Source organism: Pseudomonas entomophila (assembly GCF_018417595.1).
GTDB classification, from domain to species: Bacteria; Pseudomonadota; Gammaproteobacteria; order Pseudomonadales; family Pseudomonadaceae; genus Aquipseudomonas; species Aquipseudomonas entomophila_C.
In genome coordinates, this window is sequence record NZ_CP070982.1 from 5,619,126 (window position 1) to 5,846,027 (window position 226,902).

General features: G+C 63.0%; 212 protein-coding genes, 1 other RNA gene and 6 pseudogenes (2 of these 219 running past the window's edge). 87 read left to right on the plus strand and 132 right to left on the minus strand.

Features of this window, described 5'->3' with window-relative positions; all coding sequences use genetic code 11:
* A pseudogene (locus tag JYG34_RS26400) lies at positions 1-90 on the plus strand (hypothetical protein) (its annotated part extends 180 nt beyond the left edge of the window); the annotation flags it as partial.
* A 290-nt stretch (positions 91-380) separates the two neighbouring features.
* On the opposite strand, the gene JYG34_RS24620 reads toward JYG34_RS26400, so the two are convergent.
* The 3 genes from JYG34_RS24620 to JYG34_RS24630 all read right to left on the minus strand — a co-directional run bounded on the left by JYG34_RS24620 (position 381) and on the right by JYG34_RS24630 (position 1,995).
* Positions 381-818 (minus strand): hypothetical protein, encoded by a 438-nt coding sequence (locus tag JYG34_RS24620; protein WP_213658742.1) that lies wholly within the window; start codon positions 816-818, stop codon positions 381-383.
* A 261-nt stretch (positions 819-1,079) separates the two neighbouring features.
* A complete protein-coding gene (locus JYG34_RS24625; protein WP_249746199.1) occupies positions 1,080-1,565 on the minus strand; it encodes a toll/interleukin-1 receptor domain-containing protein in 486 nt (161 codons plus the stop codon).
* Positions 1,566-1,848: 283 nt separating this feature from the next.
* A complete protein-coding gene (locus JYG34_RS24630) occupies positions 1,849-1,995 on the minus strand; it encodes a hypothetical protein (RefSeq protein WP_177323902.1) in 147 nt (48 codons plus the stop codon).
* A gap of 394 nt (positions 1,996-2,389) precedes the next feature.
* Between JYG34_RS24630 and JYG34_RS24635 the strand changes: the two genes are divergently transcribed.
* Positions 2,390-3,301, plus strand: coding sequence for a helix-turn-helix transcriptional regulator (locus JYG34_RS24635; RefSeq protein ID WP_213658744.1), 912 nt, complete (start codon positions 2,390-2,392; stop codon positions 3,299-3,301).
* Positions 3,302-3,599: 298 nt separating this feature from the next.
* Here the strand turns inward: JYG34_RS24635 and JYG34_RS24640 are convergent, their stop codons facing one another.
* Positions 3,600-3,815, minus strand: coding sequence for a hypothetical protein (locus tag JYG34_RS24640; RefSeq protein WP_044488541.1), 216 nt, complete (start codon positions 3,813-3,815; stop codon positions 3,600-3,602).
* A 204-nt stretch (positions 3,816-4,019) separates the two neighbouring features.
* On the opposite strand from JYG34_RS24640, the gene nirK reads away from it, so the two are divergent.
* The 3 genes from nirK (at position 4,020) to JYG34_RS24655 (ending at position 6,323) form a co-directional block, all read left to right on the plus strand.
* Positions 4,020-5,162 carry a copper-containing nitrite reductase gene (gene nirK / locus JYG34_RS24645; RefSeq protein ID WP_213658745.1) on the plus strand — a complete coding sequence of 381 codons (1,143 nt, stop codon included), beginning with the start codon at positions 4,020-4,022 and terminating at the stop codon, positions 5,160-5,162.
* Between the two features lie 78 nt (positions 5,163-5,240).
* Positions 5,241-5,459 carry a DUF3079 domain-containing protein gene (locus tag JYG34_RS24650; RefSeq protein WP_213658746.1) on the plus strand — a complete coding sequence of 73 codons (219 nt, stop codon included), beginning with the start codon at positions 5,241-5,243 and terminating at the stop codon, positions 5,457-5,459.
* 42 nt (positions 5,460-5,501) lie between these two features.
* Complete coding sequence (locus JYG34_RS24655; protein WP_213658747.1) at positions 5,502-6,323, plus strand: suppressor of fused domain protein; 822 nt, start codon at positions 5,502-5,504, stop codon at positions 6,321-6,323.
* A 19-nt stretch (positions 6,324-6,342) separates the two neighbouring features.
* On the opposite strand, the gene JYG34_RS24660 is transcribed toward JYG34_RS24655, so the two are convergent.
* The 4 genes from JYG34_RS24660 to JYG34_RS24675 form a co-directional block, all read right to left on the minus strand.
* A complete protein-coding gene (locus tag JYG34_RS24660) occupies positions 6,343-6,750 on the minus strand; it encodes a type II toxin-antitoxin system HicB family antitoxin (protein ID WP_213658748.1) in 408 nt (135 codons plus the stop codon).
* A gap of 17 nt (positions 6,751-6,767) precedes the next feature.
* Positions 6,768-6,959 carry a type II toxin-antitoxin system HicA family toxin gene (locus JYG34_RS24665; protein WP_213658749.1) on the minus strand — a complete coding sequence of 64 codons (192 nt, stop codon included), beginning with the start codon at positions 6,957-6,959 and terminating at the stop codon, positions 6,768-6,770.
* Positions 6,960-7,222: 263 nt separating this feature from the next.
* Positions 7,223-8,092, minus strand: coding sequence for a LysR family transcriptional regulator (locus tag JYG34_RS24670; protein WP_213658750.1), 870 nt, complete (start codon positions 8,090-8,092; stop codon positions 7,223-7,225).
* A gap of 12 nt (positions 8,093-8,104) precedes the next feature.
* Positions 8,105-10,351, minus strand: a complete 2,247-nt coding sequence (locus JYG34_RS24675) for a heavy metal translocating P-type ATPase (RefSeq protein ID WP_213658751.1) — start codon at positions 10,349-10,351, stop codon at positions 8,105-8,107.
* A gap of 128 nt (positions 10,352-10,479) precedes the next feature.
* Here JYG34_RS24675 and cadR point away from each other — a divergent pair, with 128 nt between their 5' ends.
* The gene (gene cadR, locus JYG34_RS24680; protein WP_011536217.1) at positions 10,480-10,923 is read left to right on the plus strand and encodes a cadmium resistance transcriptional regulator CadR; all 444 of its coding nucleotides are present in this window, start codon (positions 10,480-10,482) and stop codon (positions 10,921-10,923) included.
* A gap of 124 nt (positions 10,924-11,047) precedes the next feature.
* Here the strand turns inward: cadR and JYG34_RS24685 are convergent, their stop codons facing one another.
* The 3 genes from JYG34_RS24685 to JYG34_RS24695 are packed head-to-tail and all read right to left on the minus strand — an operon-like array spanning position 11,048 to position 13,676.
* Positions 11,048-12,019, minus strand: a complete 972-nt coding sequence (locus tag JYG34_RS24685) for a thymidylate synthase (protein WP_213658752.1) — start codon at positions 12,017-12,019, stop codon at positions 11,048-11,050.
* A 48-nt stretch (positions 12,020-12,067) separates the two neighbouring features.
* Complete coding sequence (gene lgt, locus JYG34_RS24690; RefSeq protein ID WP_213658753.1) at positions 12,068-12,877, minus strand: prolipoprotein diacylglyceryl transferase; 810 nt, start codon at positions 12,875-12,877, stop codon at positions 12,068-12,070.
* Between the two features lie 16 nt (positions 12,878-12,893).
* Complete coding sequence (locus JYG34_RS24695; protein WP_213658754.1) at positions 12,894-13,676, minus strand: sulfite exporter TauE/SafE family protein; 783 nt, start codon at positions 13,674-13,676, stop codon at positions 12,894-12,896.
* Between the two features lie 131 nt (positions 13,677-13,807).
* Here JYG34_RS24695 and JYG34_RS24700 point away from each other — a divergent pair, with 131 nt between their 5' ends.
* A complete protein-coding gene (locus JYG34_RS24700; RefSeq protein WP_213658755.1) occupies positions 13,808-14,554 on the plus strand; it encodes an NRDE family protein in 747 nt (248 codons plus the stop codon).
* Between the two features lie 115 nt (positions 14,555-14,669).
* Here JYG34_RS24700 and ptsP read toward each other — a convergent pair whose 3' ends face one another.
* Positions 14,670-16,943 carry a phosphoenolpyruvate--protein phosphotransferase gene (gene ptsP, locus JYG34_RS24705; RefSeq protein WP_213658756.1) on the minus strand — a complete coding sequence of 758 codons (2,274 nt, stop codon included), beginning with the start codon at positions 16,941-16,943 and terminating at the stop codon, positions 14,670-14,672.
* A gap of 22 nt (positions 16,944-16,965) precedes the next feature.
* Positions 16,966-17,445, minus strand: coding sequence for an RNA pyrophosphohydrolase (locus JYG34_RS24710; protein WP_003249017.1), 480 nt, complete (start codon positions 17,443-17,445; stop codon positions 16,966-16,968).
* Between the two features lie 139 nt (positions 17,446-17,584).
* Between JYG34_RS24710 and JYG34_RS24715 the strand changes: the two genes are divergently transcribed.
* Positions 17,585-18,241, plus strand: a complete 657-nt coding sequence (locus JYG34_RS24715) for an HAD family hydrolase (protein ID WP_213658757.1) — start codon at positions 17,585-17,587, stop codon at positions 18,239-18,241.
* Between the two features lie 28 nt (positions 18,242-18,269).
* Here JYG34_RS24715 and JYG34_RS24720 read toward each other — a convergent pair whose 3' ends face one another.
* Together JYG34_RS24720 and ilvA are read right to left on the minus strand one after the other, a co-directional pair.
* Positions 18,270-18,695 (minus strand): DUF2269 family protein, encoded by a 426-nt coding sequence (locus JYG34_RS24720; RefSeq protein WP_213658758.1) that lies wholly within the window; start codon positions 18,693-18,695, stop codon positions 18,270-18,272.
* Between the two features lie 149 nt (positions 18,696-18,844).
* Positions 18,845-20,359 (minus strand): threonine ammonia-lyase, biosynthetic, encoded by a 1,515-nt coding sequence (ilvA, locus tag JYG34_RS24725; protein ID WP_213658759.1) that lies wholly within the window; start codon positions 20,357-20,359, stop codon positions 18,845-18,847.
* A 133-nt stretch (positions 20,360-20,492) separates the two neighbouring features.
* On the opposite strand from ilvA, the gene rpiA reads away from it, so the two are divergent.
* Positions 20,493-21,167: a ribose-5-phosphate isomerase RpiA gene (rpiA, locus tag JYG34_RS24730; RefSeq protein ID WP_213658760.1), complete on the plus strand. Its 675-nt coding sequence runs from the start codon at positions 20,493-20,495 to the stop codon at positions 21,165-21,167.
* A 76-nt stretch (positions 21,168-21,243) separates the two neighbouring features.
* Here rpiA and JYG34_RS24735 read toward each other — a convergent pair whose 3' ends face one another.
* The 4 genes from JYG34_RS24735 to JYG34_RS24750 all read right to left on the minus strand — a co-directional run bounded on the left by JYG34_RS24735 (position 21,244) and on the right by JYG34_RS24750 (position 25,408).
* A complete protein-coding gene (locus JYG34_RS24735) occupies positions 21,244-22,149 on the minus strand; it encodes an SdiA-regulated domain-containing protein (protein WP_213658761.1) in 906 nt (301 codons plus the stop codon).
* A gap of 89 nt (positions 22,150-22,238) precedes the next feature.
* Positions 22,239-23,165, minus strand: coding sequence for an SdiA-regulated domain-containing protein (locus JYG34_RS24740; RefSeq protein ID WP_213658762.1), 927 nt, complete (start codon positions 23,163-23,165; stop codon positions 22,239-22,241).
* Between the two features lie 154 nt (positions 23,166-23,319).
* The gene (locus tag JYG34_RS24745; protein WP_213658763.1) at positions 23,320-23,985 is read right to left on the minus strand and encodes a fumarylacetoacetate hydrolase family protein; all 666 of its coding nucleotides are present in this window, start codon (positions 23,983-23,985) and stop codon (positions 23,320-23,322) included.
* 25 nt (positions 23,986-24,010) lie between these two features.
* On the minus strand, positions 24,011-25,408 hold the full coding sequence (locus JYG34_RS24750) for an FAD-binding oxidoreductase (RefSeq protein WP_213658764.1): 1,398 nt from the start codon (positions 25,406-25,408) through the stop codon (positions 24,011-24,013).
* Between the two features lie 170 nt (positions 25,409-25,578).
* On the opposite strand from JYG34_RS24750, the gene serA reads away from it, so the two are divergent.
* Positions 25,579-26,808: a phosphoglycerate dehydrogenase gene (gene serA, locus JYG34_RS24755; protein WP_213658765.1), complete on the plus strand. Its 1,230-nt coding sequence runs from the start codon at positions 25,579-25,581 to the stop codon at positions 26,806-26,808.
* A 167-nt stretch (positions 26,809-26,975) separates the two neighbouring features.
* On the opposite strand, the gene JYG34_RS24760 is transcribed toward serA, so the two are convergent.
* Positions 26,976-27,452, minus strand: coding sequence for a DUF4399 domain-containing protein (locus JYG34_RS24760; protein ID WP_213658766.1), 477 nt, complete (start codon positions 27,450-27,452; stop codon positions 26,976-26,978).
* 227 nt (positions 27,453-27,679) lie between these two features.
* On the opposite strand from JYG34_RS24760, the gene JYG34_RS24765 reads away from it, so the two are divergent.
* A complete protein-coding gene (locus JYG34_RS24765) occupies positions 27,680-28,144 on the plus strand; it encodes a substrate-binding periplasmic protein (protein ID WP_213658767.1) in 465 nt (154 codons plus the stop codon).
* Between the two features lie 85 nt (positions 28,145-28,229).
* Here the strand turns inward: JYG34_RS24765 and JYG34_RS24770 are convergent, their stop codons facing one another.
* Together JYG34_RS24770 and JYG34_RS24775 are read right to left on the minus strand one after the other, a co-directional pair.
* Positions 28,230-28,730, minus strand: a complete 501-nt coding sequence (locus JYG34_RS24770; protein WP_213658768.1) for a DUF523 domain-containing protein — start codon at positions 28,728-28,730, stop codon at positions 28,230-28,232.
* Positions 28,711-29,334: a 2OG-Fe(II) oxygenase gene (locus tag JYG34_RS24775; protein WP_213658769.1), complete on the minus strand. Its 624-nt coding sequence runs from the start codon at positions 29,332-29,334 to the stop codon at positions 28,711-28,713. The genes JYG34_RS24770 and JYG34_RS24775 overlap by 20 nt, the downstream gene beginning before the upstream one ends.
* A 121-nt stretch (positions 29,335-29,455) precedes the next feature.
* Here JYG34_RS24775 and JYG34_RS24780 point away from each other — a divergent pair, with 121 nt between their 5' ends.
* The gene (locus JYG34_RS24780; protein ID WP_213658770.1) at positions 29,456-30,208 is read left to right on the plus strand and encodes a DUF2059 domain-containing protein; all 753 of its coding nucleotides are present in this window, start codon (positions 29,456-29,458) and stop codon (positions 30,206-30,208) included.
* Here the strand turns inward: JYG34_RS24780 and JYG34_RS24785 are convergent, their stop codons facing one another.
* Positions 30,209-31,135, minus strand: coding sequence for an alpha/beta hydrolase (locus tag JYG34_RS24785; RefSeq protein ID WP_213658771.1), 927 nt, complete (start codon positions 31,133-31,135; stop codon positions 30,209-30,211). It lies immediately after the preceding gene.
* Between the two features lie 205 nt (positions 31,136-31,340).
* Between JYG34_RS24785 and JYG34_RS24790 the strand changes: the two genes are divergently transcribed.
* Positions 31,341-31,910 (plus strand): DUF6436 domain-containing protein, encoded by a 570-nt coding sequence (locus tag JYG34_RS24790; protein WP_213658772.1) that lies wholly within the window; start codon positions 31,341-31,343, stop codon positions 31,908-31,910.
* Here the strand turns inward: JYG34_RS24790 and JYG34_RS24795 are convergent.
* Positions 31,889-32,455, minus strand: a complete 567-nt coding sequence (locus JYG34_RS24795; protein WP_213658773.1) for a sugar O-acetyltransferase — start codon at positions 32,453-32,455, stop codon at positions 31,889-31,891. The two genes, JYG34_RS24790 and JYG34_RS24795, sit on opposite strands and share 22 nt — an antisense overlap.
* A gap of 86 nt (positions 32,456-32,541) precedes the next feature.
* Here JYG34_RS24795 and JYG34_RS24800 point away from each other — a divergent pair, with 86 nt between their 5' ends.
* Positions 32,542-34,908: a penicillin acylase family protein gene (locus tag JYG34_RS24800; RefSeq protein WP_213658774.1), complete on the plus strand. Its 2,367-nt coding sequence runs from the start codon at positions 32,542-32,544 to the stop codon at positions 34,906-34,908.
* 120 nt (positions 34,909-35,028) lie between these two features.
* On the opposite strand, the gene JYG34_RS24805 is transcribed toward JYG34_RS24800, so the two are convergent.
* The 7 genes from JYG34_RS24805 to JYG34_RS24835 form a co-directional block, all read right to left on the minus strand.
* Positions 35,029-35,901: a transporter substrate-binding domain-containing protein gene (locus JYG34_RS24805; protein ID WP_213658775.1), complete on the minus strand. Its 873-nt coding sequence runs from the start codon at positions 35,899-35,901 to the stop codon at positions 35,029-35,031.
* On the minus strand, positions 35,898-36,683 hold the full coding sequence (locus JYG34_RS24810) for an amino acid ABC transporter ATP-binding protein (protein WP_213658776.1): 786 nt from the start codon (positions 36,681-36,683) through the stop codon (positions 35,898-35,900). The genes JYG34_RS24805 and JYG34_RS24810 overlap by 4 nt, the downstream gene beginning before the upstream one ends.
* Positions 36,680-37,339 carry an amino acid ABC transporter permease gene (locus JYG34_RS24815; RefSeq protein WP_213658777.1) on the minus strand — a complete coding sequence of 220 codons (660 nt, stop codon included), beginning with the start codon at positions 37,337-37,339 and terminating at the stop codon, positions 36,680-36,682. Before JYG34_RS24815 ends, JYG34_RS24810 begins: the two co-directional genes overlap by 4 nt.
* Positions 37,320-37,985 (minus strand): amino acid ABC transporter permease, encoded by a 666-nt coding sequence (locus JYG34_RS24820; RefSeq protein WP_213658778.1) that lies wholly within the window; start codon positions 37,983-37,985, stop codon positions 37,320-37,322. The genes JYG34_RS24815 and JYG34_RS24820 overlap by 20 nt, the downstream gene beginning before the upstream one ends.
* 693 nt (positions 37,986-38,678) lie before the next feature.
* Positions 38,679-39,464 (minus strand): MetQ/NlpA family ABC transporter substrate-binding protein, encoded by a 786-nt coding sequence (locus JYG34_RS24825; protein WP_213658779.1) that lies wholly within the window; start codon positions 39,462-39,464, stop codon positions 38,679-38,681.
* Between the two features lie 342 nt (positions 39,465-39,806).
* Complete coding sequence (locus JYG34_RS24830) at positions 39,807-40,754, minus strand: sigma 54-interacting transcriptional regulator (protein ID WP_213658780.1); 948 nt, start codon at positions 40,752-40,754, stop codon at positions 39,807-39,809.
* Between the two features lie 64 nt (positions 40,755-40,818).
* A complete protein-coding gene (locus tag JYG34_RS24835) occupies positions 40,819-41,400 on the minus strand; it encodes an alpha/beta hydrolase (RefSeq protein ID WP_011536247.1) in 582 nt (193 codons plus the stop codon).
* A gap of 175 nt (positions 41,401-41,575) precedes the next feature.
* Between JYG34_RS24835 and JYG34_RS24840 the strand changes: the two genes are divergently transcribed.
* On the plus strand, positions 41,576-41,728 hold the full coding sequence (locus JYG34_RS24840; RefSeq protein WP_213658781.1) for a hypothetical protein: 153 nt from the start codon (positions 41,576-41,578) through the stop codon (positions 41,726-41,728).
* Positions 41,729-41,776: 48 nt separating this feature from the next.
* Here JYG34_RS24840 and JYG34_RS24845 read toward each other — a convergent pair whose 3' ends face one another.
* From JYG34_RS24845 to JYG34_RS24855, 3 genes are all read right to left on the minus strand, one after another.
* A complete protein-coding gene (locus tag JYG34_RS24845; RefSeq protein ID WP_213658782.1) occupies positions 41,777-42,238 on the minus strand; it encodes a hypothetical protein in 462 nt (153 codons plus the stop codon).
* A gap of 217 nt (positions 42,239-42,455) precedes the next feature.
* A complete protein-coding gene (locus JYG34_RS24850) occupies positions 42,456-42,770 on the minus strand; it encodes a hypothetical protein (protein ID WP_213658783.1) in 315 nt (104 codons plus the stop codon).
* A 182-nt stretch (positions 42,771-42,952) separates the two neighbouring features.
* On the minus strand, positions 42,953-43,381 hold the full coding sequence (locus JYG34_RS24855; protein ID WP_213658784.1) for a hypothetical protein: 429 nt from the start codon (positions 43,379-43,381) through the stop codon (positions 42,953-42,955).
* Positions 43,382-43,860: 479 nt separating this feature from the next.
* On the opposite strand from JYG34_RS24855, the gene JYG34_RS24860 reads away from it, so the two are divergent.
* Complete coding sequence (locus tag JYG34_RS24860; protein ID WP_213658785.1) at positions 43,861-44,103, plus strand: hypothetical protein; 243 nt, start codon at positions 43,861-43,863, stop codon at positions 44,101-44,103.
* A gap of 70 nt (positions 44,104-44,173) precedes the next feature.
* On the opposite strand, the gene JYG34_RS24865 is transcribed toward JYG34_RS24860, so the two are convergent.
* Positions 44,174-45,522 (minus strand): IS3 family transposase gene (locus JYG34_RS24865; protein WP_434011162.1). Its coding sequence is split into 2 segments (ribosomal slippage): positions 44,174-45,063 and positions 45,063-45,522, totalling 1,350 coding nucleotides; the frame shifts between segments, so codons are not numbered across the junction.
* A 131-nt stretch (positions 45,523-45,653) separates the two neighbouring features.
* On the opposite strand from JYG34_RS24865, the gene JYG34_RS24870 reads away from it, so the two are divergent.
* Positions 45,654-45,923 (plus strand): DUF3077 domain-containing protein, encoded by a 270-nt coding sequence (locus JYG34_RS24870; RefSeq protein WP_213658787.1) that lies wholly within the window; start codon positions 45,654-45,656, stop codon positions 45,921-45,923.
* 306 nt (positions 45,924-46,229) lie between these two features.
* On the opposite strand, the gene JYG34_RS24875 is transcribed toward JYG34_RS24870, so the two are convergent.
* The 25 genes from JYG34_RS24875 to JYG34_RS24995 all read right to left on the minus strand — a co-directional run bounded on the left by JYG34_RS24875 (position 46,230) and on the right by JYG34_RS24995 (position 77,707).
* Positions 46,230-46,649, minus strand: a complete 420-nt coding sequence (locus JYG34_RS24875) for a hypothetical protein (RefSeq protein WP_213658788.1) — start codon at positions 46,647-46,649, stop codon at positions 46,230-46,232.
* Between the two features lie 197 nt (positions 46,650-46,846).
* Positions 46,847-47,182: a hypothetical protein gene (locus JYG34_RS24880; RefSeq protein ID WP_249746200.1), complete on the minus strand. Its 336-nt coding sequence runs from the start codon at positions 47,180-47,182 to the stop codon at positions 46,847-46,849.
* 159 nt (positions 47,183-47,341) lie between these two features.
* Positions 47,342-47,821 carry a hypothetical protein gene (locus tag JYG34_RS24885; protein WP_213658789.1) on the minus strand — a complete coding sequence of 160 codons (480 nt, stop codon included), beginning with the start codon at positions 47,819-47,821 and terminating at the stop codon, positions 47,342-47,344.
* Between the two features lie 299 nt (positions 47,822-48,120).
* Complete coding sequence (locus JYG34_RS24890; protein WP_213658790.1) at positions 48,121-48,543, minus strand: hypothetical protein; 423 nt, start codon at positions 48,541-48,543, stop codon at positions 48,121-48,123.
* On the minus strand, positions 48,540-53,243 hold the full coding sequence (locus JYG34_RS24895) for an RHS repeat-associated core domain-containing protein (protein ID WP_213658791.1): 4,704 nt from the start codon (positions 53,241-53,243) through the stop codon (positions 48,540-48,542). Before JYG34_RS24895 ends, JYG34_RS24890 begins: the two co-directional genes overlap by 4 nt.
* On the minus strand, positions 53,240-56,227 hold the full coding sequence (locus JYG34_RS24900; RefSeq protein WP_213658792.1) for a type VI secretion system tip protein VgrG: 2,988 nt from the start codon (positions 56,225-56,227) through the stop codon (positions 53,240-53,242). Before JYG34_RS24900 ends, JYG34_RS24895 begins: the two co-directional genes overlap by 4 nt.
* A gap of 88 nt (positions 56,228-56,315) precedes the next feature.
* Positions 56,316-56,834: an Hcp family type VI secretion system effector gene (locus tag JYG34_RS24905; RefSeq protein ID WP_069015896.1), complete on the minus strand. Its 519-nt coding sequence runs from the start codon at positions 56,832-56,834 to the stop codon at positions 56,316-56,318.
* Positions 56,835-57,274: 440 nt separating this feature from the next.
* Positions 57,275-57,676 (minus strand): ExbD/TolR family protein, encoded by a 402-nt coding sequence (locus JYG34_RS24910; protein ID WP_213658793.1) that lies wholly within the window; start codon positions 57,674-57,676, stop codon positions 57,275-57,277.
* Between the two features lies 1 nt (position 57,677).
* The gene (locus JYG34_RS24915) at positions 57,678-58,400 is read right to left on the minus strand and encodes a MotA/TolQ/ExbB proton channel family protein (RefSeq protein ID WP_011536259.1); all 723 of its coding nucleotides are present in this window, start codon (positions 58,398-58,400) and stop codon (positions 57,678-57,680) included.
* Positions 58,401-58,430: 30 nt separating this feature from the next.
* Positions 58,431-59,222, minus strand: coding sequence for an energy transducer TonB (locus tag JYG34_RS24920; protein WP_213658794.1), 792 nt, complete (start codon positions 59,220-59,222; stop codon positions 58,431-58,433).
* Between the two features lie 382 nt (positions 59,223-59,604).
* Positions 59,605-60,594, minus strand: coding sequence for a sulfate/molybdate ABC transporter ATP-binding protein (locus tag JYG34_RS24925; protein WP_008093195.1), 990 nt, complete (start codon positions 60,592-60,594; stop codon positions 59,605-59,607).
* Positions 60,595-60,597: 3 nt separating this feature from the next.
* On the minus strand, positions 60,598-61,470 hold the full coding sequence (gene cysW / locus JYG34_RS24930; RefSeq protein WP_062359848.1) for a sulfate ABC transporter permease subunit CysW: 873 nt from the start codon (positions 61,468-61,470) through the stop codon (positions 60,598-60,600).
* A gap of 12 nt (positions 61,471-61,482) precedes the next feature.
* Positions 61,483-62,301 carry a sulfate ABC transporter permease subunit CysT gene (gene cysT, locus JYG34_RS24935; RefSeq protein WP_213658795.1) on the minus strand — a complete coding sequence of 273 codons (819 nt, stop codon included), beginning with the start codon at positions 62,299-62,301 and terminating at the stop codon, positions 61,483-61,485.
* A gap of 187 nt (positions 62,302-62,488) precedes the next feature.
* Positions 62,489-63,496 carry a sulfate ABC transporter substrate-binding protein gene (locus JYG34_RS24940; RefSeq protein WP_213658796.1) on the minus strand — a complete coding sequence of 336 codons (1,008 nt, stop codon included), beginning with the start codon at positions 63,494-63,496 and terminating at the stop codon, positions 62,489-62,491.
* Between the two features lie 48 nt (positions 63,497-63,544).
* A complete protein-coding gene (gene oscA / locus JYG34_RS24945) occupies positions 63,545-63,727 on the minus strand; it encodes a sulfur starvation response protein OscA (protein WP_213658797.1) in 183 nt (60 codons plus the stop codon).
* 217 nt (positions 63,728-63,944) lie between these two features.
* Positions 63,945-67,010, minus strand: coding sequence for an efflux RND transporter permease subunit (locus JYG34_RS24950; RefSeq protein WP_213658798.1), 3,066 nt, complete (start codon positions 67,008-67,010; stop codon positions 63,945-63,947).
* Positions 67,007-68,074 (minus strand): efflux RND transporter periplasmic adaptor subunit, encoded by a 1,068-nt coding sequence (locus JYG34_RS24955; RefSeq protein WP_213658799.1) that lies wholly within the window; start codon positions 68,072-68,074, stop codon positions 67,007-67,009. Before JYG34_RS24955 ends, JYG34_RS24950 begins: the two co-directional genes overlap by 4 nt.
* On the minus strand, positions 68,071-69,159 hold the full coding sequence (locus tag JYG34_RS24960) for an efflux RND transporter periplasmic adaptor subunit (RefSeq protein WP_213658800.1): 1,089 nt from the start codon (positions 69,157-69,159) through the stop codon (positions 68,071-68,073). Before JYG34_RS24960 ends, JYG34_RS24955 begins: the two co-directional genes overlap by 4 nt.
* Positions 69,160-69,408: 249 nt before the next feature.
* Entirely contained in the window at positions 69,409-70,302 is an 894-nt protein-coding gene (locus tag JYG34_RS24965) for an ABC transporter permease subunit (protein ID WP_028688537.1), read from the minus strand.
* Positions 70,299-71,180: an ABC transporter permease subunit gene (locus JYG34_RS24970; RefSeq protein WP_213661253.1), complete on the minus strand. Its 882-nt coding sequence runs from the start codon at positions 71,178-71,180 to the stop codon at positions 70,299-70,301. Before JYG34_RS24970 ends, JYG34_RS24965 begins: the two co-directional genes overlap by 4 nt.
* Positions 71,181-71,215: 35 nt before the next feature.
* Positions 71,216-72,358 (minus strand): polyamine ABC transporter ATP-binding protein, encoded by a 1,143-nt coding sequence (potA, locus tag JYG34_RS24975; protein ID WP_213658801.1) that lies wholly within the window; start codon positions 72,356-72,358, stop codon positions 71,216-71,218.
* Positions 72,359-72,415: 57 nt separating this feature from the next.
* Positions 72,416-73,510 (minus strand): polyamine ABC transporter substrate-binding protein, encoded by a 1,095-nt coding sequence (locus JYG34_RS24980; RefSeq protein WP_213658802.1) that lies wholly within the window; start codon positions 73,508-73,510, stop codon positions 72,416-72,418.
* 161 nt (positions 73,511-73,671) lie between these two features.
* Positions 73,672-74,769, minus strand: coding sequence for a polyamine ABC transporter substrate-binding protein (locus JYG34_RS24985; protein ID WP_011536274.1), 1,098 nt, complete (start codon positions 74,767-74,769; stop codon positions 73,672-73,674).
* Between the two features lie 169 nt (positions 74,770-74,938).
* Positions 74,939-76,300, minus strand: a complete 1,362-nt coding sequence (locus tag JYG34_RS24990; protein ID WP_213658803.1) for an aspartate aminotransferase family protein — start codon at positions 76,298-76,300, stop codon at positions 74,939-74,941.
* A 48-nt stretch (positions 76,301-76,348) separates the two neighbouring features.
* Complete coding sequence (locus JYG34_RS24995) at positions 76,349-77,707, minus strand: glutamine synthetase family protein (RefSeq protein ID WP_213658804.1); 1,359 nt, start codon at positions 77,705-77,707, stop codon at positions 76,349-76,351.
* A gap of 667 nt (positions 77,708-78,374) precedes the next feature.
* On the opposite strand from JYG34_RS24995, the gene JYG34_RS25000 reads away from it, so the two are divergent.
* Positions 78,375-79,751, plus strand: a complete 1,377-nt coding sequence (locus tag JYG34_RS25000; protein ID WP_213658805.1) for a glutamine synthetase family protein — start codon at positions 78,375-78,377, stop codon at positions 79,749-79,751.
* A gap of 134 nt (positions 79,752-79,885) precedes the next feature.
* Here the strand turns inward: JYG34_RS25000 and argA are convergent, their stop codons facing one another.
* Entirely contained in the window at positions 79,886-81,184 is a 1,299-nt protein-coding gene (gene argA / locus JYG34_RS25005; RefSeq protein WP_213658806.1) for an amino-acid N-acetyltransferase, read from the minus strand.
* 125 nt (positions 81,185-81,309) lie between these two features.
* Positions 81,310-82,452, minus strand: a complete 1,143-nt coding sequence (gene argE / locus JYG34_RS25010; protein ID WP_213658807.1) for an acetylornithine deacetylase — start codon at positions 82,450-82,452, stop codon at positions 81,310-81,312.
* 178 nt (positions 82,453-82,630) lie between these two features.
* On the opposite strand from argE, the gene JYG34_RS25015 reads away from it, so the two are divergent.
* Positions 82,631-84,010: an inorganic triphosphatase gene (locus JYG34_RS25015; RefSeq protein WP_213658808.1), complete on the plus strand. Its 1,380-nt coding sequence runs from the start codon at positions 82,631-82,633 to the stop codon at positions 84,008-84,010.
* A gap of 66 nt (positions 84,011-84,076) precedes the next feature.
* Here JYG34_RS25015 and JYG34_RS25020 read toward each other — a convergent pair whose 3' ends face one another.
* Positions 84,077-84,547 carry an Lrp/AsnC family transcriptional regulator gene (locus JYG34_RS25020; protein ID WP_011536281.1) on the minus strand — a complete coding sequence of 157 codons (471 nt, stop codon included), beginning with the start codon at positions 84,545-84,547 and terminating at the stop codon, positions 84,077-84,079.
* Positions 84,548-84,674: 127 nt separating this feature from the next.
* Between JYG34_RS25020 and JYG34_RS25025 the strand changes: the two genes are divergently transcribed.
* From JYG34_RS25025 to JYG34_RS25035, 3 genes are all read left to right on the plus strand, one after another.
* Positions 84,675-85,001, plus strand: a complete 327-nt coding sequence (locus JYG34_RS25025; RefSeq protein ID WP_213658809.1) for a hypothetical protein — start codon at positions 84,675-84,677, stop codon at positions 84,999-85,001.
* Positions 85,002-85,099: 98 nt separating this feature from the next.
* Positions 85,100-86,767 (plus strand): GspE/PulE family protein, encoded by a 1,668-nt coding sequence (locus tag JYG34_RS25030; protein ID WP_213658810.1) that lies wholly within the window; start codon positions 85,100-85,102, stop codon positions 86,765-86,767.
* 92 nt (positions 86,768-86,859) lie between these two features.
* Positions 86,860-87,174 carry a DUF2388 domain-containing protein gene (locus JYG34_RS25035; protein ID WP_011536284.1) on the plus strand — a complete coding sequence of 105 codons (315 nt, stop codon included), beginning with the start codon at positions 86,860-86,862 and terminating at the stop codon, positions 87,172-87,174.
* 103 nt (positions 87,175-87,277) lie between these two features.
* Here the strand turns inward: JYG34_RS25035 and gcvP are convergent, their stop codons facing one another.
* The 10 genes from gcvP to JYG34_RS25085 form a co-directional block, all read right to left on the minus strand.
* The gene (gcvP, locus tag JYG34_RS25040) at positions 87,278-90,151 is read right to left on the minus strand and encodes an aminomethyl-transferring glycine dehydrogenase (protein ID WP_213658811.1); all 2,874 of its coding nucleotides are present in this window, start codon (positions 90,149-90,151) and stop codon (positions 87,278-87,280) included.
* 162 nt (positions 90,152-90,313) lie between these two features.
* Positions 90,314-90,697 (minus strand): glycine cleavage system protein GcvH, encoded by a 384-nt coding sequence (gene gcvH / locus JYG34_RS25045; RefSeq protein ID WP_213658812.1) that lies wholly within the window; start codon positions 90,695-90,697, stop codon positions 90,314-90,316.
* 47 nt (positions 90,698-90,744) lie between these two features.
* A complete protein-coding gene (gene gcvT, locus JYG34_RS25050) occupies positions 90,745-91,827 on the minus strand; it encodes a glycine cleavage system aminomethyltransferase GcvT (protein WP_213658813.1) in 1,083 nt (360 codons plus the stop codon).
* Positions 91,828-91,952: 125 nt separating this feature from the next.
* Positions 91,953-93,575 carry an ABC transporter permease gene (locus JYG34_RS25055; RefSeq protein ID WP_213658814.1) on the minus strand — a complete coding sequence of 541 codons (1,623 nt, stop codon included), beginning with the start codon at positions 93,573-93,575 and terminating at the stop codon, positions 91,953-91,955.
* A 151-nt stretch (positions 93,576-93,726) separates the two neighbouring features.
* Positions 93,727-94,728: an extracellular solute-binding protein gene (locus JYG34_RS25060; RefSeq protein ID WP_213658815.1), complete on the minus strand. Its 1,002-nt coding sequence runs from the start codon at positions 94,726-94,728 to the stop codon at positions 93,727-93,729.
* A 127-nt stretch (positions 94,729-94,855) separates the two neighbouring features.
* Positions 94,856-96,073 (minus strand): 2-octaprenyl-3-methyl-6-methoxy-1,4-benzoquinol hydroxylase, encoded by a 1,218-nt coding sequence (locus JYG34_RS25065; RefSeq protein ID WP_213661254.1) that lies wholly within the window; start codon positions 96,071-96,073, stop codon positions 94,856-94,858.
* Positions 96,074-96,082: 9 nt separating this feature from the next.
* A complete protein-coding gene (locus tag JYG34_RS25070) occupies positions 96,083-96,565 on the minus strand; it encodes a DUF4442 domain-containing protein (RefSeq protein ID WP_213658816.1) in 483 nt (160 codons plus the stop codon).
* A complete protein-coding gene (gene ubiH / locus JYG34_RS25075; RefSeq protein ID WP_213658817.1) occupies positions 96,562-97,761 on the minus strand; it encodes a 2-octaprenyl-6-methoxyphenyl hydroxylase in 1,200 nt (399 codons plus the stop codon). Before ubiH ends, JYG34_RS25070 begins: the two co-directional genes overlap by 4 nt.
* Positions 97,758-99,092: a Xaa-Pro aminopeptidase gene (pepP, locus tag JYG34_RS25080; RefSeq protein ID WP_213658818.1), complete on the minus strand. Its 1,335-nt coding sequence runs from the start codon at positions 99,090-99,092 to the stop codon at positions 97,758-97,760. Before pepP ends, ubiH begins: the two co-directional genes overlap by 4 nt.
* Positions 99,093-99,114: 22 nt before the next feature.
* Positions 99,115-99,669, minus strand: coding sequence for a YecA family protein (locus JYG34_RS25085; protein WP_011536294.1), 555 nt, complete (start codon positions 99,667-99,669; stop codon positions 99,115-99,117).
* Positions 99,670-99,815: 146 nt separating this feature from the next.
* On the opposite strand from JYG34_RS25085, the gene JYG34_RS25090 reads away from it, so the two are divergent.
* The 4 genes from JYG34_RS25090 (at position 99,816) to JYG34_RS25105 (ending at position 101,216) form a co-directional block, all read left to right on the plus strand.
* On the plus strand, positions 99,816-100,025 hold the full coding sequence (locus JYG34_RS25090) for a TIGR02449 family protein (protein ID WP_011536295.1): 210 nt from the start codon (positions 99,816-99,818) through the stop codon (positions 100,023-100,025).
* Positions 100,022-100,339 carry a cell division protein ZapA gene (locus JYG34_RS25095; protein ID WP_011536296.1) on the plus strand — a complete coding sequence of 106 codons (318 nt, stop codon included), beginning with the start codon at positions 100,022-100,024 and terminating at the stop codon, positions 100,337-100,339. Before JYG34_RS25090 ends, JYG34_RS25095 begins: the two co-directional genes overlap by 4 nt.
* 17 nt (positions 100,340-100,356) lie before the next feature.
* Positions 100,357-100,536: non-coding RNA, 6S RNA (ssrS, locus tag JYG34_RS25100), on the plus strand.
* A 71-nt stretch (positions 100,537-100,607) separates the two neighbouring features.
* Positions 100,608-101,216 (plus strand): 5-formyltetrahydrofolate cyclo-ligase, encoded by a 609-nt coding sequence (locus JYG34_RS25105; protein ID WP_213658819.1) that lies wholly within the window; start codon positions 100,608-100,610, stop codon positions 101,214-101,216.
* 19 nt (positions 101,217-101,235) lie between these two features.
* Here JYG34_RS25105 and JYG34_RS25110 read toward each other — a convergent pair whose 3' ends face one another.
* The gene (locus JYG34_RS25110; RefSeq protein ID WP_011536298.1) at positions 101,236-101,391 is read right to left on the minus strand and encodes a hypothetical protein; all 156 of its coding nucleotides are present in this window, start codon (positions 101,389-101,391) and stop codon (positions 101,236-101,238) included.
* Positions 101,392-101,566: 175 nt separating this feature from the next.
* On the opposite strand from JYG34_RS25110, the gene JYG34_RS25115 reads away from it, so the two are divergent.
* The 4 genes from JYG34_RS25115 to JYG34_RS25130 all read left to right on the plus strand — a co-directional run bounded on the left by JYG34_RS25115 (position 101,567) and on the right by JYG34_RS25130 (position 106,901).
* Positions 101,567-102,016 carry an EVE domain-containing protein gene (locus JYG34_RS25115; protein WP_213658820.1) on the plus strand — a complete coding sequence of 150 codons (450 nt, stop codon included), beginning with the start codon at positions 101,567-101,569 and terminating at the stop codon, positions 102,014-102,016.
* Positions 102,017-102,110: 94 nt separating this feature from the next.
* Entirely contained in the window at positions 102,111-103,070 is a 960-nt protein-coding gene (locus JYG34_RS25120; RefSeq protein WP_213658821.1) for an HlyD family secretion protein, read from the plus strand.
* Positions 103,067-105,790 (plus strand): ribosome-associated ATPase/putative transporter RbbA, encoded by a 2,724-nt coding sequence (gene rbbA / locus JYG34_RS25125; protein WP_213658822.1) that lies wholly within the window; start codon positions 103,067-103,069, stop codon positions 105,788-105,790. Before JYG34_RS25120 ends, rbbA begins: the two co-directional genes overlap by 4 nt.
* Before the next feature lies 1 nt (position 105,791).
* Positions 105,792-106,901 (plus strand): ABC transporter permease, encoded by a 1,110-nt coding sequence (locus tag JYG34_RS25130; protein ID WP_213658823.1) that lies wholly within the window; start codon positions 105,792-105,794, stop codon positions 106,899-106,901.
* Here JYG34_RS25130 and JYG34_RS25135 read toward each other — a convergent pair whose 3' ends face one another.
* Positions 106,902-107,306: a flagellar basal body-associated protein FliL gene (locus JYG34_RS25135; RefSeq protein WP_213658824.1), complete on the minus strand. Its 405-nt coding sequence runs from the start codon at positions 107,304-107,306 to the stop codon at positions 106,902-106,904.
* Between the two features lie 157 nt (positions 107,307-107,463).
* Between JYG34_RS25135 and JYG34_RS25140 the strand changes: the two genes are divergently transcribed.
* Positions 107,464-108,441 (plus strand): NADPH:quinone oxidoreductase family protein, encoded by a 978-nt coding sequence (locus JYG34_RS25140; protein ID WP_213658825.1) that lies wholly within the window; start codon positions 107,464-107,466, stop codon positions 108,439-108,441.
* Between the two features lie 121 nt (positions 108,442-108,562).
* Here JYG34_RS25140 and JYG34_RS25145 read toward each other — a convergent pair whose 3' ends face one another.
* The 5 genes from JYG34_RS25145 to trxA all read right to left on the minus strand — a co-directional run bounded on the left by JYG34_RS25145 (position 108,563) and on the right by trxA (position 114,102).
* The gene (locus JYG34_RS25145) at positions 108,563-109,213 is read right to left on the minus strand and encodes a gamma-glutamylcyclotransferase (RefSeq protein ID WP_213658826.1); all 651 of its coding nucleotides are present in this window, start codon (positions 109,211-109,213) and stop codon (positions 108,563-108,565) included.
* A 345-nt stretch (positions 109,214-109,558) separates the two neighbouring features.
* Positions 109,559-110,527 carry a CDP-6-deoxy-delta-3,4-glucoseen reductase gene (locus JYG34_RS25150; RefSeq protein ID WP_213658827.1) on the minus strand — a complete coding sequence of 323 codons (969 nt, stop codon included), beginning with the start codon at positions 110,525-110,527 and terminating at the stop codon, positions 109,559-109,561.
* Positions 110,527-111,993 (minus strand): 4-hydroxy-3-polyprenylbenzoate decarboxylase, encoded by a 1,467-nt coding sequence (gene ubiD, locus JYG34_RS25155; RefSeq protein ID WP_011536307.1) that lies wholly within the window; start codon positions 111,991-111,993, stop codon positions 110,527-110,529. Before ubiD ends, JYG34_RS25150 begins: the two co-directional genes overlap by 1 nt.
* Positions 111,994-112,205: 212 nt before the next feature.
* Complete coding sequence (gene rho, locus JYG34_RS25160; RefSeq protein WP_011536308.1) at positions 112,206-113,465, minus strand: transcription termination factor Rho; 1,260 nt, start codon at positions 113,463-113,465, stop codon at positions 112,206-112,208.
* Between the two features lie 310 nt (positions 113,466-113,775).
* On the minus strand, positions 113,776-114,102 hold the full coding sequence (gene trxA / locus JYG34_RS25165; RefSeq protein WP_110735564.1) for a thioredoxin TrxA: 327 nt from the start codon (positions 114,100-114,102) through the stop codon (positions 113,776-113,778).
* A 245-nt stretch (positions 114,103-114,347) separates the two neighbouring features.
* Between trxA and ppx the strand changes: the two genes are divergently transcribed.
* Positions 114,348-115,850, plus strand: coding sequence for an exopolyphosphatase (gene ppx, locus JYG34_RS25170; protein ID WP_213661255.1), 1,503 nt, complete (start codon positions 114,348-114,350; stop codon positions 115,848-115,850).
* A gap of 159 nt (positions 115,851-116,009) precedes the next feature.
* Here ppx and ppk1 read toward each other — a convergent pair whose 3' ends face one another.
* Both ppk1 and hemB read right to left on the minus strand, forming a co-directional pair.
* Positions 116,010-118,241 carry a polyphosphate kinase 1 gene (ppk1, locus tag JYG34_RS25175; RefSeq protein WP_213658828.1) on the minus strand — a complete coding sequence of 744 codons (2,232 nt, stop codon included), beginning with the start codon at positions 118,239-118,241 and terminating at the stop codon, positions 116,010-116,012.
* Between the two features lie 19 nt (positions 118,242-118,260).
* Positions 118,261-119,271, minus strand: coding sequence for a porphobilinogen synthase (hemB, locus tag JYG34_RS25180; RefSeq protein ID WP_011536312.1), 1,011 nt, complete (start codon positions 119,269-119,271; stop codon positions 118,261-118,263).
* A gap of 208 nt (positions 119,272-119,479) precedes the next feature.
* On the opposite strand from hemB, the gene JYG34_RS25185 reads away from it, so the two are divergent.
* Positions 119,480-120,124 carry a DedA family protein gene (locus JYG34_RS25185; RefSeq protein WP_213658829.1) on the plus strand — a complete coding sequence of 215 codons (645 nt, stop codon included), beginning with the start codon at positions 119,480-119,482 and terminating at the stop codon, positions 120,122-120,124.
* Positions 120,125-120,625: 501 nt separating this feature from the next.
* Here the strand turns inward: JYG34_RS25185 and JYG34_RS26405 are convergent.
* Positions 120,626-121,318 (minus strand): annotated as a pseudogene (locus JYG34_RS26405) (sterol desaturase family protein); the annotation flags it as partial.
* Between the two features lie 47 nt (positions 121,319-121,365).
* On the opposite strand from JYG34_RS26405, the gene elbB reads away from it, so the two are divergent.
* Positions 121,366-122,034: an isoprenoid biosynthesis glyoxalase ElbB gene (gene elbB / locus JYG34_RS25195; RefSeq protein ID WP_213658830.1), complete on the plus strand. Its 669-nt coding sequence runs from the start codon at positions 121,366-121,368 to the stop codon at positions 122,032-122,034.
* Between the two features lie 42 nt (positions 122,035-122,076).
* On the opposite strand, the gene JYG34_RS25200 is transcribed toward elbB, so the two are convergent.
* The gene (locus tag JYG34_RS25200) at positions 122,077-122,529 is read right to left on the minus strand and encodes a YaiI/YqxD family protein (RefSeq protein ID WP_213658831.1); all 453 of its coding nucleotides are present in this window, start codon (positions 122,527-122,529) and stop codon (positions 122,077-122,079) included.
* A gap of 173 nt (positions 122,530-122,702) precedes the next feature.
* The gene (locus tag JYG34_RS25205; protein ID WP_213658832.1) at positions 122,703-124,634 is read right to left on the minus strand and encodes a cytochrome c/FTR1 family iron permease; all 1,932 of its coding nucleotides are present in this window, start codon (positions 124,632-124,634) and stop codon (positions 122,703-122,705) included.
* 277 nt (positions 124,635-124,911) lie between these two features.
* Between JYG34_RS25205 and JYG34_RS25210 the strand changes: the two genes are divergently transcribed.
* From JYG34_RS25210 to JYG34_RS25225, 4 genes are read left to right on the plus strand one after another with little or no spacing between them, the layout of a single operon-like run.
* Positions 124,912-126,303: a COG3014 family protein gene (locus JYG34_RS25210; RefSeq protein WP_213658833.1), complete on the plus strand. Its 1,392-nt coding sequence runs from the start codon at positions 124,912-124,914 to the stop codon at positions 126,301-126,303.
* Between the two features lie 14 nt (positions 126,304-126,317).
* Complete coding sequence (locus JYG34_RS25215; RefSeq protein WP_213658834.1) at positions 126,318-126,686, plus strand: YcfL family protein; 369 nt, start codon at positions 126,318-126,320, stop codon at positions 126,684-126,686.
* 21 nt (positions 126,687-126,707) lie between these two features.
* Positions 126,708-127,295: a penicillin-binding protein activator LpoB gene (gene lpoB, locus JYG34_RS25220; protein ID WP_213658835.1), complete on the plus strand. Its 588-nt coding sequence runs from the start codon at positions 126,708-126,710 to the stop codon at positions 127,293-127,295.
* Positions 127,296-127,298: 3 nt separating this feature from the next.
* Positions 127,299-128,042 carry a penicillin-binding protein activator LpoB gene (locus JYG34_RS25225; RefSeq protein ID WP_213658836.1) on the plus strand — a complete coding sequence of 248 codons (744 nt, stop codon included), beginning with the start codon at positions 127,299-127,301 and terminating at the stop codon, positions 128,040-128,042.
* A 274-nt stretch (positions 128,043-128,316) separates the two neighbouring features.
* On the opposite strand, the gene JYG34_RS25230 is transcribed toward JYG34_RS25225, so the two are convergent.
* The 5 genes from JYG34_RS25230 to JYG34_RS25250 form a co-directional block, all read right to left on the minus strand.
* Positions 128,317-129,555 carry a heme biosynthesis protein HemY gene (locus JYG34_RS25230; RefSeq protein WP_213658837.1) on the minus strand — a complete coding sequence of 413 codons (1,239 nt, stop codon included), beginning with the start codon at positions 129,553-129,555 and terminating at the stop codon, positions 128,317-128,319.
* Positions 129,552-130,652 (minus strand): uroporphyrinogen-III C-methyltransferase, encoded by a 1,101-nt coding sequence (locus JYG34_RS25235; protein WP_213658838.1) that lies wholly within the window; start codon positions 130,650-130,652, stop codon positions 129,552-129,554. Before JYG34_RS25235 ends, JYG34_RS25230 begins: the two co-directional genes overlap by 4 nt.
* A 46-nt stretch (positions 130,653-130,698) precedes the next feature.
* Positions 130,699-131,466: a uroporphyrinogen-III synthase gene (locus JYG34_RS25240; protein WP_213658839.1), complete on the minus strand. Its 768-nt coding sequence runs from the start codon at positions 131,464-131,466 to the stop codon at positions 130,699-130,701.
* Positions 131,463-132,404: a hydroxymethylbilane synthase gene (gene hemC / locus JYG34_RS25245; protein WP_213658840.1), complete on the minus strand. Its 942-nt coding sequence runs from the start codon at positions 132,402-132,404 to the stop codon at positions 131,463-131,465. Before hemC ends, JYG34_RS25240 begins: the two co-directional genes overlap by 4 nt.
* 162 nt (positions 132,405-132,566) lie before the next feature.
* A complete protein-coding gene (locus JYG34_RS25250) occupies positions 132,567-133,316 on the minus strand; it encodes a LytR/AlgR family response regulator transcription factor (protein ID WP_044488561.1) in 750 nt (249 codons plus the stop codon).
* A gap of 295 nt (positions 133,317-133,611) precedes the next feature.
* Here JYG34_RS25250 and argH point away from each other — a divergent pair, with 295 nt between their 5' ends.
* Positions 133,612-135,006, plus strand: a complete 1,395-nt coding sequence (gene argH / locus JYG34_RS25255; RefSeq protein WP_213658841.1) for an argininosuccinate lyase — start codon at positions 133,612-133,614, stop codon at positions 135,004-135,006.
* Between the two features lie 63 nt (positions 135,007-135,069).
* On the opposite strand, the gene JYG34_RS25260 is transcribed toward argH, so the two are convergent.
* Positions 135,070-135,732, minus strand: a complete 663-nt coding sequence (locus JYG34_RS25260) for a glutathione S-transferase (protein WP_213658842.1) — start codon at positions 135,730-135,732, stop codon at positions 135,070-135,072.
* 147 nt (positions 135,733-135,879) lie between these two features.
* On the opposite strand from JYG34_RS25260, the gene JYG34_RS25265 reads away from it, so the two are divergent.
* From JYG34_RS25265 to JYG34_RS25280, 4 genes are all read left to right on the plus strand, one after another.
* Positions 135,880-136,182: a hypothetical protein gene (locus JYG34_RS25265; RefSeq protein ID WP_011536332.1), complete on the plus strand. Its 303-nt coding sequence runs from the start codon at positions 135,880-135,882 to the stop codon at positions 136,180-136,182.
* Between the two features lie 51 nt (positions 136,183-136,233).
* The gene (locus JYG34_RS25270; RefSeq protein ID WP_011536333.1) at positions 136,234-136,479 is read left to right on the plus strand and encodes a TIGR02647 family protein; all 246 of its coding nucleotides are present in this window, start codon (positions 136,234-136,236) and stop codon (positions 136,477-136,479) included.
* Between the two features lie 168 nt (positions 136,480-136,647).
* Complete coding sequence (locus JYG34_RS25275; RefSeq protein ID WP_213658843.1) at positions 136,648-139,512, plus strand: class I adenylate cyclase; 2,865 nt, start codon at positions 136,648-136,650, stop codon at positions 139,510-139,512.
* A gap of 97 nt (positions 139,513-139,609) precedes the next feature.
* Positions 139,610-140,452 carry a hypothetical protein gene (locus tag JYG34_RS25280; protein ID WP_213658844.1) on the plus strand — a complete coding sequence of 281 codons (843 nt, stop codon included), beginning with the start codon at positions 139,610-139,612 and terminating at the stop codon, positions 140,450-140,452.
* 36 nt (positions 140,453-140,488) lie between these two features.
* On the opposite strand, the gene rnk is transcribed toward JYG34_RS25280, so the two are convergent.
* The 3 genes from rnk to cyaY form a co-directional block, all read right to left on the minus strand.
* A complete protein-coding gene (gene rnk, locus JYG34_RS25285) occupies positions 140,489-140,899 on the minus strand; it encodes a nucleoside diphosphate kinase regulator (RefSeq protein ID WP_011536336.1) in 411 nt (136 codons plus the stop codon).
* Positions 140,900-141,056: 157 nt separating this feature from the next.
* Positions 141,057-141,275 carry a DUF1289 domain-containing protein gene (locus JYG34_RS25290; RefSeq protein ID WP_213658845.1) on the minus strand — a complete coding sequence of 73 codons (219 nt, stop codon included), beginning with the start codon at positions 141,273-141,275 and terminating at the stop codon, positions 141,057-141,059.
* Position 141,276: 1 nt separating this feature from the next.
* The gene (gene cyaY / locus JYG34_RS25295) at positions 141,277-141,609 is read right to left on the minus strand and encodes an iron donor protein CyaY (protein ID WP_213658846.1); all 333 of its coding nucleotides are present in this window, start codon (positions 141,607-141,609) and stop codon (positions 141,277-141,279) included.
* Positions 141,610-141,823: 214 nt separating this feature from the next.
* On the opposite strand from cyaY, the gene lptM reads away from it, so the two are divergent.
* From lptM to JYG34_RS25325, 6 genes are read left to right on the plus strand one after another with little or no spacing between them, the layout of a single operon-like run.
* The gene (gene lptM / locus JYG34_RS25300) at positions 141,824-142,030 is read left to right on the plus strand and encodes an LPS translocon maturation chaperone LptM (RefSeq protein WP_213658847.1); all 207 of its coding nucleotides are present in this window, start codon (positions 141,824-141,826) and stop codon (positions 142,028-142,030) included.
* A gap of 9 nt (positions 142,031-142,039) precedes the next feature.
* The gene (gene lysA / locus JYG34_RS25305) at positions 142,040-143,287 is read left to right on the plus strand and encodes a diaminopimelate decarboxylase (RefSeq protein WP_213658848.1); all 1,248 of its coding nucleotides are present in this window, start codon (positions 142,040-142,042) and stop codon (positions 143,285-143,287) included.
* Positions 143,288-143,291: 4 nt separating this feature from the next.
* The gene (dapF, locus tag JYG34_RS25310) at positions 143,292-144,122 is read left to right on the plus strand and encodes a diaminopimelate epimerase (protein WP_213658849.1); all 831 of its coding nucleotides are present in this window, start codon (positions 143,292-143,294) and stop codon (positions 144,120-144,122) included.
* A 13-nt stretch (positions 144,123-144,135) separates the two neighbouring features.
* Entirely contained in the window at positions 144,136-144,843 is a 708-nt protein-coding gene (locus tag JYG34_RS25315; protein ID WP_213658850.1) for a DUF484 family protein, read from the plus strand.
* Positions 144,843-145,742, plus strand: coding sequence for a tyrosine recombinase XerC (gene xerC, locus JYG34_RS25320; protein WP_213658851.1), 900 nt, complete (start codon positions 144,843-144,845; stop codon positions 145,740-145,742). The genes JYG34_RS25315 and xerC overlap by 1 nt, the downstream gene beginning before the upstream one ends.
* The gene (locus JYG34_RS25325; RefSeq protein ID WP_213658852.1) at positions 145,739-146,434 is read left to right on the plus strand and encodes an HAD family hydrolase; all 696 of its coding nucleotides are present in this window, start codon (positions 145,739-145,741) and stop codon (positions 146,432-146,434) included. Before xerC ends, JYG34_RS25325 begins: the two co-directional genes overlap by 4 nt.
* Positions 146,435-146,484: 50 nt before the next feature.
* On the opposite strand, the gene sutA is transcribed toward JYG34_RS25325, so the two are convergent.
* The 3 genes from sutA to glnK all read right to left on the minus strand — a co-directional run bounded on the left by sutA (position 146,485) and on the right by glnK (position 148,968).
* Positions 146,485-146,814 (minus strand): transcriptional regulator SutA, encoded by a 330-nt coding sequence (gene sutA / locus JYG34_RS25330; protein ID WP_201207493.1) that lies wholly within the window; start codon positions 146,812-146,814, stop codon positions 146,485-146,487.
* A 432-nt stretch (positions 146,815-147,246) separates the two neighbouring features.
* Positions 147,247-148,581: an ammonium transporter gene (locus tag JYG34_RS25335; protein WP_213658853.1), complete on the minus strand. Its 1,335-nt coding sequence runs from the start codon at positions 148,579-148,581 to the stop codon at positions 147,247-147,249.
* Positions 148,582-148,629: 48 nt separating this feature from the next.
* Positions 148,630-148,968 (minus strand): P-II family nitrogen regulator, encoded by a 339-nt coding sequence (gene glnK / locus JYG34_RS25340; RefSeq protein ID WP_002555808.1) that lies wholly within the window; start codon positions 148,966-148,968, stop codon positions 148,630-148,632.
* Between the two features lie 406 nt (positions 148,969-149,374).
* Here glnK and JYG34_RS25345 point away from each other — a divergent pair, with 406 nt between their 5' ends.
* The 6 genes from JYG34_RS25345 to JYG34_RS25370 all read left to right on the plus strand — a co-directional run bounded on the left by JYG34_RS25345 (position 149,375) and on the right by JYG34_RS25370 (position 154,521).
* Entirely contained in the window at positions 149,375-149,638 is a 264-nt protein-coding gene (locus tag JYG34_RS25345) for an accessory factor UbiK family protein (RefSeq protein WP_213658854.1), read from the plus strand.
* A 24-nt stretch (positions 149,639-149,662) separates the two neighbouring features.
* Positions 149,663-150,091, plus strand: coding sequence for a TOBE domain-containing protein (locus JYG34_RS25350; RefSeq protein ID WP_213658855.1), 429 nt, complete (start codon positions 149,663-149,665; stop codon positions 150,089-150,091).
* 421 nt (positions 150,092-150,512) lie between these two features.
* The gene (locus tag JYG34_RS25355; protein ID WP_213658856.1) at positions 150,513-150,719 is read left to right on the plus strand and encodes a hypothetical protein; all 207 of its coding nucleotides are present in this window, start codon (positions 150,513-150,515) and stop codon (positions 150,717-150,719) included.
* Positions 150,720-151,030: 311 nt separating this feature from the next.
* Complete coding sequence (gene mgtA, locus JYG34_RS25360; protein WP_213658857.1) at positions 151,031-153,742, plus strand: magnesium-translocating P-type ATPase; 2,712 nt, start codon at positions 151,031-151,033, stop codon at positions 153,740-153,742.
* 9 nt (positions 153,743-153,751) lie between these two features.
* A complete protein-coding gene (locus JYG34_RS25365; RefSeq protein ID WP_213658858.1) occupies positions 153,752-154,147 on the plus strand; it encodes an SLOG family protein in 396 nt (131 codons plus the stop codon).
* A gap of 101 nt (positions 154,148-154,248) precedes the next feature.
* Positions 154,249-154,521, plus strand: a complete 273-nt coding sequence (locus JYG34_RS25370; RefSeq protein ID WP_213658859.1) for a type II toxin-antitoxin system RelE/ParE family toxin — start codon at positions 154,249-154,251, stop codon at positions 154,519-154,521.
* An 8-nt stretch (positions 154,522-154,529) separates the two neighbouring features.
* On the opposite strand, the gene JYG34_RS25375 is transcribed toward JYG34_RS25370, so the two are convergent.
* Positions 154,530-154,796 (minus strand): type II toxin-antitoxin system RelB/DinJ family antitoxin, encoded by a 267-nt coding sequence (locus JYG34_RS25375; protein WP_213658860.1) that lies wholly within the window; start codon positions 154,794-154,796, stop codon positions 154,530-154,532.
* A gap of 228 nt (positions 154,797-155,024) precedes the next feature.
* Between JYG34_RS25375 and JYG34_RS25380 the strand changes: the two are divergent.
* Positions 155,025-155,876: pseudogene (locus JYG34_RS25380) on the plus strand (YifB family Mg chelatase-like AAA ATPase); the annotation flags it as partial.
* 170 nt (positions 155,877-156,046) lie between these two features.
* Positions 156,047-156,331 (plus strand): hypothetical protein, encoded by a 285-nt coding sequence (locus JYG34_RS25385; RefSeq protein ID WP_201720850.1) that lies wholly within the window; start codon positions 156,047-156,049, stop codon positions 156,329-156,331.
* Positions 156,332-156,428: 97 nt separating this feature from the next.
* On the opposite strand, the gene JYG34_RS25390 is transcribed toward JYG34_RS25385, so the two are convergent.
* The gene (locus JYG34_RS25390) at positions 156,429-157,112 is read right to left on the minus strand and encodes a VRR-NUC domain-containing protein (RefSeq protein ID WP_213658862.1); all 684 of its coding nucleotides are present in this window, start codon (positions 157,110-157,112) and stop codon (positions 156,429-156,431) included.
* A 237-nt stretch (positions 157,113-157,349) separates the two neighbouring features.
* Between JYG34_RS25390 and JYG34_RS25395 the strand changes: the two are divergent.
* The 3 genes and pseudogenes from JYG34_RS25395 to JYG34_RS25405 all read left to right on the plus strand — a co-directional run.
* Positions 157,350-157,564, plus strand: a pseudogene (locus JYG34_RS25395) (transposase); the annotation flags it as partial.
* Positions 157,565-157,760: 196 nt separating this feature from the next.
* Positions 157,761-158,162, plus strand: coding sequence for a hypothetical protein (locus JYG34_RS25400; RefSeq protein WP_213658863.1), 402 nt, complete (start codon positions 157,761-157,763; stop codon positions 158,160-158,162).
* Positions 158,159-158,440, plus strand: coding sequence for a hypothetical protein (locus JYG34_RS25405; RefSeq protein WP_203649012.1), 282 nt, complete (start codon positions 158,159-158,161; stop codon positions 158,438-158,440). The genes JYG34_RS25400 and JYG34_RS25405 overlap by 4 nt, the downstream gene beginning before the upstream one ends.
* A gap of 281 nt (positions 158,441-158,721) precedes the next feature.
* Here the strand turns inward: JYG34_RS25405 and JYG34_RS25410 are convergent, their stop codons facing one another.
* The 3 genes from JYG34_RS25410 to JYG34_RS25420 all read right to left on the minus strand — a co-directional run bounded on the left by JYG34_RS25410 (position 158,722) and on the right by JYG34_RS25420 (position 163,260).
* Positions 158,722-159,276: a hypothetical protein gene (locus JYG34_RS25410; protein ID WP_213658864.1), complete on the minus strand. Its 555-nt coding sequence runs from the start codon at positions 159,274-159,276 to the stop codon at positions 158,722-158,724.
* Between the two features lie 450 nt (positions 159,277-159,726).
* Positions 159,727-161,445, minus strand: a complete 1,719-nt coding sequence (locus JYG34_RS25415; RefSeq protein ID WP_203649018.1) for a UvrD-helicase domain-containing protein — start codon at positions 161,443-161,445, stop codon at positions 159,727-159,729.
* A gap of 3 nt (positions 161,446-161,448) precedes the next feature.
* The gene (locus tag JYG34_RS25420) at positions 161,449-163,260 is read right to left on the minus strand and encodes an ATP-dependent nuclease (RefSeq protein ID WP_213658865.1); all 1,812 of its coding nucleotides are present in this window, start codon (positions 163,258-163,260) and stop codon (positions 161,449-161,451) included.
* A 712-nt stretch (positions 163,261-163,972) separates the two neighbouring features.
* Between JYG34_RS25420 and JYG34_RS25425 the strand changes: the two genes are divergently transcribed.
* The 8 genes from JYG34_RS25425 to JYG34_RS25455 all read left to right on the plus strand — a co-directional run bounded on the left by JYG34_RS25425 (position 163,973) and on the right by JYG34_RS25455 (position 171,590).
* Positions 163,973-165,043 (plus strand): ATPase, encoded by a 1,071-nt coding sequence (locus JYG34_RS25425; RefSeq protein WP_249746201.1) that lies wholly within the window; start codon positions 163,973-163,975, stop codon positions 165,041-165,043.
* A 20-nt stretch (positions 165,044-165,063) separates the two neighbouring features.
* Positions 165,064-165,627, plus strand: coding sequence for a MarR family transcriptional regulator (locus JYG34_RS25430; RefSeq protein WP_033964384.1), 564 nt, complete (start codon positions 165,064-165,066; stop codon positions 165,625-165,627).
* Between the two features lie 110 nt (positions 165,628-165,737).
* On the plus strand, positions 165,738-166,067 hold the full coding sequence (locus tag JYG34_RS26800) for a DUF1508 domain-containing protein (RefSeq protein ID WP_033964382.1): 330 nt from the start codon (positions 165,738-165,740) through the stop codon (positions 166,065-166,067).
* 240 nt (positions 166,068-166,307) lie between these two features.
* Complete coding sequence (locus JYG34_RS25440; RefSeq protein WP_203649022.1) at positions 166,308-167,399, plus strand: multiubiquitin domain-containing protein; 1,092 nt, start codon at positions 166,308-166,310, stop codon at positions 167,397-167,399.
* Entirely contained in the window at positions 167,396-168,772 is a 1,377-nt protein-coding gene (locus JYG34_RS25445; RefSeq protein WP_213658867.1) for a ThiF family adenylyltransferase, read from the plus strand. The genes JYG34_RS25440 and JYG34_RS25445 overlap by 4 nt, the downstream gene beginning before the upstream one ends.
* Before the next feature lie 161 nt (positions 168,773-168,933).
* Positions 168,934-169,116, plus strand: a complete 183-nt coding sequence (locus JYG34_RS26410) for a DUF6527 family protein (RefSeq protein WP_235583236.1) — start codon at positions 168,934-168,936, stop codon at positions 169,114-169,116.
* 49 nt (positions 169,117-169,165) lie between these two features.
* On the plus strand, positions 169,166-169,723 hold the full coding sequence (locus JYG34_RS25450) for a DUF6037 family protein (RefSeq protein ID WP_033964373.1): 558 nt from the start codon (positions 169,166-169,168) through the stop codon (positions 169,721-169,723).
* A 115-nt stretch (positions 169,724-169,838) separates the two neighbouring features.
* Positions 169,839-171,590 carry a hypothetical protein gene (locus JYG34_RS25455; RefSeq protein ID WP_213658868.1) on the plus strand — a complete coding sequence of 584 codons (1,752 nt, stop codon included), beginning with the start codon at positions 169,839-169,841 and terminating at the stop codon, positions 171,588-171,590.
* Here the strand turns inward: JYG34_RS25455 and JYG34_RS25460 are convergent.
* The 5 genes from JYG34_RS25460 to JYG34_RS25480 form a co-directional block, all read right to left on the minus strand.
* Complete coding sequence (locus JYG34_RS25460; protein WP_213658869.1) at positions 171,574-172,509, minus strand: hypothetical protein; 936 nt, start codon at positions 172,507-172,509, stop codon at positions 171,574-171,576. The two genes, JYG34_RS25455 and JYG34_RS25460, sit on opposite strands and share 17 nt — an antisense overlap.
* A 505-nt stretch (positions 172,510-173,014) precedes the next feature.
* A complete protein-coding gene (locus JYG34_RS26805; protein ID WP_434011167.1) occupies positions 173,015-174,136 on the minus strand; it encodes a TniQ family protein in 1,122 nt (373 codons plus the stop codon).
* On the minus strand, positions 174,094-174,984 hold the full coding sequence (locus tag JYG34_RS25470; RefSeq protein WP_203649038.1) for a TniB family NTP-binding protein: 891 nt from the start codon (positions 174,982-174,984) through the stop codon (positions 174,094-174,096). Before JYG34_RS25470 ends, JYG34_RS26805 begins: the two co-directional genes overlap by 43 nt.
* A complete protein-coding gene (locus tag JYG34_RS25475; RefSeq protein WP_203649039.1) occupies positions 174,981-176,909 on the minus strand; it encodes a Mu transposase C-terminal domain-containing protein in 1,929 nt (642 codons plus the stop codon). Before JYG34_RS25475 ends, JYG34_RS25470 begins: the two co-directional genes overlap by 4 nt.
* Positions 176,906-177,451, minus strand: coding sequence for a TnsA endonuclease N-terminal domain-containing protein (locus JYG34_RS25480; RefSeq protein ID WP_203652570.1), 546 nt, complete (start codon positions 177,449-177,451; stop codon positions 176,906-176,908). Before JYG34_RS25480 ends, JYG34_RS25475 begins: the two co-directional genes overlap by 4 nt.
* Before the next feature lie 228 nt (positions 177,452-177,679).
* Between JYG34_RS25480 and JYG34_RS25485 the strand changes: the two genes are divergently transcribed.
* Positions 177,680-178,351, plus strand: coding sequence for an ATP-binding protein (locus tag JYG34_RS25485; protein ID WP_283811829.1), 672 nt, complete (start codon positions 177,680-177,682; stop codon positions 178,349-178,351).
* 136 nt (positions 178,352-178,487) lie between these two features.
* Here the strand turns inward: JYG34_RS25485 and JYG34_RS25490 are convergent.
* A protein-coding gene (locus JYG34_RS25490) for an IS3 family transposase (protein WP_434011162.1) occupies positions 178,488-179,836 on the minus strand; the annotation gives its coding sequence in 2 pieces (ribosomal slippage) (positions 178,488-179,377 and positions 179,377-179,836; 1,350 coding nt in all).
* A 167-nt stretch (positions 179,837-180,003) separates the two neighbouring features.
* Between JYG34_RS25490 and JYG34_RS25495 the strand changes: the two genes are divergently transcribed.
* The 4 genes from JYG34_RS25495 to JYG34_RS25510 all read left to right on the plus strand — a co-directional run bounded on the left by JYG34_RS25495 (position 180,004) and on the right by JYG34_RS25510 (position 184,283).
* A complete protein-coding gene (locus JYG34_RS25495) occupies positions 180,004-180,255 on the plus strand; it encodes a DUF2790 domain-containing protein (protein ID WP_213658871.1) in 252 nt (83 codons plus the stop codon).
* Positions 180,256-180,286: 31 nt separating this feature from the next.
* Positions 180,287-181,303, plus strand: coding sequence for an alpha/beta hydrolase (locus JYG34_RS25500; protein WP_213658872.1), 1,017 nt, complete (start codon positions 180,287-180,289; stop codon positions 181,301-181,303).
* 237 nt (positions 181,304-181,540) lie between these two features.
* Positions 181,541-183,328, plus strand: coding sequence for a monovalent cation:proton antiporter-2 (CPA2) family protein (locus JYG34_RS25505; RefSeq protein WP_213658873.1), 1,788 nt, complete (start codon positions 181,541-181,543; stop codon positions 183,326-183,328).
* Positions 183,329-183,989: 661 nt separating this feature from the next.
* Complete coding sequence (locus JYG34_RS25510) at positions 183,990-184,283, plus strand: DUF6124 family protein (protein ID WP_213658874.1); 294 nt, start codon at positions 183,990-183,992, stop codon at positions 184,281-184,283.
* 98 nt (positions 184,284-184,381) lie between these two features.
* Here JYG34_RS25510 and ycaC (JYG34_RS25515) read toward each other — a convergent pair whose 3' ends face one another.
* Positions 184,382-185,011: an isochorismate family cysteine hydrolase YcaC gene (gene ycaC / locus JYG34_RS25515; RefSeq protein ID WP_028688638.1), complete on the minus strand. Its 630-nt coding sequence runs from the start codon at positions 185,009-185,011 to the stop codon at positions 184,382-184,384.
* Between the two features lie 193 nt (positions 185,012-185,204).
* Here ycaC (JYG34_RS25515) and JYG34_RS25520 point away from each other — a divergent pair, with 193 nt between their 5' ends.
* On the plus strand, positions 185,205-186,116 hold the full coding sequence (locus JYG34_RS25520; protein WP_011536365.1) for a LysR substrate-binding domain-containing protein: 912 nt from the start codon (positions 185,205-185,207) through the stop codon (positions 186,114-186,116).
* Positions 186,117-186,185: 69 nt separating this feature from the next.
* Here the strand turns inward: JYG34_RS25520 and JYG34_RS25525 are convergent, their stop codons facing one another.
* The 5 genes from JYG34_RS25525 to JYG34_RS25545 form a co-directional block, all read right to left on the minus strand.
* The gene (locus JYG34_RS25525; RefSeq protein WP_213658875.1) at positions 186,186-188,159 is read right to left on the minus strand and encodes an amidohydrolase; all 1,974 of its coding nucleotides are present in this window, start codon (positions 188,157-188,159) and stop codon (positions 186,186-186,188) included.
* 64 nt (positions 188,160-188,223) lie between these two features.
* Positions 188,224-188,790, minus strand: coding sequence for an antibiotic biosynthesis monooxygenase (locus JYG34_RS25530; RefSeq protein ID WP_213658876.1), 567 nt, complete (start codon positions 188,788-188,790; stop codon positions 188,224-188,226).
* Positions 188,791-188,908: 118 nt separating this feature from the next.
* Positions 188,909-189,538: an isochorismate family cysteine hydrolase YcaC gene (ycaC, locus tag JYG34_RS25535; RefSeq protein ID WP_213658877.1), complete on the minus strand. Its 630-nt coding sequence runs from the start codon at positions 189,536-189,538 to the stop codon at positions 188,909-188,911.
* 155 nt (positions 189,539-189,693) lie between these two features.
* Positions 189,694-189,963 (minus strand): hypothetical protein, encoded by a 270-nt coding sequence (locus tag JYG34_RS25540; RefSeq protein ID WP_213658878.1) that lies wholly within the window; start codon positions 189,961-189,963, stop codon positions 189,694-189,696.
* A gap of 95 nt (positions 189,964-190,058) precedes the next feature.
* A complete protein-coding gene (locus JYG34_RS25545; protein WP_213658879.1) occupies positions 190,059-190,541 on the minus strand; it encodes a hypothetical protein in 483 nt (160 codons plus the stop codon).
* Positions 190,542-190,709: 168 nt separating this feature from the next.
* On the opposite strand from JYG34_RS25545, the gene JYG34_RS25550 reads away from it, so the two are divergent.
* Positions 190,710-192,137 carry a mechanosensitive ion channel family protein gene (locus tag JYG34_RS25550; protein ID WP_213658880.1) on the plus strand — a complete coding sequence of 476 codons (1,428 nt, stop codon included), beginning with the start codon at positions 190,710-190,712 and terminating at the stop codon, positions 192,135-192,137.
* 51 nt (positions 192,138-192,188) lie between these two features.
* Here the strand turns inward: JYG34_RS25550 and amaA are convergent, their stop codons facing one another.
* Entirely contained in the window at positions 192,189-193,475 is a 1,287-nt protein-coding gene (amaA, locus tag JYG34_RS25555) for an L-pipecolate oxidase (protein WP_011536372.1), read from the minus strand.
* Between the two features lie 147 nt (positions 193,476-193,622).
* The gene (gene amaB / locus JYG34_RS25560) at positions 193,623-195,113 is read right to left on the minus strand and encodes an L-piperidine-6-carboxylate dehydrogenase (protein ID WP_213658881.1); all 1,491 of its coding nucleotides are present in this window, start codon (positions 195,111-195,113) and stop codon (positions 193,623-193,625) included.
* A 133-nt stretch (positions 195,114-195,246) separates the two neighbouring features.
* Between amaB and JYG34_RS25565 the strand changes: the two genes are divergently transcribed.
* Together JYG34_RS25565 and hglS are read left to right on the plus strand one after the other, a co-directional pair.
* A complete protein-coding gene (locus JYG34_RS25565; protein ID WP_213658882.1) occupies positions 195,247-196,137 on the plus strand; it encodes a LysR family transcriptional regulator in 891 nt (296 codons plus the stop codon).
* A gap of 182 nt (positions 196,138-196,319) precedes the next feature.
* A complete protein-coding gene (hglS, locus tag JYG34_RS25570) occupies positions 196,320-197,705 on the plus strand; it encodes a 2-oxoadipate dioxygenase/decarboxylase HglS (protein WP_213658883.1) in 1,386 nt (461 codons plus the stop codon).
* A gap of 55 nt (positions 197,706-197,760) precedes the next feature.
* Here the strand turns inward: hglS and JYG34_RS26810 are convergent, their stop codons facing one another.
* The 3 genes and pseudogenes from JYG34_RS26810 to JYG34_RS25580 form a co-directional block, all read right to left on the minus strand.
* Entirely contained in the window at positions 197,761-198,627 is an 867-nt protein-coding gene (locus tag JYG34_RS26810) for a methyl-accepting chemotaxis protein (RefSeq protein WP_434011804.1), read from the minus strand.
* Positions 198,625-199,905, minus strand: a pseudogene (locus tag JYG34_RS26815) (Cache 3/Cache 2 fusion domain-containing protein); the annotation flags it as partial. The pseudogene JYG34_RS26815 and the gene JYG34_RS26810, both read right to left, overlap by 3 nt.
* A 107-nt stretch (positions 199,906-200,012) precedes the next feature.
* Entirely contained in the window at positions 200,013-200,939 is a 927-nt protein-coding gene (locus JYG34_RS25580) for a LysR substrate-binding domain-containing protein (protein WP_213658885.1), read from the minus strand.
* Between the two features lie 155 nt (positions 200,940-201,094).
* Between JYG34_RS25580 and JYG34_RS25585 the strand changes: the two genes are divergently transcribed.
* On the plus strand, positions 201,095-202,489 hold the full coding sequence (locus tag JYG34_RS25585) for a NorM family multidrug efflux MATE transporter (RefSeq protein WP_213658886.1): 1,395 nt from the start codon (positions 201,095-201,097) through the stop codon (positions 202,487-202,489).
* 64 nt (positions 202,490-202,553) lie between these two features.
* On the opposite strand, the pseudogene JYG34_RS25590 reads toward JYG34_RS25585, so the two are convergent.
* Positions 202,554-204,232, minus strand: a pseudogene (locus JYG34_RS25590) (putative bifunctional diguanylate cyclase/phosphodiesterase).
* Positions 204,233-204,538: 306 nt separating this feature from the next.
* Here JYG34_RS25590 and rep point away from each other — a divergent pair.
* Positions 204,539-206,548 carry a DNA helicase Rep gene (gene rep / locus JYG34_RS25595; RefSeq protein WP_213658888.1) on the plus strand — a complete coding sequence of 670 codons (2,010 nt, stop codon included), beginning with the start codon at positions 204,539-204,541 and terminating at the stop codon, positions 206,546-206,548.
* 221 nt (positions 206,549-206,769) lie between these two features.
* On the plus strand, positions 206,770-207,342 hold the full coding sequence (xpt, locus tag JYG34_RS25600) for a xanthine phosphoribosyltransferase (protein WP_213658889.1): 573 nt from the start codon (positions 206,770-206,772) through the stop codon (positions 207,340-207,342).
* Positions 207,343-207,451: 109 nt separating this feature from the next.
* Here the strand turns inward: xpt and JYG34_RS25605 are convergent, their stop codons facing one another.
* From JYG34_RS25605 to dadA, 5 genes are all read right to left on the minus strand, one after another.
* Positions 207,452-209,311, minus strand: a complete 1,860-nt coding sequence (locus JYG34_RS25605) for an acetyl-CoA hydrolase/transferase C-terminal domain-containing protein (protein ID WP_213658890.1) — start codon at positions 209,309-209,311, stop codon at positions 207,452-207,454.
* 210 nt (positions 209,312-209,521) lie between these two features.
* The gene (locus JYG34_RS25610) at positions 209,522-209,926 is read right to left on the minus strand and encodes a c-type cytochrome (RefSeq protein WP_213661256.1); all 405 of its coding nucleotides are present in this window, start codon (positions 209,924-209,926) and stop codon (positions 209,522-209,524) included.
* A gap of 154 nt (positions 209,927-210,080) precedes the next feature.
* Positions 210,081-210,629, minus strand: a complete 549-nt coding sequence (locus JYG34_RS25615; protein ID WP_011536384.1) for a cupin domain-containing protein — start codon at positions 210,627-210,629, stop codon at positions 210,081-210,083.
* A 108-nt stretch (positions 210,630-210,737) separates the two neighbouring features.
* On the minus strand, positions 210,738-211,811 hold the full coding sequence (gene alr / locus JYG34_RS25620) for an alanine racemase (RefSeq protein WP_213658891.1): 1,074 nt from the start codon (positions 211,809-211,811) through the stop codon (positions 210,738-210,740).
* Between the two features lie 184 nt (positions 211,812-211,995).
* Entirely contained in the window at positions 211,996-213,300 is a 1,305-nt protein-coding gene (gene dadA / locus JYG34_RS25625) for a D-amino acid dehydrogenase (protein WP_213658892.1), read from the minus strand.
* 155 nt (positions 213,301-213,455) lie between these two features.
* On the opposite strand from dadA, the gene dadR reads away from it, so the two are divergent.
* Positions 213,456-213,944, plus strand: a complete 489-nt coding sequence (gene dadR, locus JYG34_RS25630; protein WP_003258963.1) for a transcriptional regulator DadR — start codon at positions 213,456-213,458, stop codon at positions 213,942-213,944.
* Positions 213,945-213,948: 4 nt separating this feature from the next.
* Here dadR and JYG34_RS25635 read toward each other — a convergent pair whose 3' ends face one another.
* Positions 213,949-214,302 (minus strand): YkgJ family cysteine cluster protein, encoded by a 354-nt coding sequence (locus JYG34_RS25635; RefSeq protein WP_213658893.1) that lies wholly within the window; start codon positions 214,300-214,302, stop codon positions 213,949-213,951.
* Between the two features lie 134 nt (positions 214,303-214,436).
* Here JYG34_RS25635 and JYG34_RS25640 point away from each other — a divergent pair, with 134 nt between their 5' ends.
* The gene (locus JYG34_RS25640) at positions 214,437-215,729 is read left to right on the plus strand and encodes an NAD(P)/FAD-dependent oxidoreductase (RefSeq protein WP_213658894.1); all 1,293 of its coding nucleotides are present in this window, start codon (positions 214,437-214,439) and stop codon (positions 215,727-215,729) included.
* 179 nt (positions 215,730-215,908) lie between these two features.
* Here JYG34_RS25640 and JYG34_RS25645 read toward each other — a convergent pair whose 3' ends face one another.
* The gene (locus JYG34_RS25645; protein ID WP_011536389.1) at positions 215,909-216,139 is read right to left on the minus strand and encodes a DUF1127 domain-containing protein; all 231 of its coding nucleotides are present in this window, start codon (positions 216,137-216,139) and stop codon (positions 215,909-215,911) included.
* 178 nt (positions 216,140-216,317) lie between these two features.
* Here JYG34_RS25645 and JYG34_RS25650 point away from each other — a divergent pair, with 178 nt between their 5' ends.
* Complete coding sequence (locus JYG34_RS25650) at positions 216,318-217,748, plus strand: PLP-dependent aminotransferase family protein (protein WP_213658895.1); 1,431 nt, start codon at positions 216,318-216,320, stop codon at positions 217,746-217,748.
* A 48-nt stretch (positions 217,749-217,796) separates the two neighbouring features.
* Positions 217,797-219,353 carry a phospholipase D family protein gene (locus tag JYG34_RS25655; RefSeq protein ID WP_213658896.1) on the plus strand — a complete coding sequence of 519 codons (1,557 nt, stop codon included), beginning with the start codon at positions 217,797-217,799 and terminating at the stop codon, positions 219,351-219,353.
* Positions 219,354-219,363: 10 nt separating this feature from the next.
* Here JYG34_RS25655 and JYG34_RS25660 read toward each other — a convergent pair whose 3' ends face one another.
* Both JYG34_RS25660 and JYG34_RS25665 read right to left on the minus strand, forming a co-directional pair.
* Positions 219,364-220,503 carry an MFS transporter gene (locus JYG34_RS25660; protein WP_213658897.1) on the minus strand — a complete coding sequence of 380 codons (1,140 nt, stop codon included), beginning with the start codon at positions 220,501-220,503 and terminating at the stop codon, positions 219,364-219,366.
* A gap of 127 nt (positions 220,504-220,630) precedes the next feature.
* Positions 220,631-222,124, minus strand: a complete 1,494-nt coding sequence (locus JYG34_RS25665; protein WP_213658898.1) for an aldehyde dehydrogenase — start codon at positions 222,122-222,124, stop codon at positions 220,631-220,633.
* Positions 222,125-222,320: 196 nt separating this feature from the next.
* Here JYG34_RS25665 and JYG34_RS25670 point away from each other — a divergent pair, with 196 nt between their 5' ends.
* Positions 222,321-222,680 carry a cupin domain-containing protein gene (locus JYG34_RS25670; RefSeq protein WP_125466055.1) on the plus strand — a complete coding sequence of 120 codons (360 nt, stop codon included), beginning with the start codon at positions 222,321-222,323 and terminating at the stop codon, positions 222,678-222,680.
* Between the two features lie 97 nt (positions 222,681-222,777).
* Here JYG34_RS25670 and rpmG read toward each other — a convergent pair whose 3' ends face one another.
* Positions 222,778-222,933, minus strand: a complete 156-nt coding sequence (gene rpmG / locus JYG34_RS25675) for a 50S ribosomal protein L33 (protein WP_003253507.1) — start codon at positions 222,931-222,933, stop codon at positions 222,778-222,780.
* Between the two features lie 11 nt (positions 222,934-222,944).
* Positions 222,945-223,181 carry a 50S ribosomal protein L28 gene (gene rpmB, locus JYG34_RS25680; RefSeq protein WP_008091535.1) on the minus strand — a complete coding sequence of 79 codons (237 nt, stop codon included), beginning with the start codon at positions 223,179-223,181 and terminating at the stop codon, positions 222,945-222,947.
* Positions 223,182-223,553: 372 nt separating this feature from the next.
* Here rpmB and JYG34_RS25685 point away from each other — a divergent pair, with 372 nt between their 5' ends.
* Positions 223,554-225,143, plus strand: coding sequence for an ABC transporter substrate-binding protein (locus tag JYG34_RS25685; protein ID WP_213658899.1), 1,590 nt, complete (start codon positions 223,554-223,556; stop codon positions 225,141-225,143).
* Between the two features lie 48 nt (positions 225,144-225,191).
* Here JYG34_RS25685 and radC read toward each other — a convergent pair whose 3' ends face one another.
* Complete coding sequence (gene radC / locus JYG34_RS25690; RefSeq protein ID WP_213658900.1) at positions 225,192-225,872, minus strand: RadC family protein; 681 nt, start codon at positions 225,870-225,872, stop codon at positions 225,192-225,194.
* A 127-nt stretch (positions 225,873-225,999) separates the two neighbouring features.
* Between radC and coaBC the strand changes: the two genes are divergently transcribed.
* On the plus strand, positions 226,000-226,902 hold the 5' portion of the coding sequence (gene coaBC / locus JYG34_RS25695; RefSeq protein ID WP_213658901.1) for a bifunctional phosphopantothenoylcysteine decarboxylase/phosphopantothenate--cysteine ligase CoaBC. 309 nt of this gene lie beyond the right edge of the window; the window shows 903 of its 1,212 coding nt (coding positions 1-903); it begins with the start codon at positions 226,000-226,002; its stop codon lies off the right edge, out of view.

The following is a 226,902-nucleotide window of genomic DNA, read 5'->3' on the forward strand; positions in this document are numbered from 1 at the left end:
CTTACCGACCATCACGAGACGACACGTTACTACTATTTGCTTACTGCCCGACTGATCGCTCGGCGCCTAGAGACATCATGGGTTTTGAACCTCAGACTTGGAGGTGATTCAGATAATCACGTTCAACAGCAATCTACCCAATGTAGCCAATGGCAAAATGAATGAAACGGTCAACAGTATTCATCTGACGAACGATTACGTGAAAATGCAGTCGCTCGCGAGCCAATCATCAAGTAACGCTACGCCGCCTAACGATATCCCAGTACACCAGCCTTATTAAGCGTAGTTCCTTTCGACGTCCCGCCGGGGCCAACCTGTGCTAAGGGCTTGGGACCGCACCAATCACCAGTACATCTATGCCGGCCCCAAGACTCCTCTATTCAAAGAGTGGCAGGGTTACAAGCCACAGGCGCCTTATGAAGAAGCCACCAGTAAGAGACCGCCGCAAGAATGTAACCCATCACAAAAAGCTCAAATGCTGACACAAGAGCTACGCTCAGCGCTGGAATCAATGGGCCCGCGACCAGTATAAACGCGGGGATTACAACCAAACCTAAAAAGCACTTAACAGCCAGCAAGCGCCCCCACTTTGAAACACCCTCCATCTTCCCAAAGAAGGACCATACAAGCAGATAACCTGCCAGTAACAACTCGACCACAAAGGTAAATTTGTCTAGAAATACGCCCGCAACCAGGTCAAGCAAATCGACCCACAATCCATCGTCCTTCAGGATGCCGAAGTGATATAGCGTGCCACAGATGCCACCCAGTACGGCTGGCAAAACCACAAACCACAGTGAAACTTTAACAAATTGCATTGACACCCCATATTAATTTCAAAACTTAGTCCAAATGCCGCTCACTCTGGCTTGATAGCAGCCTCTCGTAAATGGCAGCTATCGAGCCAGAACTTCTACACGCGAGCCCTACACCATAAGTACCATTCACAGAGGGCAGATAGGGATCGACAACAGACTCCAACTCTTGCGCTAACAGCTTGTCCAGCGGTCAATCTGTTCGAATAAGGCGGAGAGCAATTTCTCACGTAACCGCATCAGCGCACTAACCGATTGCCGAAGCTAGAATGCGACCAACTCGGCAATCTTTTCAGCCACCACCGACATCGAATCTTCAGAGGTGTCTAGGCCGCTTCGAGAAGCGAGCAACGGACTGACATTGCGAAGTGCGTCGTATGTCGTGTTATGCACGATGGGAACCAGTTGGTTACCCGCCAAGAGTGTCGATAACTCTTTGTCGGCGACGCTTTCTTTGGGGAGGCGAGCCAACAGAGCGGGGGTCACCAGCACAAGTCCAATTCGTGAATTTGCTAAGCCTTTGTCGATAGCGCGCATCATCGGAACGCCGAGGCCCAGATCCTTCTCGCTGAACCAAACCTTGACACCAGCCGCTACTAGAAGCTCGTGCAACTCTTTGGCCGCCCCTTGCCGATCGTCCCAAGCGTGGCACAGAAATACATCACGCAGGTCTGGTTGTGCCGCTGCTCGCGCCTCAACGGTCTGGCGAATTGGTTGGAGTGATTGAACTTGATCCGATGTGTACGACACGGACGAACCAGCTTTGGACCAGCGTGGTCTTGAACCTCCGCCCGACCTGGCAGCCCCACCACTGGTGCTATAGCTGCTATAGCTACTCCCACTGCTACCAAATGATGTGGAGTAGGAGCGAGAGCTGCTGCGGTAGCGGCACGCTGGGCAGGCTGCTGCCGCTGCCGCCGAGCTATGTCCGCGTATCGGTGCTGTACATCTAGACATTTTTTAATCCTTTCGTATACGGAGCGAGTGGCCTTCAGGACACATAAATGTGTCCTGGGCTCTGTTTAAGCGATTATCAACTGGTCGCTTTTGGGCGAATGACGATACGGAACGGTTGCCCGTTAGCACGTCGAATCACCTTCCCCGACTTGGTGGTGATGGTCATCCTGTAGATAACCTCGCCTTCCCCATCGGGTTTTTCGAACATCTCAAGCTGGGACATGGAATGTCTCCTTCGAGATGGCTCAAACACAGAACTCGCTCCCTTGCGAAAGGCCCCCATAAGGGCTACCATCCGCAAGCTTTTTTCCACAAAGCGCGAGAGACACCTGGAGCCGATTCAGCTGTCTTTTTCCGAAGGCCGGTCAAGTTCGTACCTTGACCGGCTTTTGTGTTTCTGGCGTTCTGACATTTCATCCGAGCCACCTCTTTGAAGCTCGTGAAGTCCTACAGACACACAGCACGAAACCACAACACGAATGTATCATCGGCATTTTGATTACGTCAAGTGCTCTCATGTGCTATCGTGAGATCTCAGATGCACCCGACCAGGCGTTGGGTGCATTCCGCAAAGCAGGTAAGAAGGCAAGACCGTAAGAAGGCAAGACGGAGAGCAAATGATCGATTTGAGCGAATATAGCCAGGCGCAACGGGAGCGCCTGGTGTACGTAGATTTCCGACTGTATTTCACGGGGACCGCTTCACGCACTGACCTCATGGATAGATTCGGGGTGGGTGCGGCGGCTGCCACTCGTGATTTCGCGCAGTATCGAGAGATTGCTCCTCAGAACACTGAGCTCGACACTGTGACCAAGCACTACGTGATGCGCGAGACGTTCTCGCCTCTAGTCGCACATTCGCCTGAGCGCGTGCTAACAGCTCTCTCCCATGGGTACGGATACAGCCTGGATGGAGACAAGCCATTCATCCTAAATGAATCGGTTTCGCTGCTCAGCAAGCCGAAAGTAGAAGTTTTGGCGCCAATCTCGCGCGCAATCAGCCTCAACCAAGTGGTGAAAATCAGCTACACCTCGGGCTCAGGAAAATCTGAACGAGAGATTGTGCCGTTCGCTATCAGTTGCGACGGCTTGCGCTGGCACGTCCGCGCCTATGATCGTAAGCGTGGAAATTTTGCGGACTTTGTTCTGGCTCGAATCGGATCTGCTCAAGTTCAACTGGGAGAAAAGCCACTCGGCAAAGAGAACCAGAGGAACGATGACCAGTGGAATCGAATGCTCGACCTCCCTCTTGTCCCTCATCCTGATAAGGATTGTGCACAGATCATGATGTGCGATTACGACATGCCTGACGGTGTCTTAAGGCTTCGAGTTCGTGCAGCAATGGCTGGGTACGTCTTGCAGCAGTATCACGTGGACTGCTCGCCTGACCACAGCATCAAAGACAAGGCCTACCGCCTATGGCTTAGCGATCCCTTAGCTCTGTACGGGGTGGGGAGCTCAATGTTTGCGCCCGGATACAGAAATCCAAACTTTGACGAGGCGGAAAGCGATAAAGTTGAAGGCAGCTAAGCGAGCTTCGTTGTACGTAAAATCGTGTCCAGGTATTTTCACTTTGCGATGCAGAGTTTTCTTCGGGCTCGCTACCACCTCCGCGATCTTTTGGTGGTTTGGGTCCGATGCAGAACCTGCCACGTTCCTAGTGGAAGACAATCGGGCGAGCGCCTGAGGATAGCTTTAGAGATAGAATCGGATAACCCTGACAATAAATAATCTATAAATCATATAGATATAAAGCCTTTCGACTCCTGGTGCCGGCACCATATTCAAAGCCCCGCTATGCGGGGCTTTCTTGTATCTGCCCCCCAACTCACCCCTCCATCAACGCCTTCTGCAACTTCCTCACCTCAACCCCACTCAACTCAAGCGCCACATTCCCCCCCTCCTTCCCCATCCCCCTGATCAACACAATCCCGCCCTTGTTGAAATTGCGTTCCTGAGCCAACGGATACATGGCGATGATGTGATCGACACTGACCACGTAATGCCGATGATTGGTGATCTCGAAACTGACGAATCGGCTCACTCCGTGTGCTCCTTGCAGTGCTGACCAGCGTGCCCAGGTTGCAATCCACGCCATCCAGAGGCGCCCCACAAGCCATAGTAGCCTTCCGCCAGACCAGCGACAGGTTGTCAGCCCTTTCCACTTCTTGTTTTCGCTCAATAAACCTTATGTTTAAAAGGGGTAATCCTGTGTCCGACGGCTTTCGTCGACTTAAGGAGAAGTCCCATGAGTGAGCAAGACGGATTGGCCCTGACCCGGCGCGGTATCCTGGCGGGCGGTGTGTTACTCGGTGTTGGCGGCACCCTGCTGGGCTCTGGCCTGGCCCAGGCAGCGGAGCCGGAAGCAAAAGCGTCGCCTGCAGACCTGGCGAAGCTGGAGCGGGTCAGCGTGGAACTGGTCGCACCGCCCCAGGTACACGCCCACACCCAGCGTGCGCCCGGCAAACCGCGCATCGTCGAATTCCGCCTGGTCATCGAGGAAAAGGAACTGGCCGTCGACAACAACGGCGCCTTCATCCACGCCATGACCTTCAACGGCTCGGTGCCCGGCCCGCTGCTGGTGGTGCACGAAGGCGACTACGTCGAGCTCACCCTGGTCAACCCGGCCGGCAACAGCATGATGCACAACATCGACTTCCACGCCTCCACGGGCGCCCTGGGCGGCGGCGAGCTGACCCATGTGAAGCCCGGCGAACAGGTGAAGCTGCGCTTCAAGGCCGATCGGGCCGGGGTGTTCGTGTACCACTGCGCACCCGGTGGGGCGATGATCCCGTGGCATGTGGTGTGCGGCATGAATGGCGCGATCATGGTGCTGCCGCGCGATGGCCTGAAGGACCAGGACGGCCGCCCGCTGAAGTACGACAAGGTCTGGTACATCGGCGAACAGGACTACTACATCCCTCGCGACAAGGACGGCAAGTACAAGCGCTACCCCACCCCCATCGCCAGCTTCGCCGACATGCAGCCCCTGATGAAGGGGCTGGTGCCGACCCATATCGTGTTCAACGGCAGCGTCGGCGCGCTGACCGGCAAGCAGGCCCTGACCGCCAAGGTGGGCGAAACGGTGCTGATCGTGCACTCGCAGGCCAACCGCGACACCCGCCCACACCTGATCGGCGGCCACGGCGACTATGTCTGGGCCTCCGGCAAGTTCGCCAACCCGCCGCAGCGCAATCTGGAGACCTGGTTCATCCCGGGCGGCGCGGCGGGCGCGGCGCTCTACACCTTCCGCCAGCCCGGCCTCTACACCTACCTCAACCACAACCTGATCGAGGCGGTGATGCTTGGCGCGGCTGCCCATGTACAGGTCGAAGGCCAATGGAACGACGACCTGATGAGCCAGGTGGAGGCGCCCGGGCCGATCAAGTAGCGGCGTTGACCCCGATCAAGCCCCTTGGCCATGCGCGGCATAGCCTGAGCGCAGGCATCCACTTCATGGAGGGAGACCATGGCCAAGAAATTTCCCGTGAACCCCAGCCACCCCGAACGGATCTGCTGGGGCTGCGACCTGTATTGCCCGGCCAAGGCCCTGGCCTGTGGCAACGGGGCGGAGCGCACCATGCATCCGGCGGAGCTGTTCGGCGAGGACTGGAATCTGCAAGCAGACCTGCTGGCCTCGCCGCTGCACGACACCTCCGGCATCAAACTTGAGCCAGGCAGCCGATAACGGCACCATGGCGGTCGCCCTCTCACCCAGCAAGGACCGCTCATGGAATTCTTCAAGAAGCTGTTTGGCCAGTCGCGCCCAAACGCCAGCGAAACTGAATCACAACCCCAGCCGCCAATCGCCGAACCCGAGCCGGCAATGACCGCCACCGAAGCCGCCAACCAGGCCGCGCGCGAGGCGGGCGGCGCCGTGCTCGATCGCCATTGGCAGACGGTCGGCAACGTCGAGCAGGATGTGCTGGGCTACGCCATCAGCCCAAGCTTGATGGGCGGCTCGCACTGGCCATCGACCCACCAGGCCTACCGGGTCGTGCGCCGGGAGCGCAGCATCCTGCTGGCCAGCGATGGCCTGTCTGATCCGTTCGATGATGTCGAAGGCGCCGGCAACGGCTTCGAGCTGGAACTGTTCGTCGAATCGGCCGACTTCCCCGAAGCGGTGTACGGCAAGACGGGCGATGTCAGCCCGTTCATGGGCAGCTGGGCGTTCGATGTAGTGCGCACCGTGGCCGATACCGTGGCCGACGCTGGCGGCATCAATCACCGGCTGGAGCGCTTTGGCGTGCTGTCGTTCGAGCTGCCTGGCGTGAGCCAGTCGCCGTGCATGAAGGGGCAATTGCCCGCGCACTTCGTGACCGAGGATGACTGCCTCGGAGTGCTGGTGGGCGGGCCGGCGCCTGACTTCAGCACGCACCTGGCAGACATGCCGCTGTCGCCGGTGACACTGGTGCCGGTGGTACTGATCACCGCCGCCGAGCTCGACTATGTGCGTAACGGCGGCGGCCAGGCGCGGATGGATCTGGTGGAGCGCCTGCAGGCCGCAGGGCACGGGCATGTGAGCAGTTTGCAGCGAGAGAGCGTGGTCTGAAGGTGTTGCCCGGCAGCGCTTACTTGCCCTGCAGCACCTTGAGCGCCGCTTCGGCCAGAAAACCCGAGCGGCTCTTGTGCTCGGGGTGGTTCTGCACATAGCTGTCGATGCGGGTGAGCAGGTAGGCCGGCAAGGTGATGTTGAGTTTTTCCGCCTTGCCCAGGTAACGGGTGATGTCGATGTCGATCAGCGCCCAGGTGCATCCGGCGTAAGCCGGGTTGGCGGCGTGCTCGCTGACTTTGCCGGCCTTGGGGATCTCCTGCTGGTCCTGGGCGAGCAATTCGAGGTGGCCTTCGATCGCCTCGCGGGCCATGGCAATGGCATCGTCAAGGTCGTCGCCGGCCGAGAAGCATCCGGGGATATCCGGCACCTCCACGCCCCAGGCGTGCTGGTCGTCGCCGGGGAGGATCGCGATAGGGAAAAGCATGGCTGGGGTTCTCCTGATCAGCTGGCGTAACCGATCCGTGCCTGGCGCAGGATGCTGGCCGCTGTGGCGGGCAGCAGGTCCTTCTTCGGGTGGGGGATGGTGACCAGTCCGGTCTTGTGGGGGTGCTTGAAGTGGTGGTGGCTGCCTTTCGAACGCACCCGATACCAACCATCCGCTTCGATCACCGAAATCATTTCACGGCTGTTCATGACCCAATCCTTGGGTTAGCCGAACGGTGGTTAGTATAACCACCGAACATGCTTTATCAACACCATACCCACCAAGGCGACGAGTGGGCGATCCGAAGGGAATTATGGTGATTGGTCGGTGTGACGATCGGGGAGAAGTGATGCAGGGCTTTGCACAGGGCCCGGCATAGCCGGGCATCGCCAGCAAGGCTGGCGCCTACCTGGGTGTTCCAGCCCTCAGCATGGACCCGTAGAAGCCGGCTTGCCGGCGAGCATTGGCCACCTCAGGTCGCCAGCCCCGCCACCTCCTGCGCCACCCCCAGGAACGCCGCCGGCAAGCGCGCCTGGCGCCGCTCCTTGAGGCAGTACAGGTACTCGTGCATCACCGGTGCTTCCTCCAGCGCCAGCACCCGAAGCTCCGGGTTGTGCGGTACTTCGTGGCGGGCAATGATGCTGATGCCGATATTGCGCAGCACCGCCTCGCGGATCGACTCGCGGCTACCGATCTCCAGCAGCGCACCGGCCTTGACGCCAGCCTCCTGCATCATCTGCTCGGTCAGTTTGCGGGTGGTCGAGCCCTTCTCGCGCATCAGCAAGCAATGCCCGGCCACCACGTCGATGGACACTGCCTGGCGATGGGCCAACGGGTGGTTACGGTGCACCGCCACCACCAGCGGATCGGTGCCCAGCACCCGGCGTACCAGGCGCGCGTCCTCCAGCAGTTGCGAAGAGGCGGCGATGTCCACCCGATAGTCCTCGAGCATTTCCAGCACCTGCTGGGAATTACCAATCTCGACCGCCACGTCCACCTGGGGCAAGCGTTCGCGGAAGATCTTCACCAGGTCGAGGATGTAGTACGGCGCGGTGGCGGCGATGCGCAGGCTGCCCTGGGCCTGGCCGCTGTTGCGCAGCTCGAACTCGATGTCGGCCTCCTGCTGCAGCAGGGCCTTGACCATCGGCAGCAGGCGCACGCCCTCCTCGCTCAGCACCAGGCGCCGGCCGCCGCGGTAGAACAGCTCCACTGCGTACTGGCTCTCGAGGTTGCGGATCTGCGTGGTCACCGTGGGCTGGCTGAGCCCGAGCTTCTTCGCCGCCAGGGTGATGCTGCCCAGGCGGGCCACCATGTAGAAGGCTTTGAGCTCGGCGCTCAGCATTGTGGATAACCTCTATTTTCGCAGCAGGCGCAAGCCGTTGAACACCACCAGCAGGCTCACGCCCATGTCGGCGAACACTGCCATCCACATGGTGGCCATGCCGGCAAAGGTGATCGCCAGGAAGACCGCCTTGATCCCCAGGGCCAGCACGATGTTCTGGGTGAGGATCGCCGCGCTTTGGCGCGACAGCCTGACGAACGCCGGGATTTTGCGCAAGTCGTCGTCCATCAGTGCCACGTCGGCAGTCTCGATGGCCGTGTCGGTACCGGCGGCGGCCATGGCGAAACCGATCTCGGCGCGGGCCAGGGCCGGCGCGTCGTTGATGCCGTCACCGACCATGCCGACCCGGTGGCCCTCGGCGTACAGGCGCTCGATGGTGGCGAGCTTGTCCGCCGGCAGCAGGTTGCCCTCGGCCCGGTCGATCCCCACCTGGGCGGCAATGGCCTGGGCGGTGTGGGGATTGTCGCCGGTGAGCATGACGGTCTTGATACCGAGCTCATGCAGTTCGGCGATGGCCTGGCGGCTGCTGTCCTTGACCGTGTCGGCCACGGCGAACAGCGCCAGCGGGCCACTGCGGTCGAGCAGCAGCACCACGGTCTTGCCCTGGCGCTCCAGCTGGTCCAGCTGGGCTTCAAGCTCGGGCGAGCACAGGCCCAGTTCCTCGACCAGGCGATGGTTGCCCAAGTGGTAGGTTTCACCGTCGATATCACCGCGCACGCCACGCCCGGCCAGGGCGGCGAACTCGGTGACTTCGCTCAGCGCCAGGTCCTGCGCCTTGGCGAACAGGGCGATGGCACCGGACACCGGGTGGTCGGAGCGGTCGGCGAGGCTTGCGGCCAACGTCTGGGCACGGCCTTCGAACAACGGGTCGAGCACCTTGCTGTCGGTCTGCACCGGCTTGCCGTGGGTGATGGTGCCGGTCTTGTCCAGGGCCAGGAAGTCCAGCTTGCGCCCGCCCTCCAGATACACGCCGCCCTTGATCAGGATGCCCTTGCGCGCCGCGGCGGCCAGGCCGCTGACGATGGTCACCGGGGTGGAGATCACCAGCGCGCACGGGCAGGCCACCACCAGCAGCACCAGGGCACGGTAGATCCAGTCGAACCAGGCACCGGCCATGAACAGCGGCGGGATGATCGCCACGGCCAGGGCCACGGCGAACACCACCGGGGTGTAGATGCGCGAGAACTGGTCGACGAAGCGCTGGGTCGGCGCACGGGCACCCTGGGCCTCTTCGACGGCCTTGATGATACGGGCCAGGGTCGACTGGCCAGCGCCTGCGGTGACGCGGTACTCCAGCGAACCCGCCTGGTTGATGGTGCCGGCGAACAGCTTGTCGCCCACTGTTTTCTCCACTGGCAGGCTTTCGCCGGTGATCGGTGCCTGATCGACGCTGGACTGGCCGCTGATTACCTCGCCGTCCAAACCAATGCGCTCACCCGGGCGTACCCGCACCAACGCCCCCAAGGTCACCTCGCGCACGTCGACTTCGCGCCACAGCCCGTCGGCCTGCTGCACGGTCGCCATGTCCGGCGCCAGTTGCATCAGGCCGCCGATCGCGTTGCGCGCGCGGTCCAGCGAGCGGGCTTCGATCAGTTCGGCCACGGTGAACAGCACCATCACCATGGCCGCTTCCGGCCACTGGCCGATCAGCACGGCGCCGGTCACGGCGATGCTCATCAGCGCGTTGATGTTGAGGTTGCGGTTCTTCAGGGCGATCCAGCCCTTCTTGTAGGTGCCCAGCCCGCAGCCGAGGATGGCCGCCAGGGCCAGCGCCGCCACCACCCACTCCGGCGCCTTGCCGGAAAAATGCACAAGCTCGGCGGCGATCGCCGCCACACCGGACAATGCCAGCGGCCACCAGCGGGTCTTGCTTGGCTGGGGCGCTTCGGTGCTGCCGTCGTCCTCGTCCGCCAGCGGTTCGGCCTTCATGCCCAGGCTGTCGATGGCCTGCTCGATCTGGCCGGTGCCGTCGTGGGTGTGACGCACCCCCAGCACGCGGTTGATCAGGTTGAACTCCAGTTGCTCGATACCGGCCAGCTTGCCCAGCTTGTCCTGGATCAGCGTCTGCTCGGTCGGGCAGTCCATGGCCTGGATGCGGAAACGGCTGAGCTGGGCCTGGGCGCTGGCCTTCTCGGTCAGTTGCACCAGGGCCGGCGCGGCATGGGAGCCGCAGCAGCTGTGGGCATGGGTGTCGTGGCTGTGACCCTTTTCACCATGGTCGTGGTCATGCTTGTGTTCGGGGCTGACTGGCTGGTTCATGGAATCATCCTTAAAAAAGGGCACTAGCTCCCTGTAGGAGCCGGCTTGCCGGCGCCTACAGAGAGGGTTGTTGCCAAGTGAACACCCTGTAGCCACTATAGGGTCAAGTCCCTTGCTGGAGATTAGCCATGAAGATCGGAGAACTGGCCAAGGCCACCGACTGCGCCGTGGAAACCATCCGCTACTACGAACGCGAACAACTGCTGCCCGAACCTGCCCGCAGTGATGGCAATTACCGGCTCTACACCCAGGCCCACGTCGAGCGGCTGACCTTCATCCGCAACTGCCGAACGCTGGACATGACCCTGGATGAGATCCGCAGCCTGTTGAACCTGCGCGACAGCCCCGAAGCGTCGTGCGGCAGCGTCAATGCGCTGATCGACGAGCATATCGAGCATGTGCAGGCGCGGATCGACGGGTTGGTGGCGCTGCAGGCGCAGCTGGTGGAGTTGCGCCAGCAGTGCAATGCGCAGGGGGCGGAGTGCGCGATTTTGCAGCAGCTGGAGACGAATGGGGCGGTGTCGGTGCCGGAGGTGGAGCACTCTCACGTGGGCAGAAGCCACGGGCATTGAAAATCCTGGGTGCGCTGCGCGCCCCTTTCGCGACACAAGGCCGCTCCCACAGGTTCTGCAGCGTACCTGTGGGAGCGGCCTTGTGTCGCGATGGGCTGCAAGGCAGCCCCGGCAATCTGAAAAGCTACACCGCCATCGGCGCCGTCATCGGCGCATGGTGCTCATAGCCTTCCAGCGAGAAGTCGCTCGGTTCGATCTTCTCCAACCACTCCGGCTCGTACTTGCCAGTCTTGGCGAACTCCGGCACGCGGTCGCTGATCACCAGCTTCGGCGCCGCCAGCGGCTCGCGCTTCATCTGCTCGTTGAGCATGTCCAGGTGGTTCTCGTACACATGGGCATCGCCGATGAAGTAGGTGAACCAGCGTGGGGTGTAGCCGGTCAGGCGGCCGAACAGCGACAGCAGCGCCGCGCCTTCGGTGAGGTTGAACGGTGTGCCCAGGCCCAGGTCGTTGGAGCGGATGTAGAGCGTCAGGGAGATTTCCTTGGTCTCGACATTCGGGTGGAACTGGTACAGCAGGTGGCACGGCGGCAGGGCCATTTCATCGAGCTGGGCGCAGTTCCAGCCGTGGAACAGGATACGCCGGCTGCCCGGGTCGTTGGCGATGGTGTCCAGGCACTGGCGCACCTGGTCGATGGCCTTGTACAGGATGACGAACGCCTCGCCGCCCTCCTCGTCCTGGGCGATGCGACGGAAGCCCGCCTTTTCAGCCATCTCGATGGCGGCCGGGTTGCTCAGCGGGATGCGCTTGTAGCCCGGCCACTGGCGCCATTGCACGCCGTAGATCTCACCGAGGTCGTCATGCCCCTGGCGGAACGGGTTGGCCAGCCACTGGGCGTTCTCGTTGGCGTTCTGGTCCCAGACCTTGCAGCCCAGCTCGCGGAATTCGCCGGCGTTCTTCACGCCGCGCAGGAAACCGACCATTTCGCCGATCGCCGACTTGAACGCCAGCTTGCGCGTGGTGATGGCCGGGAAGCCTTTCTGCAGGTCGAAGCGCAGCATCGCGCCCGGCAGGCTGATGGTGCGGATGCCGGTGCGGTTTTCCTGCAGCGTGCCGTTGTCGATGACGTCACGGACCAGATCTAGATACTGTTTCATGGCTTACCTGTAGCAAGAACGGCAGGGGGATCGCCCCTGCCGTGGGAATCAAACGGTGGCCTTGGCCGTCGGTTTGCGGTTGTAGGCCAGCCAGATCAGGAAGATGCCGCCGATGATCATCGGCACGCAGAGCAACTGCCCCATGGTCAACCAGCCGAAGGCGATATAGCCGAGCTGGGCGTCGGGTACCCGCACGAACTCCACGATGAAACGGAAGATGCCGTAGAACAGCGCGAACATGCCGGAAACGGCCATGGTCGGGCGCGGCTTGCGCGAGTACAGCCAAAGGATGACGAATAATGCCACACCTTCGAGGGCGAACTGGTACAGCTGCGACGGGTGACGCGGAAGCTGCGCCGGGTCGCTGAACGGCGGGAACACCATCGCCCAGGGCACGTCGGTGGCCTTGCCCCACAGTTCGGCGTTGATGAAGTTGCCGATGCGCCCGGCGCCCAGGCCGATGGGTACCAGCGGCGCGACGAAGTCCATCAGCTCGAAGAACGACTTGTTGTTGCGCTTGCCGAACCACAGCGCCGCCAGCATCACGCCAATGAAGCCGCCGTGGAACGACATGCCGCCCTTCCACACCTCGAAGATCAGCGTCGGGTTGGCCAGGTACTGGTGCAGGTCGTAGAACAGCACATAGCCCAGGCGCCCGCCGACGATCACCCCCATCGACAGCCAGAACACCAGGTCGGAGAGTTTCTCGCGGCTCCAGGTCGGGTCGAAACGGTTCAACCGGCGTGAGGCCAGCAGCCAGGCGCCGCCGATGCCGATCAGGTACATCAGGCCGTACCAGTGGATTTTCAGTGGCCCGAGGGCCACGGCCACGGGGTCGATCTGCGGGTAAGGCAGCATTGTCTTTCCTCTAGTTTCAGATAAGGAAGCTGAGTCCGACGCAGAACAGCAGTGCGGCGAACAGGCGCTTGAGCACGCGCGGCGACAGCTTGTGCGCCAGGCGCGCGCCGAAGCGGGCGAAGAACATGCTGGTCACGGCAATGCCGACCAGCGCGGGAAGGTAGACGTAACCGATGCTGTGGGCCGGCAGGTGTTCCTCGTGCCAGCCCAGCCACATGAAGCTCAGGGCGCTGGCCAAGGCGATCGGCAGGCCGCAGGCCGATGAGGTGGCCACCGCCTGCTGCATGGGCAGGCTGCGCCAGGTCAGGAAGGGCACGGTGAGCGAACCGCCACCGATCCCGAAGATCGCCGAGGCCCAACCGATCACGCCGCCGGCGGCGGTCAGGCCGGGTTTGCCGGGGATGCCGCGGCTGGCCTTGGGCTTGAGATCCAGGGCCATCTGCGCGGCGATCACCAGGGCGAACACACCAATGATCTTCTGCAGCATCGGCCCCTGGATCAGCGAGGCTGTCTTCGCGCCGACCAGTGCGCCGAGCAGGATGCCCACGGTCATCCAGGCGAAGATCGGCCATTGCACCGCGCCCTTGCGCTGGTGCTCGAGCACGGCGTTGATCGAGGTGAAGACGATGGTCGCCAGCGACGTGCCGACCGCCAGGTGGGTCAGCACCGACGGGTCGAAGCCCTGCAGGGTGAAGCTGAACACCAGCACCGGCACGATGATGATACCGCCACCGACGCCGAACAGCCCGGCCAGCACACCCGCGCAGGCGCCTAGCAGCAGATAGAGAGCGAATTCCATTCATGGCCCCAGTGGAAAACAATCCGGCATGGTAACGGAAGCCACGCCCGGCGCTCTAGTGAAGTCTGTGTCAGGTGATGGCGAGTGGTCGGCGGCGCGGGTAGAGTGGCCGAAAACACAGGGGACAACCTATGTGCCTGATCGTATTCGCCTGGCGGCCGGGGACAGCCCGGCCGCTGATCGTCGCGGCCAACCGCGACGAGTTCCATGCCCGGCCCACCCAAGCCTTGGCGGCCTGGGAGGATGCACCGGGGGTGTATGCCGGGCGGGATCTGGAGGCAGGCGGGACTTGGCTGGGGGTTGGGCCACAGGGACGGTTCGCGGCGCTGACCAATATTCGCGATCCGCGTCAGCCGTTGGGGCCACGCTCACGGGGTGAGCTGGTCGCAGCTTATCTGCGGGGCGAACTGGGGGTCGAAGCTTATCTGGACCAGGTAGCCAGCCGTAGTGGGCAGTATTCGGGGTTCAACCTGCTGGTCGGCGATGGGCAGCGGTTGGGCTACCTGCATGCACGTGAGGCAGGACCGCGCCTACTCTTGCCCGGTGTATACGGGCTGTCGAACGCCGGGCTGGATACGCCTTGGCCGAAGCTGGTGAAAGCGCGTAGCGGGCTGGAGGGATTGCTTGATTCGGACGATCCACGGCGGCTGCTGGCATTGCTGGCCGATGCGCAACCTGCGCCGGACAGCGAATTGCCCGAGACCGGTGTAGGGCTGGCAACCGAGAAGCTGCTGTCGAGCGTGTTCATCGCCAGCCAGAACTATGGGACGCGGGCGAGCACGGTATTGATCGTGGATGACCAGGGGCGACGACGGATGATCGAGCGCAGCTTCGGGCCGTTTGGTGGGCATTTGGGCGAGGTGGATATAGACGTCTGAAGCCATGGGCGCGCATTGCGCCCCTTTCGCGGCACAAAGCCGCTCCTACAGGGATCTGCACGCTCTGTAGGAACGGCCTTGTGCCGCGAAAAGCCCGCTGGGCGGGCTCAGGGTCTCAAAGGGTCTTGTTCGGCCCGATCATCCGCGCCAGGCCAAGGTTCTTCAGCGCCAGCTGCAACGAGCTGTGGATAACCTGCGGGTTGTCGTGGCTCATGGCGTCGGCCAACAGCTCCTCGGCCTTGCTCTTGTTGATCTGGCGCAGCATCCACTTCACCTTCGGCAGGTTGGTGGCGTTCATCGACAAGCTGTCGAAGCCCATGGCCATCAGCAGGATCGCCGCTGCCGGGTCACCGGCCATCTCGCCGCAGATGCTCACCGGCTTGCCTTCTTCGTGGGCCACGCTGACCACTGTCTGCAACGCCTGCAACACCGCCGGGTGCAGGTAGTCGTACAGGTCGGCGACCCGCGGGTTGTTGCGGTCGACGGCCAGCAGGTACTGCGTCAGGTCGTTCGACCCGACCGAGAGGAAGTCCACCTGCCGCGCCAGCTCGCGGGTCTGGTACACGGCGGCGGGGATCTCCACCATCACCCCGACCGGCGGCATGGGCACATCGGTACCTTCGTCGCGCACCTCGCCCCAGGCACGGTGGATCAGGTGCAGCGCTTCTTCCAGCTCATGGATGCCGGAAATCATGGGGAGCAGGATGCGCAGGTTGTTCAGGCCCTCGCTGGCCTTGAGCATGGCGCGGGTCTGCACCAGGAAGATTTCCGGGTGGTCGAGGGTGACGCGGATGCCGCGCCAGCCGAGGAAGGGGTTTTCTTCCTTGATCGGGAAGTACGACAGCGACTTGTCGCCGCCGATGTCGAGGCTGCGCATGGTCACCGGCAGCGGGTGGAAGGCCTGTAGCTGCTCGCGGTAGATCGCCAGCTGCTCTTTCTCGCTGGGGAAGCGCTGGTTGATCATGAACGGCACTTCGGTGCGGTACAGGCCGACACCCTCGGCGCCGCGCTGCTGGGCCCGGGCAACGTCGGCGAGCAGGCCGGTGTTGACCCACAGCGGCATGCGGTGGCCGTCCGGGGTGATGCAGGGTAGCTCGCGCAGGGCATCGAGGCCGCGGGCCAGCTGGCGTTCTTCCTCGACCACGTCGCTGTACTGCTTGCGCAGCACCTCGCCGGGGTTGGTGAATACCTCGCCCTTGTAGCCGTCGACGATCATGTCGATGCCGTCGGCCTTCGAATACGGCAGGTCGACCACACCCATCACGGTGGGGATACCCATCGCCCGGGCGAGGATCGCCACGTGGGAGTTGCCCGAACCGAGTACCGAGACCAGGCCCACCAGCTTGCCTTCCGGCACCTCGCCAAGCATGGCGGGGGTCAGCTCCTCGCTGACCAGGATGGTGTTGTCTTCATAGACCAGCGACTGCGAACGGGCTTCCTGGAGATACGCCAGCAGGCGCCGGCCCAGGTCCTTGACGTCCGAGGCGCGCTCGCGCAGGTAGTCGTCGTCCATCAGCTCGAAGCGGTTGACGTGCTCGCCGACCACTTGGCGCAGGGCGCCCTGGGCCCACTGGCCGGTCTTGATGACCTCGACCACCTCGCCACCGAGGGCGGCATCCTCGAGCATCATCAGGTACACGTCGAACAACGCGCGCTCCTCGGGGCGCAACTGGGTGGCGAGCTTGGCCGACAGCTTGCGCATGTCCTCGCGCACGCCTTCGAGGGCGTTGTTGAACAGCTTGAGTTCGTTGTCGATGTCCTCGACGGTGCGGTCCGGCACCACTTCCAGGTCGGCGGGCGGCAGCATCACCACGGAGCGGCCGACGGCGGCGCCGGGCGAGCCCGGAACACCGACGAAGCGGGCCTCCTGGATGCCCTTGCCCTGGCGACCCAGGCCGCGGATGGAACCGGTGGCCTCGGCGTGGGCGATAACCCCGGCGAGCTGGGCGCTCATGGTGACCAGGAAAGCTTCTTCGCCTTCATCGAACTGGCGGCGCTCCTTCTGCTGGATGACCAATACCCCCACCACGCGGCGGTGGTGGATGATGGGGGCACCGAGGAAGGAGGCGAATTTCTCTTCGCCGGTTTCGGCAAAGTAGCGGTAACGCGGGTGGTCGGCGGCGTTCTCGAGGTTCAGCGGCTCCTCGCGGGTACCGACCAGGCCGACCAGGCCTTCGTTGGGGGCCATGCTGACCTTGCCAATGGAGCGCTTGTTCAAGCCCTCCGTGGCCATCAGCACGAAACGGTTGGTTTCCGGATCGAGCAAGTAGACCGAGCAGACCTGGCTGCCCATGGCCTCCTTGACGCGCAAGACAATGATACCCAACGCCGTCTTGAGATCTTTGGCGGAGTTCACTTCCTGGACGATCTTGCGCAGCGTATTGAGCATGGCTCGGGGTCGGACTCCGTCGTCAGTCGCGCGTCAGCAGGCGCGGGGCTAGCTCTTTCAGGGCGCGTCGGTAGACCTCGCGCTTGAATGTCACCACCTGGCCCAGCGGATACCAGTAGCTGACCCAGCGCCAGCCGTCGAATTCCGGTTTGCCGGTGAGGTCCATGCGTACCCGTTGCTCGTTGCTCACCAGGCGTAGCAGGAACCACTTCTGTTTCTGGCCGATGCACAGCGGCTGGCTGTGGGTGCGCACCAGGCGTTGCGGTAAACGATAACGCAACCAGCCGCGGGTGCAGGCAAGAATTTCCACATCGTCGCGTTCAAGGCCAACTTCTTCGTTCAGCTCGCGGTACAGGGCGTCTTCCGGCGTCTCGTCAGGGTTGATGCCCCCCTGCGGGAATTGCCAGGCATCCTGGTTGATCCGCCGAGCCCATAGCACCTGCCCGGCATCATTCGTGAGAATGATCCCGACATTGGGGCGAAAACCATCCGGGTCGATCACGGCAGCAACCTCGCAAACGCATGTCGCGGCATTGTTCCACAAAGCCTGAGCGCGCAGCAACGCGCCCGCCAAGCTTATGTGCAGCGAGGTGAAAACTCCGTATTCTGCGGGGCTCCCGGAAGCTGATGCGAGACTCCCCATGCGCCTGGCGTTATTCGACCTGGACAATACCCTCCTCGGTGGCGACAGCGACCACGCCTGGGGTGACTACCTGTGCGAACGGGGCATCCTCGACCCGGTCGCGTACAAGGCACGCAACGATGCCTTCTACCAGGACTACCTCAGCGGCACCCTGGACATGCAGGCCTACCTGGCCTTCTCCATGGAAATCCTCGCCGCCAGCGAGCCCGCGCAGCTGGCGCAGTGGCACCGCGAATTCATGCGCGACTGCATCGAGCCGATCATCCTGCCCAAGGCCGAGGCCCTGTTGCGCCAGCACCGCGAGGCTGGCGACCAACTGGTGATCATCACCGCCACCAACCGCTTCGTTACCGCGCCCATCGCCCGCCGGCTCGGGGTACGCACCCTGCTGGCCACCGAATGCGAAACGCAGGACGGGCGCTACACCGGGCGCAGTACCGATATACCGTGTTTCCGTGAAGGCAAGGTGACGCGGTTGAAGCGCTGGATGCTGGAGAACGGCTTCGACCTCCAGGGCAGCTGCTTCTATAGCGATTCGCTGAACGATGTGCCGTTGCTGGAGGTGGTGGAGCGGCCGGTGGCGGTGGATCCAGACCCGAAACTGCGGGCGCAGGCCCAGCGCAGGGGCTGGGAGATCATCTCACTGCGCGAATGAACTGGCTCCTACTGGTTCAGCGCCATTCCTAGATTGGCTTGGCGCCCATCAGGCCGGCAATGGACAGGAAACACACCCCGCTGAATACCGCCAGCGCCAGGGTGAACTTCAGCCCCACCACTTCAGCCTTGCGCAGCCGGTTGAGGCGCACCAGCAACCACCAGACGGCAAAAGCACCGAAGGTGTAGATGACGCTGGAGGCCAGCACCCAGGTCTGCCCCAGCGGCCAGCCGACCAGGTGCACCAGCCACCAGCCGGTGAACGGCATGCTCACCAGGCACAGGCCCATCAGCAGCCAGACGAATACCAGTGGCCGGCGCAGCAGCTTGCCGTAGGCGTCGACATCGCCCTTGCGCCGCGCCTGGATGGTCCAGACGGCCAGGCCCAGGGCGCCCAGCAGCAACAGGGCAGTGGCGAGGATGTGCAGGGTCTTGAGGGTGGTCAGGTGTTCCATGTCTCAGTTGTCCTAAAGCAGGCCGATTCGCGTCAGACTCATCGCGGGTAAACCCGTTCCCACAGTGACTGCATAGAGCTCAAGGTCCATGCGGTACCTGTGGGAGCGGGTTTACCCGCGAAGAGGCCCTTCAGGCCAAGCGTAGCCGCTCAGCCCAGGAACAGCCGGTAAGCCGGGTTCTCGGTCTCGTCCCAGTACGGATAACCGATCTTGGCCAGCGCCGCCGGCACCAGGTGACGCTCCTCCTCCGGCACCTGCAGCCCCGCCACCACGCGACCATCGGCCGCACCGTGGTTGCGGTAGTGGAACATCGAGATGTTCCAGCGACCGCCCAGTTTGTTGAGGAAGTTGAACAGCGCGCCCGGGCGTTCCGGGAATTCGAAGCGCAGCACCATCTCGTCGCTGGCCCCCGCCGAGTGGCCGCCGACCATATGACGGATATGCAGCTTGGCCAGCTCGTTGTCGGTCAGGTCGGTGACCGGGAAGCCCTGCTCGGTCAATTGCTGTACCAACGCGGCGCGTGGGTCGGTTTCCGGATGGGTCTGCACGCCAACGAAGATATGCGCTTCGTCCGCCGTGTGCTTGCGGTAGTTGAATTCAGTGATCTGGCGCTTGCCGATGGCCTCGCAGAAGGCCTTGAAGCTGCCCGGGCGCTCGGGAATGGTCACGGCGATGATCGCCTCGCGCTTTTCGCCCAGTTCGGCACGCTCGGCCACATGGCGCAGGCGGTCGAAGTTGACGTTGGCGCCCGAGTCGATGGCCACCAGGGTCTGGCCCGTCACGCCCTTGAGCTCGACATACTTCTTGATCCCGGCAACGCCCAATGCGCCGGCAGGCTCGGTGATCGAGCGGGTATCGTCGTAGATATCCTTGATTGCCGCGCAGATTTCATCGGTGCTGACGGTGATCACCTCGTCCACATGATGGCGGCAGATATCGAAGGTGTGCTGGCCGATCTGGGCCACCGCCACGCCGTCGGCGAACAGCCCGACCTGTGGCAGCACCACGCGCTCGCCCGCGGCCATGGCGGCCTGCAGGCAGTTGGAGTCGTCCGGTTCGACGCCGATCACCTTGATCTCGGGGCGCAGGTACTTCACGTAGGCGGCGATACCGGCGATCAGCCCGCCACCGCCCACCGGCACGAAGATCGCGTCGAGCTGGCCCGGGTGCTGGCGCAGGATTTCCATGGCCACCGTGCCCTGGCCGGCGATGGTGTGCGGATCGTCGTAGGGGTGGATGTAGACGAAGCCCTTCTCGTCGACCAGCTTCAGCGAGTACGCCAGCGCCTCGGGGAACGAGTCGCCATGCAGCACCACCTTGCCACCCCGCGAACGCACGCCCTCGACCTTGATCTCGGGGGTGGTGCGGGGCATCACGATGGTCGCCTTGATGCCCAGCTCACGGGCCGCCAGGGCCACGCCCTGGGCGTGGTTGCCGGCCGAGGCGGTGACCACGCCACGGGCCAGTTCTTCCGCGCTCAGTTGCGCCAGCTTGTTGTAGGCCCCGCGGATCTTGAACGAGAACACCGGCTGCAGGTCCTCGCGCTTGAGCAGGACCGTGTTGCCCAGGCGCTTGCTCAGTTGCCCGGCGCTGTGCAGCGGGGTTTCGACAGCAACGTCGTAGACGCGCGAGGTGAGGATCTTCTTGACGTACTGTTCGAGCATCGGAAAGCATCACTGGGCCGCGGGACAAGGCCTGGGAGTCTACCGCAGCGTCACGTCGGGCAGCCACAGCAAAGCCGCCGGAGCCGTTATACTAGGCAACTTTGAAATCCGCCCTGCCCCTCCCGGAGCCCGCATGACCCAGGACCAACTCAAACAGGCCGTCGCCCAGGCCGCCGTCGACCTCATCCTGCCCAAGCTGGATGAAAAAAGCGTCGTCGGCGTTGGCACCGGTTCCACCGCCAACTTCTTCATCGACGCCCTGGCCCAGCACAAGACCGCCTTCGACGGCGCCGTCGCCAGCTCCGAGGCCACTGCCCAGCGCCTGAAGGGCCATGGCATTCCGGTCTATGAGCTGAACAGCGTCAGCGAGCTGGAGTTCTACGTGGATGGCGCCGACGAGAGCGACGCCCACCTGAACCTGATCAAGGGCGGTGGCGCGGCCCTGACCCGCGAGAAAATCGTCGCGGCGGTAGCCAAGACCTTCATCTGCATCGCCGACGCCAGCAAGCTGGTACCGCTGCTTGGCGCCTTCCCGCTGCCGGTCGAAGTCATCCCCATGGCCCGCAGCCACGTGGCGCGCCAACTGGTCAAGCTGGGCGGCGACCCGGTCTACCGCGAGGGCGTGGTGACCGACAACGGCAACGTCATCCTCGACGTGCACAACCTGCAGATCACCAACCCGGTGGAGCTGGAAAGCCAGATCAATGCCATCGTCGGCGTGGTCACCAACGGCCTGTTCGCGGCGCGCCCGGCAGATGTGCTGCTGCTGGGTACCGCCGAAGGCGTGAAGACCCTCAAGGCCGAGTAATCCTCTTCGCGGGTAAACCCGCTCCCACAGGTATCGCCCCCTGTGGGAGCGGGTTTAGCCGCGAATGCCCCGCCCGTCAGTCAGATGGCTGCTTGAACACGTAGAACAGGTTCGGCTCACTGACCAGGTAGATGGTCCCGGCATCGTCCATCGCAATCCCTTCCGCCTGCGGCACCGTCTGCTTCAGCCCTTGCATACCCTTGCGCAGCGACAGGGTGCTCAACGGCCGCCCCTTCACATCCAGTTCCAGCACCAGCCGCGACTCGTCCGACAGGGCCAGCAGATGCCCGCTGCGCTCGTCGAACTGCAGGCTGGACAAGTCCCGCACGAACAACCGCTTGTCGCGCTTGCGGTCCTGCACCACATGCACCGCGTAAGGCTTGTCGGGGTTGTCATGGGGGAAGCCGTGCACCTCGTAGATCATCATCGGGTCGCGCTCCTTGGCCACGAACAGGCGCTTGCCCACCGAATCGTAGGCCAACCCCTCGAAGCCCTTGTTGCCATTGAGGCCGATGCCCAGGGACAGCTGCTCGGCATCGTTGGCATCGAGGAACTGCGTGTCATCTTCAAGGCGCACGCGGATCAGCCGCTGCTGGCGCTCATCGGTGATCACGTAGCTGTTGGGGCCCACGTATTCCACGGCCTCGGGGTCGCCGAAGCCGGTCAGCGGCACGCGACGCAGGATGCGCCCGTCCAAGGATAGCTCGATGAGCTCGGAACGGGCATTGGTCACGGTGAACAGGCTCTTGCGGTCCGGGTCGTAGGTCAGGGCCGAAAGATCGTCGTCCAACCCTTCGATGGGCTGCGCCTCGACCGCCACCCGATAGCGGTCCAGCCCCATGCTCTGCTCGGCCGGCTGCCACCAGGCCCGCAGGTTGAACCAGCCTCGCTCGAACAGGCGGAACTCCTGGGCTGCCGCACCCAGAACAAGCAAGGCGGCAAGCACGGTCAAAGCGAGGGTGAGGCGGTAACGACGACGCATGGAGGCAGACTCGGCAAAGGGGACGCGAATCTAACCATCTACAACTGAAGCAAAGCTTAATGCCGTCGTCGGAAACGCCGAAGGCAGTGTCAGTGCTTGCGGAAACGATAGAACAGGTTGGGTTCGCTGACGATGTACAGGTTGCCCTTGTCGTCCATGGCCACGCCTTCGGCGCGCGGCACGGTGTCCTTCAGGCCATTGAAGCCACCCAACAAGGTCATGAAGCTGACCTGCTCACCTTTCTCGTCCAGCTCCAGCAGCATGTTCGAATCCGCCGACAGCACCAGCAGGTGGCCCGTGCGCGGATCGACACTCAAGGCCGACAGGTTGCGCAGGTCCAGTTCATCGCTGGGCAGCACCTGCTTGTCCCCCGTGAGCGGACCATGCCCGTTGGTGCTCCAGGTGTACAGCTTCGGCGGACGCTCCTCGCCGATGAGCAGGCGCTGGCGCATCGGGTCCCAGGCCACGGCCTCGAAACCCTTGTTGCTCTTGACCGACTCGCCCAGGTCGTAGCTCTTGAAGTCGGTGCGGGACAGCGAAGCCGTAGTGGCGTCCACCTTGACCAGGGTCAGGTCGTGGCGGCGCTCGTCGGTGATCGCGATCTGCCCGTCCTCGAGCACGGCGACACCCTCGGGATTGTCCCAGCCCTGCAAGGGGATCTTGCGCAGCACATCGCCATCCAGGCTCAACTCGGCCAGGAACGGGTGCTTGCCCATGACCGCGAACAAGGTGCGGGTATGTGGGTTGAAGGCCACGTCCGAGGCTTCATCCTCCTCCATACCCACCAAGGGCTTGGCGTCTATGTCAGCCACGTAATCTGGCAACCAGATACTTTCCTGGCGCTCGGCAGGGGTTTCGAAGCGCTCTTTCAGCCACAACAGGCCACGGTCATCCCAGTGCATGGCCACGACCACGCCATAACTGATCACTGCCACAGCGGCAAAGCCGATAAGCCAGCGCAGCGAGGCACGGCGCTTGGGTGCAGGCGGGAGGGATGCACGGGTGGAGGTGGCCATTGAAGGAAATTCCTGAAAGCGAGCGGTGAGGTATAGCCCAATGCCGACGAAAATGCGCAGGTTTGCGCATTATCCGCACCGATTGTGAAAAAAATGGCAACGACCACCCACGGTCAGGGAGACGGCGACGGCTTCCAGCCGCCGCCATGCAAGGTCAGAGCACGCGCCCTTCGAAACGGCTCGCGCCCGGAAGTTCCAACACCAGCTCATCGCCCACGTTCAGCGGGCCGACACCGGCCGGGGTGCCGGTGAGAATGACGTCGCCCGGCTGCAGCGAGAAATGCCCGGCGATGTGCTGGATGATCGGCACGATCGGGTTGAGCATCATCGCGCTGCTGCCGTCCTGGCGTATTTCGCCGTTGATGGTCAGGCGGATACCGATATCGGTCAGGTCCTCGAAAGCATCGGCCGACACGAACGGCGGCAGTACACAGGCGCCATCGAAGCTCTTGGCCAGCTCCCACGGCAGGCCCTTTTCCTTCAGCTTCGCCTGCACCTCGCGCAGGGTGAGGTCGAGCGCCGGCGCGTAGCCGGAAATGGCGTCGAGCACCTCTTCCTCGGACGGTGCGGTGGACAGCGGCTTGCCCAGCAGCACGGCAATTTCCGCTTCGTAGTGCACCGAGCCACGCTCGGTCGGGATCTTGAAGCCGCCTTCCAGGGGCACCACGCAGCTACCGGGCTTGATGAACAGCAGCGGCTCGCTGGGGATGGGGTTGTCCAGTTCCTTGGCGTGCTCGGCGTAGTTGCGGCCGATGCACACCACCTTGCCCAGCGGGTAATGGATGCGAGTGCCGTCTACGTACTGGTGCTGGTAACTCATGGCCGACTCCTGTGAACACTGCTTTTTATTCGGGAGCGAAGATCTTACCCGGATTCATGATGCCGTTCGGGTCGAACACGGCCTTGATCGCCTTCATGCAGGCGATTTCATCCGCCGAGCGGCTATAGCCGAGGTAGTCGCGCTTGGTCATGCCCACGCCGTGCTCGGCGGAGATCGAGCCGTTGTAGCGCTCGACGATCTCGAACACCCACTTGTTGACCTTGGTGCAGGAGGCGAAGAAATCGTCCTTGGTCATGTGGTCGGGCTTGAGGATGTTCAGGTGCAGGTTGCCGTCGCCGATGTGGCCATACCAGACCACTTCGTAGTCTGGGTAGTGTTTGCCGACGATAGCGTCGATATCGCGCAGGAACGCCGGCACTTTCGACACGGTGACCGAAATATCGTTCTTGTAGGGCGTCCAGTGGGAGATGGTCTCGGACAGGTATTCGCGCAGCTTCCACAGGTTCTTCAGCTGGGTTTCGCTCTGGCTCATCACCCCGTCCAGCACCCAGCCCTGTTCGACGCAGTGCTCGAAGGTGGCCAGCGCCTCGTTGGCCACCTCCTCGGTGCTGGCCTCGAACTCCAGCAGCGCATAGAACGGGCAGTTCGTCTCGAACGGTGCCGGTACATCGCCACGGGCGAGGATCTTGGCCAGGCCCTTGTCGGAGAAGAACTCGAAGGCGGTGAGGTCGAGCTTGCCCTGGAAGGCGTGCAGCACCGGCATGATCGAGTCGAAGTCCGGCGTGCCCAGCACCATCGCGGTGAGGTTGCGCGGTGCACGGTCCAGGCGCATGGTCGCCTCGACCACGAAGCCCAGCGTGCCTTCAGCGCCAATAAACAGCTGGCGTAGGTCGTAGCCGGTGGCGTTCTTGACCAGGTCCTTGTTCAGCTCCAGCAGTTCACCCTTGCCAGTGACCACCTTGAGCCCAGCGACCCAGTTACGGGTCATGCCGTAGCGAATCACCTTGATCCCGCCGGCATTGGTGCCGATATTGCCGCCAATCTGGCTGGAGCCACTGGAGGCGAAATCCACCGGGTAGTACAAGCCCTGGTCTTCGGCGAACTGCTGCAACTGGCGAGTGATCACGCCCGGCTGGCAGGCCACGGTGCGGTCGAACGCGTTGAAGCCGAGGATCTGGTTCATATAGTCGAAGGCCACCACCACCTCGCCGTGGGCGGCGACCGCGCCTCCCGACAGCCCGGTACGCCCACCCGACGGCACCAGGGCGACCTTGTGCCGGTTCGCCCACAGCACGATGGCCTGGACCTGCTCGATGGATTTGGGGAAGACGATGGCGCTGGGCGCGGGCGGGTAGTGCTTGGTCCAGTCCTTGCCATACGCCTCGAGCGAGGCGGGGTCGGTAAGGACCTTGCCAGGGTCGACCAGGGTCATCAGCTCATCAATTACCGCAGACTGGGTCATCGCTGGAACTCTCGACTTATTCATAGTCACCCTGAGCACGCTTCACCTGTCGGGATAAGCTCAGATCAGGTCGCGTATGCTAGCATAGCCCTCCCGCTGTTCGTGCTAAGGCCGACGCCGCGTCGCTTCACCCTCCTCGCCATTTTTCTCCGGGATACAGGTTTACGCAGATGAGCAAGACTTCTCTCGACAAGAGCAAGATCAGGTTCCTTCTTCTTGAAGGCGTCCACCAGAATGCGGTGGATATCCTCAAGGCTGCCGGGTACAGCAACATCGAGTACCTCACCGGCTCGCTGCCGGACGCCGAGCTGAAGGAAAAGATCGCCGATGCCCACTTCATCGGCATCCGCTCGCGCACCCAGCTGACCGAAGAGGTCTTCGACTGTGCGAAGAAACTGGTCGCGGTCGGCTGCTTCTGCATCGGTACCAACCAGGTCGACCTGAACGCGGCCCGCGAGCGCGGCATCGCGGTGTTCAACGCACCGTACTCCAACACCCGCTCGGTAGCTGAGCTGGTGCTGGCCGAAGCCATCCTGCTGCTGCGCGGCATCCCCGAGAAGAACGCCTCCTGCCATCGCGGTGGCTGGATCAAGAGCGCGGCCAACTCCTTCGAGATCCGTGGCAAGAAGCTGGGCATCGTCGGCTACGGCTCGATCGGCACGCAGCTGTCGGTGCTGGCCGAAGGCCTGGGCATGCAGGTGTATTTCTACGACCCGCTGACCAAGCTGCCACTGGGCAACGCCACCCAGGTCACCAGCCTGCACGAACTGCTGGGCCTGGCCGACATCGTCTCGCTGCACGTGCCTGAGCTGCCGTCCACCCAGTGGATGATCGGCGAGAAGGAAATCCGCGCGATGAAGAAGGGCTCGATCCTGATCAACGCCGCCCGTGGCACCGTGGTCGAGCTGGACCACCTGGCCGCCGCGATCAAGGACAAGCACCTGATCGGCGCCGCCATCGACGTGTTCCCGGTGGAGCCGCGCTCCAACGACGAAGAGTTCGAAAGCCCGCTGCGTGGCCTGGACAACGTGATCCTCACCCCGCACATCGGTGGCTCCACCGCCGAAGCCCAGGCCAACATCGGCCTGGAAGTGGCCGAGAAGCTGGTCAAGTACAGCGACAACGGTACCTCCGTGTCGTCGGTCAACTTCCCGGAAGTGGCCCTGCCGGCCCACCCAGGCAAGCACCGCCTGCTGCACATCCACGAAAACATCCCGGGCGTGCTCAGCGAGATCAACAAAGTGTTCGCCGAGAACGGTATCAACATCTCCGGTCAGTTCCTGCAGACCGACGAGAAAGTCGGTTACGTGGTAATCGACGTGGACGCCGAGTACTCGGACCTGGCCCAGGAAAAACTGCAGCACGTGAAGGGCACCATTCGCTCGCGCGTACTGTTCTAAGTTTCACTGCGGCATGAAAAAGGGAGGCCCTGGTGGCCTCCCTTTTTCTTTGTCGTAGTACACCGACGATTATTGTAGGAGCGGCTTCAGCCGCGATCACCCGCGAAGCGGGTGCCAACCAGCGCGGTGCCTATTTCGCGGCTGAAGCCGCGCCTACAGGTTCTGCGTCACTTGACGTTGACCGTGATCTTCTTCGACTTGACGCTTGGCTTGAACGGCACGTGGTACTGGTCACCCAGCACCAGCTGCAGGGTGTGCTTGCCCGGCGTCAGGGTGATGGTCGCCTCGGTCTGCGCCTTACCAAAATGCAACACCTGCGGGCCGGCCGGCAGTGGCGCGTTGTTTTCCGGCATCAGGCTGGTCGGCAGCGGCAGGTCAGCGGCCGGCGCTTTGCCCACATCCACCAGCAGGTGGTGATGGCCGGTATGCGGGGTCGGGTCGCCCGCAGGCTTCAGGCTCATGCCCTCGATGCCGAACTTGACGGTGAAGGTCTTGTCGACCGTGGCGCCGTCGGCGGGGGAAACGATGAAGACCTTGGCGCCTTCCGGTGGCTGCTGGCTCTTCAGGGCATCCGCGGCACTGGCGAACACCGACACGCCCATCAGCAGACCGGCGACGACAGCACGCGACATTAGGCTTTTCATTCACTTCTCCTGTGATTCACTTCAATTGACCGCTATCACTTAAACGAAGCAAGGCGGTACTTCACCATAGTCCACCCACACCGGAAGAGGTTCAAAAACAGCCGAGGAAATATTTCGAGGCCCGATCAAACATTGATTGGGTATTGAGGTCTGAGGCTGCGCTCGACCGAGGCAGGTAATAAGTCCCGGCGAATGACATTCTTCTGCCGAACAAGAAAGGGGCATTCATGCGTTTGACCATTGGCGTGCTGCTGGCAGCACTGTTCACTCCACTGGCCCAGGCCGAACTGATCGATGAAATCAACGACCGGGGGGAATTGCGGATTGCCGTGCAGAGCGACGCCGCGCCCTATGCCTTCAAACTGGATGAACACCTGACGGGTTTCGATATCGAGCTTGGCCGGGCGTTGGCCGGTGAACTGGGCCTGCGCGTCGAGTTCATCGAGACGCCCGCCGCGGAAGTGCTGGCGGGGGTGGAGAGCGGCAAGTTCGATATCACGGTCGACAAGCCCGATGCGCAAGACAAACTCGCACCCGCGTTGAGCGCCAGCCAACCGTTTGGTGACCTGCACTTGGTTATTCCATTCCAAAAGGATAATCCGGCATTCGAGAGCGCGGTGAACAACGCCTTGCAGCGGCTCAAGGACAACGGGCGCCTGACCGAGCTGGAAAAGAAATGGCTCCAACAGTAGCCTCGTCACCGACCCCGTAGGAGCCAGCCTGGCTGGCGAACAGCCCTGAAGGCGATGTGAAGCCATTCGCCAGCCAGGCTGGCTCCTACAGGTCCGCGTGGCTCAGGGCTTGCGCAGCCTGCTCCAGCTCCAGCTCGCTGAACACCTGCACCCCTTCGCGCCGCAGCAACGCCGTGGTCACCCCTTCCCCCGCCACCTTCACACCCGTGAAGCTGCCGTCGTAGGTCAAACGGTTACCACACGAAGGGCTACCGGACTTGAGCACCGCCACCGCGATGCCGTGCCGCCGCACCAGGGCCAGGGCCTGACGGGCGCCAGCAAGAAACGCCTCGCTGACATCCTCGCCCGCGACAGTCACGACCGGCACCCGCCCATCCAGCACTTCGCCACCCTGCCCGCCCGGAATCTCCGCAGGCGGGCGTGGCGTCGGCAAGCCACCGGCCACCTCCGGGCACAACGGCACCACCCGGCCTTCGGCCTGCCAGCGTTGCAACAGGCCAGGATGGCCACTGGCACGCCCGTCGTAGCGCACCGGCTGGCCCAGCAGGCAGGCGCTGACCAGTACCTTAGAACAGGTCGTTGCCACGGCGGCGGAACCAGCCCGTCAGCGACAGGCGCTCACGCCCGGCCGGGAGGACTTCGTGAGGGATGTCGCCCGACAGGAACACCACCAGGGTGCCCGCCAGCGGCGGCACGTCATGCTCGACGTCACCCTGCAGGAACATGCGCAACTGGCCACCGTCGTCGGGCTGCCAGCCTTCATTGAGATAGAACACAGCCGAAACGGCGCGCCGGTCGTCGTCGCGGAAGCGGTCCAGGTGGCGGCGGTAGAAAGCGCCCGGCGGATACAGGGCGAAATGGCACTCGAAATCCTCGAGCCCCAGGTACAACCCTTGGTTGATGGCCTGGCGCAGGCTGTCCATGGCCCCCAGATAATGGTCGCAGGCCTCGGAGTCACCCGGGTCGATCCACTGGATCTGGTCGCCGCGAATGGCCTCGCGCACTTCCTGCGCGGCACCGCGCCCGACGCCGGCCGGGTTGAGTTCGCCTTCGGCGTGGCGACGGCGGCATTCGAGCGCCAGCGCGCGGGCCAGTCCGTCGGGCAAGAAGAGCGGCTGCTGCGACCAGCCACGGGTGGCCAGGTCATCGACGATCGCCGACAGCATCGGATGTTCAGGAGGAATGTGCATGGCGCATCATAGCTATTCGGCATGCGCTCGCACAGCGCCACTTGGTCGAGAACTGCCGCTGGCGTCTCGACAAAGCCCCGCCGCGCCACGGACAATAGCGGCCTGCCGACAGGAGTCCTGAATGCGCCGTTTGTTTTCCCTGCTTCTGCTGATGATCTGCACCATGCCTGTCTGGGCAGACAGCCTCGATCAACTGTACAAGGCCGCCGGCTGGCCCGACCAGCGCGCCCATTTCAACGATGCCGTGAGCGCCGCCCAGCAGCGCTACCGCAACAGCCTGCCGCCTGCGGTCTATCAAGCGCTGGTCACCAACAGCAATCAACGCTTCCAGGCCCAGGCCATGGACCGCCGCGCCCTGGCGCAGCTGCGCACGAACCTGCAGAACCCTGCGCCGGCCCTGAACTTCTTCCAGTCGCCGCTGGGGCGCAAGGTGGTGGCCGCCGAACTGCTGGCCACGCGCAAAGACCAGTTGGCCAAGAACGCCAAGGGCCTGCCCAAGATGCAGGTCAGCGACAACCGCCTGCTGATCGTCGGCCACCTGGCCCAGGCCCTGCCGGCCCGCGAAGCCGGCGCCGAGGTCAGCCTGGCGATTGCCGGGGTGGCTGCGGACAGCCTCAGCTCGATGATCCCGGGCCTGTTCGGTGGTGGTCAGGCCCAGGGCCTGCTCGATGGCCAGCGCCAGCGCCTGATGAACCAGGTCGGCGAAGACCTGAACAACACCCTGCTGTATGTCTATCGCGACCTGTCGGACACCGAGCTGGAAGAGTTCGCCACCTTCGCTGAATCACCGCAAGGCCAGGCCTACTACAAGGCCGCCGTGGCCGCCGTGCGCGCCGCGCTGGCGGTCGGGCAGAACGCCGCGGACCTGAACTGATCAGCCCAGGCGCTGGCCGATGAAGTCGAAATAGCGCTGGCGGATGCCCGGCAGCTCGTTGGCCAGGTGGTGCCGCGCCTCGGGCAGCATGAGGATCTGCGGTTCACTGAACTTGGCCTTGAGCACCTTGAGGTTGTAGGGCCAGTCCACGGTACCGTCCGCCTCCCCTTGCACGATCAACAGCCGCCGCGTGCTGCGCGGTGCCTCCTCTATACGCCGGACCCATTTCAACAGCGCGCCGACCCAGGCTGTCGGCAAACGGCGCGGTTGCAGCGGGTCGGCTTCCAGAAACGGCAGGAACGCCGGGTCGTTGGTGTTCTCGCTGAAGCGCCGCTCGATGCCGTTGACGAAGTGGCGCAGCACGCAATAGCTGAGCTTCGACCAGTGCCAGGCGCGTGGGCGCACCAGCGGCGCCAGCAGGATCACCTCGCCGTCGGCCGGGCTGTGGCCGTCGCAATGCAACAGGTGATCGACCACGATCGCCCCGCCGGTGCTCTGCCCGCACAGATGCCACGGGCGTGGCAAGCCAAGCTGGCGCGCCTGCTCGAACAAAGCGTCCAGTGTCTGCTGATAAATGTCGAAGTCTTCGATGCTGGCCCGCTCGCCGCTGGACAGCCCATGCCCGGGCAGGTCGCAGCTGATCACCGCATAGTGCTGCCTGAGCGCCCAGTCGATCACATGCCGATACAGGCCCATGTGGTCGTAGTAGCCATGCAGCAGAAACAGGGTCGCCACCGGTTGCTCCGGCAACCAGACCTGGCCGACCAGGTCGAAACCGGCTGCCTGGAAGCGACCGAGCCAACTGGCCACCGGCAGGTCCAGGCCATAGAAGCGCTGGTAGTCACGGCCTTGGGCCGGCAGCGCCTGGCGCTCGGTGAGGGGCGACAGGCCGGCGCGCAGCGAGTCGGGTTGGAAGGCGGCGGGCATCGGGTACATCCACACTGAAGCAAGTATTGACCTGTGATATTCAGGTCTGGGCCGCGCCATGGCAAGCTGACGCACTTCCACAGGCGCCTCTTTTGCCTGTGGGAGCGGGTTTACCCGCGAAGGCGTCCGTGAATTCACCGCCGTATTCGCAGGTAAACCCGCTCCCACAGGGGCTCGCGCCCTAGACCGATTCCGCGGATAAACCATGCCAACCCGAAGCATCAAGTCACTGGCCGGTATCACCGCCACCCTGCTCTGCGCCGCCGCCCTTTGGTGGGCCTACGACAGTTTCCAGAGCCGCTACCTGCGCCCCTTCGACAACCAGGCCACCTTCTTCGACGGCAGCCAGTTGCAACTGCCGCCCGAGCTGTCCGGCCCCGGCCCGATCCGCGTGGTGCACTTCTGGGACCCGGCCTGCCCGTGCAACGTCGGCAACCAGCAACACCTGGGCGAGCTGGTCGCGCAGTTCGCCCCACGGGGCGTGAGCTTCCACGTCGTGCAGAAGCCCGGCAGCCATGGCCAGCTTCCCGCGAACCTCACCGCCCTGAAACCACTGGCCAGCCTGCCCGGCAGTGAACGACTACCCGCCACGCCCGCCGTGGCAATCTGGGACCACGAGGGCAACCTGGCCTACTTCGGGCCCTACAGCGAAGGCGCGGTGTGCAACTCGAGCAACAGTTTCATCGAACCGATTCTCAAAGCACTGGAACAAGGGCGCCGGGTCCAAGCCTCCAACACCCTTGCGGTGGGCTGCTACTGCCCCTGGGCCGGCTGACGCACCCGCGCCGGGTTGCCCACCACCACCGCCCCCGCCGGCACATTGCGGGTCACCACGCTGCCGGCACCGACCACGGCGTTGTCGCCGATGGTCACGCCGGGCAGGATGATCGCCCCGCCACCGATCCACACGTTGTCGCCGATAGTCACCGGCCGGCCGCTTTCGAGGCCGGTACGGCGAAGCTCAGGGTCCATCGGGTGGTCGGCGGTGTAGATCTGCACCGCCGGGCCGATCTGGCAGTCGGCGCCGATGCGCACCGGCAGCACATCGAGGATCACGCAATTGAAGTTCATGAAACTGTTGGCGCCGATGCTGATGTTGTAGCCGTAGTCGCAGTAGAACGGCGGGCGGATCACCGCGCCGTCGCCGACCTGGCCGAAATGCTCGATCAACAGGCCATGGCGCGCGTCGTTGAGCAGCTCGACGCTGCTGTTGTAGCGGTGCATCCAGTGCTTGTTGGCGATCTGCTCGGCCTGCAGCTCGGGGCAACCGGCGTGGTAGAGCTCACCGGCCAACATCTTCTGTTTTTCGCTGAGGGACATGGAAACTCCTTTCAGGGACTATGCTCAGTTCGCGAATCCGCCGATGATCGGACCACATTTTTCGCTGGCGTGCACAAGGAGTTTCGATGAAGCGCAGCCTGACCCTGCTGGCGGTGGTGATCGCCGTGGCCGCCGCTGGCACCGGTTACTGGTACGTGCAGGGCAAGCAGCCCCAGCGCGAGGGCGAGGTGGCCGTCAGCGGCTTGCAGGCGCCGGTCAGTGCGCGCTACGACGCCCGCGGCGTGCCGCACTTGCAGGCACAGAACGAACAGGACCTGTACCGCGCCCTGGGCTACGTGCACGCCCAGGACCGCTTGTTCCAGATGGAAATCATGCGCCGCCTGGCCCGGGGCGAGCTGGCCGAGGTGCTGGGCGAGAAGCTGGTGCCCACCGACACCCTGTTCCGCAGCCTGCGCATCCGCGACCAAGCCGCGTTGATGGTGCAGCGCCTGGACCACCAGTCACCAGCCTGGCAGGCCCTGCAGGCGTACCTGGACGGCGTCAACCAATGGCAGGCGACGCACCCCAAACCCATGGAGTTCGACGTGCTCGGCATCCCGAAGCGCCCGTTCACCGCCGAGGACACCCTGAGCATCGCCGGCTACCTTGCCTACAGCTTCGCGGCAGCGTTTCGCACCGACCCGGCGCTGACCTATATCCGCGACCAGCTCGGCCCCGAGTACCTGAAGATCTTCGACCTCGACTGGAAGCCCGACGGCGCCGTCGCCACCCCGCTGGCCGCCGCCGACTGGCGCAGCCTCGAGCAGCTGGCGCGGCTGAGCCACGATGCCCTTGGCGAGGTCGGCATCCCGCAGTTCGAGGGCAGCAATGCCTGGGCCGTGGCCGGTAGCCACACCCGCAGCGGCCGCGCGCTGCTGGCCGGCGACCCGCATATCAGCTTCGCCGTGCCGGCGGTGTGGTACGAGGCTGAACTGTCGGCGCCGAGCTTCAACCTGTATGGCTATTTCCAGGCCCTCAACCCGTTCGCCCTGCTCGGCCACAACCGCGATTTCGGCTGGAGCCTGACCATGTTCCAGAACGACGACGTCGACCTGATCGCCGAGAAGACCAACCCGGCAGATTCGAATCAGGTGATGGTCGATGGCCACTGGCAAGCGCTGGAGAAAACCGAGCAGCAGATCGCGGTCAAAAGCCAGGCGCCGGTGAGCATCACCCTGCGCCGCTCGCCCCATGGCCCGATCGTCAACAGCGTGCTGGGCGACACGGCCGGCCCGGCGCCGATCGCCATGTGGTGGGCGTTCCTGGAAACCGAGAACCCATTGCTCGACGGTTTCTACCAGATCAACCGCGCCGACACCCTCGGCAAGATGCGCGAGGCAGCGGAGAAGGTCCAGGCGCCGGGGCTGAACCTGGTGTGGGCCAACGCCCGTGGCGATATCGGCTGGTGGGCGGCGGCGCGCCTGCCGATCCGCCCGGACGGGGTCAACCCGGCGTTCATCCTCGACGGCAGCAGCGGCCAGGCCGACAAGCCCGGGTTCTACCCCTTCAGCGTCAACCCGCAGCAGGAGAACCCGGCCAGCGGCTATATCGTCTCGGCCAACTACCAGCCACCGGCCTCGATAGCGATACCCGGTTACTACAACCTGGCCGACCGTGGTCGCCAGCTCGATCGCCAGCTGAGCAACCCGGACATCAAGTGGGATATCCAGAACAGCCAGGCCCTGCAGCTCGACACCAGCAGCGACTATGGCCCGCGGACCCTGGCGCCGCTGCTGGGCACCCTGCGCACGGTCGCCAGCGGTGACGAAGAGAAGGAACTGGTGGAACAACTGGCCGCCTGGCGCGGCGACTACCCGCTGGACTCCACCAGCGCCACGCTGTTCAACCAGTTCCTCTACGAGCTGGCCTTCGCCGCGCTGCACGACGAGTTGGGCGACACCTGGTTCCCGGTGTTGATCAGTACCCGCGCCATCGACGCCGCCCTGCCGCGCCTGGCTGCCGACGTGGATTCGCCCTGGTGGAACACCCGTGGCGGCAACGAGCACACCGACCGCGCCGCCATCGTGCGCCTGGCCTGGCAACGCAGCCTGAAGCACCTGCGCGAAACCTTCGGCAAGGACCCGGCCAGCTGGCAGTGGGGCAAGGCCCACACCCTCACCCACAACCATCCGCTGGGGATGAAGAAGCCGTTGAACCTGCTCTTCAATGTCGGCCCGTTCGCCGCGCCGGGCACCCATGAAGTGCCGAACAACCTTTCGGCGAAGATCGGCCCGGCGCCCTGGCCGGTCACCTATGGGCCTTCGACCCGCCGGGTGGTCGATTTCGGCGACCCGGGGGCGGCGTTGACCATCAACCCGGTCGGGCAGAGTGGCGTGCTGTTCGACAGCCACTACAAGGACCAGGCCGAGGATTACATCGAAGGGCGCTATCACAAGACGCGGATGGGGGTGATTCCGGCGCAGAGCACCTTGCGCCTGGTGCCGGGCAAATAACGCCCAGCGCGTCACGCGATCCCTGTAGGGGCGGCTTCAGCCGCGATCACCCGCACAGCGGGTGCCACACACCGCGGTGCCCGCATCGCGGCTGAAGCCGCTCCTACAGGGGGCCATGGCTCAACCCTGCCACTTGCCGCCTTCGACGATCACGCTCTCCGGCTTGGTGTCATCGCTGAGTTCTTTGCGCACGTACTGGTCGTACAGCTTGAGCAGGAACTTCTCCTCGCCCAGCTTGGCCAGCTCGGCGTTCACCCAGTCGCGCAGCTCGGTGTTGCCCTTCTTCACCGCTGGGGCGATCGGCGCCTCGTCACCCAGCAACTGCGGCAATACGCGATAGCCCGGGTTCTGCTTGGCCCAGCTGAACAGGATCAGGTTGTCCTGGGCATAGGCCTCGCCACGGCCGCTGGCCAGGGCGGCCAGGGACTCGGTGTTCTTCTCGAACTTCAGCAGCTTCCAGTCCGGGTGGTTCTTGGTCAGCCAGATATCGGCGGTGGTGCCGGTGGTGACGATGATGGTCTTGTCGGCCAGGTCGTCGAGCTTCTGCACCGGGCTGCCATCGGCGACGATGGCCTGCACCGCCACGCGCAGGTTGGGGTTGGTGAAGTCCACCGCCTCTTTGCGCTCGGGGGTGACGGTCATGTTGGCGAGGATCAGGTCGACCTTGTCGCTCTGCAGGAACGGAATGCGGCTGGCGGGCTCGACGGCGACGAACTCGACCTTGTTCTCGTCGCCCAGCAGCTCCTTGGCGAAGCGCCGGCCGATATCGGTGTCAAAGCCCACGTAGCGGCCGCTTTCATCGACGAAGCCGAACGGCGGCTTGTCGGTGAACACCCCCACGATCAGCTTGTCGCGGGCCTTGATGGTTTCCAGGTAGCTGGTGGCCGGCGAGGCGGCGGCGGGCTTGGCCGCGTCTTCGGACTTGTTGCAGCCGGCCAGCAGGGCCAGGCCAAGCAGTGGAGCGAGCAGTTTGGCGAACGGTGCGGTCTTCATGACAGTTCCTTGTGCAATGACTTGGGCAGTGACTTGGGCAGGCTTTCGACGAACGAGAATTTCTCCAGGAACTGCTGCGCGCGTGCGCTCTGCGGTTGGGTGAAGAAGCGCTCGGGGTCATTCTGTTCAAGGATCCTGCCGGCCTCCATGAACACGATGCGGTCGGCCACCGCGCGGGCGAAGGCCATTTCGTGGGTGACGATGAGCAGGGTCATGCCGTCGCGGGCCAGGCCCTGGATCACCTGCAGCACCTCCTTGACCATCTCCGGGTCTAGGGCCGCGGTGACTTCGTCGAACAGCATCACCTGGGGGTTCATGCACAGCGAGCGGACGATGGCGATGCGCTGCTGCTGGCCACCGGAAAGCTGCCGGGGGAAGGCGTCACGCTTGTCCAGCAGCCCCACCCGGGCCAACAGCGCCTCGGCCTGGGCCTGGGCTTCGCGGCGCTCGCGCTTCTGCACCTTGAGCGGGCCCAGCAACAGGTTGTCGAGCACGCTCATATGGCCGAACAGGTGGTAGCTCTGGAACACCATGCCGACCCGCTGGCGCACCTGGCGCCAGTCGGTGCCCGGGGCGAGCAGTTCCTGGCCGTCGAGGCGCAGGCTGCCGCCTTGGGCTTCCTCCAGCCCGTTCAGGCAGCGCAACAGCGTGCTTTTGCCGCAGCCGCTGGGGCCAAGAATCACCACCACTTCGCCGGCCTGCACCTGCAGGTCGACATCCTTGAGCACCTGGTGCTCGCCGAAGAATTTGTTGAAACCCTGGAATTCGATCAATGCGTTCATGGCTGGGCCCAGCGGCGTTCCAGCACGCGCGAAGCGGCGGAAAGCGGATAGCAGACGAGGAAGAAGAACAGGAACAGCGCGCCGTAGATCAGCACCGACTCGTAGGTACGCTCGATGATCTGCTGGCCGACCTTGATGACGTCGACCACACCGATCAGCACCGCCAGCGAGCTGGTCTTGATGATGCGCGTGTAGATGTTGATGGTCGGCGGGGTCATGCGCTTGAGCGCCTGGGGCAGCAGCACGTAGCCATACAGCTGCCAGCCGCCCAGGCCGATCGACAGCCCGGCCTCGCGTTGCCCGCGGGGTAGCGATTGCAGGGCGCCGCGCACCACCTCGCCCACCTCGCTGGCGCCCCACAGGCCCAGCACCAGTACCGCGCACCAGAAGCTGGGGATGCTCAGGCCGAAGAAGATCGGCAGCCCGAAGAACACCAGGTACAGCCAGACCAGCACCGGAATCGCTCGGAACAGTTCCAGGTACACCTGCAACAGGATATTCAGTGCCCGATTGCCGAGGGTCGCCAGCACGCCGTAGAGCACGCCGCCCAAGGTGGCGAACAGGATGCCCAAGGCCGAGATCGCCAGGGTCTGCGCCGCGCCCGCAGCCAGTTGCGGCAGCGACACCAGCAACAACTCAATGCCCGAACTGGCCATGTTGCAGCCTCCTTTCCAGGTAGCGCAGCAGCAGCGACAGCGGCAGGAAAATCAGCACGCAGAGCAGGGTCAGCACGGCGAGCATTTCGTAGGTCTTGTAGTACAGGGCGATGTAGTTCTTGGTGGTGTAGAGAATCTCTGGCACCGCCACCGCCGAGACCACGGTGGTTTCCTTGAGCAGGAACACGAAGTTGGCGAACAGCGCCGGCAGGCTGAGGATGCCGGCCTGGGGCAGGATCACATGGCGCAGCAGCTGGCCTTCGGAGAGCCCGATGGAGCGGCCGGACTCCAGTTGCGCACGCGGCACCGCTTCAACGCCGGCGCGCAGTACCTCGGTGAGGTAGGCGCCGCCCATGAAAGTCATGGTGATGATCGCCGCGGTAAAGCCGGACACCTTCAACCCCAGGCTCGGCAGGGCGAAGTAGACGAAGAACAGCTGGATCAGCAGCGGCGTGTTGCGGGCAAGTTCCACATAGCCCTGCACCAGACGGCGCAGGTAGGGCGTACGAAACACCAGGATCGTTGCATTGACCAGCGCCACCAGCATCGAGGTGGCGATGGCGATCAGCCCGACCTGCAGGGTCACACCCACGGCCTTGAAGAACGCGGGCAATGTGCTAAGCATGAAGGCGGTGTCGAAGCTCATGGAAAGGGCCTCGGCACGGGGGTTTGAAGGTATGGCATGGGGAGGTTCCAGCTCGGCGCGAGGGTCGCTCGACGTCCTTGTACAGAGTGATGGCGCTGTGCCGGTAAGCACGATAGGCAAACTCTAAAGGCATAAGAATGTTTTTCTAAATACCTTTATTGCATATCGATATCCCCCTTCGAACTGCTCGGAAATTTCCTTCATCACAAAGGGATCTTTCTGAATAAACCCCTTTCAAAAGAGTTTCAGAATGCGACCTGCATGGCCCATCACACCTACAAGGACGATAACGATGAACAGCCCCTGCTCTCCCGCCTCGAATGAACAATTGCTCTGGTTGCTGGCACTGCGCCGGGCGCTGGCCAGCCAGCGCTGAGCCCACTATCGGGGTTCACACCTCTCCCTGTAGGAGCGGCCTTGTGTCGCGAAAGGGCTGCGCAGCGGCCCCAGGATTTCAGCGGCAATGCAGAAAATGCCGGGGCCGCTTTGCGGCCCTTTCGCGACACAAGGCCGCTCCCACCGGAATCTCGCAAAGCTGAGGCTGGTGTGGTCACCCGCGAAAAAGGCATTGCGGTGGCTGGCACCCGCTTCGCGGGTGTTCGCCGGCAAAGCCGGCTCCTACAGGTTCCTGCCCAATAAAAAACCGACGCAATTTGCGTCGGTTTTTCGTTCAGGCGTAAGTCGTGTCGGGTATCAGAACGCCGGCAGTACCGCGCCCTGGTACTTCTTGGCGATGAACGCCTTCACCTCGGGGCTGGTCAGCGCCTTGGCCAGTTTCTGGATGGCCGCGCTGTCCTTGTTGTCCGGGCGGGCCACCAGGAAGTTCACGTATGGCGAGTCGCTGCCCTCGATCACCAGGGCATCCTTGGCCGGGTTCAGGCCGGCTTCCAGGGCGTAGTTGGTGTTGATCATGTCCAGGTCGACCTGGTCCAGCACACGCGGCAGCATGGCCGATTCCAGCTCACGGAACTTGAGCTTCTTCGGGTTCTCGGCGATGTCTTTCGGGGTGGCCAGGGCGTTCTTCGGGTCCTTCAGGGTGATCAGGCCAGCCTTCTGCAGCAGGAGCAGGGCACGGCCGCTGTTGCTGCCTTCGTTGGGGATGGCGACGGTGGCGCCTTCCTTCAGCTCGGCCAGGCTCTTGACCTTCTTCGAATAGCCACCGAACGGCTCGACGTGCACGCCGATCACGGTTTCCAGGTGGGTGCCCTTGCCTTCGTTGAAGTTCTTCAGGTACGGCAGGGTCTGGAAGTAGTTGGCGTCCAGGCGCTTCTGGTCGACCTGCACGTTGGGCTGGACGTAGTCGGTGAAGACCTTGATTTCCAGGTCCACGCCCTCTTTGGCCAGGGTCGGCTTGATCAGTTCGAGGATTTCGGCGTGCGGCACGGGCGTGGCGGCGACCACCAGTTTTTCAGCGGCGTTGGCGAGGCCCGTGAACGACAGGGCGGCAGCCAGGGCGGTGGTCAGCAGGGTCTTTTTCATGGTGATCCTTGTTCTATAGCTGGGCCATCGCAGATGGCGACGTCGGGTGCCCATCCGTTCGGGTGGGCGTGAAACGGACAATACCGATTATTTTTATTCCGTAACAATATCTTTTGATTAGCTGCTTATTCCGATTAGGCATTGGAGAGTTGCAGCGCGTATTAGATCGAGCGCCGCCCGCGCGGCGCATCGCGGATGAATCCGCTCCTACCGCTACCGCCGCTCCGTTTGCCTCAAGCCCTGCGCCAAGGCTTTACAGGTGCGGCACTTGTGTAGGAGCGGATTTATCCGCGATGCGCCGCATAGGCGGCGCTCGAACTCAAGAGCCCTGCAAGACGTCGTCTAGGACGCGGTTTCGTCCAGTCGGGCCAGGGCTTCATCCAGCAGCCGACGCAGCTCACCGAGGGTCTGCGCCTCGCCGCCACGACGTAGCTGCTCCAACTGTCGCGCCAGGCTGGCCAGGGGGGCGATGTCCGGCAGGTCGAGGTGCTCCGGGAGGATTTCATCGCCGTCGCTGACCAGCAGTGCAAAGTGGATAACGTTCTCCAGCTCGCGGGTGTTGCCCGGCCAGGCATGAGCTTCCAGTGCCTGCTGCGCCGCCTCGCTGATCAGCGGCACCGAACGGTCCAGGCGCACGCTGTAGATGCCGACGAAATATTCGGCCAAGGGCAGGATATCGCCGACCCGGTCGCGCAGCGCCGGCAGTTCCAGCTCGCCCTCATGCAGGTAGTGGTACAGCCGCTCGTTGAAGCGGCCGGCCCGCACCGCCTGGGCCAAGTCAATGCTCGATGCGGCGACCAAACGCACATCCACCGCCTGGGCCTGGGTCGCGCCGACACGGGTCACTTCACGGTTCTCCAGCGCCGCCAGCAGCTTGCCCTGGATCGCCAGGGGCAGGTCGGCGATCTCATCCAGGTACAGCGTGCCGCCGTTGGCCGAACCGAACCAACCGGCCCGGCTGCTGGCGGTGCCGCCCTGGGTGCCGGCGCTGTAGCCGAACAGTTCGGCGTCGGCATAGGTCGGGCTGATGGCCGCGCAGTTGACCGAAACGAACAACCCACCACGATCACTGGCGCGGTGGATCTGCCGGGCCAGCAACTCCTTGCCGGTGCCCGTCTCGCCGCAGATCAGCACCGGCAATGGTTGAGGCGCCAGGCGCTCGAGGGCCCGGCGCAGCGCCTGCGAGCGTTCATCGACGAACACCAGCGCCTTGGCGCGGATGCTCAGCGGGCTCTTGTCCAGCTCGGGGAAGGTCAGCAGCGGCTGGCCGAAAGGGCTGTGAAACGTCATGGAATACTCCCGCCCCGACCGCAAGCGGCCGAGGCTCAAGGCAATGCTGTGGATAAGTGCCGAATCAGGCGCGGCGCAGCGCGCGCTGGTCGATCCGCGCCTGCAGGCGGTAGAGATAGGCGAAGCCCTGCTCCCAACGCTCATGGCCGGACTTGACGTTGATATGCCCGGCATTGGTCAGCAACCCCGCCTCGGCTCCCCAGGCACTCGCCAGGTGCAGCGCACGGGGCACACTCACTGCCGGGTCGTTGTCGGAGCTGACTACCTGGCTGGGGAACGGCAGCGCCTGCAACGGAATCGGCGCGAAGTTGCGCAGGGCCGGCGCGCAGGTCGGGCGTTCGACGTCGGCCGGCGCCACCAGCAACGCGCCACGCACCCGGCGCAGCAGCTCAGGGCTGGCGTGCGCAGCCCAGTGGGCGACGGTGATGCAGCCCAGGCTGTGGGCGATGAGAATCACCGGCGAGCGTTCGGCGGCAATTGCCTGCTCCAGGGCCTGCACCCAATCGCGCCGCTGCGGGGTCAGCCAGTCGTGCTGCTCGACCCGGGCGCTGTTGGGCAGGCTGCGCTGCCAGTGACTTTGCCAATGGTTGTCTGGCGATCCTTGCCAGCCCGGCACAATCAGGTAACGAATCGACTCATTGCGCATGGGGACGCCTCCAAGGTGTTTGCGTGCTTGGGGGCCAGTATAGGGAGGGAATCTCTAACGTAAAGGAATAAGAAGCTATTTATTAATAACCAAAATCAAGATCGCTTTACATGCCGGGGCTCGTGGAACCAGGTCTTTCACGGCTGCATCTGGATAGCAGTCCAAAGGATCTCGCTTGCCTAACCCAGGTGAAGCCCCGCTCGGTACGGTCGGTGTGGCGGGTGACCAGGTGATTGCGGTACTGGTAAAACCCGACGGCGCCTTTTTCTTCCTGGGCGGTGGTGAGTTTGCCCACGCCTGCGTGTCACCCTTCATGCTGCTAGGGTAGGCATCAATGCAATGGGTTCTGCTATTCAAAACGCCCGCCAATCCTTCATCACCTTAACCCACCCACATGCAATTCTTCGAACACAACATCATCATCCAAATCGGAGAAACTATTGAAGTCGTCAATATCATCCGGCATGCTGTAGTAAATCAGATAATTTCTATCGACAATCAAGTAACCACCCATCACCTCTTGCCTTCTGGACACACGCTTCAACTCCCCAGCCGTTATACCCGGATAAAAACGTCTATCAAATCTTCCTTTATAGGGAGGTTTACACCGCAACGCGGTTATTTTTCCGTCGTCCTTGGCGGAAAATGAAATTGCCCCTCCAGCTATCTCATAGCATACGTACCTGACACCAAAATTTTCAAACTCAAAAACTTCCACATCAAAGGTATCGGCGACACAATAAAAAATATCCTCAGCACAATCGCCCAAGGAAATCCCACCGATCGACCTGCCAGGAACTATGTCGGAATCAAAACGAACAACAGTATGATTTTGCATTGCCCACTCCATGGTTTCATGAGTACGTCACCTGCGTAGACAGGAGCGTTTTATTCTGCCGTGGCGCTCAAAGCCACCAAGACCTATGCGACCCTACACCTAATCATCTGGGTGGATTGCTCGGCAATAGTCGCCACCTTGGGTTTTCCATACATTCCTTGTAACGACTTAATAATTTGTCCCGACATAACGTTCAATGTCATGCCCCCGGTGGACCTTAACACCCCAAGAAATCCGAAACATTGACAGATAATTCATCAACACAAAAGCCTATGGCATCAGACAACCGCTCAAAATCTTTGCGCAAATACACTATATAGAGATCAGTAGCATCCTCATATTTATCTAAATAATGATCAAAACCCACACCAAACCCAACACCAGACTTCCTAAGGAAAAGCTCTTTCCTTATCAACTCTCCCTCCTCCACATATTCTACATTGATCCAAATGCACCCCTTACATTCAAGACGAGCATTGATTTTTCTCAAATCACTGGCCTCGACCATAAACTCTCCCATTCCAGCATCCATTCCAGAGAGGACTATGAAAATTTAAATACATCTACCATCACTCCCACACTAGAAACCTCAGAGACGAGATCATTAACCAGGCGAAAGAAAGCAGATTAATTTTTCCCACTCACCCCGACGGGCAGAATCATAGTAAAAATATACCCACCCCTCTTTTCTCCTCACCCCTAAACCACCAACTCTTAACTGGAAACTAAATCACCCACATAGCCGATAAAATATTTTACTAGTATTTCATCCACCAGCTTGTAGTTTTCACCGCCACATTCAAGAAACTCCATGAACCAGCTTAGCTTCTCTGACATCATCTCTTGATCATCAGATTCATCAATACTAAGCAGCAGCATGGCCAAGCGGGCGCTCAATGAATTTTTGCTATAGAGATCTCTTGCGTCTGAAATCTGTCCTCTCCATTTTTCGGCCAGCTCTTTACACTCCAGCTGTCCGCTTTTACATAAGACATAACCATCAGTCAGGTCCATTGGGTTCGGCAGCACCCCAGGAAATTCATAACCAATTGCCCTGAGGGCTTTGAGCATAAAGTCCCTCAGTAAGATATTTGCCTCTCGGCCATCTTCAGGCCATACGATCTCACCGTACGCAAAGCTCATTCCCATTCCACTCCTAAATTTTTCATTACATTACGACCGCTTTTGCAGGCTAGCTTGTGAGTGCTTGCTAGACGCGCCGCGCGAGCGGCGCTCGATCTGATAGGCGCTGATGATTTTGTGACTGGCCCCTCACCCACAACGCCGATCAAAAATGAATCCCCAGCCCCCCACGAGCCACCAAAAAATCAGATTAAACCTCTTCCTTGTAGTCCATTTCCCAAACATACTCCCGCCGCCTTTTTTCCGTTGCGGCTGCTCAGGGAGCGTTCTAGTCTCGGCGAGTCGTTGCATATCAACGACACAGCTTTGACAGGCTGCGACGAAAAATCGTGTACGGCTCGCCCTCTATGGCGGCTGTGCGTGCGGGCACGCTCGCGTGCGCCGGAATTTTACGATTTTCGCCGGTCTGTCAACCCACGCACAGCTGCCACCCTCTGTTTGACAGCAGACAGGTGGCCGCACCGGAAAGGAAAATCGTTATGCTGAAGATCGTCCCCGACCCACCCCATCACCACCACTCCCTCGAAGACACCCTCATCCAGGCCACCGAGTACGCCCTGTGCGCCTTGACCGTAGCCCATCAGGCGGTACTGGCCCAGCCCAAGTCCCCGGCCACGATCCTGATGATGGCGTCGATGCACGAAGTCGAATCGCTGCGCGTGCTGCTCGAATCGGCGTTGATCCAGGTGCAGATGCCCAAGGCCCCACAGACGCTGCAGTAGCCCGCGCCCGGCCCTGTTCGCCGGCAAGCCGGCTCCTACCGGGTGGACTGCCCCCAAAAACTTGGACAGATCAGCTAGCAGCCTGGGCCCTGTACTCAACAGGGCTTAGGCCGTCCAGCTTCAGTCTGATACGGTCGTGGTTGTAGTAGCGGATGTATTCGTCCAGGCCTGCTTTCAATTCTTCCACGCTTTCGAACCGCTTCAGATAGAAAAACTCTGACTTGAGCGTGCCGAAAAAGCTTTCCATTGCCGCGTTGTCCAGGCAATTGCCTTTACGCGACATGCTCTGCTTCACACCGTGACGCTTAAGCGTGTCGCGGTATTGAGCCTGCTGGTAGTGCCACCCTTGATCAGAGTGGATTACCAGCTTTGGCTCATCGCCCAAACAGCCCAGCGCCTTATCCAGCATGCTTCCAACCAAGCTGTAGCTGGGGCGGCTGGCCGTCTCGTAGGCCACAATCTCGCCGTTGTATAGATCCATCACTGGCGAGAGGTAGAACTTCTGCTGGGCCACTTTGAACTCGGTCACGTCAGTCACCCACTTCTGATTCGGGCGCTGGGCGATAAAATTTCGCTCCAACAGGTTCGCCGCGATCTTGCCGACAATTCCGCGGTACGACCGATATTTCTTGCGGCGCACAACCGATTGCAGCCCCATTCCAGCCATCAGTCGCTCCACGACCTTCTTGTTGACCACTGTCCCTTGGCGCCTGATCGAAAGCGCAACACGGCGGTAGCCATACAGCCCCTTTTCCTCGTGATAGACGCGCTGAACCAACTCTTTGAGCGCAGCATCCTTGTCCGGCTTTTGCTGGATTTTCACTTGGTAGTAGAAGGTGCTGCGAGCCAACTCAACCAGCGCCAGGAGGCACGCCAAGGGGAATCGATCCTTGAGCTTGGCGACGATCAGCGCTTTTTCGTCTGACTTCGCTCTTTTGACTCCCTCAAGGCCTTTAACTCCTTTAGGACAGCATTCTCCATACGTAGATATTCGAGTTCAGCCAGCAATTGCTCGCGAGGTTTGTCCGCATCATGGGCGTCGGTTGGCTTTACAGGCTTGATGTTCTTCGGCACGGCAGTCGGCTTTTTGGGTTGCTCAGGTGTGGGATGACCACTGTAGTACTGCTGCTCCCAAATGCCTATTCGCGAAGACTGGCCAAGGCCAAAATGCGCTGCAGTTTGGCGCATCGAGAGCCGATGCTCGCGCATGTGCCGCACTACTTGCTGCTTGAAGTCATCACTGTAACGAAGGCTCTTTGGCTTAGGCGCAACGCTGGAGTGCGCCTGGTGACTGGCGACCCATCGCCGCAGCAGACTGACATCGATACCAAAATGCTGCGCCACCTTCCTGAAGCCATTGAGGCCTTCAAGGTAGGTGGTGATGGCTGTGAGCTTGAAGCGCTCGGTGTATTTGCTCATAACTCCCCCAAGGGTTGGATTGGTGTCCAACTTCTTGGGGGCAGTCCAGGGGGCTGCGTTTCACCTGTAGGAGCCAGCCTTGCTGGCGAAAGGGCCCGCCCAGGCCCCGAAAAATCCAGGGAGACAAAACAATGACAACAGACGAAACCACCCCCAACACCACCGCCGGCAAAACCAAGTTCTACCAAGGCGAAGGCCAGACCGCCCCGCTGTTCTGCATCGAGCCCGGCATCCCCTGCCAGCACGCCCGCGAACAGGCCTCGGAACTGATGGGCTGCGTGCGCGACCTGACCATCGCCGGGATCATGGAAGAAAAGCCGCAACTGCTCTGGGCCTCGTATTACCTGAGCGCGCTGGCCAAGGCGCTGATGGATGACGCCGAGCTGGGAATGAGTCACTGAGTGTCGCGGTGCCTGGGGGCGGTGCGCTGTCTCCCAGGCAATCGTGTTGAACGCTACGGAAGCCGACCATGCCCCACCTGCCGTGGCCACGTACCGACTGTTGCCCGTCAGCCTTTCCAAAGAGGAAAGGGGGCAGATTTATTCTCCCTACTTTAATTCAGGCTATCCTGCTTCATCGGCTCGATGCACTTACTGGAAATTTGATTAGCGCATGAGAATAAATCTGTGCCCTTTTACTCCGCTTCGGCCCCGCACAGTCAGAAATTAGCGCAAAAAATAAGCCATGCCATTTTTTCTGAAAAAACATTACTCCACATAAGAACCAAAATACTCACACATCATATCACCAATCACCCCAAAGTCCTGCCCTCCTGCCTGAAGCAACTCAGTAAACCAACTAAGCTCGTCCGCCAAGATTTCTAAGTTTTCTTCATCTATACCCAAGACTGACTCTGCCAAGCGAGCCTGCAACGCCCTGGAGCTTTTGAAGTCCCTTACCGAGTCTTCCTCGACAAGTTCCCCCCTCCACCTGGATGCCAACTCCGAGCACTGCTGCGCAGTTACATCCCCTGACACATATTGCTCCAAAAAGCTTATCGGATCTTGTAGCCCACTCGAAAACTCATAATCTATTTTTCTAAGAAGCTTGAGCATAAAGCCTCTCAACAATACGTTCGCATCATGCCCATTCTTTGGCCAACGTATTTCCCCCATCGCAAAGCTCATTCCAATTCAACTCCAAAATAGCTCATGACACACTTAAAACTCCTGCATACTGAATGCGAGAAAAATGCAATAAGAGGAGGCTGCATTTCCCCGATTCTGGGCTGCGCCCTTAACTTAATGGTGCGTGCTATCAAGGCCAGTCCTTCGTATTTACCCCGGCACGGGTGGGTACCGCAGATCACAGGCTGACGTTCGGATCACTCAGTTTTAAACGGATGAATGTAATCTTCAAAATATTCGATCTCGCTAATCGCCTTGGCTTTCATCTCTCCTTCGAATTCACGCTGACCATTGATTTTCCTTAGCACATGCTCTTCCACATCTGTATTTCGCGTATTGTAAAATTTCCGCTCTCTATCTGCAGACCTGCTGCCGGCAACCAATTTATCGAAAGCAGAGTTTATCAGCTCACTACCCGTGTATATTAGGGAACTCGTCTCCTCACAATCAAATTTCAAGTAAAGCATTGCTTTTTTCAAGGCATTAATTTCCCCTTGATTAAGCATTATAGGGCTCTCTGTAAATTCATCCACAACGCGCTCCTTTTCTCGCATTGACTTGCACTAGAAAAGGGTGATTTATTGTCCCTACTCTAATATCAGGATGCCCTGCCTCATCTGCTCGGTGCGTTCCCTGGAAATTCGATTAGAGAATAAAAATAAATACATCCCCTTTTCCTGAACACTACAAAGCTAAAACGGCAATGCAATTTTCTTGTTAATACATTTATCAAAAAGGTCAGTCAACTCTTTAAAAACCAAGCCCCACTCAGTTACGTAATTCGCCCTACTAATGACAACCACAGTATCAGGGATATTTCCATGATATTGACCTACACCAGGGCCTTTTTTGTATGCGAGCACTACGTCTTCGCCTGTTACTTCGTAATGCAGATAAAAATCAGCACCTTGCTCACAGAACCAAATATAACCCTTACCCTCCCAGTCACTTTTAACACGCACAACTGAATTAACGATATCTTCGTAGCATATCGTTACGTCCGGCCAAACCTCAAGATACATCGCACAATCATCACTCAACCTTACCAACAACTCACAATAAACATACCGCCTTAACTCTTCCAAAGCATATTGAAAAGGCGTCAACTCTTCATCTATATCGTCCGCATCGCCAACTGGATCTCTATATAGGGTTTTTATTGAAATCTCCATTATCAACCTCCTGGAACTTATGGATAAGCAGTTATAGGCCCACCCCCTAATTACCCCCTTATAACATCTATTTTTTGGTTGTGCCGCAAGCGTAGAAAAGGGGACAGGTTTATTCCCCCTACTCAAAAATAGGAAAATAAACCTGTCCCCTTTTACTCACTTCGGCCGGGGCCCAAGCCTGGGGCTTTATCAGATTATTTCCCTGACGTCACCCCATGCGCAAACCGCGCCCCATCACCCAACTCAATATAACATCTGAAAATACCTAATCTTAGCTGCGCCTTATTCCATCGTATTTTTCAATCCTCCAAATACGGATCAAAATAACCAATCATTATCTCCCGAACCACTCTGTAATTCACCCCTGCGGACTGAAGAATCTCAGTAAACCAACTTAACTCATCTGCCAAACCATCCACATTGCTTTCATCAATCCCTAAAATAGAGTCGGCAAGTCGGGCCTGAATAGCTATAGAACTTTCAAAATCTCTTACTCCATCCTCTCCAGAAAGCTCACTCTTCCATCTCGCAGCAAGCTCAGAACAGTGCTCCGAACTAATTCTCCCGGAAACATATCCCTCCAGACATTCAATGGGATCCTGCAGGTCACCTGCAAATCTGAATTCAATCGCCAAAAGAGCTTCCAGCATAAACTTTCTTAGCAACAAATTCGCATCGCGCCCGTTTTCAGGCCACACTATTTTACCCATCGCAAAACTCATTCCCATTCCACTCCAAAATGACCCATGATATCCCTACAGCTTCTGCATGCAGGCTTTGGTGTATTGTGACCTCGGCCGGACTCCCCTACGTTGACTGCCTTAGCTTTTCCGCCCGCAGGGTTAACCCCATCTTCAAACGCTTTATCTAGACAAACAACTTCAGCGCATCCACCATGCCATTTCTCTTGACTCGACAAAGGCGTCCCCATTAGCGCCCCGGTTACAACTGGAGAGTGTTTAACTTTTTGTCCACTTACGCCCGTGTATACCCTATCCCCAATTCTTAGCTCAGCCGCCGCACCGGATAGTCTTCCTGATGCCAGTGCAGCGTCTGCCGCAGCCTCTGCAGAATTGTGGTTTTGACTACCAGTATTCCTTTTTTTGCTGAGGCCTAGGGGGTCAGTCCAAGATATTGTGTTAGGTGCATACACCCACAGATTCAAGCCCCCAGCATAGCCGATAGGATCCTGATTTATGAAACGGCCTGGCCTCGGGTCGTAATACCGATACCGGTTGAAGTGCAGCCCGGTCTCGTGGTCGTGGTACTGCCCCTGGAAACGAATCGGGTTGCCCAGGCCATGCTGCTTAGCCCAGTCCGAACGTTCCTCTCGGACCTCGCCCCACGCCTTGTACTGCCCGGTCCAGGCAACGTGGCCCTGCTCATCGGTCAGTTCCATCGGCGTACCAAGGTGGTCGCACTGGTACCAGGCAATCGCGTCGAACGCCTGTGGTTTCACCTCGGTGTGCCACAACGGATCCTGATCGAAGTCGTAATCGCGCTGGCTCCAGTCCGGTTGCTTGTGCAAGCGGATCGGGCTCTTGCGCAAAGCCTGGGCAACCGGCACGAAGCTGCCTGGTTCGTACAGGTAATGCACGGTGCGGCCGGTGTCGCCTTCATCGCGTGGCGGTGAACTCTCCCAGGCCAGGGTGTCGCCATCCCAGCCGAACAGGGTGAAGCCACAGCCAAGTTCACGTTGCCGCTTGGCCCGTTGCAGCTGGTTCCAGCCGGTCCCCGCCTCGGGGCGATCCCAGAAGTGCGCCACCGAGTGCTTGTGCAGACGACGCCCCAGAGCATCGTAGCTGTAGTCGACCTTGAGCTTATCGTCGTTGTAGCTGGCCAGCCGGTCGAACAGGTCCCAGGTGAAATGGGCGTGGGAGCCGTTATGCAGGCGGTGCACCAGGTTGCCGCGTTCGTCGTAACGGTAATGGGTACCGGCATACTCGCGCAGCAGGTTGTCCATCAGTTTGTTACGACGCGGATCGGCTTCCAGCGGGCGATTCAGTTCCTGAGTCTTCTGGTCCAGCAGGTTACCGGCCGGGTCGAAGGCGAAGGTTTCCACGCCCAGGCGGCTGGAGGCCTTGAGCAAGCGGCCGACGGGATCGTACTGGTACTCCAACGGCCCCCGACGGCTGTCGTGGATGTTGGTCAGCTGGCCGGCGGCGTCATAGCGGTACTGACGCTTGAGCAAGGTGGACTGGCCGTCATGGCTGCCCAGCAGCTGCTCCTGCAAACGCCCGGCCGGGTCCCAAGCCTGGGTTTGCATCAGCTTATTGCCCTGGTGCCGCACCACCTCGCGGTGCAGGTCATCCCGCTCATAGGCCAGCATTTCGTGCTGGTCGAGGGTCATGCCGAGCAGGTGGCCGCTACCGTAGGTCAGCCAGCTGACCTTGTGGCCATCCGGGCGAACCGTTGCGGTGCGCTGGTTGAGCGCATCGTATTCGTGCTGCCACACCGCAACCATCGGCGTACCGGTGGCCAGATAGTGCTGGTGCTCACGAGTCAGGTTACCGGCCTCATCGAAGAACCATTGCAGCTTGCTGGCCGCGTTGACCGCCTGAACCAGCTGACCATTGCCGTCGTAGGCGAAGGTTTCGCTCTGGCTTTGATCACCCAGGCGCGCCGTACGCTCGCGCAATCGGCCCATGCGGTCGAAGGTCAGGTCGATACGACGTTGCCCGACCTGGGTGCTCGCCAACCGACCGCTGTACGGGTCGTACTGGTAACGGGTGACCAGCCCATCGAAACCGGTCTCCTGCAGCAGCCGGCCCACCGGGTCATAGAGGAAGTTGGCCTTGCTCTCGTTTTCGTTCTCCAGCCCGATCAAGCGGCCGAGCTTGTCCCAGCGATAACGCAAGGTGTGTTCGTTGGCATCGACCCGTTCAGCGAGCAAGCCTGCGGCGCTGTACGCCCAGGTGGTACAGCGGTCGAGGGCATCGACATGGGCCAGCAGACGACCTTCGGCGTCATAGTTGAAACGCTCCTCGGTCTTGTCCGGATGAGTGACCTTGGCCAGTTGCCCGGCCTTGTACTCGTAGGCGGTCTTGTTGCCGGCTGCATCGGCGAACTCGGTCAACTGGCCAAAGGCGTTGTACACCCAGCTACTGGTCTTGCCGGAACAGTCGGTGTATTCGAGCAGTTGCCCGGCATCGTTGTAGGCAACCTTCTTCTCGTTACCGAGCGCGTCCTTGATCGCCTTAACCAACCCGGCCGGGGTGTAGGCGAACTCGGTCTTGTTGCCCAGTGGGTCGACGGTCTCGACCAGGTTGCCGCGCTCGTCATAGTCGCGTAGCCACAAACCACCCTCGGCATCACGCAGCTTGATCGGCTGGTCGTGATCGTCGTAGGCGTAGTGCACGGTGCTGTGATCCGCGCGGATGTGCTTGAGCAGGTTGCTGCGCTCATCGTAGACGTAGCGGTCCTGGCTTCCGTCGGGGTGGACGTGGCGAATGACGTTCTTGCGCACGTCACGGAACAGCCATTCCTCCCGGCCATCCGGGTACTTGATGCGGTAGGTGTAGCCCTGCTGGTCGTAGTAGTGCCAAGTTTCCTGGCCATGGGCATCGGTGACGTAGGTCAGGCGGATGCGCTCGTCCCACTGCAGGCGGGTTTCATAGCTGCCATCGTCGGCCCATTCGCGGATGGCCTTGGCGTGTGGGCCGGAACCATCCCACTCGAGGTTGATTCCACGGTCGGTGCGGTCGGTGTAGCGGGTGATGAGGTGATGCTGGTAGGCGTAGCGCCAGGCCGCACCGTGTTCGTCCTGGGCCGCGATCAGGTCGCCCTGGTCGTCGTAGTGGTAGGCGCACAACTGACGCAGCGGCTTGCCATCGACCACCTGCCACAGGCCTTGGATATGCCCATGGTCATCGAGCAACGTACCCAGTTGCAGGTGCACCTTGGTCGGGTCGTCGTCCTGATAAGTGTTGATGTCCGACAGCACAGGCCGGTCGTGATGGCGATGCTCGTAGTGCAGCATCGCGCCGGCACCACTACGCAGTTGGATATGCGTCAGGTAGAAGCGGTCGCCATGGCGGGCGTAGGTCTCGCGACGATCCAAACCACGCAGCAGCACCAGTTGCTGCTCGGCGGTACGCACCAGGGTGAAATACTCCACCGCATCGTGGTGCGGCTTGCCCTGCTTGGGCAATGGGTAGTCGTGGCTGCGACCGTCGTAGTCGTGGAACACCACGCCTTGGTCGAGCACATCGATGCACGTGGTGAACTCGGTGAGCCAGCGAGCGCCGAGGCTGCTGTCATCCAGCTTGTCCAATCGCGAGTTATAAGTCCGCGTCCACTCGATCGGGAACGGGCCGGGCATGCTGAAATCGGTGTGCGACAGCGTTTCGCTGCCAAGGGCGAAGTTGATCTGCAGTTGCGTGCCTGCGGCCACCTTGTTCTTGCAGCAACTCGGCGCGCCGGTGGCAGGCACTTGTGTGGTAATCGACTCGGTACGCCCTTCAGCCCCCTGCACCTTCGCTTCGGTGACGGTGTTCTGCTTGACCACCGCATCCTTGCCCTTGGGGTTACGGGCATGCCAGATCACGCTGCTGTTGTGCAGGATACGCCGCATGTTCTCGATCGAATGCGGGTTGGCCGCGCTGGACAGGCTCAACAGCTTGCCGCTCATTTGCGGCCCGAGGGTGCGGAACTGCTTGGTGTAACCCAGCACTTCTTCCTGCACCCGGGTAGGCACGGCATTGCTCATGAGCGTGTTGGCCGCGCCCTTGCCCATTGCCGAGTAGGCGTTGCTCAGCGCGCCGAAGGCGTTCTCGAAGGCCACCGACGGGTCGGACTTCCAAGTTTCGCTGACCTTTTGCGCCAGTTGCGCGGCCTTGTCGAGGTCGCCCTTGCTGTCGAGCTTGCCGAGGACGATGGCGTCGATGGCATCGGCGGTGTTGTTGATCAGCTTTTCGCCGGTCTTGGCGGCTTCGGTGAGGATCGGGGTGAGCTGGCCTTCTGCGTCGGCAAGGAACTTGTCCAGCTCGCCGAGCAGGTCGGCGTTGAGGTGGCCGACGATGATCTCGACCAGCGCGTCGCCGAGGACCTGTTTGCGCTCCTGGCGAGCCAGGGTCAGCATCGGCCGCAGGCCCTTGCGCGCCGCGGCCATGGTCGGTGGCGCGGGGATCACGCCGATCAGGTTGATGCCCAGGCTCACCCAATCCCACGGGTCGGGTTCCTTGGCACTGGCCAGGTTGACGATATCGCCCACGGCATCGACCAGGGCGATGATGTTGCCGATTACCGGCAGCACCTCGGCGGTGTCCTTGAGCCGTTCGAGGTTGACGTAGCCGCCGCTGATCTCGCGCAGCCAGGCGTCGAACACGGCGGCGCCGCGGCTGACGTCGGCCATGCCGATCTGGTCCAGGGGAACGACCGCCGCCTGGGCTGGACGTGGTTTTTCAGAGGTATCGGCGGTCATGACATCAGTTCACTTGGCAGAAGATCGGTAGCAGTGCTCAGGCTTGGGGCCTTGAAAGCGGGGAGTTTGGGCATCGCCGGCAGCTTGGGCAGGCTTGGCAGGCTGGCCATGGCTCCTTGCGCAGCGCTGCTTGCCTTGCCAGCGGCGCCCAGGGCGTTGGAGGCAGCCGGCAGCGCCGAGCTGGCGGCACTGGCCAGTTGCGGCAGGCCGGCGACGCCGCCTTTGAGCGCGCCTTGCACCTGCTGCGCACTCTGCATCGCGCCTTGCCCGGTCTTGAGCAGGTTCATGCCGGTCTTGGCCGCGTCCATGCCGCTGCCGGCCAGCTGCTTGGCCTTGTCGAACAGGCCACCTTCGCCCTTGGGCAGCGGCAGCTTGTCGACCAGCGATTCGAGCTGGGTCGACAGGCTGTTCGGGTCGGGTGGCTGCACCGGCCAGTCGACTTCGCCGATGTAGCTGCTCGGTGCCCACGGGGGCGTCGGGTCGCGGCCGAAGGTGACCCAGGCCGGCCCGGGCGCGGCGCCGGACACGGCGTTGAAGCCCTGCCCGTCCAGCGAGCCCTTGAGCACCGTGCCCAGGGCGTCGGTGACTTCGTAATCGCCGGCCTTGATGCCCTTGGTGTTGGCGTACAGGTTGAACAGCTCCAGCGCGCCTTTGCCGGGCTTCGGTGGCTCGGGGAAGGTGCCGGCCATGCTCGCCGCGCCGATGTGGGCGAACTGCGCCGCATGGGCGGTGTAGTTGGCGCTGGTGACGTGGGTGATGCCGCTGGCGTTGTAGGTGGTGGCACTGCCGCCGCCCTGCACCACCAGTTCGGTCTTGGCCTTGAGGATGATGCGGTCGGCGTTGGCGGTGATGTCGAGCTTGGCCAGCAGGTTGATGCTGTCCTTCAGGGCGCGGATGTCGATGTCGCCGGAGGCCGACACCAGCTTCCAGCCCAGGCTCTGCACGAAGAAGCGCATGCCCTGGCTGGCACTGGCCAGCAGGCGTTTGCCGATCGACATACTGGTGTGGCCGGTACTGCTCAGCGCCAGGTGGCTGCCGCTGGTGAGGTGGTTGGGGCCGGGGGTGGTCAGGGCGATGCCGGCCGGGCTCGAGACCACCAGGTGCGGCTGGGTGAATTCGGCGAACTCGTTTTTCGTGAGGTCGCCCGGGCCGCTGCCGAGAATGCCCATGTGCTGCTTGTGCAGGTCCTTGGCCACGGCGTCCTGGTCGCCGGGCTCCTGGGCCTGCATCTGCTTGGCCAGTTCCGCCAGGCTGTCCTGCTGCTCGCTGGCGGTGGCCAGGCGTTCGGCGGTTTCCGGCAGGTCCTTGTGGTGCTTGGCCTCGTTCGGGCGCGGTTCGGTGGTGATCAGTAGGCCACCGGCTGCACGCACGGCGCCGTGGCGGTCGGTGCGCAGCTCGAAGCCTTCGCCACGGGGTGCACCGCCGCTCGGGCGTGGGTGGGTCAGGTAACCGAGGTTCAGCGCACTGGCGCCGTGGTCGCTGCGCAGGGCGATGCTGATTTCGCTGGTGGTGTCGTCGATGCGCAGTTCGTTGCCGCGGCTGCCCTTGTATTCCTTGCTCTTGATCGTGGCCAGGGTCTTGAGGTCGGGCAGCTTGTAGTGCGGCATGTTCACGCCGTGGTACAGGCAGCCGGTCACCAGGGGCTGGTCGGGGTCACCTTCGAGGAAGCTGACCAGCACTTCCATGCCGACCCTTGGCAATTGCAGGCCGGCGATGCCCTGCCCGGCCCAACTGCTGGCCACGCGCATCCACACGCTGGACTTGTCGTCGGCGCGGCCTTCGCGATCCCAGAAGAACTGCACCTTGATACGGCCGTATTCGTCGCAGTAGATCTCCTCGCCGGCCGGGCCGCTGACCACCGCGCGCTGCTCGCCGAGCACCTTGGGTTTCGGGTGGTTCAGCGGCGGGCGGTACGGTTGCTCCCACGGGGTGACCACGAAGAAGTTGCGGTAGCCCTGCTGGAAGCCGTCGAAGCGCGGGTCGATGTCGCTGGTGATGGCTTCTTCCAGCACCTGCGGCTGGCGGCCCTGGTGCTGGATTTCGGTGAGCAGCCAGAGGTCGTTCCACTGAGCATTGGGGTGCGCACTCAGGGTCAGGAAGTGCCCGCTGGCCAGCAGCGGCTGGTCGCTGTCGCCGCTCGCCTGACGGTAGTCGCTGCGGTGGCGTTCCAGGGCGCGGTTGGCCAGGTGCTTGCCGCGCGGGCGGTCGAGGAAGCGGCCGGGGTAGTCGTAGTCTTCCAGGGCCGGCTCGTCGTGGCTGTCGGCCTCGCCTTCGAGCTGGATCAGCGGTTTCTTGAAGTCGTAGTCGCGGCGGGTGACGCTGCTGGTGCGGGTTTCCAGGCGCAGGGCGAAGCGCTTGATCATCGGCGTGTCGGCGACCAGCCCGGAGTCGTGCTGGAACTGCACCGGGGCCAGTTTCGGGAACACCGTCTGGTCGTCGCCGAACACCAGCTGGTGGCCGTCGGCGCTGTGGCGGAAGTGGTAGTGGATACCCTCCTCTTCGCACAGGCGCTGGATGAACTGCAGGTTGGACTCGTCGTACTGCACGCAGTACTCGCGCTGCGGGTACGTCGCGCCCAACTGGAATTGGTAGGCGTTGGCGAGGATGCCGTGTTCCTCGAGCACCTGGGCGATGATCTCCTGCACGGTCTTGTGCTGGAACATGCGCTGGTTGATGCGGTGGGCCAGGTAGGCCAGCTGCGGGCGCAGGGTGACCTGGTAGCGGGTCAGGCGCTTGCCGGCCTCGCCTTGCGCGGCGCGGTAGATCAGGCCGTGCAGGCCGCGGCCGTCGTCGCCGAGCTGGAGGAACGCGGGCTTGTGCAGCAGGCTCTCCAGGTCCCGCGAGGGGTGCTCGCTGACCAGTTCCAGGTCGATGGCGTAAGGTTGGCTGATGGCCTCCTTGCCGTCGAAGGCAAGCACCTGGAAGTCGTGCTCCAGGCCGTCGATGTGCAGGCTGAAATGGGTCTGGTTCGCGGCGGCAAACATCCCTGTCCCTCAATGGTGCGGAAATTGGATGGTCAAAACGACCGCAGCCCGCGGCGCGAACGCGGCGGGCTACGGTGGAGTCCAGGCCTTAGCCCGCGACCGGCGCGCGCCAGTCGTCGGAACCGGAAGTACCGGACACTTCGTGGGTCCAGGTGATCTTGCGGTAGGTGAAGTGCACGTCTTCCAGGTGGGTGAAGTGGGCATTGCCCGGGTCCTGGCAGTTGTGCATGTAGTCCTTGATGTCGACGATGATCGCGTCTTCCAGGACGGTGGTGTAGTAGTGCTCCTGAGTGCCCTGGGCCGAGGTGCGGTACCACTTGATCTCGACCTTGGTCATGCGCTCGCCCGAGGTCAGGGCGGCCAGCAGCAGTGGCGAGGATTTGTCGAAGACCTTGGTGATCTTCACCGGCTTGTGCACGCGCTGGCCGGTCGGCTGGCCGGACTGCGGGTCACGCGGGATGATCACTTCGTGTTCGAAGCCCTGGACCATGACCTGGTCTTCGTGGCCTTCCTGGTAGGTGTTGCCCACCGAGTCGGCGGTGAACGCGCCGGCGGTGATCAGACCTTGTTTTTCGCCGGTGACGGCCATGTAGGCGGGAGTTGCCATGTGTTGCTCTCCTTGCTGGATAAGTGCCTGTTCTGGCAGGAAATTGCCAGTTGGCTAGCAAGAGAGTTATCAAAAGTCGTGCCAGAAAATATTTTCTTAGTATTTTCAATTGCTTACAAACGCCATGCATCCATTTAGATGCTTCCGGAAGAAAAAACCATCCAAAAGTTGCGCAACTTTTTGCGCAGTGGTGGCAAAAAGTTGCGCAGTTGGCTGCAGGCCTTGCTGCGCATGCTCTACATCAATGTATTCACACACTTATCCACATTCGAGTGCGCAACTTCTTGCGCAGTTGACCAGAAAGTCAGATTTCCCAAGCAAGGCCAAAACGAGTGATCCCAGGAAGCTGGCCCGGGCATAAAAAAAGGGGCCAACCCCTGCCAAGAGATATGGCCCCAACGCACCTGCGAGAATCGCTTGCCTGAAGAGGGTCTTGCCGGTCAGCGCGCGGTGATCACCGCCAGCTTGCTGATGCCGGCCCGTTCGATGGCCGCCATTGCCCGGGCGACCTCGCCGTAGTTCACGCCATCGTCGGCCTGCAGCTGCACGCGCAGCTCGGCATCCTTGCCCTTGGCGGCCTTGAGGTTGGTCTCCAGCAGGTCCGGCTGGATCTCGTCCTTGTTGATGAACAGCTTGCCGCTGCCATCGATGCTCACCACCAACGGGTCCTTCTGCTCCACCGGGGCGACGGCCTCGGTCTTGGGCAGGTTGATGGGGATGGCGTTGGTCAGCAGCGGCGCGGTGACGATGAACACCACCAGCAGCACCAGCATGACGTCCACCAGCGGCGTGACGTTGATTTCACTCAACACTTCATCGCTGTCCTGGGTCGAGAAGGCCATGTCAGGAGGCCTCCTTCACAGGTTGGGTGAAGCCGGTGTGCTGGCGCTGCACCGCCGGGTGCACCAGCACGCGGAAGGCACTCTTCTGCGCCAGGCTGTAGAAGTCGTGGGCGAAGTCGTCGAGGTCGGCCGCGGTCAGCTTCAGGCGACGGAGGAAGTAGTTGTAGACCAGCACCGCCGGCACCGCGACGGCGATACCCACGCCGGTGGCGACCAGCGCCGCGCCGATCGGGCCAGCCACGGTTTCCAGGCTGGCCGAGCCTGCCGCGCTGATGCCCTTGAGGGCTTCCATGATGCCCCACACGGTGCCGAACAGGCCAATGAACGGCGAGGTGCTGCCGATGCTGGCCACCACCGCCAGGCCGGTTTCCAGCGAGCGGCGCTCGCGGACAATCTGCTGGCGCAGGGCACGCTCCAGGCGGTCCTGGTGGTTGATGGCCTGGCTCAGGTCACTGGCCTGGCCAGGCTCGCCGACCGCAATCGCCGCGAAGCCGGCCTGGGCGACGCGGGCGGCCGGGCCGGGCAGGTCGTGGGCGGGCTCGGCGGCGGAGTCGAGGCTGGACGCGGCCCAGAACTGCTGGTGGAAGCGCTTGTCCTGGTTCTTCAGGCGCACGAACTGCACGACCTTGGCCAGGGCCAGCGCCCAGGTGGCGACGGAGAAGCCGACCAGCAGCCAGATGACCGCGCTTTCAACGGATTCGAGAGGGGATGCCAACAGGCTCATGATGTAGTCCTTCCTTTGTGCGGTCGCGAGTTAACGAAGCTTGAAATCGATGGGTACGCTGACCCAGCCCACCTGGGCCACATCGCCCTGCTTGGCCGGCACGAAGCTCCAGCGCTTCACGGCGGCCAGCGCGGCGGCGTCCAGGGCGTCCCGGCCGCTGCTCTTCTGGAGCTGGATCTGCCCCGGCTTGCCGCTGGGCAGCACCTCGACCCGCAGCAGCACGGTGCCTTCCCAGCCACGGCGCAGGGCCATCTGCGGGTACTCCGGCGCCGGGTTCTTCAGGTAGGCGGCGTTGGCCGAAGCCGGGGTGACCGGCGCGGGTGGCGTGGGGGCCGGCGCCGGGGGTGCGGGCGCGGCCACCGGTGTTGGCGGTGGCGCCTCGACCGGCTTGGGCTGCGGCTTGGCCACGGGCTTGGGCGCAGGCTTGGGTTTAGGGACCGGCTTGGGCGCGGGCTTGGCGGCCAGTTCGTCGACCACGGGTGGCGGTGGTGGCGGCTGGACCACTGGGGCCGGCGGCGGCGGTTCGACCACTGGCGGCGCCGGGGCGGCGAATTCGATGGTCATGGGCGGAATCTGCGGCGCAACGACCGGCAGCTCGGGCGTGGGCTGATGGCTGACCCAGTACGCCGCGACGCCGTGCAGCACCAGCACCAGCAGGCCGAGCGCCAGTTTGTCGCGGCGCTTCAGGCCACTGACCGGCGTGCGTTGCAGGCGCAGTTGCGCGAGCGGCAGGCGCAGGGTGCGGCCAAGCTCGACGAGCTCCCCCGGCGCGGGGCGCCAAGGCTGGTCGTAGGCCCGGGCGGCGGTCTGGACATTACCCATTGCTTGAGGCTCCTGGGGTGTTGATTCAGGTGTGTGGCTGAATCATCAGTGCCAGATGCTTAGCTCATAAAGTAATGTTTAAACGTAAAGTTAGACCTGTATGGAATATTTATTTTGATGGACTGCCCGCAGCCCGCGTCGTTCGTGGCTTGCCGCAAAACAGCTCACGAACGATGCTTTATCGGCATTCAAAATATTCGTTCAAGGCATCAGCTCGCCGCGAGGGCTTCGCCCTCGATCGCGGCTAAAGCCGCTCCTACAAAGAGATCGCGGTGCCCTGTGAGCGGGCCTTGTGCCGCGATGGGCTGCGCAGCAGCCCCGATAACGCTCAGGCAATAAAAAACCCGGGACCATGCCCGGGTTTTTCATTCATGCCTGCAGTTCAGATATCCGCCACCTTCTGCCACACCTTCGGCCGGAAGAACAACGTCTCCCCCCGCGCCAGCCCGGTCAGGCTGTCGTGGTCCTTGACCACTTCGGCTTCGATCAGCTCGCTCTGCCCTTCCACCTTCAGGGTCACTCGGGTGGTCGCGCCCAATGGGCGGATATCACGCACTTCGGCGGCATGATGCCCCTCGGTCTCGTGGCGCGACAGCGACACCTCGTGCGGACGGAACAGCACATGATGCCCTTCGCTCAGCGCCAGGCGGTTGGAGTCGCCGAGGAAGTGGTAGACGAAGTCGTTGGCCGGCTTCTCGTACACCTCGCCGGGCGAACCGATCTGCTCGATCACACCCTTGTTCATCACCACGATGCGGTCGGCGACTTCCATCGCCTCTTCCTGGTCGTGGGTGACGAACACCGAGGTCAGGTTGATATCCTCGTGCAGGCGCGCCAGCCAACGGCGCAGCTCCTTGCGCACCTTGGCATCCAGCGCCCCGAACGGTTCGTCGAGCAGCAGCACCTTGGGCTCCACCGCCAGGGCGCGGGCCAGGGCGATACGCTGGCGCTGGCCACCGGACAGCTGCTCGGGGTAGCGGTCGGACAGCCAGTCGAGCTGGACCATGTTCAGCAGCTCATGGACCTTCTCGGCGATCTTGCTCTCGCTCGGGCGCTCGCCCTTGGGCTTCATGCGCAGACCGAAAGCAACGTTGTCGAACACGCTCATGTGGCGGAACAGCGCGTAGTGCTGGAACACGAAGCCGACGTTGCGATCACGCACGTCGTGGCCGGACACGTCCTCGCCATGGAACACGATGCTGCCGTCATCCGGGGTCTCGAGGCCGGCGATGATGCGCAGCAGGGTGGTCTTGCCGCAGCCGGACGGCCCCAGCAGCGCCACCAGCTCGCCGCTGTGGATATCCAGGTTGATGTTGTCCAGGGCCTGGAAGCTGTTGAAGCGCTTGCTGACGTTACGAACTTCGATCGACATGAATCATTCCTCCGCGGCGCTGTGGCGCAGGCGGTTAATACGGTTCTCGCTCCACTGCTTGAGCAGCAGGATGAAGAGCGCCAGGATCAGCAACAGGCTGGCCACGCTGAAGGCCGCGACGTGGTTGTACTCGTTGTAGAGGATCTCCACGTGCAGCGGCAAGGTGTTGGTGACGCCACGGATATGGCCGGACACCACCGACACCGCGCCGAACTCACCCATGGCCCGGGCGGTGCACAGCACCACGCCGTAGATCAGGCCCCACTTGATGTTCGGCAGGGTGACATGCCAGAACATCTGCCAGCCGTTGGCCCCCAGCAGGCGCGCGGCCTCCTCTTCCTGGGTGCCCTGCTCCTGCATCAGCGGGATCAGCTCGCGAGCCACGAACGGCACGGTGACGAAGATGGTCGCCAGGACGATGCCCGGCAGGGCGAAGACGATCTGGATATCGTGGTCCTGCAGCCACGGCCCGAACAGGCCCTGGGCGCCGAACATCAGCACGTAGACCAGGCCGGCGATCACCGGCGACACCGAGAACGGCAGGTCGATCAGGGTCACCAGCACGCTCTTGCCACGGAAGGTGTACTTGCTCACGCACCAGGCCGCGGACACCCCGAACACCAGGTTCAGTGGTACCGAGATGGCCACCGCCAGCAGCGTGAGCTTGAGCGCCGACAGCGCGTCGGGCTCGAAGATCGCTTCGAAGAACGTGCCGAAGCCGTTCTTCAGTGCCTGCGACACCACGATCACCAGCGGCAGCGCCAGGAACAGCGCGAAGACGATCCAGGCCAGGGTGATCAGCACGCGGCGCGAAGTGGCGCTGCCACGCCGGGCGGCGTTGGCGGCGGCGGTTGCGCCGAGGGTTTGACTAGACATTGCCGGCCTCCTTCAAGGGGTTTCGATGCGCCGCTGCAGCAGGTTGATCAGCAGCAGCAGGATGAAGGAAACCACCAGCATCAGCACGCCGATGGCGGTGGCGCCGGTGTAGTCGTACTGGTCAAGCTTGACCATGATCAGCAGCGGCAGGATCTCGGTCTTCATCGGCATGTTGCCGGCGATGAAGATCACCGAACCGTACTCACCCACGCCCCGGGCGAAGGCCAGGGCGAAGCCGGTCAGCCAGGCCGGCAGCAGCGCCGGCGCCAGCACATGGCGGAACACCTGCAGCGGTTTCGCGCCCAGGCAGGCGGCCGCCTCTTCGACTTCACGCGGGATGTCGGCCAGCACCGGCTGCACCGTGCGCACCACGAACGGCAGGGTGACGAAGGTCAGCGCCAGGGTGATGCCCAGCGGCGTATAGGCGATCTTGAAACCGAGGTCGGTGGCGAACTGGCCGACCCAGCCCGCCGGGGCGTACAGGGCGGTCAGGGCGATACCGGCGACAGCGGTGGGCAGGGCGAACGGCAGGTCGATCATCGCGTCGATGACCTTGCGCCCGGGGAAGCTGTAGCGCACCAGCACCCAGGCCAGCAGGGTGCCGATCACGCCGTTGATGATGGCTGCGAACAGGGCAGTGCCGAAACTCAGATTCAGCGCGGCGAGCACCCGCGGTGCGCTGACGATATTCCAGAACTGCTCCCAGGTGAGCTGCGCGGCATGGATGAACATGGCGGCCAGTGGTATCAGCACGATCAGGCTGAGGTACACCAAGGTGTAGCCCAGCGTCAGCCCGAAGCCGGGTATGACGGGGGAAATGCGACGTGACATAAAGGTCCCTGGTTGAACGCACTTGGCCCAGCGGTTATGCCGGGCCGGTGCAAGCTTTTGAATCCTGGGGCCGCTTTGCGGCCCTTTCGCGACGCAAGGCCGCTCCCACAGGAAATCGCGGTTCCTTGTGGGAGCGGCCTTGCGTCGCGAAAGGGCTGCAAGGCAGCCCTCGCTCTTCCATTACCGCTTACTGCGCCTGATAAATCTGGTCGAACACCCCACCGTCATTGAAGAACTTGGGTTGTGCAGTCTTCCAGCCACCGAAGTCCTTGTCGATGGTCACCAGGTCCAGCTTGGGGAACTGCTTGCCGAATTCGGCGGCGACCTTCTCGTCACGCGGGCGGTAGAAGTTCTGCGCGGCGATCTGCTGGCCAGCCGGGCTGTACAGGTGCTTGAGGTACTCCTCGGCGATCTTCTCGTTGCCCTTCTTCTCGGCGTTCTTGTCGACCACCGCCACCGGTGGCTCGGCCAGGATCGACAGCGAAGGCACGACGATCTCGAACTTGTCGGCGCCACCGTCTTCCTTGAGCGCCAGGAAGGCCTCGTTCTCCCAGGCCAGCAGCACATCGCCCTGGCCGTTGTTGACGAAGGTGATGGTCGAGCCACGGGCCCCGGTGTCGAGCACCGGCACGTGCTTGAACAGCTCCTGCACGTAGGCCTTGGCCTTGTCTTCGCTGCCGCCGCTCTTCAGGCCATAGGCCCAGGCGGCGAGGAAGTTCCAGCGGGCGCCGCCGGAGGTCTTCGGGTTGGGGGTGATGACCGAGACGTCCTTCTTGATCAGGTCGCCCCAGTCCTTGATGCCTTTCGGGTTGCCCTTGCGCACCAGGAACACGATGGTCGAGGTGTACGGGGTGCTGGCCTGCGGCAGGCGCTTCTGCCAGTCCTCCGGCAGGCTCTTGCCGAGCTTGGCGACTTCGTCGATGTCGCCGGCCAGGGCCAGGGTCACCACATCGGCGCGCAGGCCGTCGATCACCGCGCGGGCCTGCTTGCCGGAACCACCGTGGGATTGCTGGATCTTCACCTGGTCGCCCGGGTGGGCGGCCTGCCAGTGCTTGATGAACTCGGCGTTGTACTGCTGGTACAGCTCGCGGGTCGGGTCATAGGACACGTTCAGCAGTTCGTAGTCCTTGGCGATCGCGGAACCGGCAAAAACGGCACTGGCCAGGGCGGCAAGCGCATAACGGCGGATGGACATGGTGAAGCTCCCGATTGGCATTTTTCTAGTTTTGTAAGTGATGCGGTGTCAGCCGGCCTTGCCGCCGGGCTGCTGCAGGCGGAACTTCTCCTTGCGTTCGATCTGCACCACCTGGGCGTTGTGCACGGTGATCTCCACCGCGCCGAAGCGCAGGTCGCGCAGGGCGCTCTGGATTTCACGCAGAATGGTGGCTTCGTCCTGACCGTCGATGCTGCGCAGAGATGCACTCATGCTCGTTCTCCTGTGAGTAAGGGTGCCGGGCAGAGGTTTGAAGGGGATTTGCGCCTGGCGTGAGAGCCATAGTAGTGAGGCGCGGATATTCTTAAAAATACTGTTTAAGAATGTTTATATAACTACTCTGTAGGAGCGGATTTATCCGCGATGCAAACACCGCGGCGCTCGGCACGGGCGGTGCCCGTGATCGCGGATAAATCCGCTCCTACCAGGGTCAATGCGATTTCGGGGCTTTGTTTTCCGGCTCGCGGATCTTGTACCAGGCCACATACAGCGCCGGCAGGAACAGCAGCGTCAGCAGCGTTGCGCTGATGATGCCGCCAATCATGGCGTAGGCCATCGGCCCCCAGAACACTTCCCGGGCAATCGGGATCATGCCCAGGCTCGCCGCCGCCGCCGTCAGCAGGATCGGCCGACGGCGGTGGTTGGTCGCCTCCACCACCGCATCCCAGGGCGTGTAGCCCTGCTCCTCGAACTCGTCGATCTGGGTCACCAGGATCACCGAGTTGCGGATGATGATCCCGGCCAGGGCGAGGATCCCGAGGATCGCCACGAAGCCCATGGGTGTGCCGGTGGGCACCAGCGCCACCACCACGCCGATCAACCCCAGCGGCGCGACGCTGACCACCAGGAACAGCTTCTGCACGCTGTGCAGCTGGATCATCAGGAAGGTCGCCATCAGGAACAGCATCAGCGGGATCACCGCGGCGATCGGCCCCTGGGCCTTGGCGCTCTCTTCCACCGTACCGCCGGTGGCCACGTCGTAGCCCACCGGCAGCTTGCCGGCGAAGTCATCGATGCTGGGCTTGAGTTCGGCCACCAGGTCGGTGGGCTGGATATCACCCACCACAGAAGCCTTGATGGTGATGGTCGGCTTGCGGTCGCGGCGCCACACCAGCGGCTGCTCCTGCTCGTAGCGCACGGTGGCGAAGGCCAGCAGCGGGATCGAGGCGCCGCTGGGGGTGACGATCTGCAGGTTCTGCAAGGTATCCGGCGAGCCGCGCTCGCTGTCCTCGGCGCGGGCCACCACGTTGACCAGGTAGATGTTGTCGTTGACCTGGGTGACCTGCACGCCACTGACGATGCTGTTCATCACGTTGGCCACGTCCTCGGACGACAGCCCCAACTGGCGCGCCTTGTCCTGGGCGATCTCGATGCGCAGCACCTTACCGGGCTCGTTCCAGTCGTAGATCATCTCGCCGATGTGCTCGTTGCTGTCGAGCAGGGTCGCCAGCTCGATGGCATGCCGGCGTACCTGGTCGATATCCTTGCCGCTGACCCGGTACTGGATCGGCCGCCCCACCGGCGGGCCCATCTCCAGCGACTGGACGTTGGTGCCGACGCCGACGAACTCCTCGTGCAGCAGCTTCTGCAGGCGCTGCATCATGCCCTCGCGCTCCTCGAAGCCTTTGCTGACAATCACCAGCTGGGCGTAGTACGGGTTCTGCAATTGCTGGTCGAGGGGCAGGTAGAAGCGGATCGCGCCCTGGCCGATGTAGGTGCTCCAGCGCACCAGGTCCGGGTCGTCCTTGATCCTCGCCTCCAGGCGGTCGACGACCTTGCGCGTCTCTTCGATCGAGGCGTTCTGCGGCAGGTTGAGGTCGACCAGGATCTCTGGGCGATCCGACGATGGGAAGAACTGGTTCTGCACGAAGCGCATGCTGAACATCGACAGGGCGAACAGCAGCACCGTGCCGATGATGGTCAGCCAGCGATGGCGCATGCACCACAGCAGCCCGCCCTCGAACGCCCGGCCGACGCGCCCGGGCTCGGCCTCGTGGGGCTTGAGCTTGCTGCTGCTGAGAATGTGCACGCCCAGCACCGGGGCGAAGAACACTGCCACCACCCAGGATACCAGCAAGGCCACGGCGATGACCGCGAACAGGGTATAGGTGTACTCGCCCGCGGAGCTGGCGTTGAGGCCGATCGGCACGAAGCCGGCCACCGTGACCAAGGTGCCGGTGAGCATGGGGAACGCAGTCGAGGTGTAGGCGAAGGTGGCCGCCTGCTCCTTGCTCTCGCCCATCTCCAGGCGCGTGACCATCACCTCGACGGTGATCATCGCGTCATCCACCAACAGCCCCAGGGCGATGATCAGCGCACCGAGCGAGATCCGCTGCATGGTGATGTCGCTGTACTCCATGAACACGAACACCATGGCCAGCACCAGCGGAATCGAGCAGGCCACCACCAGCCCCGCACGAATACCCAGGCTGACGAAGCTCACCGCCAGCACGATCACCACCGCCTCGAACAGCGCGCTGGTGAAGCCGCCGACCGCCTGCTTGACCACCACCGCCTGGTCGGACACGTTGTGCACGCCCACCCCCACCGGCAGGTCGCGAACGATGCTGTCCATCCGCGCTTTCAGAGCCGCGCCGAACACCTCGATGTTGGCGCCAGCCTTCATGCCGATCGCCAGGCCAATGGCGGTCTGGCCGTTGAAGCGGAACATCGGCGACGGCGGGTCGACATAGCCGCGCTCGATATCGGCGATATCGGCCAGGCGGAAGAACCGGTCGTTGATGCGCAGGTTCACCGTCTCCAGGTCTTTCTCCGAGGCGAATTGCCCGGTGGTGCGCACCGAGATGCGCTCGGGCCCCGCCTCGATCACCCCGGCCGGCGTCACCGCGTTCTGCTGCTGCAAGGCCTGCATGGCCTGGCGCTGGTCGATGCCCAGCGCGGCCAGCTTGCGGGTGGAGAAGTTCAGGTAGAGCACTTCATCTTGCGTGCCGATCAGCTCGACCTTGCCGATGTTGGGCACCTCGCGCACTTCGGCCCGCGCCACTTCCACATAGTCGCGCAACTGGCGCAGCGTGAGGCCGTCGGCGGTGAAGGCGTAGATCGAACCGAACACGTCGCCGAACTCGTCGTTGAAGCCAGGGCCCTGGATGCCTGCGGGGAACTGCCCGCGAATGTCCTGGATCTTCTTGCGCACCTGGTACCAGATCTCGGGGATATCCTTGGCCTTGGTGGTGTCGCGCAGGTAGACGTAGACAGTGGACTCGCCCGGGCGGGTGTAGCTTTTCACATAGTCTAGGGAGTCGAGCTCTTCGAGCTTCTTCTCGATGCGGTCGGTGACCTGGTACAGGGTCTCGTCCTGGGTGGCGCCGGGCCAGCGGGTCTGGATGACCATGGTCTTGATGGTGAAGGACGGGTCTTCCTCACGGCCGAGGTTGAAGTAGGAGAAGATCCCCATCAGCAGACCGACGAACATCAGGTACCAGACGAAGGACTGGTGCTTCAGCGCCCATTCCGAGAGGTTGAAGCTTCCTTTCATTGCGCGTCCTCATCGAAGGTGACCTTCTGGCCGGGCTTGAGGCTGTTCACTCCAGCGGTCACCACCCGCTCGCCGGGCTGCACGCCGGAGGCCAGGACGATGCTGTCGGCGGTACGCCCGATCAGCGCGACGTCACGGGTGGCCACGGTTTTCTGTTGCGGATCGACCACCCACACCTGGGTCTTGCCGTCGCGTTCTAGCAGTGCGGTCAACGGCAGCTGACTGCGTGGGCTCACTGCCGAAGACAGGGTGACACTGATCGCCGTGCCCAGGTGGAAGGCATCGGGGGTGCTGGCCAGGGTCAACCGCGCACGCCGGGTACGGGTGGTGGCATCCGCCTGTGGCTCCAGCTCACGCAGCGTGGCGGTGGTGTTGATGCTGGGGTCGAGCTGCGAGGCGACGGTGAAGGTGAGGTCCTTGTTCAGCTGTTCAGCGAGCGGGATCGGCAGGTCGATCACCGCCTCCTTGACGTCGGGACGGGCCAGGGTCACCACGGCCTGGCCGGCGCTTACGGTCTGCCCGGCCTCGGCCTGCCAGGCGGTGACCACCGCGGCATGGTCGGTGCGCAGGGTGCTGTAGTCGAGCTGGTCGCGGGCCTGGCTGACCGCCGAACGCGCCTGTTCCAGCGCGGCGCCGGTGGTCTTCAGGTCGGTCTGGGCGATGTCCAGCTGGGCCTGTGCGCCGACGCCACGGTCGTACAGCTGCTGCTGGCGGCGGGCGTTGGCTTGCGCGTTGATCCATTGCGCCTGGACCTTGGCCAGGTCGCCTTCGGCGGCGCGCAACTGGTTCTGCTGGTCGGTCGGGTCGAGGGTGGCCAGGGTGTCGCCAGGGCTGACCCGGGCCCCCACATCCAACCAGCGCCGGGCGATGCGCCCGGATACCCGGAACCCCAATGTGCTTTCGTAACGGGCCTGGATGGCACCGGCGAAACGGCCCATTTGCGACTGCACCTGGGGCTCGACCAGCGTCGACAGCACCGGGCGTACCGCCTCGGGCTGCACCTCTTCGCCACCGCAGGCAACCAGCATCAGGCTGGCGGACAGTATCAACAGCTGGCGCTTCATGGCGCGGCTCCTCCGTCCTTGGCGCTGACCTTCTCGACCTGCATGCCCGGGTGCAGCAGTTGCCCACCGCCCACCACCACGGTTTCGCCACCCTTGATGCCGTCGGCGATCACCACCTTGCCGGTGAGGTAGCGCGCCACCTGGACCTTGCGCAGCTCGACCTTGTCGCCCTCGCCCACCACCCACACCGCCGGCTCTTTCAATGCCTTGGTCAACGCTGCCCAGGGCAGCTCGATGCTGGGCCGGCCCTGGGTGTTGCCGGTGGCCGTGACCGGCGAACCCAGCTGCATCCCGGCCGGCACATTGCGCAACGCGACCTTGACCTGCACCGTGCCACTCTCGGCGGACACCGTCGGAGTGATCTCGCGGACCCGCCCTTCGGCCTTGATCGCCGGGTTGTCCAGCAGGCTGACGACGACGCCCTCGTCGCTGGGCGCTTTCACCAGCAATGATTCGTAGACATTGAACACCGCGTCGCGGTCGCCATCGACGGCCAGGCTGAAGATCGGCATGGTCGCCTGCACCACCTGGCCGACTTCGGCCTGGCGCGCGGTGATCACCCCGTCGGCTTCGGACACCAGCGCCGTGTAGCTCAACTGCTCGTTGGCGTTGGCCAGTTGCGCCTGGGCGGCCTTGAGCGCGCTCTGGCTGCTGCGCAGGGCGGCTTCGGCGGAATCGTATTCGCTCTGGCTGGTGTAGCCCTTGGGCAGGAGCTTCTGCTGGCGCACGAACGCGGCGCTGGTCTGGGTGACCCGGGCCTGTTCGGCGAATACTTCAGCCTTGGCGGAATCGACCGTATTCTGCAGATCCTTCGGGTCCAGCCGCGCCAGCACCTGATTGGCCTTGACGTGGTCGCCGACATCGACGCTGCGCGCGATGATCTTGCCGCCCACGCGGAACGACAGGTCGGTCTGCACCCGCGCCTGCACATCGCCGGTCAAGGTGACCCTGGCGGCGAAATCGGTGGGCTGCACCTGCTGCACCGCCACCCTGGGCAATACCGGCCCGGCTTGCTCCTTGCCACAACCCGTAAGCATGAACAGCAGCCCCAGGCAAACGACCGACGATGGACGTGTCAACGTCATTCGGGCTCCTTGCTTGCGCGCAGATGATTCGTGGGATGCGACTGTTAGCGTAGATCAGGGATTGGAAAACGGTACTGGGCTGGAATTTGCGGTGGCTGGACTGGCCTCTTCGCGGGCCAGTGTCATGGAGTACCCGCATTGGGACGCGGTCTGGCTTTGATTCGGTGGGGGAGCATTCGCGGGTAAACCGCTCCCACAGGGGCCGTGGTGCACACAGGACCTGTGAGAGCGGGCTTGCCCGCGAAGTGGTCAGGCCTGCGCGGTGGCCTGGGCCGGACGACGGACCTGCGGCTGCGAGACGTTCGCCGCGGCGCCCTCCTCGATGGCCTGCTGGATCGCCCGGCGGCGGCGTTCTTCAGCTTGACGGCTGAAGTACCAGACCAGGAAGGTCACCAGCGACACCGACAACAGGATCAGGCTGGCCACGGCGTTGATCTCCGGCTTCACGCCCAAGCGCACGGCCGAGAACACTTCCATCGGCAGCGTGGTCGAGCCCGGGCCCGACACGAAGCTGGCCAGCACCAGGTCGTCCAGCGACAGGGCGAACGACATCATGCCGCCCGCCGCCAGCGACGGCGCGATCATCGGGATGGTGATCAGGAAGAACACCTTCCACGGCTTGGCGCCCAGGTCCATGGCTGCTTCTTCGATGGACAGGTCAAGTTCGCGCAGGCGCGCCGACACCACCACCGCCACATAGGCGGCGCAGAACGTGGTGTGGGCGATCCAGATGGTGACGATGCCACGCTCCTGGGGCCAGCCGATCATCTGCGCCATGGCCACGAACAGCAGCAACAGCGACAGACCGGTGATCACTTCGGGCATCACCAGCGGCGCGGTGACCAGGCCACCGAACAGGGTACGGCCCTTGAAGCGGGTGACCCGGGTCAGCACGAAGGCCGCCAGGGTGCCCAGCGCCACCGCGGCGACCGCCGTGTAGCAGGCGATCTCCAGCGAGCGCATCACCGAACCCATCAGCTGGGTGTTGTCGAGCAGGCCGACATACCACTTCACCGACCAGCCGCCCCATACCGTCACCAGCTTGGAGGCGTTGAACGAGTAGATCACCAGGATCAGCATCGGCAGGTAGATGAACAGCAAGCCGAGCACCAGCATCAGCTTGGAGAAACTGAAGCGTTTCATGCGCGGCCCTCCATCTCTTTGGCCTGGCTACGGTTGAACAGCAGGATCGGCACGATCAGGATCGCCAGCATCACCACCGCCAGCGCGGACGCCACCGGCCAGTCACGGTTGTTGAAGAATTCCTGCCACAGCACTTTACCGATCATCAGGGTTTCCGGGCCGCCGAGCAGTTCAGGGATGACGAACTCGCCCACCACCGGGATGAACACCAGCATGCAGCCGGCGATGATGCCGTTCTTCGACAGCGGCACGGTGATCTTCCAGAAGCTGTTGAAGGTGCTCGAACCCAGGTCGGATGCGGCCTCGAGCAGGCTCGGGTCGTGCTTCACCAGGTTGGCGTACAGCGGCAGGATCATGAACGGCAGGTACGAATAGACCACACCGATATACACCGCCAGGTTGGTGTTGAGGATCTGCAACGGCTGGTCGATCAGCCCCAGCCACAGCAGGAAGCTGTTGAGCAGCCCGTTGTTGCTGAGGATGCCCATCCAGGCATAGACGCGGATCAGGATCGCGGTCCAGGTCGGCATCATGATCAGCAGCAGCAGGACGGTCTGCGACTCCTTGTTGGCCTTGGAGATGGCGTAGGCCATCGGGTAGCCGATCAGCAGGCACAGCAAGGTGCTGAACAGGGCGACCTTCAACGACCCGAGGTAGGCCGAGATGTACAGCTCATCCTCGGTGAGCAGGCCGTAGTTGGCCAGGTTCAGCACCAACTGGACCTTGCCTTCGAGATAGGTGTAGATCTCGGTGTACGGCGGGATCGCCACGTCGGCTTCGGCAAAGCTGATCTTCAACACGATGAAGAATGGCAGCATGAAGAACAGGAACAGCCAGATGAACGGCACGCCGATCACCATGTGCCGCCCTTCGGGGATCAAGCGCTGGAGGGCTCGTTTGAGCTTTCGTGGTTTCATGAGCGCAGTACCACGCCGCTGTCGTCTTCCCACCACACGTAGACTTCGTCATCCCAGGTCGGGCGAGTGCCCTGGCGCTCGGCGTTGGCGACGAACGACTGGACGATCTTGCCGCTGGGCAGCTCGACGTAGAACACCGAGTGGCCACCGAGGTAGGCGATGTCGTGGACCTTGCCGCGCGACCAGTTGTGCTCGCAGGTTGGTTGCTCGGTGGTGACCAGCAGCTTCTCCGGGCGCAGGGCGTAGGTGATGTGCTTGTCTTCGACCGAGGTGGTAATGCCGTGACCGACGTAGATCTTGCGCTCCAGTTCCGGGCTGGCAATGATCGCGTGGCCTTCGGCGTCGTCGACCACTTCACCGTCGAACAGGTTGACGTTGCCGATGAACTCGCAGACCAGGCGGCTGGTCGGGGTCTCGTAGACGTCGATCGGGCTGCCGATCTGGGCGATCCAGCCCAGGTGCATGATGGCGATGCGCTGGGCCATGGTCATGGCCTCTTCCTGGTCGTGGGTCACCATCACGCAGGTCACGCCCACGCGCTCGATGATCTCCACCAGCTCCAGTTGCATCTGCGAACGCAGCTTCTTGTCCAGCGCGCCCATGGGTTCGTCGAGCAGCAGCAGCTTGGGGCGCTTGGCCAGCGAACGGGCCAGGGCCACGCGTTGACGCTGGCCACCGGACAGCTGGTGCGGCTTGCGCTTGGCGTACTGGGTCATGTGCACCAGCTTGAGCATCTCGGCCACGCGGGCGTCGATCTCGGCCTTGGGCATCTTGTCCTGCTGCAGGCCGAAGGCGATGTTCTGCGCCACGGTCATGTGCGGGAACAGCGCGTAGGACTGGAACATCATGTTGATCGGCCGCTCGTAGGGCGGCATGTCGGTGATGTCGACGCCATCGAGGAAGATCCGCCCTTCGGTCGGACGCTCGAAGCCGGCCAGCATGCGCAGCAAGGTGGACTTGCCGGAACCGGAGCCGCCCAGCAGGGCGAAGATCTCGCCCTTGCGGATTTCCAGGGACACATCGTCCACGGCTACCGTTTCGTCGAACTTTTTCGTGACCCGGTCGATCTTGACCAGCACCTGCTTGGGTTGCTGGCCACCCTCGAGGGCTTTCTTATAGGCACCGGAGGCAACTGCCATGAGTGAAACTCCCAACAAGATTTATGTGCCCGCCGCTGCGCTGGCGGGCCTGGATTGTTACTTGCCCGACTTGACCTTGGTCCAGCTGCGGGTCATCAAACGTTGCACCTTGGGTGGCAACTCAGAATTGACGAACATCTTGTCCAGCACTTCCTGCGGTGGGTAAACCGCGGCGTCAGTCCTCACGGCCTGGTCCATCAGGTCGCCAGCCTTGGGGTTCGGGTTGGCGTAACCGACGTAATCACTGACCTGGGCGATTACCTCAGGTTTCAGCAAATAGTTGATGAAGGCATGGGCCTCCTTGACGTTGCTGGCATCCTTGGGAATCGCCAGCACATCGAACCAGAGGTTGCCGCCTTCCTTCGGGATGGCGTAGGCCAGTTTCACGCCCTTCTTCGCTTCCTCAGCGCGGGCCTTGGCCTGGAACACGTCGCCGGAGAAGCCGGCGGCCACGCAGATATCGCCGTTGGCGAGATCGGTGATGTATTTCGAGGAGTGGAAGTAAGTCACGTACGGGCGCACGGCCAGCAGTTTCTCTTCCGCCTTCTGGTAGTCCTTCGGGTTGCTGCTGTTGGGGTCCAGCCCCATGTAGTTGAGCACGGCCGGAAGCATCTCGTCGGCCGAATCGAGGAAGGCCACGCCGCACTTGGCGAGCTTCTTCATGTTCTCGGGTTCGAACAGCACCGCCCAGGAGTCGATCTTGTCGGTACCCAGCGTCGCCTTGACCTTCTCGACGTTGTAGCCGACACCATTGGTGCCCCACAGGTAGGGGACGGCGTACTGGTTGCCCGGGTCGTTCTTCTCCAGGCGCTTCATCAGTGCCGGGTCGAGGTTCGCGTAGTTGGGCAGCAGGTCACGGTCGAGCTTCTGGAACGCGCCCGCCTTGATCTGCTTGCCGAGGAAATGGTTGGACGGCACGACCACGTCGTAGCCGGTACGCCCGGCCAGCAACTTGCCTTCCAGCGTCTCGTTGCTGTCGAAGACGTCGTATTTCGGGGTGATGCCGGTTTCCTTCTGGAACTCGGCAAGCGTATTGGGGCCGACATAGTCGGACCAGTTGTAGATGTGCACCGTGGGCGCCGCTTGGACGCTGCATGCCAGCGTCAGACCCGCTCCAGCCATCAAGGCCTTGCGAAATACAGAAATGGACAAGTGGGTGGTCCTCACAATCAGTGCCTCAAGTGGCGGAAAAACTCGGCCGCACACGCAAAACCGGCGCGCAACTTACCTTCACGGCGTGGATGCCGCAAACTTATTTGCCTTAACCTGCCTCCGGGCCGGGAAACCCCGGCCCAGAGGGCCTTGCATCAGGCTTACTTGCCCGACTTGATCTTGGTCCAGCTGCGGGTGATCTCGCGCTGGGCGGTCTTCTCCGGTGCCTTGATGGCGTACAGCTTGGCCTTCACTTCATCGGACGGGTAGATCGCCGGATCGCTGGTGATTTCTTTGTCCACCAGCGGGGTGGCGGCCTTGTTGCCGTTCGGGAAGCGCACGGCATTGGTGATGCCGGCCATCACTTCCGGTTGCAGCAGGAAGTCCATGAACTTGTAGGCGGCCTCGACGTTCTCGGCGTCCTTCGGAATGGCGACCATGTCGTAGAAGGTGCCAGCACCTTCCTTCGGAATGGTGTAGCTCAGCTTGACCTTGTCGCCGGCCTCGTGGGCACGGGCCTTGGACTGCTCCAGGTCACCCGAGTAACCCACGGCCACGCAGATGTTGCCGTTGGCCAGGTCCGAGATGTACTTGGAGGAATGGAAGTAGGTGATCGAAGGACGGATCTTCAGGAACAGGTCTTCCGCGGCCTTCAGGTCTTCCTTCTTGGTGCTGTCGCTCGGCAGGCCCAGGTAGTGCAGCGCGGCCGGGATCATCTCGGTCGGGGCATCGAGGAAGCTCACGCCGCAGCTCTTGAGCTTGGCGATGTTCTCAGGCTTGAACACGGCGTCCCACGAGTCGATCTTGTCCACGCCCAGCGCGGCCTTGACCTTCTCCGGGTTGTAGCCGATGCCGATCGAGCCCCACATGTACGGGAAGGCGAACTTGTTGCCCGGGTCGCTGGCGTCGCCCACGGCCTTGAGCAGTGCCGGGTCGAGGTTCTTCCAGTTGGGCAGCTTGGAGCGGTCCAGCTCTTGATAGACGCCGGCCTTGATCTGCTTGGCCAGGAAGTTGTTCGATGGCACGACGATGTCGTAGCCCGACTTGCCCGCCAGCAGCTTGGCTTCGAGGGTCTCGTTGCTGTCGAAGACGTCGTAGACCACCTTGATGCCGGTCTGCTTCTCGAAGTTGGCCACGGTGTCCGGGGCGATGTAGTCCGACCAGTTGTAGACGTGCAGCACCTTGTCGTCAGCCTGAACAGCGGTCGCCATGGCACCCATCAGGGCGGCGGCCAGCAGCGTCTTGCCCAATTTCTTCATGCGTAATGCTCCAGAATTTATTATCAAGCCATCTGTTCAGCAGCCAGGTACCACGGGACACGCGCTGGGCGACTGAAACAGCCGTTAGTCTGGCAAGTTACAAGGCGCTGTTTCAACCGAAGCAGGGCCTTGCAACGACTTAATGTCACCTCGCCAGCCTAGCAGACCGTCACTTGATCGCTTCGTACGTCAAATCCAGGCACTTGCGCGCCTTTTCCACCAGTTCGTCGATCTCGTCGCGGCTGATCACCAGGGGCGGCGCGATGATCATGGTGTCGCCCACCGCGCGCATAACCAGGCCGTTCTCGAAGCAGTGGGTGCGGCAGATCATGCCCACGCCCTTGCCTTCGTAACGGCTGCGGGTAGCCTTGTCCTTGACCAGTTCGATCGCCCCCAGCAGGCCCAGGCCGCGAACCTCGCCCACCAGCGGGTGGTCCTGCAGCTCACGCAGACGTTTTTGCAAATACGGTGCCGTTTCAGTGCGGGCACGCTCGACGATCTTCTCGTCACGCAAAATGCGCAGGTTTTCCAGGCCCACCGCCGCCGCCACCGGGTGCCCGGAGTAGGTGAAGCCGTGGTTGAAATCGCCGCCTTCGCTGAGTACCTGGGCCACGCTGTCACGCACGATCACACCGCCCATGGGGATGTAGCCGGAAGTCAGGCCCTTGGCGATGGTCATCAGGTCAGGCTTGAGGTCGTAGTAATCGGAGCCGAACCACTCACCGGTGCGGCCGAAACCGCAGATCACTTCGTCGGCGACGAACAGGATGTCGTACTTGGCGAGGATCTCCTTGACCTTCGGCCAGTAGGTGTCCGGCGGAATGATCACCCCGCCCGCGCCCTGGATCGGCTCGGCGATGAAGGCGGCAACGTTGTCCTCGCCGACTTCGAGAATCTTCTTCTCCAGTTGTTCAGCGGCCCACACGCCGAACGCGTCCGGGGTCATGTCACCCCCTTCACCGAACCAGTAAGGCTGCGGGATATGCACGATGCCCGGGATCGGCAGGCCGCCCTGCTCGTGCATGCCGCTCATGCCGCCAAGGCTGGCGCCGGCGACGGTGGAGCCGTGGTAGCCGTTGATACGGCCGATGATGGTCTGCTTGTGCGGCTTGCCCTTGAGCGCCCAGTAGTGGCGGACCATGCGCAGCACGGTGTCGTTGCCTTCGGAGCCGGAGCCGGTGAAGAACACATGGGTCATGCCCTCGGGCGCCACGTCGGTGATCGCCTTGGCCAGCTCCAGGGCTGGCGGGTGGGCGGTCTGGAAGAACAGGTTGTAGTACGGCAGTTCGCGCATCTGCTTCTCTGCCGCCTGCACCAGCTCTTCACGGCCGTAACCGACCGCCACGCACCACAGGCCGGCCATGCCGTCGAGGATCTTGTGCCCCTCGCTGTCCCACAAATGCACGCCCTGCGCCTTGGTGATGATGCGCGGCCCCTTCTCCTTCAGCTGCTTGTAGTCGCTGAAAGGTGCAAGGTGGTGCTCGCCGCTCAGGGTCTGCCATTCACGGGTTTGCGGGTTGTTGACGCTCATGTGGTTCTCCATGGTCCGGTGGCCGCCCCCAGGCGGCCTCAGGGTTGATCACACAGCAAACAGCAGGAACTCACGCTCCCAGGAGCTGATGACACGCTTGAAGTTCTCATGCTCGGCGCGTTTGGTGGCGACGTAGCCGGTGATGAATTTCTTGCCCAGGTACTGCACCAGCGCACGGCTGTTCTCCATGCGCTCGAGGGCGTCCTCGATGGTCAGCGGCAGGCGCAGGTTGCGGCGCTCGTAGCCACGGCCCTGCACCGGCGCGCTGGCCTCGATGCCTTCGACCATGCCGATGTAGCCGCACAGCAGGCTGGCGGCGATGGCCAGGTACGGGTTGGCGTCGGCGCCCGGCAGGCGGTTCTCGACACGACGGTTCTGCGGGCCGGCATCCGGCACGCGCAGGCCCACGGTACGGTTCTCCTCGCCCCACTCGACGTTCACCGGCGCCGAGGTGTCGGGCAGGAAGCGGCGGAACGAGTTGACGTTGGGCGCGAACAGCGGCAACGCCTCGGGGATGAATTTCTGCAAGCCGCCGATGTGGTGCAGGAACAGCTCGCTCATGCTGCCGTCGGGGTTGGAGAAGATGTTCTTGCCGGTGGCCACGTCGACCACGCTCTGGTGCAGGTGCATGGCGCTGCCCGGCTCGCCGGTCATGGGCTTGGCCATGAAGGTGGCGGCCACGTTGTGCTTGAGCGCCGCCTCGCGCATGGTGCGCTTGAACACCAGGATCTGGTCGGCCAGGTGCAGCGCGTCGCCGTGACGGAAGTTGATCTCCATCTGCGCCGTGCCGTCTTCGTGGATCAGCGTGTCGAGGTCCAGTTGCTGCAGTTCGCACCAGTCGTAGACATCTTCGAAAAGCGGGTCGAACTCGTTGGCGGCTTCGATGGAGAACGACTGGCGGCCGGTTTCCGGGCGGCCGGAGCGGCCCACGGGCGGCTGCAGCGGGAAGTCCGGGTCTTCGCTGCGCTTGGTCAGGTAGAACTCCATCTCCGGCGCGACGATCGGCTGCCAGCCCTTGTCGGAGTAAAGCTTGAGGACGCGCTTGAGGACGTTGCGCGGCGACAGCTCGACCGGGTTGCCTTTCTTGTCGTAGGTGTCGTGGATCACCTGGGCGGTCGGTTCGATGGCCCATGGCACCAGGAACACCGCCTTCTCGTCGGGGCGGCAGATCATGTCGATGTCGGCCGGGTCGAGCAGGTCGTAATAGATGTCGTCGTCGACGTAGTCGCCGGTCACGGTCTGCAGCAGCACGCTTTCGGGCAGGCGCATGCCCTTCTCGGCGATGAACTTGTTGGTCGGCGAGATCTTGCCGCGGGTGATGCCGGTCAGGTCGCTGATCAGGCATTCCACTTCGGTGATCTTGTGCTCTTTCAACCAATCGGTGAGCTGGTCGAGGTTGTTACTCATAAATACCTCAGGAGGTAATGTGGCCCGGACGATGGATGCCGGCCGCCACTGACGCCTGGCGTCGGTCAAAGTCGGCGCGCACGGCGCCGAGGGGCCTGGACAGGCCCGCGCCTTGATTCTGGATGCTGTGCATGGCTAAAGCAAAAACCCCCGCGCAGGATGGCAGTGGATACACTGCATAAGAGCGTGTCCACGATGGAAGCGAAGGGCAGATAGAAAGGAAGACGTGCGGTAAAACGTTACGAGGTATGGTTTTTTTGTGCGAACCGTCAATTATTGCGGCCAGTGCGACAGCCCATTGATGCAGCCGCGCAATGATCGGACGGTAACCGGGAGATGTGCCTGAACGCACCGTGCATGCGGCGCTGACAGGTCTCGACAGGCGGACCATGTGACCCTCGTATTATTGTGTTCTGGGTTGTGACCGAGCTTATCCTCGTTCATTTTTTTTCACAACCACTCCGTAAAAAATAAAACACGCCCCGCTCGGGATAACCCTTCAGGACGAAAATAGCGGATAATGGCACGCCCTGATATGCAGCAAATCTGCCGTAGATGTGCCATTTAAGGGCATCATGGGGTTGGCTTGACTTCACCTGGTCTTTCCGATTGACTGGGGTTGCAAGCCCCCCTTGATTGATATTTTTAACAAAAAAGGTGTTGCATCATGTCGGTACCCCCGCGTGCCGTTCAGCTTAACGAAGCGAACGCGTTCCTTAAGGAACATCCTGAGGTTCTCTACGTTGACCTTCTGATTGCAGATATGAATGGTGTGGTGCGTGGCAAGCGCATCGAGCGCACCAGCCTCCACAAGGTTTACGAGAAAGGCATCAACCTGCCCGCCTCCCTCTTCGCCCTGGATATCAACGGTTCGACCGTCGAAAGCACCGGCCTCGGGCTGGACATCGGCGATGCCGACCGCATCTGCTACCCCATCCCCGGCACCCTCTCCAACGAACCCTGGCAGAAGCGCCCGACCGCGCAGCTGCTGATGACCATGCACGAAATCGAAGGCGAGCCGTTCTTCGCCGACCCGCGCGAAGTGCTGCGCCAGGTGGTGAGCAAGTTCACCGAGATGGGCCTGACCATCTGCGCCGCGTTCGAGCTGGAGTTCTACCTGATCGACCAGGAGAACGTGAACGGCCGTCCACAGCCGCCGCGCTCCCCCATCTCGGGCAAGCGCCCGCAGTCGACCCAGGTGTACCTGATCGACGACCTCGACGAATACGCCGACTGCCTGCAGGACATCCTCGAAGGCGCGAAGGAACAAGGCATCCCCGCCGACGCCATCGTCAAGGAAAGCGCCCCGGCGCAGTTCGAAGTCAACCTGCACCACGTACCTGATCCGCTCAAGGCCTGTGACTACGCGGTACTGCTCAAGCGCCTGATCAAGAACATCGCCTACGACCATGAAATGGACACCACGTTCATGGCCAAGCCCTACCCGGGCCAGGCAGGCAACGGCCTGCATGTACACATCTCCGTGCTGGACAAAGATGGCAACAACATCTTCACCAGCGAGGATCCCGAGCAGAACGCCGCGCTACGTCACGCTGTCGGCGGTGTGCTCGAGACCCTGCCCGCTTCGATGGCGTTCCTCTGCCCGAACGTCAACTCGTACCGCCGGTTCGGCGCGCAGTTCTACGTACCAAACGCACCGAGCTGGGGCCTGGACAACCGCACCGTCGCCCTGCGCGTCCCGACCGGTTCGCCGGATGCCGTGCGCATCGAGCACCGCGTGGCCGGCGCCGACGCCAATCCGTACCTGATGATGGCGGCCGTGCTGGCCGGCGTGCACCACGGCCTGACCAACAAGATCGAGCCGGGTGAACCGATCGAAGGCAACTCGTACGAGCAGCTGGAGCAGAGCCTGCCGAACAACCTGCGTGATGCCCTGCGCGAGCTGGACGACAGCGAAATCCTCAACAAGTACATCGATCCGAAGTACATCGACATCTTCGTCGCGTGCAAGGAAAGCGAGCTGGAGGAGTTCGAGCACTCGATCTCCGACCTCGAGTACAACTGGTACCTGCATACCGTGTGAACGAAAAACGCCGCCCCTAGGGGCGGCGTTTTTCGTTGTGGACCGCGCCGCCTGCTTCGCGGGCAAACCCGCCCCCACAGGCCTTGCTGAGCTCCTGTGGGAGCGGGTTTACCCGCGAAAGGGCCGGTACAGGCTTACAACGGCTTCTCGAATATCTTCGAATTGCGCTGGTAGTTGTACAGCGAAGCCCGCGCCGCCGGCAGCCGCTCCACCTCGCTGGGCGAGAAGCCACGCTCGCGGAACCAGTGCGCGGTGCGGGTCGTCAGCACGAACAAAGTGCTCAGCCCCAACGCCCGCGCCCGCGTCTCGATGCGCTCAAGCAGCTCATCGCCACGCCCGCCATGCCGGTATTCCGGGTTCACCGCCAGGCACGCCAGCTCCCCGGCCTCGGAATCGGCAATCGGGTAAAGCGCCGCGCAGGCGATGATCATGCCTTCGCGCTCGACCACGCTGAACTGTTCGATCTCCCGCTCCAACACTTCGCGCGAACGGCGCACCAGGATGCCCTGCTCTTCCAGCGGGCTGATCAGGTCCAGCAAGCCACCGACATCGTCGATGGTTGCCTCGCGCACCACCTCGAACTGTTCCTGGGACACCAGCGTGCCGCCACCGCCACGGGTGAACAGCTCGGTCAGCAGCGCGCCATCTTCGGCATAACTGACGATATGGCTGCGCGCCACGCCCCCCTTGCAGGCCTCGGCGGCGGCATCGAGCAATTCAGCCTGGTAATCGCTGCCCAGGCGTTTGAGGTGCGGCGCGATCTGTTGCGGACGCAGTTCACGCACCAACTGGCCTTGCTCGTCCAGCAACCCGGGCTCGGCACCGAACAGCAGCAACTTGTCAGCCCCCAGCTCGATGGCGGCGCGGGTGGCGACGTCTTCGCAGGCCAGGTTGAAGATTTCACCGGTTGGTGAATAGCCCAGCGGCGACAGCAGCACGATGGAGCGCTCGTCGAGTAGGCGGTTGATACCTTTACGGTCGACCCGGCGCACTTCGCCGGTATGGTGGTAATCGACCCCTTCCAGTACACCGATCGGCCGCGCAGTGACCAGGTTGCCGGAGGCCACGCGCAAGCGCGAGCCCTGCATCGGCGAGGCCGCCATGTCCATCGACAGACGTGCCTCGATGGCCAGGCGCAGGGCGCCGACCGCATCGATCACGCAGTCCAGGGTTGCCGCGTCAGTGATGCGCATGCCGCGGTGGTAATGCGGGGTCAGGCCGCGAGCAGCCAGGCGGCTTTCGATCTGCGGGCGCGAGCCGTGCACCAGCACCAGGCGCACGCCAAGGCTGTGCAGCAGCACCAGGTCGTGGACGATATTGCCGAAGTTAGGGTGTTCAACACCGTCCCCCGGAAGCATGACCACGAAGGTGCAGTCGCGGTGGGCGTTGATGTAGGGGGAAGCATGGCGCAGCCAGTTGACGTAATCGGGCATGACAAGGCCTGTGGATAAGTGAACGGAGAACGAAAAGGCGCACAACGTTCGAAAGTCATCGTCGGAACAGGCTTGCGGTCACGCGCGGTCTCCTCTAGGCAGGAACGAATCAGCTCAATGGACGTTTAGCTCAGGCAATAGTGCCGGATCAGGTCACGCAATAGACGCACGGTAGGCTCGATACGTGACATTTCAAGGTACTCGCCAGGTTGGTGGGCACAGGCGATGTCGCCTGGGCCGAGCACGATGGTCTGGCAACCGAGCTGCTGAAGATAAGGCGCTTCGGTGCCAAAGGCCACCGCTTCGGCACGATGGCCGGTCAGGCGCTCGGCCAACAGCACCAGCTCGCTGTCGGCGGCCTGCTCGAACGGCGGCACTTCGGGGAACAGCGGCGCGTAGTCGATACGGACTTCGTGACGCTCCGCCAACGGTTCCAGCTTGGCGCGAATGGCGGCGCGCAGCGGCTCCACATCCATGCCCGGCAGCGGGCGCAGGTCGAACTCCAGGGCGCACTGGCCACAGATGCGGTTGGGGTTGTCGCCACCGTGGATGCAACCGAAGTTCAGGGTGGGGGTGGGCACGCTGAACTGCGGGTTGCGGTATTTCTCCTGCCAACCGCGACGCAGGTCCATCAGCTCGCCCATCACCGCATGCATCGCTTCCATGGCGCTGCGGCCCAGACTCGGATCCGACGAGTGGCCACTGCGCCCAAGTATGTCGATGCGGTCCATCAGGATGCCTTTGTGCATGCGGATCGGCTTGAGCCCGGTCGGCTCGCCGATCACCGCCGCCCGCCCGAGCGGCTGGCCGGCTTCGGCCAGGGCCCGGGCACCGGACATGGAGCTTTCCTCGTCACAGGTGGCGAGGATCAGCAGCGGTTGCTTGAAGTCGTGTTCGAGCAGCGGGATCACGGCATCGATGACCAGGGCGAAGAAGCCTTTCATGTCGCAACTGCCCAGCCCCACCCAGCGGCCATCGACCTCGGTCAGCTTGAGCGGGTCGCTGCTCCACAGCTGAGGGTCGTAGGGCACGGTGTCGCTGTGCCCGGCCAGCACCAGGCCGCCCGGGCCGGTGCCACGGCTGGCCAGCAGGTTGAACTTGCCGGGGCTGACTTGCTGAATCTCGCAGGTGAAGCCAAGGTCGCCCAGCCAACCGGCCAGCAGGTCGATGACCGGGCGGTTGGACTGGTCCAGCGCAGGCTGGGTGCAACTGACCGAGGGGGCGGCGATCAGGGCGGCGAACTGGTCTTTCAGCGACGGCAACGGCATGCGCGGACTCCTCGACGGCATCGAAGCTCATCATAACAATGCCATCCCTGCGCAGAGCAAGCGATTGCCTGTGGGAGCGGGTTTACCCGCGATGGGCCGCAAAGCGCCCCCAAATCCGGCAGGCCACAGCCGACTCCTGTAGACTGCTCGCCAACCACGCCCCCTTCCCGAGCCCGCGATGCACAAAGAAACCGAACTCAAACTCCGCGCCAGCCGCGAGACCCTTGACGCCCTGCGCGAGCACCCGCTGCTGAAGAAGCGCAACAAGTCCGGCTGGCAGACCCGCGAGCTGCTCAACCAGTACTTCGACACCCCGCAGCGCGAGCTCTCCGCCGCCCGCGTCGCCCTGCGCCTGCGCCGCGACGGCGAGGTCATCATCCAGACCCTCAAGTGCCGTGGCCAGAGCGTGGCCGGCCTGTCCGAGCGCAACGAATACGAGTGGCACCTGGACAAGGTCAAGCTCGACCTGAAGAAGCTCGACGCCACCTGCTGGCCCGAGCAACTGGCCAACCTCGACAAGAAGACCATCAAACCGTTGTTCACCACCGACTTCACCCGCGAGTACGCTGAAATCGCCTGGGGCCGTGGCAAGGCCAAGGTGGTGATCGAGGCCGCGCTGGACCGAGGCTTCGTGATCGCCGGCAAACGCAAGGAAGAAATCTGCGAGCTGGAGCTGGAGCTGCGTGAAGGCGCGCCGCAAGCGCTGCTGGAACTGGCCGCCGAGCTGGCCGCCGCGCTGCCGCTGATGCCCTGCGACATCAGCAAGGCCGAACGCGGCTACCGCCTGCTCGACCCGGACAGCTACGAGCTGGATCTGCCGCACACCGAACTGGACGCCGAGACCCCCCTGGACGACGCCTACACCGCCCTGGCCTGGCAACTGTTGGGCAGCAGCCAGCGCCTGGCCGAGCAATTCCGCCACAACGGCCACTGGCGCCTGCTGCAGGACTGGGTCCGCTGCCTGGCCGAACTGCGCGCGCTCACCGGCAGCCTCGGCCAAGCCGCGCCGCGCCCGACCACCCGCGCCCTGCGCAGCAGCCTCGACGCGCTGCTGGAAGACTGGCGCCCACTGGTACAGGCCGGCAACGACGACGAAGACATTCGCCGCGCCGCGCCCGAGCAATTCGCCGAAGAGCTTGAAGATGTGCGTTGGGGCCAGTTCTCCCTGGAGACCGCCAATTGGCTGAACGCCCGTGCCTGGACCGCCGAGCGCAAGGGCCGTGGCGAACGCCAGGGCAAGGCCCAGCTGGCCAGCTGGCTGCAACACCAACTGGGCGAGGAAGCCCGGGCGCTGAAGCTGCCGCTGTACGTGCAGCGCCCGGAAGACCTGGCCGAACAACTGCCGCGCATCGAGTGCGTGCAGGCCTGGCTGCACCATGCGCGTCAGGTGCTGGACCTGCCGCAGCTGGACCGCCTCTACGGTGAGCTGAACAAGCTGCACCAACTGGCCGAACAGCCGTTGCTGGACGAGCACAAGGACGAACTGCTGGAGGCCCGTGTCGAGCAGGCCCGCGCCATCGAGCAGAATCGCGCCTGGAAGTACTTGCTCAAGGCCTGAGGCCCCTTCGCCGGCAAGCCGGCTCCTACACCATCCGTAGGAGCCGGCTTGCCGGCGAACCGCACCTCAGCGCCCCAGCGGCAAGCTGGTGGTGCTCTTGATCTCCGACAGCGCCACGATCGAATTCACCTCCTGGATCCCCGGCACGTTCGACAACTTCTCGAAGAAGAACCGCTCGTACGCCTCGATATCCGACGTGACGATCCGCAGCAGAAAATCCACTGCCCCCATCAGCACGTAGCACTCCAGCACTTCGGGAAACCCACGGATCGCTTCGGTGAATTCGGCGAAGTTAGAGCGGCCATGGGCATTGAGCTTCACCTCGGCGAAGATCTGCGTGTTCAACCCTACCTTCTTGCGGTCCAGCAGGGTCACCTGGCCACGGATCACACCCTCTTCCTTCAAGCGCTGGATCCGCCGCCAGCAAGGCGATTGCGACAACCCGACGCGCTCGGCAATCTGCGCACTGGATAGCGAAGCATCCTCCTGCAGCAATTCGAGAATGCGTCGGTCATAGGCGTCCAGCTCGCTTTGCATAATTGATTCCTGATTCAGCTAAACATGAAATTGAATTATTCGACCAAGCGGCAAATCGAATAAATCATAGCGAAAAAATGCCCCGTCCCCCGTGCAAGAATTTCCCTACTTTCCGCGGAGACCCGGCATGAACGTACTCGAACGCCCCCTCACCTCCCCTCGCGCCGACGCCTGGGCCGCCAACGCCGCCCACAGCACCGTGCGCTACCACTTGCAGGCCGAAGCCGAGCCAGACAGCCTGTGCCGCGTGCTCAACCTGTTCGCCCTGCAGTTCCTCACCCCGCACAGCGTGCAGGTCAGCCAATGCGACGACCTGCTCGACATGCAGATCGGTATCGGCGGCCTGAGCTGGCACCGTGCCGAAGTGATCGCGCAAAAGCTGCGAAACCTGGTTTGCGTCAGCGAAGTCAGCCTGGAAAACCTGCCAGCGCTGGCCGAGGTCGTCGCGCGCTGAATGACCCGCGCAAGATCCCGAAACCCTTTGCCGGCGCAGCCGTGATCGTCCCCGGCTAGCCTTGCCCAGGCTACCGTTCACCCGGCAGGGACGCCACCATGCTCAGCAACACTACCCAAGACCTCGACCTCAACCGCCTGCTCGACGCCCTGCTGGCCGAACACCGGCTCGCTGCCGGCGATGCACTGGAGGTGCTCGAACGAGCCAAGGCGTACCCCACCGAGCATCCCCTGGAGCTGATCGCCGCGCTCGACCTGGCCGACCCGCTGCATCCCGGCCAGCCGCTGGACCTGAACACACTGTGCCGCTGGCTGGCAGACCAGGTTGGCCTGCCGTTCCTGCACATCGACCCCCTGCAGGTCGACCTGGCCCGGATGGCCAGCCTGATGTCCGCTGGTTTCGCCCAGCGTCACGGCATACTGCCCATCGCGGTGGATGCCGGCACCATCACGGTGGCCACTGCCCAGCCCTACCTGCGTGAATGGGAGGCCGAGCTCGCGCTCAGCCTGGGCAAGACGGTATGCCGCGTGCTGGCCAGCCCCAGGCAGATCCACCAACTGAGCCCAACGTTCTTCGGCCTGGCCCGCTCCGTGCGCGGCGCCGGCGACCAGCCCTCGCCGGGCCTGGGCGAGCTGGAGCAGTTGCTCGAAGTGGGCGCCAACCAGCCCCAGGCCAGTGCCGATGATGCCCATATCGTGCATATCGTCGACTGGATGCTGCAATACGCCATCGAACAACGGGCCAGCGATATCCACCTGGAGCCCCGCAGGGAGCAAGGCCGCCTGCGTCTGCGCATCGACGGCCTGCTGCACCAGGTCTACAGCTTCCCGGCCAACGTCACCCTGGCCATGGTCAGCCGCCTCAAGCACCTGGGGCGGATGAACGTCGCGGAAAAACGCCGCCCGCAGGACGGTCGCCTGAAGAGCCGCTTGCCAGGCGGCGCCGAGACCGAGCTTCGTCTTTCCACGTTACCGACGCCGTTCGGTGAAAAGCTGGTGCTGCGCCTGTTCGATCCGCAGCAGTTGCACGACAACCTCGAAAGCCTGGGCCTGGAAGACCCGATGCTGGAGCAATGGCAAGCGCTGCTGCGTCAACGCCGGGGCATCCTCCTGGTGACCGGCCCCACCGGGTCAGGCAAGACCAGCACCCTCTACGCCAGCCTCAGGCATCTGGCCACGCCACAGGTAAACCTGTGCAGCATCGAAGACCCGATCGAACGCCTGGAGCCGGCGATCAACCAGCTTCAGGTCCAACCCGCGCTCGACCTGGGCTTCGCCAATGGCGTGCGTGCCCTGCTGCGCCAGGACCCGGACATCATCATGATCGGCGAGATCCGCGACCCGGAGACCGCCCAAGTGGCCGTGCAGGCCGCTTTGACCGGCCATCTGGTGCTGTCGACGCTGCACACCAACGATGCCTGCGGAGCAATCACCCGCCTGCTGGAACTGGGCGTCGCCGACTACCTGATCAAGGCCACCTTGAGCGGCGTCCTGGCCCAGCGCCTGGTACGCACCCTTTGCCCGGCATGCCACGGCATACAGGCCTGCCGCCAGTGCCGTGGCACGGGCTACCACGGCCGCACCGGGCTGTTCGAGTTGCTGTCTGTCAGCCCACGCCTGCGCGAATGGATCACGCCGTCCACCGACATTGCCGCGCTGCACCAGCAAGCCCTGGCCGACGGCATGCGCGACCTGCGCCGCTGCGCACAGGACAAGATCGAGCGCGGCCTGACCAGCCAGGAAGAAGTATTGCGTGTCTGTGGATAACCAAGAAATCCCCTGCGTGGCCGGGAACTTGGCGCAGGGTCAGTGGATCAAACCGGCATCTCAACCGCCCTCATCCACCGAGGTGATTCAACATGCGTTTCAAAACAGCCATCGCAGCCACTGTCCTGTTCTCGCTGCCCATTGGCTCCGCCATGGCCGATACGTTCTGGCGTAACGTCATTTCCTCCGGCGCCACCACCGCCTCGACCTACCTGACGTTCAAGGATCACAAGCTGATCGTCGCCGCCCAGGACGACGCCGGCAGCTTCGTCGCCAGCGAGGGCGCGATCCGCGGGCCGTACCTGGAAGCCGCGATGCGCCAGGTGCGAGCGGACAACCCAGGCGTCCAGGCCAGCGACATGGAGCTGGCCAACGCGATCCTGGCCAAGAACGCCGTGGCCGAGTAATCCCCTCGCCCTGTAGGAGCGGCTTCAGCCGCGATCACCCGCAAAGCGGGTGCCATCCACCGCGATATCCGCATCGCGGCTGAAGCCGCTCCTACACACCATTTCAGCGATACGCCTCCACCGGCACACACGCACAGAACAGATTCCTGTCCCCATACACGTTGTCGACCCGGTTCACCGCCGGCCAGTACTTGTGCTGGCGCGCGTGAGCGCTGGGGGCCACCCCCTGCTCGATGCTGTAGGGCCGATCCCACGGCGCCAGCACATCGGCCAGGGTATGCGGGGCATGCTTGAGCGGGTTGTCCTCGGCAGGCCAGTTCCCCTCCTGCACTTCACCGATTTCCGCGCGGATCGCCAGCATCGCCTCGACGAATCGATCCAGCTCGGCCTTCGACTCGCTCTCGGTGGGCTCGACCATCAGCGTGCCCGGCACCGGGAACGACATGGTCGGCGCATGGAAGCCATAGTCCATCAAGCGCTTGGCCACATCCTCCTCGCTGATGCCGGTCAATGCCTTGAGCGGGCGCAGGTCAAGGATGCACTCGTGGGCCACACGCTCGTTGCGCCCACGGTAGAGCACCGGGAAGGCATCGCGCAGCTGGCTGGCCAGGTAGTTGGCCGAGAGGATCGCCACTTCGCTGGCGTCGGCCAGTTGCCGCCCCATCATGGCGATGTACATCCAGCTGATCGGCAGGATACTGGCACTGCCCCAGGGCGCGGCGCTGACCGCCGTCATGTTCGGGTCCAGGCCGGGCACCGGCACCACCGGGTGGCTGGCGACGAACGGCTTGAGGTGGGCACGGATGCCGATCGGCCCCATGCCCGGGCCACCACCGCCGTGGGGGATGCAGAAGGTCTTGTGCAGGTTCATGTGCGACACGTCGGCACCGATGTCGGCGGGCCGCGTCAGACCAACCTGGGCGTTGAGGTTGGCACCGTCCATGTACACCTGGCCGCCATGCTGGTGCACCACCTCGCAGATCTCGCGGATGCCCTCTTCGTAGACGCCGTGGGTCGATGGGTAGGTGACCATCAGGCAGGACAGCCGATCACCGGCCGCGTGAGCCTTGGCCTTGAGGTCTTCGAAATCGATGTTGCCCTGCTCGTCGCACTCGACGATCACCACCTCCATCCCCGCCATCTGCGCCGATGCCGGGTTGGTGCCGTGGGCCGACGACGGGATCAGGCACAGGGTGCGCCTGGGCTGGTGGCGGCTGCGGTGATAACGGGTGATGGCCATCAGCCCGGCATACTCGCCCTGGGCGCCTGAGTTGGGCTGCATGCAGATGGCGTCGAACCCGGTGATCGCGCACAACCAGCTTTCCAGCTCGTCGATCATCGCCTTGTAGCCCTGCATCTGGGTGAGCGGGGCGAACGGGTGCGGTTGGGCAAACGCCGGCCAGGTGATGGGGATCATCTCGCTGGTGGCGTTGAGCTTCATGGTGCAGGAGCCCAGCGGGATCATCGACTGGTTCAGCGCCAGGTCCTTGTTCTCTAGCTGCTTGAGGTAGCGCAGCATCTCGGTTTCGCTGTGGTGCAGGTTGAACACCGGGTGCTGCAGGATCGGCGTGCGTCGTACCAGGGCACCGGGGATGCCCTCGGGCAGCGCCTTCTGATCAAGCTCGGTGATATCCAGCCCGTGGTCGACACCGAGGAAGATGTCGAACAGCTTGTACACCGTCGCTTCGTCACAGGTTTCGTCCAGGCTGACACCCAGGTGCCCACGCCCGAGGATGCGCAGGTTGATGCGTGCATCCTCGGCGCTGGTGATGATCGCCGCCTGGGTGCCGCCGACGTCCAGCGTAAGGGTGTCGAAGAAGTGCTGGTTCAGCCGCTTGAGGCCCTTGGCCTCGAGCCCGGCGGCGAGGATGAAGGTCAATCGATGAACGCGCTGGGCGATGCGTTGCAGGCCCTCGGGACCATGGTAGACGGCGTAGAAGCCGGCAATGTTGGCCAACAGCACTTGCGCCGTGCAGATGTTGGAGTTGGCCTTCTCGCGGCGGATATGTTGCTCGCGGGTCTGCAGGGCCATGCGCAGCGCGGTGTTGCCGCGGGCATCCCGGGACACGCCGATGATGCGCCCGGGCATGGCCCGCTTGAAGTCGTCGCGGCAGGCGAAATAGGCCGCATGGGGCCCACCATAGCCCATGGGCACGCCGAAGCGCTGGGTCGAACCGAGCACCACGTCCGCCCCCAGCTCGCCCGGCGGGGTGAGCACCACCAGGCTGAGGATGTCGGCGGCTACGCAGGCCAGTGCCTGCTGGCCGTGCAACTGGTCGATGAGGGGGCGCAGGTCGCGCACTTCGCCGTGGGTATCCGGGTATTGCAGCAAGGCCCCGAATACCTTGTGTCTGGCCAGGTTATCCACAGAGTCGATGATCAGTTCAAAGCCGAAGCCCTCGGCGCGGGTCTTGAGCACCGATAGCGTCTGTGGATGGCAGTGCTCGTCGGCGAAGAAGGCGTTGCTCTTGCTGCGCGCCACGCGCTTGGCCAGGGCCATGGCTTCGGCGGCGGCGGTGGCCTCGTCGAGCAGTGATGCGTTGGCCAGGGCCAATCCGGTCAGGTCGATGACCATCTGCTGGAAATTCAGCAACGCTTCCAGGCGCCCCTGGGCGATCTCCGGCTGATACGGGGTGTAGGCGGTGTACCAACCCGGATTCTCCAGCACGTTGCGCAGGATGACCGTGGGGGTGACGGTGGCGTGGTAACCCATGCCGATCAGGCTTGTCCACAGCTGATTCTGCGCGGCATAGCCGGCAAGCTTGTCGAGCGCGGCCTGTTCGTCGAGGGCTGGCGGCAGGTCGAGGGGGCGGTTGAGGCGAATGCCGGGCGGCACGGTCTGCTCGATCAGCTCATCACGGCTGGCGACACCCAGTGCCTCGAGCATGGCCTGCTGCTCCGGGCCATCGGGGCCCAGATGACGACGCAGGAAAGGGTTGGGCTCTTGCAGTTGACTCAGGGATGGCGACTGGGACATGGCGACGATCTCTTCCTGGACCAGTTCTCTTGGAGACTTACAAGTCTAGGAAGGGATCGGCGATGTTGCGGGAAAACTTGTGAAGCCTGTTCGCCAGCATGGTTGGCACCTACATGAACGCGTGTATCCTCTGTAGGAGCCAGCCTTGCTGGCGAGCCACGATCACTCGCCGATCGCAGCCTTGTAACCGGCCGCATCCAGCAGCTTGTCCAGCTGGGACTTGTCGCTCGGCTTCAGCTTGAAGATCCACGCATCGTAGGGTTCTTCGTTCAGCAGCTCCGGGCTGTCGGCCAGCTCTTCATTGACCGCGATCACTTCGCCAGCCACCGGCGCGTAGATGTCCGAAGCGGCCTTGACCGACTCGACCACGCCTGCCGCGTCGCCTGCCGCGAACACCTTGCCGACTTCGGCCAGCTCGACGAACACCACATCACCCAACGCTTCCTGGGCATGGTCGCTGATGCCCACGGTCACAGTGCCATCGGCTTCCAGGCGCGCCCACTCATGGCTTTCGGCAAAACGCAGGTCGGCGGGGATATTGCTCATGTCTTGTCTTCCTCGATTGGGTCAGCGGACGGCCCGCCGTTAAGTGTTCAGATCAGGATCTTGCCGTGGCGCACGAAGGTTGGCTTGACCACCCGCACCGGGTACCACTTGCCGCGGATTTCCACTTCGGCGCGGTCGCCGGTCGCCATGGGTACACGCGCCAGGGCAATGGATTTGCTCAGCGTAGGCGAGAAACTACCACTGGTGATCTCCCCTTCGCCAATGCCGGATACACGAACCACTTGATGGGCGCGCAATACACCCCGCTCCTCGAGCACCAGGCCGACCAGTTTTTCCTTCACGCCCTGCTCGATTTCCGCCAACAGGCCGCCACGGCCGACGAACTCGCGGCCAGCCGGCTCCCAGGCGACGCTCCAGCCAAGATTGGAGGTCAGCGGGGTGTGGGACTCGTCGATGTCCTGGCCATACAGGTTCATGCCGGCTTCCAGGCGCAGCGTGTCTCGGGCACCCAGGCCACTGGGGGCGATGCCCGCACCGACCAGGTCGTTGAAGAAGGCTGGTGCCTGATCGCCGGGGAGGATGATCTCGAGGCCGTCTTCGCCGGTGTAGCCCGTGCGGGCGATGAACCAGTCACCTTCGATGAAGCCCTCGAACGGACGCAGTTCGCGGATCAGTGCGGCACGCGGCGCGCTGACCAGGGCGGCGACCTTTTCACGGGCTTGAGGGCCTTGAATCGCGAGGATTGCCAGCTCCGGGCGGGGGGTGAAACTGACCTTGAAGCCAGCGCTCTGCACCTGCAGCCAGTTCAGCACCTTGTCGCGGGTGGCGGCGTTGGCCACCAGGCGGTAGCCATCTTCGGTGCGGTAGGCGATCAGGTCGTCGATGACCCCGCCTTCATGATTGAGCAACGGGCTGTACAGTGCCTTGCCGGGGCTTTCCAGGCGCGTCACGTCATTGGCGAGCAAGTGCTGCAGCCAGGGTGTGGCGGCACAGCCTTCGATATCGATGACGGTCATGTGCGAGACATCGAAAACCCCGCAGTCACTGCGCACCTGGTGGTGCTCCTCGACCTGCGAGCCGTAGTGCAGGGGCATGTCCCAACCGCCGAAGTCGACCGTCTTGGCGCCAAGCGCCAGGTGCAGGTCATACAGAGGCGTACGCTGTCCCATGGGTTTCTCCTTCCGGGCGTGGCGAGGCGGCGGCGGGCGGCAATTGTTTATTGATCACCTGTTCTTGTAGGAACCGCCGCTGCGAATGCCGCGCATTGTAGCCGCAAGGAAGCGCCCTGGCACCCTTATCGCCGATGCCCCGGACGATGGGCAGAACGACGGATCAGCCCGATCACCGGCAGCAAACCGACCAGCACCAGGGTCAGCGCCGGCAACGAGGCCCGCGCCCATTCACCCTCGCTGGTCATCTCGAACACCCGCACGGCCAGGGTGTCCCAGCCGAACGGGCGCATCAACAAGGTGGCCGGCATTTCCTTGAGCACGTCGACGAACACCAGCAATGCGGCGCTCAGGGCCCCGGGCACCAGCAACGGCAGATACACCTTGAAAAACAATCCTGGCCCGCCAACACCAAGGCTGCGCGATGCCTCTGGCAAGGAGGGCCGGATGCGCTCCAGGCTGCTTTCCAACGGCCCGTAGGCGACCGCGATGAAGCGCACCAGGTAGGCCAGCAGCAGCGCCGACAGGCTGCCCAGCAACAGCGGCTTGCCCGCCCCGCCCAGCCACTGCGACAGCGGTACCACCAACTGATTGTCCAGGTAGCTGAACGCCAGCATGATCGACACGGCAAGCACCGAGCCGGGCAACGCGTAGCCCAGGTTGGCCAGCCCGACCCCGGCACGGATCCCCGTGGTGGGCGCCTGGCGGCGGGCGAAGGCCAGCAGCATGGCCACGCTGACCGTGATCAACGCGGCCATGCCACCCAAATACAGGGTGTGCATGACCAGCCCGAAATAGCGTTCGTCCAGATCGTGCCGACCTCGCTGCCAGAACCACGCCAGCAGTTGCAGCAGCGGGATGACGAAGGCGCAGGCGAACACCAGCAGGCACCAGGCGCTGGCGGCGAACGCCTTGACGCCGCGCAGGTGGTAAAGCGCCTGCCCCCGTGGCCGTTCATTGCCACTGCGGCTGGCACCGCGGGCGCGGCGCTCGCCGTACAACACCAGGATGACCGCCAGCAACAGCAGGCTGGCCAGCTGCGCCGCGCTGGACAGGCTGAAGAAGCCGTACCAGGTCTTGTAGATCGCCGTGGTGAAGGTGTCGAAGTTGAACACCGACACCGCGCCGAAATCGGCCAGGGTTTCCATCAGCGCCAGGGCGATACCCGCGCCGATGGCCGGGCGCGCCATGGGCAGGGCGACACGCCAGAACGCTTGCAACGGTGACAGCCCAAGCACCCGCGCCGCTTCCATCAGGCCCTTGCCCTGGGCCAGGAACGCGGTACGTGCCAGCAGGTAAACGTAGGGGTAGAACACCAGCACCAGCACCGTGATCACCCCGCCGGTGGAGCGCACCCGCGGCAGGCGCATGGGCCCGAACACTTCGCGCAACGCCGTCTGCACGGGGCCGGCGAAATCCAGCAAGCCGACGAAGACGAATGCCAGCACATAGGCGGGGATGGCGAAGGGGAGCATCAGCGCCCAGTCGAGCCAACGCCGGCCCGGGAATTCGCAAAGGCTGGTGAGCCAGGCCAGGCTCACCCCCAGCGCCGTCACGCCTATGCCAACACCGACCACCAGCGTGAGGGTGTTGCCCAGCAGGCGGCCCATCTGGGTGTCGAGCAGGTGCGACCAGATCTGCAGGTCGATCGACTGCCAGGACAGTAGCAGAACACTCAGCGGAAGCAGGATCAGGGCTGCGGTCAGGAAGACCGGCAGGTACCAGCGGCGTTGGAGGGTATGGGGCAATGCAGGAGTCTCGATTGCGGGTGGCGACCGCTGTGCGGTCGTTCGCGGCTGAAGCCGCTCCTACAAGGGACCGTGCAATCCCCACAACCTGTAGGAGCGGCTTCAGCCGCGAAGGGGCCCCAAAGGGCCCCGACAGGATAAGCCGTGAAACTCAGTTCCAGCCAGCCCGGTCCATCAAGCGAATGGCCTCGGCCTGGCGCTTGCCAGCCACTTCCACCGGAATGCTGTCAGCCTTGAAGCTGCCCCAGGCGGCCACCTCCTCCGACGGTTTCACCTTCGGGTTGGCCGGGAACTCCTGGTTGATGTCGGCGAACAGCTTCTGCGCCTCTTCGCCGGTCATCCACTCCACCAGCTTCTTCGCCGCCTCCGGGTGCGGTGCGTGCTTGGTCAGGCCGATACCCGACAGGTTGACGTGCACGCCACGGTCGCCCTGATTGGGCCAGAACAACTTCACCGGCAGGTTCGGCTTCTCCTTGTGCAGGCGGCCGTAGTAGTAGGTGTTGACGATGCCCACATCGCACTGGCCGGCCGCGATGGCCTGAAGCAAGGCGGTGTCGTCGGAGAACACGTCGGTGGACAGGTTGTTGACCCAGCCCTTGACCAGTTTCTCGGTCTCGGCCTCGCCGTGGTTCTCGATCAGGGTGGCGGTCAGCGACTGGTTGTAGACCTTCTTCGCCGTGCGCAGGCACAGGCGGCCTTCCCAGTTCTTGTCGGCCAGGGCCTCGTAGGTGCTCAACTCGGACGGTTTGACCCGCTCGGTGGAGTAGACGATGGTCCGCGCGCGCAGGCTCAGGCCGGTCCAGTCGTGGGACGAGGCGCGGTACTGCGCAGGGATGTTCTGGTCGATGATGGCCGACTTGATCGGCTGCAGGATGCCCATCTGCTCGGCCTGCCAGAGGTTGCCGGCATCGACGGTGAGCAGCAGGTCGGCCACGCCGTTCTCGCCCTCGGCCTTGATGCGCTGCATCAGCGGGGCTTCCTTGTCGGTGATGAACTTGATCTTCACCCCGGTCTTGGCGGTATAGGCGTCGAATACCGGCTTGATCAGCTCGTCGATGCGCGAGGAGTACACCACCACTTCATCCGCCGCCTGGGCGGTGCCGCCGAACAACGTGAGGGCCAGGGCGGCCAGTAGGGGCTTGCGGGATAACATTCGGGGCACTCCTCGCTGAGTTGAGAGGTGCAAATGGTAGTGGTTCCCATTTTACGACTCATCTGCCGAGCCGTTACCAGATGTTGCTGGGGGCTGCTATGCAGTCCTTTCGCGGCCCCGCGCCATCTCAAGCCTTGGCCAACTCCGGCAAGTCCCCGGACAACCCTAACGCCTGGCGCACGAACAACGCCTTGGCCTCGGGCATCTGTTCCACCAGCTTCAACCCGCTGTTGCGCAACCAGCGCAACGGCAGCGGATTGGCCTGGAACAACCGCTCGAAACCTTCCATCGCCGCCATCAGCGCCAGGTTGTGCGGCATTCGACGCCGTTCGAAACGGCTCAGCACCTTCACATCGGCCAGGCGCTCGCCGCGCTCGCAGGCCCGCACCAGCTCCTCGGCCAGCACCGCGGCATCGAGGAAGCCCAGGTTCACCCCCTGCCCCGCCAGCGGGTGGATGGTGTGGGCCGCGTCGCCGATCAGCGCCAGCCCTTCTTCCACATAGCGTTTGGCGTGGCGTTGGCGCAGCGGCACACAGACCCGCGGGTCGGCCTGCAACACCTCGCCCAGGCGCCCCTCGAAAGCACGCTCCAGCGCCTTGCAGAACGCCTCGTCGTCCATCGCCATGGCCTGCTCGGCCTGCTCCGGCGTGGTCGACCAGACGATCGAGCACCAGTCCTGCCGACCGTCGCGATCGAGCGGCAGGAAGGCCAGCGGCCCCTCGTCGGTGAAGCGCTGCCAGGCCGTGGCCCGGTGTGCTTCGCTGCAACGCACGCTGGTGACGATGGCGTGGTGCAGGTAATCCCACTCGCGGGTCTGGCAACCCGCCAGGCGCCGCACCGCCGAGTTGGCGCCGTCGGCGGCGATCACCAGCGGCGAACGCAGCTGGCGGCCATCGGCCAGGGTCAGCAGCCATTCGTCACCGGAACGGCGCAATTGCTCAAGACGGGCGTTGGGCAGCAGCCCGACATCGCTGTCGTGCAGGCGCTCCAGCAGGCCGTCCTGGACCACGCGGTTCTCGACGATATGGCCCAGCACCTGGGCATGCACGCTGGCCGCCGAGAAGTGAATCTCGCCAGTACCGCTGCCATCCCAGACGCGCATGTGCGAATACGGCGATACGCGCCGCCGAGCGATGCCCTCCCAGGCCCCCACACGCTCGAGGATGCGCTGGCTGGCTGCCGACAACGCGCTGACCCGCGGCTCGAACGCCGCGTCGCTGTCGAAGGGCTTGACCGACAGCGGGCCGCCGTCGAGCAGAAGGACTTCCAGGCCGCTGTGGCGCAAGGCCAGGGCCAGGGCGCTGCCGACCATACCGGCACCGACAATCAACAGATCCGCGCGCATTTCCATGCCTTACGCCTGCCTCGCTTGCGGCTTGAGCCGCACATATAGGGTTTTGTCGACCCGCGCCACCAGCTCGCCGGCACCGTCGCGGATCTCCACCTGCAACCGGGGCAGGTATTTCTTGCCGCTGGCGGTCTGCTGGCGGATGTCGTCCAGCAGCGCGTCATCGACGTGCAGTTCGGCATATACCGGGCCCTTGCCCGGCGAGATGAAATCGATGCTGGCGGCCTTGTCCCAGACGATGTACTCGCGCCCCAGCTGCTCGATCAGCAGCAGCATGTAGAACGGGTCGACCATCGAATACAGGCTGCCGCCGAACTGGGTGCCGACGTAGTTGCGATTCCACCGCGTCAGCTTCATGCGCACCTTGACGCGGCGCATGTCCGGGCTGATTTCCTGGATGTGGATGCCAGCACCGAGGTAAGGCGGGTAGAGATTCAGCAGCCAACGCAGCATGCGGGCTCGGCGCGCGAGCTTGCGGGAGTCGCTCATGCCTGGCCTCGCGGGTCGGGGCGTGTACCCAGGCCCATGGCCTGGCGGGCGAACCAGCTTTTCGCCGGGGGCAGCAGGTCAAGGCCGAGCAAACCGATATTGCGCCCAGCCGCCATCAAAGGCTGGTTGCTGCCAAACAGGCGGGTGACCTGGTCGGAGAAGCCGATGGTCATCGCCTGGTCGAGGCGCTGGCGCGTCTGGTAGACCTGCAGCGTGGCCAGGTCGCCGGGTTGCTGCGGGCCGGCCAGCAACGCTTCGGCCAACGCCTGCACATCGCGCAGCGACAGGTTGAAACCCTGGCCGGCGATCGGGTGCAGGCTGTGGGCGGCGTTGCCCAGTACCACCAGGTGCGGGCGCACCTGCTCCTCGGCCTCGACCAGCGCCAGCGGATACAGATGGCGGGCGCCTACCTGGCGCAGCGCGCCCAGGCGATAGCCGAAGGCGTCCTGCAGCTCGCGCAGGAAACTGCGTTCATCGAGTTCAGCCAGGCGCCTGGCGTCCATCCCCTGGCGGGTCCAGACCAACGCGCAGCGGTTCTCGGAGAGCGGCAGCAACGCCATCGGGCCTTGCTCGGTGAAGCGTTCGAAGGCTTGGCCGCCGTGGGCCTCGCCGGGGGTGATGTTGGCGATCAGTGCGCTCTGGTCATAGGGCGTGCGGCGCACATGAATGCCCAACTGCTCGCGCAAACCCGAGCGACCGCCGTCGGCCAGTACGGCCAGGTCGCACTCAAGCGAGGTGTCGTCGTCCAGCTGCAAGCAATAGCCACCGGCGATGGCCTGCATGGCCTTCACTTCGGCCGGGCAGCGCCAGCTGACCACCTCGCTGTCGATGGCCTGCCACAGGCACTGGCCGAGCCAGGCGTTCTCCACCACATAGCCGAGCGCCGGCACGCCCTCCTCGCTGGCATCCAGGCGCGTGGCGCCAAAGCGGCCACGGTCGGAAACCTGGATCTGCAGGATCGGTTCGGCGCGGTGGCTGATGGCCTGCCACACCCCCAGTTGTTCGTAGATCTGCCGAGTGCCGTAGGATAGCGCCGAAGAGCGCGCGTCGTAGCTGGGCTGAAAGCTGTCGCCCGGGGCGAACGGCTCGATCAGCAGGATCTTCCAGCCACGCGCCTTGGCCGCGGCCTGCAGGGTCAACGCCAGGCTGGCGCCAACCAAGCCGCCACCGATGATCGCCAGATTGACCCGGTTCATGCGGCGTCCTCGCGGGCACCGAGCATCAATGCCTCGATGTCGGCGACGGTCTTGGGAACGCCTGAAGTGAGGATTTCACAACCTTGCCTGGTGACTACCACGTCGTCCTCGATCCTTACGCCGATGCCGCGCCACTTTTTCGCGACGTTCTGGTTGTCGGCGGCAATGTAGATGCCGGGTTCGACGGTCAGCGCCATGCCCGGCTCGAGCACCCGCCACTGGCCGCCGACCTTGTATTCGCCCACGTCGTGCACGTCCATGCCCAGCCAGTGCCCGGCGCGGTGCATGTAGAAGGCGCGATGGGCTTCGCTGTCGATCAGCGCCTGTACCTCGCCCTTGAGCAGGCCCAGTTCCACCAGGCCTTCGGTGATTACCCGCACGGTCGCCTCGTGGGCGTGGTTCCAGTGCTTGCCCGGGGCGATCACTTCGAACGCGGCTTCCTGGGCCTTGAGCACCAGCTCATAGATGGCCTTCTGCTCCGGCGAGAAGCGCCCGCTGACCGGGAAGGTGCGGGTGATGTCGCTGGCGTAGCAGTCGATCTCGCAGCCAGCGTCGATCAGTACCAGGTCACCGTCCTTGAGCGGCGCATCGTTCTGCTGGTAATGCAGGATGCAGCTGTTGCGCCCGGCCGCGACGATCGAGCCGTACGCCGGCATCTTCGCCCCACCCTTGCGGAACTCGTAGTCGAGCTCGGCTTCCAGGCTGTACTCGTGCAACCCGGCACGGCATGCCTGCATGGCCCGGACGTGGGCACGGGCGGAGATTGCCGCGGCCTCGCGCATCACCTTCACTTCCGCCGCCGATTTATACAGGCGCATGTCGTGCAGCAGATGATCCAGGGCAACGAACTCGTTCGGCGGCTGGGCCCCCAGGCGGGCCTTCGAACGGATCACGTTGATCCAGTCCATCAGCCGCCGGTCGAACTCGGCATTGCTGCCCATGGCGCTGTACACCCGCTCGCGGCCTTCGATCAGGCCAGGCAGGATCTCGTCGATATCAGTGATGGGGAAAGCGTCGTCGGCGCCGAAGTCGCGCATTGCGCCTTCCTGGCCGGCACGCAGGCCATCCCACTGCTCGCGCTCAGGGTTGCGCTCGCGGCAGAACAGCACGTACTCGCCGTGCTCGCGGCCAGGAATCAGCGCAATTACCGCCTCAGGCTCGGGGAAGCCGCTGAGGTACTGGAAATCGCTGTCCTGACGATAGACGTGCTCGACGTCGCGGTTGCGGATGGCGACCGCGGCGGCTGGCAGGATGGCGATGCTGTTGGGGACCATCTGCGCCATCAGCGCCTTGCGCCGACGGGCGTACTCCGCCTTGGGTATGTGGCTCATGGGCAAACGACCCCGGTTCAGATCAATGCAGCGATGGCTTGGTGGCGGGCGCTTCCGGCTTGGCCAGTTCCGTATACAGCAGCAGCGGCGCGACGCGCAGGTATTCCATGACTTCCATGTAGTCGTTTTCGCCGTCTTCGGACTCTTCCAGCGCTTCCTGGACCTGGGAGATGGCCACCAGGTCCTGGAGCACTTCCTTCGCGTCGGTGGACAAGTCCTTGCCACCGGCGTTCAAGCCGAAACCGGTAATGAAGCCCTGGCACCACTGGCCCAGCGCGGCGGCGCGGTCGGCCAGCGCGGCATCGTCGGACGGCAGCAGCAGGACGATGGCGACGTCCTCGCCGGTCAGCTCGGCCTTGACCATCTCTTGCAGGCCGACCAGGGCGTTGCGAACGGTGTCGCCGGGCTCGGTCTCGAGCAGTTGGGCCGCATCGGCCAGCCAGGCGTCGGCATCGAAACCGGCACCGGCGCAGCTGCGGCCGATCAGCAGGCCATGCAGCTCGGCGGGAGTGACAGGGTGGCCATTGCTCGAGAGCAACATGGCGAAGGCGATGTAGGGCGATTGGGTATTGGGCATGGGCAGCTAGGCGCCAGACGGCGCAATGACTAGAATGGAGACCTTGTATCCTAGCACCGGCAGGCGCGCCAAGACCATCGGCACTGGCCGTCTCGCCCCTGGGGCAGGCATGATCGCCAGGTGAGTCAAGGAATCGAGTGCAACCCATGCAAGAGAACGACCTGCAAGCGCTGATGAGCCGGTTCGAGCTGCTGATCGAGCGCGTCGAGCAACTAAAACGGCAAAATGCACTCCTACTAGCTCAGGAACGATCCTGGCGCGAGGAGCGCGCCCACCTCATCGAAAAGAACGAGATCGCCAAACGCAAGATCGAGTCGATGATCTTGCGCCTCAAGGCCCTGGAGCAAGACTCATGAGTTCAAGCAATAGCGTCACCGTGCAGATCCTCGACAAGGAATACTCGATCATCTGCCCACCCGAGGAGCGCAACAACCTGGTCGGTGCCGCGCGTTATCTCGATGGCAAGATGCGCGAGATCCGCAGCAGCGGCAAGGTGATCGGCGCCGACCGCATCGCCGTGATGGCCGCGCTGAACATCACCCACGAGCTGCTGCACCGCCAGGAACGCCCGGAAGTCGCCAGCGGCGGCACCACCCGCGAGCAGGTGCGCGACCTGCTGGAACGGGTCGACCAGGCACTCACCGACGATCCGGTTAGCAAAAACGATTGAGATTGGTATACTGGCGCCACTCCCTGGGGGATGCGCCAGTCGGTTATGTCCCTGAGCCGATACGCACAACCACGGGGGTTGCACGCTGGGGCCGGTGTGCATGTCCGCCCGACGGAAAGCCTTAACGCCCCCTGCAATCTCCACCTTGAACTTTCGGGTTCAAGGGCTACACCGATAGCGGTCTTGTCGGGGAGCCTGAATTCTATTGCCCGCCTTCCTGGCGGGCATTTCGTTTTGGCCGCCAGCCTCATCGGGGACCGCCCGTGCCATGACCGACATCACGCCGCTCACCCGCCCGCAACTGCGCCGCCTGCTGCGCAACGCCCGCCGCGCGCTGACAACATCCCAGCAACGCCAGGCCGCCTTCGGCCTGTACCGCCAGTTGGCGCAGGACCCGTTGTTCCGCCGCGCCCGGCATATCGCCCTGTACCTGCCCAACGACGGCGAAATCGACCCACGCCTGCTGCTGCGCGAAGCCCATAAACGCGGCAAGCATGTGTACCTGCCCGTGCTGCACGCCTGGCCTCGCACCCGCATGGTGTTCCAACGCTTCGAGCCGGGCGAGAAACTGCGCCCCAACCGCTTCCGCATCGCGGAGCCGGTGATCGAACGCAAGCGTCAACGACCGGTCTGGGCGCTGGATCTTGTCCTGCTGCCGCTGGTCGGGTTCGATGAAGTGGGCGGTCGTCTGGGCATGGGCGGCGGTTTCTATGACCGCAGCCTGGCCTATCAGGCGCGGCGCAAGGCCTGGAAGAAACCACTGCTGCTGGGGCTGGCGCACGAATGCCAGAAGGTAGAGCGGCTGGCCCAGGCGAGCTGGGATGTACCCTTGCGCGGGACGGTCTCGGACCGTGGCAGGTACCTGGCGCCGAAGTGAACGGGCGCGAAAAGGGGGATCAGCGGTGCTGCTGTTGCGCGGGGTCGACCGGGGCCTGCTGATAGGCGGCGTCCAGCTTGCGCTCCCACAAACCCTGGGCGTAACCGGTGGTGACCACACCCAGACCGAAGATGAAGGCCAGGATCCAGAGCAGGTCCGGTTTACGTTGTTTCATCGATTGCCCCCAATAAGATGGTCCATGCTCGGCGGCTTTCTTGATGGCTGCCGGAGCGTCTAGCTATAAAATCGGCGCATTTTCCGACAACGTGAGTCGACACGCAAACGTTGACGCCAACCGACTGTCGGTTTCATGCAACGAGTTATTTCAAACCCTTTCAGGAGCAGCATCCATGGCCTACTGGCTGATGAAATCCGAGCCCGACGAGCTGTCGATCGAAGCCCTGGCACGCCTGGGCGAGGCTCGTTGGGACGGTGTGCGCAACTACCAGGCGCGCAATTTTCTGCGGGCCATGAGCGTAGGCGACGAGTTTCTGTTCTACCACTCCAGCTGCCCGCAACCGGGCGTCGCCGGTATCGCCCGGATCACCGCCGCCGCCTATCCGGACCCCACGGCCCTGGACCCTGAAAGCCACTACTTCGACGCCAAGGCCAGCACCGAGAAGAACCCGTGGAGCGCGGTGGACGTGGCCCATGTGCAGACGTTCCGCCAGGTGCTCGGCCTGGGCCTGCTCAAGCGGCAGGCAGCCCTGGAGGCATTGCCCCTGGTGCAGAAGGGCACCCGCCTGTCAGTGATGCCGGTGACACCCGAGCAATGGGTAGCGATCCTCGCGCTGAGCTGAATACCCGTCTATCGTCAGGGGTTTGACCAATATCAACGCGCCAGGAAGTGCGCCGCGCCAGGATTGAGGCGTGCAAGCCGCAGGATGCAGACCGATGAACCGAATCGCCCCCAGACTCTTCGCCAGCGCCCTGATCGCCCTGCTGCTGGCGGCGGGTGGGCTGGGTTACTGGAAATCCCTCCACGACCGCCTGCCCGAAGGCCTGAGCATGGGCAACGGCCGCCTCGAGTCCACCGAAGTACAGATCGCCAGCAAGGTTCCCGGCCGCCTGGCCGAAGTGCTGGTGGACGAAGGCGACAAGGTCAGCCGTGGCCAACTGCTGGCGCGCATCGACACCCGCACGATGGAAGCCCAGCGCGCCCAGGCCGAGGCCGAAGTGCTGCGCGCCAACGAGAACTACGCCGCCGCCCAGGCCAGCGTGCAACTGCGTCAAAGCGAGCTGCTATTGGCCAGCCAGGAGCTCAAGCGGGTACGCGAGATCTACCAGCGCAAGTTCGCCAGCCAGCAGTTGCTCGACCAGCAGCAAGCCCGCTACGACACCGCCAACGCCGCCGTGGTCGCCGCCCGGGCGCAACTGGCGGCGATCAAGGCCGCCATCGGCGCCGCCGAGGCCCAGGTGGCGCAGCTCACCAGCGAGATCGACGATAGCAGCCTGCGCGCCCCCATCGACGGCATCATCCAGCTGCGCCTGGCCGAGCCCGGCGAAGTGCTCGGCGCCGGCGGCCGGGTGTTGATGCTGATCGACCCCAGTGACCAGTACATGAACCTCTACCTGCCCGCCGCCACCACCGGTCGGCTGACGGTTGGCGATCAGGCACGGATCGTCCTCGACGCCCTGCCCGAGAAAGCCTTGCCGGCCAAGGTGGCGTTCGTCGCGGCGAAGGCGCAGTTCACCCCGAAACAGGTGGAGACCCGCGACGAGCGGCAGAAGCTGGTGTTCCGGGTGAAGCTGCGCCTGAGTGAACCCAGCGCGGTGCCCCAGGCCAAGCCCGGAATGCCCGGCGCCGGTTACGTGCGCACCGCCGACGTGGGCTGGCCGGCCAACCTGCAATGAACGCCGCCCCAGCGCTGCTGGCCGAGGGCATCTGCCACCGCTATGGCGACCTGCAGGCCCTGCGGGACGTGGCCTTCAGCCTGCCGGCCGGCACCCGCTGCGGCCTGATCGGCCCGGATGGCGCCGGCAAGTCGACGCTGCTCGGGCTGATCGCCGGGGTCAAGCGCCTGCAACAGGGTGAGCTGCAGGTGCTTGGCGGCTCGATTCGCCAGCGCCGCCACCGTACCGCGCTGTACCCCAGGGTCGCGTTCATGCCCCAGGGCCTGGGCAACAACCTGTACCCGGAGCTGTCGATCCGCGAGAACATCCAGTTCTTCGCCACCCTGTTCGGCCTGGGCCGCGCCGAATGCCGCCAGCGCATGGCCAGCCTGCTGCGCGCCACCGACCTGGAACGCTTCGCCGGGCGCCCGGCGGGCAAGTTGTCCGGTGGCATGAAGCAGAAGCTCGGTTTGTGTTGCGCGTTGATCCACGAACCGGACCTGCTGATCCTCGACGAGCCGACCACCGGCGTCGACCCGTTGTCGCGGCGGCGCTTCTGGGAGCTGGTGGAGCAGGTCCGCGTCCAGCGCCCACAACTGACCCTGCTGGTGGCCACCGCCTACATGGAAGAGGCCGAGCAGTTCGAGCACTGCCTGATGCTCGACGGCGGGCGCCTGCTGGCGGCCGGCCCCAGCCAGGAACTGGCCGCCGTCACCGCAAGTGGCAAGCTGGACGATGCCTTCACCCACTTCCAGGGTGCCGGCCGCGAACAGCCCGCCCCCCTGCACATTCCGCCCCGCGAGACCGACGATGGCCCGATCGCCATCGAAGCCCATGACCTGACCCTGCGCTTCGGCGACTTCACCGCCGTGAACAAGGTCAGCTTCGCCATCGGCCGTGGCGAGATCTTCGGCTTCCTCGGTTCCAACGGCTGCGGCAAGACCACCACCATGAAAGTGCTCACCGGCCTGATGCCGGCCAGTGAGGGCAGCGCCAGCCTGCTCGGGCGCCCGGTGGACGCCGGCGACCTGGCCACGCGCAAGCGGGTGGGCTTCATGTCCCAGAGCTTTTCCCTGTATGGCGAGCTGAGTACCCGACAGAACCTCGAGTTGCACGCGCGCCTGTTCGACCTGCCCAAGGCCGACAGCACCCTGCGCATCACCGAGTTGATCGAACGTTTCGACCTCGGCGCCATCGCCGACCAACCTTCCGGCGCCCTGCCCCTGGGCTTGCGCCAGCGCCTGTCGCTGGCCGTGGCAGTGCTGCACCGCCCGGAAGTGCTGATCCTCGACGAACCAACCTCGGGCGTCGACCCAGCCGCCCGCGACGGCTTCTGGCGCTTGCTGGTGGAGCTGTCCCGCGAGCAGGGCGTGACCATCTTCCTCTCCACCCACTTCATGAACGAAGCCCTGCGCTGTGACCGCATCTCGCTGATGCACGCCGGCCGGGTGCTGGCCTGCGACACCCCGCAGGCGCTGCAACGGCAGTTCGGCGGCGACACCCTGGAAGACGCCTTCGTGCGCTGCCTCGAACAGGCCCAGGACACGCCAACCCAGGCCCAGGCCGATACAGCGCTGGAACAGGCCGGCACGCCGCCACCGCCGCTGCGCCAGGCCTTCAGCCTGCGCCGCCTGCTGGCGGTGGCCAGCCGCGAGGGCAAGGAACTGTTGCGCGACAAGGTGCGCCTGGCCTTTGCCCTGCTCGGTGCGCTGTTCATGATGGTGATCTTCGGCTACGGCATCTCGCTGGACGTGGAAAACCTGGCCTTCGCCGTCTACGACCAGGACCAGAGCCCGCAAAGCCGCGCCTACCTCGAGGCCTTTCGCGGCTCACGCTACTTCGCCGAACAAGCGCCGATCCGCGACGCCCGTCAACTGCACCAGCGCCTGCAGCGCTCGGAAATCAAGCTGGCCCTGGAGATCCCGCCAGGCTTCGGCCGCGACCTGTACGCCGGGCGCCAACCGGTGGTGGCGGCCTGGCTCGACGGCGGCATGCCGTTCCGCGCCGAGACCAGCCGCAACTATGTCGAAGCCGTGCACCAGGCCAACCTCGAACAGCTCGCCGCCCTCAGCCCGCACCCGGTGTCGCGCCAGCAGCCCGTGCGCCTGGAGACGCGCTTTCGCTACAACCAGGACGTGGTCAGCGTGAACGCCATCGGCCCCGGGGTGATGGCGCTGATCCTGGCGTTCATCCCGGCCATGCTCACCGCGCTGGGGATCGTGCGGGAAAAGGAACTGGGCTCGATCACCAACTTCTACGCCACCCCGCTCACCCGCCTGGAGTTCCTGCTCGGCAAGCAGGCGCCCTACCTGGCGGTGAGCCTGGTCAACCTGGCGCTGCTGGTGGCGATGAACCGCTGGCTGTTCGGCGTACCGCTCAAGGGCAGCCCGCTGGCCCTGGCCTGCGGCGGCCTGGCCTACCTGCTGGCGACCACCAGCCTGGGGCTGTTGATCTCGGCCTTCACCCGCACGCAGATCGCGGCGATCCTCGGCACCATGATCATCACCAGCTTGCCGACCATCCAGTTCTCCGGGCTGATCGTGCCGCGCTCGTCGCTGGACGGTTCGGCGGCGCTCATGGGCCAGCTGTTCCCGGCCGGCTACTTCCTCGACATTGCCGTGGGTACCTTCACCAAGGCCCTGGGTCTGCGCGAGCTGTGGCCACAGTGCCTGGTCCTGCTGGGGTTTTTCGCCGCCTTCACCGGGCTGAGCCTGGCCATGCTGAAAAAGCAGGAGGCCTGAGATGAGCCGACTCACCCATACCTTGCGCCTGGGCCTGAAGGAACTGACCAGCCTGCGCCATGACAGCGTGTTGCTGTTGTTCCTGCTGTACGCCTTCAGCGTGGCGATCTACATGCCTGCCGCCGGCTCGGTGATCGGCGTGCACAACGCCAGCGTGGCGGTGGTCGACGAAGACCACAGCGCGCTGTCGCGCAAGCTCGCCGAATCGCTGCAACCGCCCGAATTCCAGCCCGCCGTCGCGCTGCCAGCCGACCGCCTGGACCAGGCCATGGACAGCGGCCAGTACACCTTCGTCATCAACGTGCCGGTGAACTTCCAGAGCGACCTGCTGGCCGGGCGCTCGCCGGAGCTGCAGGTCAACGTCGATGCCACGGCCATGAGCCAGGCGTTCATGGGCGCCGGCTACATCGGCCGGATCTTCGAGCGCGAACTGCTCGATTACGCCGACCGCAGTGCCGCCAGCCCCGCGCTGGTCAACCCCAAGGCATTGTTCAACCCCAATCTGGAGGGCGGCTGGTTCCTGGCGGTGATCCAGATCGTCAACAACATCACCATCCTCGCCATCGTCCTCACCGGCACCGCGCTGCTGCGCGAACGCGAGCACGGCACCCTCGATCACTTGCTGGTGCTGCCCCTGACGGCATTGGAAATCATGTTGGCGAAGATTGGCAGCAACGCCCTGGTGGTGGTGCTGTGCACCTGGGTTTCGCTGGAGGTGGTGGTCAAGGGCGCGCTGGGCGTGCCGCTGGCGGGCTCGCTGGGGCTGTTCCTGGCGGTGACCGCACTGTACCTGTTCGCCAGCACGGCCTTGGGGATCTTCCTCGCCACCCTGGCGCGTTCGACGCCGCAGTTCGGCCTGCTGGCGATCCCGGTGATCATCCCGATGCTGTTGCTCTCAGGGGGCAGCACGCCGCTGGACAGCATGCCGCAATGGCTGCAGTGGGTCATGCAGGGCTCGCCCTCGACCCACTTCGTCAGCCTGGGCGCGGCGATCCTGTTCCGCGACGCCGGGCTGAGCGTGGTGTGGCCAGACGTGCTGGCCCTGGCCGTGATCGGCCTGGTGTTCTTCAGCGTGGCCTTGCTGCGCTTTCGCCGCAGCCTTGCCGCCTGATCACTGCACGATCAGGTTGTTGAACAGCAGGTCCTCGACAATCGGCTTGCCCTCTTCGGACTCCATCACCTGCTGCACCTGCTTCAGGGCTTCCTGGCGCAGTTTTTCCTTGGCTTCGACGTTACTCATGTTGTCCACGCCCTGCTGGGTGAACAGCGCCACCAGCTGGTTGCGGATCAGCGGTTCGTGGTGCTTGACCGCGGCGGCGGCGGTATCGCCGGTGACGCGCAGGGCCACGTCGGCCTTGTACACCCGCAGTTTCGGGCCACCATCGAGCGCGTAGTTACCGACAAAGGGCGGGCTCAGGGTGATGTAGGACACCTTCGGCTCCCCTTCCTTGGCTTCCTCGGCCATTGCCGCCGCTGGCAGCATCAGGGCCAGCACCATCAAGATCCACGCTTTCACGAATTCGCTCCTCAATACAGTTGGCGCCAGCTTACCCAGCGCGCCAGCCAAACCCAAGCCCGGGCTTATGCCGGCTCATCAGGGCGGGCCATGCTCGTTGACCGCAGTCACGGCCCTCCTACACTTATCGGCCACCACACGCAAAGGAATAGCCCTGATGAAAGCCTTGTTGTGCAAAGCCCTGGGCCCGGCGCGGGACCTGGTCCTGGAAGAGGTCGCCAACCCCTCGCCGAAGAAGAACGAGATTCTCCTCGACGTGCATGCCGCGGGGGTCAACTTCCCCGACACCCTGATCATCGAGGGCAAGTATCAGTTCCAGCCGCCGCTGCCGTTCTCGCCCGGTGGCGAGGCCGCCGGCGTGGTGGCGGCGGCCGGCGAGAAGGCCGGTGCATTCAAGGTGGGCGACCGGGTCATGGCCCTGACCGGCTGGGGCGCCTTCGCCGAGCAGGTGGCGGTGCCGTTCTACAACGTGCTGCCGATTCCGGCCGGCATGGACTTCACCACCGCCGCCGCCTTCGGCATGACCTACGGCACGTCGATGCACGCGCTGACCCAGCGCGGCCAGCTCAAGGCCGGCGAGACGTTGCTGGTGCTCGGCGCCTCGGGTGGCGTGGGGCTGGCGGCGGTGGAAATCGGCAAGGCCCTCGGCGCACGGGTGATCGCCGCGGCCAGCAGCGCCGAGAAGCTCGCGGTGGCCAAGGCTGCCGGGGCCGATGAGCTGATCGACTACAGCCAGGCCAACCTGAAGGATGAGATCAAGCGCCTGACCGGTGGCCAGGGCGTGGATGTGGTCTACGACCCGGTTGGCGGCGAGCTGTTCGACCAGGCCGTGCGCGGGCTGGCGTGGAACGGGCGGCTACTGGTGGTGGGCTTTGCCAGCGGCACGATCCCGCAGTTGCCGGTGAACCTGGCGCTGCTCAAGGGCGCGGCGGTGCTTGGAGTGTTCTGGGGCGCGTTCGCCCAGCGTCAGCCGGAGGACAATGCGAAGAACTTCCGCCAGCTGTTCGCCTGGCATGCCGAGGGCAGGTTGAAGCCGTTGGTGTCGCAGACCTATCCGTTGGCCGAGGGCGGCGCGGCGATCGAGCGGCTCGCGCAACGCCAGGCGGTGGGCAAGCTGGTGGTGGTGGCCAGATAAGGCATGCCGGCCTCTTCGCGGGCAAAACCGCTCTCACAGATAAAGCACTGCCCTTGAAGGCACTGCTGCACCTGTGGGAGCGGGTTTACCCGCGAAAGGGGCAGCACGGCCAACCGAGGACTCAGACCTCCCGCAGGTTGTGGCAGCGCCTGAACCGCGCCTCCAGGTTGCGGTCGGGCATCTGGTGGCTGCGCAGGGCGTTGAGAGTCTGCTCCACATAATCCCGCGTCGTGCCGTAGCGGCCCTTGGCGCTGGCCAGGATCTGGCTCAGCAATGTGTCTGGCAAATTTCCGGCATAGCACGGCAAATGCCGCTCCAACACGAAGCCCAACGCTTGCACCTTGCTGCCATCGCTCAGGCGGCAACTGAGCCAGTGCGGCCGGTAGGCCGGATAGGGCATCTCGCGCTGCCACAAGGCCATCAGCGAGTCCTCCAGGTTGCTGTCGTCCAGCCGGTAGGCGAAGCCGCTGCAGGAGCCGCCACGATCCAGGCCGAACACCAACCCAGGGCATTCCGGGGTGCCGCGATGCTCGTGGGACCAGAGATAGAGCCCGCGATGATAGCCATGCACCCGTGCCCGCTGGCGCTCCACCGAATGACATTCAGGGCGCCAGATCAATGAGCCATAGGCGAACAGCCATACCGGGCCGCCCATGTGCTGCGACAGGGTCACACTCATCGAATGCTGTAGTTGCTCGCGGGTCAACTGTTGCCCGAAGTCGAGCGAGGGGGGATATGCGACCTGCCAGGATGAACTTTCAAGTGCCGACATAAACTGCCGCCATAATTCCTGTGAACTGCCAGAGTGCCGGTTCTACTGTGATACTTACAGTGCCTGTACGGGCGTGTTCGCGGCTAAAGCCGCTCCTACGGAGGCCTGCGCAACTCCCGTAGGAGCGGCTTTAGCCGCGAAGACCATGGTGCCTAACGTAAGACAGAATGCCGGTTCGGCTCAAGCCCGAATCCAAAGTTTCATTCAATCGCCCGCCGAACGGAAACTAATGTTTCGAGTATAGCGACAGTTATTAACCGTATCGGCAATAATCCCCGCCATATAATCAACCGAAAAAAGTTGGTTATTAAAAACGGCACACCCTTGCAGTGTGCCGTTTCACGATCAGCCGCGCGGCGCGTAGGCGAATACGTCGGCGCGCATGCGGTGAGCATCCATACCGGCCTCGACCAACGCGTCGAGCGTGGCATAGACCATGTTCGGTGAACCGCTGGCATAGACATGAACCTGGTTCAGGTCGCCGATGTCTTCGCACACGGCTTCGTGCAGCAGGCCACAACGCCCTTCCCACCCACACAGGTCGCTGACGACCTTGTGCAGGAACAGGTTGGGCAGGCGCTGCCACTCGTCCCAGTGCTCGATCTCGTAGAAATCCTCGGGTCGACGCACGCCCCAGTACAGGTGCACCGGGTGCTTGAAGCCATTGGCGCGGCAATGCTCGACCAGGCTGTGCATCTGACCCATGCCGGTGCCTGCGGCGATCAGCACCAACGGGCCATCCGGCAACTCGGCCAGGTGAGCGTCGCCGAACGGCAGCTCGATTCGGGCGATACCGTTGCGCTGCAATTGCGCGATCAGTTGCACCGCGCTGCTTTCGCGTGCCAGCACATGCAGTTCCAGATCACGGCCGCCATGGGGTGCCGAGGCCAGGGAGAATGCGGCCTTGTCGGCGCCCTCGCGCTCGATCATCAGGTATTGCCCGGCGTGATAACGCGGCGGTTTGCCGGCCGGTGCACGCAGGCGCACGCGCCAGACGTCGCCACCCACCTCGACGCACTCGCTCACGGCGCAGGCCAGCTTGCGCACCGGTAGCTCGCCCAGGGCCAGCACACCATCCCAGAGCACCACGCAATCCTCCAGAGGCTCGGCGATGCAGGTGAACAGCTCGCCGTGATCACGGACCACGCCCTCCTGGCGCACGCGCCCTTCCACCAGCAACGCCGCACAAACATGGCAGTTACCGTTGCGGCAGCTACTCGGGCAGTCGTAACCCAGCCGCCGCGCCGCATCCAGAATCCTTTCCCCGGGCTCCACCGCCAATACCGCCCCGGAAGGCTGCAAGGTCACCTGCATCAATCTATTCCCAACTGGTCCCACAGCTCATCGATACGGCGGGTGACGGCCTCGTCCTTGACGATGACCCGGCCCCATTCGCGTGTAGTTTCGCCCGGCCACTTGTGCGTGGCGTCCAGGCCCATCTTCGACCCCAGCCCCGACACCGGCGACGCGAAGTCGAGGTAGTCGATGGGCGTGTTGTCGATCATCACCGTATCACGCTTGGGGTCCATGCGCGTGGTGATGGCCCAGATCACATCGTTCCAGTCGCGGGCGTTGATATCGTCGTCGGTGACGATAACGAACTTGGTGTACATGAACTGTCGCAGGAACGACCACACACCCAGCATTACGCGCTTGGCGTGGCCTGGATACTGCTTCTTCATGGTCACCACCGCCATGCGGTACGAACAGCCTTCCGGGGGCAGGTAGAAGTCGACGATCTCGGGGAACTGTTTCTGCAGGATAGGCACGAACACTTCGTTCAGCGCCACACCAAGGATCGCCGGCTCGTCTGGCGGACGGCCGGTGTAGGTGCTGTGGTAGATCGGTTTCTGCCGGTGGGTGATGCGCTCGACGGTGAACACCGGGAAGCTGTCCACCTCGTTGTAATAGCCGGTGTGGTCGCCGTACGGGCCTTCCGGAGCCATTTCCCCCGGGTGGATCACACCTTCGAGGATGATCTCGGCGGTGGCCGGTACCTGCAGGTCGTTGCCACGGCATTTGACCAGCTCGGTGCGGTTGCCACGCAGGAGGCCGGCGAAGGCGTATTCGGAGAGCGTGTCCGGCACCGGAGTCACCGCACCCAGGATGGTCGCCGGGTCCGCGCCCAGGGCCACGGCTACCGGGAAGGGCTGGCCGGGATGCTTCTGGCACCATTCGCGATAATCCAGGGCACCACCGCGGTGGCTCAGCCAACGCATGATGACCTTGTTGCGGCCAATCACCTGCTGGCGGTAGATGCCCAGGTTCTGGCGGTCCTTGTTCGGACCACGGGTCACGGTCAGGCCCCAGGTGATCAGCGGTGCCACGTCGCCCGGCCAGCAATGCTGGATCGGCAGCTGCGACAGGTCGACATCGTCGCCCTCGACCACGATCTCCTGGCACACCGCGTCCTTGACCACTTTCGGTGCCATCGACACGACTTTCTTGAAGATGGGTAGCTTCGACCAGGCGTCCTTCAGGCCTTTCGGCGGTTCGGGCTCCTTGAGGAACGCCAGCAGCTTGCCGATTTCACGCAGCTCCTCGGTCGATTCGGCGCCCATGCCCATGGCCACGCGCTCGGGGGTGCCGAACAGGTTGCCCAGCACCGGGATGTCGAAGCCGGTTGGCTTTTCGAACAACAATGCCGGGCCCTTGGCGCGCAGGGTGCGGTCGCAGACTTCGGTCATTTCCAGGACGGGGGAGATGGGAACCTGGATGCGCTTGAGTTCACCGCGCTGTTCCAGGCCACGGATGAAGTCGCGCAGATCGCGATACTGCATGCAAGGGCCTCGTGTTGGGCGTATCGGTCGGGGGGCAGAGTGTAGCGCTGTTCACGCTTTGTTTGGGGGCAAAAATGAACTGGGGCCGCTTCGCGGCCCATCGCGGCTGAAGGCCGCTCCTACAGAGGTCGGCGTATGCAGAACCCGTGCAGGAGCGGCCTTCAGCCGCGATGGGCTGCGAAGCAGCCCCAGTTACAGCCTGGTCTATAAGCTTACTTGCGCTTCATCGACAGGAAGAACTCGTCGTTGGTCTTGGTCTGCTTGAGCTTGTCGACCAGGAACTCGATGGCGGCGATCTCGTCCATTGGGTGCAGCAGCTTGCGCAGGATCCACATGCGCTGCAGTTCGTCGTCGGCGGTCAGCAGCTCTTCGCGGCGGGTACCGGACTTGTTGATGTTGATGGCCGGGAACACGCGCTTTTCAGCAATGCGACGGTCCAGGGGCAGTTCCATGTTGCCGGTACCCTTGAACTCTTCGTAGATCACTTCGTCCATCTTCGAGCCGGTCTCGACCAGCGCGGTGGCGATGATGGTCAGCGAGCCGCCTTCCTCGATGTTACGCGCGGCACCGAAGAAACGCTTTGGCTTCTCCAGGGCGTGGGCGTCGACACCACCGGTCAGTACCTTGCCGGAGCTCGGGATCACGGTGTTGTAGGCACGGGCCAGACGGGTGATCGAGTCGAGCAGGATGACCACGTCCTTCTTGTGCTCGACCAGGCGCTTGGCCTTCTCGATGACCATTTCGGCAACCTGCACGTGGCGGGTCGGCGGCTCGTCGAAGGTGGAGGCGACCACTTCGCCGCGCACGGTGCGCTGCATCTCGGTCACTTCTTCCGGGCGCTCGTCGATCAGCAGGACGATCAGGTGGCACTCGGGGTTGTTGCGGGTGATGTTCGCCGCGATGTTCTGCAGCATGATCGTCTTGCCCGCTTTTGGTGGGGCGACGATCAGGCCACGCTGGCCTTTGCCGATCGGGGCGCACAGGTCGATGACGCGACCGGTGAGGTCTTCGGTGGAACCGTTGCCGGCTTCCATCTTCAGGCGCTTGTTGGGGAACAGCGGCGTCAGGTTTTCGAACAGGATCTTGTTCTTCGCGTTTTCCGGACGGTCGAAGTTGATGGTGTCGACTTTGAGCAGGGCGAAGTAACGCTCACCTTCTTTCGGTGGACGGATCTTGCCGACGATGGTGTCGCCGGTGCGCAGGTTGAAGCGGCGGATCTGGCTGGGCGACACGTAGATGTCGTCAGGGCCGGCCAGGTAGGAGGCATCCGCCGAACGCAGGAAACCGAAACCATCCTGGAGAATCTCCAGCACGCCGTCACCCGAGATCTCTTCGCCGCTTTTCGCATGCTTTTTCAGCAGGGCGAAAATCACGTCCTGTTTGCGCGAACGGGCCATGTTTTCGATGCCCATCTGTTCGGCCATTTCCAAAAGATCGGTAATCGGCTTTTGCTTGAGTTCTGTCAGGTTCATAAGGGGAGTGACGTAATCATGTAAGAAGGGAGAGAGTAAGCATTTGGCTTAATGAGGCCGCGCCGCTAGATGGCGACAAGATCGCGTACTGATTCGAATTAGGGATGCTTCGGCGACGGCGTGCAGAGGGCACTGAAAGAAGCAGTGCGAGGCCGAATGTAACACTTGATTTTTTCGACGTCTAGTGGTTTTAGCCACACATATCGACAGGTTTTTACCGGGAGGGGCGATATCGTGGGGCGAGCCTGCTTGCGCCGATATTTCCCACGGCAGGCAAAGAAAAGCCCCGCATTTGCGGGGCTTTTTCACATCACAGGTTGGCGTCGATGAACGCCTGCAGCTGCGATTTCGACAGAGCGCCGACCTTGGTGGCCTCGACGTTGCCGTTCTTGAACAGCATCAGGGTCGGGATGCCGCGCACGCCGTGCTTGGCTGGGGTTTCGGCGTTTTCGTCGATGTTCAGCTTGGCGACCACCAGTTTGCCTGCGTAGTCTTCGGCGATGGCGTCCAGTACCGGAGCGATCATCTTGCATGGGCCACACCATTCAGCCCAGTAGTCGACCAGCACCGCGCCTTCGGCCTTGAGTACGTCGGCTTCGAAGCTGGCGTCGGTGACGTGTTTGATTTTGTCGCTCATGGAAATCTCCAAGGTCGTAAGCAATAAAAAACGTTGCCCATCATAGCGGCACCCTGGCGCGACAGGAAGCCACGGACGATTGAGTGTAACTATAGTTGTGCAAGACCCCACGAATCGAAACGGTCATGTCGCTGCCATAACATTGCCATGACCTTGCCATGCATCAAGCCTTGCAGCGCCGCGCGTTGGCGGATGGCCACGATCGTGGCACGATTGCCGGGTTAACGACCGAGAACCTCCAGACCATGCCGCAAACCACCGCGAAGAACCTGTCTCTGATCGCCGCCATCGACCTGGGCTCCAACAGCTTCCACATGGTCGTGGCCAAGGCCCATCACACGGAAATCCGTATTCTAGAGAGGCTTGGAGAAAAGGTTCAGCTCGCCGCCGGTATCGACGAGGATCGCAGGCTCAGCGAAGAAGCCATGCAGCGGGGCCTGGAGTGCCTCAAGCGCTTCGCCCAGCTGATCAACGGCATGCCTGCGGGCTCGGTGCGCATCGTCGGCACCAACGCCCTGCGCGAAGCGCGCAACCGTAATGAATTCATTCAACGCGCCGAAGCCATCCTCGGCCACCCGGTCGAGGTCATCTCCGGCCGTGAAGAGGCACGCCTGATCTACCTTGGTGTCTCCCACACCCTGGCCGACAACCCCGGCAAGCGCCTGGTCGCCGACATTGGTGGCGGCAGCACCGAGTTCATCATCGGCCAACGCTTCGAGCCACTGCTGCGCGAAAGCCTGCAGATGGGCTGCGTGAGCTTCACACAGCGCTACTTCCGCGACGGCAAGGTCACCCCCGCACGCTACGCCCAGGCCTACACAGCCGCGCGCCTGGAGCTGATGAGCATCGAGAACGCCCTGCACCGCCTGACCTGGGACGAAGCCATCGGCTCCTCGGGCACGATTCGCGCCATTGGCGCGGCGATCAAGGCCGGTGGCCTGGGCAATGGCGAGGTCAACGCCGAGGGCCTGGCCTGGGTCAAGCGCAAGCTGTTCAAGCTGGGTGAGACCGACAAGATCGACTTCGACGGGGTCAAGCCGGATCGCCGGGCGATCTTCCCGGCCGGGTTGGCGATCCTGGAGGCGATTTTCGACGCCCTTGAGTTGCAGCGCATGGACCACTGCGACGGCGCCCTGCGTGAAGGCGTGCTGTTCGACCTGCTGGGCCGCCATCACCACGAAGACGTGCGTGAGCGCACCCTGAACTCGCTGATGGAGCGCTACCACGTCGACCAGGGCCAGGCCGCACGCGTGGAGCGCAAGGCGCTGCATGCCTTCGACCAGGTGGCCAAGGCGTGGGACCTGGAGGATGGAAATTGGCGCGATCTGCTGGGATGGGCGGCGAAAATCCACGAAATCGGGTTGGATATCGCCCACTACCACTACCATAAGCATGGCGCTTACCTGATCGAGCACTCCGACCTGTCCGGCTTCTCCCGTGAAGACCAACAGATGATGGCCCTGCTGGTGCGCGGCCACCGCCGCAACATCCCCAAGGACAAGTTCGCCGAGCTGGGTGACGAAGGCATCAAGCTGCTGCGCCTGTGCGTGCTGCTGCGCTTCGCCATCCTGTTCCACCATATCCGTGGCACCCAGCAGATGCCTAAGGTGGAGCTGCAGGCAGGCGACAACAGCTTGGAGGTGGTCTTCCCGAGCGGCTGGCTGGAGCAGAACCAGCTGACCCAGGCCGACTTCGCCAACGAGGCGGAGTGGCTGGCGCGGGTCAATTTCGTGCTAAGCGTCAGGTAACCATGCGGCGCATGGCGCCAGAGCTCCTGCACTGGTTGCAATCCCTGTAGGAGCGGCTTCAGCCGCGAATCAGGCGACACGGTGCCTGGCACCGGCTACGCCGGTGATCGCGGCTGAAGCCGCTCCTACAGGGCTGCGCAACGGCACCAGCCATCGGCACTAGCGAACGTTGAGCACCGGGTTGCTCAGGCGCTCCAGCAAGGTCGCCTGGGCACTGCGCGGGTTCTGGTTGCCGGTCGGCGTGCTGCGCACGTAGCGCCCGTCCGGTTGCAGGGTCCAGGCCTGGGTGTTGTCGGTGAGATAACCCTCCAGCTCCTTCTTGACCCGCAGCAGCAGCTTCTTGCCCTCCACCGGGAAGCAGGTCTCGACGCGCTTGTCGAGGTTGCGCTCCATCCAGTCGGCGCTGGACAGGTAGATCTGCTCCTCGCCACCGTTGAGGAAGTAGAACACCCGGGTGTGCTCGAGGAAGCGGCCGATGATCGAGCGCACGTGGATGTTGTGCGACACCCCGGCGATGCCTGGGCGCAGGCAGCACATGCCACGCACCACCAGGTCGATGCGCACGCCCGACTGGCTGGCCTTGTACAGCGCCTTGATGATCTTGGCGTCGGTCAGCGAGTTGAACTTGGCGATGATGTGCGCCGGCTTGCCGTCCAGGGCGAACTGGGTTTCCCGGGCGATCATGTCGAGCATGCCCTTCTTCAGGGTGAAGGGGGCGTGCAGCAGCTTCTTCATGCGCAGGGTCTTGCCCATGCCGATCAACTGGCTGAACAGGCGGCCGACGTCCTCGGTGAGGGCGTCGTCGGAGGTCAGCAGGCTGTAGTCGGTGTACAGGCGGGCGTTGCCAGCATGGTAGTTGCCGGTCCCCAGGTGCGCATAACGCACGATCTCGCCCTGCTCGCGGCGCAGGATCAGCATCATCTTGGCGTGGGTCTTGAAGCCCACCACGCCATAGATCACCACCGCGCCGGCGGCCTGCAGGCGGCTGGCCATCTGCAGGTTGGACTCTTCGTCGAAGCGCGCGCGCAGCTCGATCACCGCAGTGACCTCCTTGCCGTTACGCGCCGCGTCCACCAGGGCGTCGACGATCTCCGAGTTGGCGCCCGAGCGGTAGAGCGTCTGGCGCACCGCGAGCACGTGCGGGTCCTTGGCGGCCTGGCGCAGCAGGTCGATCACCGGGGTGAACGACTCGAACGGGTGCATCAGCAGCACGTCCTGCTTGCCGATCACGCTGAAGATGTTGTCGGCGTTCTGCAGCAGCTTGGGGATCGCCGGGGTGAACGGCGTGTACTGCAGCTCCGGGTGGCTGTCGAGCCCGGTGATGCTGAACAGACGGGTCAGGTTGACCGGGCCGTTGACCTGGTACAGCTCGCTCTCGCTCAGGCTGAATTGCTTGAGCAGGTAGTCGGAGAGGTGTTTCGGGCAGGTGTCGGCCACCTCGAGGCGCACGGCATCGCCGTAACGGCGCGAGAACAGCTCGCCGCGCAGGGCGCGGGCCAGGTCGTCGACTTCTTCCGAGTCCAGCGCCAGGTCGGCGTTGCGGGTCAGGCGGAACTGGTAGCAGCCCTTGACCTTCATGCCCTGGAACAGGTCATCGGCGTGGGCGTGGATCATCGACGACAGGAACACATAGTTGTCGCCAGCGCCGCCGACCTCTTCCGGCACACGGATCACCCGCGGCAGCAGGCGCGGCGCCGGGATGATCGCCAGGCCCGAATCGCGGCCGAAGGCATCGACCCCCTCGAGCTCGACGATGAAGTTGAGGCTCTTGTTCACCAGCAGCGGGAACGGGTGGGTCGGGTCGAGGCCGATCGGGGTGATGATCGGTGCGATCTCGTCGCGGAAATAGCGACGCACCCAGGTCTTGAGCTTGGGTGTCCAGTAGCGGCGGCGGATGAAGCGAATCTGGTGTTTCTCCAGCTCCGGCAGCAACACATCGTTGAGGATCGCGTACTGGCGATCCACCTCGATGTGCACCAGCTCGCTGATGCGCGCCAGCGCCTGGTGCGGCTGCAGGCCGTCGGCGCCGGCCTGTTCGCGGGCGAAGTTGATCTGTTTCTTCAGCCCCGCCACGCGGATCTCGAAGAACTCGTCCAGGTTGCTGGAGAAGATCAGCAGGAACTTCAGGCGCTCGAGCAGCGGGTACGACTCGTCCAGCGCCTGTTCCAGCACGCGGATGTTGAACTGCAGCTGCGAGAGCTCGCGATGAATGTACAGGCTGCTGTCGTCCAGGCTTGGTACGGCGATCGTCGGCGCAGGCGCCGGTGCGGGCGCGGCGGCCTCTACTACCGGCTCCGGGGCAGCGGGCAGGTCGGGCGGGGTCTGTACCAGCTCTTCGGGCACGGCCTGGGCGTCCTTGATCTCGACAGGGGTTAGCACTTCGTTATTCATCTGACGTTCCTGGAGGGCGTTACTGCCCTCTCATCAATTGAGCGGCACGCACGGCGAAATAGGTCAGGATGCCATCAGCGCCTGCCCGTTTGAAAGCAGTGAGGGATTCGAGGATCACGGCCTCGCTCAGCCAGCCGTTCTGGATCGCCGCCATGTGCATGGCGTACTCGCCGCTGACCTGGTAGACGAAGGTCGGCACCTTGAACTCGGTCTTCACCCGGTGAACGATGTCCAGGTACGGCATGCCCGGCTTGACCATGACCATGTCGGCGCCTTCGGCGAGGTCCAGGGCCACTTCGTGCAGGGCCTCGTCGCTGTTGGCCGGGTCCATCTGGTAGGAGGCCTTGTTGGCCTTGCCCAGGTTCAGCGCCGAGCCGACCGCGTCGCGGAACGGCCCGTAGTAGGCGCTGGCGTACTTGGCCGAGTAGGCCATGATGCGCACGTTGACGTGCCCGGCCACTTCCAGGGCTTCGCGGATCGCGCCGAGGCGGCCGTCCATCATGTCCGACGGGGCGACGACCTGGGCGCCGGCCTCGGCGTGGGACAGGGCCTGGCGCACCAGAGCGTCGACGGTGATGTCGTTCTGGACGTAGCCCTCTTCATCGAGGATGCCGTCCTGGCCATGGGTGGTGAACGGGTCCAGGGCGACGTCGGTGATCACCCCCAGCTCCGGGAAGCGGGCACGCAGGGCGCGGGTGGCGCGCTGGGCAATGCCATCCGGGTTCCAGGCTTCGGCGCCATCGAGGGATTTTTTCTCGGTGGGTGTCACCGGGAACAGCGCCAGCGCTGGAATGCCCAGCTCCACCCAGCCCTGTGCGGCTTCCAGCAGCAGGTCGATCGACAGGCGCTCGACGCCCGGCATGGACGGTACTTCCTCGCGGCGGTTCTCGCCGTCCAGTACGAATACCGGAAGAATCAGGTCATCGACGGTCAGGGTGTTTTCGCGAACCAGGCGACGGGAGAATTCGTCCCGGCGGTTGCGACGCAGGCGGGTGGCAGGAAACAGACGGTTGGCGGGGGTAAAGCTCACGGCAGACTCCTGAGCCCGCGCAGGCGGGCGAGCGCGACAGTTATAAGCGGCCATTATGACGCCTGTGTTACACCCAAGGGCAACCCTGCGACTTGTGGCCGCAGCCATTGTCCTTGTAGGAAATGTTCACGTCGAGACACATTTGGACACTTTCCCGAACGCCCACGAAGGGGTAGGCTGCGCGTTCATTTCGCCAGCACGCCAGAAAATGCTTCAACAATTCCTGAACGATTTCGGCTACTTTGCCCTTTTTCTCGGCACGTTCTTCGAGGGCGAGACCATCCTGGTGCTCGCGGGCTTTCTTGCGTTCCGCGAATACATGGATATCAAGCTGGTGGTCGCGGTGGCTTTCTGCGGCAGCTATGCCGGTGACCAGCTGTGGTACTTCATGGGCCGCCGCCACGGGCGCAAGATCCTCGCCCGCAAGCCGCGCTGGCAAGCGATGGGCGACCGGGCGCTGGAGCATATCCGCCGCCACCCCGACATCTGGGTGCTGAGCTTCCGCTTCGTCTACGGCCTGCGCACGGTGATGCCGGTGGCCATCGGCCTGTCCGGCTACCCGCCGCGCCGCTACCTGCTGCTCAACGGCATCGGTGCCGCGGTCTGGGCCCTGGCCCTGGGCCTGGCGGCCTACCACTTCGGCGCCATCCTCGAAGGCATGCTCGGCAGCATCAAGAAATACGAGCTATGGGTGCTCGGCGGCCTGCTGGTGCTGGGCCTGCTGCTGTGGCTGCGCCGGCGTTTTCGCAACATCCGCGCCGAGCGCCGCGCGGCGGCAGAAGGCGAGGCCAACGAGGCTGAGCAGGCTGTAGCCCAAGAGCAGCCACCACGCCAGGGGCGTGACCAGCACTAAGCCCAGCGCGCCGGCCAGGTACAGGGCCGGCGCATTCGACAGCAGGCGCGCCAGCTCCAGGCGCCCTGCCCAGGGCCGGTCCTCCAGGGCCGCGCCCAGCACGAACAGACCGAATGCCATCAGCGCCCAGCCCAGCACCAGGGCCGAGGGCGACATGCGCCCGGCGTTATCCATCAGGTAGCTGCCCAACGCCACGTAGACCGCGAACTGCAGCGTGACATACAGCTGTTGCCTGCCGCCCAGCGGGATGGCGAACTTGCGAAAGCGCGCCAGGTCCTGCTTGGGCTGCGGATGGGCCGCCGCCACATCGGCCGGGCGCCAGCCGGTGGGCATGAACCAGATACGCAGCCGATCCCACCCGCTGGACGTGAGCCGGGCATCGCTCCACAACTGCGCGTAGAACTGCACGTTGGCCCACAGCGGGTTCCAGCTGGCCAAGGGCGTGGTCACGCCGAAGATCACCGGTTCCCGCTCGTCTTCTTCCTGGAAGGTGCCGAACAGGCGATCCCAGAGGATGAACACACCGCCGTAGTTGCGATCCAAGTACAAAGGATTCTGCGCATGGTGGACGCGATGGTTGGACGGCGTGATGAAGATCCACTCCAGCCAGCCCAGCTTGGGCACATGACGGGTGTGCACCCAGAACTGGTACAGCAGGTTCAGCGAGGCCACGGTGATGAACACCACCAGCGGCACGCCCAGCAGCGCCAGGGGCAGGTAGAAGATCCACGAGAACAGGAACCCGCTGCTGGTCTGGCGCAGGGCGGTGGTGAGGTTGTACTCCTCGCTCTGGTGATGCACCGAGTGGGCGGCCCAGAGGATGTTGCGTTCGTGGCCAAGGCGGTGCAGCCAGTAATAACAGAAATCGTAGAGCACGAAGGCGAATACCCATACCCACCAGGCATCGGCGCTCAAATGCAGCAGCGCCAGGTGCTCCAGGGCCAGGGCGTAGGTGACCAACCCCACGCCCTTGGTCAGCAGCCCGGTGCTGGTCGACAGCGCTCCGGTGCTCAGGCTGTTGATCGAGTCGGCCAGGCGGTAGTTGCGTTGGCCACGCGCACGGTCGGCGATCAGCTCCACGGCGATCAGCACGAAGAAGAACGGCACGGCCAGCAGAATCAGGTCCATGAACGGCCACCTCCAAAGTTTTCCACGAAGATTAGGCCGCCCCCGGGGCAAATCCCATGGATACATCTGCCAAACTAGAGGACATTTAGCGCCTCGACACTGGAGTATTGAGCATGACGAAAAAAGTTGCGGTGATTCTTTCCGGCTGTGGCGTGTACGACGGCGCCGAAATCCACGAAAGCGTGATCACCCTGCTGCGCCTGGACCAGCGGGGCGCCAAGGTGCAGTGCTTCGCGCCGAACATCGCGCAGATGCACGTGATCGACCACCTCACCGGTGAACAGATGCCCGAATCGCGCAATGTGCTGGTGGAGTCGGCGCGCATTGCCCGTGGCGAGGTCAAGGATATCCGCGAGGCGCGGGCCGAAGAGTTCGACGCGTTGATCGTGCCCGGTGGCTTCGGCGCCGCCAAGAACCTCTCCAACTTCGCCGTCGAAGGCGCCAACTGCACCGTGCACCCGGATGTGCTGGCCCTGGCCGAAGCCTTTGCCGATGCCTGCAAGCCAGTCGGGCTGATCTGCATCTCGCCCGCGCTGGCAGCGAAGATCTACGGGCCGGGCGTGGTCTGCACCATTGGCAAGGATGCCGGTACCAGCGCGGCAGTGGTGAAGATGGGCGGCACCCATGAAGAGTGCGACGTGCATGACATCGTCGAGGATGTGCAGCGCAAGCTGGTGACGACCCCGGCGTACATGGAGGCGAAGTCGATCAGCGAAGCCGCCAGTGGCATCTACAAGCTGGTGGACCGGGTGCTGGAGCTGACCCACGAGGGTGACCAGTAAGGCCGCTTCGCCGGCTTGCCGGCGAGCCGCACCATCACCGAATCAGCCTTTGGAAAGCCGAGTCAGGATCCGATCCAGGGCATTGGCGAACGCCTGCTTCTCGCGCTCGCCATAGGGCGCCTGCCCGCCCCCCACCTGCCCCTGTTCACGCAGCTCGGTGAACAGGTTGCGCACTGCCAGCCGCTCACCCATGTTGCGCTCGTCGAACTCGCGCCCGCGCGGGTCCAGCGCCGCCACGCCCTTCTTGATCAGCCGGTCGGCCAGCGGCACGTCGCTGCAGATCACCAGCTCGCCTGGCACGGCGTTCTCCACCAGGTAGTCGTCGGCCGCGTCCATGCCGCTGGGCACCACGATCAGCCGCACGCAGGCAAAGGCCGGCTTGATCTGCGGCTGGCCCGCGACCATCACCACCTCCAGCTTGCGCTTGAGGGCGAACTTGACGATCAGGTCCTTGGCTGCCTTGGGGCAGGCGTCGGCATCGATCCATACACGCATTGGGCTTGTTCCTGTGTTTCGCGGTGGGCCATTGTCGCAGGTTCGGCCTCTTCGCGGGTAAACCCGCCCCTACAGGGATCGCGCGATCAGTACCATACCTGTAGGCGCCGGCTTTGCGGACGAATGGGGCACCTGTGGGAGCGGGTTCACCCGCGAAGAGGCCACCACCAATCTCAGCTGGCCGTCGCCCTGCGCTTCTCGGCCAGCCAACTGCGCCCATACAGGAACATGACCGCCAGCAACGCCAGCGCCTGGGCACCCAGCGAATACGCATCGGCATGTATCCCCAGCCAGTCGAACTCGAAGAATGCCACCGGCCGCGTGCCCAGCACGCCGGCCTCCTGCAGCGCCTTGACGCCATGCCCGGCGAACACCACCGACAACGCGCACAGCAGCCCAGCGTTGATGCTGAAGAACAACGCCAGCGGCAGCTTGGCCGAACCGCGCAGGATCACCCAGGCCAGGCCCACCAGCACTACCAGCGCGGTGGCGCCACCGGCCAGCACCGCCTGGTGCCCGGCCGGGCCCGCCTGCAGCCACAGGGTCTCGTAGAACAGGATCACTTCGAACAACTCGCGGTACACCGAGAAGAACGCCAGCAAGGCGAAGCCGAAGCGCCCGCCGCCGCTGACCAGGCTGCTCTTGATGTAGTTCTGCCAGGCGGCGGCGTGGCGGCGGTCGTGCATCCACACCCCCAGCCACAGCACCATCACCGAGGCGAACAACGCCGTGCAGCCTTCGAGCAGCTCACGCTGCGCGCCGCCCACGTCGATCACGTAGGCCGCCAGGGCCCAGGTGCCGAAGCCGGCGAGCAGCGCCAGGCCCCAGCCAATGTTGACGCTGCGCACCGCCGACTGCTGGCCGGTGTTGCGTAGGAAGGCGAGGATCGCTGCCAGCACCAGGATTGCTTCCACGCCCTCGCGCAACAGGATCAGCAAGCCGGAGATGTAGCTCAACGACCAGCTCAGGCCATCGCTGCCCAGCAGCTTGGCAGCCTGGGCGAGCTTGACCTTGGCCTCGGCCAGTCGCTGTTCGGCCTGGGCCAGCGGCAGGCCGTCCTGCAGCGACTGACGGTAGGCCATCAGGGATTTTTCAGTGTCCTTGCGTACCTGGGTGTCGATGTTGTCGAGCGAGCTTTCCACCAACTCGAAGCCTTCCAGGTACGCCGCCACCGACAGGTCGTAGGCCTGGTCGTGGTCACCGGCGCGGTAGGCCGCCAGGCTCTTGTCCAGGGTGCTGGAGGTGTAGTCGAGCAGTTGCGCCGGGCCCCGCTTGGCCTGCGGCGGCTGGGCGCGCTGGGCGCGGAATGCCGGCACGGCATCGGCGCCTTCATTGGCGGCGATTTCGGCTGGGGTCTGGCGGGCCAGGTCGGCGATGTTCCAGGTCTTGTCGCCCTTGGCCGCCTGCGGATCGGCGGTGAAGCTGGCGATATAGGCGGCCACGTCCCAACGCTGGCGCTCGTCGAGCTGGTCGGCGAACGATGGCATTTCGGTACCGTCGATGCCCAGGCCGAGGGTGTTGTAGAGGTCGAACAGGCTGAGCTGGTCCAGGCGCTCGGCGTTGCGCAGGTTGGCCGGGGCAGGCTCCAGGCCCACACCTGCCGGGCCGTCGCCCAGCCCGGTGTCGCCGTGGCAGATCGAGCAATTCTGCGCATACAGCGTTGCGCCACGGGCCGCATCCGGGGTGATCACCGGGGCCTGGCTGACTTCGTAAGCCACCGCCAGGCGCGCCCCCAACTGGCGGGCCTGGCGGGCAACGGCGCTGCCGTCCTGGCGTTGCTCGATGGCCTGGCGCAGCGCCTGCACCCCCTGCTCCAGCCCGGCGCGTTCGGCATTGGCCGGCAAGCCTTCGACCAGCTCGGCCAGCAGCGCGCTGAATTCTTGCTGCTCACGGTATTCCCCCGTGTCCACCACCTTGCCGTCACGCACCGTCGGCGGATAGTCGGCACCGATGTAGTCCAGCAAGTGCAGGGCCTTGCCCGCGTCGGCCGGGGCCTCGGCCAGTGCCAGGGTGCTGCCCAGGGCCAGTAGCGGCCACACCAACAAGGCGAGAAGACGGGAACGGGAAATCATGGCCAATCTCGACGGTAATACGAAAGAGAACATTGTTCACTTCCACTCCCCTTCTCTCAAGGCTCAGCGGCGGATTTCATGAAAATTCTTGCAACATCCACATTTGACAGACAGCTATCCGTATGGCGGCACCGCGTGAAAAATAAGAGTCATTTGGCCATCATTTAACTATCACTTTGGGTATAATCCCGCGCCGCCTTAATAGCCATTTGCAATCAAGGCGCCTCCATCCGGAGGCTCTGGCGATGAACAGAGGGATCTGCCGCCCCCGCCTGCGCGGCTCAATTGTTTCAGGGAAAGAAGAAGTCCGATGGTATCCCGCGCCTTAACCCTGGCGACCCTGGTCGCCGCCGTGCAGCTAACTGGTTGCTCGGTGTTCCGCAGCTACGACAGCGAACTGCAGGAAACCAACCAGCAACTGGCCGCCGGCAATGTCGATGCCGCCCTCGCCTTGCTGGAAAGCCATAACAAGGGCGAGCAGAAAGACCTGCTCTACTACTTCGAGAAAGGTGAACTGCTGCGCTCCAAGGGCGACCTCAAGGGTAGCCAGGACGCCTGGCGCGCGGCCGACAGCGTGGTGTTCCAGTGGGAAGAGTCGGTCAAGCTCGACACCGACAAGTACCTGAGCCAATTCGGCAGCTACCTGGTCAACGACAAAGTTCGCCGCTACGAAGGCTACGACTACGAAAAAGTCATGCTGACCACGCAGATGGCCTTGAACCTGCTGGCCCAGAACGACTTCGACGGCGCTCGCACCGAAATCAAGAAGACCCACGAACGCGAGGCGGTCATCGCCGAACTGCGCGACAAGGAATACCTCAAGCGCGAGGAAGAAGCCGAGAAAGAGGGCATCAAGACCGAGTACAAGGACCTGCAGGGTTACCCGGTCGCCAGCCTCGACGCCCCTGACGTGGTGGGTTTGAAGAACAGCTACCAGAGCGCCTTCAGCCACTACCTGTCCGGTTTCGTCTATGAAGCCCTGGGCGAGAAAGGCCTGGCTGCGCCGGGCTACCGCAAGGCCGCCGAACTGCGGCCGAAGACTCCGCTGCTGGAGCAGGCCCTGCTCGACCTCGACAAGAACAGCGCCAAGCCTGGCGAGAGCGACGTGCTGATCGTGGTGCAGACCGGCCTGGCGCCGAGCCGCGACTCGATCCGCATCCCCCTGCCGCTGCCGATCGACAACAACCTGGTGATCACCCCGCTGTCGTTCCCAATCATCAAGGACGACACCTCGACCGCGCACCTGGGCGAGATCCAGCTCAATGACAAAGCCCTGGCCCTGACCGCGCTCAACAGCACCAGCGCCATGTCGCGCCGCGCCCTGCGCGACGACATGCCCGGCATCATCCTGCGCACCAGCGTGCGCGCCATCAGCCGCGGCGTGGCGCAGAAAAACCTGAACAAGGCCAACCCCATGGCTGGCCTGGTGGTGGGTATCGCCGGCACCGTGCTCGAGGGTGCCGACACCCGCACCTGGCGCACCCTGCCGAACGAGACCCAAGTCGCCCGGGTGCGCCTCAAACAAGGCGAGCATCACCTGAGCCTGCCGTCGAGCCTCGGTGGCACCCAGGTCACCGTGAAGGTCGATCGCCCGTACCAGGTGGTCAGCCTGCGTGTGGTCGGCAACCGTGTGTTCGCCGGCGGCCCGGCCGTCGAAGTCGCCCCACAGGCCACGGCGCAAGCCGTGGCCAGCCTCAAGTAAGTCAAGGATCGATCATGCGCAGAACATGCCTCGCCCTGGCCGCCGTCGCCCTCCTGGCCGGCTGTGCCACCCCGCCCCCTGCCCCGGGCAGCGCCGCCAGCAAGGTGGTGACCATGGGCCAGCTGGACAACATCGAGATCGGCCAGATGCGGGTCGCCCGCGAAAACGGTTTCCTCACCGTCAATGTGGCGCTGAACAACACCGGCCGCAGCAACCAGACCCTGTACTACCGCTTTGCCTGGCTGGGCAACGACGGCTTCCCGGTGGCTGACGAAGAGTCCTGGAAAACCCTGCCGTTGTACGGCAAGCAGGCCAAGTACCTGCCCGCCATCGCCCCGACGCCCAAGGCCACCGACTTCCGCCTCGAAGTCCACACCCGGTAACCCCTTTCAGGAGCATTTCCCATGTTTGCACGCCTTTCCCTCGCCGCCGTCGCCATCGCCCTGGTCAGTGGCTGCAGCACCCCTTCCCCGGTTCTCGGTGGCAAGAACATCAGCTACGGCGACAACAAGGCCGTCGAGCTGGTCACCAACGAGTTCGGCTCCACCGACCTGCAGATGATCGCCGAGAGCATGACCCGCTCCCTGGCCCAGTCCGGCGTGCTGCACGGCCGCCCGGTGGTGCAGGTGTATGACGTGAAGAACAAGACCAGCGAGTACATCGATACCCGCGAGATCACCACCTCGATCAAGACCCAGCTGATGAAGTCCGGCGCAGCCCGCTTCGCCAGCGACAACACCGAGATGCAGAGCCAGGTCGACCAGCTCAAGCTGCAGAACCAGAGCGGCCTGTACAAGAAGAACAGCGTGGCCAAGACCGGCAACATGATCGCCGCCAAGTACCGCCTGGAAGGTTCGATCAGCTCGATCGTCAAGCGCAGCAGTGACTACAAGGACGTGTTCTACAAGTTCAGCCTGCAGCTGATCGACGTGGAAAGCGGCCTGGCCGAATGGATGGACGAAAAAGAAATCCGCAAGACCACGGAGCGCTGATCGATGCGTGCATGGATGACCATCATCGGCCTGGCCTGGGCGTTCGGCGCCCAGGCGGCCCCCAAGGTGGCGGTGACCGACCTGGCCTACCAGGAGCGGGTGGAGGAGTACATCCACACCGTCGAGGCCCAGAACAGCCACCAGTCGAGCCTGTACAGCGCCAGCGGCCAGTCCAGCTACAGCGAGTACGAGAGCCTCAACAGCTACATCGAGCAGACCGAAGTGCGCAAGTTCGGTGGCGACATCAAGGGTGAGATCCTCAAGAGCGGCCTGTTCCAGCTGGTCCAGGGCACACCCTACACCGCCGCTTCGAAGGAAGACGTGTACGACGTGATCCGCCGCATCAAGAACGGTGCGTTCAAGGGCGCCGACTACGTGCTGTTCGGCACCCTGTCGGACATCGACTTCCAGGAAGACATCAACGCCCTGGACCACACCGACAGCTACTCGGCGGTGCTGGGCCTGACCGTGGTCGCCGACTTCAGCCTGATCAACACCCGCACCTACGAGATCACCTCGGCGTTCACCGCCATGGGTGAAGGGCAGGACACCAAGCTGGTGAAGAGCCGCGACCGCAGCGTGACGCTGAACCGCCCGCGGGTGGTGCGCGACGTGTCGAAGGCGCTGGGGGAAGATGTGGCGCAGCAGCTGGCTGAACAGCTGGGTGGCTCGGTCCCGGGGCAAGCCCGGCAACCGCGGGGGCGGGACAACCTGCCGCCGGATGAGCCGGCGCGGATTCTGCAATAAGGTCCGACGGTAGAGCTACAGCGCCTGTGAGATCGAGCGCCGCCCACGCGGCGCATCGCGGATGAATCCGCTCCTACAGGTTTGTTTCGGGCCAGCGCGGCACGACACGGTATGTCGCCAAGCGCCAAGGCGGGCAACCATGGCCTCACAGATGCGGCACGTTGCAACAAATGTAGGAGCGGATTCATCCGCGATGCGCCGCGCGGGCGGCGCTCGATCTCATAGGCGCTGCAACACGCCCGTCGAACACCTCGAGAAACCCAACATTCTCAACTCAGGCGCGCACGCCCTCAGGCAACGGCAGCGCCAACAAACGCTCATCCAGCAGCCCCAGCCCTTCCTGGAACAACTGGTTGCTGCGCTCGGTCTCACCCAGCCCCGCCAGCAGACGCGCAAGCTCGGCGCATGCCTCCGGGTTGCGCTCCATGCGCAGGCTGCTTTCCAGGTAATCCCGGGCCTTGCCCCAAAGACGGTTCTGCAAGCTCAAACGGCCTAGGGTAAGCAGCAGGCTCGGGTCCTGCGGATGCTCCTTCAACCAGCCTTCCGCTGTCTGCAACTGACGCGCCGGATCATCACCTCGCACCAAGCCATACAGCCGGGCGAGATGACTTTCGTAGCCGCGTTTGAGCGCCCCACGCAGCACCTGTTCGGCTTCACCCTGCGCACCCACCTGGCGCAGTTGCTCGGCATAAGCCAGAACCAACTGGGGCTCCTGGCGCTGTGCGGCGGTGAGCTGCTGCCAAGCACGTTCGAGCGCCTGGCGCGCCGCCTGCGGATCTTCACCGCGGGTCGCCGCCAGCCCCAGGTTCCGCCCCCAGGCACGCTGCTCGAGCTCAGCCAGTTCATTGGCCGGCAGCACCTTGTGCTTGCGCAGGTCCGGCAACAGGCGGATCACCGCCGACCAGTCACCGCGTTCCAGATGCAGGCGCTGCAACAGACGCAGCACCTGGGCGTTGTTCGGGTAGCGCTCCTGCATGGCCAGCAGGGCCTCCAGGGCACCTTCGCTTTCGCCACGGTCCATCTGCAACTGGGCATGGGCCAGGGCAATGGCGAGTTCAGCCTGGGGCTGACGCTCCAGGGCACGCTCCAGCAGGTTGTCGCGGTCTTCGACACGTCCCAGCTCGTTGGCTGCACGAGCAGCACCGAGGTAATAGAGCAACGGCTGGCGTGCGGATTCGGCGGCCCGCTGCAGATGGCGCTGAGCGCTGGTCCAGCGGCCTTCGGCCAGGTCCAGCTGGCCTTGCTCGATGGCGATGCGGTCGCGACGGACGCGGTTGCGGCGCGACCAGGGGTTGACCACGCCGGTCGAGGTCAGCACCAGCCCGATCAGATAGCGCAGCACCAGCAACAGCAAGACGATGCCGACCAGCGCGCCCAGCGCCGCCCACAGGCCCGACTGATAACGAAAACTACCGTATGAGATCAGTACGTAGCCGCTGTGCTTGGCAATGGCGATGCCCAGCGCCGCAGCGATCACGATCGCCAACACCGCCAGCAGGTAGACACGCTTCATGGCTTGGCCCCTTCGGCAGGGGCCGGCAGGTGGCGGCGCTGGATATAAGCCTGTACCGCCGCCAGGCTCTCGCTCAGGTCAGGGGTCACGACCGACACCGGCTGCTCGGCGAGCTGGTTGAAGCTGTCAAGCATGGCCTTGCTTTGCGGGTTGTCCGGGTTGAAGTTGGCCAGCAGCACGCTGCGGGCGTCATCCAGCGCCTGGTTGTAGACCTTTTCCTGGCCATTGAGCGCCGCCCACTGGGCCTGCTCGATGGTCAGGCTGAGGGCCAGGCGCAGTTGATTCAGCGACTGCCCGGAGAGCAGCGGGCGCACGTTGTCATCAGCGTTGAACTCGATCTGGAAGTATTTGGAGATCTCGGCCCACCACTGCGACCAGCGGCTGGCGCCATCACCTTCATTGGTCAGGGCGCCCATGGCGTCGGCGTCGGCGGCGAACTCCGGCGACTGGGCACTGAGCTGCTGCACCAGCTCTCGCTGGGCGGCGAGCTTGAGGAACAGGCCGGTGCGGTCGGGCTGCTGGGTGCTGCTGAGCGTGGCCAGGCTGCGCGCCAGCTGCTCGCGCGCCGCGAAGGCACCCGGGTCGCTCTGCTCGCGCAGGATCTCGTCGGCACCTTCGACCAGGGCCTTGGCACTGGTGACGTCCTGCAACGCCGACAGCCGCAGCGTGGCCAGGCGCAGCAGGTGCTCGGCCTCAGCCAGGCGCCACTCCTTGCGGCTCTCGCCCAACACGGTTTCCAACCGCTGGCTCAGGCGCTGCTGGTCGCCCTGCAACTGCGCCACCAGGCGGCGGCGGTCTTCCAGTTCGCCGGCAGCCGGCAGGCTGGCCAGTTGCGCGGTCAGCTGCTGCTCGCGTTGCTGCAACGCGTCGGCCCGTTGGGTGAGTGCCTGCAGGTGCTCGCCCTGACCTTGCTCGCTGCCCTGCAGCTGGCGCACCTGCAAGACGCCCCAGCCGCCTACGGCGACTCCGGCGGCGCCCAGCAACAGGGCCAGCAGTGCCAAGCCGTTGCCGGAGCGTCGGGCGGGCGTGGCGGTGGAGGTTTGCGGCGCGTCGGGCGCCGTGGGCTGTTCCGTGTTGGACAAGACAGTTTCGCTCACGTATCCATCCTTTGCATGGTGGCGCATCGTTCTCTAGCTTAGCGCCTTAAAAGGCAGGCGCAGCGGTTCGCTGCACGGCTGCCAGCAAGGCCGCGGCACTGGCGCCACGGCAATCCACAACCTCGCGGGCACCCAGCGCGCGGGCCTGGTCGGCGACCCGCGGGCTAGGCACGAACAACGGCAGGCGCGAAAGCCGCGACCAGTCCGTCCCCGCTATCTGATGCAAGTGTTCAAGACCCTGCCCACTGCTGACCACCAGGCCATTGAGGCGTTCCCCATCGATGCGCTGCGCCAGGGTCCCGGTCGGGTAGTGCGGCAGGCAACGGCGATACAGTTCCAGATAATCGACACTAGCACCTTGCTCTGCAAGACGCTCGGCCAGCAGTTCGCGACCTCCTACGCCACGGACAATAAAGACGCGTGATGTAGGAAGTGCGATAGCCTGACGTAGGAATGGATGAGCCAGCAAGGCCTCACTGTCATCACCTCCTGTAGGGAAAGTCACCAAAAGCCCACGCGCCTGAAGTACGCTCGCCGTGGCCTCCCCAACCGTGAACCAGCCGGCACGCGGCGGTTCGACGCCTGCCTGGTCAAGCTGCTCGAGCAGCAGCCGCGCAGCCGGTTTGCTCACCACGATGATCGCTTGCGCCTGGCCAATCTCAGCCAGGAGCTCCTGTTGCCGGGGCTCCAGTTCGACCGGTTCGATGGCCAGCAAGGGCAGGCTGGCACTGGCAATGCCTGCATCGGCCAACGACCGCGCCAGTGCCGCACAGTCCTCTTCAGGGCGGGTCAGCAGCAGGCGCCAGGGGCTCACGGGTGGCCGGCCTCACCATAGACTTCCTTGAGGATCGCCTCGGCGCCCTGATCAAGCAGGGCTTCGGCGACCTGCACGCCGAGTGCTTCGGCATTGGCGCGTGGCGCCCGGGCGTCGGCCACCAGCAAGGTGCCGCCGGAGGGCTGGCCAACCAGGCCGCGCAGCCACAGCTGTTCGCCTTCGAGCACCGCGTAGCAGGCAATCGGTACCTGGCAGCCGCCGTTCAGGCGCTTGTTCAGGGCCCGCTCGGCCACCACGCGGTCGGCGGTGTCGGCATGGTGCAGCGGCGCCAGCAGCGCGTGGATCTCGCTGTCGGCGCTGCGGCACTCGATGCCCACGGCACCCTGGCCGCCAGCCGGCAGGCTGTCATCGACACTGATCGTGGAGGTGATGCGGCCCTCGAAACCCAGGCGAATCAGGCCCGCCGCAGCGAGAATGATGGCGTCGTATTCGCCGGCATCGAGCTTGGCCAGGCGAGTGTTGACGTTGCCGCGCAGGAAGCGGATTTCCAGGTCGGGGCGACGCGCCAGCAACTGGGCCTGGCGGCGTAGGCTGGAGGTGCCGACGACGCTGCCGGCCGGCAGTGCCTCGAGGCTCTCGAAGGTGTTGGAGACAAAGGCGTCGCGCGGGTCTTCGCGCTCGCAGATGCAGTACAGGCCCAGGCCTTCGGGGAAATCCATGGGCACGTCCTTCATCGAATGCACGGCGATGTCGGCTTCGTTGTCCAGCAGGGCGGTTTCCAGCTCTTTTACGAACAAACCCTTGCCGCCGATCTTGGCCAGCGGTGCGTCGAGCAGCTTGTCGCCACGGCTGACCATGGGCACCAGGCTGACCTGCAGGCCAGGATGGGCCTGCTCGAGACGGGCTTTGACGTATTCGGCCTGCCACAGGGCCAAGGCACTTTTACGGGTGGCAATGCGGATTTCGCGAGTGGACATGAAACGCCCCGATCCAAAGAAATGCGGTCGATGATAACAGCTCCTCCGGCTGTTCCCGCAGATTCAGATCAGCAATCCATGCAGCCCATTCGCGGGTAAACCCGCTCCCACAGGGTTTTGCACCATCTCCTGTGGTAGCGGGTTTACCCGCGAATGGGCGATTCAGTGCAGCGTCTGCATCATCTTGCGCACACCGGCCACATGCCGGCGGCTGACGGTCAGTGCATCCCCTTCCAAGCCTTTCAGATAAAGCTGGAAATGCCCCAGTGGCGTGCGCTGCAGCTTTTCGATGCGCTCGCGGGCGACCAGGGCGTTACGGTGTATGCGCACAAAGCGCTCGCCGAACTCGTCTTCCAGCGCCTTCAACGGCTCGTCGAGCAGCACCTCGCCTGCTTCGTGGCGCAGGGTGACGTATTTATGGTCGGCGATGAAATAGATGACCTGCGGCAGCGGGATCAGCTCGATGCCCTTGCGGGTACGGGCGCTGATATGACTGCGCGGGCCGCCACCCTCATCGCTGGTGGGCCGGGTCAGCGCCGCCAGCTGGGCGCGGTTGGGTTTTTCCGCGCGGCGCAAGGCGTCGCGCAGCGTCTGGGGCTGGATGGGTTTGTCGACATGGCTCAAGGTGCTCTCCTTGAAAGCCTGGCTGCCGTATTCGTCGTCACCGGTGCAGAACACCACCGCCGGCGGCGCCTCGCGCTCGCACAGCTTGGCGGCCACCTGCAGGCCATCGAGGCCGGGCATACCGATGTCCAGCAGCACCACATCGGGCTTGAGGCTCTCGATCAGTGCCAGGGCCTCCTCGCCGTTGGTGGCGCTGGGCTCCATCACGGTGTAGCCCTCCAGCTCGCCGAGCAGCCGGCTCAGGCGTTCGCGGGCTTGGGGTTCGTCATCAACGATCAGGACATTCATAATTGCGCTGGATTCCTGAGTGAGTCTCGCACGGGTATAGCGTAGACAAGTGTGGGGAGACCGGAAACGGTCACGCTACAGACCGGTGCGAAGGCCAAAGATTCACTGGCCTGGCAGATTCACCGCCAGTCCTCTGTCCAACTGTAGACGGTCCGTGGAACACTGCCGTTCAATCGTTCAATATGCCGCCGCCCCTTGCCTGCGCGCTTCTCTCGACCAGCGCCCTGCGGCGGTGGGCGCAACCCTGCTATGATCGGCGCCACTTTTTCCGTTCACGCCTTCAAAGAGTGAATCCATGAGCACCGACAAGACCAATCAGTCCTGGGGCGGCCGCTTCAGTGAGCCCGTCGACGCCTTCGTCGCCCGCTTCACCGCCTCGGTCGATTTCGACAAGCGCCTGTATCGCCACGACATCATGGGTTCGATCGCCCACGCCACCATGCTGGCGCAGGTCGGCGTGCTCAGCGACGCAGAACGCGACACCATCATCGATGGCCTGAAGACCATCCAGGGCGAGATCGAGGCCGGCAACTTCGACTGGCGCGTCGACCTGGAAGACGTGCACATGAACATCGAGGCACGCCTGACCGACCGCATCGGCATCACCGGCAAGAAGCTGCACACCGGCCGCAGCCGCAACGACCAGGTGGCCACCGACATCCGCCTGTGGCTGCGCGACGAGATCGACCTGATCCTGGGCGAGATCACCCGCCTGCAGCAGGGCCTGCTGGAGCAGGCCGAGCGCGAAGCCGAGACCATCATGCCCGGCTTCACCCACCTGCAGACCGCCCAACCGGTCACCTTCGGCCACCACCTGCTGGCCTGGTTCGAAATGCTCAGCCGCGACCACGAGCGCCTGGTCGACTGCCGCAAGCGCGCCAACCGCATGCCGCTGGGCAGCGCCGCGCTGGCCGGCACCACCTACCCGATCGACCGCGAGCTGACCTGCAAGCTGCTGGGCTTCGAAGCCGTGGCCGGCAACTCGCTCGACGGCGTCTCGGACCGTGACTTCGCCATCGAATTCTGCGCCGCCGCGAGCATTGCGATGATGCACCTGTCGCGCTTCTCCGAAGAGCTGGTGCTGTGGACCAGCGCCCAGTTCCAGTTCATCGACCTGCCCGACCGCTTCTGCACCGGCAGCTCGATCATGCCGCAGAAAAAGAACCCGGACGTGCCGGAGCTGGTGCGTGGCAAGACCGGCCGCGTGTTCGGCGCCCTGACCGGCCTGCTGACCCTGATGAAAGGCCAGCCACTGGCCTACAACAAGGACAACCAGGAAGACAAGGAGCCGCTGTTCGACGCCGCCGACACCCTGCGCGACTCGCTGCGTGCCTTCGCCGACATGATCCCGGCGATCAAGCCCAAGCACGCGATCATGCGCGAAGCGGCCCTGCGCGGCTTCTCCACCGCCACCGACCTGGCCGACTACCTGGTGCGCCGTGGCCTGCCGTTCCGTGACTGCCACGAGATCGTCGGCCATGCCGTGAAGTACGGCGTCGACACCGGCAAGGACCTGGCCGAGATGAGCCTGGACGAGCTGCGCCAGTTCAGCGACCAGATCGAACAGGATGTGTTCGCGGTGCTGACGCTGGAAGGTTCGGTAAATGCGCGTAACCACATCGGCGGTACCGCGCCGGCGCAGGTGCGCGCAGCCGTGGCGCGCGGCAAGGCCTTGCTGGCTTCGCGTTGACTGCATTCGCCGGCAAGCCGGCTCCTACAGTAGGAGCCGGCTTGCCGGCGAACCGCTGCAAGCCTATCGCTTGCCGCTTTTGATCATCTCCTGGAACGCCGGCATCGCCGCGTCCTTGTCTGCCACGATCCGCGCCATGTGCGGGTTCCCGCGCAGTTTTTCCAGCAACGCCGCCGCCTGCGGGAAGTCCGCCAGGAAGTCGATGTTCAGCACTTTCTTGCCCACGGCGTAAGCCAGGTCGACCGAGAAGCAGAACATCAGGTCGGCGATGGTCAGTTGCTCACCCGCCACATAAGGCTGGAAACGCCCATTGCGCTTGAGCGTGGCAAAGCCTGCCAGCAGGTCGGCCCGTGCACGCTCCTTGATCAGCGGTTCCACCGCCACGCCGAAGAACGCCTCGCCATAGCAGGTGCGTGCCGGTAGTTCGATGTACAGCTCGATCTCTCGAAGCAGCTCTCGTACCTTCGCCTGGCCGAAGGCATCGGCAGGCAGCAGCGGTTTGCCGGGCTGGGTCTGCTCGATGTAGTCGAGGATCACGCCGGTCTCGCTGACGAAACCGTGCTCGGTCTCCAGCGTCGGCACCTTGCCACGTGGGCTCTTGGCCAATGCCTCGGGCGCCTGGCCACCGAAGAACGGTACTTCCTCGAAAGGCAGGCCTTTTTCCAGCAGGGCCAGCTTGACCATGTTGTAGTAGTTGCTGACCGCGAATCCATGAAGCTTGAGCATGTGAGACAGCCTCCGAGGCCGTATGGGGTTGGCCCGGCTGTTATAGCCCTCCCGCGTCACCTTGACCAGTGCCATGGCCGGCGCTGATGGCCGGGCATTGCCGGCGCAGGCATGGCACACTGTGCGCTTCACCACAGGAGCACCGCCATGAGCGAGCACGACGATATCGACGGCAACGACGAAGAAGCCTTCACCGAGGCCACCCTCACCCAAGCCATCGAAAACCAGATCGAAAGCGGCGAGCCCCCAGCGGCCAAGGCCACCTTCAACAAGCTGACCCTGGTCGGCTACGAGCGCGAAGACATCCTCAACCTCATGGCCCATGTGCTGGCCGTGGAGATCGACGCCATGCTCGACGAGGACCGCCCCTTCGACACCGAGTGGTACGAAACCGCCCTGCGCGCCCTGCCGGAGCTGCCACCTGAGGCGGATCAAGGCGATATCGAATAAGCCTGACTACACTCCTGACTTCCATCCTTGTCTGGAAGTCAGGAGTCGCCCATGTCCTTCACCCCCGAACTGATCGCCGAACTGGAAGTCCTCGCCCTGTTCAACCTGGACAGCCACCAGGAAGGCATCAAGGTTCACAGCAATGCCTCCCCTGCCCTGATCGCCGCCGCGAAACGCCTGCACGACAAACAACTGACCGACCAGCCCGATGGCGGCTACCTCACCAGCCTGGGCCTGGATGCCGCGCAAAGCGTCCAACAGCTGCTGACCATTCTGAAGACCGCACAGCCTGCCTGATCGATCATCGTGCTGGCGAACGGCATTGCTACGCGGTTCGCCAGCAAGCGGGCTCCTGCAACGACGAACGGTGCTGGAAAAATGGCGTCAAAAAGCCACTTTCCGCTTATCCGAGCGCCGCGCTCAGGCTAAACTCGCCAATGCTTCCCCGGCCTGCCTGAGCGCGCAATGAACCACCCCCATGAAATCCGCCCCGATATCGACCAAGGCATCGACCGCAAGGAGCTGTCCAGGCTGCGTGCGCGGTTTCTGAAGATCAACCAGGGGCGGCTGGCACGGGCGCTGGAAGGGTTGTCCACGCGCCAGCAGCAGGTGCTCACGCTGTTGCCGCTGTTTTTCCACGTCAACCACCCGTTGTTGCCGGGCTATGTCTCGGGCAACACCCCTGCCGGCGTTTCAGGCTTCGAGCCGGATACAGAGCTGCTGGCCGAGGCCCAGCGCCTGACCCGATCGTTCTCCTACAAGGCCCGCCACGGCAACCCACCCCAGCCCATCCACGGCCTGTTCCTGATGGGCAGCCTCGGCACCCTGGCCCAGGCCGAGCAAAGCGACATGGATGTGTGGGTGTGCCATGCCCCAGGCCTGGACGAACAGGCGCTGGGCGAACTGCGGCGCAAGTGCCAGTTGCTCGAGGACTGGGCCGCCACCCAGGGTGCCGAGGCGCACCTGTTCCTGATCGAGCCCCAGGGCTTTGTCCAGGGCGAGCGCGACAGCCGGCTCAGCTCGGACGATTGCGGCACCACCCAGCACTACCTGCTGCTCGACGAGTTCTACCGCACCGCGCTCTGGCTCGCCGGGCGCACGCCCCTGTGGTGGCTGGTGCCGGTGTACCAGGAGCATAACTACCGAGACTACACCCAGACCCTGCTGTCCAAGCGCTTCATCCGCGTGACCGATGCCCTGGACCTCGGCCACCTGGCGCACATTCCACCCGGTGAGTACGTCGGCGCTGGGCTGTGGCAGCTGTACAAGGGCATCGACTCACCCTACAAGTCGCTGCTCAAGCTGCTGCTCACCGAAACCTACGCCAGCGAACACCCCCATGTGCGCTGCCTGAGCCTGGACTTCAAACAGGCCGTGTTCGCCAACCGCCTGGACCTGGACGAGCTCGACCCCTATGTCATGGTCTACCGGCGCATCGAGCAGTACCTGCTGCGCCGCGGCGAGACAGCGCGCCTGGAACTGGTGCGCCGCAGCCTCTACCTGAAAGTGAACAAGAAGCTCGGCGACCTGGGCCGTTCGCGCAACGCTGGCTGGCAGCGCAAGTTGCTGGCACGCCTCGCCGAGCAATGGGGCTGGGACGAACGGCAGCTGGCACTGCTCGACAGCCGCAGCCAGTGGAAGGTACGTCAGGTCGCGGTCGAGCGCCGCGAACTGGTGGCCGAGCTGAACCACAGCTATCGCTTCCTCACCCAGTTCGCCCGTGAACAAAATGCCAACAGCCGCGCCGACCAACGCGACCTCAACGTGCTGGGCCGGCGTCTCTACGCCGCTTTCGAGCGCCGCGCCGGCAAGATCGAGGTGATCAACCCGGGGATCGCGCCCGACCTGGCCGAAGACACCCTGACGCTCGTGCAATCGCCCAACCGCAAGGAGCCGGGCACCCATCACTGGGGCCTGTACAACGGCAACCTGGGCGTGCACGAATGGGAGCATTTCAGCCCCATCAAGCGTTGCCGGGAGCTACTCGAACTCCTGACCTGGGCCCACCGCAACGGCGTCATCGACAGCAGCACGCGCCTGGCCCTGCACCCAGGCGCAAGCGATCTCAGCGAGTTCGAACTGTTCAACCTGATCGGCAGCCTGCAACAGAGCATCCCCCTGCCCCTGGAAACGGTCAGCGAAGTGCGCCTGCTGCAACCCAGCGTGGCCGACGAGATCCTGCTGCTGGTCAATGTGGGGGTGGACCCGCTGCGCCATCACCGCGACCTGAACATCCTGATGACCACCGAGCGCACCGACTCGCTGAGCTATGCCGGGGTGCGCGAGAACCTGGTGCTGACCCTCGACCAGATCACCTTGAACAGCTGGAACGAAGTGCTGGTGCAGCGTTACGACGGCGAGCACGCGCTGGTGCGCTGCCTGCGCGACTTCCTCAACAGCCTCGGCCAGCGCAGCCACCGCCCGCGGGTGCGGGTGCGCTGCTACTGCCACAACCGGGCCCAGGCCATCAGCCAACGGGTCGAGGGCATTTTCGATACCGTGCAGTTGCTGCTCGACCAGAACCTCAATCACCGCTACCTGCTACAGGTCGCCCGGCATACCCATGTGCTGGAGCTGCAACCCGGGCAAGTGACGCTGGCCACCCTCGACGAGCATGGCGCGCTGCTCGACACGCTCGGCGAGGAGCGCGAAAGCTACAGCCCGCTGCACCTCGACGCCAATGCGCTGCAGGACTATGACCTGCCGCTGGTGCTTGGCCAGGGCCAGCCCCAGTGCATCCAGGTGTTCTACCGCCTGCTCGATGGGTGGGCCGACCTTTATGTGCTGGACGAATACAACGCGCTCTGGCAGCAGCGCCTGGCCCTGCAGGACGAGCTTCACCTGCTGCTGCCCCTGCAACGCTTCCTGCAATCGATGGTGATGCGCCGCGACGCGCAGTTGCCGCTGGACAGCCTGCAGCAAGCCTCGCTGGACATTTTCTACTACCAATTGTTGCCCTCCGGCATCGGCAAGGCGCGCGGTCTGGAGCCACGGCAGGCGCCAATCGACGGGCGCGACCGGCCGTACTATGAGGTACAGGCGATTCTCCAGGCCGGCGCTGGCGACGAGGTGCATGTCACGCTCTATTGCGACCAGCAGGAGTACTCCGAGCTGGAACATGGCGACCAGTTGTACAGCGTGGTGGCTCGGCAGATCCTGCGCCAACGGCGCAGTGCCGGTAGCTACCGCTGCTACATCACCGACCTGGACCTTTCCGAGCTGCTGGGTGACGACCAGGGCTCGACCAGCCTCTACCTACGCTACAAGTGTCAATTGGAACAGGCGCTCAATGAAGGGTTGGAACGCTTGCAGGCGACACTGGAACCCTGAGAAACGTCTCACTTCCAGGAAGGATTTCTCGCTGACAAGCGGGATTTTGTGGGAAGCATCCTACGCACTCTCCAACAAACCAAACGAGAGTGCAGTCATGAACAAAGAACACTGGATGGGTGCTCACCCTGAACTGGGACGCCTGCGCATAGATCAGCTCATCCTGCCTGGTTCACACGATTCCGGCATGGATAAACTGGCATCGGGCATGAACCTGCCTAACGAAATCACCCAGGACGTTCCCTGCATCGAGCAGATTCGCGGCGGGATCCGTGTATTGGACTTGCGCGTTAGGGCACATCCACACCATTCAAGGAACAGCCCCCTGCGTTTTCAGCTGTTCCACCTCAGTTCGTCCGGGCGCACGATCCAGGAGGACATAGTCGACGCGCTGAACGGTTTCTACGCCAACCCGGACAATGCCAGGGAAATCGTCATACTCGACTTTCATGAGTTCAGTGACTTCGACGCCGACGAGCACCGGTTGTTGCAGGCCGTACTCTCAGAGTTGAGCCCGCGAATGATTCCCTACTCACTGCATGGGCTCACGCTGGACCAGTTGTGGAGCCAGCATCCAGGCAAGACGGTGGTGATTGGTTACGATACAGGTCACACCCCACCCGAGTACTGGCCGAGCGTCAACCATCGCTGGATTGGCGAAAACACACCCAGTGCCAGCAAACTGAAGGATTACATGGATGAGGTGGCCACATACGGCGATGCCGGCTTGCCGCTGACATCAATCCAGTGCGCCAAGTATGTCTGGCCATTTTTTGTACCCGACGACTTCCATGACAAGATTGACGCCTGGTTCGAGTCCCGGGACCTGAACAGCTACATCCAGCATTTCCGGATCATCAATACCGACTGGTCGCTGAGGGGCAGGATCGTGGACAACTGTATCCACGCCAACCGCCTCCGCGCATCGGTCATTGGCTGACCGACAAGAGGCGGCAGTCCGCCACCTCAGTCCCGTTCAGAGGTCGAAGTCGCCCGCCGCTTCCGGTTGATACTCGACAGCCAGCAGCTCGAGCTTGAGGGTCTTGCCGCCAGGCGCGGGCCAGTCGATCTGATCGCCCACCGACAAGCCCAGCAGCGCGCAACCGATCGGCGCGAGAATCGAGACATTGCCTTCCGGCCCTGCATCCTTCGGGTACACCAGGGTCAGGTGGTAATCCTTGCCACTGGCGATCTCACGGCAATGCACGCGGGAATTCATGGTGACCACGCCAGCCGGCACCTCCTCATGACCGACGACCTGCTCGGCGCGGTCCAGCTCGTCCTGCAGGGCGAGCACACCCGGGGTGCTTTCATCGAGGCTGTCGAGCAGGCGCTCGAGACGCTGCACGTCCAAGCGGGTGAGGATGAGGGAGGGCTTGGTGCTCATGATCCAGTCAGACTCCTTTGAACAGGCGATTTTCCACAGACAGATAAAGCAAAACCCCGCCCAAGGGCGGGGTTTGCGAAATGCTTCTGGCGTCGATGACGCAGAACCTGACACTACCACAGCGGGGCAAATACACAAGCCCGCAGGAAACCTGTGGCTATCGTCCGGACCGGGCCTTGAGCACATCGGCCTCGCGGCAGATCTGCCGGCGTCGTTCATCGTCGGCCGCGCGCCACTCGCGGATATGCTCGACATGGCGGTGGCAGCCGGTGCAAACCTTGTGCTCGTCCAGCCGACACACGCTGATACAAGGTGACGGCACCGCCGGGCTGACATTGCTGTAAAGCGGCTTGGGCGGCCGAGGCAGGTCACTCATCTCAGATCTCGTCGAAATCCAGCTTCTCGCCGGCCCGCTCCCAGACGATGCGCTCGAGCATTTCACCGAGCAGCTCCTCGGTCTTCTCGCACACCCACTTGCCGCTTTCCTCGTCGTAGTCGAAGTGGAAACCGCCGGAGCGGTCGGCAAGCCACAGCTGACGCAGCGGCTCCTGGCGGCTGAAGATCAGCTGGCTGCCATTGTCGAACTTGATGGTCAGCACACCGGCGGAGTTCTCCATGTCCAGGTCCAGGTCGCTCTCGTCGAACAGGTCTTCCAGCGCCTGTTGGGTCGCGTCGACCAGATCGTGGAAACGCGCTTCGCTCAAACTCATTGCAGGAACCTCGAAAAATGGCTGCATACACGCAAGCCGGGCACGATAAGGCCGGTTGGTCGCGATTGCAAAGTTTAGCGCTGATCCGTGCCCCTTTCGCCGGCAAGCCGGCGAAAGGGGCACGCCCGCCAGGCGGGCCGGCGCTTGCATAGGCAATCGGGTGGTCGCTGGGTATACTCGGCCGCAATACTGCATATTTCCAAGGATTTCACCCATGAAACGCCTGATTTCCTCCCTCGCGGCGCTGGTCGCGGTTGCCTGCCTCGTTTCGGCCTGCGGTCAGAAAGGCCCCCTGTACCTGCCCGAAGACGGCAAGGACGGCAAAGGCCCGCGCAAGTCGCACCAGCACCAGCACGCACAACCGGCCAAACAGCAGACGCCGGAGCAGCAAGAGCAGGCCGAGCCGTCTCCCGCGCCGTAAGGAAATCCCATGGATGCATTCAACTACCGCGGCGGCGAGCTGTTCGCGGAAGGGGTGGCCCTGTCGACCGTGGCCGAACGCTTCGGTACGCCGACCTACGTGTACTCCCGCGCCCACATCGAGGCCCAGTACCGTAGCTACACCGACGCCCTGCAAGGTGTCGAGCACCTCGTCTGCTTCGCGGTCAAGGCCAACTCCAACCTGGGCGTACTGAACCTGCTGGCGCGCCTGGGCGCAGGCTTCGACATCGTCTCCGGTGGTGAGCTGGAGCGTGTCCTGGCCGCCGGCGGCCGTGCCGATCGCGTGGTGTTCTCCGGTGTCGGCAAAACCCGTGAAGACATGCGTCGCGCCCTGGAAGTGGGCGTGCACTGCTTCAACGTCGAGTCCACCGACGAACTCGAGCGCCTGCAGGTGGTCGCCGCCGAGATGGGCAAGACGGCCCCGGTTTCACTGCGTGTGAACCCGGACGTCGATGCCGGCACCCACCCGTACATCTCCACCGGCCTCAAAGAAAACAAGTTCGGCATCGCCATCGCCGACGCCGAAGCCATCTACGTGCGCGCCGCGCAGTTGCCCAACCTGGACGTGGTCGGCGTCGACTGCCACATCGGTTCGCAGCTGACCACCGTCGAGCCCTTCCTCGATGCCCTCGACCGCCTGCTGGTGCTGGTCGACCGCCTGGCCGAGTGCGGCATCCACCTGCGCCACCTCGACCTCGGCGGCGGTGTCGGCGTGCGCTACCGCGACGAACAGCCCCCCGTGCTGGCCGACTACATCCAAGCCATCCGCGAACGCGTCGGCGACCGCGAGCTGGCCCTGGTGTTCGAGCCGGGCCGCTACATCGTCGCCAACGGCGGCGTGCTGCTGACCCGCGTGGAATACCTCAAGCACACCGAGCACAAGGATTTCGCCATCATCGATGCTGCGATGAACGACCTGATCCGCCCGGCCCTGTACCAGGCCTGGATGGACGTCAGCGCGGTCAAGCCCCGCGAAGGCGAAGGCCGTCTCTACGACCTGGTCGGCCCGATCTGCGAGACCGGCGACTTCCTGGGCAAGGACCGTGTACTGGACCTGGCCGAAGGCGACCTGCTGGCCGTCCGCTCCGCGGGCGCCTATGGTTTCGTCATGAGCTCGAACTACAACACCCGTGGCCGTTGCGCCGAAGTGCTGGTCGACGGCGACCAGGCCTTCGAAGTGCGTCGCCGCGAGACCGTCGCCGAATTGTTCGCCGGCGAAAGCCTGCTGCCGGAGTAAGCCCATGCTGCTGCGTTTCACCAAGATGCACGGGCTGGGCAACGACTTCATGGTCCTCGACCTGGTCAGCCAGCACGCCCATATCCAACCCAAGCACGCCAAGCAATGGGGCGACCGCAACACCGGCATCGGCTTCGACCAGCTGCTGATCGTCGAGGCCCCCAGCAACCCGGACGTGGACTTCCGCTATCGGATCTTCAACGCCGACGGCTCCGAGGTCGAGCAGTGCGGCAACGGCGCGCGCTGCTTCGCCCGCTTCGTGCTGGACAAGCGCCTGACCGCGAAAAAGCGTATCCGCGTCGAAACCAAGGGCGGCATCATCGAACTGGATGTGCGCAACGATGGCCAGGTCTGCGTCGACATGGGCCCGCCGCGTTTCGTGCCCGCCGAAATCCCGTTCATCGCCGATGAGCAGGCACTGAGCTACCCGCTTGAGGTCGATGGCCAAGTGCACCAGATTGCTGCCGTTTCCATGGGCAACCCGCATTCGGTGCTGCGCGTCGACGATGTGCGCACCGCGCCGGTCCACGAACTGGGACCGAAGATCGAGCACCACCCGCGCTTCCCGCAGCGGGTCAATGCCGGCTTCATCCAGGTCGTCGACCGCCACCGTGCCAACCTGCGGGTGTGGGAGCGCGGCGCAGGCGAGACCCAAGCTTGCGGCACCGGCGCCTGCGCCGCGGCCGTTGCGGCCATCGCCCAAGGCTGGATGGACTCCCCGGTGACCATCGACCTGCCGGGCGGGCGCCTGAGCATCGAGTGGGCCGGCCCCGGCAAGCCTGTGCTGATGACCGGCCCGGCTGTACGCGTTTTCGAAGGACAGGTTCGTCTCTAAGCGAGTATCCGCCATGACCGATCAGCCTAACGTTGCACCCCAGGCCAACGCGCTCGACGAAGACGCCGTGGTCGCCTACCTGCGCGCCCACCCCAGCTTCTTCGCCGAGCACGACGAGCTGCTGCTCGAGCAGCGCATCCCCCACCAGCGCGGCGACAGCGTGTCGCTGGTCGAGCGCCAGCTCAAGCTGCTGCGCGACCGCAACATCGAAATGCGCCATCGCCTGTCGCAATTGATGGACGTGGCCCGCGACAACGACCGGCTGTTCGACAAGACCCGCCGGCTGATCCTCGACCTGCTCGATGCCAGCAGCCTGGAAGAAGTGGTGATGGCCGTCGAGGACAGCCTGCGCCAGGAATTCCAGGTGCCCTTCGTCAGCCTGATCCTGTTCGGCGAAAACGCCGCGCCGGTCGGCCGCTGGGTCCCGGGCGCCGAGGCGCAACAAGCCATCGGCGGCCTGATCGGCGGCGGCAAGACCATCAGCGGCAGCCTGCGCGAGCACGAACTGGCCTTCCTGTTCGGCGACACGGCACACAAGGAAGTCGGCTCCAGCGCCGTGGCCACCCTCGAACACCAGGGCCTGCATGGCGTGCTGGCGATCGGCAGCCGCGACCCGCAGCACTACAAGAGCAGTGTCGGCACCCTGTTCCTCAGTTACATCGCCGAGGTGCTCGGCCGCGTGCTGCCGCGTTTCACCCAGACGCTGCGCTCGGTGCGCTGATGGAACGCCAGCTGGAAGCTTATTGCGCACACCTGCGCAACGAGCGCCAGGTGTCCGGGCACACCCTGCTGGCCTACCGCCGCGATCTTGAGAAAGTCATCGAATTCTGCAACAACCAAGGCATTGCCGGCTGGGATACGCTGCAGGTCCAGCAATTGCGCCAACTGGTGGCGCGCCAGCACCACCATGGCCAGTCCTCGCGCAGCCTGGCGCGTCTGCTCTCGGCGGTGCGCGGCCTGTACCGCTACCTCAACCGCGAAGGCCTGTGCCAGCACGACCCGGCCAACGGCCTGGCACCACCGAAGGGCGAGCGCCGCCTGCCCAAGACCCTGGATACCGACCGCGCCCTGCAGTTGCTCGATGGCGGCGTCGACGATGACTTCATCGCCCGTCGCGACCAGGCCATGCTCGAACTGTTCTACTCCTCGGGCCTGCGCCTGTCGGAGCTGGCCGGCCTCGATCTGGAACACCTGGACCTGACCGGCGGGCTGGTCCAGGTACTCGGCAAGGGCGGCAAGAGCCGCGTGCTGCCGGTCGGGCGCAAGGCCCGCGAAGCGCTGCAGGCATGGTTCAGGCTGCGTGGCATCGCCGCCCCTCGGGACGGCGCGGTGTTCATCACCCGCCAGGGCAACCGCTTGAGCACACGGGCCATCCAGATGCGGGTCAAGACCTTCGGCGAACGCGAGCTGGGCCAGCACCTGCACCCGCACATGCTCCGCCACTCCTTCGCCAGCCACCTGCTGGAGTCGTCCCAGGACCTGCGCGCGGTGCAGGAGATGCTTGGCCATGCCGACATCAGCACCACGCAGATCTACACCCACCTGGACTTCCAGCACCTGGCCGCCGTGTACGACAGCGCCCACCCCCGGGCCAAACGCAGCAAAGGCAACGAATCATGAGCATCAAGCTGATCACCTTCGACCTGGACGACACCCTGTGGGACACCGCGCCAGTGATCGCCAGCGCCGAGACCGTCCTGCGCGACTGGCTGGCAGCCAATGCACCGATCCTTGGTGGCGTGCCGATCGAGCACCTGTTCGCCATTCGCGAGCGGCTGGTGCAAGCCGAGCCGGGCCTCAAGCACCGTATCAGCGCCTTGCGCCGTCGCGTGCTGTTCCACGCCCTGGAAGAAGTCGGCTACAGCGAGAAGCACGCCCAGGAGCTGGCCAACGAGGGTTTCGAGGTGTTCCTGCATGCCCGGCACCAGATCGAGGTGTTTCCCGAGGTGCAGCCAGTGCTGGAGATCCTGCGCCACCACTACACCCTCGGCGTGGTCACCAACGGCAATGCCGACGTGCGCCGGCTGGGGCTGGCGGACTACTTCCAGTTCGCGCTGTGCGCCGAGGACCTGGGTATCGGCAAGCCCGACCCGGCACCGTTCATGGAAGCCCTGAAGCGGGGCGCTGTGGACGCGGGGGCCGCGGTGCACGTCGGCGACCACCCGGGCGATGACATCGCCGGGGCCCAGCGCGCAGGGCTGCGAGCGGTGTGGTTCAACCCGCAGCGCAAGGTCTGGGCCGGTGAAAAGGCGCCGGATGCGGAAATCCAAAGATTGTCGCAATTGCCCGACGTTCTATCCCGCTGGCGCTGACAGGCACAAAAAAGCCCGCAGCGACGGCGGGCTCTTTTGCATTCAGCCACTCAGATAGGGCGGCTGCCGTACTTGTTGTCCGGCTTCTTGGGCGGATCGGCGACCACGTTGGCCTCCACTTCCTGCACCTTGCCACCGCGCGACAGGAATTCTTCCATCGCCTTGGCCAGCGCATCGCGCTCTTTCTGCTTGGCTTCCATGCTCGGCATCTCGTCTACCGAGACAGCCGCCTTGGATTTGCCCTTGGCAGCGGGTGCGGGGCTGCTGTCGTCATCGCCAGCGTCTTCCGCGCCATCGTCAGCGGCCGCTTCGAGGCCTTCATCGCCCTCGTCTTCGTCGCCTACTTCGAGGTCGTCATTTTCCAGATCGTCGTCGCTCATGTTCTACCTCATGACTTGCGAAAAGCAGGTTAGTTATAGACCGGTGCAGCCGTAGACCGGCAGCCACCAGTGAAAATTCAACTGGCCGTGGGTTGGCCACTGCCCTGGGTGTCCGCCCCCTCATGGGGGGCCTGGCACCCTGCAGGCCCTGCTCCTGGCAAGGCCTGACGAAAATATGTTGTACCCTTGCTGGCCACAGGCTATTGGCAAGCCTAGCAAAGGGTGGCGAAGTGTGTGGACTACTCGTCCAGCTTCCTTCGGCGCGCATTCTAGCGCGCTCGCAGAAAAAGCAAAGCACCAGAAACACCCGATGGCTTGTAAGATTTCTGCCCAGGTCGCGAACAGGTGGGGTAAACCGTTTGCATCGTGTAAAGCAGCAAACTACAGGCAAAAAAATGCCCGGCGAACCGGGCAAGTTTTCCAGCGTGGCGGTTACAGGTTGTAGCCGCGCTCGTTGTGCTGAGCCAGGTCGAGACCGACCGACTCTTCTTCTTCGCTGACCCGCAGGCCCATCACCAGATCGAGCACCTTGAGGATCACGTAGGTGGCGATGGCGGTGTAGACCACGGTGAAGATCACGCCCTTGGCCTGGATCCAGAACTGCGCGGCGATGTCGGTGACCGCACCGAAGCCACCCAGGGCCGGCGCTGCGAACACACCGGTGAGCAGCGCGCCGATGATGCCGCCGATACCGTGCACGCCGAAGGCGTCGAGGGAGTCGTCATAGCCCAGCTTGCGCTTGAGGCTGGTGGCGCAGAAGTAGCAGACGATGCCGGACACCAGGCCGATCACCAGGGCGCCCATCGGGCCGACGGTGCCGGCGGCCGGGGTGATGGCGACCAGGCCGGCGACCACGCCCGAGGCGATGCCCAGCGCGCTGGGTTTGCCGTGGAAGATCCACTCGGCGAACATCCAGCCCAGCGCGGCGGCGGCGGTGGCGATCTGGGTTACCAGCATGGCCATGCCGGCGGTGCCGTTGGCGGCGGCGGCGGACCCGGCGTTGAAGCCGAACCAGCCGATCCACAGCATGGCTGCGCCCATCAGGGTGTAGCCCAGGTTGTGCGGGGCCATCGGTGTGGTGGGGTAGCCCTTGCGCTTGCCCAGCACCAGGCAGCAGACCAGGCCGGCGATACCGGCGTTGATGTGCACCACGGTGCCGCCAGCGAAGTCGAGCACGCCCCAGTCCCACATCAGCGCGCCGTCACCGCTCCAGACCATGTGCGCGATCGGCGCGTAGACCACGGTGAACCATACGCCCATGAAGATCAGCATCGCCGAGAATTTCATGCGTTCGGCGAAGGCACCGACGATCAGTGCCGGGGTGATGATGGCGAAAGTCATCTGGAAGGTGATGAACACCGCTTCAGGGAACAGCGCGGTGGCCGAAGTCAGGCCCGACGGCGTGACGCCGCTGAGGAAGGCCTTGGAGAAACCACCGATGAAGGAATTGAAGTTGAGCACGCCCTTTTCCATACCCGCGGTATCGAAGGCGAGGCTGTAGCCATAGATGACCCACAGGATGCTGATCAGCCCGGTGATGGCGAAGCACTGCATCATCACCGACAGCACGTTCTTCGAGCGCACCATGCCGCCGTAGAACAGGGCCAGGCCCGGGATGGTCATGAACAGGACCAGCGCCGTCGAGGTGAGCATCCAGGCGGTGTCGCCGGAGTTCAGCACCGGGGCGGCCGTTTCCTCGGCCAGGGCCAGCCCTGGCATTACGAGGGACAATAGGGCTCCTAGCCCTGCGATCTTGCGCAGAGTCATGTTGTTTTCTCCTGGGGCGTTGGGTTTGGTGAGGCGTTGTTCTGGCGCTTAGATCGCGTCGGTATCGGTTTCGCCGGTACGGATGCGGATCGCTTGCTCCAGGTTGACCACGAAGATCTTGCCGTCGCCGATCTTGCCGGTGTTGGCCGCCTTGGTGATGGCCTCGATCACCCGATCAAGGTCCTTGTCGTCGATGGCCACATCGATCTTCACCTTGGGCAGGAAATCGACCACGTATTCGGCGCCGCGGTACAGCTCGGTGTGACCCTTCTGACGACCGAAGCCTTTGACTTCGGTGACGGTGATGCCTTGCACGCCGATTTCCGACAGCGACTCGCGCACGTCGTCCAGCTTGAACGGCTTGATGATGGCAGTGACTAGCTTCATGAAACTCTCTCCCGATTTGGTGGACTTGCCCCAGGAAAACAAACCCGACTCAAGTCTAAGCGCAGCGCCTGGCTTTGTAACGCGTCGTCGGCTCCATCCTCCCCGCCGACGCACGATCCGGCTGTGACGAAGAACCCTCCGGCTCCGCCTGCGCACTGCCTGGTCACAAGGGACTGCATCAGTGCATGGCTCGATCAGGTCACTGCAGAAACCTTGCCAGTTGGCGCAAGTGACGAAAAAACAGGCAGTTGCGCGAACAGGCAGGGATTGGCCAATCGCCAGCAGCGAAAAAGCGCACAAAATCGGTGCGCGACCTTTGGCCGCCCTGCGCGAAAAGCGTGCAGCGCAAGCGGGCCAGGGCAGCGTGCTACACTGCTGCCCTTTCAGTGATCAGCGGATAGCCAACATGCTCGCGCCCAAAGCCTTTCTCGATGCCCTGAGCGACCAGGCCTCGCGCCTTTTCAGCGGCGACACCGCTGCGCCTCGCGCCGAACTGGAAAGCCAGTTCAAGGTGCTGATGCAGGGCGCCTTCAGCAAGCTCGACCTGGTCAGCCGCGAAGAGTTCGACAGTCAAATGGTGGTGCTGGCCCGCACCCGCGCTCGGCTGGAAGCCTTGGAGAAGCAGGTCGCCGAGCTGGAAGCACGGATGGCGCCGCCCAGCGCGGAATAACAATCGATACACGGAGCGTTTCCCATGAAAGTCAGTGCCCGCAATGTCTTCGAAGGTAAGGTCAGTGCAGTCCAACCAGGCGCGGTCAACGCCGAAGTCGAGCTGATCCTCGCCGGTGGCGAGAAACTGGTCGCGGTGGTGACCATGGCCAGCCTGCACAACCTCAGCATCAATGTCGGCAAGCAGGCCGTGGCGCTGGTGAAGGCCCCCTGGGTGGTACTGATGACCGACGCCGCCGGCTACAAACTGTCGGCGCGCAACAGCCTGGAAGGCGAAGTGGTGCGAGTCGGCGACGGCGCGGTGAACGCCGAGGTGGTCCTGAAGCTGTCCGGTGGTACCGAGGTCTATGCCATCGTCACCCGTGAAGCGGTGCAGGAGCTCGGCCTCAAGCCAGGCGTAAAAGCCACCGCGCTGATCAAGGCCTCGCACATCATCCTCGGCGCCAAGGCCTGATGACCACGGGCCACTGATCTTGCGTGGCCTCTGTAGGAGCGGCTTCAGCCGCGATCACCCGCGAAGCGGGTGGCACACACCGCGATGCCTGCATCGCGGCTAAAGCCGCTCCTACAGCCAACTCATGCAAAACCAAATATTCCCTGAACCAACCAGATGAAACTTATTTAAGTTTCACCTCCCCGGTTGACTTGCCCGCTATGCTTTGCATAAAGTTCACCCGCCCAAAAAGCGGGCCTTTATTTCAACTCACGAAGACGTCAATGGACACAGTATCTAGTCGCTGCCTGGCCGCTTATGCCTGCCAGGCACTTGAACCGGAACTCCGGGCCCGCCCCCAAGGTCGGGCAAGCCGCGCCAGAGCCTGATTGCTCCGCCGTCGCTTGCCGCCCCGGGTGCCCGCCCGGTCGGAGGCAAGCTCATGAACTTCATCACCGTTATCCGCGATCGCCTGCACGCCCCGGCGCGCAAGGCCTTGCCGTACCTGTCCCCGCCCCGCGCGCCCGCTCCACGGCTGCGTGCCATTTGGCTGCCCCAGCCCGGCAGCCCTACCCTGCGCCTGCACTGGCACACCGAAGACACCCAGGAACCACCCAGTCGATGGCGCCCCCGCCTGTGCTTCTGCTGACCGGCGCGATGCATTCCTGACCCTGAACTGACGACACATCAAACGTCAGGCTTTCACGAACTTTAAATATTAAAAGTTCGCAGGATTCTTATTGCCTGACATTTATTCGAGGTTTCAAAAAGACCATGGAATCAGCCAGTAGAAAGTTCGCTGCCGATCTTATTTCCGGCATTCGCCAGCGAACACGTAAACGTCGGAAAAACCACGTTTTCCATCGATCGAATGATCGCGGCCCGAGACACGTTCACTCACCCGCCCAACAGTGAGTCGACTGTGTGTCGTGCCGCCTCCTGCGGCAGGAGCACAGCCAAATGACCGTAAAAGACCGCAACACCACGAGCAAAGCCGGCGCAGACGCCCGCCTCTCCACGTATGCCGCCCGTGAGGCGCGCAACGGCCTGGCCGTCACCCTCGCCAACCTCGACGCCAGCGAACTGGGCCTGACCGAGCACGAAGCCAGCAAGCGCCTGCAGCGCGACGGGGCCAACGAGGTCGCCCACGACAAACCTGAACCGGCCCTGGTGCAACTGCTCAAGGCCCTGCACAACCCCTTCATCTATGTATTGCTGACCCTGGCCGGGATCAGTTTCGTCACCGACTACTGGCTGCCCCTGCGCGCAGGCGAAGTGGAAGATGCCGACCTGACCAAGGTCATCATCATCATGACCATGGTCAGCGTCAGCGGCCTGCTGCGCTTCTGGCAGGAATACCGTTCGAACAAAGCCGCCGAAGCCCTCAAAGCCATGGTCCGCACTACCGCCACCGTGCTGCGCCGCGAACGCCACGACCAGGCCCCGCGCCTGCGTGAAGTGCCGATGAACGAACTGGTGGCCGGTGACATCGTGCAGCTCAGCGCCGGCGACATGATTCCCGCCGACATCCGCCTGATCGAATCCCGCGACCTGTTCATCAGCCAGGCCGTGCTCACTGGCGAAGCCTTGCCGGTGGAGAAGTACGACACCCTGGGCCACGTCGCGCAGAAGTCCGCCGGTGACAGCGCCAGCGCTGAAGGCAACGTGCTCGACCTGCCCAACATTGGCTTCATGGGCACCAACGTGGTCAGCGGCCGGGCCCGCGCCGTGGTGGTGGCCACCGGCAAGCGCACCTATTTCGGCTCGCTGGCCAAGGCCATCGCCGGCTCGCGCAGCCAGACCGCCTTCGACCGCGGGGTGAACAGCGTCAGCCGCCTGCTGATCCGCTTCATGCTGGTGATGGTGCCGGTGGTGTTCATGCTCAATGGCGTGGTCAAGGGCGACTGGAGCGACGCCTTCCTGTTCGCCCTGGCCGTGGCCGTGGGGCTCACCCCGGAAATGCTGCCGATGATCGTCAGCGCCAACCTGGCCAAGGGCGCCGTGGCCATGGCCCGGCGCAAAGTGGTGGTCAAGCGCCTGAACGCCATCCAGAACTTCGGCTCGATGGATGTGCTGTGCACCGACAAGACCGGCACCCTCACACAGGACCGGATCATCCTCGAGCACCACGTCGACCCCAGCGGCCGCACCGACCCGCGCCTGCTCGAACTGGCCTGGCTCAACAGCCATCACCAGAGCGGCGTGAAGAACCTGATGGACCAGGCCGTGCTGCGCTTCGCCGGTGAGAACGGCAGCTTCCAGCCGCCCTACGCCTATGCCAAGGTCGACGAGCTGCCCTTCGACTTCATCCGCCGTCGCCTGTCGGTGATCGTCAAGGACGCCCTGGGCGATCATCTGTTGGTGAGCAAAGGCGCGGTCGAAGAGGTGCTGGCCATCGCCACCCACGTGGAGCAGGACGGCCAGCGCTTCGTGCTCGATGACGCCCTGCGCCAGCAGTTGCTCGCCACCGCCGCCACCTTCAACCAGGAAGGCTTCCGCGTGCTGCTGGTCGGTACCCGCGAGATTCCCGCCGCCGAAGGCAAGGCCCAGTACCACACCGACGACGAGCGCGAGTTGGTGATCCGCGGCTTCCTGACCTTCCTCGACCCACCCAAGGAAACCGCCGGCCCGGCTATCGCCGCCCTGCGTGAGATGGGCGTGAAAGTGAAGGTACTCACCGGCGACAACCCGGTGGTCACCTGCAAGGTCTGCCGCGAAGTGGGCCTGGAACCCGGCCAGCCGCTGCTCGGCCAGGACATCGAGCGCCTCGACGACACCCAGCTCAAGGTACTGGTCGAGGAGCGCACGGTGTTCGCCAAGCTCACCCCACTGCAGAAGTCGCGGGTGCTCAAGGCGCTGCAAGCCAACGGTCACACCGTGGGCTTCCTCGGCGACGGCATCAACGACGCCCCGGCCCTGCGGGATGCCGACGTCGGTATTTCGGTGGACAGCGGCACCGATATCGCCAAGGAATCGGCCGACATCATCCTCCTGGAAAAGAGTCTGATGGTGCTGGAGGAAGGCGTGCTCAAAGGCCGGGAAACCTTCGGCAACATCATGAAGTACCTGTGCATGACCGCCAGCTCCAACTTCGGCAACGTGTTCTCGGTGCTGGTGGCCAGCGCCTTCATCCCGTTCATGCCGATGCTGGCGATCCACCTGCTGCTGCAGAACCTGATGTACGACTTCTCCCAGCTGTCGCTGCCGTGGGACCGCATGGACAAGCAGTTCCTGCGCGAGCCGCGCAAGTGGGATGCGCGCAATATCGGCCGCTTCATGCTGTGGATCGGGCCGACTTCGTCGATCTTCGACATCACCACCTTCGCCCTGATGTGGTACGTGTTCGCCGCCAACAGCGTGGAGATGCAGGCGCTGTTCCAGTCCGGCTGGTTCGTCGAGGGGCTGTTGTCGCAGACGCTGGTGGTGCACATGCTGCGCACCCGCAAGGTGCCGTTCTTCCAGAGCACTGCGGCGCTGCCAGTGATCCTGGCGACAGGGCTGGTGATGTGCCTGGGCATCTACATTCCGTTCTCGCCGCTGGGGGCGATGGTCGGGCTGGTGCCGCTGCCGTGGGAGTATTTCCCTTGGCTGGCCGCGACCCTGCTGGGCTACTGCCTGGTCGCGCAGACCATGAAGACCCTGTACATCCGCCGCTTCGGCCAATGGTTCTGAGGGGTGGCCATGCGAGTACTGATCTGCGCGGGGCGCAACTACGCCGACAGCCGCCGCTGCCGCCAGGCGCTGGACGACCTCCAGCGCCAGCAGCCGATCCGCGTGCTGATCCACGGCGGCAGCCAGCACCTGGGGGGCGATATCGAAGCCTGGGCGCGCGAGCATGGCGCCGATATCGTCCGCTATCCGCCCAACTGGCAACTGCATGGCAAGTTGGCCGAACGCTTGCGCAATGTCTTCATGTTGCGTGACAGCCGGCCGGATGCGGTGCTGGCGCTGCCCGGCGGGGATGACACCGAGGAGCTGCTGGCCCGGGCCCGGGGGGCTGGAATTGCCGTGGTCTGCGCTGGGCGGCCGCTGGCTGGACAAACTTCGATGCACTCTTTGCCGCTGCGGCGCGACTGACATCACTAAGCTTTGCCGGGCCGCAGGACGCGGCCCTCAAGCGAACCTGGAGTGTCCGCATCATCGCAAGCTCCCGGCGCTCAACCGGCAGGGAGCCCTCCATGTTCAAGATCCTGACCACGCCGCAATTCGTTATCGACTTCCAGCTGCAGCTTGCAAAAAAACCGGACATCACCGCCTTCAAGGTGGTTGTCCGGTCTTTGGAAAGACAGCTTCCACTACATCCCAGGCATTGCGATGGACAGTTGGTCGGCGCTCCAGGACGTTGGTGCTGCCTGATCAGTTTTGACTGGTGGTTGATCTACAAGTGTGACACCCAAGCGAGGAGCATCACCCTGGAGCAGACTGGCCCGCATCGCTACCTGTTCGAATAGCCTGCGACTCAAATTCCCAGGTCTTTGAACAGCGTTTCGGCGCTCTCATGCGCTTGCACGATCTGCTCACGATCCTGGGTCTCCATCACTTGCCGGGCCCGATCATTCAGGGTCATCGCCTTGACCTCGAACGGGAGCGCCTTGGTCTGCACAACCTGGACCAGCATCATCCGAATCGCCTGGGAAACGGTGATGCCCATTTCCTCAAGGATCTTTGTCGCGTTGATCTTCAGTTCGCTGTCGATTCGCGTGCGTACGACTTCTGTATGGGCCATGGATCCTCCGAACACTTTGTAGCCACAACGTGGCCACATTTTTGTTCCTCAACAGACATCTGTCCAGCCGAAATGGTTAAAAGATATTCAGGCTGCTGGAAGATGGATACGCCTGGTCGTAGGGCGGAAAAACCCCGATGCACTCTTTTGCGCATCAACGTCAGGAGCATCACTAAGCTTTGCCGAGCCGCAGGATGCGGCCTCATATCAAGCAAGCACGGAGCACCCATGTCCCTCGCCCTCGTCCACAGCCGCGCCCAGGTCGGCGTGCTGGCGCCACCTGTCAGCGTCGAGACCCACCTGGCCAACGGCCTGCCCACCCTCACCCTGGTCGGCCTGCCGGAGGCTACGGTCAAGGAGAGCAAGGACCGGGTGCGCAGCGCCATCGTCAACTCGGGGCTGGATTATCCGGCCCGGCGCATCACCCAGAGCCTCGCCCCCGCCGACTTGCCCAAGGACGGCGGGCGCTACGACCTGGCCATCGCCCTGGGCATCCTCGCCGCCAACGGCCAGGTGCCGGTGGCCACCCTCGATGACATCGAATGCCTGGGCGAGCTGGCGTTGTCCGGGGCGTTGCGGCCAGTACAGGGGGTGTTGCCCGCGGCCCTCGCCGCGCGCGATGCCGGCCGCGCGCTGGTGGTACCCAGGGAGAACGCTGAAGAGGCCAGCCTGGCCAGCGGGTTGGTGGTGTATGCCGTGGGCACCTTGCAGGAACTGGTCGCCCACCTGAGCGGGCAACTGCCCCTGCCGCCCTATGCGGCCAACGGCTTGCTGCTGGAACAACGGCCCTACCCGGACCTGAGCGAAGTCCAGGGCCAGGTCGCCGCCAAGCGTGCCCTCCTGGTAGCCGCTGCCGGGGGACATAACCTGCTGTTCACCGGCCCGCCCGGCACCGGCAAGACCTTGCTTGCCAGCCGCCTGCCCGGCCTGCTGCCTCCGCTGGACGAGCGCGAAGCGCTGGAGGTCGCGGCCATCCGTTCGGTCAGCGGCCATGCCCCGCTCGACAGCTGGCCACAACGGCCATTTCGCCATCCGCACCATTCCGCGTCCGGCCCGGCGCTGGTCGGCGGTGGCTGTCGGATTTCGAAATAAATGCGATTTTTTCGAAATTAATGCGACTGGATGGACCATCCCGGTACCCCGGCTGAGCAGAAACCGGCTGCTGGATCCAATTGAAAATACTCACCCTGCCCTGCATATATTCAGGCTAGGTCTCAATCCCGAGTCCTAACCACCGAAAGGGTTGTACCATGAAAAATCCGATTCAAACGCAGCAAACCCGCGCGAGAAAAGAGTTCAAAGCTCTTGGACGCGCAGAAAAAAATGGCGTGACCGACGCTGAAATTGTCCTAGAAATGGTCAAGGACATGGCAAACCCAGGCTCTGCTCAATCCGTAATGCAGGCCGCTGCTGCGGTTATGTACATGAGCGCAGTGAAAAAGGGCGATACGCCTATTACGGAGGCGGTTAATCGCTGCCTGGAGAGGCAGCGCAAGGAAAAGGCGAGCACTCGCGCAGTTCCTAGCCCAGCCTAACCGATCGCTGCACCTGCAATCCCTCACTTCTGCTTCCTAGCTGAAGTAAGGGGTTGCACCTCCCGACAGTCATAGCTGACCGGTAGCAGTCTCAGCGCTAGGCGCCCTTGATCGCAGTAAGGCGCACAACTCCACAGTCAAAGCCCATCGGATTCCCGATCCCGGTTGCGAACCGTACCTGCGTATCGAGCAGCCGGTCATTGGTCTTCACCTCGACAAACTTGATCGCATCATCGCCGAGCACGATCAAATCAGGCCAACCTGCCCGGTAGTCGTAAGGTGCGGCCGAGAAGGCCTCCAGGATCTTGGCGAGCATCTCGTTACCCATCTGCCGGTACAGGTCCAGCATGAAGTCGGCACGTACACGCGGGAAGAAAGTCCTGAGCCTGGCGTTGGTGGCCAGCTCGCGCACATTGCGCGCCACTCCATCTGGTGTGATTGACCGAACTGTGTCGACAATCTCGTCCGTATGCCCGGCCAAGATGGTCATCTGAGCCTCCAGGAACCGGACGATAGCGTCGTCTCGGTCATTGAAGGTGCTGAGCCTAGCCAGGGTTTCCAGAGCTGCGGCCTTCAGCAGGAGCAAGACAGAGCCGCCCTCACAGTAGCTCACTCGCGCGCCGCCGGTGGCGTATGTCTGGCCAACAACCTCTTCTGGCAGTCCAGCTGGCCCACCATTGATCGACCAACTGCGCTTGTCGTGCTTGTGTGCTACTAGGTCAGTGATCGACCAGCCGATCCCTTCACACTGTTGAGCCAGAGTTGCCTTGGGTGCCTTCATGACAGGTCGCGCTTCCATCTGAGTAATTAAGGTACCGGCTCGCCCCAGGCTGGATAGACTGATCAGGGACGGTGGTGTGGCGGCCTTGACCAGCCCCTAGGCCATAGTTGGCGACCGTTCAGGTCGACGGCCTGGGTTTGGATCATATGGAGGACAGGCTTTCTAATCCACGCTGCCGATAATATCGGCGCGGCACACTTTCCCCCCGACCACCAACGTAGCGTCTGCTGCGGACGGTATTGTCAGGACAGCCAGCAGAAATGTCATCAGCAATGGCGCTGGTGGCTAATCAATTACGAGAGAGATACCCGAAGATCGCGACGCTCATGGACGGCTGCTAGGACGAAGTACTGGCACACATGGCGTTTTCCAAAGTGCCGCGACAGCAGTTGCACAGCACCAATCCGCTGGAGCATTTGAACGCCGAGATCAAGCGTCGCACCGAGGTCGTGGAGAGGCGCCCAGCCCGATGATGCGCTGGATTTCCACAATCACCTTTCCGCCAATACTGGGAAGACCCCGGTTCCGCTCAGCTTTGGGAGACTTATTGGAAAGGAAATCATAAGTGACCTGGGATAGCGAACGGGAGCTTTGTTTCTCGTAGATTTGCGAGCATGCTGTGAGCGAAACGTGGCAGGAGGAATAGCCATGAACCAGGGAGCATTCCAGCCAGCGCCACTGTTGGCTGCCGAACTGATTGACTGCCTGTGTCCCACGACCGGGGCACCCTACTCGGTTGAGCGCTATATTGAGATCTTTAGACTTAGCCCAGCCGTGTTTGCCGGCCATGTCGCAGCCTATCGTCGCAGCAAACAAGGAGCGGCCAGCGAATCCGATACCGAAGCGACGCAACGCTATATCGCGGATGTCCTGCGTGTGATCTTAGCCGTAGACGAGAGCGGCGTTACCATCGAGCGGGCGATCACGTGGTTTCGCCTCGAGCCGTTACCGACCTTCAAACAGCAGACCGCAGAGCAACTGGTCAGTCAGGGCCAGGTTGAGCGAGTGCTGCAGTTTCTGGCCTCCTGGCAGGCGGGAAGCCAGGGATGAGTCGTGATAGCCAACGGCATGTCGATCATCAATCGACCTACCACTCCTGCTATCGCACGGTCCTAGACACAGTGGATGCGCGTTACGACGTTCGCGGTTCTCTGCTGGCAGACATGGTGAAAGCCTGTCTGGCGCACCGCGCCATACTGCCCGCAGCGCAACGGGCGTATTTCACGCAGCACGCGCCAGAGGAAGCGGTGGCCTATTTGGAAAAGTTCACTGCCACGCTGTTGTTTGGTCCCCAGGGACGCCTCTCGCCGCAAGAGTACCGCTACTGATGAGCATCCTATTCCGGCTCGATTGCCTGCGATGTAATCTCGTGACGAGAACATGACTATGGTTGAACCCAATACTTGGCGAGCGACCTGCCCAAGACTCCGGTGACGTCTGTCGGCCCCCGAAACAAATTTGAATCATTCGAAACTAGTGTGACTAAGCCCGACCTGCAGGAGCCGGCCAAGCTCGGATACGTAAGGCCTCCTCGGACCTGACTACACTCCAGAAAGGAGCTACTTCCAGTGCTCCAGTGGCTCTACAGCAGGGGCAAGAGCGGTGACACTTAGTCCAGCTTTCTTTGCATCAGGTGGCTGACTTGCTCTGGAGTCATGGGCCTCATTTCATATGCCCAGGCCGGAGTGCCGGGATAACCGTTGTCGTTCAGCAAAATCTCAATCTCGAACGCGAACGTATCGTTGCTCCATGGGTGAATCGCTGGCGATGCCTCAACTCCCTCTGGATACATGAAAGCCAGAAGCGGCCGCTCGCCCAGCTTAGTCACCTCCAAGCGATATCCCTTGTCGTATTCCACTGGATAGTGACCTCTGGTGTAAGCATCGATCTTCGCCTGTAGTGCGGAGCGCTCTTGATGAGCCGAGAACTCTTTCGTCACAGTCAGTCCTGCGAAAATCAAGAACGAGACGATAGTGCAGCCGATGGCCAGCGCTCCGATCCCAATCGCAACCTTCTTCCATTTTTCCAAGGTAATTTTGGCAGCGAGCATGACCAGAACGGCCGCGACAATCGAAGCAACTACGCTCAACCAGAAGTCAGACAACGACATAATTTCTCCATAAAAATCAGCGGATTGGACTCTGAGAATATCGAGCCGCGACATCAATGCGCCACCTTTTTATTGAGATCTCGCTGCCCTCAAGGCAAGTGAGTTAATCACTCGAGTATGCGAGCGTCCGCCGGAAATGAGCGATGTCCTGGCCGATGTGAGCCAACGACTCAAGTAGGTGTAGAAGCCTTCGGTTCAGTCCCTTTACCCTACAAGTCGCGGGCTGTTAGACGACACAGCATCCGGGATCAGCTGGATGCTTTGAGTCTGGGGTTTATAGAGCGGTTACCTTCTTTTGCCAATGGTAGCCATTCATGAACGTTCGCTTTCGGTCGAAAGCACTTGCTGGAAAGTGTCCATACGCTCATAGCCGCGTAAATGGCATTAGCAGCCCTTTGTACATGGCGCTACCTACCCAAAGTGGCCTCCAGCGATAGGCAGCAACGAGACAAATCTTCCGCAAGCACTGGGTCAACGATCGCCAATTGGCATGCCTTCAAACGCTCAAAGCAGCGGGCAGCGAAATCGCCCATTCGGGGTCAGTATTGTCGCCTTTTTCATTGCACGAGTGACCGCGACACGCATGGCTAAACGGGCCTGACGCACGCGATCGGGGGTTGCCCCTGCCTGTAAAAATCGCCCCCTCATCAGCCCCTCGTACAATATGACCTCTGTGAACTCTTTCCCTTTCGACTTGTGCATGGTCATCAGATGGAGGCCCTTCCAGTCCTTGGTCACCGCTTGGAAGTGATCCTGAACAAGGGCATCCCGGACCAGCCCCTCTGCTCCTGGGTAACCTCCAGCTGAGCGCCATAGTTCGCTCAACCGGCTTCGAAGGAGGGATCCCTTCCCAAGCAAGCGGACATACCGAGCATCGATACCGATCTGATTGAGAACCTGCTCAGTGCTTGAGTCCAGCAGCTGTCGCATGGCGATCCAATCGACCTGAGGGTCGCCAGTCAGTTGCAGATAAAGGCGCTGGACCGCGATAGTCTGTACGGCAGCGAGAATCCGCTTGTGCGGTAGCCTGCGAAGCGTCTGACCTCCGAACAATTGCTCAAAAGCGAGCACCAATTCCAGATGTGGCTTACTGGGGGCCTTCTCGCCTTTCCTGCCACGCAGGTGAGCACATAAATTTCTTAGGAGCCTTTCAGTAATGATCTCTGCAGTCGCGCCACCTTCGAGAAGCGCAGCGATCGCCGTAGCAGAGAGCGCAGCAGCTTCTTGGTCAAACGCCACTTCATGGGAAAGTCTAGGCAAACTATCTGAGTCACTCGACAAGTACGCGGAAACCTCAGCCATGAAGCTCTTGCTGGGCACCAAAATAGCAAGCGACCAATCACGTCCATCTCTATTCAACCGTCCTATAGCGGTCAGAACCGCAAACTTGAAAGCCCGATGAAGCATCCCTTTACGCGGGACGTAGGGCGTCACCGCCACATCAGTGTAGGCTCGATGCTTGTTGGCACCTGTCAGCAGGTCGTTGCCGAACTGAACGATGTCGGTCCCCGTGCTCCGGTGATTTTCCATTCCAAAAGAAAAGGAGGCGGGACGGTAAGCTTCTTCAAACTCTTGAATCCTGTTAGCACTGGCACCGCGAAATTCGTAGATCCGTTGTTCCGGGTCAGCCAAAGCCAGCACCTGGCTATGTCGAGTCAGCGCGCGGATGAAACGCCACTCGTCCTCGTTCGTGTCCTGGAACTCGTCGAGTATGACAAGTGGATAGCTGTTGCCGTAGATGCGCTGCAGCGACTGGCTTCTCTCCAGCAACATGGCAGCATTGCTGGCGAACAGGTCGAAGTGCAACAGTCCCTCCTCCTCGAGCAGCCTGATTTTCTCCAAGGCTATCTGTTCTGCACTTAATGTGGACAATCGCGCTGCAGCCTCTGGCGGAGGAAGCAGTGATAAGGGCCGCCCGTTGCGGAGTAAGTAGCCATGGCTGCGCAGTAAATTCCACGTGAAGCCATGGTAGGTGTTGACCTCAAGCCGAGCCTGCTCGAGTTTCGGCAGCATCTTTCCGGCCTGTTCCGCAACCCTTGCGACCGTTGCTCTGGCGAAGCTCAGGAATAGCACCTGTTGGTACTCTGTGAGGTCTAGTCGGCCTAGAAATGCTTCAGCTTTAAGCAATGCGACTGTGGTTTTCCCTGAGCCAGGCCCCCCCATCACGACCAGATGGCTGGGAGAGTCGATAACATCCCGTCGAGACTGATCAAGCACTATCATCTGTTAAGGCCCGACCAAATCGAGAAGGTCATCATCCAGTTCTGGACGTTCAGGCTCGGGCTTCTTGGGAACAATTGTGGCTGTAATGCTCTCAAGGGTGCTGACAATGAATTCTGGGAGGTGATGTCGGGTCATAGCGGTACAAAGTAAGCTGGCAGCAGCTCCATCGCCTTTCCAGCGCTTTAGCAGCCCCCCTAGAATCGCTGCTACCTCATCTTTCGTGGCATCAGGGCCCGGGGCCTTGTCCTTTAAGTCTGAAGGCCAAGCACCGCTGTCGATCAAAGACGCAACCCAGCCACGCAACATTTCCTCATCGGCTCCTTTGAGAACGACGTTCTCGAAACCTTTCTCAGGTGCTTGATAGGGGTAGTCGACCGACGCCCTAATAGCCTCCAATTGCTCGGGTGCCTGCTCGTCGAAAACGGCATAGACCTTCTTCCCGAGCTTGCGGTAGTAGGCCCCCATCGGAGCGATCAGCGAGTCAGTCGTCGCATCGATGATTGGGATGCCCAACGCCTCAAGCGGCATGAAAGACTCCGGCTCCTGCTGATGAAGCAGTCGCGCTACGGCGGGCCAAGCATCGTATTCCGTCCGGCCTTCGGCAATCAGCACCCGACGTGCCAGAAGGGCCTCACAAACACGCAGCCGCATGTCCTGCCGGTACATTTTTGCTTTGATGCCCGGCGGCAGCCCTGCAGGCATGGCACTCAGTTTCCCATCGTTTCGGCTGATAACGATGACCTGCTCGGGTTCGAATTCTTCGAGTACGTAGGGCGAATGCGAGGTAAAAAGCGCCTGGGCTGACTTGCTGCGCACACCGTTGATGATGCGTTTTTGAATATGCGGCGGGATTGCTATCTCTGGCTCCTCCATCGCAAAAATCACGTTCTGCTTCAGCTCCGCGATCAGTGACAGAAGTGCCAGTACCATCATGTTGATAGTACCGGTGCCTTGGCTCTGGAATGGTGCTGCATGCGCTTCGCCATCACTACGCTGCGCACCGGTTACCATGAAGACAGTTAACGCTTTTCGCAGAGACTCACGTGTCAGTTGCGTGACTCGCATTTGTGGATCGCTGCCGTCATCGCTGGGCATGTAGCCGCGGATTGAGGCCTGCACATTCGCCAAGATGTCGTTGATCCCGATCTCCGGATCAGTTGCAACCTGCAACTGTCGAAGCTCAACCAAGAGCCCTTCCCAGATTTTGAAGTTCTTGTCGTCCTGTAACCGCAAAATGATGTCCAGGAGCGAGCCACGCTCAAGGCTCAACGCACGACTGCCGGTTCGGATCGTGCGCAGATACAGAAACCCACAGACACGCTTATCGGCAGTCCTGAAGAAATCGTAAGACCCATCCTGTTTCATCGGCGAGCAGAAGTAAGTGGTACCAGTGAAATCATCCTCATCAGCGTCGTATCTGCCGACAAAAACGACGCGCAAACAGGCCTGAACCATCTGGTCATCAGTATTCTCTACTGGCGGCCCCCCGAGCAGATCTCCCGTACCGTTATCCCACCATTCGATGTGATCCCGAAAACGCATTTCCTGATCCAGGTTCAGGTCAGTGATCACTGCTTCGATGGTGATGTGGACTGGCTGCCCCTGCGGATCGACATACTCCCCCGCATAAAAATCGTGCTCATCTATCACAGGCCTACGGGATAGCCGCTCAGGGCCCAGCACCAGATCAATCGCCTCCAGCAGTGTCGACTTACCGATGTTGTTGTCACCAACGATAACGGCATGCTTAGGAAACAAAACGTCCGCGCGCCTGATACCTCGGAAATTCTCAATCTGAAGTCGTGCAACCCGCATATCTGTCTGCTCCCACTCCCGTGTAAGCCTCGCACGTCGAGGCCAATAGCCATCAGACACTAGTCGATAAACGGTCCAAATGCCTCACAGGATCTGGTCCCTCCCTAGCTCAATGCTCTAGTTGCCCAGAGCGATGACGGTACGCGTAGGGCCTGCTACATCGGTCATCTTAGACCTCCCGATGCTGCTTGCCAGGCGGAGTTCAGACGCGCGGATCTAGGCAGATCCAGCCATCAATGGCTGTGCCGACCGCGCGATGCAACATGGACTAGGATCAGATTCAGTAGCGTGATCGCCATGATTGACTCGGTTACGCGACTCAGTGAGCAAAAGACTTGCGATTCAAGAAAAGCACGAGTACTGTACATGCATACAGTAGAAAAATATTGAACTTCAGCTTTCGATAGAGCGTCACTAGGACTGAATGCTCAAGCCCGAACCATCCGCTCTTTAACAACTGGCCTCATCCAGAGTCTGCGGCAGCCCAGCTGATACCTGCTGCGGCAACCGTAGTCCAAAGTCGGCGACATCAGGCCGAAGGTCGAGAAAATCGACTGATGGCGTTTCGACCTCACCAGTCTACCTGTATAATTCTGCCCCCCACCCGACCATGAGCCGGGGGCAGGAAGGTCCAAATGGCATTGGATCCTTCAATAAAGTTGACCAACTCCGAGCTAAGCGAACACCCATGCGGAAAAGGATTATCCAGATCTTGAGTGGTACCCCAGAGCTAAAGGCTCGGGAAATCGCAAAGCTGTTGAATGTCGAGCGAAGGGAAGTTACGAAATTTCTCTACGACAACCTTGGAGAGTTCATAAAAGATGAGAACTCTACTTGGTCACTGAAGAAAGACGCGCGCCTCCAAATCGAATTTTCTGCGGCCAGCACTTGGATCACGCAAGAGCATTTCGAGCGGTCACTGGCCAAACATGGATCACCTCTTGACTGTGGCCACGGTCACATAATTTTGAAGATCCCAAAGGAACGCAAGGTGCTTTTTTGTGCTGCAGCCAGGATCCTTGCACTCGCCAACCAGCTCGCAAAAGTTAAATCACTAGTTGAGCTCGACTTCAGCGAAAACTCTGATGCAATGTCCTACCTTAGAAGAGCTTTTTTCTTCGAGCGCCTCGACAAAAGTGTCAAAGTTCTTCCCCGTCGCCCCGCTAGCGTCAATGCAGAAGGATTGAAAGCTAACAACAAGCGATTGGTTGAGCTTCTACCAATCGAGGTTAGCGGCGAAGAGAACGTCCCCGAGCGCTTCAAGTTCAGTTTTATAGAAGCTTTTGGCGAACTTCACGCTAATAAGCTACATACAGTGCTTGGTGAGCTAATTGGTAATGCGGAAGAGCATTCTGAGACGATAATCCCCGGATTTGCTGGGCTTCAGAGCTACAACTGGAAAGGATCGCCGCGTATCGTCGCGGTGGTTTCTGACTCTGGAAAAGGCATCTGCTCGACACTAAGACCGGCCTTGGACGAGCACTACCCAGAGGTTGCAGCTCAGTTCCCAGAAACACTTGAAGCCTCAAATGCCAAGCTTATCATCCATGCAATGCGCAACGGCGGATTGAGCAAACGTGGTAAAGGTGGTGGGGGTAGTGGTTTAAATAAAAGTTCAGGTTATGCTGAAAGCCTTAATGCAAAGGTCAGCATTAGACAGGAAGACTTTTCCGTTGAGCTAACCTATGAAAAACCAGACTTGTATAAACATAGCTGGCGCTTAGGATTACCTAGGCTTTTAGGTACTCACATAGTATTTGAATTCAACTTGACAGATAAATAGATTCTGGTTAAACTCAAACCATGAACGAGAAAACTTACATAATCGCCCTTCGCGACTTCACGGACGGAAGCAGCAACCCTTACGGCACATTTAGGGGTAGGAAGGCTCATGCTCAATTGTTGGACTCTATTGCCAAGTTAGTTGGCGCCAAAACAATTGGCATATCCCTCAAGAATATTGATGGAGCCGATGTTTCTTTTCTTCGTGAGTCACTTATATTCACCTTTAAACAGTACGCTAAGAAAATCTCCTTTTATATCTGCGACTTAGCTGATGAAGACATCATCGCAAACCTTGAGGGTGCCGCAATATCTGGCGATTTCCGAGTTACATGCTGGGTGAACGGTCAATGTAGATTCGTAGGCCCCGAACCTTCACCATCAAGCCTACCTCTTCTCAATGTGGTCATGTCCAATCACTCGGTTACCACGACGCAGGTTGCCCAAGCGCTTGAGATGAGCGTTCAGAACGCCAGCACCCGCCTGAAGCGACTGTCCGAGGAAGGGTTCATCACCCGCGTGGAAATGTCCGCCGGCAGCGGAGGTAAGGAATTCGTGTACAAGGTGATCGGCAATTCTGCTTAAAGGGGTTGCTTTATCGAGAAATGGGGGTATGCTTTTGGCATGCCTCCATTTTTTTTGGCCGGCGTTAAACAGGGTCGCTGAACGAGATCAGGGGAGTAAGGAGCTCATCGATGAAAGCGAGGTTCGAAGTTCGCAGGCCGAACGGAGGAGACTGGTACTTCCAGTTCGTGCTAGCTGATAACCAGGTGATGCTACGTAGCGAAGCCCACAAGAGCCTCGCCAATTGCATCAACGGGATCGAATCGTGCAGGGAGCACTCGCCGTATGATCGTTTTTACAGCAGATTGGACGATGAATCGGGTTTCTCGTTCCGCCTAAGGGCTTCTAACAACAAGGCCATCAGCCACGGACCAAGATGCGCTTCGGCTGAGGAAAGAGAAAAAGTCATAAACACAGTGAAGCGGTACGCATCCGCTGCTCAGATCACAGACGTGAAGTAGGAGGTAGGAAGAAACAGAGTGCCCTAAAAGAAGGACGATACAACGTAGGTGAGAAACCTAGCGCAACGCCACATTGCGCGAAGTCTGAGTCGAGATGCCTCAAAAACGAAGCATGAGTATCTCCGCGTGTTCCGCACCAGTCAAGAACTGATTGGGACTCTCCTCCTCTACGGCTAAATCTGGCTTCCATCCAGGAAGCTAACTAGCCGCCTGTGTGCGGAAAATAAAGAGGTTTTACCCATGCAAAATGATCAATCGTGTCACCCAACCCCTTTCACCGTTGAGGTGGCAGGCCATGATCTGGAGTTCCGCCAGGTCCGTCTCGATGACCGCAAGGTTAACGGTGCTCAGATCGCCGCTGCAGCTCGCTTCAAGCCTGACCAGATGCCGATCGTGCTGCAGTTGCTCGACTCGGGGGCTCAGGAAGATATCCGCCCTGAGGAACTGGTCACGCTGCAGGACGGCGTAAACCGCTTCATCGTCATCGAGTCCGACCGCAAATACATCCTGACTGTCGATGGAGCTCGCCTGGAGTGGCCATGCGCAAAAATCTCCGGACATACCGTCCGCAAGCTCGCCGAGGTCGACCCGGCTAAACGCCTGCTGTTGGAGCGGGAGGAAGAGGCCGACCTGGAAGTCGAAGACAACCAGCTCATTGACTTGGATGAGGCTGGTATCGAACGCTTCATCACCCGCAAGGCGATCTGGAAGCTGAACATCCAGGGCGAGAACTACGACTTCTCCAAACCAGTCATCACGGTACGTGAGGCCATCTCGGCCGCAAGCCTGGACCCGAACCATAACTGGCAAATTTTCTTGATCGTTCGTGATCAGCCCAAGCGCGCTCTGACCATCGACGACGAGATCGACCTGCGCCCGGCAGGCATCGAGAAGCTGCGCCTGACGCAAAAAGACGTGAGCAACGGCGAGGCCGCTCAGCCGATTCGCCGCGAGTTCAAGCTGCTTGACCGCGACGAGCAACACCTGAACGCCGTAGGCCACCACTGGGAAACCCGGTTGTCCACCGACGGTGGTCGTTGGTTGCTGATCCACGAATACCAGCTGCCACCCGGCTTCTCCGAAGAAGCCGTTCAACTGGCACTGAGCATCCCCTCGACCTACCCCAGCACGGCCATGGACATGTTCTACCTGTATCCAGCGGTCCATATGGCTGACGGCACTCTGATACCGCAAACAGAAGCGACGGTAAACGTTGACGGGGTTCCCTTCCAGCGTTGGTCTCGCCACCGTGCGTGGAACCCAGCAACCGACAACGTCATGACCCAGTTGGCGATGGCCGACGGCTGCCTCCACAAGGAGGTCGACAAGTGAACAACGGATCTCGCCTCGTAGTGACGGCCGAGATCTATACCGCACTCCGGGAACACCTGTTCCCGGGGGACGGTAAAGAGGCCGCCGCTATCCTCATCTGTACCCGCACCCCAGGGGCCGCACTCAAGCTCCTGTCGAAGGAGCTGATTCTGGTGCCCTACGAGGAGTGCGCGCTCAGACAACCCCACGCGATCACCTGGCCAGGCGATTACCTCGAGCAAGCGATTGATCAAGCGCTCCCTCAACAGCGTTCGATCATCCTTGTTCATTCTCACCCAGGAGGATTGTTCCAGTTCTCCCAGGTTGATGATGACAGTGACTCGGGAACGATGGTGTCGCTGTACCAAGGGGTCGAAGCAATCCACGGCTCAGCGATTATGACGCCTAATGGGGCCATGCGGGCGCGGCTCTACCACAACGGCGGGGCTCCCGAAAACATCGAAATAGTGACTGTCCCGGGTGATGACATTTGTTACTGGTTCCCTAACGGCTCTGATCAGCAACCACCATTGGCTTTCACCTCTGGTATGACCTCCAGGCTCAGTCACCTTACCGCAGCAGTCGTTGGCGTGTCGGGCACGGGCTCAATTGTGGCAGAACAGCTTGCCCGACTTGGCTTCGGCCGGCTGATTCTGATCGACCACGACCAGGTCGAATCCAAGAACCTCAACCGCATCCTCAACTCCACGCTTGAAGACGCCGAGAACTGCCGGCCCAAGGTTGACGTTTTCGCAGATGCGGTCGAACGGATCCGCGGTCCCAACATCGTCAAAGCCATCAACGATACGGTGATGAGCAGGGAAGCTGTACTGGCTGTGGCCGATGCCGACGTACTCTTCTGCTGCGTTGACTCGCATCAGGGAAGGCTGATCTGCGACCTTATGGCCTCGAGCTTCCTGCTCCCTCTGTTCGATGTCGGCGTAACTATCCCGACTCGCTTGTCCAACAAGGGCATACGGAGAATCCATGATGTGCTGGGGCGGATTGACTACGTTCAGCCAGGCGGCTCAACGCTCTGCGCCAGAGAGGTCTACACCGCTCAATCGCTGAGTGCCGAGGAGCTGAAGAACACGGACCCCAAGGCCCACAGTGAGCAGGTAAAGCAGGGGTACATCTCGGGCATCCCGGAAGAGGCGCCGTCCGTTATTACCTTAAACATGCGGGCAGCTAGCGCATGCGTGAACGAGTTCGTCGCTCGAGCCTTCCCCTTCCGTGAGGACCCCAACCACAAGTATGCACGCATACGGTTTTCGCTCTCCGGGGGCTACGAGGAGTACGAAGCCGAACGCGACCTCCCACGGTCCGAGTCTCCTACTCTTGCGCAAGGTGACGCTGAGCCTCTGCTGGGCCTTCCCGCCCTGGGAGCGGCTTGATGAGCTTGTTCAAGACCTTCGCACGCAAAGTCGTTCTGAAGTTTGATCACTTGCTTCCCCCTCGGCGACTCATAGTCGTCAAGGGGGACTCCCTACCCCCTGAAATGCCAATCCGCGCGATTGTTTTAGCTAGGGATGGCAGCGAGGACTGGTGTGTCGGGATGCAGTGCCCCTGTGGGTGCGGCCGAACGATCGAGCTTCTGGTTATCGATGAGGCCAAGCCGCGGTGGGACTACAAGGTCGACGCTGATGGCCTCCCTTCGCTTCACCCCTCTGTCTGGCTGAACAACGGCTGCTGCTCACATTTCTGGCTCAAGAAAGGCCGTATCCATTGGTGCCGTTAAGCAGCTATACCCGAACGACTGAACCCAATCACAACGAGAGGAAAACCTGATGCGCATGAATGGATTGGAACGACTGGCGCACAGCATGCGAGCGCTGGATGTCGATATGCAGAAATTTCTCTTCACAAATGGAGCAGCCAGCTTTGACTGCTTGTTCTCCATGCGGGGGGACTACGAGCTCTCGCTGACCTCACGGGGAGTCAACCCCAGGTTCTTCCTGTTCCCGATCTCCGATGATTTTCATCTGTCGAGCTATCTGAGTAAGCACACCCTCAATGAGCTACTGGGCGTCCTCAAAACCCATGGGCTATCAACCCAAGGCTTCAGTACCTCACGTTTCTTTCAGGCTCTGGACCTCGCTGTGCCGCACCAGGCCCAACAAGCCCGCGTACCTACCGCACAAGCGATCTTGGACCTTCGCCACGATCTTGAAGAAAGAGATCGCCCATTTTTCGACGCATGGATCTACTGGACGGAAAGAGGCCCCCGAATCGAAAACCTGGAGAAGACAATGAAGCTATTGGGGCCACAAGCACGTGAATTCAGCATCAAGAACCGGGCGTCCTCCAGGTGGAGCGCAATTGATCTGGGCAGGGCCTGGAGATAATTTAGAACGCTCAAAAATCAAGAGTGAGAGCTCGATAAAACAAGCGAGCTCCCAGCATCACTCGCGTCAGCCACACCCAGCCAGCGCTGGCTTACGTTGCAGGGAGCAACACGCATTGAAGGCCCCCATCACACGAACCGAATTCAAATACAAACGCCCTGATATTCGGCACCCGCACAGCTCAGTGGCTAATTTCAAGGGAGAGAATATCGTTTGGTGGTATAGCTTCATACGCAATAATCGCCAGGGTGAAAGGTCAATCCCGGAAGTCGAGGTGATATTTAAAACGCTCTATGGCGATGTCCCTGGCTCAATTACCAGTGCAATCATTCCTCTTGCCGCGCTGCCTCATTACCAACTAGGAAGTGTCTGGAGCGACGGAGAGTGCGTATCCGACACAGGCATGGCCCAAGAAGAGTTCAATGTAAATTTTTCACCTAAAGGTTACGGCATCACATCTCGAAATGAGCTTAGGAAAACAGGGCAAGGCCATATATTTCATGATGCCGAATATGAGCTTCCGCTGCGCTGCTGGTCCAGCAAGCTAATCAACTTTAGATTACCTGACAACAAAAACCTTCTAGTCCCATGCACAGAATACTTCGTGCGAGCATACGCACACAACATGATAATATGCAGATCCATATGCACCCTACTATTCGACGAGGTACTTTCAGCCTTGTTCGAATGCAAAACCCCCGATGCCTATCGGTGGCTTATTAAGCCCAAGAGAAACATCCCAGATTCTGAAGCCGTATTCTTGGCGCATTTGCTATACGACAATTTCACACATAATGAAGTCCGCCGACTGAACAGTAATTTCACTTCTTCGGCTCCGGGTGGAAAAGTATTTCCAGAGGTAAGGCCCTGGTTCGAGGGCAGAGGTAAACTTCTCTGTCGTGGACGATGGATTAATGAAGGGAATACGTTTTTGTGCCTAGATCTGTGTAAATCATCCAATCCTGCAGGCCCAAGGATTGAGCTTTTCCGGGATGAATTTGACAACACTAACGGAGAAGCTGGCGGCCGCACTATTATACCTCAACCCACTAGGCTCCCAAAGGACGGCGAACCTGTAAACGAAGAGTCCCATGTACCCCCAGACGCCCAAGCCGAAAAAATCGTAGTGAATCTACGGCCCTTTGGAACCCTAGGCCCAGAACGGAATGTAAAAATATTAAAATATATCAATCAAACGAAGAGGGGTTGGCGTGGGCCTGGTCCTTCCAAGGCTGATACCTTTTCCAGCGGTGATGGTACCGGCACTGGCAAAAATGTCGGGAAGTCAGAGCACGTGTCCGATGTGGCATTAGAGTCTCATGGTTTCTTATTAGATATCTGGAACGCTTTTCTCTCAATCAAGCGGGACAACCCTAAGCAGTTCAAAGATCTGAGCTGGCACGCTTCTAATGGATTTGGAGTTTCTTCCCCACCTATTATTAATCTGTTCGACCCTAATGGTCTTTCAAAGGGCGCACGCAACTGGATTCACCTTTACCGAAGCATCAATTGGGATGACAAACGGTGCCGCGGCCTCATGGTACTGCGCTTGATTATCGACAACCAAACTTTTTATTGCTTTGAGATAGAGCGCCAGGAAGCTAGTGATCAGGTTCATGACCCTAGGGGTTATTCCGGAGTTTTGTTTAGAGCGCACACCATTGACCCCGAAGCATTTAAGAACTTCGTAAAATCTGTAATGACCAAGATCATAAAGAACAAGGGGGTATTTAAAGGCATGATGGATCAATTCCCAGAGGATGCCCTGCTTATCACACATCACATTAAAGACCCATATGTGCGCTATCGCACCGCGCTGCTTAAGACTCTCGCTCAGGCAGGCATTGATTTCACAGAAACTGTTTGATATCTCGCTCACTACGATAGGTGTTCGCTGAGGGAATCCATAGAGTTTCCCCTTCATGCTCAACCGCGAAACCGGCCATACCGTTGAAGCTCTCCTTCTGGTACACGAGCTTCTTCCTATTGGCCCGATAGATCTCGTGAAAATAAGCCATTCCCTTGACGATCCAGACTGTCTCAGTCAGGTCTTGATCATCGCTCTTCAGGAGATCCACCAATTCGCGCTCGGCCTTATGTTTCCTGGCTTGCTCAAGCCATCGTTTCTCAGGACGGGCCTTTATGGAGGTGTTACGCGTCTTATTGAGGTAGCCCACGAATCCCGAGACCGCCGCTACCTGTCCTGGCGAACTCCGCCAGAAAGCTTCGATTGTTTTCTGCGTCGGTAGCGCTTGAGGTGCCAACGCTGCAAGCTTGAGAAAATTGAGTGCCGCGTGCATAGCTAGCCGCATCGAGCGCAAATCTGTCTCCTTGCTCTCAACCCGCACAGCTAGATAGTCGTGATACCCATGCAACAACTGGTTGGACCAAAAGTCGGGCAAAACCGACAACATCTCCAACAGCCGACGCCGCTCCGTGTTCGCTTCACGCGCTTCATCGCTTACCGTTACAGCACCAATCCCCTGAAGCCAACGCATAGGGTTCTCGGCCTTACGTAGCCCTGCTGCGCCGATATGCTTCAACAGCATGTCGTATGTTGGAACGTCACCCCAAAGAGCATCCATCTGCGCAAAAAATCGGTAGTGCTGATTGATGCTCAATGCGGCTTTGTGTGGGCCACTTCGGTTCAGAAGCCACTGCGAAAATGCTTCGAAATGCTGCTGAATGCGCGGACTGCTGAAGCCTGCCGAGTTCTGCGTAGAGCGCTTAGCGAACACGGCCGTCCAAGTACAGCTTTCACAGCACTGCCCGCGACCGGCCGGCATCTCGCCTCCACAGGTTCCACATTTGCGCTCACCTTCAGTGATACAAATCTTGCATCGTGATATGCCGTCAGCATCCGTGATCAGCACTCGGTGGCGCCGGCAACTCGCGCATGTGGCTTTCGCCGGCTCTCGACACTTGTTGCAGCTGCGGCGCCCTGTCTTGGTACTTACGGCCAAACGCTGCGAAAGCTTTCCACAGGTCTCACAGACCTCAGGTTCGCGAAAGTATGGAACACAGGATTTGCAGACGGGCCCGTAATCCGACCACATACCGATGGCAAATTCGATCTTGGCGCATCGCACACATGGCTTCGCCCGGTTACAGGTACTGCAGCACACCGCCTGGTCAAAAACAGGAAGACGAGCCGAGTTACCACAGCCTGGGCATAGCCGGGGTTTGAAAAGGCGTGCGTAGCAGGTCTCGCAATAGCGGCAGTGGTTGTGCACCTTCTTGGCTTTCACCATGGCACGACCGCATTCATGGCAACCCAAGTCACCGCCCAAATCAGTGGAGACCATCTCTGCGAATCCTTCTCTGCAGTCGCAACCACATCCTCAAGACGCCCAGAGGACGGCGGATGTGATTCTGCTCTTTCTTGTGCCTTGGGCACCGTGAGCTACAGCTTAAAGCCGAAGCCATCTGATTCAAAACTTGCGGGGCTTCTCGAGCGGGCAAAGGGAGGGCTGAACAGGGAAGAACAGCGCGCAGCGCACACTCGACGAAGCGTTCTGGTCCGGCTTGCATTATCACCCACGTCTGCCCCATTAGAGCTGAGCGCTCGGCCGGGCTCAGATACTCGAGAGGTAGCCCCAAGGAGGATGGCTGGCATGCAGCCGCGTCGACCTGCATCAGTTCACAGAAGAGTCGAGTCGAGGACGTGGGATGTCGCGCCACACCTAAAAGCAGGCCGATGATCACACGAGCTACGAACATCCAGTCTGCGAAGCTCAACCTATCCCCGCCGAACATTGTACTTTGCCCATAAAGCCCATCTGCAAACGCCTGGAACGCCAACGCATCTTTCGAGCAAGGAAATGAAGCTGCGGAATTCAGGCGCGCCTCACAATGGTGACATTTGAAGATGCTACCGCTCTGATCCAGCAAACCAGGTTGCAGCGCCGAGGAGCAATGAGGACAGCGGTCAACCAGCAGTACGCGATGAAGCGGACAGCAGGTATGCCATGCGAATCGATCATGAACTGAATAGTGAGGCGTCGACCCCGCCATGCATTCCGGACAGCACTGAAGACCACCAGCATGAACTTGGTGCCGGCAGCCCAGAACCATGATCCATGGCCACAAGCTACTGGTACGCAGAAAAGGTTGAGGATGGAGGGACCGGGACACCGGAAGCAGGGTGCTGGCGATCAATCTCTCGACACTGATGCCTGTCAAATGAGCCAAATTCGCGAGGCGTGTTTCGTCGCAAGTTCGGTCTATGTCAATGGACCAGATTCGAGACCCTGGCCAAGCGTGATTAGTGAGCGTTCCAGGCGTGCAGCCATGCAACAACGCTGTTCTCACTAACCACGAGGAGAACAGCTCGTCAGGCAACAACTGCGGGGTCAGCGGCCATCTGGGATTTAGACAATGAGCTCCCGGATGCCACGTGTAGGACGCTTCCACGACTTACTCTCGATGAGCTGTCGGTCGATGCATTCCTTACCGGACGTGATTGCTTCCTTTGCACACTCTACCAAAAGGCCATGTAGGTCGCCGGTGTTACCACCAGAGATGGAGTGAAGGAGTTGAGCCAGTTGAGGCTCAAACAGCTTGGACGGTTTCTTCAACGGAAGCACCAGTTCGAAAGCCTTCAGTAACCGCTGAAAATCGGCGTCCAGTTTCCAGGTCTCAAGCTTGACGGTGTCGAAACGGCTCGCGTGTTGAGGGTCGATGTGGAGAATCTGAACAGCGTCTGGAGTACCGACGCCGACGATTGGGATCATCAGCGTGTTACACAAGAGCTTCAGAGCGTTCATAACCTCCCTCTGCTTAATGGCCGACCCTGTGAGCATCGAGTGAATCTCGTCGATGATCAGCATCCTGACCTTCAACTCGCGCAGTGCGTGAATCACCTGGTACCTGAGTTTGATCTTGGGATCAGTACTCCGATAGGGCATCCACATCTGCTCCAAAATCGCCACGTACAACTCTTTCTCGTCGGCCAACGGGGGCGACTCGGCCAAAATAATGGGTCTTACAGGCTCACTTTCTTCGTTGACGTAGCCCTGTCCGTGAGTTTTTACGAACTGGTGGATCAGAGTTGTCTTCCCATTGTTGGAGTCCCCTACCAGCAACAGATTTGGCATTCGGGGGCGCTTGGGAGCATCGAGCAGTGAACCCAGGGTATCCAGAATCTTCACTGCCGACTTGTAGGCGATCCACCGCGGCTCGCCCATGAAGAGGATCCGCTCGCGATCTGATAAATGCAAAACCGGCCGAAAGTCTGTATGTAGGTGGGCATAGTCCGTCATTGGATATCACCATCAAATTCAACATCGCCAAGCAACAGTCCCTCTAGAACGGGCATCGCTGGCGGTGGTACAGGTTTCGAAAACGGCCTATCCGGCTGCGCAGGCGTTTTGTTCTTGGCATGCACCTTGAGTTTCTGAGCATCGCGCCGGGCCTTTTTAGTGTCTTTGATGGACTGCTCGACCAACGCCCTCCGCTCGAGGATAAGGCTACTGATAAGGGCTTCATCTATGTTCGTACGCCCCTCGTCTACCGCCTGCTGCTTAGCCGCTCGATACTCCCACACCGTCGCCGCAGGGAAAGCCTGGTTCGCTACCGGCACGCGGAAGTATTGCTTAAGAACGGGATCGTAGAACCAGATGACACTGATGTCCCTGGGATCACGCCTAAACACAAATTTCCGCGCCAGCCCGGTCTCAGGATCTTTGGTGTTGATCCAGTGCCGCAAGGCGTCGGAGTAATAGAACACGTCAATCTGCACACCGTAGGCCTGGACAGTGCGCTCATACATCGGCATGAAGTCCAGCTGTAACGTGTGTGGGTCAGCAGGCCGAGGCGGTATGCAAACCAACGGATCCAGCTCTCGGTTACCAAAGAAGCCCAAGTGCCATTGGCGAGCCGGGCTCATGTACAGGGCGGAATGGTAGGTGTTGTGGTAAAGGATGATGGTGATCACCAACCAGCGCTCGAACTCATCCATCGTCATTGCAGCACGCTTTTCTGAATCGTAACCCTCACGCTCGGCAGTGTTGCTGAAGGTGGTACCAGGTAGCTCATGCAACATTCTCATGAACGTGCCCAACAGGCGCTCGATACGCCCACCATATTTTGGATTCTTCTTTGGCCGGAAATTGGTCTCAATGTTGTGGTTCAAGCATGAGTGCCGAATGTCTTCAGCTTTGAAATCGGCCCCGTTGTCCGAGTGAACGACGCGTGGGAAACCCCAGACGGGCCACTCACCCTCGACCTTATGCAGTAGAAGCCAATTCTCTTTCGGCAGTATGGAGTGCGCCAAGCACATACCTACGGAAATGGCCGAAGGATCCTCCAGAGCGAGGTAGTAGCCAGTGATCATCCGCGAGTAGACATCGATCGCCAGAGTCAGCCAAAGCCGTCCGATAGGCTTCCGGTGCCGATCATCCACGATGATCAGATCGATCGGGGTATGGTCAATCTGCACATACGCTAATGGGTAATCTGCGCCCGGGAACTGGCCTACCGAAGGCGTATGGCGGTTTCGAGCCTTGTCTGCGTAACCACGCCGGCGCAGAACAATCTTCTCTGGAATGTTCTTGATTCTTGCCCGAATAGCCGACGCGCCTGGAGGCTCTATGCCTATCTCCTTGGCTCGCTCCACGATCTCCTTGATAGTGGATTGCACGGACTTTCGGCTTTCGTTCAAATAGAACTCATCGATTACATTGCTGATCAGCTTGTCAGCCTGAGTAGTCAGACGGCTGCTGCCCGCCTTCCATCCTCTTTTCCGCGGCACCAGTGCCAGCACTTCGTGCCAATTGCGATAACGCTTGAGCCAACGATAGAGCGTTGCGGTGTCGACACCGACTTCCTTTGCGCGTGCTTCGACGCTATCACGCTGAATTATCGAGTCGTTGACGAATGGTTGGATCGCAGAGAACCGTTGTTGAGCAATCGCCCACTCATCAGAACTGATAGTGGAGACATCGTAGTTAACGTAGAGACCTTCAACCTTTTCTTGCTCGACCGCCTTGAGGTCGGGCACCCGCAGGGATGAGCATTTGCCCGTTTCGACCTCAAGGCCGATCACCGTTTGGAAATCCAGAATCTGGACTATGCGGAAAACATCTTTTTCCCGGCGAACCATCGCGCCAACCTCAATCGGCACACGGGCCCGAGAGGGCTCAAACGGCTCCAGGTGCTCGTCGCTGTCAGTCTCGTAGATGCTCATGGCGTCATCACCCACAGCTCGAGGTAGTCATTCAACGGCTCGTTGATGTCGCACTGAACCAAGCCTACAGCAACCATGTGCCAGAGCAGCGCTACCCCGCGCCCTCTGTAGATACCGTTGAAGTGACGGGCCAAGAGATAGTGGACTGGCGCTATCCCCATGCCTTTGAGGGTGTTGAGCACCATATCAATGTCCTCTTGGTCGAAGGTGTAACGCTCGAACCGCTCCAAAAACACGATATTTTCCAGCGCCTGGTCCCGAATCCGAGACTCGTCATAGATGCTGAACGTCCAGCCCTCCTGTCGCGCATGCCGACGTGCAGCTTTCCATTTTACGCGCCACGCACGCCAGTTGTTACGCCAGTCATAAGCAGGCTTCACCTCGACGAGCATTGGTTTGAGGTACTCCTCAGGCTTGGCGTCTCCTTGGTGGTAGTAGACGAGGAAGTCCGGCGTGTAAGTCTGCGCACGGCCAAGAGAATCGACGAAGTCCACGGAGACGGGCTGGGCAATCACCGTCTCAACCCGATAGTTAAACCGCATGCGCTTGAGGAAATCGCGCTCCAGCAACGACTCAAACGGAACGCCTCCGGCGCCTCGGAATGGCAAAAAGCCCGAAACACTACGCCAGGTCGATTTGATCTTTCGGACCTGCTTAGGCCGGTCGCATCTATTTCCGCTCATTCTCAATCCTGTCGCAGCTATTTCGGGATTTTTTTGCAGCTATTTACAAAGCTTTGAACCGTGATTTTCTGGCTCTAGCGTAACGCTATCGCATCTATTTCGATAGCCGACAGTGGCAGCCGGCCGCAGCCTGGCGAGATCACTCTGGCGCACCACGGCGTGTTGTTTCTCGATGAACTGCCGGAGTTCGAGCGACGTGTACTGGAGGTGCTGCGTGAGCCACTGGAATCAGGTGAGATCGTGGTCGCCAGGGCCAAGGACCGGGTGCGCTTTCCGGCGCGTTTCCAGCTGGTGGCGGCAATGAACCCATGTCCCTGCGGCTATTTCGGCGACCCTACCGGCCGCTGCCGTTGCAGCCCCGAACAGATCCAGCGCTATCGCAACAAGCTCTCCGGCCCCCTGCTCGATCGTATCGACCTGCACCTGACCGTGGCACGGGAAAGCACCGTGCTGAACAGCCAACCCAGCGGCGAGACCAGCGCCAACATCGCCCGCGTGGTAGCAGAGGCCCGCGAGCTGCAGCAGCACCGGCAGGGCTGTGCCAATGCTTTTCTCGACCTCAAGGGCCTGCGCAGGCACTGCCTGTTGGAGCCGGCCGATCAGGCGTGGCTGGAGACGGCCTGCGAGCGATTGACCCTATCGTTGCGAGCAGCGCACCGGCTGCTGAAGGTCGCACGCACGCTGGCAGACCTGGAGAAGGCGCCCTCCATCGCCAGATCGCACCTGGCAGAAGCGTTGCAGTACCGGCCCAGCGCCTGACGCAACCTGTAACACCAGATCTGTAGGAGCGGCTTTAGCCGCGATCACCGGCAACGCCGGTGCCACACACCACGTTGCCCACATCGCGGCTAAAGCCGCTCCTACAGACTGGACTGCCCCCAAAAACTTGGACAGATCAGCTAGCAGCCTGGGCCCTGTACTCAACAGGGCTTAGGCCGTCCAGCTTCAGTCTGATACGGTCGTGGTTGTAGTAGCGGATGTATTCGTCCAGGCCTGCTTTCAATTCTTCCACGCTTTCGAACCGCTTCAGATAGAAAAACTCTGACTTGAGCGTGCCGAAAAAGCTTTCCATTGCCGCGTTGTCCAGGCAATTGCCTTTACGCGACATGCTCTGCTTCACACCGTGACGCTTAAGCGTGTCGCGGTATTGAGCCTGCTGGTAGTGCCACCCTTGATCAGAGTGGATTACCAGCTTTGGCTCATCGCCCAAACAGCCCAGCGCCTTATCCAGCATGCTTCCAACCAAGCTGTAGCTGGGGCGGCTGGCCGTCTCGTAGGCCACAATCTCGCCGTTGTATAGATCCATCACTGGCGAGAGGTAGAACTTCTGCTGGGCCACTTTGAACTCGGTCACGTCAGTCACCCACTTCTGATTCGGGCGCTGGGCGATAAAATTTCGCTCCAACAGGTTCGCCGCGATCTTGCCGACAATTCCGCGGTACGACCGATATTTCTTGCGGCGCACAACCGATTGCAGCCCCATTCCAGCCATCAGTCGCTCCACGACCTTCTTGTTGACCACTGTCCCTTGGCGCCTGATCGAAAGCGCAACACGGCGGTAGCCATACAGCCCCTTTTCCTCGTGATAGACGCGCTGAACCAACTCTTTGAGCGCAGCATCCTTGTCCGGCTTTTGCTGGATTTTCACTTGGTAGTAGAAGGTGCTGCGAGCCAACTCAACCAGCGCCAGGAGGCACGCCAAGGGGAATCGATCCTTGAGCTTGGCGACGATCAGCGCTTTTTCGTCTGACTTCGCTCTTTTGACTCCCTCAAGGCCTTTAACTCCTTTAGGACAGCATTCTCCATACGTAGATATTCGAGTTCAGCCAGCAATTGCTCGCGAGGTTTGTCCGCATCATGGGCGTCGGTTGGCTTTACAGGCTTGATGTTCTTCGGCACGGCAGTCGGCTTTTTGGGTTGCTCAGGTGTGGGATGACCACTGTAGTACTGCTGCTCCCAAATGCCTATTCGCGAAGACTGGCCAAGGCCAAAATGCGCTGCAGTTTGGCGCATCGAGAGCCGATGCTCGCGCATGTGCCGCACTACTTGCTGCTTGAAGTCATCACTGTAACGAAGGCTCTTTGGCTTAGGCGCAACGCTGGAGTGCGCCTGGTGACTGGCGACCCATCGCCGCAGCAGACTGACATCGATACCAAAATGCTGCGCCACCTTCCTGAAGCCATTGAGGCCTTCAAGGTAGGTGGTGATGGCTGTGAGCTTGAAGCGCTCGGTGTATTTGCTCATAACTCCCCCAAGGGTTGGATTGGTGTCCAACTTCTTGGGGGCAGTCCAGACGCGCTCAATCGGCGTAATAGCGGAAATATATTTTGTGCACTAAATATTATCGCGCAATATTTATCTCACGCAGCAAGCAGCCGCCAACACCACTTAACAGAACCCGGAGAACGACCATGACCCTTCGCAAAGCCTTCGCCCTTACCGTCACCACCCTGACCCTCGGCACCAGTGCCGGTGCCTTCGCCACCGAGGCCACCCCCTACCGCTACGGCATGGACCTGAACATCGCCCAGGTGGTCAAGGTCGACGCGCCCGCCAGCACCCAGGGCCACACCGGCAACGCCACCCTGACCTACCGCGACAGCAGCGGCCAGTTGCGCGTTCTGAGCTACGTGCAACCCGCCATCCTCGCCAACCAGAACTGAACCACCGACACATAACCCAAGGAGCCCGAACATGACCCTGTCCCGCACCCTGACCGCCGGCCTGCTGACCCTGGCCGTGAACAGTGCCTTCGCCGCCGGCAGCCCCGGCGTCGAATCCACCACCCAAGGTTTCCTCGATGCCCTCGCCGCTGGCGGTGGCAAGCCACTGGAAACCCTGGCACCTAAAGATGCCCGCGCCGTACTGAGCGGCGCACAGGCTGGGGTGAAGGTCGACCTGTCGGGAATCCGCGTCGAACGCCGGACCATCCAGGCCGACGGCCAGCCGCTGGCGATCCGCGTGGTACGCCCCGAAGGTGCCAAGGGTGAGCTGCCGGTGTTCATGTTCTTCCACGGCGGCGGCTGGGTGCTGGGCGACTACCCCACTCACGAGCGATTGATTCGAGACCTGGTGGTGGGCTCCGGTGCGGCGGCGGTGTACGTCGACTACACACCGTCCCCCGAAGCGAAGTTCCCAACGGCGATCAACCAGGCCTACGCCGCCACCCGCTGGGTGGCCGAGCATGGCAAGGAAATCGGCGTGGACGGCAGTCGCCTGGCGGTAGCCGGCAACAGTGTCGGCGGCAACATGGCCGCGGTGGTGGCGATCAAGGCCAAGGAGGCCGGCACGCCGAAGCTACGCTTCCAGGCGCTGCTGTGGCCGGTGACCGACGCCAACTTCAACAACGCGTCATACAACCAGTTCGCCGAGGGCCACTTCCTGACCCGCAGCATGATGCAGTGGTTCTGGAACAGCTACACCACCGACCCGCGTCAGCGCGACGACATCCACGCCTCGCCGTTGCGCGCCAGCCTCGAACAGTTGAAAGGCTTGCCACCAGCATTGGTGCAGACCGCCGAGATGGATGTGCTGCGTGACGAAGGCGAAGCCTACGCCCGTAAACTGGATGCGGCCGGGGTACCGGTGACCGCCGTGCGCTACAACGGCATGATCCATGACTACGGCCTGCTCAACGTGCTGAGCACGGTGCCCAGCGTGCGCAGCGCCATGGACCAGGCGGCGCAGGCGTTGAAGCAACACCTGCAATAAGCGGTCGCTGGTCGGTCGCATTCGCGGGCAAGCCCGCTCCCACAGAGATTGATGTTGACCCTGTGGGAGGGGGCTTGCCCGCGAATGGCCTCTGTAAGGTTTCACTTTTAGAACGCTGCTTCCTGGAAGCCCAGGATTGTCCCGTTTGCCTCCCCAGCCGAAAATGCCCGTCTCTTTCATCGATGGCATAAGCTGTTGCATCAAGCGCTGCCTCACGCAGTTCAAGGAGTCCGAGCAATGCCACACGAAGGCAGCCTTCTACAGACCGCAGTGATCTTCCTGCTCGCCGCCGTCGTCGCCGTCCCCCTCGCCAAACGTCTGCAACTGGGTGCCGTGATCGGCTACCTGCTGGCCGGCGTGGCCATCGGCCCGCAGGCCTTGGGCCTGATCCGCGATACCGAAAGCGTTGCGCACATCTCCGAGCTGGGCGTGGTATTGCTGCTGTTCATCATTGGCCTTGAGCTGTCGCCGCGGCGCCTGTGGCTGATGCGCAAGGCGGTGTTCGGTGTCGGCACCGCGCAAGTGCTGCTGACGGGCGCGGTGATCGGCGCCATCGCCCTGTTCGGTTTCAGCCAGACACTGCCGGCCGCCTTGGTGTTGGGCCTGGGCCTGGCGCTGTCGTCCACCGCGCTGGGCTTGCAGAGCCTGGCCGAGACCAAGCAGCTCAACGCACCCCATGGCCGCCTGGCGTTCGCCATCCTGCTGTTCCAGGACATCGCCGCCATCCCGCTGATCGCCCTGGTACCGCTGCTGGCCGCCAGCGGCCCGGACACCAGCCAAGGCGACAGCCTCGAACACGGGCTGAAGGTGTTCGCCAGCATCGCCGTGGTCGTCGTCGGCGGTCGCTACCTGTTGCGCCCACTGTTTCGCACCGTGGCCCGCACCGGCCTGCCGGAGGTGTCCACCGCCACCGCGCTGCTGGTGGTGATCGGCACCGCCTGGCTGATGGAGGAAGCCGGGGTTTCCATGGCCCTGGGCGCGTTCCTCGCCGGCCTCTTGCTGGCCGACTCGGAATACCGCCATGAACTGGAAGCGCAGATCGAGCCGTTCAAGGGCCTGCTGCTGGGGCTGTTCTTCATCAGTGTCGGCATGGGTGCCAACCTGCGCCTGCTGCTGGAGATGCCGCTGGTACTGCTGGGCCTGACGCTGCTGCTGATCGCCGTGAAGCTGGTGCTGCTGATCGGCGTCGGCCGCCTGGCGGGCGGGCTCAACAGCGCCAGCGCCCTGCGCCTGGGCATGGTGCTGGCGGCCGGTGGCGAGTTCGCTTTCGTGGTGTTCAAGCTGGGCAAGGACCAGGGGCTGTTCGATACCCAGACCTACGACCTGCTGCTGATGACCATCACCCTGTCGATGGCCATCACCCCGTTGCTGATGCTCGGTTGCGCCCGCGCCCTCAAGCGCCCGCAACCGCCCCGCGAAGTACCCGAGCAGTACAAGAGCATCGACGCCGGCACCCCGCGCGTTGTAATCGTCGGCATGGGTCGTATGGGGCAGATCGTCGCGCGTATCTTGCGGGCGCAGAAGGTGCCGTTCATTGCCCTGGAAACCTCGGTGGACACCATCGAGATGACCCGCATGTTCGAGCAGGTGCCGGTGTTCTACGGCGACCCGTCGCGCTCCGAAGTGCTGCATGCGGCGAAGGTCGGCGAGGCCGAGTACGTGATCATCACCATCGACGACCCGGAGGCCGCCACCCGCACCGCCGAGCGGGTCAAGCGACTGTACCCGCACCTGAAGGTGATCGCCCGGGCGCGCAACCGCCAGCATGTGCACAAGTTGATGGACGTGGGCGCCGAGCCGATCCGCGAGACGTTCCATTCCAGCCTGGAGATGAGCCGGCGCACGTTGATCGGGCTGGGGTTGTCGGAAGAACAGGCGGCGTTCCGGATCGAGCGGTTCGCCGAGCATGACGAGCAGGTGCTGGAAGCCCAGGGCCTGGTGCGTGACGACCGGGCCAAGGTGATGCAGACGGCCAAAGAGGCGCGGGTGGAGCTGGAGCGGTTGTTCGAGTCGGATGCGGATTGAGGCTTCATGGTGCATGCCTTGAGGGTTAGGGAGCCTATGAGATCGAGCGCCGCCCGCGCGGCGCATCGCGGCTAAAGCCGCTCCTACACTTGTTGCAACGTACCGCACCTGTAAGGCCATGGTTGCCAGCCTTGGCGCATGGCGTGAGTCTGGCGGGGCGGCGGCAGCGCCAGCCGAAAAACCGCGCCGTGCCCACAAGGCGAACAACCATGGCCTATCGGTCATGGCCACGTTGCAACAAATGTAGGAGCGGATTCATCCGCGATGCGCCGCGCGGGCGGCGCTCGATCTCGTAGGCGCCATAACCCTCTAGGCATGCGCCCGGCAGCCACTACTCAAATTTCAACCGCACCAGACAGACCTCACAGCCACTGAGGACTTTTCCCACTGGGCAACCTACACCCCAGGAAATACCCTACGAAACCTGTCGATTCCCGTCTGATTGTCCGGGGAAATCATGCCCTCTAGGATCTCCCGGTCGCTGTCGGTTCAGCGATCGGACGTGGAAATCCGGTTAGGGTTATTGCCTTCAATGGCAGTTGTGCGCGGGAGGCCACCTGGCCTGCCGGGTTGACCTCTAACCGGTTTCCACCCCGCGTACGACTGCCACCCTCTGCGTGGAAACGGACGGTTGCGGTTCAACCCTTAGAGGATCACTGCAATGAAAAAGATCGTCCCCGACCCACCCCTCCCCGACACCCGCCACCACCCCTTCGGCAGATGCGACGCCGGCCACCCACCGCTGTTCGCGGTCAACCCGAACATCAACGCCCACGACGCCCTGGTGCATGTCGCCGAATACCTGCGCAGCGCCTACAACGTTGGCTACAAAGCCCTCGACCATATGGACGACACGGGCAAGAGCCTGTTGTGGGCCAACCTGCATGCGGTCGAGATGGCCGAAGGGCTGACAGAGGCGATGCTGGAGGGGATCGAGTCCAATGGCGTGAAATGAGGGCTTGAGCGGGTTCGCCGGCAAGCCGGCGCCTACGGGCCAACGACAAAAAAGGCCGGCCCCTCGACAGGGGCCGGCCTTTGGCGTTTCAGCGCAGGTTACTTGCCAGCAGTCAGCGCGTTGTAGCTGGTGATCAGGTTGCGGTAGTCGGGAATATGGTTGGAGAACAGTGCCGCCAAACCTTCCACGTCGTTGCGCCAGTCGCGGTGCAGCTCGCAGGCCACGCCGAACCAGGTCATCAGTTGCGCACCGGCCTGGCTCATGCGGTTGTGCGCGGCGTCGCGGGTCATTTCATTGAAGGTGCCGGAAGCGTCGGTGACCACGAACACCTCGAACTCCTCTTCCAGGGCCGCCAGTGCCGGGAACGCCACGCACACCTCGGTCACCACGCCGGCGATGATCAGCTGCTTCTTGCCGGTGGCCTTCACCGCCTTGACGAAGTCTTCGTTGTCCCAGGCGTTGATCTGGCCGGGGCGGGCGATGTACGGGGCATCCGGGAACAGTTCTTTCAGTTCCGGCACCAGCGGGCCGTTGGGGCCTTGCTCGAAGCTGGTGGTGAGGATGGTCGGCAGGTTGAAGTACTTGGCCAGGTCCGCCAGGGCCAGCACGTTGTTCTTGAAACGGTCCGGCTCGATGTCGCGCACCAGCGACAACAGGCCCGCCTGGTGGTCCACCAGCAGTACGGCGGCGTCGTCTTTGTTCAGGCGGTTGTATTTGAAGTTGTTCATTACCGATGCTCCTGGGTTTCGATTTTCAGTGGTTGAGGTGTTTCGCGTTGATGAGCAAAGATTAGATTCGTTACCTTTGAGCCGGTAGACTGTAAAAATTGGCTTTAGCGTTCTGTTTTGTGAACGATAGATAGTGGATTGCCTTTGCCGGCGAAGAGGCCGGTACAGGCAATCCAAAACCCGGAGACCGCCCATGGAAGACCTCAACTCCCTCTACTACTTCACCCAGGTGGTCGAACACGGTGGCTTCGCCCCGGCCGGCCGGGCGCTGGACATGCCCAAGTCCAAGCTCAGCCGACGCATCGCCGACCTGGAGGAGCGCCTCGGCGTGCGCCTGCTGCACCGCACCAGCCGGCACTGCTCGCTGACCGAGATCGGCCAGGCCTACTACAACCGCTGCCTGGCCATGCGCGTGGAAGCCGAGGGCGCCGCCGAGATCATCGAGCGCAACCGCAGCGAACCGCGCGGGCTGGTGCGCGTCAGCTGCCCGACCACCCTGCTCAACTCCTGGGTCGGGCCGATGCTGACCCGCTACATGCTCAAGTACCCGCAGGTTGAGCTGTTCATCGAGAGTACCAACCGCCGCGTCGACCTGCTGCACGAGGGCTTCGACATTGCGTTGCGGGTGCGCTTCCCGCCGCTGGAGAACACCGACATGGTGATGAAGGTGCTGAGCAACAGCACCCAGTGCCTGGTCGGCCATCCATCGTTCCTCGAACAGCTGCCGGCAGGTTTCGACCCGCAGCAACTGAGCACGCTGCCCAGCCTGCATTGGGGCGGCGCCCAGCGCGAATACCAGTGGGAGCTGTTCCAGGGTGAGGACCGGGCGCAGAGCCTGGTGATCCCGCACAAGCCGCGGATGGTCACCGATGACCTGTTCGCGCTGCGGCATTTCGTGGTGGCGGGCGTGGGGATCGCGCACCTGCCACGGGTGGCGGTGCGTGAGGACCTGGCGGCCGGGCGCCTGGTGGAGATGCTGCCGGACTGGCAGCCGCGCTGCGGGATCGTGCATGCGATCTTCCCGTCGCGGCGGGGATTGCTGCCGTCGGTGCGGGCGTTGATCGATCACCTGGCGGAGGAGTTCGCGGTCAGCGACATGGCTTAGCCCGCCCCCACAAAGCCCTGTAGGAGCGGGTTTACCCGCGAAAGGGCCGCAAAGCGGCCCCCGTTTCACTCAGAACGCAAAGCAGGAACAGCCCAACGCCCCCCAGAACCCCTGGAAGTCGCTCACCGGCACACTGGAGTGCCGTGCCTTCTCATGGCTGTGCGCATGCACCCCGCAAGGCCCGACACACTGGTGCACCGCCGCGGCCAGCGGCGCGCCGGCCCGCCAGTGCCCCGGCACCTTCACCACCGGCGACCACTCTGGCACCACCGGGATCTGCGCCGGCCCCAGCTTCTCGAAGTCGCCGGCGCCATACACCACCTTGCCGTCGACCACGGTCAGCACCGACTCGATCCACTTGATCGCCTCTTCCTCGACGCTGAAGAAATCCGCCGACAGCGCCGCCAGGTCGGCCAGCTGGCCCACCTTGATCTGCCCTTTCTTGCCCTGCTCGCTGGAGAACCAGGCGCTGCCGTGGGTGAACAGTTGCAGGGCAACGTCACGGCTCAAGCCACCGTCCGGGTACAGCTCAAGCCCGCCGACGGTCTTGCCGCTGACCATCCAGTACAGCGAGGTCCAGGGGTTGTAACTGGACACCCGGGTGGCATCGGTGCCCGCGCCCACCGGCACGCCCTCGGCCAGCATGCGCTTGATCGGCGGGGTCGCCTCGGCGGCCTTGGCGCCATAGCGCTCGACGAAGTACTCGCCCTGGAACGCCATGCGGTCCTGGATGGCGATGCCGCCGCCCAGCGCCCTCACCCGCTCGATGTTCTTCGGCGTGATGGTCTCGCAGTGGTCGAAGAACCACGGCAGGCCATTGAACGGGATATCGCGGTTGACCTTCTCGAACACGTCGAGCATGCGCGAGATGGACTCGTCGTAGGTGGCGTGCAGGCGGAACGGCCAGCGCTGCTCGACCAGGTGGCGCACCACCGGTTCCAGCTCCTGCTCCATGGTCTGCGGCAGGTCCGGACGCGGCTCGAGGAAGTCCTCGAAGTCGGCCGCCGAGAACACCAGCATCTCGCCGGCGCCGTTGTGGCGCAGGAAGTCGCTGCCGTCGCCCGGCTTGACCTTCTGCGTCCAGTTCTTGAAGTCGGCCAGTTCTTCCTTGGGCTTCTGGGTGAACAGGTTGTAGGCGATGCGTACGGTCAGCTGACCGTTATCGGCCAGCTCCTGGATCACCTGGTAGTCATCCGGGTAGTTCTGGTAGCCGCCGCCGGCATCGATGGCACTGGTCAGCCCCAGGCGGTTGAGTTCACGCATGAACTGGCGGGTGGAATTGACCTGGTACTCCAGCGGCAGCTTCGGGCCCTTGGCCAGGGTGGCGTAGAGGATCGCGGCATTGGGCCGGGCGATGAGCATGCCGGTGGGGTTGCCGAACTTGTCGCGCTGGATCTCGCCACCGGGTGGGTTGGGCGTGTCCTTGGTGTAGCCGACTGCCCTGAGCGCGGCGCGGTTGAGCAGCGCGCGGTCGTACAGGTGGAGGATGAACACCGGGGTGTCGGGCGCGGCCTGGTTGATCTCTTCCAGGGTCGGCAGGCGTTTTTCGGCGAACTGGAACTCGTTCCAGCCCCCGACCACCCGCACCCACTGCGGGGTCGGCGTGCGGTCGGCCTGGTCCTTGAGCATGCGCATAGCGTCGGCCAGCGATGGCACGCCTTCCCAGCGCAGCTCCAGGTTGTAGTTCAGGCCGCCGCGGATCAGGTGCAGGTGCGAGTCGTTCAGGCCCGGGATCACCGTGCGCTGCTTGAGGTCGATGATCTGCGTGCTGGCGCCTTTATGGGCCATGGCCTCGGCGTCGCTGCCCACGGCGATGAACTTGCCGTCCTTGATGGCGACGGCGGTGGCCTGGGGTTTCTCGCGGTCGACGGTGTGCAGTCGGCCATTGAACAGGATGAGGTCGGCGGTCATGGGATCTCCTGAAATAGCGGCATGGGCGGAAGAGGTGAACGGCAATGCGCTCCACAGCGCGCCGGCGGCACCGAGCACGGTGCTGGTGGCGAGGAACTGGCGGCGGCTCGGGTCGGTGGGGTCCTGGCTCATGGTGCTCTCCGTCCGGGTGGTTTCGGCAGGCGGTTGAAGGCTAGCAATGGATCGCGGAAGGCGCTCAGCGCCGCAGCCAGCCGGCGCAGCGGCGGGTCACCCAGGGCATGATGTAGAACACCACGGGCAGGATGACGAACAGGTTGCTGATCAAATTGCCGGTGATCGGGCCACCCAGCAGCGGATAGCGGGCAAACAGCGGTGCCAGCAGATGCGGAATGACCAAGGTCATCGGGCAGATCACCAGGTAGGTCAGCAGGGCCTGCTTCCAGCGCGGCGGTTGCGCGGCGCCCACGCTGGGCGGGGTGAACCAGAACTCCGGGTCATCGTGCACCTGGGTCTGGTCGCCGTCTTCCAGCAGTGGCAGCACTTCGCTGATCAACGCCTGGCGCTCGGCGGAGTTGACCCAGGCCTGCAACAGGCCGGCGTCGGCGAAGCGCACCACGGTGGTGAAGTGGCGACCGCCGTCGTCCGGGCGGATGACATTGACGTCCAGGTGGCCAGGTTGTTGGCGGGCGGTGGTCACCGCGCGCTTGAGCCAGGTTTCGTAGTGCGCCAGCGCCTGGGCGCGGACCTTGTGCTGGATCACCAGCGTGACGACGTTGCGGTTGCCTTCGGTTGCAGTGTTCATCGCTGACATTTCCTGGGGATGAGCTGGCCTGCATCCACTGTGCAACGGCAGACGAGCGCTGGATTGGATGGGTGTGCTGCCTTGCCTGGCACCGCGCGGGTGCCAGGCTGGCGGCGGCTTACTTGCCGGCGGTCAGGGCGTTGTAGCTGGTGATCAGGTTGCGGTAGTCGGGGATGTGGTTGGAGAACAGTGCCGCCAAACCTTCCACGTCGTTGCGCCAGTCGCGGTGCAGCTCACAGGCCACGCCGAACCAGGTCATCAGTTGCGCACCGGCCTGGCTCATGCGGTTGTGCGCGGCGTCGCGGGTCATTTCATTGAAGGTGCCGGAAGCGTCGGTGACCACGAACACCTCGAACTCCTCTTCCAGGGCCGCCAGCGCCGGGAACGCCACGCACACTTCAGTCACCACGCCGGCGATGATCAGCTGCTTCTTGCCGGTGGCCTTCACCGCCTTGACGAAGTCCTCGTTGTCCCAGGCGTTGATCTGGCCGGGGCGGGCGATGTACGGGGCATCCGGGAACAGTTCTTTCAGCTCCGGCACCAGCGGACCGTTGGGGCCTTGCTCGAAGCTGGTGGTGAGGATGGTCGGCAGGTTGAAGTACTTGGCCAGGTCCGCCAGGGCCAGCACGTTGTTCTTGAAACGGTCCGGCTCGATGTCGCGCACCAGCGACAACAGGCCCGCCTGGTGGTCCACCAACAGTACGGCGGCGTCGTCTTTGTTCAGGCGGTTGTAGGTGAATTTGCTCATGGTCGTTGCTCCCAAAGGTGTGTGATTGTCGTTGCCATCGGTGTTTCGCGTTGATGGACAAAGATTAGAATCATCACCTTTGAGTCGGTAGACGGTGAAAAATGGCCGTAGCGTTCTATCTTAAGAACGATAGAATTCGCTTCGCGCAGCGCTGCTTAACGGACCAGTTTCCAGACAATGTGAGAGTGCCGACCACTGAGCCTGTACTCGCACCCCTGGAACAGCCCCCAGATCAAGGGACCGAACGACAGGACAAGCAACACGGGGAACACATAAAGCCCCAGGATGAGCAACACCGAGAGCAGTTTGTGCTCGAAGGTCATGGCCAGCCTGTGGACCTCGCCTGCCCCTTCGAAGGTGTTGATGTCCAGACCGCGCTGCCTGGCGAAGAACCAGGCATAGATAGCCAGGGCGAATGCGGACACCATCACACACCCGAACATCAGGAGATTGATGAACCTGAGGGTTTCACACATGGTTACGGAATCGTCCAGGTGCTGACAGTCCACAAACCTGTTCGTTATTCATGCTCGGGAAGCTCCTCTGCACGAACATGGCCGCCCAATACATAGAACTCACCGTCACGGCGCACCTCGTCGAGTGAGCGAGGGTCCTCGGCGCCGCCATACATACCGTTTACATCGACGCACCAAAGGCCATCGAATTTCAGCAGTTTGACGCTGAGATAGATCCGCCGGAATTCATCGCTGAATACTTTCAGGGATAACTCCCGAACATCTTCGACCACGACCCTGACATGTCGCCAGACATTGCCGTCGGCCCAGTTGTCACGGCCGTTGAAGGTCATCGCAAAACTGAGGGCTCCATCAACGGCTTCCTGATACTCGAAAGCCAACAGATAACCGTCGTCGAACCGGTGGTACTTCTCGAAAATCGCTTCTGCCGATAACGTCCCTGTAGCCACTGCAACCTCCTGGAAAAAATCGAAGAGCATCTGGTGACTGCCGCTTGCCCGGGCAATCCCAATGCCGGCCTGGCGCACGCGAGGAACGCGCGGTTTCGGCCACGGGCCATTGTTTCCAACTCATCGGCCTACGGCAAGAATGGCGTGCCCTCGAAGCAAACAACTCTACGCTTCCTGCATGCCCATTGCGTGCCCCTTCAACCTGCTCTATTACTAGCCACTGCCCTCCCCCGCACCGAGACCATCATGCTGGCTTTCATCCAGTCTTCCCCGTTGTTGCTCGGCACCGCCCTGATCTTCCTCGACCTGCTGCTCTGGCACCTGATCCCCCTGGAACGCCGCGCCTGGCGCATCGCCTCGCGGCTGGCGATCTTCCTGCTGTTCAGCTGGGTCCTGCTGGCTGCGGGCATGAGCCCGCTGCAACCGCCGCCCTGGGCCGACGACGTATCGCGCAACCTGATGGCCACGGTGCTGGCAATCGGCTGGTGGCTGTTCGGCGCGCGCACGGTGACGGTGGTGTTCGGCCTGTTGCTGGTGGCACGCGGCAGCCACGGCGGGCGCCTGTTGCAGGATGTGGTGGGGGCGCTGATCTTCCTGGTGGCGGCGGTGGCGGCGGCGGCCTATGTGATGCAGTTGCCGGTCAAGGGCCTGCTGGCCACCTCCGGGGTGATGGCCATCGTCATCGGCCTGGCCTTGCAGAGCACGCTGGCCGACGTGTTCTCGGGGATCGTGCTGAACACCACACGGCCCTACCAGATCGGCGACTCGATCTCCATCGACGGCACCGAGGGCAAGGTCGTCGATATCGACTGGCGCGCCACCCGTCTGATCACCGGCAACAGCAGCCTGGCGGTGATCCCCAACTCGGTGGCGGCCAAGGCCAAGATCCTCAACTTCAGCCGCCCGGCCGAGGTGCACGGGGTGTCGATCAGCGTGGTGGTACCGGCCAAGGTGCGTCCGCAACGGGTGTTCGACGCCCTGGAAAAAACCCTGCAGGGCACCAGCATCCTGCTGGACAAGCCGGCGCCCAAGGTCACGGTGAAGGCCTCGACGCTGGAGTCGGTGGAGTACGAGGCCAGCGGTTTCATCGCCGACATGACGCGCAAGACCGAAGTGCGCAACCAGCTGTTCGACCTGGCCCATCGCCACCTGGAGGCCAGCGGCGTGATCTGGAACGTCGAGACCGGCGTGCCCCCGCGCAGCCGCCAGCGCGAGCTGCTGGAGGAGGTGCGGGTGTTCCGCTCGCTGACCAGCGACGAGCGCGACAGCCTGAGCCAGCGCATGACCACGGTGGAGTACCCGGCCGACCAGGTGATCCTTGGGATCGGCGAGCGTTCAGAGCATGTGCTGTTGATCAGCCGTGGCGTGGTATCAGCGTCGGTGCGTGATGGCGAGCGGGTAGTCGAGGGTGGACGCATGGGGCCAGGAGAAGTGCTGGGGCTGGAAGGGCTGGTGGATGACGAGGCCTCGCCCGTCGAATTCCGCGCCCTGACGGGCTGTGTGCTCTATCGCATCGACAAGGAACAGATACGCGGTTGCCTGACCCAGAGCGGGGATGTGAAATCGGCATTGACCAAGTTGCAGCGCTTCCGTCGGCAGAAGCGTGAATCGCTGTTGCTGCAGAAACCGACGGTGGTGAAGAAAGGCGGGTTCCTGAGTTGGTTGCACAAGTGATTCGCCAGCAAGGCTGACTCCTTGTAGGAGCCAGCCTTGCTGGCGAACCGGCTACAACACCACCCGCAAACACTGCCCCGCGTGGTACAGCGAGAACCCCGACTCATAGAACGCCGTGCGCAACGACGGCGCGCTCACCGGTTTCATCGGCGAAAACGGAATCGGCAAACTGTCCGGGTCATCCTTGAGCAGAAACTCGGCAAAGGCCCGGCCAATCACCGTACCGGTGGTGTTGCCCCGCCCGTTGTAGCCAGTCACCGCCACCAGCCCCGGGGCCGGCTCGAACAGGCGCATCAGGTGGTCGGGGGTAAAGTCGATGCAGCCGGTCCAGTGCATCTCCCATTCGACCTTGCCCAGTTCCGGGTAGTAATGGCTTTGAATGCGGTCGGCCCAGCTGCGCACGAACCACGCCGGCTTGTTGTCGACCCGGCCGAGGCTGCCGAGCAGCAGGCGGCCCTGGTCGTCGCGGCGGATGCTGCTGAGCACGGTGCGGGTGTCCCAGGAGCCCTGGCCATGGGGCAGGACCTTGTCGGCAGCCGCGCCCTGCAAGGGTTTGGAGGCAACCTGGTAGTAATAGCCACGGAAGAAGTGCTTCTGCAGGTTGCTCCAGTCGCCTTCGGTATAGGCGCCCGTGGAAATCACCACCTTGTCGGCGCGCACCGCGCCGCGCGCGGTCTTCACCCGCCAGGCGTCGCCGTCGCGCTCCAGGCCTTCGACCGAGGACTGCTGGAACAGCTTGCCGCCCAGCCGGCTCACGGCGGCGGCCAGGCCTTGTGTATACCCCATGGGGTTGATGGTGCCGGCGCGGCGGTCGAGCAGCGCGGCGGAAATCTTGTCGGTACCGCAGTATTCCTGGCATTGCGCGCCGGTCAGCAGCTCGACGTCGGCGCCGCGCCGGGTCCACTGCTGGTGGCGGGCTTCCAGGTCGGCGATGCCGGTGGCGTTGTGCGCCATGTGCAAGGTGCCTTTGTGCTGGGCCTGGCAGTCGATCCCCAGGCGCTCGATCATGGCGAACACTTCGCCCGGCGCCTCACCCAGCACCTTGTTCAGGCGGCTGCCCTGCTTGTGGCCGAGTGTTGCCTCGACGTCGTCAGGGCGGATCCAGGTGCCGGCGTTGACCAGGCCGACGTTGCGCCCGGAGCCGCCATGGCCGATCTTCCAGGCCTCCAGCAGGATCACCGACTTGCCTTGCTCCAGCAGGTGGATCGCTGCGGACAGGCCGGTGATGCCGCCACCGATCACGCAGACATCGGCCTTGTGCTCGCCGGCCAGGGCCTGGGCGGCCACGGTCGGCTGGGTGACGAATTCCCACAGACATTCTTGACGCAGTTCGGACATGACCCGGCTCCAGCTATTGTTCTTATTGCCTCTGGGGCCGCGTTGCGACCCTTTCGCGACGCAAGGCCGCTCCCACAGGAATCTCGCCGAACCCTGTGGGAGCGGCCTTGTGCCGCGAAACGGGGGCAAGGCCCCCGCCTGCGATCATCAGTCGAACACGATGCCCTGCGCCAGCGGCAGCTCGCGCGAATAGTTCACGGTGTTGGTCTGGCGACGCATGTAGCCTTTCCAGGCATCCGAACCGGACTCACGCCCGCCCCCGGTCTCCTTCTCGCCACCAAACGCGCCACCGATCTCCGCACCGCTGGTGCCGATGTTGACGTTGGCGATACCGCAATCACTGCCCGAGGCACTCTGGAAGCGCTCGGCCTCGCGAATGTCGGTGGTGAAGATGCACGAGGACAGTCCCTGAGGCACCTCGTTGTTCAGGCGCAGTGCCTCTTCGAAGTCGTCATAGGCCAGCACGTAGAGGATCGGCGCGAAGGTCTCGTGGCGCACCACGTCGCTCTGGGCCGGCATCTCGGCAATGGCGGGCGACACGTAGTAGGCGTTGGGGTACTGGTCAGCCAGCTGACGCTCGCCACCGAACACCAGGCCGCCTTCGTCGCGGGCCTTGGCCAGCGCGCCCTGCATGGCATCGAACGACAGCTTGTCGATCAGCGGGCCGACCAGGTTATCCTTGCGTGGGTCGCCGATGCGCACCTTGCCGTAGGCGGCTTTGACCCGGGCCACCACTTCATCCTTGATCGAACGGTGGACGATCAGCCGGCGCAGGGTGGTGCAGCGCTGACCAGCGGTGCCCACCGCCGAGAACAGGATGCCGCGCACGGCCAGGTCCAGGTCGGCGCTCGGAGCCAGGATCATGGCGTTGTTGCCGCCCAGCTCGAGGATGCTGCGGCCGAAGCGCGCCGCTACACGCGGGCCGACTTCACGCCCCATGCGGGTGCTACCGGTGGCGCTGACCAGCGGCACGCGCGGGTCGTCGACCAGGGCTTCGCCGGCTTCGCGGCCGCCGATCACCAGCTGGCTCAGGCCGGCCGGCGCATCACCGAAGGCTTTCAGGGCCTTTTCGAACAGTGCCTGGCAGGCCAGGGCGGTAAGCGGGGTTTTCTCGGACGGCTTCCATACCACGGCGTTGCCGGCCACCAGCGCCAGCGCAGCGTTCCACGCCCACACCGCCACCGGGAAGTTGAAGGCGCTGATCACGCCGACCACACCCAGCGGATGCCAGCTTTCACGCATGTGGTGGCCCGGGCGCTCGGAGGCGATGGTCAGGCCATACAACTGGCGCGACAGGCCCACGGCGAAGTCGCAGATATCGATCATTTCCTGCACTTCACCCAGGCCTTCCTGGGTGATCTTGCCGGCTTCGATCGACACCAGCTCACCCAGGTCGGCCTTGTGCTCGCGCAGCACTTCGCCGAACAGGCGCACCAGCTCGCCACGGCGTGGCGCCGGGACATTGCGCCAGGCTTCGAAGGCCTGTTGCGCCTGGTCGATGCGGGCGGTGGTGTCGGCCTTGCCGAGCAGTTTCACCGAGGCGATCTGGCTGCCGTCGATCGGGGTGTGGACAGGGTGGTCGCCCTGGGTGTGAGCCGCGGCGGCAACGCCGAGGCGTTCGAGCAATCCAGCAACCATGTGCTTCTCCTACATCGGGTGAAGGGTTGGAAAATGACGTGGGTCAGTATTAATCCGATTACACAGGTGCAACAAACGACCTTTATTCCGCATATCATTCCGCCAGGTAATGATTCGAGCCGCAGAGACCGCTATGTCCAAACGCCTGGTGCCTTCCATGACCGCCCTGCAGTGCTTCGAGGCTGCAGCCCGCCACCTGAGCTTCACCCGCGCCGCCGAGGAGCTGCACCTGACGCAGAGCGCGGTGAGCAAGCAGGTGGCGCAGCTCGAGGAGATGCTGCGCCATCACCTGTTCCTGCGCATTCGCCGGCGCCTGCAGCTCACGCCCGCCGGCGCCCTGTACCTGGCCGAGGTCAACAAGATCCTCACCCAGGTCGACATGTCCAGCCGCTACGTACTCAGCTACGGCACGCAGACCGAAGTACTGAAGGTAGCCACTCAACCGAGTTTCGGCGTGCGCTGGCTGATTCCGCACCTCAAGGGCTTCGGCAAGCGCCACCCGAACATCCACCTGGACATCCGCAACGAGATGGAACCGTTCGCCCTGCTGCAGGGCTCGGCCGACGTGGTGTTCTTCTTTGGCCAGGGCACCTGGCCGGGGGCTACCTGCGTGGAGTTGTTCGGCGAGGAGGTGCTGCCGGTGTGCGCGCCGGAACTGCTGCAAGGCCGCACGCTGGCTGACGCGGGCGCGGTGGCGGAGTTGGTGCTGCTGCAGAGCACCTCGCGGCCGGAGGCCTGGCACGAGTGGTTCCTGGAGCAGGGGCTGCACACCGACAACAGCTATCACGGGCCACGCTTCGATACTTTCTACATGGCCTTGAGCGCGGCGCAGGCCGGCTGTGGCGTGGCATTGGTGCCACGTTACCTGGTGGCGAAGGAGCTGGCCGAAGGCAGCCTGGTGGTGGCCTGGGATCATTCAATGAAAAGCAATGGCGCGCATTACCTGGCGTTTGCCGAGCATGCGGCGGAAGTGCCGAAGGTGCGGGCCTTGGTGGAGTGGGTTCGCGAGCAGCTTCAGGCTTGAGAAGGTCGGGGCCGCTTTGCGGCCCTTTCGCGACACAAGGCCGCTCCCACATGACAACGCGCTCGCCTGTGGGACCTAAAGATCGATCAAAAAAGGAATGAAACCCGCACTTTTTTTCGCTTGTACGGCCACTCCATTCCCAGCTTTCATGTAAGGGTCCTCACTCACCCAGGAAGCTTGCGATGCCCGCCCACGATTTCGTCAGCCCCGACAGCATCCGCGCGCGGTTCTCCGCCGCCATGTCGCTCATGTACAAGCAGGAAGTGCCCCTGTACGGCACGCTGCTCGAGCTGGTGAGCGAGATCAACCGCCAGGTCATGGCCGAGCAGCCCAAAGTGGCCGAAGCCCTGCGCTGGACCGGTGAGATCGAGCGCCTCGACCAGGAGCGTCACGGCGCCATCCGCGTCGGCACCGCCGCAGAACTGGCCACCATCGCCCGCCTGTTCGCGGTGATGGGCATGGAGCCGGTTGGCTACTACGACCTGAGTTCGGCCGGCGTGCCGGTGCACTCCACCGCGTTCCGCGCGGTGCATGAGCAGTCGCTGCATATCAGCCCGTTCCGCGTGTTCACCTCGTTGCTGCGCCTGGAACTGATCGACAACCCGAAACTGCGCGAGCTGGCCCAGGGCATCCTGGCCAAGCGGCAGATTTTCACCCCCCGCGTGCTGGAACTGATCGACCAGTGCGAGCGTGACGGCGGCCTGAGCGCGTCCGACGCCGACACCTTCGTTCAGGAAGCCTTGCATACCTTCCGCTGGCACCAGGAAGCCACCGTCACCGCCGAGCAGTACCAGCAACTGCACGACCAGCACCGGCTGATCGCCGATGTGGTGGCGTTCAAGGGCCCGCACATCAATCACCTGACGCCACGCACCCTGGACATCGACGCGATCCAGCTCGGCATGCCGGCCAAGGGTATCCCGCCCAAGGCCGTGGTCGAAGGCCCGCCCACTCGCCGCCACCCGATCCTCCTGCGCCAGACCAGCTTCAAGGCTCTGCAGGAGAAGGTCGCCTTCAGCGATGCCCAGGGCAGCCATACCGCGCGCTTCGGCGAGATCGAGCAGCGTGGCGCGGCGCTGACGCCCAAGGGGCGGCAACTGTACGACCGCCTGCTCGATGCGACCCGCGCGGCCCTGGGCGGCGCACCGGCCGAAGCCAATGCCGAGCGCTACATGACGCTGCTCGCACAGCACTTCGCCGAATTTCCGGATGACCTGGCGCAGATGCGCGAGCAAGGGCTGGCGTACTTCCGCTATTTCGCCACCGAGAAAGGGTTGGCGGCACGCGGCCAGGCGGATCGCCCGACCACCCTGCAAGGGTTGATCGACGCCGGGCATGTGCATTACGAGGCATTGGTGTACGAGGACTTCCTGCCGGTGAGCGCGGCAGGGATCTTCCAGTCCAACCTGGGCGACGACAGGCAGGCGGAGTACGGCAGCAATGCCAACCGCGAGGCCTTCGAGCAGGCGCTGGGGCTGGCTGTGCAGGATGAGTTGGCGCTGTATGCGCAGAGCGAGCGCAGGTCGTTGCAGGCATGTGCGCAGGCGTTGGACCTGGGGGCGATGTAGGGCTTGCGGCCCTTCGCGGGTAAACCCGCGAAGGGGCCGGTACGGACAACCGCTGTTACTTGACCCGGAACCGATCCACTTCCTGGCGCAACTGCCCCGCCAACCCTTCCAGCTCCCGCGCCGTCATCGCCAGCTCATTGGCCACGTCACGCTGCTCGCTGTTGGCCTGGGCGATGCTCTGCAAATTGCGGCTGAGCACGGTTGCCGTGCTGCTCTGCTCCTGGGTCGCGGTGCTGATCACCGTGAACTGCTCACCGGCAACCCTGCTCTGCTCGTCGATGCGCGCCAACGCCTCGGCCACCTTGTCGTTGCGCGCCAAGCCTTCCTGCATCAGCTGGTTGCCCTGCTCCAGGGTGCTGATGGCGTGACCGGTCTGCTGCTGGATGCTGGCGATCATGCCGGAGATCTCGTCGGTGGCCTGGCGGGTGCGCGCGGCCAAACCACGGACTTCATCGGCCACCACCGCGAAACCACGCCCCTGCTCGCCGGCCCGGGCCGCTTCGATGGCGGCGTTCAGCGCCAGCAGGTTGGTCTGCTCGGCAATCGCGGTGATCACCCCGACGATGCCGCCGATTTCCTGCGAGCGCGCACCCAATGTATCCATCACCGCCGCCGTACCACCGAGGGCTTCGGCGATCTGCTTGAGCGAGGCTGACGCTTCGTCCATGGCCGTGCGGCCGATGCGGGTCTGCTGGGCATTGTCACGGGCCATGCGCTCGGTGCCGGCCATGTTGTCGGCGATGTTCATCGAGGTGGCGCTGAACTCCTCCACCGCACCAGCCATGCTGGTGATCTCGCCGGACTGCTGGTCCATGCCTTCGCAGGCACCGGACGAAAGCCCCGACAGCGAACGGGCGCGGCCGCTGACCTGATCGGAGGCGCTGCGGATGTGCTCGACCATGGTCGCCAGGGCTTCCCCCATCTGGTTGAAGCTGCGCGCCAGCTGGCCGATCTCGTCATGGCTGGTCACGCTCAGGCGGGCATTGAGGTCGCCCGCACCGAGGGCTTCGGCCTGGCGCACCAGGTCACCCAACGGGCGCAGCTTGCGGCGCAGCAGCCACAGCGTGGCGGCGACGGCCAGGAGCATGGCCAGCAGGCTGCCGATGGCCAGGCGCAAACCGACGCTCCAGGTCACCTCGCGGATTTCCCCTTCAGGCATGCTCGCCACCACGGTCCACGGGCCCTCGGCGAATGGCACGACAACGCTGAACAGCTGCTCGTCGGCGCTGGCCCAGAAGCGCCCCTGCCCCGGCTCGAAACCCTTGAAAACCTGGCCATCGGCGTTACCCGCCGCTGCCGGCGGCACCAACCATTTGCCCTGCTCGTCGAGCAGCGCCAGCGAGCCGGTCTGGCCAATGCGGAAACGCTTGAGGTTGGCGAACTGGGCGCTCTGCGCGTCGGTGTAGTCGAAGCCGACGAACAGCACGGCGATCACCCGGCCAGCGCCGTCGCGCACCGGCACGTAGCGGGTCATGTAGTTGCGCTCGAACAGCACCGCGCGGCCGACGTAGGTCTGCCCGGCCATGAGCTTCGAATAGGCCGGGTGCTGGCGATCGAGCTGGGTGCCGATGGCACGGCTGCCGTCCTGCTTGGTCAGGCTGGTGCTGATGCGCACGAAGTCGTCGCCGCTGCGCACGAACAGGGTGGCGACCCCGGCGGTCATCCGCTGGAACTCGTCGACCTGCTGGAAATCGTTGTTCAACAGGTGGTCGCCAAGGTACAGGGCCGGTGTCTGCGCGCCCGCCACGTTGACCGTCTCGCCCGCGTGCACCGCCAGGCCCGAGGCGAAACGTCGCTCGAACAGGCCACTCAGGCGCTGGGTGTTGTCCTTGAGCGAACCGTGGAAGGTATCGAGCTGGTCGGCCAGCAGCCGCGCCTCGCTGGCCAGGTGCGCCTGGCGGGTGGTGAGGTTGGCGTCGTCCAGCGAACGCAGGGCGAACAGGGTACTGCCGGTAATCACCAACGCCAGCACGACGGCGAGGGCGACACCGAGTTGCGAGGCAATCCGGGCACGCGGTTGGGACATGGGAAGCTCCTGGCAAGAGGCCGGGATCATCCTGATCACGCTGACCGCCCGCTTTCTGATCGACGGGTAATCGCGCCCTCTTCCGGGACGCTGGTGCCATTGGATCGGCGTCGCGGGGGAATACTTGAGTGTCGGACCGGGGTATTCGCAAACCTTTGCGGACACGTTTGACATTTGTGGTCTTTCACCCTGTGGGAGCGGGCTTGCCCGCGAACACCGGCATAGCCGGTGCCTTCCACCGCGTCGCCAGATTCGCGGGCAAGCCCGCTCCCACAGGTTGCTTAAATCGCTGGAAGAATCCGCACGGCTGGCAGGTCCATCGCCACCGCCTCTTCCTGCAAGAAGGCGCTCAACCGCCGCAACCGCTCGCCACCCGGCCGCGTCCTGGGCCACACCAGGTAATAATCCATGCCACTGGCCACCGCCGTCGGCCACGGCAGGCTCAGGCGCCGCTGGGCGACATCCTCGGCCACCATCAGCAGGTCACCCATCGAAATGCCATAACCCCGCGCGGCGGCGATCATGCCCAGTTCCAGGGTGTCGAACACCTGCCCGCCCTTGAGCGACACCTTGTCGGTCAGCCCCATGCGCGCCAGCCAGGCGCGCCAATCACGCTTGTCGGGGGTCGGGTGCAGCAGCTCCATGCCGGCCAGACGCCGCTCGTCCCAGGGTGCCTCGTCGAGCAGGTCCGGCGCGCCCACCGGAATCAGCAGCTCGGAGAACAGCCGGCGCACTTCCCAATCCGCCGGGAAATTGCCGTCACTGAGCAGCACCGCACAGTCGAACGGTTCCTGGTTGAAGTCCACATGATCGACGTCCATCCAGGCGCTGGTCAGTTGCACCTCGTTGCCCGGCTGCAGGTGCCGGAAGCGGCTCAGGCGCGCCAGCAACCAGCGCATGGTGAGGGTGGACGGCGCCTTCATGCGCAGGATGTCGTCCTCCCCGCGCAAGGCGTCGCAGGCCCGCTCCAGGGCGGCGAAACCATCGCGCACGCCGGGCAGCAGCATCCGCGCCGCCTCGGTCAGCTGCAAGCTGCGCCCGCTACGCACGAACAGGCGGCAGGCAAAGTGCTCTTCGAGGGTGCGGATATGCCGGCTGACGGCGCTCTGGGTGATCGACAGCTCTTCACCTGCGCGGGTAAAGGAACTCAGCCGGGCCGCGGCTTCGAATGCACGCAGCGCATAGAGCGGGGGGAGCTGGCGAGACATGGCGCACCTGTCATGCGGGGCCGAGAAGGCAATGCCAGATCATACAGGCATGAGTCAGACTCATGGCAATGATCGCTTTTATCCTTTTGTGCAAAGCTGACCGAAGCCTCAGAATCGACCCTTCGCTCAACAGGATCATCGAGAAGGATCGCCCCATGCATGTCGCGCCCACCACCGAACTCAAGGCTCTGCTGCGCCTGGCCGGGCCACTGATCGCCTCGCAGCTGGCGCACATGCTGATGGTGCTGACCGACACCCTGATGATGGCCCGCATCAGCCCTCAAGCCCTGGCCGGTGGCGGCCTGGGCGCGGCGAGCTACTCGTTCGTGTCGATCTTCTGCCTGGGGGTGATCGCCGCAGTCGGCACCCTGGTGGCAATCCGCAAGGGCGCCAACGACATCGAGGGCGCCACGCGCCTGGCGCAGAGCGGCCTGTGGCTGGCCTGGGGCCTGGCCATCGTCTCGGCGCTGGTGCTGTGGAACCTCAAGCCCGCGCTGCTGCTGTTTGGCCAGAAGCCGGAGAACGTCGACTCGGCGATGCAGTTCCTCACCCTGCTGCCGCTGGCCCTGCCCAGCTACATGACCTTCATGGCCCTGCGCGGCTTCACCAGCGCCCTGGGCCGCTCGACGCCGGTGATGGTCATCAGCCTGGCCGGCACGGTGCTCAACTACCTGCTCAACCATGCGCTCATCGAAGGCATGTTCGGCCTGCCCAAGCTGGGCCTGATGGGCATCGGCCTGGTCACCGCGCTGGTGTCGCTGGGCATGGCCGTGTCCCTGGCGCTGTATATCCGCTGGCACAAGGCCTATGAGCAATACCCGCTGCGCAAGGGGCTGTGGCGGCCTTCGCTGCCGGCGCTGCGCGAGCTGTGGCGCCTGGGCCTGCCGATCGGCGGCACCTACATGGTCGAAGTCGGGCTGTTCGCCTTCGCCGCCCTGTGCATGGGCGTGCTCGGCAGCACGCAGTTGGCGGCGCACCAGATCGCCCTGCAGATCGTCTCGACCGCGTTCATGGTCCCGACGGGGCTTTCGTACGCCGTGACCATGCGCGTCGGCCTGTACTACGGTGCTGGCAACCTGCTCGCGGCACGCAGCGCCGGGCGGGTGGGTATCGGTTTCGGGGCGTCGCTGATGCTCGGCTTCGCCGTGTTGTTCCTGGTGCTGCCGAACGAACTGGTGGCCTTGCTGGTGAATCGCCACGACCCGGCCTTCGCGCCAATCTTCCAGCTGGCGGTGCAATTGGTGATGGTGGCGGCGTGGTTCGAGCTGTTCGACGGCGTGCAGACCATCGCCATGGGCTCGATCCGGGGCCTGAAGGACGCCCGCACCACCTTCCTCATCGGCGCGGTGTGCTACTGGCTGGTGGGCGCGCCGTGCGCCTGGCTGTTCGCCTTCACCCTGGGTGGTGGCGCGCCGGGTATCTGGTGGGGCCTGGCGTTGGGGCTGGCGTGCGCCTCGGTGGCGCTGACGTTCGGCTTTGAATGGCGGATGAAGCGGATGATCGGCAAGGCGGGGGTTAGCGCGAAAGCAGCGGTCCCCGCACACCTGTAGGAGCGGCTTCAGCCGCGATAAGGGCAACGCGGTGCCTGGCACCCGCTTTGCGGGTGATCGCGGCTCAAGCCGCTCCTACAGGATGTCCAGCAGGCGCGGCGGCTGTGACTGCGACAGGTACTCGATCAACGCCGCCACCGGTAACGGCCGGCTGACCAGGAAGCCCTGCACCTGGTCGCAGCCGAACGCCCGCAGCAAAGCCATCTGCTCCTCGCTCTCCACGCCCTCGGCCACCACCTCCAGGTTGAGGTTGTGCGCCAGGTTGATCATCGCGTGCACCAGCTTGCGGTTCTCTTCGCGCTGTTCCATGCCACCGACAAAGCTGCGGTCCACCTTGAGCAGGGTGATCGGCAGGCTGTTCAGGTGCACGAACGAGGAGAAGCCGGTACCGAAGTCGTCCAGCGAGAAGCGCACGCCCAGGCGCCCCAGCGCGTCCATGGTCTGGCGCACCAGCTCGTTGCGGCGCATCACCGCGGTTTCGGTGAGTTCGAATTCCAGCCAGCGCGCATCGACGCCATGCTCGACGATCAGCCGGCTCAGGGTGGCCAGCAACTGGCTGTCCTGGAACTGGCGGAAGCTCAGGTTGACCGCCATGTGCAGCGGCGCCAGGCCGCGTTCGCGCAGGGCCTGCATGTCGCTCAAGGCGCGGGAGATCACCCAGTAGCCCAGCGGCACGATCAGGCCGCTCTGCTCGGCCAGCGGGACGAACTCGCTGGGGGCCAGCAGGCCACGCTCGGGGTGGTTCCAGCGCACCAGCGCCTCGAGGCCGACGATGCGCCCGTCAGTGAGGTTCAGGCGCGGCTGGTAGTGCAGCTCCAGTTCGTCGCGGCGCAGCGCGCGGCGCAATTCGCTTTCCAGGTCGGCGAGGCTGCGGGCGTTGCGGTTGATGCGCTCGTTGAACACGTGGAAGGTGCAGCCCTGGCTGCCCTTGGCCTGGCGCATGGCGATGTGCGCGTGCCACATCAACGGGTCGGCGCCCGCCTGGGCGCGGGCATGGGCGATGCCCAGGCTGCAGCCGAGCAACAGGCTCTCGCCGTCGATCCAGTAGGGTTCGGTCAGCGCTTCGACAATACGCTCGGCCATCCACTCGGCGCGGTTGGCATCGCGGCGGGTGTCGATCAGCAGGGCGAACTCGTCGCTGCCCAGCCGCGCCAGCTGGTCGCCAGCGGCCAGCTGCGCCTTCAGCCGCGCCACCACCTGCAGGATCAGGCGATCGCCACCTTGATGACCCAGGGCATCGTTGACGTGGCGGAAGTTGTCCAGGTCGAGGTGGCCGAGGGCCAGGCCACGTCCGTCGTTCTCCGCCAGCCGTGCCGTGAGCAAGGCCTGGAAGCCTTGCCGGTTGGCGATGCCGGTCAGCGGGTCCTGCTCGGCCAGGCGCTGCAAGGTGGCGACCAGCACACCGCGCTCACGCACATGGCGCAGGGAGCGGCGCAGGGCATCGCTGCTCAGTTGCGTCAGCACCAGCCAGTCGCTGACCCCCACCGGCGTAGTGGCCGGTTCCTGCTCCAGCAGCAGGATGGTCGGCAGCTCGCAGCGCCCCGGCGCCGGCTGCAGCGCCGGGGTGGCCAGCACCACGGCCTGGCGGTCGTTGGCGAACAGGCTGTCGACCGCCGCCCAGTTGGGCGCGGTCAGCAGCACCACTGTACCGTCCAGTGGCTGCAGGCACTCGCGCAGACGCGCGGCCCATTCCGGCTCATCGGCCAACAGCAGCAAACGCAGAGGTTCGGCAGGCGTGGACAAGCGGGCTCCTTAGACGTGGCGGTGAATCGACGGGCGCGGCGTATCCTACCGCATCCAAGTGAAAATGATTTTCACTTTTAGTCATGGCCATGCCCTGGCCGCGAACCCGACGTATTTTGACGTGCATCCTGCGCGAAACCCGCGCAACCGGCAAACAGGATTTCGGGGATTTGCGAAAGGATCGGCAGCCACTGGCGGCGACCAAGCCATGAGAAAACATTGACTCACGCGTCAGACGGTCGCGCCACAACCGCGCGAGGCCTGTTAGAATGCGCGGCTATTTTCTGGCGACCCCCGGTTTCTAGCATGTCCCGACTCAATCCCCGGCAACAGGAAGCCCGTGACTACGTCGGCGGCCCTCTTTTGGTGCTTGCCGGTGCAGGCTCGGGCAAGACCAGCGTGATCACGCGCAAGATTGCCCACCTCATCCAGAACTGCGGCATCCGCGCCCAGTACATCGTGGCGATGACGTTTACCAACAAAGCCGCGCGCGAGATGAAGGAGCGGGTCGGCACCCTGCTGCGTCCAGGGGAAGGCCGGGGCCTGACGGTGTGCACCTTCCACAACCTGGGGCTGAACATCATCCGCAAGGAGCACGAGCGCCTGGGCTACAAGCCGGGCTTCTCGATCTTCGACGAATCCGACATCAAGGCGCTGCTGTCGGACATCATGCAGAAGGAATACTCCGGCGACGACGGCATCGACGAGATCAAGAACATGATCGGTGCCTGGAAGAACGACCTGATCCTGCCGCCTGAAGCCCTGGAAAAGGCGCGCAACCCGCGCGAGCAGACCGCCGCCATCGTCTACACCCACTACCAGCGCACGCTCAAGGCGTTCAACGCGGTGGACTTCGACGACCTGATCCTGCAGCCGGTCAAGCTGTTCCAGGAGCACCCCGAGGTGCTCGAACGCTGGCAGAACCGCGTGCGCTATCTGCTGGTGGACGAATACCAGGACACCAACGCCAGCCAGTACCTGCTGGTGAAGATGCTGATCGGCATGCGCAACCAGTTCACCGTGGTCGGCGACGACGACCAGTCGATCTACGCCTGGCGCGGCGCCCGCCCGGAAAACCTGATGCTGCTCAAGGAGGACTACCCCTCCCTGAAGATCGTCATGCTCGAGCAGAACTACCGCTCCACCAGCCGCATCCTGCGCTGCGCCAACGTGCTGATCGCCAACAACCCGCATGCCTTCGAAAAGCAGCTGTGGAGCGAAATGGGCGTGGGCGACGAGATCCGCGTGATCCGCTGCAAGAACGAGGAAGCCGAGGCCGAGCGCGTGGCCATGGAAATCCTCACCCTGCACCTGCGCACCAACCGCCCGTACAGCGACTTCGCCATCCTCTACCGGGGCAACTACCAGGCCAAGCTGATCGAACTGAAGCTGCAGCACCACCAGGTGCCGTATCGCCTGTCGGGCGGCAACAGCTTCTTCGGCCGCCAGGAGGTGAAGGACCTGATGGCCTACCTGCGCCTGTTGGTGAACCCGGACGACGACAACGCCTACCTGCGGGTGATCAACGTGCCGCGCCGCGAGATCGGCTCGACTACCCTGGAAAAGCTCGGCAACTATTCCACCGAGCGCGGCATCTCGATGTACGCCGCCAGCGAGGAGATGGGCCTGGGCGAGCACCTGGACGCCCGCTACACCGAGCGCCTGCAACGCTTCAAGCACTGGCTCGACGGGGTGCGCCACAAGGTTGCCCTGGACGACCCGATCGCCGCGCTGCACGAGATGATCCGCGACATCGACTACGAGAACTGGATCCGCCAGCAGACCGCCAGCGACAAAGCTGCCGAGTTCCGCATCAGCAACGTCTGGTTCCTGGTCGAAGCGCTGAAGAACACCCTCGAGAAGGACGAAGAGGGTGACATGACCATCGAGGACGCCATCGGCAAGCTGGTGCTGCGCGACATGCTCGAGCGCCAGCAGGAAGAGGAAGAGAACGCCGAGGGCGTGCAGATGATGACCCTGCACGCCTCCAAGGGCCTGGAATTCCCCTACGTGTTCATCATGGGCATGGAGGAGGAAATCCTCCCCCACCGCTCGAGCATCGAGGCCGACACCATCGAAGAGGAACGCCGCCTGGCTTACGTGGGCATCACCCGCGCGCGCCAGACCCTGGCCTTCACCTTCGCCGCCAAGCGCAAGCAGTACGGCGAAATCATCGACTGCACCCCCAGCCGGTTCCTCGACGAACTGCCGCCGGACGACCTGGCCTGGGAGGGCCTGGACGATGCCCCCGTGGAAGTGAAAGCCGCGCGCGGCAACAACGCCCTGGCCGATATCCGGGCAATGCTCAAACGCTGACCAACCATTACTCTTTAACTTTGCCGCTTCTTGCGGCCACGGTGGCTTGTATGGTCGATTTGTGAGTTCAAATTCGAGTGCCAGGGTTCGGCACACAAGGCGACACGACGAGTCGTAGCCCAGCTACGGCGAGGAGTGGCAACGCAGTGTGACGAAGTCTGGCGCCGAAGTTGGACTTACAAATCGGCCATACAGGCCACTCATTACATCGGAGATACACAGTGGAAGCACTGCAGCAGAAGATTCGCGAAGAAGGCATCGTGCTTTCCGATCAGGTCCTGAAAGTCGATGCGTTTCTCAACCACCAGATCGACCCGGCGCTGATGCAGTTGATCGGTGACGAGTTCGCCCGCCTGTTCGCCGACTCCGGTGTGACCAAGATCGTCACCATCGAAGCCTCGGGCATCGCCCCGGCGGTGATGACCGGCCTGAAGCTCGGCGTGCCGGTGATCTTCGCCCGCAAGCACCAGTCGCTGACCCTGACCGAGAACCTGCTGACTGCCTCGGTGTACTCCTTCACCAAGCAGACCGAGAACACCGTGGCCATCTCGCCGCGCCATCTCAACAGCAGCGACCGCGTGCTGGTGATCGACGACTTCCTGGCCAACGGCAAGGCCTCGCAGGCACTAATCTCGATCATCAAGCAGGCCGGCGCTACCGTGGCCGGCCTGGGTATCGTCATCGAGAAGTCGTTCCAGGGTGGCCGCGCCGAGCTGGACAGCCAGGGCTATCGCGTCGAGTCGCTGGCCCGGGTGAAGTCGCTGGAAGGCGGAGTGGTCAGCTTCATCGATTAAAAGCCTTGCGCGTACCCTGTGGGAGCGGGTTTACCTGCGAATGCGATGTTGAATCCACCAACGCATTCGCGGGTAAACCCGCTCCCACAGGGGCCAGGGAAGCCCAGCTTCATCGGGTCACCTGCAACCCCGCCAGCAACAAGCGCTGGTACAGCTCCTCCTTCAAGCCCTGCGGCTCCGCCAGCCCCATGCGCGCCAACTGCGCCGCATAGGCCTCGGGCGCTGGTGCGTCCAGCGCAGCCTTGCCCAGCTCCAGCACCTCGCTCAACTTGAACTTGCGCTTGAGCCAGTTCAGCGCTCGCAGCAGGTCGCGCTCTTCAGCCGTGAAATCACTGCCCAACGGATACTCCGGGAACAGCTGCGGATGCCGTGCGCGAATCGCCTCCAGGCGCTCGGGCGTGTTGTCGGTGTAACGCGCATCCAGCTTGAAGTCCTTGGCCAGCTTGCCCGCTGCCTTGGCCTGCTCTATCAACTCACTCTGGAACCGTGAATCGCTGATCGCCAGCAACCGCGCGATCACCTCGCTGTCGGTCTGACCACGCAGGTCGGCGATGCCGTACTCGGTCACCACGATATCGCGCAGGTGACGAGGGATGGTGCAGTGCCCATAGGTCCAGAACAGGTTCGACGTAACCTCGCCGCCCGCCTCGCGCCAGCTGCGCAGCAGCAGGATCGAGCGCCCACCCTCCAACGCATGGCCTTGGGCGACGAAGTTGTACTGCCCGCCGACGCCGCTGAGTACCCGCCCGTCCTCCAGCTGGTCGGCGACCCCGGCACCGAGCAAGGTCATGCCGAACACCGTGTTGATGAAGCGGGCGTCGCGGCGCTGGCGGCGCTTGAGGTCTTCCTGGCCGTAGAGCTCGTTGATGAAGCTGATGGCAGACATGGCGAAACGCGCGCGCTGTTCCAGCGGCATCTCGCGCAAGCGCTGGTAGAAGGCCCGAGGGCCAAGGAAGAAGCCGCCATGGATCAGCACGCCCTGCTCATCCGCCGGGCGGCGCACCACGCCAGCCTCGGCCAGGGCCAGCAGGCCATTGACGAACATCTCGCTGCAGCCGTACAGCCCCTGGGCGAACGTATCCAGCCCCCCTTCCCGCTCGATCAGCGCCTGCCACGCGCCGACATCCAGTTCATCGAGCAGCGCACGATAGCCGGCGTTGTCGCCCTGGCGCGCCAGCAGCGCGGCGGTCACCGCATCGCCCATGGCGCCGATGCCGATCTGCAGAGTGCCGCCGTCGCGCACCAGGGTGCTGGCATGCAGGCCGATGCAATGGTCCTGGGTGTTCACCGGCATGTTCGGCGTGGAAAACAGGCGGCGCCGCTCTGGCTGGTCGATCAACAGGTCGAACTGCTCCAGGCCCAGCTCCGAATCGCCGGGCATGTAGGGCAGTTCATCGTGGACCTGCCCTAACACCAGGATGGTTTCGCCCGCAGCCCGGCGCCGGGCGATCATCGGCAGCAGGTCGAGGGTGATGTCGGGGTTGCAGGCCAGGCTCAGGTGGTCAGGACGCTCGGGCGTTGCCGCCACCAGCTGGGCGATCAGGTTCAGGCCCTTGGCGTTGATATCGCGGGCGGCGTGGCTGTAGTTGCTGCTGATGTAGTCCTGCTGTGCGGTGTCGCTGTGCAGCAGGCTGCCGGGCTGCATGAAGAACTGCTCGACGCGGATGTTCGGCGGCAGTTGGTCATTGCGCAGGTCGGCGAGGTAGGTGAGCTCCTCGTAGTCGGCGAATACGCGCTCGACGAAGGGTTCGAGGAAGCGCCGCTGCAAGCCGTCACCAAGGGGTGGGCGGCCGAGGGACAGGGCGGTGTAGATCGTCAGATGACGCTCGGGCAGCTCGCGCACCCGTGCATAGAGCGCGTTGACGAAGGCGTTGGGTTTGCCCAGGCCCAGGGGCAGGCCCAGGTGGATATGGGTGGGCAGGCGGGCCAGGGCCTGCTCGACGGCGTGGTCGATGGAGTAGAGATGCATCGGGGGCCTCCTGAGTCGTCCTTGGGGTCAGGGATTGGACAGGGGTTCAAGCGGGTTGGTTGCCTGTTCAGGCCCTTTCGCGGCTTAAGCCGCTCCTACAGGGACCGCGCTATACCTGTAGGAGCGGCTTAAGCCGCGAAAGGGCCGGCACAGGCAACCCAAAAACAAAGCCCGCCATCAATGGCGGGCTTTGCGCAAATCAGGTCCGGCCTACAGCCCGGACATCTTCTTGATCGCACCTTTCAGGTCATCATCCGAGCAGTCCGCGCAGGTGCCTTTCGGTGGCATGGCGTTGATCCCGGTAATGGCCTTGGCCAGGATGCCGTCGAGGCCGCCCTGGTGGTCGGCGCGCTCTTTCCAGGCCGCGGTGTCGCCGATTTTCGGCGCGCCCAACAGGCCGCTGCCATGGCACGCATTGCAGTGTTTGGCGATGATGTCGTCTGGTGTCTTGGCGCCACCGCCACCCGCCGTGGCGGCCACTTCCATGCCCTTGCACTCCTGGCCTTGGACGCACACCTGGCCTACCGGTGCCAGGCGCTTGGCGATTTCATCGTTGGTCGTAGCGTTTGCATTGATTGCCCAAAGGGCGAAAACGGCTGCTGGTATGGCCAGCATCTTCTTGATTTGGTTCACGCGAACACCCTCATGGTGGCTAATCACGCCCGCGGCCACGGAATTGCGAGCGTTGAAAAGTATAGCGGCACTCCTGAAAGCGTGGAACAACCACACTCGGGGAAAGGGTATTGGAAAATCAATGCACTGCGCTGGATCAAAAGTTCGACGGGGTCGCCGCGCTGATCAGCCGTGCCGGTTCCTCGAACGGGTTGCGGAAACGGTGCGGGCGGGTGCTTTCGAAGTAGTAGCTGTCGCCGGCCTCGAGTATGAACGTCTCGGTACCGACCACCAGTTCCAGACGGCCCTCGAGCAGGATGCCGGTCTCCTCGCCGTCGTGGGTAAGCATCTCTTCACCGGTATCGGCCCCGGGCGGGTACACCTCGTTGAGGAAGGCGATGGCCCGGTTGGGGTGCGACTTGCCCACCAGCTTCATGGTCACCGCGCCGTCGGAGATATCGATCAGCTCATGGGCCTTGTAGACAATCTGGGTCGGGCTCTCGGGCGCCAGCTCGACCGAGAAGAACTCGACCATGGACATGGGGATGCCGCTGAGCACCTTGCGCAGGGAGCTGATCGACGGGCTCACGCTGTTCTTCTCGATCATCGAGATGGTGCTGTTGGTCACGCCCGCGCGCTTGGCGAGTTCGCGCTGGGACAAGCCCTTGAGCTTGCGGATGGCTTGCAGTCGTTCACCGACGTCCAAAGCGTGGGCCTCCAGAAACGGTCGAGGTGGGGGAAGTGTGAACGATATGATGGCAATGCCGTTCAGTATTTACAACACACCGCCCCGCAGCCTGTCCGCTTCGGCGCCTTATTCGCCGATATAGTCCAGCGGCACGCGCTTGAGATTGCAGAAGATCTGGTAAGGAATAGTGCCGGCCTGCATCGCCACATCGCTGGCCAGTACCTGCTTGCCCCACAGCTCGACCGGGCTGCCGACGGTGGCCTCAGGCACTTCGGTGAGGTCGACGCAGAGCATGTCCATCGACACCCGGCCGATCAGCTGGGTGCGCTTGCCGGCCACCACCACCGGGGTGCCAGTGGGTGCCTGGCGGGGGTAGCCGTCGGCATAACCCATGGCGACCACGCCAACCCGGGTCGGGCGCGGGCTGATGAACCTGGCGCCGTAGCCCACCGGCTCGCCGGCCGGCAGTTCACGCACGCTGATGATGCGCGATTGCAGGGTCATCACCGGCTGCAGGCGGGCCGCCTCGGCCTGCTCCACTTCGAAGGGCGTGGCGCCGTACAGCATGATGCCCGGGCGCACCCAGTCGCTCTTGATGCTCGGCCAACCCAGCACCGCCGGCGAGTTGCGCAGGCTGCACTCAGCGCTGAGGCCCTGGCGGGCCGCCTCGAACACCGCGACCTGCTGCTCGGTTGCAGCGGCGTCGAGCTCGTCGGCACGGGCGAAGTGGCTCATCAGCACGATGCGCGACACCTTGCCGCTGGCCAGCAGGCGCTGGTAGGCGTCCTGGTAGTCCTTCGGGTGCACACCGACCCGGTGCATGCCGGTATCCATCTTCAACCAGATGGTCAGCGGCTTGCGTACCGTCGTTTTTTCCAGCGCTTCCAGCTGCCACAGCGAATGCACCACGCACCACAGGTCGTGCTCGGCGATCAGTGCCAGCTCGCTGGCCTCGAAGAAGCCCTCGAGCAACAGCACCGGCGCCTTGATACCCGCCGCGCGCAGCTCCAGCGCCTCCTCGATGCAGGCCACGGCGAAACCGTCGGCTTCGGTCTCCAGGGCCAGGGCGCAACGCACCGCGCCATGGCCGTAGGCGTCAGCCTTGACCACGGCGAGGGCCTTGGCGCCGGTCAGTTCACGGGCCAGGCGGTAGTTGTGACGGAGGGCTTGGAGGTCGATCAGGGCACGGGCGGGACGCATGGCGGCAGCCTTCTGGCAGTTCTGGTTATCGGTAAAGCCCCGGCGCGGCAGATGGGGGTAGGTACCCACCGCGCCGGGGTGAGGGAACAGTGTCGATTGCTTCGCGGCTAAAGCCGCTCCTACAGGTTTTTGTACTCACCCCTGTAGGAGCGGCTTCAGCCGCGAAGAGGCCGGTACAGGCGCCTTATTGCTGATGGACCGGCGCGCTCTGCCCGTGCTTGGCCACCTCGCGGCTGTTGCCATAACGCGAGATGTCCAGGCCTTCGGCGCTGATCTGCGGCTTCTTGCGCGCGATCAGGTCCGCCAGCAGGCGACCGGAACCGCAGGCCATGGTCCAACCCAGGGTGCCGTGACCGGTATTGAGGAACAGGTTACGGAACGCGGTGGCACCAACGATCGGGGTACCGTCCGGAGTGGCCGGGCGCAGGCCGGTCCAGAAGCTGGCCTGGCTCAGGTCGCCGCCGCGAGGATAAAGGTCGTTGACGATCATCTCCAGCGTTTCGCGCCGACGCGGGTTCAGCGACAGGTCAAAACCGGCGATTTCAGCCATGCCGCCAACGCGGATGCGGTTGTCGAAACGGGTGATGGCGACTTTGTAGGTTTCGTCCAGGATGGTCGAGGTCGGCGCCATGTCGCCGTTGGTGATCGGCACGGTCAGCGAGTAACCCTTGAGTGGGTACACCGGCGCCTTGATGCCCAGCGGCTTGAGCATTTGCGGCGAGTAGCTGCCCAGGGCCAGCACGTAGCGGTCGGCGGTTTCCAGCTTGCCGTCGATCCACACGCCGTTGATGCGGTCACCGGCGAAGTCCAGGCGCTGGATGTCCTGGCCGAAGCGGAACTCGACACCCAGCTTGATGGCCATGTCGGCAAGCTTGGTGGTGAACAGCTGGCAGTCGCCGGTCTGGTCGTTGGGCAGGCGCAGGGCACCGGCGAGGATACCTTTCACGCTGTCCAGGGCCGGTTCAACGCGGGCGATGCCGTCGCGGTCGAGCAACTCGTATGGCACGCCGGACTGCTCCAGCACGGCGATATCCTTGGCCGCGGCATCCAGTTGCGCCTGGGTGCGGAACAGCTGGGTGGTGCCCAGGCTACGGCTTTCGTAGGCGATGCCAGTTTCGGCGCGCAGTTCGTCGAGGCAGTCGCGGCTGTACTCGGACAGGCGCACCATGCGCTCCTTGTTCACCGCATAGCGGCTGGCGGTGCAGTTGCGCAGCATCTGCGCCATCCACAGGTACTGGTCGATGTCGCCAGTCAGCTTGATGGCGAGGGGCGCGTGGCGCTCGAGCAGCCACTTGATAGCCTTCAGCGGCACGCCCGGGGCGGCCCACGGCGAGGCATAGCCGGGCGAGATCTGGCCAGCGTTGGCGAAGCTGGTTTCCATGGCCACCGCCGGTTGACGATCGACCACCGTGACCTCGAAACCTTGCCGGGCCAGATAGTAGGCACTGGCGGTACCGATCACACCGCTACCAAGTACCAGAACTCGCATTGTTTATCCCTCGCACGCGGCTTGCCGCAGACTTTTGTTGATATGGCATGGATGCGCGCAGTATAAGAATCTCCGACCAGTGCTATTCACTATATAAGCGCCTATATTTGGCGAGAATTCTCGGCAATATCGCCTTTGACGGAGGGGCATCCCCTATGAGAACCCAGCACCAGAGCAAACGTGAACTGGACAAGATCGACCGCAACATCCTGAGGATCCTGCAGAATGACGGCCGCATCTCCTTCACCGAACTGGGCGAGAAGGTCGGGCTGTCCACCACCCCCTGCACCGAGCGCGTGCGCCGCCTGGAGCGCGAGGGGATCATCATGGGCTACAACGCCCGCCTCAACCCGCAGCATCTCAAGGGCAGCCTGCTGGTGTTCGTCGAGATCAGCCTGGACTACAAGTCCGGCGACACTTTCGAGGAGTTCCGCCGCGCGGTGCTCAAGCTGCCCCACGTGCTGGAGTGCCACCTGGTGTCGGGTGACTTCGACTACCTGGTGAAGGCGCGGATCTCGGAAATGGCGTCGTACCGCAAGCTGCTCGGCGACATCCTGCTCAAGCTGCCGCACGTGCGCGAATCGAAGAGCTACATCGTGATGGAAGAAGTGAAGGAGAGTCTGTGCCTGCCGATTCCGGACTGAAGCGTCAGACCAGTACCTGACGGGTCGTGGCGATGAACTGGTGGACCAGTTGCTCGGCCTCGGGTTCGATCGGCTGCGCCGGGCCGCGACCGCGAGGGCAGGCCAGGCGCGGGGTGGTGCCGAACAGGCGGCAGATCATCGGGCGCTCTTCATAGACCGTGCAGCCGTTCGGGCCCAGGTGCACGCAGTCCAGGCGCTCCAGGGCGGCTTCCTGCTCGGCCTGGGTCTTGCGCGGCAGGCGGGCCATTTCATCAGTTGAAGTGGTAACCGGGCCACAGCAGTCATGGCAGCCGGGCTCGCACTCGAATGAGGGGATGAGTTCACGCAGGAAGTGGATCTTGTGGCGGTTGCAGGACATGGCGGCGCATCAGGAGGAATTGGCTGGATTATAGGCCCATTCGCCGACAGCTCAGCCCCTTGCAGGAGCCGGCTTGCCGGCGAACCGGCCATTTGCCTATCCTCCCCCTTTCGCCTCAACCCAGGAATCGACCCATGGTCCACAGCGCGCAGCACGCCGCCTCCTACTACGCCGCCAGCAGCGCGCCACACCCCGACCACGCCTTTCTGCAAGGCGAGCACAGCGCCGACGTGTGCATCGTCGGCGGTGGCTACTCAGGCCTGAACACCGCCATCGAACTGGCCGAGCGCGGTCTGTCGGTCGTCCTCCTCGAAGCCCGCAAGCTCGGCTGGGGCGCCAGCGGACGCAACGGCGGGCAACTGATCCGTGGCGTCGGCCATGGCCTGGAGCAGTTCCTTCCGGTGATCGGCGAGGACGGCGTACGCAGCCTCAAGCTGATGGGCCTGGAGGCAGTGGAGATCGTCCGCGACCGCGTCGAGCGCCACGGCATCGACTGCGACCTGACCTGGGGCTACTGCGACCTGGCCAACAAACCCGGCGAGCTGGAAGGCTTCGCCGAGGAAGCCGAAGCCCTGCGCAGCCTGGGCTACCGCCACGAACTGCGTCTGGTACAGCCCGGCGACATGCATTCGGTAGTGGGCTCAGACCGCTATGTCGGCGGCCTGGTCGACATGGGCTCGGGCCACCTGCACCCGCTCAACCTGGCCCTGGGCGAAGCCGCCGTGGCCAGCCGCCTGGGCGTGCGCCTGTTCGAGCAGTCGGAAGTCACCCGCATCGAGTACGGCCCCGAGGTGAAGGTGCACACCGCGCAAGGCCGGGTGCGCGCCAAGACCCTGGTGCTGTGCTGCAACGCCTACCACAACGACCTCAACCGCGAGCTGGGCGGCAAGGTGCTGCCCGCCGGCAGCTACATCATCGCCACCGAGCCGCTGGGCGAGGAACGCGCGCGCCAGTTGCTGCCGCAGAACATGGCGGTGTGCGACCAGCGCGTGGCCCTGGACTACTACCGCCTGTCCGCCGACCACCGCCTGTTGTTCGGCGGTGCCTGCCACTATTCCGGGCGTGACCCGAAGGACATCGCCGCCTACATGCGGCCGAAGATGCTCAAGGTGTTCCCGCAGCTGGCCGATGTGCGCATCGACTACCAGTGGGGCGGCATGATCGGCATCGGCGCCAACCGCCTGCCGCAGATCGGCCGCCTGCCCGGGCAGCCCAACGTGTATTACGCCCAGGCCTACGCCGGCCATGGCGTCAACGCCACCCACCTGGCCGGGCGACTGCTCGGCGAGGCCATCAGCGGCCAACAGGCCGGGCGCTTCGACCTGTTCGCCAAGGTGCCGCACACCACCTTCCCGGGCGGCAAGCTGTTGCGTTCACCGTTGCTGGCGTTGGGGATGCTCTGGTACCGGCTCAAAGAGCTGGTTTGAGTCGAGGATTGCAGCGCAGGCCTTTCGTCGTCTGTAGGAGCGGCTTTGGCCGCGAAGCAGGCGACAGGGGGATTGTCACCGGCTACGCCGGTGATCGCGGCTAAAGCCGCTCCTACAGAGATCGTGCTGGTTTGAAACATCTGGACAGGCCGGCGAAAGGTCCGAGATCAACGGCTAACTCACTCCCGCCAGAACGGCTTGCAACCCTCCTCCCGGGCTTGCTCCCAGGTCAGCCCGATGTCACGCAATTGGCGGGCATCCAGCTCCAACAGGGCCTTGCGGGTGCGCCAGCGATGCAGCATCAGGCCCCAGCGACTCAAGCCAGTGGACGGGTTGTAGACTTTGGTTCGCCCCCCCTCCTCCAGTTCCTTGGCCAACAGTTGCACGCGCACATCACTCAAGCCGCTCATCGCTGCGATCTCCCGATCAGTGGTTACCGTGGAGAAAGCATGCGCGTTCATACCCTCGACAATACAGACTCAAAAGCGGCTTATTATTCCCATACAGAATTGGCGAAAAGCGGGCTGAATGGCGTATTTTTGCGCGATCTGTACTGGTCAGAACCACACAGAACCCCAGGAGTATGCCGTGACCCTCTACCTCAACCTGGCCGAACTGCTTGGTGCCCGCATCGAACAGGGCCTGTACCGCCCCGGCCAGCGCCTGCCCTCGGTGCGCGCCCTGAGCGTCGAGCACGGCGTCAGCCTGAGCACCGTGCAGCAGGCCTACCGCCTGCTGGAAGACAACGGCCTGGTGTCGCCACGGCCCAAGTCCGGCTACTTCGTCACAGAGGACCGTAACCTCCCGGCCCTGCCCGACATCAGCCGCCCCGCCCAGCGACCTGTGGATATCTCCCAGTGGGAGCAGGTGCTGGAACTGGTGCGCGCCACGCCGCGCCCCGACGTGATCCAGCTCGGCCGTGGCATGCCTGATGTCACCAGCCCCACGCTCAAACCGCTGCTGCGCAGCCTGGCGCAGATCAGCCGGCGCATGGACATGCCCGGCCTGTACTACGACAACATCCACGGCAACGCCCACCTGCGCGAACAGATCGCCCGGCTGATGCTCGACTCCGGCTGCCGCCTGGGGCCGGCCGACCTGGTGGTGACCACCGGCTGCCACGAGGCGCTGTCGTGCAGCATCCACGCCGTCTGCCAGCCCGGCGACATCGTCGCGGTCGATTCGCCCAGCTTCCACGGCGCCATGCAGACGCTCAAGGGCCTGGGCATGAAAGCCCTGGAGATCCCCACCGACCCGGTCACTGGCATCAGCCTGGAGGCCCTGGAACTGGCCCTCGAGCAGTGGCCGATCAAGCTCATCCAGATCACCCCCAACTGCAACAACCCCCTCGGCTACATCATGCCCGAGGCCCGCAAGCAAGCCCTGCTGACCCTCGCCCAGCGCTACGACGTGGCCATTCTCGAAGATGACGTTTACGGTGACCTGGCCTACACCTATCCACGCCCACGCACCATCAAGTCGTTCGACGACGATGGCCGCGTGCTGCTCTGCAGTTCGTTCTCCAAGACCCTGGCGCCAGGCCTGCGGGTCGGCTGGGTGGCACCGGGGCGCTACCTGGAGCGGGTGCTGCACATGAAGTACATCAGCACCGGCAGCACGGCCTGTCAGCCACAGCTGGCGATTGCCGATTTCATCGCCGAGGGCCATTACCAGCCGCACCTGCGGCGCATGCGCAGCCAATACCAGCGCGGTCGCGACCAGATGTGCGACTGGGTGGCCCGCTACTTCCCGCCCGGCACCCGCGCCAGCCGGCCCCAGGGCGGCTTCATGCTGTGGGTGGAACTGCCGGAAAGTTTCGACACGCTGCGCCTGAACCGCGCTTTACTGGAGCAGGGGGTGCAGATCGCCGTCGGCAGTATCTTCTCGGCCTCGGGCAAGTATCGCCATTGCCTGCGCATGAACTTCGCCGCGCGGCCAACGCCGCAGATCGAAGCCGCCGTGCGCAAGGTGGGTGAAACCGCCCTTCGTCTACTGGATCCGCAAGGCGCCGACAGGTAACGTTGCGCCGCCCCGCACCGTTCACCCGCCGTACAGGACGATCGACCCTTGAGACCCCAGCGAGCCCTGCCTCTGCTGCTGGCACTGCTGCTCGGCCTTGCGGGCTGCGCCAGCCGCGACACGCCTCGTGAAGTCAGCCAGGCCCTGCCTGCCGCCGACTCGGCGTTCGGCCGCTCGGTGCTGCGCCAGGCCGCGCCCTACGGCGGGCGCTCGGGCTTTCGCCTGCTGCCCAACAGCAGCGAGGCGTTCCGCGCCCGTGCCGAGCTGATCCGCAATGCCCAGGCGAGCATCGACCTGCAGTACTACATCGTCCACGACGGCCTCAGCACCCGCGCCCTGGTCCACGAGCTGCTGCGCGCCGCCGACCGCGGCGTGCGCGTGCGCATCCTGCTCGACGACACCACCAGCGACGGCCTCGACAGTTTGATCGGCACCCTCGCCACCCACCCGAATATCCACATCCGCGTGTTCAACCCGCTGCACCTGGGGCGCGAAACCGGTGCCACCCGCGCCATGGGCCGGCTGTTCAACCTGTCGCGCCAGCACCGGCGCATGCACAACAAGTTGTTCCTGGCGGACAACAGCATGGCCATCGTCGGCGGACGCAACCTGGGCGACGAGTACTTCGATGCCGAGCCCAACCTCAATTTCACCGACATCGACCTGCTGGGGGTGGGCCCGGTAGCGGAACAGCTCGGCCACAGCTTCGACCAATACTGGAACAGCGCCCTGAGCCGCCCCATCGGCGACTTCCTCTGGCGCCAACCCGACGCCGACGACCTGCACGCCAGCCGCCAGCACCTGGAAACCTGGCTGGCCAAGGCGCGAATCGAGCGCAAAGCGCTGTATGACCGGCTGATGGACTACCAGTACCAGCCGCGCCTGGGGCAGTGGCGCAACGAACTGGTCTGGGCCCACAGCCAGGCGCTGTGGGATGCGCCGAGCAAGGTCCTGGCCGACGACGAACCCGATCCGCAGTTGCTGTTGAGCCGACAGTTGGCGCCGGACCTGAACAGCGTCCACCGCGAACTGATCCTGGTCTCGGCCTACTTCGTGCCGGGTGAGACAGGCTTGCTGTACCTGACCGGCCGCGCCGACGCGGGCACCTCGGTCAAGTTGCTGACCAACTCGCTGGAAGCCACCGACGTGCCAGCCGTACACGGCGGCTATGCGCCCTACCGCCGCGCCCTGCTCGAACATGGCGTGCAACTGTACGAGCTGCGCCGCCAGCCGGGCGAGAAGCGGCCTCGGCATGGTTTGGGCTTCCACGGCAGCTCCGACTCGAGCCTGCACAGCAAAGCGATGGTGTTCGACCGGCGCAAGACCTTCATCGGCTCGTTCAACTTCGACCCGCGCTCGGTGTTGTGGAACACCGAGGTGGGGGTGCTGGTGGACAGCCCGGAGCTGGCCGAGTACGCCCGCGACCTGGCGGTGCAGGGCATGGCGCCGGCCTTGAGCTACCAGCCGATGCTGGTGGGCGGGAAGATGGTCTGGGCCACCGAGGACAATGGCCAGCGGCATATGCTGGTGACCGAGCCTGGGGGGATCTGGCGGCGCTTCAATGCCTGGATCAGCAAGGCGGTCGGGTTGGAGAAGATGTTGTAGAACGCGTCGCTCAAGCGGAGACTGGCTCGAAGGCTCCCCGCCGCCGGATCAACACCACCAACCCCGCCGCCCCCGCCGCCATCAACAACGGCAACGCATGCCCACTGATCCACTGGCTCCCCGCCCCGGCCAGCAACGGCCCGATCAGGCAACCGATCCCCCATAGCTGCGCGACATGGGCATTGGCCCGCACCAGTTCGTCATCCCGGTAGCGCTCGCCGATCAGCACCAGCGACAGGGTAAACAACCCGCCCGCACTGGCCCCGAACAGCACCCACAACGGCCAGATCACCGGCGTGTGCAGCAGCAGCGGAATCGCCAGGCTGCTGACCAGCAACGTCAGCGCACACCCACCAAACAGCGAACGACGCGACATCCGGTCGGCCAGCGCGCCGATGGGCAGCTGCAGCACCGCATCACCCACCACCACGGTGCTGACCATGAACAGCGCCACTTCCGTGGTAAAACCCTGCTGCAGGCAATAAACCGGCAGCAACGTGAGAATCATCGCCTCGAAAGCTGCGAACAGCGCGATGGCCCAAGCAATCACCGGCAAGCGCCGGCAGAAGCCGAACAGATCGCGGAAGGTGACGCTGCATGCTTCGGTGCTCGGTGCGCCGCCTCGCCCGAACAGGATCAACGGGGCGGCCAACAGCAAACCGGTCGCGGCCCAGAACCCGAAATCGTCGTCCGAACCGAGAAATCCCAGGACCATGGGCCCGGCCAGCTGGCTCAGCGCATAGCTGCTGCCGTACAACGCCACCAGCCGCCCACGCCACTGCTCGACCACCAACTGGTTGATCCAGCTTTCACCCAGGATGAATACCACGGTCAGCGACATGCCGATCAGCAGGCGCAGCAGCAACCACAGCGGGTAGCTCGGCAGCAGCGCCACCAGCCCAATGGACAGCGCGCCACCCCACAAACACAGGCGCATCGCTGCCGGAACGCCAACCCAGCCGGCCAGGCGGCTGGCCACGGCGGCGCCGACCAGCACACCGAGTGCTGGCATCGCCGCCATCACCCCGATGGCGAACCCGCCGTAGCCCCAGGCCTCCAGGCGCAAGGACACCAGCGGCATGCTCACGCCGAGCGCAAGCCCGACACTGAGCACCGCCGCCAGCACGGCAAAGTAGGTTCCCCAACGCATCACTGCCTCCTGAGCAGGTTTGTTCAGACCCAATCGCGGGCAAGCCCGCTCCCACAGGATCACCGCTGCCTGTAGGCATGCGGATTACCTGTGGGAGCGGGCTTGCCCGCGAAAAGGCCCTACCGGATCACAGCTTGATCCAGGTCGCCTTCAGCTCGGTGTACTTCTCCAGCGCATGCAGCGACTTGTCACGGCCGTTGCCCGACTGTTTGAAGCCACCGAACGGCGCGGTCATGTCGCCGCCGTCGTACTGGTTGACCCAGACGCTGCCGGCACGCACCGCGCGGGCGGTCTTGTGGGCCTTGGAGATGTCCGACGTCCAGATGCCGGCCGCCAGGCCATATGGGGTGTCGTTGGCGATGGCGATGGCTTCTTCGGCGGTGTCGAAGGTGATCACCGACAGCACTGGGCCGAAGATCTCTTCCTTGGCGATACGCATGGCGTTGGTCACGCCGTCGAAGATGGTCGGCTCGACATAGGTGCCACCGGTCTCCTCGAGGGTGCGCTTGCCACCGGCCAACAGCGTGGCGCCGTCCTGGTGACCGGCGTCGATGTACGACAGCACGGTGTTCATCTGTTGAGTGTCGACCAGCGCACCGACGGTGGTCGCCGGGTCCAGCGGGTTGCCCGGTTTCCAGGCCTTGAGGGCCTCGACCACCATGGGCAGGAACTTGTCCTTGATCGAGCGCTCGACCAGCAGGCGCGAACCTGCGGTGCAGACCTCACCCTGGTTGAAGGCGATGGCGCTGGCGGCGGCTTCGGCGGCAGCCTGCAGGTCAGGGGCGTCGGCAAAGACGATGTTCGGGCTCTTGCCGCCGGCTTCCAGCCAGACACGCTTCATGTTCGACTCGCCCGCATAGACCATCAGTTGCTTGGCGATCTTGGTGGAACCGGTGAACACCAGGGTGTCGACGTCCATGTGCAGGGCCAGGGCCTTGCCCACGGTGTGGCCGTAGCCTGGCAGCACGTTCAGCACGCCTTTCGGGATGCCGGCCTCGATGGCCAGCTGGGCGATGCGGATGGCGGTCAGCGGCGACTTCTCGGACGGCTTGAGCACGATGGAGTTGCCGGTAGCCAGCGCCGGGCCGAGTTTCCAGCAGGCCATCAGCAACGGGAAGTTCCACGGTACGATGGCACCGACCACACCCACCGGCTCGCGGGTCACCAGGCCCAGCTGGTCGTGCGGGGTCGGGGCGACTTCGTCGTAGACTTTGTCGATGGCTTCGGCAGTCCAGTGGATGGCGTTGGCCGCACCTGGAATGTCGATGGTAGAGGAGTCACCGATCGGCTTGCCCATGTCGAGGGTTTCGAGCAGGGCCAGCTCTTCGACGTGCTGGCGCAGCAGGCCTGCGAAGCGGATCAGGGTTGCCTTGCGCTTGGCCGGGGCCAGGCGCGACCAGGCGCCGGATTCGAACACAGCGCGGGCGTTCTCGACAGCGCGGTTGGCGTCGGCCAGGTCGCAGCTGGCGACCTTGGCCAGGAAGCGTCCGTCCACCGGGCTCAGGCAGTCGAAGGTGTCACCGGATGCGGCATCGGTGTATTCGCCGTTGATGAAGGCGCGGCCTTCGATCTTCAGTTGCTGGGCACGCTGTTCCCAGTCCGCACGAGTCAGGGTGGTCATAGGAAACTCCTCTCTTGTTAAGGTGCAACGCCGCACTGAGGACTCACGGGCGCTGTCAGAAATTCTGGCCAGGTGACGAACGCACACCGGCATCCGACACCCTAAACCAGGGCGGGGAAACTATCAATATATTTGACACGAATGGCTTAAAAGCCTACTGATGTGCATTTTATTAAACAACAACAGGGTAACCACCATGAGCATCGCCAGCATCGTCGACTTCGCGCAGGTCCTGACCGAGGCCGAACGCTATCGCCCCGCGGCGGAGAAAATCCTCAAGGGCGAGCCTGACCAGGCTGTCTACAACCATTATTCCAGCCCTTGCGGGCAGTTCGCCGCCGGCGTCTGGGAGGGCGAAGTGGGCCAGTGGACGGTGAACTACACCGAGCACGAATACTGCGAGATCGTCCAGGGCGTGTCGGTGCTGCGTGACCAGGAAGGCAACGCCAAGACCCTGCGCGCCGGCGATCGCTTCGTCATCCCCGCCGGCTTCAAGGGCACCTGGGAGGTGCTGGAGCCATGCCGCAAGATCTATGTGATGTTCGAGCAGAAGTAACCTTGCGGGAGCGGGATTGCCCCACGATTGCCGATTCGCAGGCATAAAAAAACCCGCCACCTTGCGGTTGCGGGTTTTTTCACAGGTTGCCGATCAATTACTTGATCTTGGCTTCCTTGTAGACCACGTGCTTACGGACGACCGGATCGTACTTCTTGATCTCGATCTTGTCCGGAGTGGTGCGCTTGTTCTTGTCGGTGGTGTAGAAGTGGCCAGTGCCAGCACTCGATACCAGACGGATCAATTCACGCATGATGTTCTCCCTTAAACCTTGGCGCCAGCACGACGGATGTCGACCAGAACGGCATCGATGCCGCGCTTGTCGATGATACGCATGCCTTTGGCGGAAACGCGCAGACGCACGAAACGATTCTCGGATTCAACCCAGAAACGGTGGTGCTGCAGGTTTGGCAGGAAACGACGACGGGTTTTGTTGTTTGCGTGGGAAATGTTGTTCCCGGTTACTGGACCCTTACCAGTAACTTGACAGACTCTCGACATGCCTCAGCCCTCTAAAACCACATGCCCAACCCGGCATGGGTTGGCCGCTTAATCTCTCAGTCAATGGCGCCAAGGCGCCGTGTTCCCGGGGGTCTTATCAGCCGTGTGCGCTTTCGCGACAGACCGAGCCCCTAGAAAAGAGCGCTGCTTTATACCAGAAAGACTCCGCCACAACAACAGAAGATGAGTATTCTGGTCGGGCCGAGCGCGCCGGGGCAGCATAACGACTGGGGCGGCAAGCTGTCGACCGCCCGTCGCCGAATTAATACGAAAGGGTGTGGTCATTTGCCCCTGCCCGCACTAGGGTAGGACATTTCCTGAATTTTCCAGACTGCACCGGCAGATGGGACATCGACCAGCCAAGGAGTCACCATGCGTGCCGCCGCTCTCTCCCTCCTGTTCACCACGCTTTGCGCCGCAGGCTTGGCCCAGGCCGCGCCGTTGTCGGTGTGCACCGAAGCCAGCCCCGAAGGCTTCGACGTGGTGCAGTACAACTCGCTGACCACCACCAACGCCTCGGCCGACGTGCTGATGAACCGCCTGGTCGAGTTCGACGCAGGGCTTGGCAAGGTGGTACCGAGCCTGGCCGAAAGCTGGACGGTGTCTCCGGACGGTTTGATCTACGACTTCAAGCTGCGCCCCGACGTGAAGTTCCACACCACGCCGTACTTCAAGCCAAGCCGCGACCTGGATGCCGAGGACGTGCTGTTCAGCTTCCAGCGCATGCTCTACCCGGCCCACGCCTGGCACAAGACCGCTCCGGGCGGCTACCCGCACGCCCAGTCGTTGCAGCTGGGCAGCCTGATCAAGCTGATCGAAGCCCCCGAACCGCACACCGTGCGCTTCACCCTCACCCACCCGGACGCCACCTTCCTGGCCACCCTGAGCATGGGCTTCGCCTCGATCTACTCCGCCGAATACGCCGATACCCTGCTCAAGGCCGGCACCCCGGAGAAACTCAACAGCCAGCCGGTGGGCACCGGCCCGTTCGTCTTCCAGCGTTTCCAGAAGGACGCCGTGGTGCGCTACCGCGCCAACCCCGACTACTTCGCCGGCAAGCCGTCCGTCGACCCGCTGGTCTTCGCCATCACCCCGGACGCCAACGTGCGCCTGCAGAAGATCAAGCGCGGCGAGTGCCAGGTGGCCCTGTCGCCCAAGCCGCTGGACGTCGCCGAGGCCGGCAAGGATGGCAATCTGAAAGTGGTCACGACGCCAGCGTTCATGACAGCCTTCGTCGCCATCAACAGCCAGCACCCGCCGCTGGACAAGCCCGAGGTGCGCCAGGCGATCAACCTCGCCTTCGACAAGGCCGCCTACCTGAAGGCGGTGTTCGAGGACACCGCCACCGCCGCCAACGGCCCGTATCCGCCGAACACCTGGAGCTACGCCAAGGATCTGCCCGGCTACACCCAGGACCCGAAGAAAGCCAAGGCACTGCTGGCCAAGGTCGGTTTGCCCAACGGCTTCGAAACCACTATTTGGACCCGCCCGGCGGGCAGCCTGCTCAACCCCAACCCCAGCCTGGGGGCGCAGATGCTCCAGGCGGACCTGGCGAAAGTCGGCATCAAGGCCGAGATCCGCACCATCGAGTGGGGCGAACTGATCCGCCGCGCCAAGGCCGGCGAACACGACCTGCTGTTCATGGGCTGGGCCGGCGACAACGGCGACCCGGACAACTTCCTCAGCCCGCAGTTTGCCTGCGCGGCGGTCAAGTCCGGGACCAACTTCGCACGGTTCTGCGACAACCGCCTGGACCAGCTGATCAACGCCGGCCGCACCACCAACGACCAGAGCGTGCGCAGCCGGCTGTACCAGCAGGCGCAGACGCTGATCCAGCAACAGGCGCTATGGCTGCCGCTGGCGCACCCGACGGCAGCGGCACTGCTGCGCCAAGGGGTCGAGGGTTACCAGGTGAGCCCGTTCGGGCGGCAGGATTTCAGCAAGGTTTCGGTGAGTCGCTGAAACCTGGGTGGCAGGGCCGGCGAAAGGGCCAGTACGGTGTCCAGCAAACTAACCCGCCAACCACCCATGCTCAAGCATCGACAGCGGCTCCCCATCGCCGACGATGACATGGTCCACCACTCGTACATCGATCAATGCCAGCGAGCGCTTGAGCATCAGCGTTAGGTGCACATCATCCTGGCTCGGCTCGCAATTGCCCGACGGGTGGTTGTGACAGAGAATCAGTGCCGCCGCATTGTGCAGCAACGCCCGCCGCACCACCTCCCGTGGATAAATGCTTGCCCGGTCTATCGTGCCGCGGAAAAGGATCTCGAACGCCAAAGGCCTGTGTTTGGAGTCCAGAAACAGGCAGCCGAACACTTCGCTAGCCTCATGCCTCAGCATTGCCTTCAGGTAGCGCCGCACAGTCAACGGGCTGTCCATGACCGACTCTCGCTCGATGGACATCGCCAGGTTCCGGCGCCCGATTTCCAGCAAAGCCTGCAACTGGCTGTACCTGACCGGCCCGAGCCCCAATTCACAAAGGAACGCCTGCCGATCCGCCTCGAGCACCTGCCGCAACCCGCCAAACTTCACCAACAGTCCACGCGCCAACTCCAGCACGTTGCGCCCTTTCACCCCCGAACCGAGAAACACCGCCAGCAACTCCGCATCGGAAAGACTGCCCGCCCCGCGGTTCAACAACTTCTCCCTGGGCCGCTCTTCCACCGGCCATTCCCTGATGTTCATCCCCCCTCCTCGCCTGCCACTACGGCCCTTTTGGGCGCTGTGTTAATCTAGTTCGCTTCGAAAATGCGACGATCTGCCGCAGGCAGCTGTCGTCGCCGCCCGCTTTCACTGGAATAAGGCAAGGCCTATGCAGCGGTTGTATCGCAAGCGCATCGTTCTCGGCGTCGGTGGCGGCATCGCCGCCTACAAGAGCGCCGAGCTGATTCGCCGACTCCTGGAACACGGCGCGCAGGTGCGCGTGGTCATGACCCGGGGTGGCGCCGAGTTCATCACCCCGCTCACGCTGCAGGCGCTGTCCGGCCACCCGGTGCACCTGGACCTGCTCGACCCCGCCGCCGAAGCGGCCATGGGCCATATCGAGCTGGCCAAGTGGGCCGACCTGGTGCTGATCGCCCCGGCCACCGCCGACCTGCTGGCGCGCATGGCCCAGGGCATGGCCGACGACCTGCTGACCACCCTGGTGCTGGCCACCGACGCCACCGTGGCCGTCGCCCCGGCGATGAACCAGGCCATGTGGCGCGACCCGGCGACACAAGACAACCTCGACCTGCTCAAGCGCCGCGGCATCCAGGTGTTCGGCCCGGCTTCCGGCAGCCAAGCCTGTGGCGACGTGGGCCTGGGCCGCATGCTCGAGGCCACGGATCTCGCCTGGTGCGCCGCCGAGAGCTTCAAGCGCGAGGCCCTGACCGGCAAGCACGTGCTGATCACCGCAGGCCCGACGCAGGAAAACATCGACCCGGTGCGCTACATCACCAACCATAGTTCAGGGAAGATGGGCTTCGCCCTGGCAGAGGCCGCCGCCGAAGCCGGGGCCCGGGTGACCCTCGTCACCGGCCCGGTGCACCTGCCGCCCCCCGACCGGGTCAACCGCATCGACGTGGTCAGCGCGCGGGACATGCTCGCGGCCTGCGAGGCGGCCATGCCGTGCGACCTGTTCATCGCCTCGGCCGCGGTCGCGGACTACCGCCCGGAAGTCGTCGCCCCACAGAAGCTCAAGAAAGATCCCACCACAGGCGACGGCATGCTGCTG

Coding starts and splice junctions, on each gene's coding strand:
- JYG34_RS25000 (WP_213658805.1), top strand. CDS start 78,375: ATGTCGGTACCCCCGCGTGCCGTTCAGCTTAACGAAGCGAACGCGTTC.
- rho (WP_011536308.1), bottom strand. CDS start 113,465: ATGAACCTGACAGAACTCAAGCAAAAGCCGATTACCGATCTTTTGGAA.
- JYG34_RS24955 (WP_213658799.1), bottom strand. CDS start 68,074: ATGAAGCGCCAGCTGTTGATACTGTCCGCCAGCCTGATGCTGGTTGCC.
- JYG34_RS24655 (WP_213658747.1), top strand. CDS start 5,502: ATGGAATTCTTCAAGAAGCTGTTTGGCCAGTCGCGCCCAAACGCCAGC.
- JYG34_RS25430 (WP_033964384.1), top strand. CDS start 165,064: ATGAACGAGAAAACTTACATAATCGCCCTTCGCGACTTCACGGACGGA.
- dapF (WP_213658849.1), top strand. CDS start 143,292: ATGCTGCTGCGTTTCACCAAGATGCACGGGCTGGGCAACGACTTCATG.
- rpiA (WP_213658760.1), top strand. CDS start 20,493: ATGACCCAGGACCAACTCAAACAGGCCGTCGCCCAGGCCGCCGTCGAC.
- rbbA (WP_213658822.1), top strand. CDS start 103,067: ATGAACGCCGCCCCAGCGCTGCTGGCCGAGGGCATCTGCCACCGCTAT.
- JYG34_RS24800 (WP_213658774.1), top strand. CDS start 32,542: ATGAAGCGCAGCCTGACCCTGCTGGCGGTGGTGATCGCCGTGGCCGCC.
- JYG34_RS25200 (WP_213658831.1), bottom strand. CDS start 122,529: ATGCGTGTATGGATCGATGCCGACGCCTGCCCCAAGGCAGCCAAGGAC.
- JYG34_RS25370 (WP_213658859.1), top strand. CDS start 154,249: ATGTTCAAGATCCTGACCACGCCGCAATTCGTTATCGACTTCCAGCTG.
- JYG34_RS24940 (WP_213658796.1), bottom strand. CDS start 63,496: ATGTCCATCCGCCGTTATGCGCTTGCCGCCCTGGCCAGTGCCGTTTTT.
- JYG34_RS24665 (WP_213658749.1), bottom strand. CDS start 6,959: ATGAACAGCCGTGAAATGATTTCGGTGATCGAAGCGGATGGTTGGTAT.
- JYG34_RS24735 (WP_213658761.1), bottom strand. CDS start 22,149: ATGCGTCGTCGTTACCGCCTCACCCTCGCTTTGACCGTGCTTGCCGCC.
- pepP (WP_213658818.1), bottom strand. CDS start 99,092: ATGAGCCACATACCCAAGGCGGAGTACGCCCGTCGGCGCAAGGCGCTG.
- JYG34_RS25440 (WP_203649022.1), top strand. CDS start 166,308: ATGCAAAATGATCAATCGTGTCACCCAACCCCTTTCACCGTTGAGGTG.
- JYG34_RS24960 (WP_213658800.1), bottom strand. CDS start 69,159: ATGACGTTGACACGTCCATCGTCGGTCGTTTGCCTGGGGCTGCTGTTC.
- JYG34_RS25390 (WP_213658862.1), bottom strand. CDS start 157,112: ATGAAGGCACCCAAGGCAACTCTGGCTCAACAGTGTGAAGGGATCGGC.
- JYG34_RS25085 (WP_011536294.1), bottom strand. CDS start 99,669: ATGCCCAATACCCAATCGCCCTACATCGCCTTCGCCATGTTGCTCTCG.
- JYG34_RS24695 (WP_213658754.1), bottom strand. CDS start 13,676: ATGGAATTCGCTCTCTATCTGCTGCTAGGCGCCTGCGCGGGTGTGCTG.
- nirK (WP_213658745.1), top strand. CDS start 4,020: ATGAGTGAGCAAGACGGATTGGCCCTGACCCGGCGCGGTATCCTGGCG.
- JYG34_RS24895 (WP_213658791.1), bottom strand. CDS start 53,243: ATGACCGCCGATACCTCTGAAAAACCACGTCCAGCCCAGGCGGCGGTC.
- hemC (WP_213658840.1), bottom strand. CDS start 132,404: ATGTCCACTCGCGAAATCCGCATTGCCACCCGTAAAAGTGCCTTGGCC.
- JYG34_RS24780 (WP_213658770.1), top strand. CDS start 29,456: ATGCGCCGTTTGTTTTCCCTGCTTCTGCTGATGATCTGCACCATGCCT.
- JYG34_RS25520 (WP_011536365.1), top strand. CDS start 185,205: ATGGAAGACCTCAACTCCCTCTACTACTTCACCCAGGTGGTCGAACAC.
- JYG34_RS24630 (WP_177323902.1), bottom strand. CDS start 1,995: ATGTCCCAGCTTGAGATGTTCGAAAAACCCGATGGGGAAGGCGAGGTT.
- cyaY (WP_213658846.1), bottom strand. CDS start 141,609: ATGAGTTTGAGCGAAGCGCGTTTCCACGATCTGGTCGACGCGACCCAA.
- JYG34_RS25070 (WP_213658816.1), bottom strand. CDS start 96,565: ATGAGCGACTCCCGCAAGCTCGCGCGCCGAGCCCGCATGCTGCGTTGG.
- JYG34_RS25280 (WP_213658844.1), top strand. CDS start 139,610: ATGAACAAAGAACACTGGATGGGTGCTCACCCTGAACTGGGACGCCTG.
- JYG34_RS25495 (WP_213658871.1), top strand. CDS start 180,004: ATGACCCTTCGCAAAGCCTTCGCCCTTACCGTCACCACCCTGACCCTC.
- JYG34_RS25635 (WP_213658893.1), bottom strand. CDS start 214,302: ATGTCCTGCAACCGCCACAAGATCCACTTCCTGCGTGAACTCATCCCC.
- ycaC (WP_028688638.1), bottom strand. CDS start 185,011: ATGAACAACTTCAAATACAACCGCCTGAACAAAGACGACGCCGCCGTA.
- ubiH (WP_213658817.1), bottom strand. CDS start 97,761: ATGAACCGGGTCAATCTGGCGATCATCGGTGGCGGCTTGGTTGGCGCC.
- JYG34_RS25510 (WP_213658874.1), top strand. CDS start 183,990: ATGAAAAAGATCGTCCCCGACCCACCCCTCCCCGACACCCGCCACCAC.
- JYG34_RS26800 (WP_033964382.1), top strand. CDS start 165,738: ATGAAAGCGAGGTTCGAAGTTCGCAGGCCGAACGGAGGAGACTGGTAC.
- JYG34_RS24635 (WP_213658744.1), top strand. CDS start 2,390: ATGATCGATTTGAGCGAATATAGCCAGGCGCAACGGGAGCGCCTGGTG.
- JYG34_RS25105 (WP_213658819.1), top strand. CDS start 100,608: ATGACCGACATCACGCCGCTCACCCGCCCGCAACTGCGCCGCCTGCTG.
- JYG34_RS25335 (WP_213658853.1), bottom strand. CDS start 148,581: ATGACTCTGCGCAAGATCGCAGGGCTAGGAGCCCTATTGTCCCTCGTA.
- JYG34_RS25315 (WP_213658850.1), top strand. CDS start 144,136: ATGACCGATCAGCCTAACGTTGCACCCCAGGCCAACGCGCTCGACGAA.
- JYG34_RS25120 (WP_213658821.1), top strand. CDS start 102,111: ATGAACCGAATCGCCCCCAGACTCTTCGCCAGCGCCCTGATCGCCCTG.
- JYG34_RS24620 (WP_213658742.1), bottom strand. CDS start 818: ATGCAATTTGTTAAAGTTTCACTGTGGTTTGTGGTTTTGCCAGCCGTA.
- JYG34_RS25025 (WP_213658809.1), top strand. CDS start 84,675: ATGAACGTACTCGAACGCCCCCTCACCTCCCCTCGCGCCGACGCCTGG.
- JYG34_RS24685 (WP_213658752.1), bottom strand. CDS start 12,019: ATGAAACAGTATCTAGATCTGGTCCGTGACGTCATCGACAACGGCACG.
- ycaC (WP_213658877.1), bottom strand. CDS start 189,538: ATGAGCAAATTCACCTACAACCGCCTGAACAAAGACGACGCCGCCGTA.
- JYG34_RS25475 (WP_203649039.1), bottom strand. CDS start 176,909: ATGAGCATCTACGAGACTGACAGCGACGAGCACCTGGAGCCGTTTGAG.
- JYG34_RS25670 (WP_125466055.1), top strand. CDS start 222,321: ATGAGCATCGCCAGCATCGTCGACTTCGCGCAGGTCCTGACCGAGGCC.
- JYG34_RS25415 (WP_203649018.1), bottom strand. CDS start 161,445: ATGATAGTGCTTGATCAGTCTCGACGGGATGTTATCGACTCTCCCAGC.
- JYG34_RS25325 (WP_213658852.1), top strand. CDS start 145,739: ATGAGCATCAAGCTGATCACCTTCGACCTGGACGACACCCTGTGGGAC.
- JYG34_RS24825 (WP_213658779.1), bottom strand. CDS start 39,464: ATGAAAAAGACCCTGCTGACCACCGCCCTGGCTGCCGCCCTGTCGTTC.
- JYG34_RS25290 (WP_213658845.1), bottom strand. CDS start 141,275: ATGAGTGACCTGCCTCGGCCGCCCAAGCCGCTTTACAGCAATGTCAGC.
- JYG34_RS24745 (WP_213658763.1), bottom strand. CDS start 23,985: ATGAGTTACCAGCACCAGTACGTAGACGGCACTCGCATCCATTACCCG.
- JYG34_RS25275 (WP_213658843.1), top strand. CDS start 136,648: ATGAACCACCCCCATGAAATCCGCCCCGATATCGACCAAGGCATCGAC.
- JYG34_RS25095 (WP_011536296.1), top strand. CDS start 100,022: ATGAGTTCAAGCAATAGCGTCACCGTGCAGATCCTCGACAAGGAATAC.
- JYG34_RS25640 (WP_213658894.1), top strand. CDS start 214,437: ATGGTCCACAGCGCGCAGCACGCCGCCTCCTACTACGCCGCCAGCAGC.
- lgt (WP_213658753.1), bottom strand. CDS start 12,877: ATGCTGCCTTACCCGCAGATCGACCCCGTGGCCGTGGCCCTCGGGCCA.
- JYG34_RS25115 (WP_213658820.1), top strand. CDS start 101,567: ATGGCCTACTGGCTGATGAAATCCGAGCCCGACGAGCTGTCGATCGAA.
- JYG34_RS24650 (WP_213658746.1), top strand. CDS start 5,241: ATGGCCAAGAAATTTCCCGTGAACCCCAGCCACCCCGAACGGATCTGC.
- trxA (WP_110735564.1), bottom strand. CDS start 114,102: ATGAGCGACAAAATCAAACACGTCACCGACGCCAGCTTCGAAGCCGAC.
- dadR (WP_003258963.1), top strand. CDS start 213,456: ATGAGAACCCAGCACCAGAGCAAACGTGAACTGGACAAGATCGACCGC.
- JYG34_RS25060 (WP_213658815.1), bottom strand. CDS start 94,728: ATGTTATCCCGCAAGCCCCTACTGGCCGCCCTGGCCCTCACGTTGTTC.
- JYG34_RS24760 (WP_213658766.1), bottom strand. CDS start 27,452: ATGAAAAGCCTAATGTCGCGTGCTGTCGTCGCCGGTCTGCTGATGGGC.
- JYG34_RS24765 (WP_213658767.1), top strand. CDS start 27,680: ATGCGTTTGACCATTGGCGTGCTGCTGGCAGCACTGTTCACTCCACTG.
- JYG34_RS25610 (WP_213661256.1), bottom strand. CDS start 209,926: ATGCTGGCCATACCAGCAGCCGTTTTCGCCCTTTGGGCAATCAATGCA.
- lptM (WP_213658847.1), top strand. CDS start 141,824: ATGAAACGCCTGATTTCCTCCCTCGCGGCGCTGGTCGCGGTTGCCTGC.
- JYG34_RS25665 (WP_213658898.1), bottom strand. CDS start 222,124: ATGACCACCCTGACTCGTGCGGACTGGGAACAGCGTGCCCAGCAACTG.
- JYG34_RS24790 (WP_213658772.1), top strand. CDS start 31,341: ATGCCAACCCGAAGCATCAAGTCACTGGCCGGTATCACCGCCACCCTG.
- cysW (WP_062359848.1), bottom strand. CDS start 61,470: ATGTCTAGTCAAACCCTCGGCGCAACCGCCGCCGCCAACGCCGCCCGG.
- JYG34_RS24900 (WP_213658792.1), bottom strand. CDS start 56,227: ATGTTTGCCGCCGCGAACCAGACCCATTTCAGCCTGCACATCGACGGC.
- JYG34_RS25400 (WP_213658863.1), top strand. CDS start 157,761: ATGAACCAGGGAGCATTCCAGCCAGCGCCACTGTTGGCTGCCGAACTG.
- JYG34_RS24910 (WP_213658793.1), bottom strand. CDS start 57,676: ATGGCCTTCTCGACCCAGGACAGCGATGAAGTGTTGAGTGAAATCAAC.
- JYG34_RS25205 (WP_213658832.1), bottom strand. CDS start 124,634: ATGTTCTCTTTCGTATTACCGTCGAGATTGGCCATGATTTCCCGTTCC.
- JYG34_RS25550 (WP_213658880.1), top strand. CDS start 190,710: ATGCTGGCTTTCATCCAGTCTTCCCCGTTGTTGCTCGGCACCGCCCTG.
- amaA (WP_011536372.1), bottom strand. CDS start 193,475: ATGTCCGAACTGCGTCAAGAATGTCTGTGGGAATTCGTCACCCAGCCG.
- elbB (WP_213658830.1), top strand. CDS start 121,366: ATGACGAAAAAAGTTGCGGTGATTCTTTCCGGCTGTGGCGTGTACGAC.
- JYG34_RS24775 (WP_213658769.1), bottom strand. CDS start 29,334: ATGCACATTCCTCCTGAACATCCGATGCTGTCGGCGATCGTCGATGAC.
- JYG34_RS24845 (WP_213658782.1), bottom strand. CDS start 42,238: ATGCAAAATCATACTGTTGTTCGTTTTGATTCCGACATAGTTCCTGGC.
- JYG34_RS24740 (WP_213658762.1), bottom strand. CDS start 23,165: ATGGCCACCTCCACCCGTGCATCCCTCCCGCCTGCACCCAAGCGCCGT.
- JYG34_RS24860 (WP_213658785.1), top strand. CDS start 43,861: ATGCTGAAGATCGTCCCCGACCCACCCCATCACCACCACTCCCTCGAA.
- JYG34_RS25140 (WP_213658825.1), top strand. CDS start 107,464: ATGAAAGCCTTGTTGTGCAAAGCCCTGGGCCCGGCGCGGGACCTGGTC.
- JYG34_RS24660 (WP_213658748.1), bottom strand. CDS start 6,750: ATGCTTTTCCCTATCGCGATCCTCCCCGGCGACGACCAGCACGCCTGG.
- JYG34_RS25580 (WP_213658885.1), bottom strand. CDS start 200,939: ATGTCTCGCCAGCTCCCCCCGCTCTATGCGCTGCGTGCATTCGAAGCC.
- JYG34_RS25250 (WP_044488561.1), bottom strand. CDS start 133,316: ATGAATGTCCTGATCGTTGATGACGAACCCCAAGCCCGCGAACGCCTG.
- rpmG (WP_003253507.1), bottom strand. CDS start 222,933: ATGCGTGAATTGATCCGTCTGGTATCGAGTGCTGGCACTGGCCACTTC.
- JYG34_RS25585 (WP_213658886.1), top strand. CDS start 201,095: ATGCATGTCGCGCCCACCACCGAACTCAAGGCTCTGCTGCGCCTGGCC.
- lpoB (WP_213658835.1), top strand. CDS start 126,708: ATGTTTGCACGCCTTTCCCTCGCCGCCGTCGCCATCGCCCTGGTCAGT.
- JYG34_RS24915 (WP_011536259.1), bottom strand. CDS start 58,400: ATGAGCCTGTTGGCATCCCCTCTCGAATCCGTTGAAAGCGCGGTCATC.
- JYG34_RS25020 (WP_011536281.1), bottom strand. CDS start 84,547: ATGCAAAGCGAGCTGGACGCCTATGACCGACGCATTCTCGAATTGCTG.
- JYG34_RS24810 (WP_213658776.1), bottom strand. CDS start 36,683: ATGAACGCATTGATCGAATTCCAGGGTTTCAACAAATTCTTCGGCGAG.
- JYG34_RS25410 (WP_213658864.1), bottom strand. CDS start 159,276: ATGTCGCGGCTCGATATTCTCAGAGTCCAATCCGCTGATTTTTATGGA.
- ubiD (WP_011536307.1), bottom strand. CDS start 111,993: ATGCAGTATCGCGATCTGCGCGACTTCATCCGTGGCCTGGAACAGCGC.
- argH (WP_213658841.1), top strand. CDS start 133,612: ATGAGCACCGACAAGACCAATCAGTCCTGGGGCGGCCGCTTCAGTGAG.
- rpmB (WP_008091535.1), bottom strand. CDS start 223,181: ATGTCGAGAGTCTGTCAAGTTACTGGTAAGGGTCCAGTAACCGGGAAC.
- JYG34_RS25350 (WP_213658855.1), top strand. CDS start 149,663: ATGAAAGTCAGTGCCCGCAATGTCTTCGAAGGTAAGGTCAGTGCAGTC.
- JYG34_RS24920 (WP_213658794.1), bottom strand. CDS start 59,222: ATGGGTAATGTCCAGACCGCCGCCCGGGCCTACGACCAGCCTTGGCGC.
- gcvH (WP_213658812.1), bottom strand. CDS start 90,697: ATGAGCAATATCCCCGCCGACCTGCGTTTTGCCGAAAGCCATGAGTGG.
- JYG34_RS25405 (WP_203649012.1), top strand. CDS start 158,159: ATGAGTCGTGATAGCCAACGGCATGTCGATCATCAATCGACCTACCAC.
- ilvA (WP_213658759.1), bottom strand. CDS start 20,359: ATGCTCGAACAGTACGTCAAGAAGATCCTCACCTCGCGCGTCTACGAC.
- alr (WP_213658891.1), bottom strand. CDS start 211,811: ATGCGTCCCGCCCGTGCCCTGATCGACCTCCAAGCCCTCCGTCACAAC.
- JYG34_RS24855 (WP_213658784.1), bottom strand. CDS start 43,381: ATGAGCTTTGCGTACGGTGAGATCGTATGGCCTGAAGATGGCCGAGAG.
- JYG34_RS24995 (WP_213658804.1), bottom strand. CDS start 77,707: ATGAGTAACAACCTCGACCAGCTCACCGATTGGTTGAAAGAGCACAAG.
- JYG34_RS25145 (WP_213658826.1), bottom strand. CDS start 109,213: ATGTCGGCACTTGAAAGTTCATCCTGGCAGGTCGCATATCCCCCCTCG.
- gcvP (WP_213658811.1), bottom strand. CDS start 90,151: ATGTCCCAGTCGCCATCCCTGAGTCAACTGCAAGAGCCCAACCCTTTC.
- JYG34_RS24835 (WP_011536247.1), bottom strand. CDS start 41,400: ATGCGCAATGAGTCGATTCGTTACCTGATTGTGCCGGGCTGGCAAGGA.
- JYG34_RS24990 (WP_213658803.1), bottom strand. CDS start 76,300: ATGAGCGTCAACAACCCGCAAACCCGTGAATGGCAGACCCTGAGCGGC.
- JYG34_RS24720 (WP_213658758.1), bottom strand. CDS start 18,695: ATGGAACACCTGACCACCCTCAAGACCCTGCACATCCTCGCCACTGCC.
- sutA (WP_201207493.1), bottom strand. CDS start 146,814: ATGAGCGACGACGATCTGGAAAATGACGACCTCGAAGTAGGCGACGAA.
- cysT (WP_213658795.1), bottom strand. CDS start 62,301: ATGTCACGTCGCATTTCCCCCGTCATACCCGGCTTCGGGCTGACGCTG.
- JYG34_RS25685 (WP_213658899.1), top strand. CDS start 223,554: ATGCGTGCCGCCGCTCTCTCCCTCCTGTTCACCACGCTTTGCGCCGCA.
- gcvT (WP_213658813.1), bottom strand. CDS start 91,827: ATGGGACAGCGTACGCCTCTGTATGACCTGCACCTGGCGCTTGGCGCC.
- JYG34_RS25460 (WP_213658869.1), bottom strand. CDS start 172,509: ATGCCGGCCGGTCGCGGGCAGTGCTGTGAAAGCTGTACTTGGACGGCC.
- JYG34_RS25185 (WP_213658829.1), top strand. CDS start 119,480: ATGCTTCAACAATTCCTGAACGATTTCGGCTACTTTGCCCTTTTTCTC.
- JYG34_RS24870 (WP_213658787.1), top strand. CDS start 45,654: ATGACAACAGACGAAACCACCCCCAACACCACCGCCGGCAAAACCAAG.
- potA (WP_213658801.1), bottom strand. CDS start 72,358: ATGGCAGTTGCCTCCGGTGCCTATAAGAAAGCCCTCGAGGGTGGCCAG.
- JYG34_RS24985 (WP_011536274.1), bottom strand. CDS start 74,769: ATGAAGAAATTGGGCAAGACGCTGCTGGCCGCCGCCCTGATGGGTGCC.
- JYG34_RS24805 (WP_213658775.1), bottom strand. CDS start 35,901: ATGAAGACCGCACCGTTCGCCAAACTGCTCGCTCCACTGCTTGGCCTG.
- ppk1 (WP_213658828.1), bottom strand. CDS start 118,241: ATGAATAACGAAGTGCTAACCCCTGTCGAGATCAAGGACGCCCAGGCC.
- JYG34_RS24715 (WP_213658757.1), top strand. CDS start 17,585: ATGCGCCTGGCGTTATTCGACCTGGACAATACCCTCCTCGGTGGCGAC.
- JYG34_RS25110 (WP_011536298.1), bottom strand. CDS start 101,391: ATGAAACAACGTAAACCGGACCTGCTCTGGATCCTGGCCTTCATCTTC.
- JYG34_RS24830 (WP_213658780.1), bottom strand. CDS start 40,754: ATGACGTTTCACAGCCCTTTCGGCCAGCCGCTGCTGACCTTCCCCGAG.
- JYG34_RS25270 (WP_011536333.1), top strand. CDS start 136,234: ATGTCCTTCACCCCCGAACTGATCGCCGAACTGGAAGTCCTCGCCCTG.
- JYG34_RS25480 (WP_203652570.1), bottom strand. CDS start 177,451: ATGCGGTTTAACTATCGGGTTGAGACGGTGATTGCCCAGCCCGTCTCC.
- JYG34_RS24965 (WP_028688537.1), bottom strand. CDS start 70,302: ATGAAACGCTTCAGTTTCTCCAAGCTGATGCTGGTGCTCGGCTTGCTG.
- JYG34_RS25345 (WP_213658854.1), top strand. CDS start 149,375: ATGCTCGCGCCCAAAGCCTTTCTCGATGCCCTGAGCGACCAGGCCTCG.
- JYG34_RS25355 (WP_213658856.1), top strand. CDS start 150,513: ATGAACTTCATCACCGTTATCCGCGATCGCCTGCACGCCCCGGCGCGC.
- JYG34_RS25365 (WP_213658858.1), top strand. CDS start 153,752: ATGCGAGTACTGATCTGCGCGGGGCGCAACTACGCCGACAGCCGCCGC.
- JYG34_RS24905 (WP_069015896.1), bottom strand. CDS start 56,834: ATGGCAACTCCCGCCTACATGGCCGTCACCGGCGAAAAACAAGGTCTG.
- JYG34_RS24820 (WP_213658778.1), bottom strand. CDS start 37,985: ATGAGCTTCGACACCGCCTTCATGCTTAGCACATTGCCCGCGTTCTTC.
- JYG34_RS25210 (WP_213658833.1), top strand. CDS start 124,912: ATGGTATCCCGCGCCTTAACCCTGGCGACCCTGGTCGCCGCCGTGCAG.
- JYG34_RS24850 (WP_213658783.1), bottom strand. CDS start 42,770: ATGGATGCTGGAATGGGAGAGTTTATGGTCGAGGCCAGTGATTTGAGA.
- ppx (WP_213661255.1), top strand. CDS start 114,348: ATGCCGCAAACCACCGCGAAGAACCTGTCTCTGATCGCCGCCATCGAC.
- JYG34_RS25225 (WP_213658836.1), top strand. CDS start 127,299: ATGCGTGCATGGATGACCATCATCGGCCTGGCCTGGGCGTTCGGCGCC.
- oscA (WP_213658797.1), bottom strand. CDS start 63,727: ATGAGTGCATCTCTGCGCAGCATCGACGGTCAGGACGAAGCCACCATT.
- JYG34_RS24700 (WP_213658755.1), top strand. CDS start 13,808: ATGTGCCTGATCGTATTCGCCTGGCGGCCGGGGACAGCCCGGCCGCTG.
- JYG34_RS24795 (WP_213658773.1), bottom strand. CDS start 32,455: ATGTCCCTCAGCGAAAAACAGAAGATGTTGGCCGGTGAGCTCTACCAC.
- JYG34_RS25230 (WP_213658837.1), bottom strand. CDS start 129,555: ATGAAGCGTGTCTACCTGCTGGCGGTGTTGGCGATCGTGATCGCTGCG.
- JYG34_RS25505 (WP_213658873.1), top strand. CDS start 181,541: ATGCCACACGAAGGCAGCCTTCTACAGACCGCAGTGATCTTCCTGCTC.
- JYG34_RS24750 (WP_213658764.1), bottom strand. CDS start 25,408: ATGACCCAGTCTGCGGTAATTGATGAGCTGATGACCCTGGTCGACCCT.
- JYG34_RS25605 (WP_213658890.1), bottom strand. CDS start 209,311: ATGCATCTCTACTCCATCGACCACGCCGTCGAGCAGGCCCTGGCCCGC.
- glnK (WP_002555808.1), bottom strand. CDS start 148,968: ATGAAGCTAGTCACTGCCATCATCAAGCCGTTCAAGCTGGACGACGTG.
- JYG34_RS25030 (WP_213658810.1), top strand. CDS start 85,100: ATGCTCAGCAACACTACCCAAGACCTCGACCTCAACCGCCTGCTCGAC.
- JYG34_RS24785 (WP_213658771.1), bottom strand. CDS start 31,135: ATGCCCGCCGCCTTCCAACCCGACTCGCTGCGCGCCGGCCTGTCGCCC.
- JYG34_RS25645 (WP_011536389.1), bottom strand. CDS start 216,139: ATGAGCGGCTTGAGTGATGTGCGCGTGCAACTGTTGGCCAAGGAACTG.
- JYG34_RS24885 (WP_213658789.1), bottom strand. CDS start 47,821: ATGGAGATTTCAATAAAAACCCTATATAGAGATCCAGTTGGCGATGCG.
- radC (WP_213658900.1), bottom strand. CDS start 225,872: ATGAACATCAGGGAATGGCCGGTGGAAGAGCGGCCCAGGGAGAAGTTG.
- JYG34_RS24815 (WP_213658777.1), bottom strand. CDS start 37,339: ATGGCCAGTTCGGGCATTGAGTTGTTGCTGGTGTCGCTGCCGCAACTG.
- JYG34_RS25215 (WP_213658834.1), top strand. CDS start 126,318: ATGCGCAGAACATGCCTCGCCCTGGCCGCCGTCGCCCTCCTGGCCGGC.
- JYG34_RS25375 (WP_213658860.1), bottom strand. CDS start 154,796: ATGGCCCATACAGAAGTCGTACGCACGCGAATCGACAGCGAACTGAAG.
- JYG34_RS26810 (WP_434011804.1), bottom strand. CDS start 198,627: ATGGGGGAAGCCCTGGCGACCATGGTCGAGCACATCCGCAGCGCCTCC.
- JYG34_RS25035 (WP_011536284.1), top strand. CDS start 86,860: ATGCGTTTCAAAACAGCCATCGCAGCCACTGTCCTGTTCTCGCTGCCC.
- JYG34_RS25450 (WP_033964373.1), top strand. CDS start 169,166: ATGCGCATGAATGGATTGGAACGACTGGCGCACAGCATGCGAGCGCTG.
- mgtA (WP_213658857.1), top strand. CDS start 151,031: ATGACCGTAAAAGACCGCAACACCACGAGCAAAGCCGGCGCAGACGCC.
- hglS (WP_213658883.1), top strand. CDS start 196,320: ATGCCCGCCCACGATTTCGTCAGCCCCGACAGCATCCGCGCGCGGTTC.
- JYG34_RS25065 (WP_213661254.1), bottom strand. CDS start 96,073: ATGCGCGCGGATCTGTTGATTGTCGGTGCCGGTATGGTCGGCAGCGCC.
- JYG34_RS25015 (WP_213658808.1), top strand. CDS start 82,631: ATGCACAAAGAAACCGAACTCAAACTCCGCGCCAGCCGCGAGACCCTT.
- argE (WP_213658807.1), bottom strand. CDS start 82,452: ATGCCGTTGCCGTCGCTGAAAGACCAGTTCGCCGCCCTGATCGCCGCC.
- rnk (WP_011536336.1), bottom strand. CDS start 140,899: ATGAGCACCAAGCCCTCCCTCATCCTCACCCGCTTGGACGTGCAGCGT.
- JYG34_RS25525 (WP_213658875.1), bottom strand. CDS start 188,159: ATGAGCCAGGACCCCACCGACCCGAGCCGCCGCCAGTTCCTCGCCACC.
- JYG34_RS25660 (WP_213658897.1), bottom strand. CDS start 220,503: ATGCGTTGGGGAACCTACTTTGCCGTGCTGGCGGCGGTGCTCAGTGTC.
- JYG34_RS24950 (WP_213658798.1), bottom strand. CDS start 67,010: ATGAAAGGAAGCTTCAACCTCTCGGAATGGGCGCTGAAGCACCAGTCC.
- JYG34_RS24670 (WP_213658750.1), bottom strand. CDS start 8,092: ATGCTGAGCGCCGAGCTCAAAGCCTTCTACATGGTGGCCCGCCTGGGC.
- cadR (WP_011536217.1), top strand. CDS start 10,480: ATGAAGATCGGAGAACTGGCCAAGGCCACCGACTGCGCCGTGGAAACC.
- JYG34_RS24925 (WP_008093195.1), bottom strand. CDS start 60,594: ATGTCGATCGAAGTTCGTAACGTCAGCAAGCGCTTCAACAGCTTCCAG.
- JYG34_RS25385 (WP_201720850.1), top strand. CDS start 156,047: ATGAAAAATCCGATTCAAACGCAGCAAACCCGCGCGAGAAAAGAGTTC.
- JYG34_RS25150 (WP_213658827.1), bottom strand. CDS start 110,527: ATGCAGGTGACCTTGCAGCCTTCCGGGGCGGTATTGGCGGTGGAGCCC.
- JYG34_RS25500 (WP_213658872.1), top strand. CDS start 180,287: ATGACCCTGTCCCGCACCCTGACCGCCGGCCTGCTGACCCTGGCCGTG.
- rep (WP_213658888.1), top strand. CDS start 204,539: ATGTCCCGACTCAATCCCCGGCAACAGGAAGCCCGTGACTACGTCGGC.
- JYG34_RS25090 (WP_011536295.1), top strand. CDS start 99,816: ATGCAAGAGAACGACCTGCAAGCGCTGATGAGCCGGTTCGAGCTGCTG.
- JYG34_RS24675 (WP_213658751.1), bottom strand. CDS start 10,351: ATGAACCAGCCAGTCAGCCCCGAACACAAGCATGACCACGACCATGGT.
- xerC (WP_213658851.1), top strand. CDS start 144,843: ATGGAACGCCAGCTGGAAGCTTATTGCGCACACCTGCGCAACGAGCGC.
- JYG34_RS25565 (WP_213658882.1), top strand. CDS start 195,247: ATGTCCAAACGCCTGGTGCCTTCCATGACCGCCCTGCAGTGCTTCGAG.
- JYG34_RS24890 (WP_213658790.1), bottom strand. CDS start 48,543: ATGAGTTTTGCGATGGGTAAAATAGTGTGGCCTGAAAACGGGCGCGAT.
- dadA (WP_213658892.1), bottom strand. CDS start 213,300: ATGCGAGTTCTGGTACTTGGTAGCGGTGTGATCGGTACCGCCAGTGCC.
- JYG34_RS25265 (WP_011536332.1), top strand. CDS start 135,880: ATGAGCGAGCACGACGATATCGACGGCAACGACGAAGAAGCCTTCACC.
- JYG34_RS26410 (WP_235583236.1), top strand. CDS start 168,934: ATGCAGTGCCCCTGTGGGTGCGGCCGAACGATCGAGCTTCTGGTTATC.
- lysA (WP_213658848.1), top strand. CDS start 142,040: ATGGATGCATTCAACTACCGCGGCGGCGAGCTGTTCGCGGAAGGGGTG.
- JYG34_RS25130 (WP_213658823.1), top strand. CDS start 105,792: ATGAGCCGACTCACCCATACCTTGCGCCTGGGCCTGAAGGAACTGACC.
- JYG34_RS25530 (WP_213658876.1), bottom strand. CDS start 188,790: ATGAACACTGCAACCGAAGGCAACCGCAACGTCGTCACGCTGGTGATC.
- JYG34_RS25470 (WP_203649038.1), bottom strand. CDS start 174,984: ATGACGGACTATGCCCACCTACATACAGACTTTCGGCCGGTTTTGCAT.
- JYG34_RS25260 (WP_213658842.1), bottom strand. CDS start 135,732: ATGCTCAAGCTTCATGGATTCGCGGTCAGCAACTACTACAACATGGTC.
- serA (WP_213658765.1), top strand. CDS start 25,579: ATGAGCAAGACTTCTCTCGACAAGAGCAAGATCAGGTTCCTTCTTCTT.
- JYG34_RS24875 (WP_213658788.1), bottom strand. CDS start 46,649: ATGAGCTTTGCGATGGGGGAAATACGTTGGCCAAAGAATGGGCATGAT.
- argA (WP_213658806.1), bottom strand. CDS start 81,184: ATGCCCGATTACGTCAACTGGCTGCGCCATGCTTCCCCCTACATCAAC.
- amaB (WP_213658881.1), bottom strand. CDS start 195,113: ATGGTTGCTGGATTGCTCGAACGCCTCGGCGTTGCCGCCGCGGCTCAC.
- ptsP (WP_213658756.1), bottom strand. CDS start 16,943: ATGCTCAATACGCTGCGCAAGATCGTCCAGGAAGTGAACTCCGCCAAA.
- JYG34_RS25420 (WP_213658865.1), bottom strand. CDS start 163,260: ATGCGGGTTGCACGACTTCAGATTGAGAATTTCCGAGGTATCAGGCGC.